At 71.1% G+C, this 224,314-nt stretch carries 202 protein-coding genes and 3 pseudogenes (1 of these 205 only partly in view); 114 read left to right on the forward strand and 91 right to left on the reverse strand.

What is annotated here, in order from left to right:
* The 11 genes and pseudogenes from H537_RS57070 to H537_RS0122825 all read right to left on the reverse strand — a co-directional run.
* Nucleotides 1-254 (reverse strand): NAD(P)(+) transhydrogenase (Re/Si-specific) subunit beta (locus H537_RS57070; protein ID WP_211235057.1); only part of this gene is annotated, 254 nt, incomplete at its 3' end.
* Between the two features lie 23 nt (nt 255-277).
* Nucleotides 278-1,219, reverse strand: a complete 942-nt coding sequence (locus H537_RS0122770) for a LysR family transcriptional regulator (RefSeq protein ID WP_028999687.1) — start codon at nt 1,217-1,219, stop codon at nt 278-280.
* Between the two features lie 175 nt (nt 1,220-1,394).
* A pseudogene (locus H537_RS44900) lies at nt 1,395-1,858 on the reverse strand (acyl-CoA thioesterase).
* 135 nt (nt 1,859-1,993) lie between these two features.
* Nucleotides 1,994-3,334, reverse strand: a complete 1,341-nt coding sequence (locus tag H537_RS0122785; protein ID WP_238446765.1) for an NAD(P)/FAD-dependent oxidoreductase — start codon at nt 3,332-3,334, stop codon at nt 1,994-1,996.
* A 511-nt stretch (nt 3,335-3,845) separates the two neighbouring features.
* Nucleotides 3,846-4,358, reverse strand: a complete 513-nt coding sequence (fae, locus tag H537_RS0122795) for a formaldehyde-activating enzyme (protein ID WP_028999689.1) — start codon at nt 4,356-4,358, stop codon at nt 3,846-3,848.
* Between the two features lie 57 nt (nt 4,359-4,415).
* A complete protein-coding gene (locus tag H537_RS0122800) occupies nt 4,416-5,309 on the reverse strand; it encodes a triphosphoribosyl-dephospho-CoA synthase (RefSeq protein ID WP_051243119.1) in 894 nt (297 codons plus the stop codon).
* Nucleotides 5,306-6,241 (reverse strand): ATP-grasp domain-containing protein, encoded by a 936-nt coding sequence (locus H537_RS0122805; protein ID WP_375136335.1) that lies wholly within the window; start codon nt 6,239-6,241, stop codon nt 5,306-5,308. The genes H537_RS0122800 and H537_RS0122805 overlap by 4 nt, the downstream gene beginning before the upstream one ends.
* 116 nt (nt 6,242-6,357) lie before the next feature.
* A complete protein-coding gene (gene mch, locus H537_RS0122810; RefSeq protein ID WP_028999692.1) occupies nt 6,358-7,347 on the reverse strand; it encodes a methenyltetrahydromethanopterin cyclohydrolase in 990 nt (329 codons plus the stop codon).
* Nucleotides 7,331-8,452 carry an ATP-grasp domain-containing protein gene (locus H537_RS44905; protein WP_169517073.1) on the reverse strand — a complete coding sequence of 374 codons (1,122 nt, stop codon included), beginning with the start codon at nt 8,450-8,452 and terminating at the stop codon, nt 7,331-7,333. The genes mch and H537_RS44905 overlap by 17 nt, the downstream gene beginning before the upstream one ends.
* Nucleotides 8,453-8,456: 4 nt before the next feature.
* Complete coding sequence (locus H537_RS0122820; RefSeq protein WP_028999693.1) at nt 8,457-9,359, reverse strand: NAD(P)-dependent methylenetetrahydromethanopterin dehydrogenase; 903 nt, start codon at nt 9,357-9,359, stop codon at nt 8,457-8,459.
* A 30-nt stretch (nt 9,360-9,389) separates the two neighbouring features.
* The gene (locus H537_RS0122825) at nt 9,390-10,424 is read right to left on the reverse strand and encodes a beta-ribofuranosylaminobenzene 5'-phosphate synthase family protein (RefSeq protein ID WP_028999694.1); all 1,035 of its coding nucleotides are present in this window, start codon (nt 10,422-10,424) and stop codon (nt 9,390-9,392) included.
* Nucleotides 10,425-10,722: 298 nt separating this feature from the next.
* Between H537_RS0122825 and H537_RS0122830 the strand changes: the two genes are divergently transcribed.
* The 4 genes and pseudogenes from H537_RS0122830 to H537_RS0122845 all read left to right on the forward strand — a co-directional run.
* Nucleotides 10,723-12,738 carry a sigma-54-dependent Fis family transcriptional regulator gene (locus tag H537_RS0122830; protein WP_238446766.1) on the forward strand — a complete coding sequence of 672 codons (2,016 nt, stop codon included), beginning with the start codon at nt 10,723-10,725 and terminating at the stop codon, nt 12,736-12,738.
* The gene (locus H537_RS0122835) at nt 12,735-13,304 is read left to right on the forward strand and encodes a DUF3280 domain-containing protein (RefSeq protein WP_028999696.1); all 570 of its coding nucleotides are present in this window, start codon (nt 12,735-12,737) and stop codon (nt 13,302-13,304) included. Before H537_RS0122830 ends, H537_RS0122835 begins: the two co-directional genes overlap by 4 nt.
* Before the next feature lie 202 nt (nt 13,305-13,506).
* Nucleotides 13,507-15,096: an alpha/beta hydrolase family protein gene (locus H537_RS0122840; RefSeq protein ID WP_156901891.1), complete on the forward strand. Its 1,590-nt coding sequence runs from the start codon at nt 13,507-13,509 to the stop codon at nt 15,094-15,096.
* 83 nt (nt 15,097-15,179) lie between these two features.
* Nucleotides 15,180-16,052, forward strand: a pseudogene (locus H537_RS0122845) (phospholipase effector Tle1 domain-containing protein); the annotation flags it as partial.
* 353 nt (nt 16,053-16,405) lie between these two features.
* On the opposite strand, the gene H537_RS0122850 reads toward H537_RS0122845, so the two are convergent.
* From H537_RS0122850 to H537_RS44920, 7 genes are all read right to left on the reverse strand, one after another.
* The gene (locus H537_RS0122850) at nt 16,406-16,798 is read right to left on the reverse strand and encodes a hypothetical protein (RefSeq protein ID WP_064736026.1); all 393 of its coding nucleotides are present in this window, start codon (nt 16,796-16,798) and stop codon (nt 16,406-16,408) included.
* The gene (locus H537_RS44910) at nt 16,795-17,556 is read right to left on the reverse strand and encodes a hypothetical protein (protein ID WP_051243121.1); all 762 of its coding nucleotides are present in this window, start codon (nt 17,554-17,556) and stop codon (nt 16,795-16,797) included. Before H537_RS44910 ends, H537_RS0122850 begins: the two co-directional genes overlap by 4 nt.
* Complete coding sequence (locus tag H537_RS44915; protein WP_051243122.1) at nt 17,553-18,626, reverse strand: trypsin-like peptidase domain-containing protein; 1,074 nt, start codon at nt 18,624-18,626, stop codon at nt 17,553-17,555. The genes H537_RS44910 and H537_RS44915 overlap by 4 nt, the downstream gene beginning before the upstream one ends.
* A 4-nt stretch (nt 18,627-18,630) precedes the next feature.
* Nucleotides 18,631-19,524 carry a quinoprotein dehydrogenase-associated putative ABC transporter substrate-binding protein gene (locus H537_RS0122865; protein ID WP_051243123.1) on the reverse strand — a complete coding sequence of 298 codons (894 nt, stop codon included), beginning with the start codon at nt 19,522-19,524 and terminating at the stop codon, nt 18,631-18,633.
* Complete coding sequence (locus H537_RS0122870) at nt 19,524-19,925, reverse strand: c-type cytochrome (RefSeq protein ID WP_028999701.1); 402 nt, start codon at nt 19,923-19,925, stop codon at nt 19,524-19,526. The genes H537_RS0122865 and H537_RS0122870 overlap by 1 nt, the downstream gene beginning before the upstream one ends.
* 110 nt (nt 19,926-20,035) lie before the next feature.
* Entirely contained in the window at nt 20,036-21,853 is a 1,818-nt protein-coding gene (locus H537_RS0122875; protein WP_051243186.1) for a methanol/ethanol family PQQ-dependent dehydrogenase, read from the reverse strand.
* Nucleotides 21,854-22,017: 164 nt separating this feature from the next.
* On the reverse strand, nt 22,018-22,977 hold the full coding sequence (locus H537_RS44920) for a LysR family transcriptional regulator (protein ID WP_051243124.1): 960 nt from the start codon (nt 22,975-22,977) through the stop codon (nt 22,018-22,020).
* Between the two features lie 135 nt (nt 22,978-23,112).
* Here H537_RS44920 and H537_RS0122885 point away from each other — a divergent pair, with 135 nt between their 5' ends.
* The 9 genes from H537_RS0122885 (at nt 23,113) to fba (ending at nt 33,000) form a co-directional block, all read left to right on the forward strand.
* Nucleotides 23,113-24,570: a form I ribulose bisphosphate carboxylase large subunit gene (locus H537_RS0122885; protein ID WP_028999703.1), complete on the forward strand. Its 1,458-nt coding sequence runs from the start codon at nt 23,113-23,115 to the stop codon at nt 24,568-24,570.
* Nucleotides 24,571-24,593: 23 nt separating this feature from the next.
* Complete coding sequence (locus tag H537_RS0122890) at nt 24,594-25,013, forward strand: ribulose bisphosphate carboxylase small subunit (RefSeq protein WP_028999704.1); 420 nt, start codon at nt 24,594-24,596, stop codon at nt 25,011-25,013.
* A 14-nt stretch (nt 25,014-25,027) separates the two neighbouring features.
* Nucleotides 25,028-25,972, forward strand: coding sequence for a CbbX protein (cbbX, locus tag H537_RS0122895; RefSeq protein WP_028999705.1), 945 nt, complete (start codon nt 25,028-25,030; stop codon nt 25,970-25,972).
* 2 nt (nt 25,973-25,974) lie between these two features.
* Nucleotides 25,975-26,766, forward strand: a complete 792-nt coding sequence (locus H537_RS0122900; RefSeq protein WP_375136336.1) for an HAD-IA family hydrolase — start codon at nt 25,975-25,977, stop codon at nt 26,764-26,766.
* Nucleotides 26,766-27,446 carry an HAD-IA family hydrolase gene (locus H537_RS44925; protein ID WP_051243125.1) on the forward strand — a complete coding sequence of 227 codons (681 nt, stop codon included), beginning with the start codon at nt 26,766-26,768 and terminating at the stop codon, nt 27,444-27,446. Before H537_RS0122900 ends, H537_RS44925 begins: the two co-directional genes overlap by 1 nt.
* 40 nt (nt 27,447-27,486) lie before the next feature.
* Nucleotides 27,487-28,527, forward strand: a complete 1,041-nt coding sequence (locus H537_RS0122910) for a class 1 fructose-bisphosphatase (RefSeq protein ID WP_028999707.1) — start codon at nt 27,487-27,489, stop codon at nt 28,525-28,527.
* 120 nt (nt 28,528-28,647) lie between these two features.
* Nucleotides 28,648-29,526: a phosphoribulokinase gene (locus H537_RS0122915; RefSeq protein WP_028999708.1), complete on the forward strand. Its 879-nt coding sequence runs from the start codon at nt 28,648-28,650 to the stop codon at nt 29,524-29,526.
* A 273-nt stretch (nt 29,527-29,799) separates the two neighbouring features.
* Nucleotides 29,800-31,821: a transketolase gene (tkt, locus tag H537_RS0122920; protein WP_028999709.1), complete on the forward strand. Its 2,022-nt coding sequence runs from the start codon at nt 29,800-29,802 to the stop codon at nt 31,819-31,821.
* A 159-nt stretch (nt 31,822-31,980) separates the two neighbouring features.
* A complete protein-coding gene (gene fba, locus H537_RS0122925; RefSeq protein ID WP_028999710.1) occupies nt 31,981-33,000 on the forward strand; it encodes a class II fructose-bisphosphate aldolase in 1,020 nt (339 codons plus the stop codon).
* Nucleotides 33,001-33,114: 114 nt separating this feature from the next.
* Here the strand turns inward: fba and H537_RS44930 are convergent, their stop codons facing one another.
* From H537_RS44930 to H537_RS0122945, 4 genes are all read right to left on the reverse strand, one after another.
* Nucleotides 33,115-33,771, reverse strand: coding sequence for a hypothetical protein (locus H537_RS44930; protein ID WP_211235058.1), 657 nt, complete (start codon nt 33,769-33,771; stop codon nt 33,115-33,117).
* A gap of 266 nt (nt 33,772-34,037) precedes the next feature.
* On the reverse strand, nt 34,038-35,183 hold the full coding sequence (locus H537_RS0122935; protein ID WP_238446767.1) for a branched-chain amino acid ABC transporter substrate-binding protein: 1,146 nt from the start codon (nt 35,181-35,183) through the stop codon (nt 34,038-34,040).
* Between the two features lie 132 nt (nt 35,184-35,315).
* Nucleotides 35,316-35,693: a PilZ domain-containing protein gene (locus H537_RS0122940; RefSeq protein WP_084150892.1), complete on the reverse strand. Its 378-nt coding sequence runs from the start codon at nt 35,691-35,693 to the stop codon at nt 35,316-35,318.
* A 278-nt stretch (nt 35,694-35,971) separates the two neighbouring features.
* A complete protein-coding gene (locus H537_RS0122945) occupies nt 35,972-36,379 on the reverse strand; it encodes a PilZ domain-containing protein (RefSeq protein WP_084150893.1) in 408 nt (135 codons plus the stop codon).
* 312 nt (nt 36,380-36,691) lie between these two features.
* Between H537_RS0122945 and H537_RS0122950 the strand changes: the two genes are divergently transcribed.
* Nucleotides 36,692-36,940: a DUF1272 domain-containing protein gene (locus tag H537_RS0122950; RefSeq protein WP_028999714.1), complete on the forward strand. Its 249-nt coding sequence runs from the start codon at nt 36,692-36,694 to the stop codon at nt 36,938-36,940.
* 35 nt (nt 36,941-36,975) lie between these two features.
* Here H537_RS0122950 and H537_RS0122955 read toward each other — a convergent pair whose 3' ends face one another.
* Nucleotides 36,976-37,425, reverse strand: coding sequence for a PEP-CTERM sorting domain-containing protein (locus H537_RS0122955; RefSeq protein WP_028999715.1), 450 nt, complete (start codon nt 37,423-37,425; stop codon nt 36,976-36,978).
* A gap of 371 nt (nt 37,426-37,796) precedes the next feature.
* On the opposite strand from H537_RS0122955, the gene H537_RS0122960 reads away from it, so the two are divergent.
* Nucleotides 37,797-39,413 (forward strand): asparaginase domain-containing protein, encoded by a 1,617-nt coding sequence (locus H537_RS0122960; protein WP_169517075.1) that lies wholly within the window; start codon nt 37,797-37,799, stop codon nt 39,411-39,413.
* Between the two features lie 35 nt (nt 39,414-39,448).
* On the opposite strand, the gene purT is transcribed toward H537_RS0122960, so the two are convergent.
* On the reverse strand, nt 39,449-40,660 hold the full coding sequence (gene purT, locus H537_RS0122965) for a formate-dependent phosphoribosylglycinamide formyltransferase (RefSeq protein WP_028999717.1): 1,212 nt from the start codon (nt 40,658-40,660) through the stop codon (nt 39,449-39,451).
* 197 nt (nt 40,661-40,857) lie between these two features.
* Between purT and H537_RS0122970 the strand changes: the two genes are divergently transcribed.
* The 4 genes from H537_RS0122970 to H537_RS0122985 all read left to right on the forward strand — a co-directional run bounded on the left by H537_RS0122970 (nt 40,858) and on the right by H537_RS0122985 (nt 44,079).
* A complete protein-coding gene (locus tag H537_RS0122970; RefSeq protein ID WP_028999718.1) occupies nt 40,858-42,366 on the forward strand; it encodes an adenosine deaminase family protein in 1,509 nt (502 codons plus the stop codon).
* 80 nt (nt 42,367-42,446) lie between these two features.
* Nucleotides 42,447-42,746, forward strand: coding sequence for a hypothetical protein (locus H537_RS0122975; protein WP_028999719.1), 300 nt, complete (start codon nt 42,447-42,449; stop codon nt 42,744-42,746).
* A 149-nt stretch (nt 42,747-42,895) separates the two neighbouring features.
* Nucleotides 42,896-43,357: a BLUF domain-containing protein gene (locus H537_RS44935; protein ID WP_043459657.1), complete on the forward strand. Its 462-nt coding sequence runs from the start codon at nt 42,896-42,898 to the stop codon at nt 43,355-43,357.
* A gap of 2 nt (nt 43,358-43,359) precedes the next feature.
* Nucleotides 43,360-44,079: an EAL domain-containing protein gene (locus H537_RS0122985; protein ID WP_028999720.1), complete on the forward strand. Its 720-nt coding sequence runs from the start codon at nt 43,360-43,362 to the stop codon at nt 44,077-44,079.
* 3 nt (nt 44,080-44,082) lie between these two features.
* Here H537_RS0122985 and H537_RS0122990 read toward each other — a convergent pair whose 3' ends face one another.
* From H537_RS0122990 to H537_RS0123010, 5 genes are all read right to left on the reverse strand, one after another.
* On the reverse strand, nt 44,083-44,961 hold the full coding sequence (locus H537_RS0122990) for a sugar phosphate isomerase/epimerase family protein (protein WP_028999721.1): 879 nt from the start codon (nt 44,959-44,961) through the stop codon (nt 44,083-44,085).
* A gap of 29 nt (nt 44,962-44,990) precedes the next feature.
* Nucleotides 44,991-45,878 carry a 4-hydroxyphenylpyruvate dioxygenase gene (locus H537_RS0122995; protein WP_028999722.1) on the reverse strand — a complete coding sequence of 296 codons (888 nt, stop codon included), beginning with the start codon at nt 45,876-45,878 and terminating at the stop codon, nt 44,991-44,993.
* An 82-nt stretch (nt 45,879-45,960) separates the two neighbouring features.
* Nucleotides 45,961-46,980: a TRAP transporter substrate-binding protein gene (locus tag H537_RS0123000; RefSeq protein ID WP_028999723.1), complete on the reverse strand. Its 1,020-nt coding sequence runs from the start codon at nt 46,978-46,980 to the stop codon at nt 45,961-45,963.
* Nucleotides 46,981-47,077: 97 nt separating this feature from the next.
* Nucleotides 47,078-48,466 (reverse strand): MFS transporter, encoded by a 1,389-nt coding sequence (locus tag H537_RS0123005; RefSeq protein ID WP_028999724.1) that lies wholly within the window; start codon nt 48,464-48,466, stop codon nt 47,078-47,080.
* Nucleotides 48,467-48,492: 26 nt separating this feature from the next.
* Complete coding sequence (locus H537_RS0123010; RefSeq protein ID WP_028999725.1) at nt 48,493-49,341, reverse strand: shikimate dehydrogenase family protein; 849 nt, start codon at nt 49,339-49,341, stop codon at nt 48,493-48,495.
* Nucleotides 49,342-49,492: 151 nt separating this feature from the next.
* On the opposite strand from H537_RS0123010, the gene H537_RS0123015 reads away from it, so the two are divergent.
* Entirely contained in the window at nt 49,493-50,299 is an 807-nt protein-coding gene (locus tag H537_RS0123015; protein ID WP_051243126.1) for an IclR family transcriptional regulator domain-containing protein, read from the forward strand.
* Between the two features lie 216 nt (nt 50,300-50,515).
* Complete coding sequence (locus H537_RS0123020; RefSeq protein ID WP_156901892.1) at nt 50,516-51,283, forward strand: PEP-CTERM sorting domain-containing protein; 768 nt, start codon at nt 50,516-50,518, stop codon at nt 51,281-51,283.
* A gap of 29 nt (nt 51,284-51,312) precedes the next feature.
* Here the strand turns inward: H537_RS0123020 and H537_RS44940 are convergent, their stop codons facing one another.
* The 5 genes from H537_RS44940 to H537_RS0123045 form a co-directional block, all read right to left on the reverse strand.
* Nucleotides 51,313-53,298, reverse strand: a complete 1,986-nt coding sequence (locus H537_RS44940; protein ID WP_051243127.1) for a methyl-accepting chemotaxis protein — start codon at nt 53,296-53,298, stop codon at nt 51,313-51,315.
* Nucleotides 53,299-53,608: 310 nt separating this feature from the next.
* On the reverse strand, nt 53,609-54,457 hold the full coding sequence (gene map, locus H537_RS0123030; protein WP_028999728.1) for a type I methionyl aminopeptidase: 849 nt from the start codon (nt 54,455-54,457) through the stop codon (nt 53,609-53,611).
* On the reverse strand, nt 54,454-54,678 hold the full coding sequence (locus H537_RS0123035) for a ParD-like family protein (RefSeq protein WP_028999729.1): 225 nt from the start codon (nt 54,676-54,678) through the stop codon (nt 54,454-54,456). The genes map and H537_RS0123035 overlap by 4 nt, the downstream gene beginning before the upstream one ends.
* 73 nt (nt 54,679-54,751) lie before the next feature.
* Entirely contained in the window at nt 54,752-55,585 is an 834-nt protein-coding gene (locus H537_RS0123040) for an HTD2 family dehydratase (RefSeq protein WP_028999730.1), read from the reverse strand.
* A gap of 35 nt (nt 55,586-55,620) precedes the next feature.
* Entirely contained in the window at nt 55,621-56,568 is a 948-nt protein-coding gene (locus H537_RS0123045) for a LysR family transcriptional regulator (RefSeq protein WP_051243128.1), read from the reverse strand.
* A 105-nt stretch (nt 56,569-56,673) separates the two neighbouring features.
* On the opposite strand from H537_RS0123045, the gene H537_RS0123050 reads away from it, so the two are divergent.
* The 3 genes from H537_RS0123050 (at nt 56,674) to H537_RS0123060 (ending at nt 58,077) form a co-directional block, all read left to right on the forward strand.
* Nucleotides 56,674-57,078 (forward strand): tautomerase family protein, encoded by a 405-nt coding sequence (locus H537_RS0123050; RefSeq protein WP_028999732.1) that lies wholly within the window; start codon nt 56,674-56,676, stop codon nt 57,076-57,078.
* A 124-nt stretch (nt 57,079-57,202) separates the two neighbouring features.
* Nucleotides 57,203-57,676 (forward strand): GFA family protein, encoded by a 474-nt coding sequence (locus H537_RS44950; RefSeq protein ID WP_051243129.1) that lies wholly within the window; start codon nt 57,203-57,205, stop codon nt 57,674-57,676.
* A 26-nt stretch (nt 57,677-57,702) separates the two neighbouring features.
* Nucleotides 57,703-58,077, forward strand: a complete 375-nt coding sequence (locus tag H537_RS0123060) for a nuclear transport factor 2 family protein (protein ID WP_028999733.1) — start codon at nt 57,703-57,705, stop codon at nt 58,075-58,077.
* 5 nt (nt 58,078-58,082) lie between these two features.
* On the opposite strand, the gene H537_RS0123065 is transcribed toward H537_RS0123060, so the two are convergent.
* Both H537_RS0123065 and H537_RS49605 read right to left on the reverse strand, forming a co-directional pair.
* Complete coding sequence (locus H537_RS0123065) at nt 58,083-58,721, reverse strand: response regulator (RefSeq protein WP_028999734.1); 639 nt, start codon at nt 58,719-58,721, stop codon at nt 58,083-58,085.
* On the reverse strand, nt 58,718-60,211 hold the full coding sequence (locus tag H537_RS49605) for a histidine kinase (RefSeq protein WP_051243130.1): 1,494 nt from the start codon (nt 60,209-60,211) through the stop codon (nt 58,718-58,720). Before H537_RS49605 ends, H537_RS0123065 begins: the two co-directional genes overlap by 4 nt.
* A 210-nt stretch (nt 60,212-60,421) precedes the next feature.
* On the opposite strand from H537_RS49605, the gene H537_RS0123075 reads away from it, so the two are divergent.
* Complete coding sequence (locus H537_RS0123075) at nt 60,422-62,932, forward strand: TonB-dependent receptor (protein WP_084150897.1); 2,511 nt, start codon at nt 60,422-60,424, stop codon at nt 62,930-62,932.
* A gap of 170 nt (nt 62,933-63,102) precedes the next feature.
* On the opposite strand, the gene H537_RS0123080 is transcribed toward H537_RS0123075, so the two are convergent.
* Together H537_RS0123080 and H537_RS0123085 are read right to left on the reverse strand one after the other, a co-directional pair.
* Nucleotides 63,103-64,356: an MFS transporter gene (locus tag H537_RS0123080; protein WP_028999736.1), complete on the reverse strand. Its 1,254-nt coding sequence runs from the start codon at nt 64,354-64,356 to the stop codon at nt 63,103-63,105.
* Nucleotides 64,357-64,485: 129 nt separating this feature from the next.
* Nucleotides 64,486-65,469 carry a DMT family transporter gene (locus H537_RS0123085; protein ID WP_028999737.1) on the reverse strand — a complete coding sequence of 328 codons (984 nt, stop codon included), beginning with the start codon at nt 65,467-65,469 and terminating at the stop codon, nt 64,486-64,488.
* Nucleotides 65,470-65,954: 485 nt separating this feature from the next.
* Here H537_RS0123085 and H537_RS0123090 point away from each other — a divergent pair, with 485 nt between their 5' ends.
* Nucleotides 65,955-66,362, forward strand: coding sequence for a GreA/GreB family elongation factor (locus H537_RS0123090; protein WP_028999738.1), 408 nt, complete (start codon nt 65,955-65,957; stop codon nt 66,360-66,362).
* A 48-nt stretch (nt 66,363-66,410) separates the two neighbouring features.
* On the opposite strand, the gene H537_RS44960 is transcribed toward H537_RS0123090, so the two are convergent.
* The gene (locus H537_RS44960) at nt 66,411-67,340 is read right to left on the reverse strand and encodes a universal stress protein (protein WP_051243131.1); all 930 of its coding nucleotides are present in this window, start codon (nt 67,338-67,340) and stop codon (nt 66,411-66,413) included.
* Between the two features lie 232 nt (nt 67,341-67,572).
* On the opposite strand from H537_RS44960, the gene H537_RS0123100 reads away from it, so the two are divergent.
* The 6 genes from H537_RS0123100 to mnhG all read left to right on the forward strand — a co-directional run bounded on the left by H537_RS0123100 (nt 67,573) and on the right by mnhG (nt 73,683).
* Nucleotides 67,573-70,476, forward strand: a complete 2,904-nt coding sequence (locus tag H537_RS0123100; RefSeq protein WP_028999739.1) for a monovalent cation/H+ antiporter subunit A — start codon at nt 67,573-67,575, stop codon at nt 70,474-70,476.
* On the forward strand, nt 70,476-70,820 hold the full coding sequence (locus tag H537_RS0123105) for a Na+/H+ antiporter subunit C (protein ID WP_028999740.1): 345 nt from the start codon (nt 70,476-70,478) through the stop codon (nt 70,818-70,820). Before H537_RS0123100 ends, H537_RS0123105 begins: the two co-directional genes overlap by 1 nt.
* A 76-nt stretch (nt 70,821-70,896) precedes the next feature.
* The gene (locus H537_RS0123110) at nt 70,897-72,564 is read left to right on the forward strand and encodes a monovalent cation/H+ antiporter subunit D (protein ID WP_028999741.1); all 1,668 of its coding nucleotides are present in this window, start codon (nt 70,897-70,899) and stop codon (nt 72,562-72,564) included.
* A complete protein-coding gene (locus H537_RS0123115) occupies nt 72,561-73,049 on the forward strand; it encodes a Na+/H+ antiporter subunit E (protein ID WP_028999742.1) in 489 nt (162 codons plus the stop codon). The genes H537_RS0123110 and H537_RS0123115 overlap by 4 nt, the downstream gene beginning before the upstream one ends.
* Nucleotides 73,046-73,324, forward strand: coding sequence for a K+/H+ antiporter subunit F (locus H537_RS0123120; RefSeq protein ID WP_028999743.1), 279 nt, complete (start codon nt 73,046-73,048; stop codon nt 73,322-73,324). The genes H537_RS0123115 and H537_RS0123120 overlap by 4 nt, the downstream gene beginning before the upstream one ends.
* Nucleotides 73,321-73,683: a monovalent cation/H(+) antiporter subunit G gene (gene mnhG / locus H537_RS0123125; protein ID WP_028999744.1), complete on the forward strand. Its 363-nt coding sequence runs from the start codon at nt 73,321-73,323 to the stop codon at nt 73,681-73,683. Before H537_RS0123120 ends, mnhG begins: the two co-directional genes overlap by 4 nt.
* Here mnhG and H537_RS49610 read toward each other — a convergent pair.
* The 7 genes from H537_RS49610 to H537_RS0123160 all read right to left on the reverse strand — a co-directional run bounded on the left by H537_RS49610 (nt 73,640) and on the right by H537_RS0123160 (nt 83,654).
* Nucleotides 73,640-76,597 (reverse strand): response regulator, encoded by a 2,958-nt coding sequence (locus H537_RS49610; RefSeq protein WP_156901893.1) that lies wholly within the window; start codon nt 76,595-76,597, stop codon nt 73,640-73,642. The two genes, mnhG and H537_RS49610, sit on opposite strands and share 44 nt — an antisense overlap.
* Nucleotides 76,598-76,769: 172 nt before the next feature.
* Nucleotides 76,770-78,683: a bifunctional sugar phosphate isomerase/epimerase/4-hydroxyphenylpyruvate dioxygenase family protein gene (locus H537_RS0123135; protein ID WP_028999745.1), complete on the reverse strand. Its 1,914-nt coding sequence runs from the start codon at nt 78,681-78,683 to the stop codon at nt 76,770-76,772.
* Nucleotides 78,684-78,703: 20 nt separating this feature from the next.
* A complete protein-coding gene (locus tag H537_RS0123140) occupies nt 78,704-79,594 on the reverse strand; it encodes a shikimate dehydrogenase (RefSeq protein WP_051243133.1) in 891 nt (296 codons plus the stop codon).
* A 67-nt stretch (nt 79,595-79,661) separates the two neighbouring features.
* A complete protein-coding gene (locus H537_RS0123145; RefSeq protein ID WP_028999747.1) occupies nt 79,662-80,669 on the reverse strand; it encodes a TRAP transporter substrate-binding protein in 1,008 nt (335 codons plus the stop codon).
* A 100-nt stretch (nt 80,670-80,769) separates the two neighbouring features.
* Nucleotides 80,770-82,050, reverse strand: coding sequence for a TRAP transporter large permease subunit (locus H537_RS0123150; RefSeq protein WP_028999748.1), 1,281 nt, complete (start codon nt 82,048-82,050; stop codon nt 80,770-80,772).
* A gap of 37 nt (nt 82,051-82,087) precedes the next feature.
* The gene (locus H537_RS44970; protein ID WP_051243134.1) at nt 82,088-82,672 is read right to left on the reverse strand and encodes a TRAP transporter small permease; all 585 of its coding nucleotides are present in this window, start codon (nt 82,670-82,672) and stop codon (nt 82,088-82,090) included.
* Between the two features lie 310 nt (nt 82,673-82,982).
* Nucleotides 82,983-83,654: a TetR/AcrR family transcriptional regulator gene (locus tag H537_RS0123160; protein ID WP_028999749.1), complete on the reverse strand. Its 672-nt coding sequence runs from the start codon at nt 83,652-83,654 to the stop codon at nt 82,983-82,985.
* Between the two features lie 348 nt (nt 83,655-84,002).
* On the opposite strand from H537_RS0123160, the gene H537_RS0123165 reads away from it, so the two are divergent.
* The 27 genes from H537_RS0123165 (at nt 84,003) to H537_RS44995 (ending at nt 112,481) form a co-directional block, all read left to right on the forward strand.
* Nucleotides 84,003-85,085: a hydrogenase small subunit gene (locus tag H537_RS0123165; protein ID WP_028999750.1), complete on the forward strand. Its 1,083-nt coding sequence runs from the start codon at nt 84,003-84,005 to the stop codon at nt 85,083-85,085.
* A gap of 111 nt (nt 85,086-85,196) precedes the next feature.
* Nucleotides 85,197-87,053 (forward strand): nickel-dependent hydrogenase large subunit, encoded by a 1,857-nt coding sequence (locus H537_RS0123170; protein WP_028999751.1) that lies wholly within the window; start codon nt 85,197-85,199, stop codon nt 87,051-87,053.
* Nucleotides 87,054-87,079: 26 nt separating this feature from the next.
* Nucleotides 87,080-87,667 carry a HupE/UreJ family protein gene (locus tag H537_RS0123175; protein ID WP_028999752.1) on the forward strand — a complete coding sequence of 196 codons (588 nt, stop codon included), beginning with the start codon at nt 87,080-87,082 and terminating at the stop codon, nt 87,665-87,667.
* A 37-nt stretch (nt 87,668-87,704) separates the two neighbouring features.
* Nucleotides 87,705-88,433 (forward strand): Ni/Fe-hydrogenase, b-type cytochrome subunit, encoded by a 729-nt coding sequence (gene cybH / locus H537_RS0123180; protein WP_028999753.1) that lies wholly within the window; start codon nt 87,705-87,707, stop codon nt 88,431-88,433.
* A gap of 11 nt (nt 88,434-88,444) precedes the next feature.
* Nucleotides 88,445-89,113, forward strand: coding sequence for a HyaD/HybD family hydrogenase maturation endopeptidase (locus H537_RS0123185; RefSeq protein ID WP_028999754.1), 669 nt, complete (start codon nt 88,445-88,447; stop codon nt 89,111-89,113).
* Nucleotides 89,114-89,117: 4 nt separating this feature from the next.
* Nucleotides 89,118-89,438, forward strand: coding sequence for a HypC/HybG/HupF family hydrogenase formation chaperone (locus H537_RS0123190; protein WP_028999755.1), 321 nt, complete (start codon nt 89,118-89,120; stop codon nt 89,436-89,438).
* Between the two features lie 58 nt (nt 89,439-89,496).
* Nucleotides 89,497-89,982, forward strand: a complete 486-nt coding sequence (locus tag H537_RS0123195) for a thioredoxin domain-containing protein (protein ID WP_238446768.1) — start codon at nt 89,497-89,499, stop codon at nt 89,980-89,982.
* 13 nt (nt 89,983-89,995) lie between these two features.
* A complete protein-coding gene (locus H537_RS44975) occupies nt 89,996-90,898 on the forward strand; it encodes a hydrogenase expression/formation protein (RefSeq protein WP_051243135.1) in 903 nt (300 codons plus the stop codon).
* Nucleotides 90,898-91,116, forward strand: a complete 219-nt coding sequence (locus tag H537_RS0123205) for a rubredoxin (protein WP_084150898.1) — start codon at nt 90,898-90,900, stop codon at nt 91,114-91,116. Before H537_RS44975 ends, H537_RS0123205 begins: the two co-directional genes overlap by 1 nt.
* An 18-nt stretch (nt 91,117-91,134) precedes the next feature.
* Nucleotides 91,135-91,647, forward strand: coding sequence for a [NiFe]-hydrogenase assembly chaperone HybE (hybE, locus tag H537_RS44980; RefSeq protein WP_043459665.1), 513 nt, complete (start codon nt 91,135-91,137; stop codon nt 91,645-91,647).
* On the forward strand, nt 91,644-92,744 hold the full coding sequence (locus H537_RS49615; protein WP_028999758.1) for a hypothetical protein: 1,101 nt from the start codon (nt 91,644-91,646) through the stop codon (nt 92,742-92,744). Before hybE ends, H537_RS49615 begins: the two co-directional genes overlap by 4 nt.
* Nucleotides 92,737-93,081, forward strand: a complete 345-nt coding sequence (gene hypA / locus H537_RS0123220) for a hydrogenase maturation nickel metallochaperone HypA (protein WP_028999759.1) — start codon at nt 92,737-92,739, stop codon at nt 93,079-93,081. Before H537_RS49615 ends, hypA begins: the two co-directional genes overlap by 8 nt.
* Before the next feature lie 49 nt (nt 93,082-93,130).
* Nucleotides 93,131-94,222: a hydrogenase nickel incorporation protein HypB gene (gene hypB, locus H537_RS0123225; protein WP_028999760.1), complete on the forward strand. Its 1,092-nt coding sequence runs from the start codon at nt 93,131-93,133 to the stop codon at nt 94,220-94,222.
* A gap of 13 nt (nt 94,223-94,235) precedes the next feature.
* Nucleotides 94,236-95,510, forward strand: a complete 1,275-nt coding sequence (locus H537_RS44990; RefSeq protein WP_064736027.1) for a Kae1-like domain-containing protein — start codon at nt 94,236-94,238, stop codon at nt 95,508-95,510.
* A complete protein-coding gene (locus H537_RS0123235) occupies nt 95,501-95,746 on the forward strand; it encodes a HypC/HybG/HupF family hydrogenase formation chaperone (RefSeq protein WP_028999761.1) in 246 nt (81 codons plus the stop codon). The genes H537_RS44990 and H537_RS0123235 overlap by 10 nt, the downstream gene beginning before the upstream one ends.
* The gene (gene hypD, locus H537_RS0123240; protein WP_028999762.1) at nt 95,743-96,900 is read left to right on the forward strand and encodes a hydrogenase formation protein HypD; all 1,158 of its coding nucleotides are present in this window, start codon (nt 95,743-95,745) and stop codon (nt 96,898-96,900) included. Before H537_RS0123235 ends, hypD begins: the two co-directional genes overlap by 4 nt.
* A gap of 13 nt (nt 96,901-96,913) precedes the next feature.
* Nucleotides 96,914-97,978: a hydrogenase expression/formation protein HypE gene (gene hypE, locus H537_RS0123245; RefSeq protein ID WP_028999763.1), complete on the forward strand. Its 1,065-nt coding sequence runs from the start codon at nt 96,914-96,916 to the stop codon at nt 97,976-97,978.
* A 72-nt stretch (nt 97,979-98,050) separates the two neighbouring features.
* Nucleotides 98,051-99,532 (forward strand): sigma-54-dependent transcriptional regulator, encoded by a 1,482-nt coding sequence (locus tag H537_RS0123250; RefSeq protein WP_028999764.1) that lies wholly within the window; start codon nt 98,051-98,053, stop codon nt 99,530-99,532.
* Nucleotides 99,529-100,545: an NADH-quinone oxidoreductase subunit B family protein gene (locus H537_RS0123255; RefSeq protein ID WP_028999765.1), complete on the forward strand. Its 1,017-nt coding sequence runs from the start codon at nt 99,529-99,531 to the stop codon at nt 100,543-100,545. The genes H537_RS0123250 and H537_RS0123255 overlap by 4 nt, the downstream gene beginning before the upstream one ends.
* A gap of 14 nt (nt 100,546-100,559) precedes the next feature.
* Nucleotides 100,560-102,014, forward strand: coding sequence for a nickel-dependent hydrogenase large subunit (locus H537_RS0123260; protein WP_028999766.1), 1,455 nt, complete (start codon nt 100,560-100,562; stop codon nt 102,012-102,014).
* 3 nt (nt 102,015-102,017) lie between these two features.
* Nucleotides 102,018-103,430, forward strand: coding sequence for a sensor histidine kinase (locus H537_RS0123265; RefSeq protein ID WP_028999767.1), 1,413 nt, complete (start codon nt 102,018-102,020; stop codon nt 103,428-103,430).
* A complete protein-coding gene (locus H537_RS0123270; protein ID WP_028999768.1) occupies nt 103,427-104,203 on the forward strand; it encodes a hypothetical protein in 777 nt (258 codons plus the stop codon). Before H537_RS0123265 ends, H537_RS0123270 begins: the two co-directional genes overlap by 4 nt.
* A complete protein-coding gene (locus H537_RS0123275) occupies nt 104,200-105,399 on the forward strand; it encodes a hypothetical protein (RefSeq protein ID WP_028999769.1) in 1,200 nt (399 codons plus the stop codon). The genes H537_RS0123270 and H537_RS0123275 overlap by 4 nt, the downstream gene beginning before the upstream one ends.
* Before the next feature lie 41 nt (nt 105,400-105,440).
* Nucleotides 105,441-106,007: a hypothetical protein gene (locus H537_RS0123280; protein ID WP_028999770.1), complete on the forward strand. Its 567-nt coding sequence runs from the start codon at nt 105,441-105,443 to the stop codon at nt 106,005-106,007.
* A gap of 147 nt (nt 106,008-106,154) precedes the next feature.
* A complete protein-coding gene (locus H537_RS0123285) occupies nt 106,155-107,285 on the forward strand; it encodes a pyridoxal-phosphate-dependent aminotransferase family protein (RefSeq protein ID WP_028999771.1) in 1,131 nt (376 codons plus the stop codon).
* Between the two features lie 55 nt (nt 107,286-107,340).
* The gene (locus tag H537_RS0123290; RefSeq protein ID WP_028999772.1) at nt 107,341-108,540 is read left to right on the forward strand and encodes a PAS domain-containing protein; all 1,200 of its coding nucleotides are present in this window, start codon (nt 107,341-107,343) and stop codon (nt 108,538-108,540) included.
* Complete coding sequence (locus H537_RS44995) at nt 108,537-112,481, forward strand: PAS domain S-box protein (protein ID WP_051243136.1); 3,945 nt, start codon at nt 108,537-108,539, stop codon at nt 112,479-112,481. Before H537_RS0123290 ends, H537_RS44995 begins: the two co-directional genes overlap by 4 nt.
* A 69-nt stretch (nt 112,482-112,550) precedes the next feature.
* Here the strand turns inward: H537_RS44995 and aroQ are convergent, their stop codons facing one another.
* On the reverse strand, nt 112,551-112,997 hold the full coding sequence (gene aroQ / locus H537_RS0123300) for a type II 3-dehydroquinate dehydratase (protein WP_028999773.1): 447 nt from the start codon (nt 112,995-112,997) through the stop codon (nt 112,551-112,553).
* A 219-nt stretch (nt 112,998-113,216) separates the two neighbouring features.
* Between aroQ and H537_RS0123305 the strand changes: the two genes are divergently transcribed.
* From H537_RS0123305 to H537_RS0123320, 4 genes are all read left to right on the forward strand, one after another.
* Nucleotides 113,217-114,194, forward strand: coding sequence for an AEC family transporter (locus tag H537_RS0123305; protein WP_238446769.1), 978 nt, complete (start codon nt 113,217-113,219; stop codon nt 114,192-114,194).
* Between the two features lie 63 nt (nt 114,195-114,257).
* Complete coding sequence (locus H537_RS49620; protein ID WP_028999775.1) at nt 114,258-114,752, forward strand: hypothetical protein; 495 nt, start codon at nt 114,258-114,260, stop codon at nt 114,750-114,752.
* A 14-nt stretch (nt 114,753-114,766) separates the two neighbouring features.
* On the forward strand, nt 114,767-115,294 hold the full coding sequence (locus tag H537_RS0123315) for a DUF421 domain-containing protein (RefSeq protein WP_028999776.1): 528 nt from the start codon (nt 114,767-114,769) through the stop codon (nt 115,292-115,294).
* Nucleotides 115,295-115,404: 110 nt separating this feature from the next.
* Nucleotides 115,405-116,157: an aldose epimerase family protein gene (locus tag H537_RS0123320; RefSeq protein WP_238446770.1), complete on the forward strand. Its 753-nt coding sequence runs from the start codon at nt 115,405-115,407 to the stop codon at nt 116,155-116,157.
* A gap of 86 nt (nt 116,158-116,243) precedes the next feature.
* Here H537_RS0123320 and H537_RS0123325 read toward each other — a convergent pair whose 3' ends face one another.
* The 3 genes from H537_RS0123325 to H537_RS0123335 are packed head-to-tail and all read right to left on the reverse strand — an operon-like array spanning nt 116,244 to nt 118,309.
* Nucleotides 116,244-116,717, reverse strand: coding sequence for a DUF6152 family protein (locus tag H537_RS0123325; RefSeq protein ID WP_028999778.1), 474 nt, complete (start codon nt 116,715-116,717; stop codon nt 116,244-116,246).
* 19 nt (nt 116,718-116,736) lie between these two features.
* The gene (locus H537_RS0123330) at nt 116,737-117,189 is read right to left on the reverse strand and encodes a hypothetical protein (RefSeq protein WP_051243137.1); all 453 of its coding nucleotides are present in this window, start codon (nt 117,187-117,189) and stop codon (nt 116,737-116,739) included.
* 40 nt (nt 117,190-117,229) lie between these two features.
* Nucleotides 117,230-118,309 (reverse strand): substrate-binding domain-containing protein, encoded by a 1,080-nt coding sequence (locus H537_RS0123335; protein WP_028999780.1) that lies wholly within the window; start codon nt 118,307-118,309, stop codon nt 117,230-117,232.
* 118 nt (nt 118,310-118,427) lie between these two features.
* On the opposite strand from H537_RS0123335, the gene H537_RS0123340 reads away from it, so the two are divergent.
* From H537_RS0123340 to H537_RS0123355, 4 genes are all read left to right on the forward strand, one after another.
* A complete protein-coding gene (locus tag H537_RS0123340; RefSeq protein ID WP_028999781.1) occupies nt 118,428-120,140 on the forward strand; it encodes an NADH-ubiquinone oxidoreductase-F iron-sulfur binding region domain-containing protein in 1,713 nt (570 codons plus the stop codon).
* Nucleotides 120,137-122,968, forward strand: a complete 2,832-nt coding sequence (gene fdhF, locus H537_RS45005; protein WP_043459668.1) for a formate dehydrogenase subunit alpha — start codon at nt 120,137-120,139, stop codon at nt 122,966-122,968. The genes H537_RS0123340 and fdhF overlap by 4 nt, the downstream gene beginning before the upstream one ends.
* 265 nt (nt 122,969-123,233) lie before the next feature.
* The gene (locus H537_RS0123350) at nt 123,234-124,532 is read left to right on the forward strand and encodes a hypothetical protein (RefSeq protein ID WP_156901894.1); all 1,299 of its coding nucleotides are present in this window, start codon (nt 123,234-123,236) and stop codon (nt 124,530-124,532) included.
* A 663-nt stretch (nt 124,533-125,195) separates the two neighbouring features.
* The gene (locus H537_RS0123355) at nt 125,196-125,828 is read left to right on the forward strand and encodes a nitroreductase family protein (RefSeq protein ID WP_028999783.1); all 633 of its coding nucleotides are present in this window, start codon (nt 125,196-125,198) and stop codon (nt 125,826-125,828) included.
* Nucleotides 125,829-125,902: 74 nt separating this feature from the next.
* Here H537_RS0123355 and H537_RS0123360 read toward each other — a convergent pair whose 3' ends face one another.
* Nucleotides 125,903-126,265, reverse strand: coding sequence for a hypothetical protein (locus tag H537_RS0123360; RefSeq protein ID WP_028999784.1), 363 nt, complete (start codon nt 126,263-126,265; stop codon nt 125,903-125,905).
* A gap of 287 nt (nt 126,266-126,552) precedes the next feature.
* Between H537_RS0123360 and H537_RS45010 the strand changes: the two genes are divergently transcribed.
* Nucleotides 126,553-128,754: a site-specific integrase gene (locus H537_RS45010; protein ID WP_043459672.1), complete on the forward strand. Its 2,202-nt coding sequence runs from the start codon at nt 126,553-126,555 to the stop codon at nt 128,752-128,754.
* Nucleotides 128,755-130,757: 2,003 nt separating this feature from the next.
* Here the strand turns inward: H537_RS45010 and H537_RS0123370 are convergent.
* Together H537_RS0123370 and H537_RS45015 are read right to left on the reverse strand one after the other, a co-directional pair.
* Nucleotides 130,758-131,783, reverse strand: coding sequence for a ParB/RepB/Spo0J family partition protein (locus tag H537_RS0123370; protein WP_028999785.1), 1,026 nt, complete (start codon nt 131,781-131,783; stop codon nt 130,758-130,760).
* Nucleotides 131,780-133,039, reverse strand: coding sequence for an AAA family ATPase (locus H537_RS45015; protein ID WP_238446771.1), 1,260 nt, complete (start codon nt 133,037-133,039; stop codon nt 131,780-131,782). Before H537_RS45015 ends, H537_RS0123370 begins: the two co-directional genes overlap by 4 nt.
* 834 nt (nt 133,040-133,873) lie before the next feature.
* On the opposite strand from H537_RS45015, the gene H537_RS45020 reads away from it, so the two are divergent.
* Entirely contained in the window at nt 133,874-135,343 is a 1,470-nt protein-coding gene (locus H537_RS45020; protein ID WP_051243138.1) for a replication initiation protein, read from the forward strand.
* Between the two features lie 15 nt (nt 135,344-135,358).
* Here the strand turns inward: H537_RS45020 and H537_RS0123385 are convergent, their stop codons facing one another.
* From H537_RS0123385 to H537_RS0123400, 4 genes are all read right to left on the reverse strand, one after another.
* Nucleotides 135,359-136,303: an L-lactate dehydrogenase gene (locus H537_RS0123385; RefSeq protein WP_028999786.1), complete on the reverse strand. Its 945-nt coding sequence runs from the start codon at nt 136,301-136,303 to the stop codon at nt 135,359-135,361.
* Nucleotides 136,304-136,376: 73 nt separating this feature from the next.
* Nucleotides 136,377-136,931, reverse strand: a complete 555-nt coding sequence (locus H537_RS0123390; protein ID WP_028999787.1) for a class I SAM-dependent methyltransferase — start codon at nt 136,929-136,931, stop codon at nt 136,377-136,379.
* A 158-nt stretch (nt 136,932-137,089) separates the two neighbouring features.
* Nucleotides 137,090-139,588: an EAL domain-containing protein gene (locus H537_RS45025; RefSeq protein ID WP_156901895.1), complete on the reverse strand. Its 2,499-nt coding sequence runs from the start codon at nt 139,586-139,588 to the stop codon at nt 137,090-137,092.
* Nucleotides 139,585-140,622 (reverse strand): ABC transporter substrate-binding protein, encoded by a 1,038-nt coding sequence (locus H537_RS0123400; RefSeq protein WP_043459853.1) that lies wholly within the window; start codon nt 140,620-140,622, stop codon nt 139,585-139,587. Before H537_RS0123400 ends, H537_RS45025 begins: the two co-directional genes overlap by 4 nt.
* A gap of 513 nt (nt 140,623-141,135) precedes the next feature.
* Between H537_RS0123400 and H537_RS45030 the strand changes: the two genes are divergently transcribed.
* On the forward strand, nt 141,136-141,717 hold the full coding sequence (locus tag H537_RS45030; RefSeq protein WP_156901896.1) for a diguanylate cyclase: 582 nt from the start codon (nt 141,136-141,138) through the stop codon (nt 141,715-141,717).
* 47 nt (nt 141,718-141,764) lie between these two features.
* Here H537_RS45030 and H537_RS0123410 read toward each other — a convergent pair whose 3' ends face one another.
* Nucleotides 141,765-142,691 carry a YihY/virulence factor BrkB family protein gene (locus tag H537_RS0123410; protein ID WP_169517076.1) on the reverse strand — a complete coding sequence of 309 codons (927 nt, stop codon included), beginning with the start codon at nt 142,689-142,691 and terminating at the stop codon, nt 141,765-141,767.
* Between the two features lie 195 nt (nt 142,692-142,886).
* On the opposite strand from H537_RS0123410, the gene dinG reads away from it, so the two are divergent.
* From dinG to H537_RS45055, 7 genes are all read left to right on the forward strand, one after another.
* Nucleotides 142,887-145,025 carry an ATP-dependent DNA helicase DinG gene (dinG, locus tag H537_RS45035; protein WP_051243141.1) on the forward strand — a complete coding sequence of 713 codons (2,139 nt, stop codon included), beginning with the start codon at nt 142,887-142,889 and terminating at the stop codon, nt 145,023-145,025.
* A gap of 45 nt (nt 145,026-145,070) precedes the next feature.
* Entirely contained in the window at nt 145,071-145,784 is a 714-nt protein-coding gene (locus tag H537_RS0123420; protein WP_028999791.1) for a YceI family protein, read from the forward strand.
* A gap of 247 nt (nt 145,785-146,031) precedes the next feature.
* A complete protein-coding gene (locus H537_RS45040) occupies nt 146,032-148,101 on the forward strand; it encodes a putative bifunctional diguanylate cyclase/phosphodiesterase (RefSeq protein ID WP_051243142.1) in 2,070 nt (689 codons plus the stop codon).
* Complete coding sequence (locus H537_RS45045; RefSeq protein WP_051243143.1) at nt 148,098-149,228, forward strand: diguanylate cyclase; 1,131 nt, start codon at nt 148,098-148,100, stop codon at nt 149,226-149,228. The genes H537_RS45040 and H537_RS45045 overlap by 4 nt, the downstream gene beginning before the upstream one ends.
* A 144-nt stretch (nt 149,229-149,372) precedes the next feature.
* Complete coding sequence (locus H537_RS0123435; protein WP_028999792.1) at nt 149,373-150,005, forward strand: FMN-dependent NADH-azoreductase; 633 nt, start codon at nt 149,373-149,375, stop codon at nt 150,003-150,005.
* Nucleotides 150,006-150,145: 140 nt separating this feature from the next.
* Complete coding sequence (locus H537_RS49625; RefSeq protein ID WP_051243144.1) at nt 150,146-153,361, forward strand: hybrid sensor histidine kinase/response regulator; 3,216 nt, start codon at nt 150,146-150,148, stop codon at nt 153,359-153,361.
* A gap of 113 nt (nt 153,362-153,474) precedes the next feature.
* Entirely contained in the window at nt 153,475-154,497 is a 1,023-nt protein-coding gene (locus H537_RS45055) for a DnaJ domain-containing protein (RefSeq protein ID WP_051243145.1), read from the forward strand.
* Nucleotides 154,498-154,533: 36 nt separating this feature from the next.
* On the opposite strand, the gene H537_RS0123450 is transcribed toward H537_RS45055, so the two are convergent.
* Entirely contained in the window at nt 154,534-154,752 is a 219-nt protein-coding gene (locus H537_RS0123450) for a glycine zipper 2TM domain-containing protein (RefSeq protein WP_043459675.1), read from the reverse strand.
* 140 nt (nt 154,753-154,892) lie between these two features.
* Nucleotides 154,893-155,186, reverse strand: a complete 294-nt coding sequence (locus tag H537_RS45060) for a hypothetical protein (protein ID WP_051243146.1) — start codon at nt 155,184-155,186, stop codon at nt 154,893-154,895.
* A gap of 107 nt (nt 155,187-155,293) precedes the next feature.
* Here H537_RS45060 and H537_RS0123460 point away from each other — a divergent pair, with 107 nt between their 5' ends.
* Nucleotides 155,294-155,905: a DUF938 domain-containing protein gene (locus H537_RS0123460; protein ID WP_043459869.1), complete on the forward strand. Its 612-nt coding sequence runs from the start codon at nt 155,294-155,296 to the stop codon at nt 155,903-155,905.
* Nucleotides 155,906-155,985: 80 nt separating this feature from the next.
* Here the strand turns inward: H537_RS0123460 and H537_RS0123465 are convergent, their stop codons facing one another.
* Complete coding sequence (locus H537_RS0123465; protein ID WP_028999795.1) at nt 155,986-156,618, reverse strand: UPF0149 family protein; 633 nt, start codon at nt 156,616-156,618, stop codon at nt 155,986-155,988.
* Between the two features lie 90 nt (nt 156,619-156,708).
* On the opposite strand from H537_RS0123465, the gene H537_RS0123470 reads away from it, so the two are divergent.
* The 5 genes from H537_RS0123470 to H537_RS45065 all read left to right on the forward strand — a co-directional run bounded on the left by H537_RS0123470 (nt 156,709) and on the right by H537_RS45065 (nt 160,929).
* A complete protein-coding gene (locus tag H537_RS0123470) occupies nt 156,709-157,275 on the forward strand; it encodes a peroxiredoxin (protein ID WP_043459677.1) in 567 nt (188 codons plus the stop codon).
* A gap of 97 nt (nt 157,276-157,372) precedes the next feature.
* Nucleotides 157,373-157,711, forward strand: a complete 339-nt coding sequence (locus tag H537_RS0123475) for a DUF2946 family protein (RefSeq protein WP_028999797.1) — start codon at nt 157,373-157,375, stop codon at nt 157,709-157,711.
* A gap of 83 nt (nt 157,712-157,794) precedes the next feature.
* Entirely contained in the window at nt 157,795-159,189 is a 1,395-nt protein-coding gene (locus tag H537_RS0123480; RefSeq protein WP_028999798.1) for a putative porin, read from the forward strand.
* A gap of 22 nt (nt 159,190-159,211) precedes the next feature.
* Nucleotides 159,212-160,132: a metal ABC transporter substrate-binding protein gene (locus tag H537_RS0123485; RefSeq protein ID WP_028999799.1), complete on the forward strand. Its 921-nt coding sequence runs from the start codon at nt 159,212-159,214 to the stop codon at nt 160,130-160,132.
* The gene (locus H537_RS45065) at nt 160,129-160,929 is read left to right on the forward strand and encodes a metal ABC transporter permease (RefSeq protein ID WP_043459680.1); all 801 of its coding nucleotides are present in this window, start codon (nt 160,129-160,131) and stop codon (nt 160,927-160,929) included. Before H537_RS0123485 ends, H537_RS45065 begins: the two co-directional genes overlap by 4 nt.
* A gap of 233 nt (nt 160,930-161,162) precedes the next feature.
* Here the strand turns inward: H537_RS45065 and H537_RS0123495 are convergent, their stop codons facing one another.
* Together H537_RS0123495 and H537_RS53325 are read right to left on the reverse strand one after the other, a co-directional pair.
* Entirely contained in the window at nt 161,163-161,348 is a 186-nt protein-coding gene (locus H537_RS0123495; RefSeq protein ID WP_028999800.1) for a CsbD family protein, read from the reverse strand.
* Nucleotides 161,349-161,465: 117 nt separating this feature from the next.
* Nucleotides 161,466-161,684 carry a hypothetical protein gene (locus H537_RS53325; RefSeq protein ID WP_156901897.1) on the reverse strand — a complete coding sequence of 73 codons (219 nt, stop codon included), beginning with the start codon at nt 161,682-161,684 and terminating at the stop codon, nt 161,466-161,468.
* A 365-nt stretch (nt 161,685-162,049) separates the two neighbouring features.
* On the opposite strand from H537_RS53325, the gene H537_RS0123500 reads away from it, so the two are divergent.
* From H537_RS0123500 to H537_RS0123525, 5 genes are all read left to right on the forward strand, one after another.
* A complete protein-coding gene (locus H537_RS0123500) occupies nt 162,050-162,451 on the forward strand; it encodes a hypothetical protein (RefSeq protein WP_028999801.1) in 402 nt (133 codons plus the stop codon).
* A gap of 122 nt (nt 162,452-162,573) precedes the next feature.
* Nucleotides 162,574-163,266, forward strand: coding sequence for a type IV pili methyl-accepting chemotaxis transducer N-terminal domain-containing protein (locus H537_RS0123505; protein ID WP_051243148.1), 693 nt, complete (start codon nt 162,574-162,576; stop codon nt 163,264-163,266).
* A gap of 80 nt (nt 163,267-163,346) precedes the next feature.
* Nucleotides 163,347-163,742 (forward strand): carboxymuconolactone decarboxylase family protein, encoded by a 396-nt coding sequence (locus tag H537_RS0123510; protein ID WP_028999803.1) that lies wholly within the window; start codon nt 163,347-163,349, stop codon nt 163,740-163,742.
* A 427-nt stretch (nt 163,743-164,169) separates the two neighbouring features.
* Nucleotides 164,170-164,568 carry a GFA family protein gene (locus H537_RS0123520; RefSeq protein WP_028999804.1) on the forward strand — a complete coding sequence of 133 codons (399 nt, stop codon included), beginning with the start codon at nt 164,170-164,172 and terminating at the stop codon, nt 164,566-164,568.
* Nucleotides 164,569-164,658: 90 nt separating this feature from the next.
* On the forward strand, nt 164,659-164,856 hold the full coding sequence (locus H537_RS0123525) for a YqaE/Pmp3 family membrane protein (RefSeq protein WP_028999805.1): 198 nt from the start codon (nt 164,659-164,661) through the stop codon (nt 164,854-164,856).
* A 35-nt stretch (nt 164,857-164,891) separates the two neighbouring features.
* Here the strand turns inward: H537_RS0123525 and H537_RS0123530 are convergent, their stop codons facing one another.
* The 11 genes from H537_RS0123530 to H537_RS0123580 form a co-directional block, all read right to left on the reverse strand.
* Complete coding sequence (locus H537_RS0123530; protein ID WP_043459683.1) at nt 164,892-166,826, reverse strand: hybrid sensor histidine kinase/response regulator; 1,935 nt, start codon at nt 166,824-166,826, stop codon at nt 164,892-164,894.
* A gap of 17 nt (nt 166,827-166,843) precedes the next feature.
* Entirely contained in the window at nt 166,844-167,302 is a 459-nt protein-coding gene (locus H537_RS0123535; RefSeq protein WP_028999807.1) for a response regulator, read from the reverse strand.
* Nucleotides 167,302-169,497, reverse strand: coding sequence for an ATP-binding protein (locus H537_RS0123540; protein WP_028999808.1), 2,196 nt, complete (start codon nt 169,495-169,497; stop codon nt 167,302-167,304). Before H537_RS0123540 ends, H537_RS0123535 begins: the two co-directional genes overlap by 1 nt.
* A gap of 200 nt (nt 169,498-169,697) precedes the next feature.
* Entirely contained in the window at nt 169,698-170,156 is a 459-nt protein-coding gene (locus H537_RS0123545; protein ID WP_028999809.1) for a response regulator, read from the reverse strand.
* Complete coding sequence (locus tag H537_RS45070; protein WP_051243149.1) at nt 170,156-170,761, reverse strand: biliverdin-producing heme oxygenase; 606 nt, start codon at nt 170,759-170,761, stop codon at nt 170,156-170,158. Before H537_RS45070 ends, H537_RS0123545 begins: the two co-directional genes overlap by 1 nt.
* A 135-nt stretch (nt 170,762-170,896) precedes the next feature.
* Nucleotides 170,897-173,587 (reverse strand): ATP-binding protein, encoded by a 2,691-nt coding sequence (locus H537_RS49630; RefSeq protein ID WP_156901898.1) that lies wholly within the window; start codon nt 173,585-173,587, stop codon nt 170,897-170,899.
* Nucleotides 173,588-173,995: 408 nt separating this feature from the next.
* A complete protein-coding gene (locus H537_RS0123560) occupies nt 173,996-175,096 on the reverse strand; it encodes a hybrid sensor histidine kinase/response regulator (protein WP_028999810.1) in 1,101 nt (366 codons plus the stop codon).
* Between the two features lie 264 nt (nt 175,097-175,360).
* A complete protein-coding gene (locus H537_RS45080; protein WP_051243151.1) occupies nt 175,361-177,544 on the reverse strand; it encodes a peptidase domain-containing ABC transporter in 2,184 nt (727 codons plus the stop codon).
* Complete coding sequence (locus H537_RS0123570; protein WP_051243152.1) at nt 177,541-178,896, reverse strand: HlyD family secretion protein; 1,356 nt, start codon at nt 178,894-178,896, stop codon at nt 177,541-177,543. Before H537_RS0123570 ends, H537_RS45080 begins: the two co-directional genes overlap by 4 nt.
* 12 nt (nt 178,897-178,908) lie before the next feature.
* Nucleotides 178,909-179,850, reverse strand: a complete 942-nt coding sequence (locus H537_RS0123575) for a ParB N-terminal domain-containing protein (RefSeq protein WP_064736031.1) — start codon at nt 179,848-179,850, stop codon at nt 178,909-178,911.
* 90 nt (nt 179,851-179,940) lie between these two features.
* Complete coding sequence (locus H537_RS0123580) at nt 179,941-180,126, reverse strand: hypothetical protein (protein WP_028999813.1); 186 nt, start codon at nt 180,124-180,126, stop codon at nt 179,941-179,943.
* Nucleotides 180,127-180,489: 363 nt separating this feature from the next.
* On the opposite strand from H537_RS0123580, the gene H537_RS0123585 reads away from it, so the two are divergent.
* The gene (locus H537_RS0123585) at nt 180,490-181,209 is read left to right on the forward strand and encodes a Crp/Fnr family transcriptional regulator (protein ID WP_156901899.1); all 720 of its coding nucleotides are present in this window, start codon (nt 180,490-180,492) and stop codon (nt 181,207-181,209) included.
* A 23-nt stretch (nt 181,210-181,232) separates the two neighbouring features.
* Here the strand turns inward: H537_RS0123585 and H537_RS45085 are convergent, their stop codons facing one another.
* On the reverse strand, nt 181,233-184,325 hold the full coding sequence (locus tag H537_RS45085; RefSeq protein WP_051243153.1) for a PAS domain S-box protein: 3,093 nt from the start codon (nt 184,323-184,325) through the stop codon (nt 181,233-181,235).
* A 63-nt stretch (nt 184,326-184,388) separates the two neighbouring features.
* The gene (locus H537_RS0123595; RefSeq protein ID WP_028999815.1) at nt 184,389-185,624 is read right to left on the reverse strand and encodes a PQQ-dependent sugar dehydrogenase; all 1,236 of its coding nucleotides are present in this window, start codon (nt 185,622-185,624) and stop codon (nt 184,389-184,391) included.
* Nucleotides 185,625-185,892: 268 nt separating this feature from the next.
* Between H537_RS0123595 and H537_RS45090 the strand changes: the two genes are divergently transcribed.
* From H537_RS45090 to H537_RS0123635, 8 genes are all read left to right on the forward strand, one after another.
* Nucleotides 185,893-186,918 carry an efflux RND transporter periplasmic adaptor subunit gene (locus tag H537_RS45090; RefSeq protein WP_169517077.1) on the forward strand — a complete coding sequence of 342 codons (1,026 nt, stop codon included), beginning with the start codon at nt 185,893-185,895 and terminating at the stop codon, nt 186,916-186,918.
* A gap of 18 nt (nt 186,919-186,936) precedes the next feature.
* On the forward strand, nt 186,937-190,020 hold the full coding sequence (locus H537_RS0123605; protein WP_028999816.1) for an efflux RND transporter permease subunit: 3,084 nt from the start codon (nt 186,937-186,939) through the stop codon (nt 190,018-190,020).
* Between the two features lies 1 nt (nt 190,021).
* Nucleotides 190,022-190,360 carry a DUF3240 family protein gene (locus H537_RS45095; protein ID WP_043459690.1) on the forward strand — a complete coding sequence of 113 codons (339 nt, stop codon included), beginning with the start codon at nt 190,022-190,024 and terminating at the stop codon, nt 190,358-190,360.
* The gene (locus H537_RS0123615) at nt 190,357-191,586 is read left to right on the forward strand and encodes a TolC family protein (RefSeq protein ID WP_028999817.1); all 1,230 of its coding nucleotides are present in this window, start codon (nt 190,357-190,359) and stop codon (nt 191,584-191,586) included. Before H537_RS45095 ends, H537_RS0123615 begins: the two co-directional genes overlap by 4 nt.
* 104 nt (nt 191,587-191,690) lie before the next feature.
* Nucleotides 191,691-191,960, forward strand: a complete 270-nt coding sequence (locus tag H537_RS0123620) for a PepSY domain-containing protein (RefSeq protein WP_051243156.1) — start codon at nt 191,691-191,693, stop codon at nt 191,958-191,960.
* Nucleotides 191,961-191,994: 34 nt separating this feature from the next.
* The gene (locus H537_RS0123625; protein ID WP_051243157.1) at nt 191,995-192,540 is read left to right on the forward strand and encodes a cytochrome b/b6 domain-containing protein; all 546 of its coding nucleotides are present in this window, start codon (nt 191,995-191,997) and stop codon (nt 192,538-192,540) included.
* Nucleotides 192,541-192,605: 65 nt separating this feature from the next.
* Entirely contained in the window at nt 192,606-193,280 is a 675-nt protein-coding gene (locus H537_RS0123630) for a winged helix-turn-helix domain-containing protein (RefSeq protein ID WP_028999820.1), read from the forward strand.
* A 7-nt stretch (nt 193,281-193,287) separates the two neighbouring features.
* Nucleotides 193,288-194,700 carry an ATP-binding protein gene (locus H537_RS0123635; protein ID WP_238446772.1) on the forward strand — a complete coding sequence of 471 codons (1,413 nt, stop codon included), beginning with the start codon at nt 193,288-193,290 and terminating at the stop codon, nt 194,698-194,700.
* 112 nt (nt 194,701-194,812) lie between these two features.
* On the opposite strand, the gene H537_RS0123640 is transcribed toward H537_RS0123635, so the two are convergent.
* Nucleotides 194,813-195,931 carry a PEP-CTERM sorting domain-containing protein gene (locus H537_RS0123640; RefSeq protein WP_028999822.1) on the reverse strand — a complete coding sequence of 373 codons (1,119 nt, stop codon included), beginning with the start codon at nt 195,929-195,931 and terminating at the stop codon, nt 194,813-194,815.
* On the reverse strand, nt 195,928-197,061 hold the full coding sequence (locus H537_RS55070; protein WP_028999823.1) for a PEP-CTERM sorting domain-containing protein: 1,134 nt from the start codon (nt 197,059-197,061) through the stop codon (nt 195,928-195,930). The genes H537_RS0123640 and H537_RS55070 overlap by 4 nt, the downstream gene beginning before the upstream one ends.
* 243 nt (nt 197,062-197,304) lie before the next feature.
* Here H537_RS55070 and H537_RS0123650 point away from each other — a divergent pair, with 243 nt between their 5' ends.
* From H537_RS0123650 to H537_RS45115, 8 genes and pseudogenes are all read left to right on the forward strand, one after another.
* Entirely contained in the window at nt 197,305-198,000 is a 696-nt protein-coding gene (locus tag H537_RS0123650) for a TorD/DmsD family molecular chaperone (RefSeq protein WP_043459696.1), read from the forward strand.
* A 52-nt stretch (nt 198,001-198,052) separates the two neighbouring features.
* On the forward strand, nt 198,053-198,247 hold the full coding sequence (locus H537_RS0123655; protein WP_028999825.1) for a hypothetical protein: 195 nt from the start codon (nt 198,053-198,055) through the stop codon (nt 198,245-198,247).
* Between the two features lie 19 nt (nt 198,248-198,266).
* Nucleotides 198,267-201,116: a formate dehydrogenase subunit alpha gene (locus H537_RS45100; protein WP_051243159.1), complete on the forward strand. Its 2,850-nt coding sequence runs from the start codon at nt 198,267-198,269 to the stop codon at nt 201,114-201,116.
* Nucleotides 201,117-201,241: 125 nt separating this feature from the next.
* Nucleotides 201,242-201,874: pseudogene (fdh3B, locus tag H537_RS45105) on the forward strand (formate dehydrogenase FDH3 subunit beta); the annotation flags it as partial.
* Between the two features lie 368 nt (nt 201,875-202,242).
* Nucleotides 202,243-202,452: a hypothetical protein gene (locus H537_RS0123670; RefSeq protein WP_028999826.1), complete on the forward strand. Its 210-nt coding sequence runs from the start codon at nt 202,243-202,245 to the stop codon at nt 202,450-202,452.
* A 37-nt stretch (nt 202,453-202,489) separates the two neighbouring features.
* Nucleotides 202,490-203,551, forward strand: a complete 1,062-nt coding sequence (locus H537_RS0123675; protein ID WP_043459699.1) for a formate dehydrogenase subunit gamma — start codon at nt 202,490-202,492, stop codon at nt 203,549-203,551.
* The gene (locus H537_RS49635) at nt 203,551-204,078 is read left to right on the forward strand and encodes a hypothetical protein (RefSeq protein ID WP_156901900.1); all 528 of its coding nucleotides are present in this window, start codon (nt 203,551-203,553) and stop codon (nt 204,076-204,078) included. The genes H537_RS0123675 and H537_RS49635 overlap by 1 nt, the downstream gene beginning before the upstream one ends.
* 49 nt (nt 204,079-204,127) lie before the next feature.
* Nucleotides 204,128-204,550 (forward strand): hypothetical protein, encoded by a 423-nt coding sequence (locus tag H537_RS45115; RefSeq protein WP_169517078.1) that lies wholly within the window; start codon nt 204,128-204,130, stop codon nt 204,548-204,550.
* Between the two features lie 12 nt (nt 204,551-204,562).
* Here H537_RS45115 and H537_RS49640 read toward each other — a convergent pair whose 3' ends face one another.
* Nucleotides 204,563-205,969: a sensor histidine kinase gene (locus H537_RS49640; protein ID WP_028999828.1), complete on the reverse strand. Its 1,407-nt coding sequence runs from the start codon at nt 205,967-205,969 to the stop codon at nt 204,563-204,565.
* Nucleotides 205,970-206,234: 265 nt separating this feature from the next.
* Between H537_RS49640 and H537_RS0123695 the strand changes: the two genes are divergently transcribed.
* The 7 genes from H537_RS0123695 (at nt 206,235) to H537_RS45135 (ending at nt 210,839) form a co-directional block, all read left to right on the forward strand.
* A complete protein-coding gene (locus tag H537_RS0123695; RefSeq protein ID WP_028999829.1) occupies nt 206,235-206,828 on the forward strand; it encodes a putative pterin-binding protein in 594 nt (197 codons plus the stop codon).
* 202 nt (nt 206,829-207,030) lie between these two features.
* Complete coding sequence (locus tag H537_RS0123700) at nt 207,031-207,516, forward strand: hypothetical protein (protein ID WP_028999830.1); 486 nt, start codon at nt 207,031-207,033, stop codon at nt 207,514-207,516.
* Complete coding sequence (locus tag H537_RS45125) at nt 207,480-208,046, forward strand: WD40 repeat domain-containing protein (protein WP_051243162.1); 567 nt, start codon at nt 207,480-207,482, stop codon at nt 208,044-208,046. Before H537_RS0123700 ends, H537_RS45125 begins: the two co-directional genes overlap by 37 nt.
* 89 nt (nt 208,047-208,135) lie before the next feature.
* Complete coding sequence (locus H537_RS0123710; RefSeq protein WP_028999831.1) at nt 208,136-208,852, forward strand: Mut7-C RNAse domain-containing protein; 717 nt, start codon at nt 208,136-208,138, stop codon at nt 208,850-208,852.
* Between the two features lie 104 nt (nt 208,853-208,956).
* Entirely contained in the window at nt 208,957-209,400 is a 444-nt protein-coding gene (locus H537_RS0123715) for an Lrp/AsnC family transcriptional regulator (protein WP_043459894.1), read from the forward strand.
* A 49-nt stretch (nt 209,401-209,449) separates the two neighbouring features.
* A complete protein-coding gene (locus tag H537_RS45130) occupies nt 209,450-210,070 on the forward strand; it encodes a hypothetical protein (protein WP_043459702.1) in 621 nt (206 codons plus the stop codon).
* 49 nt (nt 210,071-210,119) lie between these two features.
* Nucleotides 210,120-210,839: a DJ-1/PfpI family protein gene (locus tag H537_RS45135; protein WP_051243163.1), complete on the forward strand. Its 720-nt coding sequence runs from the start codon at nt 210,120-210,122 to the stop codon at nt 210,837-210,839.
* A gap of 18 nt (nt 210,840-210,857) precedes the next feature.
* Here H537_RS45135 and H537_RS0123730 read toward each other — a convergent pair whose 3' ends face one another.
* The gene (locus H537_RS0123730; RefSeq protein WP_028999833.1) at nt 210,858-211,091 is read right to left on the reverse strand and encodes a DUF2630 family protein; all 234 of its coding nucleotides are present in this window, start codon (nt 211,089-211,091) and stop codon (nt 210,858-210,860) included.
* An 84-nt stretch (nt 211,092-211,175) separates the two neighbouring features.
* On the opposite strand from H537_RS0123730, the gene H537_RS49645 reads away from it, so the two are divergent.
* Nucleotides 211,176-211,679: an antitoxin Xre/MbcA/ParS toxin-binding domain-containing protein gene (locus H537_RS49645; protein ID WP_156901901.1), complete on the forward strand. Its 504-nt coding sequence runs from the start codon at nt 211,176-211,178 to the stop codon at nt 211,677-211,679.
* A gap of 19 nt (nt 211,680-211,698) precedes the next feature.
* On the opposite strand, the gene H537_RS45145 is transcribed toward H537_RS49645, so the two are convergent.
* Nucleotides 211,699-212,541: a hypothetical protein gene (locus tag H537_RS45145; protein ID WP_051243165.1), complete on the reverse strand. Its 843-nt coding sequence runs from the start codon at nt 212,539-212,541 to the stop codon at nt 211,699-211,701.
* Entirely contained in the window at nt 212,538-212,819 is a 282-nt protein-coding gene (locus H537_RS0123745) for a hypothetical protein (RefSeq protein ID WP_028999834.1), read from the reverse strand. The genes H537_RS45145 and H537_RS0123745 overlap by 4 nt, the downstream gene beginning before the upstream one ends.
* A 91-nt stretch (nt 212,820-212,910) precedes the next feature.
* On the opposite strand from H537_RS0123745, the gene H537_RS0123750 reads away from it, so the two are divergent.
* Nucleotides 212,911-214,143, forward strand: coding sequence for an anion transporter (locus H537_RS0123750; protein ID WP_028999835.1), 1,233 nt, complete (start codon nt 212,911-212,913; stop codon nt 214,141-214,143).
* 13 nt (nt 214,144-214,156) lie between these two features.
* Here H537_RS0123750 and H537_RS45150 read toward each other — a convergent pair whose 3' ends face one another.
* The 9 genes from H537_RS45150 to H537_RS0123795 form a co-directional block, all read right to left on the reverse strand.
* On the reverse strand, nt 214,157-216,505 hold the full coding sequence (locus H537_RS45150) for a hybrid sensor histidine kinase/response regulator (RefSeq protein WP_051243166.1): 2,349 nt from the start codon (nt 216,503-216,505) through the stop codon (nt 214,157-214,159).
* A gap of 2 nt (nt 216,506-216,507) precedes the next feature.
* Nucleotides 216,508-217,554, reverse strand: a complete 1,047-nt coding sequence (locus tag H537_RS45155) for a substrate-binding domain-containing protein (protein WP_169517079.1) — start codon at nt 217,552-217,554, stop codon at nt 216,508-216,510.
* Nucleotides 217,555-217,780: 226 nt separating this feature from the next.
* Nucleotides 217,781-218,077 (reverse strand): Dabb family protein, encoded by a 297-nt coding sequence (locus H537_RS0123765; protein ID WP_028999836.1) that lies wholly within the window; start codon nt 218,075-218,077, stop codon nt 217,781-217,783.
* Nucleotides 218,078-218,172: 95 nt separating this feature from the next.
* On the reverse strand, nt 218,173-218,649 hold the full coding sequence (locus H537_RS0123770; protein WP_028999837.1) for a nuclear transport factor 2 family protein: 477 nt from the start codon (nt 218,647-218,649) through the stop codon (nt 218,173-218,175).
* Nucleotides 218,650-218,673: 24 nt separating this feature from the next.
* A complete protein-coding gene (locus H537_RS0123775; protein WP_028999838.1) occupies nt 218,674-219,438 on the reverse strand; it encodes an RraA family protein in 765 nt (254 codons plus the stop codon).
* A 76-nt stretch (nt 219,439-219,514) separates the two neighbouring features.
* On the reverse strand, nt 219,515-220,708 hold the full coding sequence (locus H537_RS0123780) for an L-talarate/galactarate dehydratase (protein WP_028999839.1): 1,194 nt from the start codon (nt 220,706-220,708) through the stop codon (nt 219,515-219,517).
* Nucleotides 220,709-220,725: 17 nt separating this feature from the next.
* Nucleotides 220,726-221,706, reverse strand: a complete 981-nt coding sequence (locus tag H537_RS0123785; protein WP_238446773.1) for a Bug family tripartite tricarboxylate transporter substrate binding protein — start codon at nt 221,704-221,706, stop codon at nt 220,726-220,728.
* Nucleotides 221,707-221,818: 112 nt separating this feature from the next.
* Nucleotides 221,819-223,351 carry a UxaA family hydrolase gene (locus tag H537_RS0123790; protein WP_028999841.1) on the reverse strand — a complete coding sequence of 511 codons (1,533 nt, stop codon included), beginning with the start codon at nt 223,349-223,351 and terminating at the stop codon, nt 221,819-221,821.
* A gap of 23 nt (nt 223,352-223,374) precedes the next feature.
* Nucleotides 223,375-224,314 carry the 3' portion of a UxaA family hydrolase gene (locus H537_RS0123795; RefSeq protein ID WP_028999842.1) on the reverse strand. It continues 584 nt past the right edge of the window, so only the last 940 of its 1,524 coding nucleotides appear in the window; its start codon lies off the right edge, out of view; the stop codon is at nt 223,375-223,377.

Below are 224,314 nucleotides of genomic sequence, written 5' to 3' on the forward strand. Positions count from 1 at the left end.
AACGCCGGCCAGCTCTCGGTGAACATGAACACCAGCCCAAGCGCGATGGTGGACAGCCCCAGCACCAGGTTGAGCAGGTGCTGCACCGGGAACACTACCGGCGCGCCTTTGAACAGGCGGAACTTGTACTTGCCCGAGAGCTTGCCGAAGGCGATGACCGAGCCGCTGAAGGTGATGGCGCCGATGGCCGTCCCCAGGAATAGCTCCAGCCGGTTGCCGGCCGGGATCGGAGTCCCCTTGGCCGTGAATGTCATGTCCCGGCCCCACGCCACGCCTCCTATGCCCTAGCGCGAGCCTTGGCCGTAGTTCTACGGCCTTTTTGCACTGCAACCATGGACGACACCGTCTCAACGACATAGCTGACCAGCGGATTGGAACGCCGTGTGTCCCAGGCCATGGAAGTCGCAATGACTTCCAAATCCTCTTTTAATGGACGTAGGACCACGGTATCGGGGGCCGCCTTCTTGAGCGTCGACGGCACCAGCGCGATTCCTTGCCGACACCCCACGAACGCGAGTTGCGACGCAACGCTGCGCACTTCATGCAGTATGCGTGGCGAGAAGCCGTTGGCTTGGCAGGCCGCGATCAGGCTATCGTAGAACGCGGGGCTGATTTGCCTGGAAAACATCACCATTTGTTCTTCTGCAAGCGAAGCCAGACGCACGCGCGACGCTGCAGCCAACGGATGGGTGCGCGGCAGCGCCACTGCCACCCTGTCCTGGGGCATTGGAATGGACTGGATCGTTGGGCCCAAGTTGTCTTCCAGGCGCGCAAAAGCCAGATCAATGTCGCCAGACTCGAGCGCCAGCACCGCATCGGCACTGTCAATCTCCCGCACTGAAACGGAAAGCCCAGGCCTCTGCGCCTTCAGCCGCTCCAACAAAGGCGGCAGGACGTCCATCATCGCGTGGCTGATGGCGCCTATGGTCAGCAAGCCAGCGTGTCCGGAGAGCACTTCCTGGACAGCGAGTTCCAGCCGTTCCAGTTGGTCCGCAAATTTCCGAACTGCAGGCAATATCGCTGCGCCCGCGGGGGTGAGCTGCGTTCCGCGCTGAGAACGCTCGAACAACTTCAGTTTCAGAGACTGTTCCAGAATCTTGATTTGCGCCGTCAATGGCGGCTGCGACATGCCCAGCCGTTTCGCGGCTCGTCCGTAGTTTTTCTCCTCCGCTACGGCAAGGAACAGCCACAGGTGCCGCACGATACGAAAGTTGATCATGGCGCTATATTTCCAAATCCAGCAGGAATGCCTCTGCGATCGGCTCGGCGAGCTCGTTTTCAGCAGGACGTGCTGGGCTCAACAGCCACTGGCTGGCGCCGCTGCCCGCTACACGGCAGGCTGAGGCACGTCCTTGTGCGCCAGTGTCAAAGACTTGAAGCCCTTTTAATGGACGTCATTTCTCCGAGGAACAGGCAGCGCCAAAGAGCCCATCGAGTTCACGCCGCACCTTCTTGCATGCAATAGCGGCCGCATGGCGTCTGCATTCATCCGGCGTGAAGGGCCGCAGCGGCGGCACCGATGCAGGCTTGCGCTCATCGTCCACGGCCACCATGGTGAAGAAACAGCTGTTGACATGGCGTACCGCCTGGGTGCGGATGTCCTCCGCGATCACCTTGACGCCCACATCCATCGAGGATGGTGCCTGTGTGGTCGATGCTGGCCGGGAAGGTGACGGGCTCGCCGCATGGATGGGTTGGCGGAACATCAACTGGTCCATTCTGAGAGCGTAACCACGTAGCGCCCGGCGTAGCGGCTGGCGCAGGCGTAGGTCACTTGGTCCAGCAGCCGCAGGATCGTGCCGCCGTGCACGTTGCCAGAGAAGGTGGCAGTGTTCGGCTTCATCAACACCGCCATCATGAGCTATTGTGCAGGCAGATCCATGCCAATGGTTCCTCGAGTAACAGTGTTGGTTTTCGTCTATCGGGGCGGATGTGCGTCCAGCGTCGCCTTGCCCTGGGCTTTGGGTCTGGCTGGTTTCGGCTTGCTCCTCGGTCAATGCAGCTTGACTGTCGGCAGTGTTGGCCGGGCAAGGAAGCGCGCGGCCGTGCCGAGCACGGTCTTCCACGTCCCGTGCAGCGCCAGCTCGTGCAGCTTGTAGAGCGATTGGTACATCCAGCGTGCGAACAGGCCCTCGATCCATAGGCTGCCGCCGATGAGCGAACCCATGAGGTTGCCCACGGTGGAGTACTTGCCCAGCGATACCAGAGACCCGAAGTCGCGGTAGCGCCAGGGCTGCAGCGGCTGGTCCAGCAGCCGGCGTCGTATCTGCTTGACCAGGTGGGAAGCGTGCTGGTGCGCCACCTGCGCGCGCGGCGGCACGGTGCCCTCGCGTCCCAGCCAGGGCGCCGCGGCGCAGTCGCCAATGGCAAAGACGTTGGCATCATGCGTGGTCTGCAGCGTCGGGTGCACCACGAGCTGGTTGATGCGGTTGGTCTCCAGGCCGTCCAGCTGCGCCAGGAACTCCGGCGCCTTCACACCCGCGGCCCACACCACCAGCTCTGCCGGAATGGTTTCACCGCTGGCGAGTTGCACGCCGGTGCCCGTCACCGCCGTGACGCGCGCATTGGTGCGCACGCGCACATTCAGTTCCTCCAGCAGCGCCCGCGCCGAGGCTGACATGCGCTCAGGCAGCGCGCCCAGGATGCGCGGGCCGGCCTCGATCAGGTTGAGCCGGATGTCGCGCTCGGGGTCGATCCGGTCCAGCCCGTAGGACACCAGCGTGCGCGTGGTCTGGTGCAGTTCCGCCGCCAGCTCCACCCCGGTGGCGCCGGCGCCGATGATGGCCACCTGCAGCTGTTCCGGCCGCAGCGGCGCGGTCTGTGCGTGTGCGCGCACGCAAGCGTTCACGAGCCGGCGATGGAAGCGCTCGGCCTGTGCCGGCGTCTCCAGCAGGATGGCGTGCTCCTGCACGCCGGGCGTACCGAAGTCGTTGTTGAGGCTGCCCACCGCAATGACCAGCGTGTCATAGACAAACACGCGCTGCCCAGCCACCTCTTCGCCCTCATCCGGATCGATGAATGGGGCCACATGCACCTCGCGCCGCACTCGGTCCAACCCCGTCATCTCACCCATGCGATAGCGGAAGCAGTGCCAGTGCGACTGTGCCAGGTAGTCCACCGCATGGGTGTTGAGGTCTACCGTGCCGGCGGCGATCTCGTGCAGGTGCGGCTTCCAGAAGTGCGTGCGCGCCTTCTCGATCAGCGTGACCTGCGCCAAGCCGCGTTTTCCAAGCGTATCGCCCAGCCTGGTAGCCAGCTCCAGCCCGCCGGCACCTCCACCAACAATGACGATACGGTGCAGCGCATCAATCGAAGTATGTTTTCTTTGTCGCACGTCAACTCCTTGGCAACGCAAGATCAATTTCATTGGTGCCTTGCAAGCAATCGCCAGCGCCGCTGTTCAGCCAGCGATGACGGCAAGCTTGGTTAGGGATGGAAGCTTCGCACTTCTTGCGCGCTGACGATGAACTCGCGGACCACCGCGACGGTGCAATCGTCTTCATACATAGGAGTGAGCTAGGCAACATCCAACCGGTACAAGTTCATCTCGCTGCCGAAATGCCGCGCAGCCGCGCATGCGACACCAACCGGACGGTCGACACCATCGACGAGCCAGCACCGCGTGTACTCCTGCGGCAGCGGTTCTCTTGACACGACATCTGCCACACCGCGCAATCTCCGCGAGTCCGACAAAGTTGCAGGAGTAGGGATGGGGTTCGCGTGCACCCGAGACTGATTTCCGGGACGTTCGAGCCATTCCCTGCCGAACACCGGAACCACACGCATTACCAGACAACGGTGATGCCCGGTCTCTGAGAACGGGGCACCACCGTGGCACACCCGCGTCAGGAAGCGGCCTGGAACGGATGCGCCATCGCGCCCTTCTTGGACACGACATCCTTCGCGCTGGGCTCGTTGCGCACGGCGCGCGCGATGGACTCGCGCACGGCCTGGTAGTTGTAGTCCTGGATCTTCTTGTCGTCCTCGGCCTGCCAGTGGATGAACACGCCGACGCAGATGAACAGGTTGTCGGCCTCGTCGGCCGGGATGGTGCCGTCCTCGACGCTGTCGGCCACCGCCATCGCCACGCCGCGCTGGGCCGGGCCGAACATCTGCACCGCCTGCTTGGCACCCTTGATAGTGACCTTGTTGAACATCACCGTGGCCGGCTTGGCCATCAGGTTCGGCGCCACCACGGCCAGCAGCGACGTGAAGCCTTCCTTGTTGTTCACCAGCGCGTTGGCGAAAGCGGTCTCGGCAGGAGAACCACGCGGGCCGATGATCAGGTCGATGTGGGCGACCTCGTTGCCATCCCCAACCAGTGATTCGCCGACGAGCATGCGGTCGATTTTTGCCATGGGTCAGTCTCCATGTGGGTTTCGCGATACACGCCGCGGCTGCGGCGCTTCGTGCCTTTAATCACGTTCCGTGCCACGCGAAACCAGGGTGCCAAGCAGCGCGCTGGCCACCGCCAGGTCGGCGCTGGTGCCCGGGTTCAGGCCCTGGTTCTTGAGGGATTCGTCCCAGGTGGCGAGGGCTCCGGCCAGCGCAGCCGGGCTCTCGACCTTCAGCCATTGCTCGAAGGCCATGGCCTGCTCCAGGACAGTCTGTGCCACGGCCGCACCCTGCTTTCGAACAATGTGTGAATCGGGCCAGCGCGCCAGGCAAGCCAGCCACGCGCGCAGCATCCCGTCCTCGGCGTCCGTGCCGGCCTGGAACGCGGGCAGCCCCACGGCGAAGAGATCGTCGAAGCCGCATGCGTACTGCCGCGCGATGCTGTCGCGCTGTGCCGCCAGCGCCATGGCCTCGCGCAGGCCGACAGTCGGTGCGTCGTTCACGTCCTGCGTCTCGGCGCGGCCCAGGCCGCCGGGATGGGCCGCCGCGATGGCGCGGAAGGCATGACGCGCGTCCTCCACGTCCAGCTCCCGCAGCACCGCCCGCACGGCCGCGTGCAGCCCGGCGGCGTCCCGAACGCCGGGCGCGCGCTCCAGCGCGGCGGCGATGGGCGCGCACAGCAGCACGATGCCCAGGTTGGTGTTGCAGCCGGCCACGGCCAGCGTCGCCCGCACCGCGCCCTCGATGCGCTGGCCGACGCTCAGCCCCGGCGCGAACAGCGCCTGCTGCGCCGCCGCGGCGCTGTCCAGGAACTGCTGCGCCAACATGCCGTGGCCGGGCGAATGGATGCTGACGTTGCCGGGCTTGCGCACCTGCACGTCGAGGCGGCAGGCGGTGAGGAAGGCGGCACGCCCGCGCTCCAGCGCCGCCGCAGAGGCGGCCGGAACGGCAATGGCCAGTGTTTCGGCACTCATGCGCTGCGCCGTCCCAGCGCCGCCGCGACCTTGCGGTCGAGCAGGTCGTCCACGATCGCCTGCGCGATGTCGAAGCCCGTGACGCGCTGCAGCCCCTGCCAGGCCGCCACGCCGTTGACCTCCAGCACCTGCGGCCCATCGGGCGTGGGAATCAGGTCCACGCCCGCGTAGTCCAGTCCCAGGGCCTGGGCCGCGCGCACCGCGGGCTGGGCCAGTTCCTGGGTCACCTCAGCCGCCTCGCAGCGCGCGCCTTGCGCCACGTTGTGCACCCAGTGCCCGCTCACGCGCCGCATGGCGGCCACGGCCTGGCCGCCGATGACCAGCACGCGCCAGTCGAAGCCCGGCGTGTCCAGCGGCGGCACGTAGCGCTGCAGGTAGGCCAAGCCGCCGTAGGGCTCCAGCGGCGGCAGCGGCACGAAGGCGCCGTCCACGCGGCCCACCCGTTGCAGCCCCTTGCCCTGGGAGCCGAACAGCGGCTTGAGCACCAGCGCGCGGCCGGCGGCGGCCTCGCGCATCACCAGGCGCTGTGCCTGGGCGGGGCACTCGGTGGTCCAGGCCGGCGGCGAGGCGATGCCGGCGCTGCGCAGCAGCAGGCTGGTCATGGCCTTGTCCACGCTGCGCTCGATGGCGCGCGCCTCGTTGTAGACGGGCACGCCCAGCGCGGTGAGCGCATGCAGCACGGTCAGGCGCTTGGTGACCTGCTCGAAGCTGCCGGCGGCGACGCCGCGCACGATCACCGCATCCGGCAGCTCGCGCCCGAAGCCTGGCAGCACCAGGCCGTGGCGCGAGGCACCAGTGGCGACGCCGCACTGCGCGAGGTCCAGGCAGCGCACCAGCGCCGCCCCGCGCGCCAGCAGCGCCCGCCGCAACCGCCGCACGTGCCAGCCGGATTCGTCACTCATCAGGGCGACGCGCAGGCCGACGGGGGCGATGCGCAACCCGCCCGCGATACCCGCTCGCCCTGAACTTGTCGAAGGGCCTGCAGCCGAGCCGGGCGCCAGGGCTTCGACAGGCTCAGCCCGAACGGGCTTTCCTTCTCCGGTCACTGTCACGCCTCCTCCAGCCACAACCCGCGCAGCAGTCCCATGTCCGTGCCGCCGCCGCGCCAGGTGCGCCCGGAGCCCAGGTGGCTGACCCACACCTCGGCCGGCGCGAAGAGGGCGCCGTCGATCTTGTAGAAGTCGTATTCCGCCGCCTTGAAGATGTCGGCGAAGCTGCGGCCGTACTCCCGGGCGTTGCGCGCGGGCAGCTGCTGCGCCAGGCGCCGCGCCGCCTCCTCCTCGCCGCGCACCAGCAGGTGCACCCGGCCGCCGTACAGGATCGCGTCGTTGGTGCGGCCCATGGCCTGCAGGCCGTCGGCGCCGGGGGAGGGCAGCGGCGCCGTCGCGCTGCCGCCCACGATGTCGGACAGCTCGAAGCCGAGCTCGTGCGCCTTGTGCAGCGCCACCTCCAGCACCCGCGCCACCACCTGCGTGGTGCCGGCCAGGCTCGCCGTGGGCGTAACGATCAGCGTGAGGCCCTGCGGCGGCAGCGCGCAGTCGCGCAGCACCTTCTCCACCACCACGTTCGGCGGCAGGCGGTCCACCTCCAGCACCAGCACGCCGGCATCGGCGCGGTCGCGGTAGTTCATCTCCTGGAACAGGTCCTCGCGCCCGGCCAGCGCGCGCGCCGGGCCCGAGCCGAGGGCGAAGAACTTCTTGCCGCCGGTCTCCTCCTTGGTGGCCGACAGGCTCCAGCCCGCGTACTGGCTGCCCAGGCAGGCCAGCACCGGCTGCGCGCTGCTGACCTGCACCCAGGTCGGCCAGCCTTCCTCCGGCGCGGCGCGCAGGCCCACCTCGCCCAGGCCGCCCATGCAGATGCGCGCCACGGCCAGGCCCGCCTCCACGCTGCCCTGGGCTTCCAGCCCGGCATCGACGACCTGCACGCCGAATTCGTCGCGCTGCACGCGCACGCGCAGCGTGGCGGCCTCGTCCAGCAGCCGTTGCAGCAGGGGCTGCGCCAAGTGGTTGACGCTCAGGGTGTCAGCAGGGGAGCTCATGGGCACAGTTCTCCAGAAGGAGGGTCAATTCGTCATGGCGCCGGCGCAGCAGCGCGCGCACGGCGTCGGCATCCGGCGCCGTGGCGCTGAGCGAGCACACCGGCTCCCGCACGGCCACGTCCACCGGCGCATCGGGCAGGTCGTGCACCCAGGCGCGGCGCGCCAGCCGCTGCAGCTCGGCCGCCTGCAGTCGAAGCCGCCGCGGCGCGTACAGCACTTCCAGACCGTTGACCGTTTGCGACACAGGCTGTGTCGGCAACGGCGCACCCAGGCAGGCGCGCAGGTGCAGACGCAGCGGCGACTGCGGCGCGTAGAGCTGCAGCGTCCCCCCGGGACGGGGGTTCAGCTCCAGCAGCGAAACGCCGCCGCCGGTATCGAGCAGGAAGTCCAGGCTGCCCAGCCCGCGCAGGCCGCAGGCCGGTACGAGCTGTTGCAAGGCCGTGTCGATCTGTGCCGACACGCTGGGCGGCACGGGCACGGGGCCGATGGCGCCGCGCCAGGCGTAGGGCGCATCGGGCAGGCCGACGAGCTGTTCGTTGAAGCCCAGGCACAGCGCGCGGCAGCCATCGGCCACGAAGGCGGCGGACATCGGCACGCCGTCGAGGCGGCGCTGCCAGCAGCCCAGCCCCCCCGCGGCCGCAGCGTCGCGCGCCGGCCGAACGTGCCAGCCGCCGCAGGCGGCGCCGTCCTTGAACAGCCAATCGTGGTGGTCGGCCGGAGGCTGGTCCCAGCGGGTGGGCGGATGCGGCAGGCCCAGCGCCCGCAGCAGCGGGAAGAAGCGCCGCGGATCGCGCACCAGCCGCCAGCTATCCACCGGCGTGCCCAGCAGCGGCAGCCGCAGCGCGCCGGCGGACAGCAGGTCCAGGTGCGCCTCGAAGCCGCTGCCGGCGATCCAGCCCAGCGCGCCGGCAGCCGCGGCCTCGTGCAGCGCGTCGAGCAGGTCGCCGGCGTCGAAGCGGTGCCAGGCCCGCCAGCCCGGTGCGGCATGGCGCGTGTCGCGGTCGCCGAAGGCGTCCAGCGCGAGGGTCGTGAAGCCCTCGCGCGCGGAGGCCTGCGCCAGCTGGCGCACCGACAGCCCGGCCACCAGCAGCGTGGGCCGGGCCATGGCCTCAGCCGGCGCGCAGCTCGCAGGCCAGGGCGAAGGCGTCATCGAAGCTCAGCGTGACGGGCTTCTCGGCCTCGCGCATGCGCAGCAGCAGGCGGTGCTGCACCTGGTACTTGACGTTGCCCACGGCCAGCGCGCCGATGCCCACCGCCCGCGTGCCCGCCAGCGGCTTGCCGTCGTCCATCACGCCCACGCCGGCAATGCCCTCCGGCGGCACGGCGTTGACGTCGGCCGCCACCAGCAGCTTGCCGCCCGCAGCGGCGAGGTCCTCGGCGCTCAGCACCTGTACGCCCGCCGCAGCGGTGGCGAGCACCACGTCGGCGGACTGCAGGGCCTCGCGCACCGCGGCCTGGTCGGCGCTGGAGGCGCCCAGCACCTGCGTGCCAAAGCGCCCGTTCACGGCCTTGGCGGTCTCGTCGGCGGCTTTCTGTCCCTTGTGGCTGGCCACGCGCACCTGCGCCCCGGCGCGCGCCGCCAGCACGGCCACGATGCGGCCCACCGGCCCGGTGCCGCCGAGGACCAGCACCTGGCGGCCGGCGAGGTCGGCGCCGTGCGCCTTCTTCAGCTGCTCGCGCACGCAGGCCAGCATGGCCGCGGCGGTGGTGAAGGCGCCGCTGGGATCGGCCATCACCGACACCACGAAGGGCGGCACCATGGCCTTGCGCGCGGCGTCGAGCATGTCCACCGCCTGCATCACGTCGCGCCCGCCGATGAACAGGCCCGTGCGCGCCACGCCCTTGGGGCCGCGCGAAAAGATGGCGTCCTGCGTCAGGTTGGGCGTGGCGGCCACGTCCACGCCGCAGTACGGGACGATCACCTGGTAGCCGGCGTCGGCGGCCATGTTGACGTCGAAGGGGCTCATCCACGGGCCGGGCGTGAGCATGTGCAGGATGTAGGGTCGTTCCATGAGGTGGTGCCGGAGGGATGGTGGGCGCCGTCAGGCGCAGGCAGCGGCCGGGGAGGCCGCCAGGATCTGGAGGTCGGCGCCGGCGTTGCGGCCCTGCACGAGCTGCAGCTGCAGCCCCGGCGCCACCGCGCCTGCTGCGCGCGCGGAGCGCAGCAGCGCCGCAGCGGCGTCAGCCGAGGGCAGGATGGCGAAGCCCGTGGGGCCCCAGGAGCTCTGGCCGATGGCGGCGTCGCCGTGGCGGCCGATCCAGCGCATCAGCGCATCGACGGCCGGGCTGGTGTAGCAACTGCCGCCCTGCGCCGGCGCGAAGTAGCCGCCCAGCAGCGCCTGCATGCGGTTGAGCCCCTCGGCGAAGCAGCCGAAGTCGGCCGCCGCGGCGCCGGGCAGCACCTGCATCACGACGCGGTGGCACAGCTCGGCCGCCAGCTCGCGTGGGAAAGGCGGCAGCTGCGCCAGCGCCTGCTTCTCCTGCGCGCCGGAGAGGCCGCGGCGGGAGGGGTCTAGCACCAGCAGCACGCGCCAGGGCTCGGGGAAGTCCAGCCGCGACGTCACGGCCGCGGGCCGGCCGTTGGCCTGCGGACCGCCGTCCAGCAGCAGCCCACCGCGCTCGAAGCCGGCGATGCCCACGCCCGAGCGCAAGCCGCGTCCCAGCATCTGGGCCACGTCCGCGGCGCCCAGCGCCAGCCCGTGCAGCCGCGCGAAGGCCGTGCCCACCGCCAGCGCCAGCTGCGTGCCCGAGCCCAGGCCGGCATGCGGGGGCAGCACCTCCAGCAGCCGCAGGTGCAGCGGCCGTCCCAGCCCGGTGTGGGCCTGCATCGCCGCCAAGTGCGCGGCGGCGCGCTCCAGCTCCGCCGGATCGACGCCGGGCGCGGCCTCCACCACCGGGCGGCCCGCCAGGCGCAGCTCCAGCCGCGTCTCGGGTCCCTGGACCACCAGGCCCAGGCTGCCGAAGCGCCGCCCCAGCGAAGCGCCGGGATCCAGGAAGCCCAGGTGCAGCCGACCCGGGGCGCTCACGCGCACGAGTTCGGGAATGGAAGCGGCGGACGCGGCAAGGGCAAAAGTCATGGCGGGACGCGGCTCGGGGAAGGAACCCCCTTACTGCAAGCCCTGTTCCACGCGGCTGGATGGCGTGCTTGTTGCAAGCCGGCTTCGCTGGCAACCCTGTTGCTGCCCTGGATTCAGTACACAGTGTCACGGCAGGGCGCGGGCGTATGCTGCGCGCGCCTGTAAGAAAACCCAGAGGAGACCTCCGCTGCAGGCGGAAGTAGAAAGGACAGCGATGCTCACGACCCGTCCGTCCGAGGGCCCGTTGGCTGGCCGAAAGCGCGATTTGGGCTTCGGACATTCCGCCACGAGTGCGCTGGTGCCGAGCGACCCGGCGCACGTCGAGGCGATCCGCAAGTCGCACGAGCGCTGCGCGGCACTGGGGCTCACGCGCATCGGCCATGGCGACTACACGCCGCTGCCGCGCGCCGACCTGGCACTGGTCCATGAACGCAACCGCCGGCTGTTCGTGCATGCCGCGCCGGTGATGGAGCTGCTGCTGGAGCAGATCCTGGTCAGCAAGAGCATGGTGGTGCTGGCCGACACGCAGGGCACGGTGCTGCACTCGGTGGGTCACTCGGACCTGCTGGAGCGCACGGCCAAGGTGGCGCTGGCGCCCGGCGTGAACTGGGCCGAGGCCAGCAAGGGCACCAACGGCATGGGCACGGCGCTGGTGACGGAGGAGCCGGTGTTCGTGCATGCCGACGAGCACTTCATGTATGCCAACGACTTCCTGACCTGCTCGGCCGCGCCCATCTTCGATCCGCGCGGCAACCTGCTGGGCGTGCTCGACGTCACCGGCGACCACCGCTCCTTCCACGCCCACACGCTGGGGCTGGTGAAGATGTCGGCCCGCATGATCGAGAACCACTGGCTCACCGAGGACTGCCAGCACGCGCTGCGGCTGCACTTCCACAGCCGCGTGGAGTTCATCGACACGCTCATGGGGGGCATCTTGGCCGTGGGCGAGGACGGCAAGCTGCTGGGCGCCAACCGCAGTGCGCTGGACCTGCTGGCGCTGAGCCCCGCGGGGCTGCGCATGAACTGCGTGGAAAGCCTCTTCGGCCTGAGCCTGCCGCAGCTGCTGGACGTGGCGCGCAGCGCCTCGACCGGTCCGCTCACGCTCACGCTGGCCAACGGGCTGCAGCTGCACGCGCGACTGCAACTGAACTGGCCGCTGGCGCGCCCGACGATGAGCCTGCTGCCGTCCGGCGAAACGGCAACCGATGCGGGCGCCACGGCCGTGCCGTCCGCGCTGGTGCGGCCGTCCGCGCCGCCGGTGCCTTCGGTGCTGGTGCCGCGGCGCGAGCGGACGCGCGCGGCGGACGCCGAGGCCGTGCCCGACCTGTCGTGGCTGCAGACGGGCGACGCGCAGATGGAGGCGCTGGCCACCCGGCTTCGCCGCGTCGCCGACCGCGACATCTCGGTGCTGATCCTGGGCGAGACCGGCTCGGGCAAGGAGGTGCTGGCACGCGCCATCCACCAGGAATCCTCGCGCGCCCGGCTGCCCTTCGCGACCGTGAACTGCGCCGGCCTGCCGGAGCCGATGATCGAGGCCGAGCTGTTCGGCAGCGAGGGCGGCGCACGGCGCCCCGGCGCGCTGGGGCGCATCCTGCAGGCCCAGGGCGGCACGCTGTTCCTGGACGAGGTGGGCGACATGCCGCCGGCGCTGCAGGCGCGGCTGCTGCGCGTGCTGCAGGAGCACGAGCTCGCGCCGCTGGGCGGCGCACCGGCCGACGTGGCCGTGATCAGCGCCACGCACCACGACCTGCGCGAGATGGTGGAGCGCCAGGCCTTCCGCGAGGACCTGTACTACCGGCTCAACGGCCTGTCGGTGCGGCTGCCGCCGCTGCGCGAGCGCGGCGACCTGCTCGTGCTGGCGCAGCGCATCCTGCGCCGCCACGGCCCGCTGCGCGCGCCGGCGCTGGACGCGGAGGTGGTGCGGCTGATGCAGTCCTACCACTGGCCGGGCAACGTGCGCCAGCTTGTCAACGTGCTGCGCGCCGCCGCCGCGATGGCCGGCGACGAGGCCGCCATCACGCCCGCGCACCTGCCCGAGGACTTCATCGAGGACGTGCAGCGCGCCGCGGCACGGCGCCCGCCGGGCCCGGCCGGCGCGCAGGCCGGCACGGGCAAGCCCGTGGCGCAGAACGACCCGGCGCCGCCGCTGGCGGCGCAGCCCGATCCGGCCGAGGCCGGCGCCACGCTGGAGGAGCTGGAGATGCAGACCATCCTGCGCGTGGTGCAGGAGCTCGACGGCAACATCTCGCTCGCGTCCAAGCGGCTGGGCATCAGCCGCAACACCATCTACCGCAAGCTGCGGCGCCATTCGTGAGCGCGCCCCGCCACCAGAGCGTGCAACGCCAGCGCCGCCTGCTGCTCCTGGCCGCGGCGCTGGCGATACCGGGGGTCGCGGCCCGCGCGCAGCCGGTGCCGCCGCCCAGCGCCGTGGTGCTGGACTTCGACCTGCTCGACGACCACCCCAGCACCGAGCCGCAGGCGCAGGCCGCGCTGCAGCGGCGGCTGCGCCAAGCCCGCGAGGACTTGGAGGAGCAGTTGCAGGCGCAGCGGCTCTACCGGATCGTCCCGCTGCAGGGTGCGCGGGCGCTGATGGACAAGCTGCGCAACGAGCAGGAATTCATGCACCGCTGCGAGGACTGCGCGCGCCAGGTGGGGCAGCAGCTCGACACCGACTACGCCATCACCGGCTGGGTGCAGAAGGTCAGCGAGCTGATCCTGAACTTCAACATCGAGGTGCACGACGTGCGCGGCAAGCGCGTGGTGCTGTCCAAGTCGGTGGACATGCGCGGCAACAACGACGAGTCCTGGCAGCGCGCGGTGCGCTTCATGGTGCGCGACATGGCACAGAAGCGGCAGGCGAATCCGAAGTACGGCCTGTGAACGGCCAGCACGACAGGGTCGTGCAATAGAAATGCTGTGTCTTTAGTCCATTGACGGTCTTGGCCCACGCGTTCGCAATAAAGCCCGGGCCGGAAAATTGTCCCGACCATCACGCCAGGCCATGCCGGACTGGCGTCACCATGCATGGCATATTGGGACATGCAATTTCCGACTGCTTTCAGTTCAATCAACTGGATTTGCAATGGAAAAGCACACAGCCTTTTTTACTCGAGACCTTCGTGGAAAGCGTGGCTGGCCGATGTTGCTGGCGTTGCCTGTTCTATCGGCTTGTGGATGGCTAGGGGACCATGTGCGGGCACCATCGGCGGGCGCACCCAATACCCAGGAAAGCGCAACACCCCCCAGCCTGACGGCACAAGCCTTGAGTGGCGTCGAAGTCCGCAACGAAGTTGAAATTTCGGACACTTATTGGGCCTATGCCGCGCTGGCGGCCCATGTATATGCCACCAAGGGTGTGTCGGAAACCCTGTTCACCCTGCCTCTCTCCTGGAATGACATCGGCACCATCAAGGTGGAAGAAGGCAAGCCCTCGACGTTCAAGGAGTTTGAAAACGTTTCCGACAACAAAATAGAAATCAATAACATAAAGTTCAACATGCAGGAGATCTGCCGGCTTGACCGCCCCATCAAGCAGGCGGCGCCGAACGACCAGTTGCGCTGCGCCGCGCTCATGACCGACGAATACAGGCTGTACCTCAAAAAACGCCTGATGAAAACCTCCAGCCTGCCAGCGACCTTTCAACCCAATGATCAGGACGGCCCCATCAACTGGCCGCAGGTCCAAGACATGAAATCGGACGAAAAGCAAGGCAATAACAAGTCGGACAAAGACGGCATCGGCGCCTCCATCGAGGAATATCAAAACATGATGGACAAGCGGGACGAAATGCTGAACTCGCTGGACGATGAGCCCATAAATTTTTCCGACTGCGACGTCACCAAGACCAACAAGCAGCCCAAGGTACCTCTTACCCTGGTTCAGAATGAGCTGGGCTGGCGCAAGATCAAGGCCATAGACAAATATGAGCAGACCGCCCCGTGGAAGATATTCATTCCGGAACTGGCCATCGACGTCTGGGAAAGAAAGCGAGATGACCGGGCTGCGGAGTCATTTGAATATGCTTTGGTCTACCGGGGAACGGCCGGATGGGGCGGATGGATGTCCAACCTGCAGATCTTGAGCACACTCACGCCGCTGGTTTGGGACCAATATCGCCAGGCAATTGCAGCCACGCGCAATATAGTGCGCCAGATTTATTTCCTACACATGATGCGGGAAAAACAAGGCCACCCACGCGCGGAAATACTGATTACCACGATAGGCCATTCCCTGGGTGCAGGCCTTGCAGAATATGCGTATTACCGCATCCCGCAAGTTACCAAGGCCGTGGGCTTCAACCCGACTCCCGTGGACGGTGCGCATACGCTGATCGGCGTCGAAGAGCGCCAAGCCCTCATCGATGCCAAGCAAGGCAATCCGGTGGACCATGTGCTGTGGCGCCAGGACCCCAAGGAATACAACAACGGCTCAATTTACTTGCTGGCTGAAAAAGGCGACATCATTGGGAAATTGAGCACCTGCCAATCCGGCATCTTATGGGGTGCTGAGGGTGGACCTACTGTCGCCTGTGAAAGCATCAACATGTCCAAGGGCAGTTTCTTCAGGCAGCATGACATGCGCCAGATGGCCTGCAAGCTTGCCTTCGTCCACATCAACAGGTCACGCGAGGCCAAGGCGAAGACGGACACCCAAACCTCGGCCAGTCGCTGAACGGAGAATTCCGCCAACCCCCGACGAGAGGATGCGCCACCATGGGACTGATCCAACGTGCAATGGCATTCTTCCTTGGCTTCATGCTTGCCGCCTGCAGTACGCTGCCTGCTCCGGAGGCGCGCATCGAGCAATCGCCAGGCTATGCGGCCGACAAAAGCAAGGATCTTTTCGTATTTCTTGACGGCACCGCCAACGGACCTCAATCAGGCACCAATGTCTGGCGACTGAAGGAGGCAGTAACCCAGTCTTCCGAGCCGGCCCTGAGCGCCTATATTGCCGGCGTGGGAACCGCATACACGGTCGTACTGGGCTCCGCCGCGGGCGTGGGGATGGAGACCAGGATTCTGCAAGGCTACGAATTCCTGGCCCGCAACTACATGCCAGGCGATCGCATCTTCATTATCGGATTCAGCCGCGGCGCTCACCAGGCCCGGTCGCTGGCCGGACTGTTGGCCTACAGCGGGCTGCCGGAGAGGGCAGTTGCCGATCAGAAAGGGTTTATGAAGATTGCCAACAGGATTATTGAACGAACCAAGCAGGAAGCCGATTCTGGCCATGAGGATGCCTGGCGCAGCGGCCGCTACGCAGGGCGGCCGCCACTGGCGGAAGCACTGCATGAAACCGTGGGCGTGCGGATGCGCTATGTAGAAATAGAATTTCTGGGCCTCTGGGACACGGTGCCTGGTTCGTGGTTCAAGGACTACGAAACCTGCAGGGAAGCCAAGGACAGCAGACCCGGGGAACGTTACAAGACAGGCTCCTACCCCAATATCAAGAAGATTGCCCACGCAGTATCGCTGGACGAAAAGCGCACCAAATTCAGCCCGATTCTCGCGTGCCCGGCCATTATCCAGGACCATCCCGTCATCCAGGAAGTTTGGTTTCCCGGTGCCCATGCGGATGTGGGCGGAGGCTATGAAGACTCCAACGATCTGGCCGGCATTTCACTGAAATGGATGGCGCAGATGCTGGCAGAAAGTTTCCCGCTGGATGAAACGAAGCTGCAGCGGTTGCCAGCGGACCCGCTGGGGCTGAGCCATTGGTCCATGGGCGACAAGCCGGCCAATATAGGCAGTCAATGCGCCGATCGGATCACGCCCCCGGAGGCTGTTCTCCACGAAAGCGTTGGTCAGCGTCGCGCCGCCATAGCATTGCCCGTGCGCATCCACGCGGAAAGGCAGCTCAAGCCTTATCCCTTGCAGTGCAAGGACATGCTGGCGCCGTGAGGTGCGTGAATACGGCGAGTGCGCGGGAAGCGCCGGATTGGAGCGTGGCAACGCCGCCCGCGCGGCGCGGATCCACCGGCTCAGCGCGCCGCCGCCGTCGGCGGGATGAAGCAGCCCTCGCGCGCCGTGGACTGCAGCTTGCGGAACTCGCGGATCTGCTTCTGCAGCGATTCGCTGTCGCGGATGGTGTTGCCGCGCTCGCCGCCGATGCTGTTGGCGTTGGTGGCAGTGCTCATGCTCACGAAGTCGTCGTAAGTCACCGTCGCGGCCAGGTGGTCCAGCACGCAGGAGCACTTGTTGAGCATCTCGTAGTAGCTGCCCGGGTGATCTCGCATGCAGGCCTGCACGTATTCCACGCGCGCGGCCGTCGGGTAGTCGTGGGCAACGGCCCAGGGAGCGGCAACGCTCAACAGCACGGACACGGCGGCGGGGCACAGCAGCTGGCGGGCCAGGCGGACGGAGGGCAGGGTCATGGCTTTGCAATCGCGGCGCCCACTTCGGCGCCGTCAAGGGTGAGGGTTTCTTCAAGCATCGGCGGCGTGCCGGGCTGCTGACCGGGCAGGAGGGTGCGCAGCTGCGCCACGCCGCCTGGCACGTCGGCCAGCACGAACTCGTAGCGCTTGGCCGCGTACTGCTCGAAGCGGTTGCGCATGGGATCCTCGAGGTAGGGACTCACCTGCAGCCGCTGCGCCGCCAGCTCGCGGCCCTGGTAGCGCACGCGGATGTCCTCGCTGCGCGCGTCCTCGGCCAGCGCGAGGCGGATGCGGCGGCGGAAATGGTTTGCCTGCCCGCGCGTGAGGCGCTGCATCTCGCGCAGGTCGTGCTCCAGGAAGTAGAGGATCACCGGGTTGGCGCTGGCGCCTTCGATCGTCGGCATGGGACGCGGGCCTTGCGCCTCCGGGAAGGCGGCGCTGGCGTCGCAGCAGCGGCCGTCGGCGCCGGGGCGAAGCTGCAGCTCCAGCGCGCCGGCGTAGCCGGGCTCCAGCGAGCCGCCACGCGTGAAGGCGTAGCGCAGCACGGTGCCGGGCTTGAGGCCCTGCAGGTGCGGCGCCATGAAGATGCGCTGCTCGGCCGCCGAGATGGCGCCCGCGCTGGCCACGCGCGGCTCCTCGTCGGGGCGGGGCTCCTCGGCGGCGTGCAGCGGCGCAACAGCGCCCAGCAGCGTGGCCGCCAATGCGGCCGCGGCCAGTGCGGCGGCGCGGCGGCCGCGCGGAAGAAGGGAAAGACTCATTGGCGTGCGGATTCCTGAGAAGGTTCTGAAGGATCGGCGCGCAGGCGGTCCGACACCTCCAGCGCCAGTCCGGGGTTGAGGGCGGTGAGCGACTCGATGGCCTGCTGCGCCTGCGACGCCAGGCCGGTGCGGTGGTAGAGCTGCGCCAGCCGGGCCCAGCTGCGGCTGTATCCGGGGTCGACGTCCAGGCTGCGTTGCCAGCTCTGCACCGCGGCGGCGTCGCGGCCCAGGTGCTCGTAGGCCAGCGCGCGCAGGTACAGCGGCTCGGGATCGGCGCCGTCCTCGCGCGCCCAGCGGTCGGCCAGGTGCAGCAGGTCGTCCCACTGCTCGGCGCGCTCCAGCGTGGCCGCCTGCAGGAACAGCGGCTGAGCGGTCACCGGCCGCTGCCAGAAGCTCAGCCCGTCATGCGGGCGCACCTGGCCGAAGCGCATGCGCAGCTCCGTGCTGTCGGCCAGCCATTCGGCCGGCACGGCGTAGTAGTGCGTGCGCCCGCCCGGCAGCCGGAAGGTGAGGATGCCCACGAGGTTGCCGTCGCGGTCGAACAGCCCGCCGCCGCTGGCGCCCGAGGTGAAGCCGTTGCTGCACTGGATGACGAGGTGCCCGCCCCAGTGGTGCAGCGCCACCACGCTGCCGCCGCTGATCTGCAGCGCCGGCCCGCCGGTGTAGCCCAGCGCGGCCAGCTCCTGGCCCTCACGCAGCGAGGCGGCGCGGCCCAGCGTCACGGGCGGGTTGGGCAGCCCCGGCACCTGCAGCACGCACAGGTCGCGCTCGGTGTCCACGGACTGCGACTGCACTGACCAGCGCGCGCCGGCCTGCACCACGGAGATGCTGCTGGCGTTGCGCGTGACGTGGCAGTTGGTGACGACGCGCTCCTTGGCGATGACGACGCCCGAGCCCAGCTGCAGCCGCCCGCCGGCACCCTCGGCCTCGATGCGCAGCACGCTGCGCCCCAGCAGGATCAGCGAGCGGCGGTCGAACTCCGCGTGCGCGGCGCTGCTGCTGAGCAGGCAGGCCGCCACCAGCGCCGAGCCCAGGAGGCGGCGCTGGTGTGCCGAGGGGCCGCGGGCCACGGCATCAGTCCCTCGAAGCCGGCCGGCCGGAAGCACCGGCCTCCACCAGCGGCACGCCGAACTCGCGCAGGATGGCCTGGATGTCGCCGCGGCGGCGCTCGATCAGGCTCTCGATCTGGCTCTTCCACTGCGGCTCGCCGTAGCGCACGCCCATGGCCATGGCGTAGTCGAAGCGCACGTCCGGCTCCGAGGCCAGCGGCACCACCGCGAGGTTGGCCGCGCTCTGGCGCTTGGCGGCGTAGCCGGCCAGCGGGCCCCACAGGATGGCGGCGTCGATGCGGCCGGCGGCCAGGTCAGCTTCCACCGCCTGGCCGGGGTCGTGCTCGGTGTCCGGGCTCATCATCGGGTAGACCACGGCACGGTCCACCAGCTCGTGCTTGGCCAGCCACTTGCCCGCCGGCGAGCGGTCATGCACGCCGATGCGCAGCTTGCCCAGCACGGCCGGGTCCAGCTTGAGGAAGTCCTGGCCCGTGCGCACCCCGTCGAGCGCCTTGCCGCGCGGGAACACCAGTGCGTAGGTCGAGCGGTAGTAGGGCTTGGTCACCGAGACCTGGTCGAAGCCCTCGGGCACGCCCAGCACCACGTCGCAGCGCCAGTCCTCGCCAGGGAGCTTGTAGCGCAGCGTGTTGCGGATGAAGGCCAGGCGGTTGGGGAAGTCGTAGTACTGCAGCGGCAGCCCCAGGTCGCGGGCGAAGAGCTCGGCGATGCGGTTCTCGATGCCGTTGCCCTGGGCGCTGGAGAAGGGCAGGTTGTGCGGGTCCTGGCAGACCTTGAGGGCCTTGCGCGGCGGCTGTTCCTCCTGCGCGGCGGCGGGCCAGGAGGCCGCCACCAGGGCGCCGAGCAGCAGCGCCGCGCTCCAGCCGCGCCGGCGCGGGCGCGGGAAAGCGGCGGCGTTCATCACGGCATCTCCTGAACCCTGGCGGAGGTGATGGCGCCGTCCGAGCGGCCCTTGAGGTAGGCGTAGAGCTGGTCGATGTTCTGGGTTACGGCCGGGTTGGCGCCGAAGGAGGGCATGCCCTTTTCGAGCCGGCCTTCCAGCACGGTCTTGGTGAACTCGTCCTTGCTCAGCTTCTTGAGGCTCTCGATGAGCGAGGGGCCGACCATGCCTTCCTGGTTGGGACCGTGGCAGCGGTCGCAGGCGGCCGAGCGCCAGGTGCGGAAGCCCTTCATGGTCTGGGGATCGACCTTGTTGCCATCCACCACCGTGTAGAGCTGGTTGCCCTGTGCGTTGCTGTAGACCGTGACACCGAACAGCGCCAGACACGACACGGCGGCGAGCGCGACTTTGCGGAACTTCATGAAAGCTTCACTCCAACGAACGTCAGTGAGGAATGCAAACGCCCCGGGTCAGCCCGGCACGGGCCGTGCCCGGGGCGTCTTTCAGCGGTGTTTTATGGTGATGCGCGGGATCAGTTGGGCAGTGCGAACACGGTCAGCGAGCCGCCGAGCTCGGTGTACTGGCTCAGCTCGCGGTAGCCGCCGACGGCGCCCAGGCCGTCGTTGTCCTTCTCCAGGCCCGCGGCCATGCCGATGCCGGCCCAGCCGCCGATGCCCGAGAACACGCCCATGTACTGCTTGCCCTTGTGCTCATAGGTGAACACGTTGCCGATGATCCCGGAGGGCGTCTTGAACTTGAACAGCTCCTTGTTGATGTCCTTGGCGTCCACGCACTTCAGGTAGCCCTCCAGCGTGCCGTAGCAGCTGATGCCGCCAGCGGTGTTGAGCGCGCCGCTCCAGACCGAGAACTTCTCGGCCTTGCTCTGCACGATCTTGCCGGTGCCGGCGTCCCAGGTGATGTAGTTGCCCATGCCGCCGTGGCTGCCAGGGGCGGGGTACATCGCCAGCGTGGCGCCCACATAGGGCTGGCCGGCCGTGTACTCGACCTTGAACGGCTCGTAGTCCATGCACACGTGGTTGGTGGGCACGTAGAAGAGCTTGGTGTTGGGGTCGAAGGAGGCGGGCTGCTGGTCCTTGGAGCCCAGCGCCGCGGGGCAGATGCCCTTGGTGTTGACGTCAGGCCCGTTCTGCGCCGTGGAGTACTGCTTGACCACCTGCGGGCGCCCGGTGCGCATGTCCACGTGCGTGGCCCAGTTGACCTTCGGGTCGTACTTTTCGGCCACCAGCAGCGCGCCGGTGACGCGGTCCAGCGTGTAGCCGAAGCCGTTGCGGTCGAAGTGCACCAGCGCCTTGGTCTGCTTGCCCTTGACCGGGATGTCGGCCAGGATCATCTCGTTGATGCCGTCGAAGTCCCACTCGTCATACGGCGTCATCTGGTAGGCCCACTTGGCCATGCCGGTGTCCAGGTCGCGCGCGAAGATGGTCATGGACCACTTGTTGTCGCCCGGGCGCTGCGCCGGGTTCCAGGTGGAGGGGTTGCCGGTCCCGTAATAGACCATGTTGGTGGCCTTGTCGTAGCTGTACCAGCCCCAGGTGGTGCCGCCGCCGGTCTTCCACTGGTCGCCCTGCCAGGTCTTGAGCGAGGAGTCCTTGCCCACGGGCTTCATGGCGCCGTCGGTCCAGGTCATGGTCTTCTCAGGGTCCATCAGCATCTCGGCGTCGGGGCCGACGCTGTAGGCCTTCCAGACCTGCCGCCCGGTGTTGATGTCGTAGGCCGCCAGGAAGCCGCGCACGCCCCACTCGCCGCCGGAGATGCCGGTGATGACCTTGTCCTTGAACACGTGCGGGGCGTTGGTGTTGACGGCACCCAGCTTCGGGTCGCCGTTCTTGACGCTCCACACCACCTTGCCGTCAGCGGCATTGAGTGCCACCAGCGTGGAGTCGGCCTGCTGCAGGAAGACCTTGCCCTCGGCGTAGGCCAGGCCGCGGTTGACGGTGTCGCAGCACATCTGCGCGATCACGGCGGTGTCCTGCTTGGGCTCGTAGCGCCACTTGATCTTCTGCGTCTCCAGGTCGATGGCGAAGACCTTGTTGGGGAAGGGCGAGTGCAGGTACATGGTGCCGTCGATCACCAGCGGCGAGCCCTCGTGGCCCCGCAGCACGCCGGTGGAGAAGGTCCAGGCGACCTGCATCTTGCCGACGTTGCCCTTGTTGATCTGGTCCAGCTTGCTGTAGCGCTGGTTGAACATGTCACCGGCCTGCACCGCCCAGTTCTTGGAGTTGGCGATGTTCTTTTCCACGTCGGCGTTGGCCAGAGCCACGGCGGGTACGGCGAGCAGCACGCTTCCGAATGTTTGTGCCAATACGGCGACGGAAGGCTTCAAACGCATGGTCATTGTCGTCTCCTGGTGAATGTCAGCGGGCCCACCGCGGCGTCTTCGACGGGTTCCCAGGAGGACGTTGTAGGGAGCGATCGCGCACGCAACCACTCAGGGCAGACCCTGCGGCCAGGGTCAAAATTGAACAGTGGCCCGCAGCGCGGCGCGTCAGCGCGTTACACGGACCCGGGCTCTTCCCGGGCGTGCTCCTGCGGCTCCAGCTGCGCCTTCACCAGCGCCTGGCCCTGCTCGCACAGGAAGCGCTCGAAGGCCGCCGCCACCTGCGGCAGCTGGCGCGAGGCCAAGTGCATGACGAACCAGTCGCGCTCGATGGGGTTGCCCGGCAGCGGCAGCAGCCCCAGCAGCCCGGCGCGCATCTCCAGCGTGCAGGTGTGCAGCGAGAGGAAGGCCACGCCGAGCCCGGCCGCGGTGAGCTGCTTGATGGCCTCATTGCTCGACATCTCCGAGCCGATGCGCAGCGGCAGCCCGGCCTCGCGGAACAGCGTTTCCACCGTGGCGCGCGTGCCCGAGCCGCGCTCGCGCACCAGCAGCTCGGCATCGAGCAACTGCGCCAATCTGAGATCGCTGCGCTGCATCAGCGCATGCCCCGGCGCGGCCAGGAACGCCATGGGGTGTCGCGCAAACGCCGCAGACACCGTCTTCAGCTCTGCCGGCGGGCGGCCCATGATGGCCAGGTCCACTTCCTGGCCGGCGAGCATGCGCACGATCTGGTCGCGGTTGCCCACCTGCAGCTTCACCTTCACCTTGGGGTGCGCATTGGCGAAGGCCACCAGCAGTGGCGGCAGCAGGTACTCCGCCGTCGTCACCGCGCCCACGCGCAGCGTTCCCGAAAAGTCTCCGTGCTGCGCCGCCATCTCGTCGCCGGCCTCGCGCCACAGCTCCAGGATGCGCCCGGCGTAGCCCGCCAGCAGCTCACCCGCCTCGGTCAGCCGGATGCCGCGCCCGGTGCGCTGCAGCAGCGGCGCGCCCGCCGCCTCCTCCAGCGCGCCGATCTGGATCGACACCGCCGGCTGCGTGAGGTGCAGCTCGGCCGCGGCGGCCGACACGCTGCCCAGCCGCGCCACTGCGTGCAAGGCGGCGAGCTGCTTGAAGGTGGCATGGCGCAAGGGGGACATGCGCCGATATTAGTAGAACCTGATGTCATCTTAAAAAGAATTAACTTTTCCTGATTTCAAGCCCTCCCTAGAGTCCATCCCAAGCCGATGCAAACCGGTGTCGGACAAGCAGCCAAGGAGCAGGCGATGGGTGAGATGAACGAACTCAAGCAGATCGTGGACGCGAGCAAGCGCTACGCGGCCGGCGTGCTCAAGTACGCGCAGATGGGCTACTGGAACCCGGACTACGAGCCCAAGGACACCGACATCCTTGCGCTGTTCCGCATCACGCCGCAGGAAGGCGTGGACCCGGTGGAGGCCGCCGCGGCGGTGGCGGGCGAGTCCTCCACCGCGACGTGGACCGTGGTCTGGACCGACCGCCTCACCGCCTGCGACATGTACCGCGCCAAGGCCTACCGCGTGGAGCCGGTGCCGGGGCAGCCGGGCCAGTGGTTCTGCTACGTGGCCTACGACCTGAGCCTGTTCGAGGAAGGCTCCATCACCAACGTTGCCGCCTCCATCATCGGCAACGTCTTCAGCTTCAAGCCGCTGAAGGCCGCGCGGCTGGAAGACATGCGCTTCCCCGTGGCCTACGTGAAGACCTTCAGCGGGCCGCCCACGGGGATCATCGTGGAGCGCGAGCGCCTGGACAAGTTCGGCCGCCCGCTGCTGGGCGCCACCACCAAGCCCAAGCTGGGCCTGTCCGGCCGCAACTACGGCCGCGTGGTCTACGAGGGCCTCAAGGGCGGCCTGGACTTCATGAAGGATGACGAGAACATCAACTCGCAGCCCTTCATGCACTGGCGCGACCGCTTCCTGTTCGTGATGGACGCGGTCAACAAGGCCAGCGCCGCCACGGGCGAAGTGAAGGGTAGCTACCTCAACGTCACCGCCGGCTCGATGGAGGAGATGTACCGGCGCGCCGAGTTCGCCAAGGAGCTGGGCTCGGTGATCGTGATGGTGGACCTGGTGGTGGGCTACACCGCCATCCAGAGCCTGAGCCACTGGTGCCGGCAGCACGACATGATCCTGCACCTGCACCGCGCGGGCCACGGCACCTACACCCGGCAGAAGAGCCACGGCGTCTCGTTCCGCGTCATTGCCAAGTGGATGCGCATGACGGGCGTGGACCACATCCACGCCGGCACGGCGGTGGGCAAGCTCGAAGGTGACCCGCTGACGGTACAGGGCTATTACAACGTGTGCCGCGACGCGCACACGGTGCCCGACCTGCCGCGCGGCATCTTCTTCGAGCAGGACTGGGGCGCGCTGCGCAAGGTGATGCCCGTGGCCTCCGGCGGCATCCACGCCGGCCAGATGCACCAGCTCATCGACCTGTTTGGCGACGACGTGGTGCTGCAGTTCGGCGGCGGCACCATCGGCCACCCGCAAGGCATCCAGGCCGGCGCCACCGCCAACCGCGTCGCGCTCGAAGCCATGGTGCTGGCGCGCAACGAGGGCCGCGACATCAAGGAAGAAGGCCCCGACATCCTGCGCGCCGCCGCCAAGTGGTGCACCCCGCTGCAGGCCGCGCTCGATACCTGGGGCGAGATCAGCTTCAACTACACGCCCACCGACACCTCGGACTTCGTGCCCACCCCCTCGGTGGCCTGATCGTTGCAAAAAGGAGCCCTCACATGCGTCTGACCCAAGGCACCTTCTCGTTCCTGCCGGAGCTCACCGACGAGCAGATCCTCAAGCAGGTCGAATACGCCCTCGACAAGGGCTGGGCCGTCGGCATCGAGTACACCGACGACCCGCACCCGCGCAACACCTTCTGGGAAATGCACGGCAACCCGATGTTCGACCTGCAGGACCCGGCCGGCGTGCTCATGGAGATCAAGGACTGCCGCAAGGCCTTCCCGAACCACTACATCCGCGTCACGGCCTTCGACTCCACGCACGGGGTCGAGTCGGTGGTGCTGTCCTTCATCGTGAACCGCCCGCAGGACGAGCCCGGCTTCCGCCTGGTGCGCTCCGAGGGGCCGGGCCGGCAGATCCACTACCGCATCGAGGGCTACGCGGCACAGGCGCGGCCCGAGGGCGCGCGCTACTGACCGCGGGGGCCGCCATGGAAGCCGAAATGCTCGAATCGGCCGCCTCCGAAGCGGCCACGCCCCCGGTGCAGAGCCCGCGCCAGCTCTTCGAGAGCAGCGGGGTGAAGTCAGTGCTCGCACAACTCGACGCCGAGCTCGTGGGCCTCGCGCCGGTGAAGAGCCGCATCCACGACATCGCCGCGCTGCTGCTGGTGGACAGGCTGCGCGCGCAACAGGGTTTCGACTCGCAGCCGCCCTCGCTGCACATGTGCTTCACGGGCAACCCCGGGACCGGCAAGACCACCGTCGCCCTGCGCATGGCGGAAGTCCTGAAGCAGCTGGGCTACGTGCGCAAGGGCCACCTGGTCGCCGTGACGCGCGACGACCTGGTGGGCCAGTTCATCGGCCACACCGCGCCCAAGACGCGCGAGGTGCTCAAGAAGGCCATGGGCGGCGTGCTGTTCATCGACGAGGCCTACTACCTCTACCGGCCCGAGAACGAGCGCGACTACGGCCAGGAGGCCATCGAGATCCTGCTGCAGGTGATGGAGAACCAGCGCGAGGACATCGTGGTGATCCTGGCCGGCTACAAGGACCGCATGCAGACCTTCTTCGGCTCCAACCCGGGGATGGCCTCGCGCATCGCGCACCACATCGACTTCCCCGACTACACCGAGCCGGAGCTGCTGCGCATCTCGGAGCTGATGCTGCAGAAGCTGCACTACCGCTTCGACCCCGGCGCGGCGGCGGCTTTCGCGCGCTACATCGCGCTGCGCCGCGCGCAGCCGCACTTCGCCAACGCGCGCTCCATCCGCAACGCGCTGGACCGCATCCGGCTGCGCCACGCCACGCGGCTGTTCGACAGCGACGCGCCGCTGCAGCCCGAGCAGCTCGTCACCCTGGAAGCGGCCGACGTGCTCGCGAGCCGGGTGTTCGACAGCCCCACGCCCGACGACTCCGACGCGAGGAACCCTGCATGAGCATCCAGGCCCTGATCTTCGACGTGGACGGCACGCTGGCCGACACGGAGGAACTGCACCGCCAGGCCTTCAACGCCGCCTTCGCCGACGCCGGCCTGCGCTGGGACTGGAGCCGCGCGCGCTACCGCGAGCTGCTGCACGTGACCGGCGGCAAGGAGCGCATCGCGCACCACGTCGACACCCTGGGCCTGGACGAGCTGGACCGCCGCGCCGCGCTGGCGCGCATTCCCGCGCTGCACGCGGCCAAGACGCGGCACTACGCGGCGCTGGTGGAGCGCGGCGCGGCGCCGCTGCGCCCAGGCGTGGCGCGGCTGCTGCGCGAGGCACACGAGGCCGGGCTGCACCTGGCCATCGCCAGCACCACCAGCCCGTCCAACGTCGAGGCGCTGCTGGTGGCGGCGCTGGGCCCGCAGGGGCCGGGGCTGTTCGACGTCATGGCCTGCGGCGACTTGGTGCGGCACAAGAAGCCCGCGCCGGACGTGTTCGAGCTGGTGCTGCGCACGCTGGGCCTGGACGCGGAGGAGGCCGTCGCCTTCGAGGACTCGGCCCACGGCCTGAGCGCGGCCCGCGCGGCCGGGCTGTGGACCGTGGTCACGCCCACCTGGTGGACCGAGGACGAACGCTTCGCCGACGCGCAGCTGCTGCTGCCGCACCTGGGCGACCCCGGGCAGCCGCTGGCCGGCGAGCCCGGCGGCCGCCTGCCCGATGCGGCCTGGCTCACGCTGCAAGGCCTGGAGCAGCTGCGCCATCCCCCCGTGCACTGCGAGGTGCAGCAGCTCTACCAGGGCGCGTGATGCGCGCCGACGCCCTGGCCCTGGACCTGGACGGCACGCTGGTGGACAGCGCGCCGGACATCGCCGCGGCGCTGGCGCATGCGCTGCGTTGCGAGCACCTGGACTTCCGCTTCGACCTGCCCACCGTGCGCGGCTGGGTGGGCGACGGCCCCGATGCGCTGATCCGCCGCGCGCTGGCGGCGCGGGGCGTGACGGCCCCGCACCCCACGCTGCTGCGGCGCCTGCGCGCCCACTTCGACGACGCGACGCTGGCCGCGCCGCTGGCGCACGGCACGGTGTTCGAGGGCATCGAGGCCGTGATGGCCGAGCTCTCGCGCTCGCTGCCGCTGGTGGTGGTGACCAACAAGCCCACGCCGCTGGCGCGCGCGGTGCTCGCCGATGCGGGCCTGCTGCCGCACTGCGCGGCGGTGATGGGCGCGGACCGCCCGGAGCTGCGCAAGCCCGCGCCGACGCTGCTGCTGTCCGCGGCCGAACTGTGCGGCGTGCTGCCCTCGCGGCTGCTGATGGTCGGCGACGGCCCGGCGGACGTGCGCGCCGCCGCGGCGGCGGGCTGCCTGATGGCGCTGGCCGGCTGGGGCTACGGCGGCGTGGAGGAGCCCGGCCCCGCCGTGTGGCGGCTGCAGGTGCCGCGGCAGCTGCTGGTGCTGCTGCCGCCGCGCGCGAGCCCGGCGTCCCACTGAAAAACAAGCATCCAACAGAACAACCGACGGAGACCTCCCCATGCTGATCGAAGGCCGCAGCAACCTCACGCAGTTCCTGATCGAGGAACGCCGGCGCCACCCGCGCGCCACCGGCGAGCTCAACGCGCTGGTGACCGACGTGTCGCTGGCCTGCAAGGCCATCGCGGCGCGCGTGGCGCGCGGCGCGCTGGGGCAGGACGCCACCGCCGAGGCCACGCCGCAGTTCGCGCGCGACGCCTTCACGCGCGCCTGCGAGTGGGGCGGCAACCTGGCGGGCTACTCCGCCTGCGGCGAGGCCGAGGCCACGCCCATTCCCGAGGCCTATCCCAGGGGGAAATACCTGCTGCTGTTCCAGCCGCTGGACGGCGCGGGCAACCTGGACATCAACCATGGCGTGGGCAGCCTGTTCTCGGTGCTGCGCGCGCCGCAGCCCGGCGTGGCGCCCGGCGCCACCGACTGGATGCAGCCCGGCAGCAGCCAGGTCTGCGCCGGCTACGTTCTCTACGGCCCGGCCACCATGCTGGTGCTGAGCTTCGGCCACGGCACGCACGGCTTCACGCTGGACCCGCAGCTGGGCGAGTGGATGCTCAGCCACCCGAACCTGCAGGTGCCGCGGCGCACGCGCGAGTTCGCCATCAACGCCTCGCACAGCCGCTTCTGGGAGCCGGCCGTCAAGCGCTACGTGGACGAGTGCCTGGAAGGGCGCAACGGCACGCGCGGCACGGATTTCTCGATGCGCTGGATCGCCTCGCTGGTGGCGGACACGCACCGCGTGCTCATGCGCGGCGGCGTGTTCCTGTGCCCGCGCGACGGCACCGACCCGCAGCGCGCGGGCCGCATGCAGCTGCTGCACGAGGCCAACCCGGTGGCGATGCTCATCGAGCAGGCCGGCGGCTGCGCCAGCACCGGTCGGCACCGCGTGCTCGGCCTGGAGCCCGAGGGGCTGCGGCAGCGCGTGGGCTTCATCTTCGGCTCGGCGGAAGAGGTGGAGCGCATCGAGCGCTACCACGACGAGCAGCTGCTCGACGGCGGCTACCGCTCGCCGCTGTTCGGGCAGCGCGGGCTGTTCGCGCCGGTCTGAACAAAAGGATGTTCCGTTCGGGCTGAGCCTGTCGAGGCCCTCCTGCCGCACGACCCGCCGGCAGGCCCTCGACAGGCTCAGGGCGAACGGGGAAGTTGAAGTGATCCCTGGAGTCAACCCATGTCCGTGAAGCACCCCATCGTCGCCATCACCGGCTCCTCCGGCGCCGGCACCACCTCGGTGACACGCACCTTCGAAGCCATCTTCCGACGCGAGGGCGTGCGCGCCGCCATCGTCGAGGGCGACAGCTTCCACCGCTACGACCGCGCCGAGATGAAGAAGGCGATGGCCGAGTCCGAAACCAACGGCAAGCCGCACTTCAGCCACTTCGGCACCGACGCCAACCTGTTCTCCGAGCTGGAGAACCTGTTCCGCCACTACGCCGAGACCGGCACCGGCCAGGCGCGCAAGTACCTGCACGACGAGGCCGAGGCCGCGCCCTTCAAGCAGCCGCCGGGCACCTTCACGGCGTGGGCGCCGCTGCCGGAGTCGGAGCTGCTGTTCTACGAAGGCCTGCACGGCGGCGTGAAGACCGAGGAGCACGACGTGGCGCGCTACCCGGACCTGCTCATCGGCGTGGTGCCGGTGATCAACCTGGAGTGGATCCAGAAGATCCACCGCGACAAGGCCACGCGCGGCTACTCCACCGAGGCGGTGACGGACGTGATCCTGCGCCGCATGCACGAGTACGTGCACTACATCTGCCCGCAGTTCACGCGCACGCACATCAACTTCCAGCGCGTGCCGGTGGTGGACACCTCCGACCCCTTCATCGCCCGCACCATCCCCACGCCCGACGAGAGCCTGGTGGTGATCCGCTTCGCCAACCCCAAGGGCATCGACTTCCCGTACCTGCTGAGCATGCTGCACGACTCGTGGATGTCGCGCGCCAACACGCTGGTGGTGCCGGGCGGCAAGATGGACCTGGCCATGCAGCTGATCTTCACGCCCATGATCCTGCGGCTGATGGAGCGCAGGCGGCAGGCGATGGTGGCCTGACCGAAAGGTGCGGCGGCAACCTGCTGCCGCACGGTCTGCACCGCACCCCGGCTCTCCAGGCCCGCGAAGGCGGGCATCCACGCGCACCCATTGGTCTCCTTGTGGGTACAGGACAGCCCCCGGACGTCGGCGGGGCTGGGTGGCAGCACGCGTGGATGTCCGCCTTCGCGGGCATGGCGGACCGGTGTGCGCGGCGCATCGGCTGACGGTCGACGCAGTGCCCGGCGTCGCCGCTCGACGAACAACACGCTGATTTCACTGGAAGGAGACCCCATGCCCCACACCGCCCCGGACCTCATCCGCCGCCGCTGCGCCCATGCCGTGCGCATGCTGGCCATCGAGGCCGTGCAGGCCGCCAACTCGGGCCATCCCGGCATGCCCATGGGCATGGCCGACATCGCCGAGACCCTGTGGCGCCACCACCTCAAGCACGACCCGGCCGATCCGCAGTGGCCCGACCGCGACCGCTTCGTGCTCTCCAACGGCCACGGCTCCATGCTGCTGTACGCGCTGCTGCACCTGAGCGGATATGACCTCTCCATGCAGGAGCTGCAGAGCTTCCGCCAGCTGGGCTCGCGCACGCCGGGGCATCCGGAAGTGGACCTGACGCCCGGCGTGGAGACGACCACCGGCCCGCTGGGCCAGGGCCTGGCCAACGCGGTGGGCATGGCGCTGGCGGAGAAGCTGCTGGCCCAGGAGTTCAACCGCCCCGGCCACGAGATCGTGGACCACCGCACCTGGGTCTTCCTGGGCGACGGCTGCCTGATGGAAGGCCTCAGCCACGAGGCCTGCTCGCTGGCCGGCACCTGGGGCCTGCGCAAGCTGGTGGCGTTCTACGACGACAACGGCATCTCCATCGACGGCGACGTCCGGGGCTGGTTCGGCGACGACACGCCCGCGCGCTTCGAAGCCTACGGCTGGACGGTGCTGCGCGGCGTGGACGGCCACAGCTTCCAGGCGCTGGACGAGGCCATCGCGCAGGCGCTGCGCTCCGAGCGCCCGGTGCTGATCTGCTGCCGCACGCAGATCGGCCATGGCTCGCCCAACCGCGCCGGCACGGCCGACGTGCACGGCGCGCCGCTGGGCGCGGCGGAGATCGCGCTGGTGCGCCAGGCGCTGGACTGGGAGACGGCCGCGTTCCAGGTGCCGCAGGAGGTGCGCCAGGCCTGGGACGCGGTGGAGCGCGGCGCCGCGCTGCATCGGCAATGGCAGCAGCGCTTCGACGCCTACGCGCAGGCGTTTCCGGAGCTGGCGGCAGAGCTCCAACGCCGCCGCCGCGGTGGCGCGCTGCGCGAGCAGACAGTGGCGGCGCTGGCGCAGGCGGTGCGGGAGGCCGAGCGGCGCAGTGCCAAGGTCGCCACGCGCAAGGCCTCGCAGGAGCTGCTGGATGCGGTCGCGCCCACGGCGCCGGAGCTGCTGGGCGGCTCGGCCGACCTCACCGGATCGAACCTCACCGACTGGCGCGGAAGCCGCTCGCTGACCGGGCAGGGCAGCGGCAACCACGTGCATTACGGCGTGCGCGAGTTCGGCATGGCGGCGGTGATGAACGGCGTGGCGCTGCACGGCGGCTTCCGGCCCTTCGGCGGCACCTTCCTCGCCTTCTCCGACTACTCGCGCAACGCGCTGCGCATGGCGGCGCTGATGCGACTGCCGGTGGTGCACGTGTTCACGCACGACTCCATCGGCCTGGGCGAGGACGGCCCCACGCACCAGCCGGTGGAGCATGCGCACAGCCTGCGGCTGATCCCGAACCTGGACGTGTGGCGCCCGGCGGATGCGACCGAGACGGCGGTCGCCTGGGAGCAGGCGCTGCGGCGCGACGACGGGCCGAGCTGCCTGCTGCTGAGCCGCCAGGCGCTGCCGCACGCGGGCGACGGGCAGGAGCGCCTCGGGGACATCGCCCGCGGCGCCTACGTCCTGCGCCGTGAGCGCGACGAGCGCGTGGTGCTGATCGCTTCCGGCTCCGAAGTGTCCCTGGCGCTGGCCGCGGCGCAGCGGCTGGCGGACGAGGGCATCGCGGCGCGCGTGGTGTCGGCGCCGTGCCTGGAGGCCTTCGAGCGCCAGGACGAGGCCTACCGCCGCGACGTGATCCCGCGCGCGCTGCCGCGCCTGGCCATCGAGGCCGGGCGCAGCGGGCTGTGGTGGAAGTACGTGGGCGAGGACGGCGACGTGGTGGCGCTGGAGAGCTTCGGCGAGTCGGGTCCGGCGCCGGCGCTGTTCGAGCACTTCGGGTTCACGCCCCAGGCGGTGGCGGAGAGGGCGAGGAGGCTCCTGGCCCAGGCCGAAAACCGCTGAAAGGCGCAGGCCGAAGCCGGCCTGTTCCGCTCTCTACCTCGTCATTCCCGCGCAGGCGGGGATGACGAGGTGGTAGGGGGTGAGGGTCGGCTCACGGCACCACCCATCACGCTTCTTGTTTCCGTCTCCCCCTCAACGACCCCTTTCCAGGAGAACCCCATGCCCATGATCTCCCTGCGCCAGCTGCTCGACCATGCCGCAGAGAACGGCTACGGCGTGCCGGCCTTCAACGTCAACAACCTGGAGCAGATCCAGGCCATCATGCAGGCCGCCCAGGCCACCGACAGCCCGGTGATCCTGCAGGCGTCCGCGGGCGCGAGGAAGTACGCCGGCGAGCCCTTCCTGCGCAAGATGGTCGAGGCCGCTGCGGAGATGTACCCGCAGCTGCCCATCGTGCTGCACCAGGACCACGGCGCCAGCCCGGCGGTGTGCATCCAGGCCATCCGCTCCGGCTTCACCAGCGTGATGATGGACGGCTCGCTCATGGCCGACGCCAAGACGCCGTCCAGCTACGAATACAACGTGGACGTGACCCGCCACGTGGTGAAGATGGCCCACGCCGTGGGCGTGTCCGTCGAAGGCGAGCTCGGCTGCCTGGGCTCGCTGGAATCGGGCCAGGCGGGCGAGGAGGACGGCGTGGGCGCCGAGGGCACGCTCTCGCACGAGCAGATGCTCACCGACCCGGCGCAGGCGGCGGACTTCGTGGCCCAGACCGGCGTGGACGCGCTGGCCATCGCCATCGGCACCTCGCATGGCGCCTATAAATTCAGCCGCAAGCCCACGGGCGACATCCTGGCCATCGAGCGCATCAAGCAGATCCACGCGCGGCTGCCCGACACGCACCTGGTGATGCACGGCTCGTCCTCGGTGCCGCAGGAGTGGCTGTCGGTGATCCGCGAGCACGGCGGCGAGATCCGCGAGACCTACGGCGTGCCGGTGGAGGAGATCCGCGAGGGCATCCGCCATGGCGTGCGCAAGATCAACATCGACACCGACATCCGCCTGGCCATGACCGGCGCGATGCGCCGCGCCATGGCGCAGCAGCGCGGCGAGTTCGACCCGCGCGCCTTCCTCAAGCAGGCCACCGCCGCGGCACGCGCGCTGTGCGCGGAGCGCTTCGAGGCCTTCGGCTGCGCCGGGCAGGCCTCGCGCATCCGGCCCATGCGGCTGGCGGCGTAGGACGCCAAAAAGCCGGGGGGCTTCGCTGCCGTCGGCAGCGAAGCCCCCCGGTGCCAACGGGCCGCGGCCTCCCGTTGCCGCGGCGCCCTGAGGTCCGGCGTGGCGCCGGCCGGCTCACTTCACCCGCTTCAGCGGGCCGGCCAGGTCGGGGAAGTTGCTGGTGTTGAGCACCTGGATGCCCGCGTTGTGCTCGCCGTTGAAGGGCGTGACGGCGCCCGGGCAGCCGGCCTTCTGGGCATCGGCGGGCGAGTTGAACCACAGGCCCAGGTGGTACTGGTGCACCGGCGGCGTCAGCGGCGTGGTGGCGGCGTCCGGGAACGGGCTGTCATGCACGTGCGGCGCCGCCACCGAGTTGCCGATGGCCAGCGAGAAGGTCTCCTTGTTGAAGCGGCCGATGAACTTCTGCTTGCCCTTGCCTTGCCAGTCGGTCTTGATGTCGCCCTGGTACCAGCCCAGGCCGAAGGGGAAGTTCGGCACGCTCAGCACGAACAGGTCGAACTCGGTGTTGGGCGGCAGGCCCTGCACCTGCACCGTCATCTCCTCGGCCTCGCCGACCTTCTGGATGGAGACACGGCCCTTGGCCTTGACCACGCAGCTCGGCGAGGACGCCAATCCGGGCGAGCGAACCATGTTGAACACGAACGGCGCATCCCATTCGGCCGCGGCGGCTTCGGTTTCCTGGGCCTGTGCTGCCGAGGAAGCCGCAACGGCGGCCATCACGGAGGCCGCCAGGGCAGCACGGCGCAGGGAACGGACTTGCTTGCTGATCATGAAAACTCCTTGTGAACGGGTCAGCCCAGGCGCTTGAAGCAGGAAGGGATATGGGCGCGGCGCGCGGTGCCTGGGACGGCGCCAGCCCTTGCCGATCTCGGGAGGCGCATGGCGCGTCCCTGATCCGCTGCTTCAGTTGCCGGGGTGCCGTGGGCCGTTCAGCCCTCCGTGGGGGGAGGCGGCGGCACCCTCCAAGGGGGGAGATCCGTGCGGTGCGATGGAGTTTTCAGGCCGGGCCGGCGAGCCCGGCCGCGTCGGCTGACCGTTCACAAGGAACTCAAGGCCTGCAGCTGCCCGCCCTTGAAGCCGTAGACGGTCAGCGGCGAGAACCGCAGGTCGTGCTTCTCGGTGAAGGAGTAGTCCGCGGCCACGCCCTTGTAGTTGCCCTTGGCAAGCTGTTGGGCGACCTTGCCCGGGTCGGTGGAGCCGGCCTTCTGCATGGCATCGGCGATCAGCATGGCGCCGTCGTAGAAGTTCGCGGCGTAGGTCAGCGGGTCGCGCTGGTAGGCGGCCCTGTACTTCGCGACGAAGGTGCGGCCGGCCTCGTCCTTGCCCAGGATCACCCGCGCCTGCAGACAGAACACCCGGCCGTCGGCCACGCCGCCGCTGAGGCGGTTGGTTTCCGTGTCGCAGATGGCGTCGCCGCCCAGCAGCTTGGCCGGCATGCCCAGCGACACCATCTGGCGCAGCAGCGGGCCGGCTTGCGACGAATAGCCGCCGAAGAAGAGCGCGTCGGGCCGGGCGGCGCGGATGGCGGTCAGGATCGCCGTGAAGTCGGTCGCCTTGTCGGTGGTGAACTCCTGCTTGACGATGTTGAGGCCCAGGCGCCGGGCCTCGGCACCGAACTCGATCGCCAGCCCCTGGCCGTAGGCCGTGCGGTCGTCCACCACCGCCACGTTGTGCACCTTCAGGTCCCTGGCGGCGTAGCCCGCCATGGCCGCGCCCACCTGGATGTCGTTGCCGCCGATGCGGAACAGCCGCGGGTGGCCCAGCTCGGTGATCTTCGGATTGGAGCCCACCGTCAGCACCACCATGCCGGCCGCGTCGTAGACCCGGGCCGCGGGAATGGCGACGCCGGAGTTGTACGGGCCAATGACGAACCGGACCTTCTGGTCCGCCAGCTTCTGCGCCGCCGCCACGCCCTGGCGCGGATCGGCCGCGTCGTCCTCGGCCACGAGCTCGAAGGTCACGCTCTGGCCGCCGACCTGGATGCCCTTGGCATTGAGCTCCTTGAGGGCCAGCAGCAGGCCGTTGCGGTTGTCCACGCCGTAGGCGGATTGCGGGCCGGACAGCGGGCTGCTGAGCCCGATCTGCACCACCTGCTGGCCTTGGGCGGCCGTGGACGCGGCGGCCAGGGCAACGGGAACGACTACGGCGGCAAGGCTCCGCATGAAGAGGGTGCTCGGCTTCATGGGAAGGTTCCTTTCGTCATCGGCTGCACACACGCGCCCATGATCTCCGGGAAACCTCTGGCCGTTCACGCACGGCAAGGCACACCGGCCGCGCCACCGACGGCAGGCGCCGGTCAGGCGCCCGCGCCGATGTCAAAGGTGCTTGATGCTCACGTACTGCTTGATCAGGTCGGCCATGGAGGAAGCGATCTCCATGAACTCCAGCCCGATCAAGAAGCCCTTTTCCTTGCCGCTGAGGATGCTGTGGGCGATGCGGCCCCGGGCCAGCAGCACCTCAGCACTCTCGACGAACATCGGCGGCCGCACCCGGATGTCGCAAATGACGTCCTGCCGCAGGTTCATGGGCGTCACGACGCCGATGCCGCCCACGCTGATGTCAAAAGTGCGTACCTCGATGACCTGCCGGTCAGGCAGCCGCAGCAGGGCAGGCGCTCTGAAAGCCTTGCGCTCTGCCGAACGGCGGTCAATGCCGGCAGTCACCCATGCGGTGACCTCTCTTGCTTCCATCATGACTTTCAGTTCCTGCAGGTGCCCGGATCGTTCGTACCAAGCCGGTCCTGCTTACGCGACGAACTGCTTGCCCAGTACAGCATCGAAAGGCTAACGCCCTTCGTATTTCAAATCGTTACAACATTATTAGCGCCATGGCCTGTGCTTGCCGGACAACCTTTCAGACCGGTATGCACGGCCCCCGGACTTCGTGAAGAAATACCACCATGCCGCCACCCGGCCAGCCAAGCCATGCTGGGCCGGCCTGGATCGGCTGGCAAGGCAACTGCGTGGCGATTTCAGAAAGGATTCACGAACCGCTTTATCAGCGCCAGCGCACCCGGCGGGATTTCCATGAACTGCACGCCGACCAGGAAGCCGTTTTCCTTGCCGCTGAGAATGCTGTAGGCGACTCGCCCGCGGGCCACGAGCATCTCGACGCGGTCGCCCAGCAAAGGCGCCCGGAACTTGATCTCGCATACCGCGTCCTTGGGCAAATTCGAAGGCGCCACGATGCCGATGCCGCCCAGGCTGAGGTCCAGCGTGCGCACGCGCTGCACTTCACGGTTGGGCAGCTGCAGTTGCGCAGGGCCACGAAACACCTTGCGGTTCTCCCGGCGCCGATCAGGTCCCAGATAGACCCAGGTGGCGATGTCGCGTGTTTCCATCATGGTGCGCTTCCTCCCAAAAGCCGTCAGCACCTTCATGAATCGGCTCCCTGCACGGCGGACGCGTTCGTTTTCGACAGTCTTGCCTTGCCCCGCAAGGAGCCCATCCGCGGCGGATGAGCCGTGCCTCTTTATCGGCGCGCCACCGTGCCTTTTTCACACCTGAGGAATGCAATTGCCAATTTCGTGAACTATTGCCGGCATTGATCTTCCAAACCGGTTGCAGCCGCGGGCAAGGCGGCAGCGCATGCGGCGTGCACAAGAATCCCGGATAACCCGCTGCGATCGGCGGCCGGGCCACTTGGCAAAGAACAGGACCGGGCCGTTTCCCGCCACGAACCGAGACACGCGATGCTCAAGCTCAGACCCAACTGCGAGTGCTGCGACAAGGACCTGCCGCCGGATTCGGCCGAAGCCCGCATCTGTTCCTTCGAATGCACCTTCTGCAGCAGCTGCGCCGAGACGGTGCTGCACGGCGCCTGCCCCAATTGCGGCGGCGAGCTGGTGGCGCGTCCGCGGCGCCCGGCCAGCAAGCTGGAGAAGTACCCGGCCTCGACCGAGCGGGTGCTCAAGCCCGCGGGTTGCACGCCCGCGGACTGAGTCGCAGTCTGCCGCGGGCGCGGCAGGGCGGTCGCTCAGCGCCGGCCCATGCCGGCCGCACGCCGGCGCCCCGCTGCCAGCGCCAGCAGCCCGGCAGCGGCCAGCCACGCCGAGCCGGGTTCCGGCACGCTGATCGGCGTGTCGTCGGCCGCGACGCGCATGTTGTCCAGTGCCGCGCCGCCGCCGCTGATCAGGTCGATCACCAGGGTGACGCTGCCGTTGGTGCTGCCGTTGGCGTCCAGTCCCACCCACGCCTGCGTCCAGTCGAACACGTCTGGCGCCGAGGCCGTGCCGGTAACCTGGAACGAGTCCAGGACCGTACCGCCGCCCAACCCATTGGCGCCGCTGGGGTTGTCGTAGAGCGTGAACTCGAACACGGGCTTGGTGCCGACCGGTACGAAGGGCCCGCCGTGGGCGCTCAGGTCGATGCTGGAAACATCCACCTGGAAATTCAGGTAGCGGTATTGGCCCACATTGAAGGGCATCAATCAATATCAAATCACTTGACATTCAAAAACATTTTGTCCGCAATAAAAATAATCCGGACAGCAGAAGCAAAAATTACCGATCGCTACGCCAATCAGCGTCGCCTACGATTTCCGCTTCGCGTTCTCGTGCAGAGACAGTGACTTCCGAACAGGGCGCTGACCGTGGCGCAGCCTCGCATCTGCCTCCGGCGGCTTTTCAGGCTTGCTCCACGGCGAAAACCGAGCGATGATGCCTGGATAAATTTGATCTCGACTGAATCGGCTGAAATTGCTCAGCCGCTATTCCGTTTTTCGCATGCCGTCGCCGCATGCGCATATCGCGCAACGATAGACGTGCATTTTCTCTGGCCAGCCATCATTTGGCTAACTTGTCATCCACTGCCATGATCATCAACGTCATCAACACGGGCGGCACCATCAGCTGCGTCGGCGACCCGCTGGCTCCGATGTCCGCGCAGGAATTTGCGCAAGCCTGCCAGACCATTCTCGATCCCATCATATCGCAGCGCTTTCCAGATTTGCAGCTGGTTTATGTGACCGACCTGGTATTCCCGGAATCTCCCACCGGCACGCTGGACAGCACCAACCTGCAGCCGACCGACTGGTGCCTGATGGCGCAATACATCCTTCAGCACTATGCGGAGTGCGACGGCTGGATCGTGCTGCACGGCACGGATACCATGGGTTTCACCGGCACCGCGCTGCCTTTCCTGCTGTCGAGTTTCTCGGCGAAGGGCGTGGGCACCGCCGTCCTGAGCAAGCCGGTCATTCTCACCGGCTCGCAGGTGCCCATGTTCTACGAGGCCGCCGCCTCCGATGCGCCGCTGATCTTGAATTACAACACCGATGCTTTCCAGAATTTCTGCGGCGCCGCCGCGGCCGTGCAGACCGGCATTCCGGAAGTCTGCATCTATTTCGACGCGAAACTCCTGCGCGGCAACCGCAGCATCAAGACCGACGCCAACCACTTCGACGCCTTTTCCTCGCCCAATTTCCCGGCGCTGGGCCTCAACGGCATGGCGCTGGAGCTCAACACCGCAGTGGTGCTGCCGCCGCCGGTGAGCCCGTCCGTCAGCCTGGACGACCCCGCGGTGCGCGAGCGCGCGCTGGGGCTGGTCGAGCACGTCACGGCGAACATCAACCGCTTCCCGGTGATGCAGTTCAACGCCTTCCCGGCTTGGTACAACAGCGCCGCCCCGGGCGCGGCGCTGATCGGGTCGCTGCTGAACGCCTGTATCGCCCAGGACATCAAGGGCTTGGTCCTGGAGTCCTACGGTGCGGGCAACTTCCCCTCGGGCAATCCCAGCCAGCCCAGTGAAGGGGCGATCTACCAGGCGCTGGCCAGCGCCAATGCGCAGGGCGTGGTCATCGTCGACTGCACCCAGGTGCTGCGTGGCGTGGTCAACGACAGCGCCTATGCGGCGGGCTCCTGGCTGGCAGAGGTAGGCGCGCTGGGCGCGCTGGACATGACGCCCGTCACCGCCCTGGCCAAGCTGATGCTGCTGCTGACCCTCGCCGAGCACCCGGACAACGCCTGGACTCCAGCGCAGGTCAAGCAGTTGCTCCAGCTGAACCTGCTGGGCGAGGTGCTGCAGGTCAGCCGGCTCGACAGCCGCGTCAACCCGGTGCTGCTGCCGGGCCAGACCCTCGGGGCCCTGGACGGCAGCGCCACGCTCGTGAACGACCCCGTCCTGGGCCCGCAGCTCAGGAACAGCAGCGGCCAGCTGCTGTGGTCCGCATCGGCAGACCTGCCGTCGCAACAGATGCCGGGCCGGCTGACGGTGAACAACGACGGCACCCTGGTGTTCCAGGGCCGCAACGGCACCACGCTGTGGTCTGCGCCCTGCGGCGGCCCGGACGGCCATCCCTCGATGCTCGTGGTCGACGGCAGCGCGAAGGACGGCTCGCTGAGCCTGTCGGTGCTCGACTACGTCACCGGCACCAGCTGCGCCCTGTACGTCCAGGGCGGTGTCCTGACCGCGTAGCCCGCGGCCCAGGACGCGCCCGGCGCGCGCGGCGCTCAGCCCAGTCGCGGACGCACCTTCCCGGCCGCCTCCTTGGCCCGCGCGCGCGCCGTCTCCACGTCGTCCGCGTGCGCCAGCGCCACGCCCATGCGGCGCTTCGTGAAGCTTTCGGGCTTGCCGAACAGGCGCACGTCGGTGCCCGGCACGCGCAGCGCCTGCTCCACGCCCTCGAACACCACGCCCTGGCCTTCCACGCCGCCGTAGATCACGGCGCTGGCGCCGGGGCTCTTGAGGCTGGTGTCCACCGGCAGGCCCAGGATGGCGCGCGCGTGCAGCTCGAACTCGCTCTGCCACTGCGTGGCCATGGTCACCATGCCGGTGTCATGCGGGCGCGGGCTGACCTCGCTGAACCACACCTGGTCGCCCTTGACGAACAGCTCCACGCCGAACAGGCCCTGGCCGCCCAGGTCCTGCGTCACCGCGCGCGCGATGTGCTGCGCCTGCTCCAGCGCCGCGGCCGACATCGGGTGCGGCTGCCAGCTCTCGACGTAGTCGCCGCTGACCTGGACGTGGCCGATGGGGGCGCAGAACTGTGTCTCGATCTGGCCGTCTGCACCAACGGCGCGCACCGTCAGCAAGGTGATCTCGTAGTCGAAATCAATAAAACCTTCGACGATCACGCGGCCGTGGCTGACGCGCCCGCCCGCCATGGCGTAGTCCCAGGCCTTCTGGACGTCCTGCGGGCCGTCGAGCTTGCTCTGGCCCTTGCCCGAGCTGCTCATCACCGGCTTCACGATGCAGGGGTAACCAATGCCCTTGTCGATGGCCGCCTGCAGCTCCTCCAGCGAGTCGCAGAAGGCGTAGGGGCTGGTGGGCAGGCCCAGCGTCTCGGCCGCCAGGCGGCGGATACCCTCGCGGTCCATGGTCAACCGCGCGGCGCGCGCGGTGGGGATCACGCGCACGAGGCCCTGCGCTTCGAGCTCCTGCAGCACCGGCGTGGCGATGGCCTCGATCTCCGGCACCACCAGCGCCGGGCGCTCGGCCTCGATCAGCGCGCGCAGCGCCTGCGGGTCGCTCATGGCGATGGTGCGGGCGTGGTGCGCCACCTGCTGGCCCGGCGCGTTCTCGTAGCGGTCCACGGCGATGGTTTCCACCCCCAGGCGCTGCAGCGCGATCAGCACTTCCTTGCCCAGCTCGCCCGAGCCCAGCAGCATCACGCGCGTGGCAGTGGGGGACAGGGGTGTGCCGAGGCAAAGGGGTGCGGTCATGGCGGAGGCTCCGGTTCGGAAGACAAAAAAGGCGACATGGTAGTGGCTCGCCGGCGCGGCAAGGCACGCGCCGGGCTGCCCGGGACGGTCCCGGCGCGGCGATAGGATCATGCCCGCCACGGCCTGCGCGGCCCTGGCCCGGCGCTCCATTGACGCAGTACCCGCCCGGACCACGACCACAAATTTCAGAGAGCCCCATGAAGCCCCAACACGTACTGCTGGCACTGTCCTGCGCGCTGGCGATGCCGCTGGCCACCGCCCGGGACAACACCGGCACCGCGCAGCAGGCCCACTTCGCCGCCACGAGCGCCCACTACAAGCAGCTGCTGGCCGGGCCCGTGCCCAACGTGGCCGAGCTGACGCTGTTCGCCAACCTGCTGCCCAAGGGCGCGGACCTGCACCACCACTACTCCGGCGCCATCTACGTCGAAACGTACCTCGACTGGGCCGCGGCGCTGGGCTACTGCATCTACCGCGTCAGCGACGCGGGGCTGGGCATCGAGCGGTTCAAGGTCGAGACCCAGCCCCAGGCGATGAGCGAGGCGAAGAAGGCCGTGTGCGCCAGCATCGACCAGGTGCGCGCCGACAACGGCTTCTACCGCGAGCTGCTCACGCGCTGGTCCGACAAGGATTACGACAACCACGTCCACGACCAGCCGCCGCCGGACAAGCAGTTCTTCGACACCTTCGGCTACTTCGGCGCGGTGTCGGACTACAACTACAACCTGGCCCTGAAGCACCTCAAGGCCCGCGCGCAGGCCGAGAACCTGGGCTACATGGAGACCATGCTGCGCGGCGGCCCCAGCCTGCGCAACGTGCCGGACTACTCGCCGATGCTGGACACGCTGCCCGCCGAGGCCACGGCCGAGCAGGTGGAAGACGCGCTGATCCGCTCCTTCGTGTTCCTGCGCAACGACCCGGGCACGCAGCAATCCATCGCTGACTACCTCAAGGTCCACGAGGACGCCGCCCAGGGCGTGGACGACGGCTCCTTCCGGCTGCGCTTCCTCGCCTACGTCTCGCGCAACAGCGCGCCGTCGGTGGTCTTCAGCAGCCTCTACACCTCCTTCGTGGCCGCCACGCGCAGCCCGCTGGTCGTGGGCGTGAACATCGTCGGACCCGAGAACGGCATCGTCGCCATGCGCGACTACAGCCTGCACATGAAGATGTTCGCCTTCCTCAAGCGCCAGTTCCCGCAGGTGAAGCTGGCCATGCACGCGGGCGAGCTGGTGCTGGGCATGGTGCCGCCGGAGGGCCTGCGCTCGCACATCCGCGAGGCTGTCACCGTGGCCGGCGCCGACCGCATCGGGCATGGCATCGACATCGCGCACGAGAGCGAGGCCGTCGAGCTGCTGGCACTGATGAAGCAGCGGCCGGTGACGGTGGAGGTGAACCTCACCAGCAACGCCTTCATCCTGGGCGTCAAGGACGAGGCCCACCCGGTGAAGCTCTACGCGCGCCACGGCGTGCCCTTCGTGCTGTCCACCGACGACCCCGGCGTCTCGCGCAACAACCTGAGCCAGGAATACCTGCTTTACGCCACGCGCTACAAGCCCGACTACGCCCGGCTCAAGCAGCTCTCCTACGACAGCGTGCGCTACTCCTTCCTGCCGGCGAACCTGAAGCAGGAGGAGATCACCCGGCTCGACCGCCGCTTTGCCGAGTTCGAGGCGCGCATCGCCGGGCTGCCGCGCGCGCCGCGCTGAGCCCGCCACCCGGGGCAGGCATCGAAAATGCACCACGCGCGGTGCGCGCGCTCCGGCGCACCGCACGAATGGAGACCCGCATGAAGAAGAACCCTCTGCGCCCCTGGGCCCTGGGCACCCTGATCGCCTTGGGCCTCGCCCCGCTGCATGCGCAGGCCACCGAGGCGGCCGAACCGGCCGCGAGCAAGGCCTCGTCGGCCGTCACCCGCACCGGCCAAGCCATCCAGAGCAAGGGCGAAGCGGTCGTGGGCGCCGCCGAGCGCGGGGTGAAACGCGGTGCCAGCGCCGTCGAGCACGGTTTCGCGGTGGCTGGCAGCGCGGTGGAGCGGGCCGCGCAGAAGGTGGGGCTGCCGGCGTCGTCCGCGTCGTCTGCGAGGTAATAGCGCAGGCGCGTGAAATTCGGCGGCTGCCCAGGATTTCACGCTGTCAAGACGATGGGCCGGCGGAATCGAGTGTGGAACCGGTTTCACCCGGTACCATCAACTTAGAAAGCTACAAGTTCTCGGCACCTCAGGGTCGAGTTCCCACGATGCCGTTCCGCCTGATCCACTGCATCTACGCCAGCGCCGCCGCGCGCGGGCTGCCGATTTCCGAGCTCACCACGCTGCTGCACGCCGCGCGCCGGCGCAATGCGCAACTGGACATCACCGGCATGCTGCTGTACGCCGAGGGAAGTTTTTTCCAGGTGCTCGAAGGCCCGGCCGCCGTGGTGGATGCGCTGTTCGCCCAGATCCAGACCGATGCGCGTCACGAGCAGGTGACGCTCATCATCCGCGAGCCCATCACGCGGCGCACCTTCGCCGACTGGACCATGGGCTTCGACACCGCCTCGCGCGAGGAGCTTGACGGCCTGAGCGGCGTCAACGACTTCCTCGGCAGCGCGCGCTCGTTCATCGAGATCGACGCCGGCCGGGCCCATAAGCTGCTCGCCGGGTTCCGCGATGGACGCTGGCGCAAGAAGCCGGCGCCGCTGCCTACACACCAGGCTTGAGCATGAGCACACCACCGGCCGACGCCTTGCCCGCCTACTCCTACGCCTTTCAACCCATCATCGATGCGGTCGGGCGGCAGGTGTACTCGGTCGAGGCGCTGGTCCGCGGCGCGGCCGGGGAGCCGGCCTGGAGCGTGCTGCAGCAGGTACCGCCCCAGCTCAAGTACCGGTTCGACCAGGACAGCCGCGAAGTGGCCATCGCCCTGGCGGCACGGCTGGGCCTGAGCCACCACCTCAACCTCAACTTCCTGCCGCAAGGCCTGTACGCCTCGCCCACGGCCATCAGCTCCACGCTGGAGGCGGCCCGACGGCACGGCATTCCCGCCGAGCGCCTGGTGCTGGAAGTGACGGAGGAAGAGGTCATCGACGACCAGGCGCACTTCGCCGACCAGATCCAGCAGTACCGCAGCCTGGGCCTGAAGGTAGCGATCGATGACTTCGGCGCCGGCTACTCGGGGCTGAACCTGCTGGCGGAGTTCCAGCCCGACCAGGTCAAGATCGACATGAAGCTCGCGCGCGGCATCGAGCGGCACGGTCCGCGCCAGGCCATCGTGCGCGCCATCGCCCAGGTCTGCGGCGACCTGGGCATCGACGTCATCGTCGAGGGCGTCGAGAGCCTTGAGGAGTACCGCTGGTTCAGGGACCAGGGCATCTACCTGTTCCAGGGCTACCTGTTCGCCCGGCCGCTGTTCCAGGGTTTCCCGGAAGTGCGCTACCCCTGAGCCTCAGCCCGGCGCCACCCCGCGCAGCTTCATCAGGTTGGGCAGCGGCGCCGAGCGGCGCAGCACGTCCTCCGACAGCCACTCCGCGGCGCGCCGCGCACGCTGCGCCACCACCGCCGGCGGCAGCTGCAGGTTGTCCTCGTTGCAGACGTTGAGGCCGTAGTCGCCGCGGTAGCTCATGCGGTCCAGCCGCAGCGTCAGTTCCGCCAGCCGCGCCGCCAGCACGCCCTCGCCGGGAAAGACGCTCAGGGGCTCGCAGTCCGCGCCCGGCGCCTCGCACAGCATGTCGGACAGTTGCACGAGGAACAGCTTTTCCGGGTCGATCTCGTCCAGCGTCTCCAGCGAGGTGCCTTCCGCCAGCGCATGGCCCGCGTCCAGGCCCAGGCCGAGATTGGGGCAGTCGGCGCGGCTGACCACGTCCCACGCGATGGCGAAGTCGTTGACGTGGTGCCCCGCCGCCACGGCCTTGTAGGCGATGCGCACGCCCAGCGGCACCGCCAGCATCGCCAGCTTGCGCAGGTCGCGCGCCATGGCGTCGAGGTCGCCGCCGGGCTGCGCCGCGGCGGTGGAGGAGGTGGCCACCAGCAGGCGGCAGCCCACCGCGCGGCAGCTCTCCAGCATCGACTTGGCGATGTCCACCTTGTAGTCGTGCAGCGGGCCCTGCAGGCCCTCGAAGTCGCGCAGCGCCTGGAAGGCCGAGACGCGCAGCCCGCTGGCCCGCACCGCCTCCACCGCGGCCTCGAAACCCGCGGCGTCGCCGGCCAGGTCGCGCGCCTGCAGCGTCAGCTGCGTGAAGCCGGCCTCGCGCATCGCGCGCAGCCGCGCCTGCAGCGGCCCGGCCAGCGCGGCGCTGTCCAGGGCGAAGTCGTCGAAGTGGTTCATGCCCACCGCCGCTTGCGTGCCCGCCGCGCTCATTGCGGCAGCTCGTGCTGGACCAGCTCGAAGCTCATGCCGCCAAGGTACGGCCGCGTGAGCGCCCCGCGCGCGTCGGTGTGCACGCTGCCGGCCTCGATGAACTCGATGCCCCGCGCGCGCAGCTCGCGCACCGCGCCCAGCACGTCCGGCGTGCCGAAGGCCACGCGGTGCAGCGTCTCGTCCTGGTCGATCTCCAGCGCGTCGAACTGCGGCTCGATGAGCTGCAGGTAGAACGAGGCGTCCGGGCTGCGCAGCACGCGCCCGGTGGGCAGGATGCCGAAGCGCTCCTCGTCGGGCAGCGCGCTGAAGCCCAGCAGCTCGGCGTAGAACTCGCTCCAGTCGTCGGTGCGGCCCGGGCCGATGTACTGCACCACGCCGAAGCCGTGCAGCCCGGCCACCGCCGGGGGCTGCTGCTCCACGCCGGGGATGGGCGTGAAGTCCACGTCGTAGATCGAGAATTCCTTGTAGCGGTCCACGAAGTACAGGCGGCTGGCGCCCGCGCCGTGGATGGCCGGGATGTGCAGCTCCATCACCTCCACCCGGGGCGGCACGCCCCAGGCGCCGCGCTCCAGCGCGCGGCGGTACGCGGCCGCGGCGTCGCGCACGCGCAGCGCGATGGCCGAGATCACCGGCGTCTCGGGCAGCTGCGCCGCCGCCGGCAGCCCGCTGCCGTGGGCGTTGACGATGAAGTTCATGCCGCCCTGGCGGTACAGCAGCACTTCGCGCGACCGGTGCCGCGCCACGGGCCTGAAGCCCATCATCTCCAGCACCTGCCCGAAAGCCTGGGGCTTGCTGGTTGCGAACTCGATGAACTCGATGCCGTCGAGGCCCAGCGGGTTCGGTGCGGCACCGATGGCTTCGCGGTCGGGGAGGCTAGGGGGCATGTCGAACTTCCGGCAGAGGTGATGCGTGATACGGGGATTCTGCCCCCGGCGCCACGTGCTCACGCCGGAGGCCGGCGCTGCGTCACTTGGACGCCGCGCGCACCTTCTCCACCTCGGCCATCACCTCCTTGACCAGCGGCTCGCCCACCTGCGCCGTGAGCTTGTCCATGGCCGGCTTGGCGCGCTCGCGCAGCTTGGCGACCTCCGCGGCGGGCAGCTCGTGCACCTGCATGCCGCGCTTCTTCAGCTCGTCCAGCGCCTTGGCCGCCTCCTCGCGCGCGACCTTGCGCTGGTAGAGCGCGGTCTCGCTGGCGGCGTCCTGCAGGATCTTCTTCTCGTCGGCGGAGAGCTTGTCCCAGAACTTCTTGCTCACGATCACCGCCTGCGGCGTGTACATGTGGTTCGTGAGCGTGAGGTGCTTGCTGACCTCGTAGAACTTCTCGTTGACGATGTTGAGCAGCGGGTTGGTCATGCCGTCGATGGCCCCCTGCTCCAGCGCGGTGTAGGTCTCGGTGTAGGGCATGGGCGTGGCCACGGCGCCGATGGCGTTCATGAAGTCCACGTACTGCGACGTGGGGATCACGCGCATCTTCATGCCCTTGAGGTCGTCGGCCTTCTGGATCGGCTTCTTCACCGTGTGCATCTGGCGGAAGCCCAGGTCCCAGTAGGCCAGGCCCACCAGCCCGCGCTCCTGCAGCTTGTCCAGCAGCTTGCGGCCCACCGGGCCGTCGGCCACCGCGTCGGCTTCCTTCACGTTGTTGAACATGAAGGGGTAGTCGAAGACCGCCATCTCCTTGACGTTGCCGGCGAGCAGGCTGGCGTTCATCACGTTCATCTCGACCGTGCCGCCCTGCATGGCCGACACCACCTGCGCGTCCGGGCCCAGCGTGCCGCCGGGGAAGGGCTTCACGGTCAGCTTGCCGCCGCTCTTCTGGGCGACGAGCTCGGCGAACTTCTCCACGCCCATCACCTGCGGATGGCCCTTGTTGCTGGCCGCGGGGAACTTGATGGTCCGGGCCTGGATGTCGGCCGCCAGCGCGGGCAGGCTCAACAGGGAAGCGCCGGCCAGGGCGGCGGCGAGCAGGGTGCGACGCAGGGTCATGGTTGTCTCCTTGGACGTTCTTGGGGATGCGAAGTTAAGCCCTGGCACGGACGGCGGCGCACTGGCCGTTCCGCCCATTGGGCCGGGATGCGCCGTTTCAGCGCTGCGCGAGCGACTGCAGGCGCAGCCGTTCGTACTCGGCACGGTCCATGGGCACCGCGTCGCGGTTGCCCAGGTCGGTCATGGCGACGCGGTGCGTCTCGCGGGCGCTCCACGCGGCCAGCGCGGCCACCACCGTGATGCCGAAGGTGATGGCGCCCACCGTCATCGGGATGTTGCTCGCCCCGGGCGGGGCCACGGCGGTGAACACGGCCGGCAGCATCGCCGTCACCAGCGTGCCCAGGTTCTGCGAGATGGCCATGGCCGAGACGCGGGTGCGGGTGGGGAACAGCTCGGGATAGAAGCTGGGGAACACGGCGTTGTAGCCCTGGTAGACGATGCCCCACATCAGGATCGACATCGCGATGGCCAGCGGCACGTGGTGGATGCTGATGGCGTAGAGGTAGACGAAGGACAGCGCCCCCGAGGCCAGCGCGCCCACGATGATGGGCGGGCGGCGGCCGATGCGGTCCGACAGCCGGCCCACGAGCGGGATCACCCCCACCGCCACGATGTTGCCCAGCACCGGGATCCACAGGTAGACGTCCTTCTCGAAGCCGATGCCGTAGCCCGGCTGCACCGCGTAGGCGGCGCCGAAGATGGTGGTGACCACGGGGATGACGTTCATCAGCGCCATGCACACCACGCGCAGCATGTCGCGCCAGCTCTCGGTGATGGCCTGCACGAAGGGCGCCTTGGGCACGTGGCCCTCGCGCACCTCCTCGGCGAAGGCGGGCGTCTCGTCCACCTCGCGGCGGATGACGTAGCCCACCACGATCACCACGAAGCTCAGCAGGAAGGGGATGCGCCAGCCCCAGCTGTTGAAGTCCTCCTTGGGCATGTAGTGCGCCAGCGGCAGGAACACCGCCGCGGCCAGGATCTGCCCGGCCTGCACGCCCTGCAGCGTGAAGCTGGAGAAGTAGCCGCGGCGGCCGAAGGGCGCGTGCTCCAGGATCATCGAGCTGGCGCCCGAGATCTCGCCGGCCACGGCGAAGCCCTGGATCAGCCGCATCACCACCAGCAGCGCCGGCGCCAGCAGCCCGGCCTGCGCGTAGGTCGGCAGCAGGCCCACGCCGATGGTGGAGAAGCCCATCAGGAACATGCACATCACCAGCACGCGCTTGCGCCCCAGCGTGTCGCCCCAGTGACCCAGCACGAAGGCGCCGATGGGGCGCGCCACGTAGCCCACGCCGTAGGTGGCCAGCGAGGCGATGATGGCCGTGGTGGGATCGGCGCTCGGGAAGAACAGCTGCGGGAAGATCAGCGACGCCGCGGTGGCGTAGATGAAGAAGTCGTAGTACTCCAGCGCGGAGCCGATCCAGCCGCTGGCCGTGGCCTTCCTGGTCTGGTGCGCACCGTGGGGGTCATGGGATGCCAAGCTGGCCATCTCTAGTCTCCAGGGGTTGTGTGGGTTCAGAGCGTGCCCACCAGGGCGCGCACGGAGCTGAGGTCGGACCGAACCGCGCTCGCGGCATCGGCCAGGCCGAAGAAATCGAGGTAGTCGGGCACCTGCTGCACCAGCATCTCGAAGCCGGGGAAGGCGCGGATGCCGCGCGCGGTGCAGGCCCGCAGCAGCGGCGTGCCCTGCGGCTTCATCAGGATGTCCACCACGGTGGCGTGGGGCTCCAGGCGCGCCACGTCGAAGGGCAGGGCATCGTCGGCGCGCAAGCCCAGCGGGGAGGCGTTGATCACGAGGTCGAAGCCCGCGGGGTCGTTGCCGGCGGCCACCACCCGCGTGCCGGCGGCGTTGCGCGCCAGCAGCTGCGCGAGCTGGGCGGCGCGGTCGCCGAGGTCGTTGAGCGCCAGCACTTCCAGGCCCTCGTCCAGCAGCGCGGCGGCGATGGCCGCGCCGGCGCCGCCGCTGCCCACCAGCAGCGCGCGCCGCCCGCGCGGCTCGAAGCCGAAGTGGCGCAGCGCCCCGGTGAAGCCGCGGCCGTCGAAGAGCGCGCCTTCCAGGCTGCCGTCGGCGTTGCGCCGCACGGCGTTGACGGCCTGCGCCAGCTCGGCATGGCGGTCCCAGCGCTCCAGCAGCGGCAGCACCAGCGGCTTGTGCGGGATGGTCAGCCACAGCCCGTCGATGTTGCCGGCCGACAGCACCGCGCGGCAGAAGCCCGGCGCGTCCTCGCGGCGCACCTGCGCCGGCACCAGCACCGCGTCGATGCCGTGGCGCTCGAACAGCGGGTTGAACAGCCGCGGCGCCTGCACCTGCGACACCGGGTCGCCCAGCACCATGAACACGCGAGTCGTACCGGAAATCTGCATGGCCGAAAAACTCTGGTCGGGTTGACGCCGATCACGGCGCGAGGGGCGCAATGTAGGCAGCCAGCCTGCGCAAAAGCACATCCCGCACACTCAAGATGTCCGACAATCGGACTTAACTGTCCGGTCTTCGGACGTTTTTCTGGTTTTCCCTATGCACCACCACGTCCCTGCAGACCCGGCCGACGGCACCCAGCCGGCGTTTCCCATCGACCCGGCCGACCTGATCGCCGGATTGGGGCGCGGGCTGCAGGTGATCGAGAGCTTCGACGACGACCACCCGCGCATGTCGGCAGCGGAGGTGTCGGCGCGCACCGGCATTCCGCGCACGGCCGCACGGCGCTACCTGCTGAGCCTGTGCCATTTCGGCTATGCCGAGACGGACGGCAAGCGCTTCTGGCTGGCGCCGCGGGTGCTGCGCCTGGGGCAGGCCTACCTGGATGCGGCGCGGCTGCCGCGGCTGGTGCAGCCCTTCATCCAGCGCCTGTCCATGGCCACGGGCGAGACGGTGAACGTGAGCGTGCTGGACGGGCACGAGGTGGTGTACGTCGCGCGCAGCAACAGCCCGCGCGTGGTGTCCATCGGCTTCCACGCGGGCGCGCGCGTGCCGGCGCACGTGGTGGGCCCGGGCACCGTGCTGCTGGCGGCGCTGCCGGACGAGGCGCTGCAGGCCTGGGTGGCGGCGCACCCCTTTGCCGGCTTCAGCGCCGGCACGGTGACGGCGCCGGAGCTGTTCCTGGCGCAGGTGCGCGCCGCGCGCGGGCAGGACGGCTGGATCGCGCGCGGCGCGCTGGACCCGGGCCTGGTGGGCGTGGCCGTGCCGCTCAAGGACCGCCGCGGAGAGACCAAGGCCGCCATCGGCATGACGCTGCAGGCGCAGTTCTGGAGCGACGACCAGATCAACGCGAAGCTGCTGCCGGGGCTGCTGGAGACGGCGCAGACGCTGCGGCCGCTGGTGTGACGGAACGGGCGCCACCCCAATATCCGCATTGAATGGACTGCAGGGCGGCAAAGTATCAAACACATTCCGTTACCACACGAAACAAGCGACGGCTCGGACGATCAAAAGGACAATTGAAGACTTTATTCTAATTTCACGAAAATATTTTTAGCGACATGATTCCCGACGCCGCAGCCATCAAACCAAACCTGTCCGCACGATGCGCAGAGTTTGATATTGATATCTGCACTGGAATCCCGAGCAATTCTCGCGGATCCGCAAAGGCGCGAAAACCATTCCAACCAACGACGAACAGGGAAGATCATGAAGCCGAACGCCATCACGCCGAAAATCAACAAGGCCACGGGCCTGGCCGGGCTGCTGCTTGCAGCGCTCCTGCCGGTGTCCCAGGCACACGCCAACTTGGTGAACAACGGCAGCTTCGAGGACGGCAACGTCGGTTTCGCAACGAGCTATGACCATCCCCCGTCGGGCACTCTCGGCGGCGCGGGCCAATATTCGATCAACGGCAATCCCAAAGTCGCCCACGGCGGGTTTGCCAGTATTGCGCCGCAAGACGGCTCGCTGATGTTCGTGGCCAATGGCGCCGAAGACCAGCGCATGGTCTGGAGCCAGTCCGGCATCTCGGTGCTGGCGCACACGAATTACGATTTTTCCGCTTGGCTGACCACGCTCATCGAAGGCGACTCCGTTGACTTCGAATTCCGGATCAATGGCGTCAAGGTGGGCGCTCAGTATTCGACCGGGGAAACCGTGGGCTGGAGCCAGTTCAATACCACCTGGAACTCGGGCAACAGCACTGCGGTGATCCTGTCCATCGTGGACCTGAGCACCGGGGCCGGTGGCAACGATTTCGCGCTGGACAACATCACCTTCGAACAGTCCGCCTCCGCCGTGCCCGAGCCCGCCTCGCTGGCGCTGGTGGCCGTGGGCCTGTCGGGCGCGCTGTTCAGCAGCCGCCGCCGGCGCCAGGCGGGCCGCTGAGGCCGCCGGGCGCCGCCACGGCGCCTGCCTCACGCCAGCCTGAAAAACGCCATCTCGCCGCTCAGCCGCTGCGCGTTGGTGCTCAGCGACGCGGCGGCGGCGGCGGTCTGCTCCACCAGGGCCGCGTTCTGCTGCGTCATGGCATCGAGCTCGCCGATGGCCTGGCCGATCTCGCCCAGGCCGGCGGTCTGCTCGCCGGTGCCCTGGCTGATCTCCTCGATCAGCGTGCGCACGCGCTCGGCGCTGCTGACGATCTCGGCCATGGTGTCGCCGGCTTGGGCCACGATGCGCGAGCCGTTCTCCACCTGGTTCACGCTGGCGGCGATGAGGTCCTTGATCTCCCGCGCCGCCGCGCCCGATCGCTGCGCCAGCGCGCGCACCTCCGACGCCACCACCGCGAAACCCCGCCCGGCCTCGCCCGCGCGCGCCGCCTCGACCGCGGCGTTGAGCGCCAGGATGTTGGTCTGGAACGCGATGCCGTCGATGGTGGCGATGATCTCGGCGATGCGCCCCGAGGCGTCGCGGATGCCCGCCATGGTGTGCACGACGTCGCCCACCACCTGGCTGCCCTGCGCCGCCACCTCGGCGTTGTGGGCCACCATGTCGGCCGCGCCGGCGGCGGTGGTGGCGGTCTGGCGCACGGTGCGGCCGATCTGCGTCATCGCCGCGGCCGTGCGCTGCAGGTGCGCCGCGCTCTGCTCGGTGCGGCGCGACAGGTCCATGGAGGCGGCAGCCACCTCCTCGCTGGCGGTGTTGATCTCGCCCGAGCCCGCGCGCACCTGGCTGACGGTGCGGCGCAGCGCCTCCAGCGTCGCGGCCAGCGTGCCCATGAGCTGCGCCACCTCGTCGCGGCCCCAGGCGCGCGGCTGCAGGCTGAGGTTGCCCTGCGAGAGCTGCTGCAGCTGCCGCGCCACCTCGGAGATGCCGCCCTGCGTCACGCGGTAGAACGCGACCAGGAAATAGATCGCCACCGCCACGCCCGCCGCGGCGATGCCCAGCTTGACCACCATGGCCTGGCGCAGCCGGTCCACGCGCCGCTCCAGCCGCAGGTCCAGCGCCGCGAGGATGCGGTCGATGCCGGCGTAGTGCGCGGCAATGGCCTGGTTGGCCAGCGCGACGAAGGCCGCGGCATCGCCGCGTGGCGTGTCGCCCAGCACCTGCTCGCGCACGCGCTCCAGGAAAGCCTCGTTCGTGGACAGCGCCTGGTCGAGCCGGGTCTCGTCGGCGATGGCCGCGTCGGCCCGCTGCGCGCGGGCCAGCGACGCCTTGAGCTCCTGCTCCCACATCAGGGCGAAGGCCAGCGCGCTGGCGACCTGGTCGCGCTGCGCGCTGCCCAGGCTGGCGCTGCGGATGGCCGCGTTGCCCATGCCGCGCATGCGTCCCAGGCCCTCGACCAGCTGCGGCTGCACCTCCACGCCGGCGCGCATCAGGTAGTAGGTGTCGATGTCCGGATCGAGCGTGAGGTTGGAGGCGTCGGCCACGTCCTTGAGCAGCTCCAGCACCTGGGCGACGAAGCGCGTGTGCGCGCCAAAGGTGGCGTCGGGCGTGTCCAGCACCTGCTGCTCCTTGAGCGCCAGGTGCTGCTGCAGCAGCAACGTCCAGCGCTCGCGCGTGCGCAGCTCCGCGCCCAGCGTCTCGTTCACGGCCGCCAGCGCGTTCCAGGCCTGCTCGACGCGGGCTTGCGCCTCGCCCAGGTCAGCCGCCTGGGCCGTGGCGGCGCGGCGGCGGTTCTGGGCCGCGTCCAGCAGCGGCATCAGCGCCCGGCCGTACTGCACGCCCACCCGCTCGGTGGCGGAGAAGGCGATGCTTTCCATGCTCACCGACCAGAACGAGAAGGCCAGCAGCAGCAACGGCACCAGGAAGGCCAGCGAGACCACGGCCGCCTTGGCCGGGAAGCCCAGGTTCTGGAACAGCCGGATGCCCGGCGCCATGAGGCCGCGGCTGGAGAAGGGAACGGCGCCGGCCGGCGCTTCGGCGCGCGACAGCGCCCGCGGGCGGGTGAGGGGGACGGACATGAGCTCGGGACTCCCAAAGGTGTTTGTTCTTCGAGGCCCGAAAAAGAAACGGCGTCCCCTGTTCCGCGGTCTCTAGCCGCGGGCATGGGGACGCCGTTGTCCTGTGTTCACCCTGCCAACGCTGGCCGGCTGCCGTGATGCCTCGGGAAGTCGCCTTGGACCTCCGACAATTGGTTACGCAAGACGCATGCCGTTCCAAGCATCAGGAAAAATGCTTCCCGGTGCCCGGGCTCGCACCAAGAGGGTTCGCCAGGCGCGCAAGCTGGTGCGGCGCCAGGCACGGGTGCGGTGCCCGGAAGGGTGCGAAGCCTCAGCGCGCCGCCACGGCTGCGGCGTCCGTCTCGGCCACGCCCTGCGCGGCCGGCGCCTCGATGGGCGGGTAGTCGCCGTAGCCGTCGGGCCAGGGCGTGAGGATCTCGAAGCCCGTGTCCGTCACCGCCACCATGTGCTCCCACTGGGCGGAGAGCGAGTGGTCCTTGGTGACGACGGTCCAGCCGTCGGGCAGCTGGCGCACGGCGGCCTTGCCGGCGTTGATCATCGGCTCGATGGTGAAGATCATCCCCGGCTCCAGGCGCAGCCCCTCGCCGCGCCGGCCGTAGTGCAGCACCTGCGGCTCGTCGTGGTAGACCTGCCCGATGCCGTGGCCGCAGTACTCGCGCACCACGCTGAAGTGTTCGCGGTGGGCCACGGTCTGGATGGCATGGCCGATGTCGCCCAGCGTCGCGCCGGGGCGCACCTGCAGGATGCCCGCGCGCAGCGCCTCGTAGGTGGTGCGCACCAGGCGCCGCGCCAGCGGGTTGGGCTCGCCCACGAAGTACATGCGGCTGCTGTCGCCGAACCAGCCGTCCTTGATGACGGCCACGTCGATGTTCACGATGTCGCCGGCCTTGAGCACCTTGGGCGACGGGATGCCGTGGCACACCACGTGGTTGACCGAGGTGCACAGCGTCTTCGGGTAGCCGTGGTAGCCGATGTTGGCCGGCACCGCGCCCTGCACGTGGACGATGTGCTCGTGGCAGATGCGGTCGAGGTCGTCGGTGCTGACACCCGGCTTCACGTGGGCGCCAATCATGCGCAGCACGTCGGCCGCCAGCTGCCCGGCGCGGCGCGCCATTTCGATGCCCTCGGCGCCGTGGATGGGAATGCGCCCGGACCTCATGCGCTTTCCTTCCGGTTCAGCTCCATCACCTGGGCGCTGAGCTTGAGCTCGTCCTGGACCAGCAGCCGGCACAGGTCGCCGTAGCGCAGCTCCGGGTGCAGCTCGCACAGCATGCCGATGCGCATCCAGTGCTCGGCCTGCGCGTTGATGCTGCGGCTCAGCGCCCCACTGGCCACGCGCAGGTTCTCGTGCATGGGCTCCGAAATCTTGACCAGACCCATCGGGCCTCCTGATATACGAAACGTATATGGTACGTTTATTCCAGGGCCCTGGCCACGGCGCCAGTACGCGCGCTCAGAACGCCGCTTGCGCCTGCATGCACACGCTGCCGTCGGGCAGCGCGCTCCAGACGGTGAAGCCGTCGCCCGCCGGCGCGGCGTTGAGCGTGAGCGGGCGGCCCAGCAGCGCGGGCTGCAGGCCGCGGTAGCGGAAGCGCCGCAGCGGCCGGCCGGCCAGCCGCTGCGCCAGAGCGGCCAGCAGCGTGGCCTGCAGCGGGCCGTGCACCACCAGCTCGGCGTAGCCCTCCACCGTGCGGCAGTAGTCGGCGTCGTAGTGGATGCGGTGGCCGTTGAAGGTGAGCGCCGAGTAGCGGAAGAGCAGGGTGGCATCGGGCTCCAGCGTCTCGCTGAACGTGGCCGCGGCCGGCGCCGGCACGGCCGCGGGCTGGGCACCCGGCGGGGAGGGATGCTTGTAGACGATGTCGTGGCGCTCGGTGAGGGCCAGCTCGTCGCCGTCGAACAGCTCATGCCGCACGGCCACGAAGACCAGCTCGCCGCTGCGTCCGCGCTTGTGCTCGATGGACTCCACGCTGGAGCGCTTGCACACCGTGGCGCCCAGTGCCGGCGGGCGGTGGAATTCCAGCTCGCCGCCCGCCCACATGCGGTTGGGCAGCGGCACCGGCGGCAGGAAGCCGCCGCGCGCCGGGTGCCCGTCGCGGCCCAGCGCCGGCGGCGGCAGCCCCTCCAGGAAATACAGCCAGTGCCACAGCGGTGGCAGCGGCGTGCCGGCCTGGAAGTCTTCCTGCGGCAGGCCCAGCGTCGCGGCCATCAGCCGCGCATGGCGCACGGCCAGCAGGTCCTCGTCCCAGGCCTCGCGGCCGATCCAGGCGCGCAGGGCGGGGAGGTCCAAAGAGGGGGTGTCTGGGGAAGGCGTGGAACCAGTCATCAAGGGTTCTCCTCGGTCAGGGAAAGGGTGGAAGCCGATGCCTCCAGCCGGCTCTTCAGGAACTCCACGAACACCCGGATCTTCGGCGGTAGGTGCGGCTGCGGCAGCCACAGGGCGTAGGCGGTCGGGCCGAAGGTGCCGGCCGGGCTCCAGCCGGGCAGCAGCTCCACCAGGCGGCCCGTGCGCAACTCCGGCTCCACCGCGTAGCGCGCCACCAGCCCGGCGCCCACGCCGGCCAGCACCAGGTCGCGCACCACCTCGCTGCTGTTGACGATCACGTTGCCTCGCACCTTCACCGCCTCGCGCTCGGCCCCACGCTGCAAGACCCACTCATCCGCCGGCGAGGCGTAGCCGTAGGACAGGCAGTTGAGCCCTGCCAGCTCGCGCGGGTGCTCCAGCACGCGCCCGTCCAGGTAGGCCGGCGCCGCGCAGACCACGTAGCGCACGGGCATCAGCGGCCGGGCCACCACGTGCTCGGGCAGCGAGCGCGTCAGGCGCAGCGCCAGGTCGTAGCCCTCCTCGGCCAGGTCCACCATGCGGTCCAGCAGCGCCAGCTGCACGCGCAGCTCCGGGTACGCGGCCAGGAAGTCCGGCAGCACCGGCGCCACGCACAGCCGGCCGAATGCCACCGAGGCCGTCACCCGCAGCAGCCCGCGCGGCGCCTGGCTCAGCTGCAACAGCTCGCTGCGCGCCTCCTCCAGCAAGGCCAGCGACTGCAGCGCCCGCGCATGCAGCGCCTGCCCGGCCTCGGTCATGGACAGCGCGCGCGTGCTGCGCTGCAGCAGCTTCACGCCCAGGCTGCGCTCCAGCCGGTCCACCCGCCGGCTCACGGCTGACTTCACTAGGTCCAGCCGCCGCCCCGCGCCCGAGAAGCTGCCTTGCTCCACCACCAGCGCGAACACCGCCATGTCCTCCATCTGCTCCAGCAGGCTTTTATCGAGGCTCATCGTTCTCTTCCGGGCAACGGTGTGTTGGCTTGGCAGCGGATAGTAGCGCCGGGAAGTTCCTGGAACCATGGCGGCTCCTTCCCTTCGACACACAGGAGCACGCACATGCCTTTGGTCCGCATCGCCCTCGCGGGCACCGATCCCACGCCCGCCCAGGTGGCCGACCTGCAGCGGCGCATGACGGCGCTGATGGCCGATCTGCTGGGCAAGCAGGCCGGGCTCACGGTGGTCACCGTGGAGCGGCAGCCGGCCGCGCGCTGGTCCGTGGGCGGCGTGGCCCTGGCCGACGGCACGGCGCTGGCGCACGTCGAAGCGTTCATCACTGCCGGCACCAACAGCGCTGCACACAAGTCGGCCTTCATCCGCGCCGCGCACGACGCCTTGGCCACGGTGCTGGGGCCGCTGGCCTCGCCCACCTACGTCCTGGTCCAGGAGCTGCCGGCCAGCGACTGGGGCTACGACGGCGCCACGCAGGCGGCGCGGCGCGTGGCGGCACCGTCTGGCGCGTGAAATCCGCACGCCGGCCGCGCCATCGCTCCAGCCGCCGGCACTGGGGGCGGCGGACGCGGCTGTCCTTTGCCGGATGCTGCGGGCCGACCAGCCATGAACGGCGGGAACACCGCCGCGATCGACCATGCCAAACGCACGAACCGGCCACTGCCAATGCGACGCCGTCCGCTACTGCCTCACGGGCGAACCCTTGACGCTGTTCGCCTGCCACTGCACCGACTGCCAGCGCCAGTCCTCCAGCGCCTTCGGCATGGCGCTGTGGGTGAGGAAGGCCGACGTGGAAATGCTGTCGGGCGAAATGAAGGAATGGGTGCGCGAGCTGCCCTCCGGCCGGCGGATGGCCTGCCGTTTCTGTCCCGACTGCGGCACGCGGCTGTTCCACCAGGTGCTGGGCCAGGAGGAGGTCATGAGCATCAAGCCCGGCACGCTGGAGGACACGCGCGGGCTGCAGCCGGTCGGGCATATCTGGACCAGCCGTCGCCAGCCCTGGGTGCAGCTGGACGAAGGCTCGCTGCACTATCCCGGCAATCCCGACAATTTCGAGGCACTGCTGGGCGCCTGGCACGCGGCATCGGCTGCCGGCGCCGATCAGCCCTGAAAACCACCCTCTTGTCGATTCACGCCATGGATTCCCTTCTGGACGAATTGCGGCAGCTCGAAGCCGAGTTCCATCACCACGGGCATTTGCCTTCCCTAATACGGCTGGAACAACTGCTGCACGCGGATTTTCACGAGATCGGCCGCTCCGGCCGGCGCTATGACCGGGAGACGGTGGTGAATTTCCTGCGCTCGAATCCGGCCCTGCCGCCGGTGAATTCCGTCGGCCATGCGGTGCAGTGGCTGGCCGAGGGCTGCGCGCTGCTGACGTACCGCTCGGAGCAGCGCAGCGCCGATGGTGCGGGCGTGGATGCCACGTGGCGCTCCTCGGTCTGGCTGCGGACGGAGCGGGGCTGGCAGGTGGTTTTCCACCAGGGCACGCCGGCGGCGCCGCCGGCTTGATGGCATCACCCCACCAACCCATGCTCCCGCGCATAGCGCAGCAATTCCACCGCGTTGCCCACGCCCAGTTTCTGGCGCACCAGCGTCTGGTAGTTCGCCACCGTCTTGGGGCTCAGGCGCAGCTGCTGGGAAATCTCCTCCACGCTGGCGCCGCGCAGCAGCGCCTGCAACACGTCGAACTCGCGCGTGGACAGTTGCAGGTGCGGCGCCGGCTCCGCCGCCTGCCGCGCAGCCTGCGCCACGTCGGGTGAGAGCGCCAGCTCGCCGCGCCAGGCGCGGTGCACCGCCTCGATCAGCTCCTCCGGCGCGCTGCTCTTGGTCACGAAGCCCGCCGCCCCCGCCCGCAGGCACTGCGCCACCGTGGCGGCGCTGTCGTGCATGGTGAACACCAGCACCTTCAGCTCCGGGCGCCGCGCCGACAGCCGCCGCAACAGCTCCAGCCCGCTGCGGCCGGGCAGCGACAGGTCCAGGATCAGCAGGTCCACCGGGCAGGCCTCGCCCACCGACAGCGCGGCATAGGCGCTGTCCGCGTCGGCGAACTCGGCCGCCACCGCCATGCCTTCCAGCTCCAGCAGCCGGCGGTAGCCGGCCCGCACCACGGCGTGGTCGTCCACCAAGCCGATGCGCAGGGCGCCGGCGCTCACGGGTGCACCTCCGCCGCAGCCGCGGCTTCCACCGTGAAGCGCGCCCGCAGCAGCAGCCCGGGCCGCCCGCCGGAAGGATCGCCGGACGCGGCGGCACACCAGTCGAAATCGCCGCCCAGCGCCCAGACCCGGTCCTTGATGCCCGCCAGGCCGCTGCCGCGCTGCAGCGCGGCCTCCAGGTGGTCCAGCCCGCGGCCGTCGTCGCGCACCGACCAGTCCAGCCGCGGCACGCCGTCCGCGCCCAGCTCCACGCGCACCGCCAGCCGCGCCTCGCCGGCATCGGCATGGCGCGCCACGTTGGTCAGCGCCTCCTGGCTGATGCGGTAGAGGCCCAGGATCAGCGCCTGTGGCAGCTCCAGCGCGTCGTGCGCGGCGTCGATGTCCAGCGTGAAGCGGGTGCCATGGCCCTGGGCGGCGGTGCTCCAGCCCTGCACCAGCTCCTGCAGCATCGGCCGCAGCCGGCCCAGCGTCTGCGGCACGGCGCCCTCGCCGGCGTCGAAGGGGCGCAGCCGCCGCAGCAGCTGGCGCACGTCCTCCTGCACCCGCGCCACCTGCTCGCCCATGCCGGCGGCCACGCCCTGCAGCGGCGGCTGGTCCTGCAGCCGCCGCGTCAGCCACGCCGCATCCACGCGCAACGCCGTCAGGCGCTGGCCGAACTCGTCGTGCAGGTCGCGCGCCAGGCGCTGGCGCTCGTCCTCGCGCAGGCTCATCAGCCGGTGGCCCAGCACGCGGCGCGCGGCCTCGATGCGCTCCTGCTCGGCCACCAGGTGCTTGAGCGCCTGCGCGATGGCCTCCAGCTCGCGCACGGGCATGCGCGGCAGCGCGCGCACCGCGCCCAGGTCCTGCTGCTCGATGCGCCCGATGGCGCCCAGCAGCGCCCGCAGCGGGTGCAGCGCGCGGCGCACGTTCCGGTGCATCACCGCCAGCATCAGCACGCAGCACAGCGCCAGCAGCCCGAAAGTGCCCGCCAGGTTGCCCAGCGCCTCCTGCAGCTCGCTGTCGGGCGAGGCGGTGAGCTCCACGCTCCAGGGCCGGCCGTCGGGGCGCGGCACGCTCCAGCGCACGCTGCGCTCGGCCGACTCCAGGCCCAGCAGCGCGCCGATGCGGCTCCATCCCGGCGCCGCGGGCGCCCCGGCCGCCTCGCCCGCGCCCGTCAGCGCCCGGCCCTCGGCGTCGCGCAGCGTCAGCACGAGGTGGCGCAGGCCCGGCAGCTCGCGCAGCGCCTGCAGCGCCGCCGTGTCGTCGCGGTCGGCCAGCGTCGCCAGCACCGCGCCGGCCTGCGCCAGCGCGAACGAGCCTTCCATCTCACGCCGGGTGTCCTCGCGCACGCGCAGCAAGCCCAGCAGCAGCGCCAGCGCCAGTGCGCCCAGCGCCACCGCCAGCGCACGGCGCATCACCAGGCGCGGCAATTCCATGGGCAGGGGCGTTGCCGCGGCATCGGAAGGAGGCGAGGCCGCGAGGGTGCTGGGCGGGGCGTGCAGGGCCGGCATGGTCGGGAGCTTGAAGCGAGGCAGGCCGCCACTATCGCCGCTGCGCGGGGGTGCGGGCCGCGCCGGCCGCAACTCGGGAAAGATTCCCGACCGGAGCGCCGGCACCGCTCCTTAGAGTTCCCGGCGCGAACCGACCACAAGAGGAGGCCGGGTCGGCAGGCGAGGGCGCGCCACGCGCCCGGGCCCGCCGCCGGCACCGAGGAGACGAACATGAACAAGCGCAACGCGGCCACCCGGCCGTCCCCCACGCCCTGCCCGCTGGCCCTGTCGCTGTGCGCGGCCGGGCTGCTGTCCCTGCCTTCGCTGCTGCACGCCCAGCAGGCCCAGGACGCCCCGGTGCAGCAGGTGGAGGTCATCAGCACCGTGCCGCTGCCCGGCCTGGCGCAGCCTCGCAACCAGGTGCCCGCGCCGGTGCAGACCGCCACCGACGCCGACATCGAGCGCAGCCGCTCGCGCAATCTCTCGGAGTTCATGAACCGCAGCCTCGGCGCCGTGCACGTCAACGAGACGCAGGGCAACGCGCTGCAGATGGACGTCAACTACCGCGGCTTCACCGCCTCGCCGCTGCTGGGCACGCCCCAGGGGCTGTCGGTGTACGTGGACGGCATGCGCGTCAACCAGCCCTTCGGCGACGTGGTGAGCTGGGACCTGATCCCGCGCGGCGCCATCGACACGATCTCGCTCATCCCGGGCTCCAACCCGCTGTTCGGCCTCAACACCCTGGGCGGCGCGCTGGCGATCCAGACCAAGAGCGGGCTCTCGCACCCGGGCACCAGCGTCGAGGCGGTGGTGGGCTCGCACAAGCGCCGCGAGCTGGAGCTGCAGCACGGTGGCAGCAACGACAAGGGCCTGCACTGGTTCGGCCTGGCACACCTGCAGCGCGACGACGGCTGGCGCGTGGACTCGCCCAGCGACGTGCGGCAGTTCTTCGGCAAGCTCGGCTGGAAGGAAGGTCGCACCGCCTTCGATCTGAGCCTGATGCACGCCAACAACGACCTCCACGGCAACGGCCTGCAGGAGCAGCGGCTCCTGGCGCAGGACTGGAAGAGCGTCTACACCAAGCCCGACATCACCCGCAACCGCGCCACGCAGCTCAACCTGCAGGGCCAGCACGAGACGGCCGGCGGCATCGTCTTCTCGGGCAATGCCTATGCGCGGCGCATCCGCACCAGCACCTTCAACGGCGACATCAACGAAGAGGCGCTCGAAGACAACCCCTACCTGACCAACACCGGCCGCGGCTCCAGCCTGCGCAACCGGACCTGGCTGGCCAACAACGGCTATGCCGGCCAGTTCCCGGCCGCCGGTGAGACCGCCGCCAACACGCCGTTCCCGTTCTGGGCCTGCGTCGCGCAGGCCGGCCAGGCGCAGAACGGCGGCGACGCGGAGCCGGCGGAGAAATGCAATGCGTTGCTGAACCGCTCCGAGAGCAAGCAGCAGCAGTCCGGCCTGGGCGGGCAGGCGTCCATCCCCGGCGTGATCGCCGAGCGGCGCAACCGCTTCACCGTGGGCGCGGCCTTTGACCAGAGCCGCGTGGACTACCGCCAGAGCACGGAGCTGGGCTACCTTAACCCCGACCGCAGCGTCACCGGCGTCAACGCCTTTGCCGACGGCGTGAACGGCGGCAACGTCGACGGCGAGCCCTACGACTCGCGCGTGGACATCAAGGGCCGTACCCGCACCTGGAGCGTCTACGCCACCGACACGCTGTCGCTGGCCGACAACCTGCACTTCACGCTCTCGGGCCGCTACAACCACACCCGCGTCGAGACCGAGGACCGCATCAACGCCCCGGGCAGCCCGTCCTCGCTGGCGGGCGACCACCGCTTCAGCCGCTTCAACCCGGCCGTGGGCCTGACCTGGTCGCCCACCCGAAGCCTCAATACCTACGTGGGCTACAACGAGGGCAGCCGCACGCCCAGCGTGATCGAGCTGGGCTGCGCCAATCCGGACCAGCCGTGCAAGCTGCCCAACGCCATGGCCGGCGACCCGCCGCTCAACCAGGTCGTGACCAAGACGTGGGAAGCCGGCGTGCGCGGGCAGTCGGGCACGCTGCGCTGGCGCGCCGGCGTGTTCCGCGCCACCAACCACGACGACATCCTGTTCGTCTCCAGCAGTGCCAGCGGCTTCGGCTACTTCAAGAACTTCGGCCAGACCCGCCGCCAGGGCGTGGAGCTGGGGCTGAGCGAGCGCGTCGGGCCGCTCACGCTCTCGGCCAACTACACCTACCTGGACGCGACCTTCCAGAGCCCGGAGAGCGTCAACGGCGAGGCCAACAGCAGCGCCGATGCCGACGGCAACATCCAGATCCGCCCCGGCGACCGCATCCCGCTGGTGCCGCGCCACCTGCTCAAGCTCGGCGCCGACTACCGCCTGGCGCCGCAGTGGAGCGTGGGTGCGAGCATGCTGGCCATCGCGGGGGCGCTGGCGCGCGGCAACGAGAACGGCCAGCACCAGGCCGACGGCAGCGACTACCTGGGCCCGGGCCGCAGCGCCGGCTACGCGGTCTTCAACCTGGGCACGACATTCGAGCCCACCGAGAAGGTGGCGCTGACGCTGCAGGTGAACAACCTCTTCGACCGGCGCTACGCCACCGCAGCCCAGCTGGGCGCCACGGGCTTCGCAGCCAACGGCAATTTCGTTGCGCCCGGCGTGAACTCCACCTTCTACGCCCCGGGTGCGCCGCGCACCTTCTGGCTGGGCGTGAAGGTCAGCCTCTGACCCTGGTCAAGCGCAGGCCCGCCCGGGCGTCGGGCGGGTCCTTTCTCCCGGGGGCGCGGGCTGCCCACATCCGTCGTGGGGTGCAAAGGGCTGCCTCCGGGAGTTCTTCCCTTCCGGGCTGGGGCCTGCGGTCCGGTCTCCGGGCAACCGGACCGGACCCGGCCCAACCGTCACGCGCGGCCCGCCGACGGCCGCTCGACGCGGCGGTCCCACCAGATGGAGACCGCGAACACCACCATGCCGCCCAGCGCCAGCAGCGTGCCGACCCAGCCGGTGGAGGTCCAGCCCAGGCCGGCGGCGATGGCCACGCCGCCCAGCCACGCGCCCAGCGCGTTGGCGATGTTGAAGGCGGAGTGGTTGAGCGCGGCGGAGAGCGTCTGCGCCTCGCCGGCCACGTCCATCAGCCGGATCTGCAGCGCCGGTGCAATCGCAACGATCGTGCCGATTAGGAACACGCTGATCGAGGCCATCACCGCGTGCCCGGCCATGAAGGCGAAGCTCCCCAGCACCACGGCGTTCCACACCAGCAGCGCGGCGATCGTGCCCTTGAGCGACTTGTCCGCCAGGCGCGAGCCCAACAGGTTGCCCGCCACCATGCCGATGCCGAACAGCGCCAGCGCCAGCGGCATGGCGTCGATGGACAGCCCCGCGACCTCGATCAGCGTGGGCTTGATGTAGCTGAACACGGCGAACATGCCGCCGAAGCCGATGGCGCCGATGCCCAGCGTCAGCCACACCTGCGGCCGGGCCAGCGCGCCCAGCTCGCGCAGCGGGCTGGCGTTGCCGGCAGCGGGCAGGTCGGGCACGCCGCGGCGGATCAGCACGCAGGCCAGCGTGGCGATGGCGCCCACCAGCACGAAGGCCGCGCGCCAGCCGATGTGCTGGCCCAGCCAGGCCGCGATCGGCACGCCCACCAGCGTGGCGCTGGTCAGGCCCGACATCACCAGTCCGACCGCGCTGGCGCGCCGGTCGGGCGGCGCGAGCGAGGCGGCCACCAGCGCCGCCACGCCGAAGTAGGTACCGTGCGGCAGCCCGGCCACGAAGCGCAGCAGGTTCAGCGACAGGTAGCCCGGCGCCAGCGCGCTGGCGAAGTTGCCCAGCGCGAACAGGGCCATCAGCACCAGCAGCAGTGCGCGCCGCGGCCACCCGGCCGCCAGCACGGCCAGCACCGGCGCCCCCAGCACCACGCCCAGCGCATAGGCGCTGATCACGTGGCCCGCCTGCGGAATGGACACGCCCAGGTCCCGTGCCACCTCGGGCAGCAGTCCCATGATCACGAACTCGCCCGTGCCGATGGCGAAGCCGCCCACGCCCAGCGCGATCACCGAGGGCCAGAAGGCCCGGGCACGCCGCTCGGCCAGGGCCTGGGACACCGGGGACGGGGACAGCGTGGAAGCGTTGGACAGCGGCGGCGCGGAGGACATGCGGGAAAGGGGAACCGGAGCCGCCACGGCCCAGCCGCTTCGACTTCGGTCAAGCCGAAAAGGAAGCGGCGATTGTGTTGCGGTGCAGCAAGTCCTTGCCGAGCAAGGGTTAACCCTTAGAAAGGACGCTCAGCAGCCGCTACCGGCTGCCTTCGCCGGCGCCGCGGCCTCGCGCGTCACGAGCCGGATGCCCAGGCACACCAGCAGCAGCGCCAGGGCGTTCTTCCATTCCAGAATGCTTTCGTCCAGGAACAGCGCCGACAGCAGCGCGCCGAAGACCGGGATCAGGAAGGTGAAGGCGGTGATGAGGCTGACGCGGTTGTGCTTGAGCAGCAGGCTCCACAGCGCGAAGGCCGCCGAGGACAGCAGCGCCATGTAGAGCAGCAGCGCGGTGGAGGCGGGCGTGAAGCCCGAGAGCCCGCCGCCGCTGCCGTAGCCCAGCAGCAACAGCAGCGCGCCGCCGATGCCCAGTTGCCAGCCCGTCATCACCATCGCGTCCATGCGCTGCGACACGCGCTTGCCGTAGATGGAAGCGGCCGAGAGCACGAAGGCGGCGATGACGATGAAACCTTCGCCCAGCAGCGTGAACTCGAAGTCCAGCCCCGCGGCGGCGTGGAAGTTCACGACCATCACGCCCACGAAGCCCACCAGGCAGCCCAGCATCTTGGCCGGGCTCAGGCGGTCGTTGTGATAGATGAAATGCGCCAGCAGCACGCTGAAGAACACGCCCGTGGCGTTGAGGATCGAGCCCTTCACGCCCGTCGTGTAGGCCAGCCCGACGTAGAAGAAGATGTACTGCGCCGTGGTCTGCGTGGCGCCCAGCACGGTGAGCATGCCGGGCTGGCGCCGCAGCGGGCCCAGCACGTCCTTGCGCTGCCAGGCCGCCAGCGCCAGTAGCAGCACGCCGGCCAGCACGAAGCGCCAGCCCGCGAACACGAGCTTGGAGGGCACGTCGCCCGCCTCAATGCCGAACAGCGCATACCCGCCCTTGATCGCCGGATACGCGCTGCCCCAGAGCAGGCAGCACAGGGTCGCGAACAGGAACACGGTGCTGCGCTCGGTGAAGGCGTCAGCAGCCGACGGGGCAGGGCGGGCAGGGGTGGCGCAGGGCATCTCTGGAAGTCTTGGAAGCAGCTTGAGGCTTGTTGTGCGTACACCGGGATTTCCTTGGTTGTACGACAACAAGAGGTAGAAAGAACGCACCATTCTGGCTCACGAGCGCTTTTCTCCGCCGCAGCGAGCCTGAATGTCCCGGATTCGAGCCGCACGGCGCCATCGCCTTGACCAAGTTGTATGACCTCTGGTAGCCGCCCGGTGCCGTGCCCAAAAGGCGTGCGCTTGCCTGCGGATTGACGGGGCGCCTACCCTCGCCCCCATGGATCTCCCGCTCCCCTCGCGCGCCACGACGACGACGCCAGCCCATGGCGGCGTCGGCGCGCGGCGGTGCCCCTGCGGGCTGCGACGACAGCCAGCCGCACCCTGCTGAGCCCGGCGATCCCTATCCACCCACCCATTTCGCGCAACGTCGATCGCCGGGCCCCTTCAGCGCACCAGTGCCGGGGCAACGCTTGCCCTGGCCTTGCTTGCAGGAGCAGAGGATGAACATCCTGACCGCCGACGACCGCACGCTGACCGAGCTGGACCACGGCCGCATCGGGCGACTGATCAACCAACAGGAGCGGCACAGCCATCCCATGGCCACCGTGCTTGAAGAGGCCGAGCTGCTGCCTTCGCGCGAGATGCCGCCGGACGTGGTGACCATGCACACGCGGCTGCTGCTCGCCGACCTGCAGACCGGCCGCGAACTCAAGCTCACGCTGTGCTATCCCGCCGATGCCGAGCCCGCGCGCGGCTTCGTGTCGGTGCTGTCGCCCGTGGGCATGAGCGTGCTGGGCCTGCGCGTGGGCGAGGTGGCGCGCTGGCGCCTGCCCGACGGCTGGGAAGGCTCGGCGCGGGTGGAGGCCATCGAGTTCCAGCCCGAGGCCCACGGCATCTACACGCTGTGAGCCCCGCGTCGGCCGCGGCGTGAAGGCGCCGGCCGGCGCTCCGCAGTGCTACGCGGCCTGCACGCCAGCCTCGGGCTGGTCCTGGCCGGTGTGCGCCGTGGACACCAGTAGGTCCGCGCCGCCCTCGGCCAGCACGTGCTTGGTCACGCTGCCCAGCAGCAGGTCCTCCGTCAGGGAGCGGCCATGCTTGCCGAGCACGACCAGGTCGCAGTCCTGCTCCTGTTCCTGCTCGAGGATGCGCATCGACGCGTCGCCTTCCAGCACGCAGCCCGTCCACTGGCCGGGCCGCAGCCCGGCACGCTCGGCCAGGGCGTGCAGTTCCTGCTCGGCCCGGGCGCGGGTCTGGAGCCGGTACTGCTCCACCGTCGCCGCATCCACGCCGGCGAAGCGCAGCTTGTCTTCGAACGGCACCTGGAACACCGTCAGCAGCACCAGCCGCGCGTGCGGCGCCACCTGGCGGGCCAGGGCCAGCGCGTGGGCGGACCAGGGTGAGAAGTCAACGGCCACCAGCACGCGCCGGTAGGGCTCGTGCGGCGTCTGGCGCACCACCAGCAGCGGCGTGAAGGTGCGCCGCAGCAGCCGCTCGGAGGTCGTGCCCACCGCCAGGCGCCGCAGGAAGCCGGCCCCGCGCGCGCCCAGCACCAGCAGCCCGGCGGCCGGGCACTGGGCCTCGGCCAGGATCTCGCGCACGATGGGCCCGGCCTTGGCGCTGATCTCGACCTGCCGCACGTGGCGTGCCGAGCCCACTTCCTGGGCCAGCCGCAGCAGCTGCTGGCGGCTCTGCTCCAGCAGCTGCGACTCCGCGGCGTTGTCCGCGCCCAGCCACTCGCGCAGCAGGCCCAGCACGTCGCCGGGCAGCACGTGCAGCAGCCTCAGCGCGGCACTGGTTTCATGCGCAACCCGGGCCGCGCGCTGCACGGCATGCCGGGCCGGCGCGGAGAAGTCGGTGGCCACGAGGATGGGGCTCAAGGGGCTCATGCGGTCCTTTCCACGGTGCAAGGAGGAGGGGCCGGCGCGGGAGCAAGGCCGACGGCGCATCTTCGCCCCGGCACCACGCCCACGCCCGCATCGCCACGCGGCACCGCGTCCGCCGTTGATCGACATCATCGATTGCGCCGGGCGCGGAACCTGTGGCCGGCGTTTCGACTCAGCCAATGCTTTCGCGTTCAAAAAACCGGCATCCGGCCGCCCACCCCTAGACTGCGCATCAATGTCCCTTCTATTGCTCCTGTGCCTGCCGTTCGTGGGCAGCGCGATCGCGGCGCTGCTGCCCACCAACGCGCGCAACCTCGAATCGCTGTGGGCGGCGGCCGTGGCGCTGGCCGTCGCGGTGCCGCTGGCGCTGCTGTACCCGGAGGTGGCGGGCGGCGCGGTGCTGAGCGAGCGGTTGCAGTGGCTGCCCGGGCTGGGCGTGGACATCGTGGTGCGGCTCGACGGCTTCGCCTGGATGTTCGCGATGCTCGTCAGCGGCATGGGGCTGCTGGTGATCGTCTATGCGCGCTACTACCTCTCGCCCGAGGACCCGGCGGCCCGCTTCTACTCGCTGCTGCTGGGCTTCATGGGCGCGATGCTGGGCGTGGTGACCGCGGGCAACCTGGTTCAGCTGGTGGTGTTCTGGGAGCTCACCAGCGTCTTCTCCTTCCTGCTCATCGGCTACTGGTACCACCGCAAGGACGCGCGGCGCGGCGCGCGCATGGCCTTCACCGTGACGGCCACGGGCGGGCTGGCGATGCTGGCCGGCCTGCTGATCCTGGGCCACATCGTGGGCAGCCACGACCTCGACGCCGTGCTGGCCGCGGGCGACACGGTGCGCGCGCACCCGATGTACCCGCTCGCGCTGGGGCTGATCCTGCTGGGCGCGCTGACCAAGAGCGCGCAGTTCCCCTTCCACTTCTGGCTGCCGCACGCCATGGCCGCGCCCACGCCGGTGTCGGCCTACCTGCACTCGGCCACCATGGTCAAGGCCGGCGTGTTCCTGCTGGCGCGGCTGTGGCCGGTGCTCGCGGGCACCGACGCCTGGTTCTGGACCGTCGGCGGCGCGGGCCTGGCCACGCTGCTGCTGGGCGCCTACGCAGCCATGTTCCAGAACGACCTCAAGGGGCTGCTGGCCTACTCGACCATCAGCCACCTGGGGCTGATCACGCTGCTGCTGGGCCTCAACAGCCCGCTGGCCGCCGTAGCGGCGGTGTTCCACATGATGAACCACGCCACCTTCAAGGCCTCGCTGTTCATGTCGGTGGGCATCATCGACCACGAGACCGGCACCCGCGACATGCGGCGCCTGGACGGCCTGTACCGCAGCATGCCCGTCACCGGCACGCTGGCCATCGTGGCCTGCGCGGCCATGGCCGGCGTGCCGCTGCTCAACGGCTTCCTGTCCAAGGAGATGTTCTTCGCCGAGACGGTGTTCGTGAGCTCGCATCCCGGCGTGGAGGCGGCGCTGCCGCTGGCCGCGACGCTGGCCGGCGTGTTCGCCGTGGTGTATTCGCTGCGCTTCGGGCACGACGTCTTCTTCGGCCCGCCTGCGCGCAACCTGCCGCGCCGGCCGCACGAGCCGGTGCACTGGATGCGGCTGCCCATCGAGCTGCTGGTGCTGGCCTGCGTGGTCGTGGGCACGCTGCCGGCCTGGTCGGTCGGCCCCATGCTGGCCACGGCGGCGCGGCCGGTGGTGGGCGGCACGCTGCCCGAGTACAGCCTGGCCGTGTGGCACGGCTTCAACACGCCGCTGGTGATGAGCCTCATCGCCCTGGTGGCGGGCATCGCGGTGTACCTGCGCTTCGCCCCGCGCTTCAAGCGCCGCGGCGGCCGGGGCGTGCCGCTGATGCCCTGGGACGGCAAGCGGCTGTTCGAGCGCACGCTGGCCCAGGTCACCGCGCTGGCCTGGCGCGGGCGGCGCTGGGCCGGCACGCGGCGGCTGCAGCCGCAACTGTTCTGGATGGTCGCCATCGCGGGCGCCGCGGCACTGGGCTCCGCGCTGATCGTGCCGCTGGAATGGGGCCACCGCCCGCGCGTGCCGGCCACGCTGGAGTTCGTGCTGCTGTGGGTCATCGCCGGCACCTGCGCCATCGGCGCGGCGTGGCAGGCCAAGTTCCACCGCCTGGCGGCGCTGGCCATGCTGGGCGTCGTGGGCCTGGCGCTGTGCATCACCTTCGCGTGGTTCTCCGCGCCCGACCTGGCGCTGACGCAACTGGCGGTGGAGGTGGTCACGCTGGTGCTGTTCCTGCTGGGGCTGCGCTGGCTGCCGCGGCGCATGGAGCAGGACGACCCGCGCACCGTGGGCCGCGCGCGCTGGCGGCGGCGGCGCGACTTCGTGCTGGCGCTGCTCATCGGCGCCGGGCTGGCGGCCTTGTCCTATGCGCTGCTCACGCGCGAGGCGCCGCTGAGCATTTCGCCCTTCTTCCTGGAGCGCGCGCTGCCCCAGGGCGGCGGCGCCAACGTGGTCAACGTGATGCTGGTGGACTTCCGGGCCTTCGACACGCTGGGCGAGATCACGGTGCTGGGCATCGTGGGCCTGACGGTGTTCGCGCTGCTGCGGCGCTTCAGGCCACCGCAGGAGGTGATCCACCAGCCCGCGCAGCAGCAGGTGGTCGGCGACAACCTGCAAAGCGACCTGGCCGAGCGCCCGGCCGCGGCGCCGGTGGCCGAGCAGCGCTACCTGGAAGTGCCCGCGGTGCTGGTACGGCTGCTGCTGCCGGTGGCTGCGATGTTCGCCGTGCACCTGTTCCTGCGCGGGCACAACCAGCCCGGCGGCGGCTTCGTGGCCGGGCTGGTGGTGGCCATCGCCTTCCTCGCGCAGTACATGGTCGGCGGCACGCGCTGGGTGGAGGCGCGCATGCACCTGCGCCCGCCGCGCTGGATCGCCGTGGGCCTGCTGCTGGCGCTGTTCACCGGGCTGGGCTCGCTGGTGGCGGGCCATCCGTTCCTGACCACGCACACCGCGCACTTCACGCTGCCGCTCATCGGCGAGGTGCACCTGCCCAGCGCCACCTTCTTCGACCTGGGCGTGTTCTCCGTGGTCGTGGGCGCGACGCTGCTGCTGCTCACGGCCATCGCGCACCAGTCGCTGCGCGTGCGGCGCCGCGCGGACGACGCCACCGGCGGGGAGGAGCTCTGATGGAACTGATCGTCTCCCTCGCCATCGGCGTGATGACCGGTGCCGGCGTGTGGCTGGTGCTGCGTCCGCGCACCTTCCAGGTGCTCATCGGGCTGTCGCTGCTGTCCTACGCCGTGAACCTCTTCATCTTCAGCATCGGCAGCCTGTCCATCGACAAGGAGCCCATCGTCAAGCCCGGGCTCACCGCCAACCTGGAGAACTACACCGACCCGCTGCCGCAGTCGCTGGTGCTCACGGCCATCGTCATCGGCTTCGCCACCACGGCGCTGTTCCTGGTGGTGCTGCTGGCGCTGCGCGGCCTCAGCGGCAACGACCACGTGGACGGGCAGGAGGAGCGGCCATGATCGCCCCCGCACGGCCGTTCCGAAGGGGGCGATCCGTCCCCCCTGGGGGGACCGCGCGCAGCGCGAGGAGGCACCAATGAACGACGTGTGGTCCGTCCTGGACATGCCGCTGCAGCACCTGGTGGTCGCGCCGGTGCTGCTGCCGCTGGCCACGGCCGCGCTCATGCTGCTGCTGGGCACACGGCGGCGCGGGATCAAGGCAGGGCTCAACCTCGTGTCCACCGTGGCCGGTCTGGTGCTGGCGGTGATGCTGCTGCGCCGGGTGGACGTGGGCGACGCGGCGCAGGCCTTCGCGCTGTACCTGCCCGGCAACTGGCCGATGCCCTTCGGCATCGTGCTGGTGGCCGACCGGCTCTCGGCGCTGATGGCGGTGCTGGCCGGCAGCGTGGCGCTGGCCTCGCTGCTCTACGCCCTGGCGCGCTGGCACCAGGCCGGGGTGTATTTCCACGTGCTGTTCCAGCTGCAGCTCATGGGGCTGTACGGCGCCTTCCTCACCGGCGACCTGTTCAACCTGTTCGTGTTCTTCGAGGTGCTGCTGGCCGCCAGCTACGGGCTGCTGCTGCACGGCGACGGCACGGCGCGGGTGCGCGCCGGGCTGCACTACATCGCCATCAACCTCGTGGCCTCGCTGATGTTCCTCATCGGCGTGGCACTGCTCTACGGCGTGGCCGGCACGCTCAACATGGCCGACCTGTCCATGAAGCTGCGCATGATCCCGGAGAGCGACCGCGGGCTGCTGCACGCCGGGGCCTCGATCCTGGCCATCGCTTTCCTGGCCAAGGCCGCGCTGTGGCCGCTGAACTTCTGGCTGCCGCCGGCCTACGCCGCGGCCAGCGCGCCGGTGGCCGGGCTGTTCGCCATCCTCACCAAGGTCGGCGTGTACGCGGTGCTGCGGCTGTGGACGCTGTGCTTCCCGATCGGCGCGGGCGCCTCGGCGATGTTCGGCAGCGAGGTGCTGGTGTGGGGCGGGCTGGCGACGCTGGCCTTCGGCTCGGTGAGCATGCTGGCCTCGCAGCAGCTCGCGCGGCTGGCGGGCTACAGCGTCATCGCCTCCTCGGGCACGCTCATCGCCGCGCTGGGCTTCAACCAGCCCGCGCTCAGCAGCGGCGCGCTGTTCTACATGGCCAGCTCCACGCTGGCGGGCTGCGCGCTGTTCCTGCTCGTGGAGCTGCTGGAGCGAGCGCGGCAGGTGGAGGTCGCGCCGCCGCAGCTCGACGACAGCCGCGAGGCGCTGCCCTTCTTCGTGGACGCCGAGCCGCCGGCCGGCACCAACCTGGACGACGACGAGGAGGCGCTGACCGGGCGCGCCATTCCCGCGGCGCTGGCCTTCCTGGGCGTGGCCTTCACCGTGTGCACGCTGGTGGTGGCGGGGCTGCCACCGCTGTCGGGCTTCGTCGCCAAGCTGGCCATGCTCACGACGCTGCTGTACTTGCAAGAGGGTGCGGGCTGGGTGCTGTTCACGCTGCTGATCGTCTCCGGCCTGGCGGCCGTCACGGCGCTGCTGCGCGTGGGCATGCGCCACTTCTGGACGCTGCAGGTGCGGCCCGCGCCGCGGCTGCGGATCATCGAGACGCTGCCCATCGGGCTGCTGCTGCTGGGCTGCGTGCTGCTGGCGCTGCACGGCGACCCGGCCCTGCGCTACATGCGCAGCACGGCCGACACGCTGCACCAGCCCGGGCGCTACATCGACGCCGTGATGGGCGCGCGGCCCGTCGTGCCGGCCGCCGTGGAGGCCCAGCCATGAAGCGCTGGCTGCCCGCACCCCTGCTGTCGGCCGCGCTGCTGGCACTGTGGCTGATGCTGCAGGAGAGCCTGAGCCTGGCGCACCTGCTGCTGGGCGGCGTGCTGGCCGTGCTGCTGCCGCGGCTGATGGCGCCGCTGCGCCCGCCGACCGGCCCGGTGCGCCGGCCGCTGGTGCTGGCGCGGCTGATCCTGACGGTGGGCGGCGACGTGGTGCTGTCGGCGCTGCAGGTGGGGCGCGGCGTGCTGCGCGCGCACCGCAGGCCGCCGCGCGGCACCTTCGTGGTGGTGCCGCTGGACCTGCGCGACGAGCACGCGCTGGCTGCGCTGTCGGTGATCACGGCCGTCGTGCCCGGCACGGTCTGGTGCGAGCTCGCGCCGGACCGCAGCGCGCTGCTGCTGCATGTCTTCGACCTCGACGGCGAAGCTGCCTTCATCCACCACTACAAGAGCCGCTACGAGCGGCCGCTGATGGAGATCTTCCAATGAGCCCTGTGCTTTCCGTGGCGATCACGGTGACGCTGTTGATGTACGTGCTGGCCATGGGCCTGGGGCTGATGCGCCTGCTCCGCGGCCCCAGCGCGCAGGACCGCGTGCTGGCCGTGGACTTCATGTACGTCGTGGGCATGCTGCTGATGCTGGTGCTGGCCATCCGCTACGACAGCAGCATGTACTTCGAGGGCGCGCTGCTGATGGTGCTGTTCGGCTTCGTGAGCTCGGTGGCGCTGGCCAAGTTCCTGCTGCGCGGGGAGGTGATCGAATGACCAGCACCGGCGAGTGGATCGTGGCCGCGCTGCTGCTGCTCAGCGGCGCGATGGTGCTGGCCGCCGGGCTGGGCCTGTGGCGGCTGCCGGACTTCTTCCTGCGCATGCACGCGCCGGCGCTGGCCTCGACGCTGGCGGCGTGGATCGTCACGCTGGCCTCCATCGTCTATTTCTCGGCCCGGGGCGAGGGCCTGTCGCTGCACGTGTGGCTGATCATCATCGTGCTGTCCGTCACCGCGCCGGTGACGACCATGGTGCTGGCCCGCGCGGCGCTGTTCCGCCACCGCCAGGCCGGGGACGCCATGCCGCCCGCGCTCAAGCCTCGGCGCCAGGAGCCTCCGCCTCCGCCTGCTCGATGAGCCGCACCAGCGGCATCAGGCGCTGCTCCAGCGCCGCAACCAGCGGACGCAGCACCTCGGCGTCCATGCAACCCTCGCGCAGCCGCGCCTCCAGCGCCTGTGCGGCTTCGGCCAGCTCGGTGGCGCCCAGCGTGGCGGCCAGCCCCTTGAGCCCGTGCGCCGTGAGGCGGGCGGCATTGAAGTCCTGCCGCACCAGGCTTTGCGCCAGCCGCTCGCCGTCGCGCCCATGGTGGCTGGCAAAGAGCCTCAACAGCGCGCCGTAGCGGTGCTCCAGGCCCGCCAGCCGCGTCAGCGCGCCGTCCACGTCCATGCCCGGGTGCTGCGCCAGCCGAGCCAGCAGGTCGTCCTGCGATGCCGAGGCACCCGCCGCCGCGGCCGGAGCACCGGACGGCGCCGCCTGCGGCACCGGCACGGTCTCAACCTGGGCCACCGGCGGCGAAACGCTCCGCGCCGCCTCCTGCGGCGGCAGCCACTTCAGCAGCGCCGCGTACAGCGCCTGCGGGTTCACCGGCTTGCCGATGAAGTCGCTCATGCCCGCAGCCAGGCACTCGGCGCGGTCCTCCTCGAAGGCGTTGGCCGTCATGGCGATGACGGGCAGCGCGGCCAGCGCCGGCTGCGCCCGCAGCGCGCGCGTGGCCTGCAGGCCGTCCAGCACGGGCATCTGCACGTCCATCAGCACCAGGGCGTAGCGCTCGCGCCGCAGCTGCGCCAGGGCCGCCTCGCCGTCCTGGGCCACGTCCACCGCCAGCCCCACGCCGCGCAGCAGCTCCAGCGCCACTTCGCGGTTGATGGCGTTGTCCTCGACCAGCAGCACGCGCGCACCGGCATGGCGCTGCCGCAGCTCGGCCTCGGCCTGCACGCCGGCGGGCGCTGCCGCCTGCACCGGTTCGCCGCGACCCAGCCAGGCCGTGAACCAGAACAGGCTGCCGCGACCCGGCGCGCTGTCGGCGCCGGCCTGCCCGTCCATGAGCGCGGCCACGCGCCGCGTGATGGCCAGACCCAAGCCCGTGCCGCCGTGCTGGCGCGTGGTCGAGCGGTCGGCCTGCTCGAAGGCTTCGAACAGCCGCGGCAGCTGCTGCGCGGCGATGCCCATGCCGGTGTCCTCGACCTCGAAGCGCATCAGCAGCCGCTCGCCGCGCTGCTCCAGCAGCTGCGCGCGCAACGTGATCCGCCCCTGTGCCGTGAACTTCACGGCGTTGGCGGCGTAGTTCAGCAGCGCCTGGCGCACGCGGGTGTCGTCGCCGCGCAGCCAGGACGGCGCGCCGTCGACGGCGACCTCCACCTCCAGCCCCTTGGCCGCAGCGGACGGGGCGATGAAGGAGCGCACCTGCTCCAGCAGGGCGCCCAGGCCGAAGTCGCGCTCCTCCAGCCGCAGCTTGCCGGCCTCGATCTTCGAGAGGTCCAGCACGTCGTTGATGATGGACAGCAGATGCCGCGCCGCGCCGTCGATCTTGGACAGCCGCGCCGACTGCTGCGGCGTGGCGCCGTCGCGCTGCAGCAGGTGCGTCAGGCCCAGGATGGCGTTCATGGGCGTGCGGATCTCGTGGCTCATGTTGGCCAGGAACGCGCTCTTGGCCCGGCTGGCGGCCTCGGCCTCGTCGCGGCGCAGCTGCAGCTCGATCTCGCTGGCGCGGCGCCGGGCGTTCTCGCGCCACAGCAGTGCCAGGATGCCCAGCAGCAGCAGCGTGCCGAAGGCGCCGCCGCCCAGCAGCGTGCGGCGCGTGCGCCAGACGTCGGCCTCCTTGGCCGCCATGCTCTGCTCCAGCAGCAGCTGCTGCCGCGCCTGCAGTTCCGTGATTCGCTGCCGGATGGCGAGCATGTGCACCTTGTCGCGCCAGAGCTTGAGAATGCTGTCGCGCGCGCCCGGAAACCCGCGCGTGCGCACGAGCTCCGCACTGGCCTGCATGCGCAGCAGCTCTTCCTGGATCGGCTTGGCCAGCTGCGCCAGCCGCTGCTGCTGCTCGGGCTGGCTCTCCAGCAGCCGCCGAGCGGACTCCATCCGCCCCTGTGTGGACAGCACCGCGCGGTGGAACATCTCCAGCCGCAACTCGTCGTCCGTGACGATGTAGCCGTGCAGCGCCGCTTCGGCATCGACGAGGGAGAAGAAAAGCCCGTCCAGCTCGTGCAGCGCCAGCTCGCGGCGCGTCTCCCGGCGGTCCGACTCGGCCAGGCTGTTGAGCCGGTCCGAGACCACCCAGCCCACCGACAGCAGCACGGCCAGCGCGACAGTGGTGACCAGGCACGAGAGTTGACCCTCGCCGTGCCGCGACCGCGTCACCAGCAGCAGCCCCGCCGCCAGGCCCAGCATGCCGAGAGCGGTATGCACCGCCATGGCGCGGTACGTGCCCAGGCGGTAGAGCGCGTCGTCGCCGAACAGGTAGCCGAACAGCGCCACCAGGCAGAGGAAGCCAGTGCCCAGGGCGCAGCACCGCGCGTGGCGCGGCGCAATCCAGCCCGGCCCCGAGGCCAGCGCGCTGCCGCACAGCAGGAAGCACAGCGCCGTCAGCGGCGCCATGCGGGCCGAGATCTCGCCCGGGACGCGGTGCAGGTCGATCAGCCAGCCGTCGATGCCCAGCACGATGCCAGCCAAGTCCTGGAACAGCGCAGTGAGCGCCAGCACCACGACCAGCGCGCCCAGGGCGCGGGCCAAGTGACGGCAGCGCAGCGGCGGCAACGCCCGCGCCAGCAGCGCGGCGCCGCACAGCACGAAGCCGGCCGCCGCGTTGGGCTTCATGGATTCGAAGCCCGGCAGCACGTGGCGCAGCGTGGGGATGTCCAGCGCCCAGCCCAGCAGCACGGCGCCGCCCAGTGCCGCCACGGCGCCGCCCAGCAGCCGCGCGGCCCGCAAGGCACTGCGTTCGGCGGCCGGATCGTCATGGAGTGGCGCGGGCGCCTGGGGCGGGGCGTCGGTCACGGGGGGTACTGCTTGGGCAAGGCGGGGACAGGCAACCCTCCATTTTCTCCTGTCCGGCGCCTGCCGCTCCACGGCCGCGGCGAGGCGGCTTGATGCGCCTCAATCCCGGGCTACGGGCAGCGTGCGCCGGCACGGCGCCCACGGGCCGGCCGGTGCACAAGCCACTGCGCCCCTATTGCTGCTCTTCCTGCGCCTGCGAGGCCATGCGCGCCGGCGCGTTGACGGCGCCGTAGCCGTCGTAGCCGCCCAGGCGCTGCACCAGCTCGAAGAAGAAGCCCGCGCCGGCGTAGCCCTCGGTGTAGGCGTGCAGGTAGTCGCCCTGCGGGCTGCGGTCGAACAGCACGCCCGCCGCGCGCAGCCGCTGCACGAGTTCCGGCGCCACCTCGAAGCGGGTGGGCAGGTCGTCGTAGTAGTTGTCGGAGATGGGCACGAAGCGCACGCCCGCGCGCCGGAGCTTGTCCACCGCGGCGAACAGGTCGCTGCAGCCGAAGGCGATGTGCTGCACGCCCACGCCGCCGCTGGCCTGCGCGGCCTGCGCCATGCGCGTGCGCTCGCTCATGCTCATGTTGAGCACCAGGCGCAGGTGCCGCGCCGCATCCGACATGCCGGTGCTGCGGATCAGGCCGAAGGGGTCGGCGAACTTCACCGCGTCGCCCGCGTCCAGCCCCAGCACCGCGCGGCAGAACAGCACCCAGGTGTCGAGCCGGTCCGCCGTCAGGCCGACGGCCAGGTGGTCGATGCACTCCAGGCCCGCGCCGCCGGCGCCTTCGGCGGCCTCGGGTTCGAGGATGAAGTCCTTTTCGAACAGCCCGTTCTCGCCCAGCGCCTCGTCCACGAAGTGCAGCACGATGCCGCCCGGCGCCACGATCGAGGGCAGCCGCTGCTCGCCCGTGCCCGTGGGCGCGTCGTAGCGCGCGGACTGCAGCGCCGTGGCGCGGTTCAGCGCGCCCACCGGGTCGTCCGTCCGCAGCCCCAGCGCGCACACCGAGGGCCCTTGCAGGCTGAAACGCTCGCGCGCGGCCGGCGTGGCCTGCTGGTTGAGCACCAGGTTGACGCCGCCCTGGCGGAACAGCGTCACGGCTTTGGAGCGGTGCCGCCCGGCGAAGCGGAAGCCCAGCTGCCGCACCAGGTGGCCCAGCGCCTCGGCATGCGCGCCGTCCACCGCGAACTCGATGAAGCTCAGGCCGCTGAAGCGCGGCACCGGCGGCGGGTTGAACAGCACCTGGCGCTGCAGCAGCCGCGCCGCGTGGGCGTCCTCGCCCTGCGCCTGCTCCAGGCGCTGGCGCACCTCGCTCTCCAGCCACAGCAGCGAGCGCATGGCGTCCACCGCGATGCGGCGGTTGGGCGTGGCGCGGAACACGTCGTTGAAGATCTCCAGCGACAGCGGCCCGCCGTAGCCCGCGCGCGCGCACTGCTCGAAGAAGCCCACCACGTCGAACTGGCCCTGGCCGGGGAAGTTGCGGTGGTGGCGCGCCCAGTCGATCACGTCCAGGCCCATCAGCGGCGCGTCGGCCATCTGCACGAAGAAGAGCTTTTCGCCCACGTCGGCGATGCCCTGCGGGCTGTCCTTGAGCGAGGCCGTGTGGAAGCTGTCCACGATCAGCCCCAGATGCGGATGGTCCGCCCGCTGCACGATGTCCCAGGCCTGGCGCCACTTGTTGACGTGCCGGCCCCAAGCCAGGGCCTCGAAGCCGATGCGCAGGTTGCGCCGCGCGGCGCGATCGGCCAGCACGTGCAGCTGCTCGGCGGCGAGCTGCGGGTCGGGCAGCGCCAGCGGCGAGGTGTTGGAGCACACCAGCACCATCGGGCAGCCCAGCGCCTCCATCAGGTCGAACTTCTTCTCGGCGCGCACCAGGCTGCGCTCGAAGGCATCCTGGGGCATGCCCTCGAAGTCGCGGAAGGGCTGGAACAGCTCGACCTTCAGGCCCAGGTCGTCGCACTGCTGCCGCAGCTCGGCGGCGGACATGCGCGCGTTGGTGAAGTCGGGCTCGAACAGCTCGATGCCGTCGAAGCGCGCGGCGGCGATCGCCTGCAGCTTGTCGCGCAGCGTGCCGGAGAGGGAAACGGTGGCGATGGAGCGGCGCATGGGGAAGGGCCTCGTCGGGTTCAGGCCGCGCGCTCGGCCAGCAGGCGGCGGAAATGGGCGTCGATGCGCGCGGCATCGGGCTCGCGCCCGGTGAAGAGCTTGAAGGCGCCCACGGCCTGGCCCACGGCCATGCCGCCGCCGTCCACCGTGGGGCAGCCCTTGGCGCGCGCGGCCTTGAGCAGCGCGGTGTCGATGGGGAAGTACACGACCTCCGACACCCACAGCTCCGGGCGCAGCAGCTCCTCGGCCAGGGGCAGGCCCGGCATCTTGTCCATGCCCATCGGGGTGGCGTGGATCAGGCCCGTGGCGTCGGCGATGCCGCCGGCGATGTCGGCCGCGGCCACGGCCCGGCCCGCGCCGTAGAGGCGGTTGAGCTCGGCGGCCAGCCCTTCAGCACGCGCCGGGTCCACGTCGAAAAGGCGCAGCTCCTGCACGCCCATGCGCAGCGCCGCGTGCGCGATGGCCGAGCCCGCGCCGCCGGTGCCCAGCAGCAGGACACGGGACAAGTCCGCGTCAGGCAGCTGGCGCTGGAAATTCCAGGACCAGCCCGAGCCGTCGGTGTTGTGGCCGATGAGCTTGCCGTCGCGGTGCACCACGGTGTTGACCGCGCCCATGGCGCGCGCCTCGTCGGAGAGGTCGTCCAGCAACGGGATGACGGCCTGCTTGCAGGGGAAGGTGATGTTCAGCCCGGCAAAGCCCATCGTGCGCACGGCCGCCAGCAGCGTGGGCAGCAGCTCGGGGCCGGACTGGGTGGTGTCCAGGTCGATGAGCTGGTAGTGCATGCGCAGGCCGTGGTGGCGCGCTTCCTCCTCCTGCATCGCGGGCGTGAGCGAGCGCTGGATGCCCGCGCCGATCAGGCCCACGAGCAGCTTGTTGTGGGGAAAGGCCATGGGGGTGGAGGAGGCGGTCATGGTGGGGTGTGGAAGTCGTTGAGGCAAAGAAAAGGGGCGGCCGAGGCCGCCCCCCAAAGCGCAGCGCTTACTTGCGGACCTTGGCGATCTCGGCGTTGAGCGCCTTGACGGTGTCGGCACCGACCACCGCGGTCTGCTTCTCGATCACGGGCTTGACCTTGGCGCGCAGCTTCTCGACCTCGGCCGGGGCCAGCTGCGTGACCTGCATGCCGGCCTTCTTCAGGTCGTCCAGGGCCACGTCGGCCTGGGTGCGCGAGAGGCCGCGCTGGAACGTGGTGGCCTGCGCGGCGGCGTCGGTGATGAGCGCCTTCTCGTCCGCGTTGAGCTTGTCCCAGAACTTCTTGCTCACGATCACGGCCTGCGTGTTGTAGATGTGGTGCGTGAGCGTGAGGTACTTCTGCACCTCGTTGAACTTGTTGGCGCGGATGACGGTGGCCGGGTTCTCCTGGCCGTCGATGGCCTTCTGCTCCAGCGCCGGGTACACCTCGGGGAAGGGCATGGGCGTGGCGTTGGCGCCCAGCGCATTGAAGAGGTCGATGTAGATGGGCGACTGGATGACGCGGATCTTCAGGCCCGCGATGTCCTCGGCCTTGGCGATGGCGCGCTTGCTGTTGGTGAGGTCGCGGAAGCCCAGGTCCCAGTAGTTCAGGCCCACCAGGCCCTTGGGCTCCAGCTTGGCGAACAGGCCCTTGCCGAAGGCGCCGTCGGTCACGGCATCGGCTTCCTGCGCGGTGTTGAACAGGAAGGGGAAGTCGTAGACCGCGAACTCCTTGACCTGCGACTGCAGGATGCCGGCGTTGAGCACCGTCATCTCCAGCGTGCCGCCCTGCAGCGCGGAGACGGTCTGCACGTCACCGCCCAGCGTGCCGCCCGGGAACAGCTTCACCGTGATCTTGCCGCCGGACTTCTGCGACACGAGGTCGGCGAACTTCTGCGCGCCCTGGCCCTGCGGATGCTCCTTGGGGTTCTGGAACGCGAACTTGATGGTGTGTTCCTTGATGTCGGCGGCGCTGGCGCCCAGGGGCAGCAGCGCGACGACGGCAGCGGCGGCAAAGAGGGTGCGGACGAGCTTCATGGAATGGTCTCCGGGATTCGTGTTGGAGGAGCGGACAGGAATTGCAGGCAGGGTCGGACGAAGCGGCCGGCGCCCGCACAAGGCGCCAGCCGTTGCACCGTCAACTGGCGAACCAGCGCGCCGGCACGGTGACGATGGAGGGGAAGAACACCATCAAAAACATGACGATGAACTGCGCGGTCATGAACGGGATGACGCCGCGGGTGACCTCGTCCATCTTCATGCGGCCCACGCCGGCCACGACGTTGAGCACCGTGCCCACCGGCGGCGTGATCAGGCCGATGGCGTTGTTGATGATGAACAGCACGCCGAAGTAGACGGGGTCGATCCCCGCGGCCTTGATCACGGGCATCAGCACCGGGGTCATGATCAGGATGGTGGGCGTCATGTCCATGGCGGTGCCCACGGCCATGACCAGGAACATGATGGCGATGAGCAGCAGCGTCTGGTTGCCCATGAAGGGCTCCAGCAGGCTGATCATCTGGCTGGGGATGTCGGCCACGGTGATGAGCCAGGCCGAGACCATCGCGGCGGCCACCAGGAACATGATCACGGCGGTGGTCTTGGCCGCCGAGACGAACACGCCGTAGAGCTGGTTGAGCTTCATCTCGCGGTACACCAGCATCGACACCAGCAGCGCGTACACGGCGGCCACCACGGCGGCCTCGGTCGGGGTGAAGACGCCCATCTTCAGGCCCACGATCACGATCACCGGCAGCCCCAGCGCCCACAGCGACTGGCGCAGCGCGGCGAGCTGCTCCTTGAGGCTGGCCTTGGGCGGGGGCTGAATGTTCTCGCGCTTGGCCACGAAGTACCAGGCGATGGCGATGGAGGTGCCCATCAGGATGCCCGGCACGATCCCGGCCAGGAACAGCTTGGAGATGGAGACGTTGGCCGCGACGCCGAAGATCACGAAGCCGATGGACGGCGGAATGATCGGCGCGATGATGCCGGCCGAGGCGATGAGGCCGCCGCTCTTGGCCTTGTCGTGGCCCGCCTTGACCATCATGGGCAGCAAGAGCGCTGCCAGCGCGGCGGTGTCGGCCACGGCCGAGCCCGAGAGCGCGGCGAGCATGCACGCCGCCAGGATCGCCACGAAGCCCAGCCCGCCCCTCTTGTGGCCCACCAGCGTCAGCGCCAGCTTGACGATGCGCGCGGACAGGCCGCCGACGTTCATGATCTCGCCGGCGAGCATGAAGAAGGGCACGGCCAGCAGCGGGAAGCTGTCGGCGCCGTTGATCACGTTCTGCGCCAGGATCTGCGCGTCGAACATGTCCAGGTGCCACATCAGCGCCACGCCCGACACCAGCAGCGAGTACGCGATCGGGATGCCCAGCGCCATGGCGCCCAGCAGCGAGCCCAGGAAGATGAAGACGGTCATGGTGGAGTCCTTGTGCTTGTTCTGAGGCGGCGCGGCTTCAGCGCTGTGCGGCGGGGCGCGTGGGCTGGCCGTCGAGCTTCATGGGCTCGTCCAGGTGCAGGTCGTGCAGCGCGGCCAGGTCCTCGGACTCCTGCACCATCACCAGCTCCTCGTCGCGCACCTTGCCGGTGAGCGTGCGGATGAGATCGCGCAGCAGCAGCAGCGCCGCGGAGACGGCGAAGAACACGCCCGAGGCGTAGAAGATCGCCACCGAGGCACCCGTCACCGGCGCCTGCACGTCGGCGTTGATCTGCGCCTGCACCAGGCTGCCCTGGAACAGCAGCCACGTGACGTAGAGCATGGCGAGCTGCGAGATCACCAGGCACACCTTCTTGCCCGTCTTGCCCAGGCGCGACACGAGCATGTCGGTGCCCAGGTGGCCGTGCTCCTTGATGGCCACGATGGCGCCCAGGAACGTCAGCCATACGAACAGCCAGCGCGAGACCTCCTCGCTCACGGTGATGCCGGAGTTGAAGGCGTAGCGCAGCACCACGTTGCCGAACACCAGCACCACCATGATGGCCAGCGCCAGCGCAATGAGCGCGTCGAGCACGCGGCAGTAGCCGTCCAGGAATCGGTTCATGAGCTTGTCTCCGTGTCGGGCACCGGGAACGGCGCGTGGTTCTTGCGGCAAACGGCGCGGTCCTCATTTGCCGCGGATCAGAAATGTACGAACTGGTTCGTTTTCCCGCGTTGGGATTAACCCCTAGATGCAGCGCAGCAAAGAAAACGGTTCCAGTTCGGATTTGGCGAAGGCGCAGGCGGGTGCACCCGGTCGCGCCTTGTGAGCAGAGAACGTATTACTTCCTCAAGCGTGGTGCCTAAATTCCACGCTGGGCGCGCGGGACGGCAGCCCGCGCCGGGCTGGAAGGGACGCGGGCCCGGGGCAGCGTTCAGCGCCGCACGAAGCGCACCACCATGTCCACGATGCTGTCGCGCCGCGCGGCGATGGCCTCGGGCGACTCCAGGTCGCGCTTGAAGATCAGCGAGAAGGTGTGGCGGTTGGCGACGTTGAAGACGCTTAAAGCGCTGATGGACATGTGCAGGTCCACCGGGTCGAGCCCCGCGCGGAACACGCCGGCCTCCACCCCGCGCTCGTAGACACGGCGCACGGCGTCGATGGCGGGCACGTTGAGCTGCTGGATCACCTTGCTCTGCGCCATGAACTCGCCGCGGTGGATGTTCTCGTTCATCACCAGCCGGATGAAGTCCGGGTGCTCCCGCTGGTAGTCCACCGTGTGCGCCACCAGCCGGCGCAGCGCCTCCTCGGGGTCGAAATCTTCCAGGTGCAGCTGCGACTCGATCGCGCGCATGGCGCTGTACGCGTTCTCCAGCACCGCGACGTACAGCCCCTCCTTGTTGCCGAAGTAGTAATAGAGCATGCGCTTGCTGGTGCGCGTGGCCTCGGCGATCGCGTCCACGCGCGCACCGGCCAGGCCCTTGTCGGCGAACTCCCGCGTGGCCACGGCCAGGATGTCGGCCATCGTGCGTTCCGGGTCGTGCGTGCGCGTGCCCTCCGCCTTGGCCGTCGCGGCCCGGGGGGCGGAATGTACTGTCTCGTTCATGGCGCGCAGTGTAGGAGCCGCCATCCCCGGGCAAGCTGACAACCCCAGCGCTGACCTCCTGGTGGAAACCCTAAGCATCACCACTGGAAGCTTCGGACGCATCTCGGGTCGCGCGCCGCCAGCGCCGCTTCCACTTCAGCCGCCGCGCTGCAAGCGCAATGACCACTGCAGGCACCTGCCCGTCACGCGGCGGTCACGCGGCACCCGAAAAAACTTGATGGCACTCAAGGGCTTAGCACGGCCGGCGTGCATGGTGGCGCGTGCGCCCGCCAGCGGCATGGAACTTGTGATCCCGTTGGCGACGCCCGGTCGGGAGAAGGGCGGCAGTTCCACGAACGGGAGACACGGATGGAGACCTTCTACGAGGTGATGCGGCGCCAGGGCATCTCGCGGCGCAGCTTTCTCAAATACTGCTCGCTGACTGCGACCTCGCTGGGCCTGGGCCCGGCCTTCGTGCCGCAGATCGCCCACGCGATGGAGACCAAGCCGCGCACGCCGGTGCTGTGGCTGCACGGGTTGGAGTGCACCTGCTGCTCCGAGAGCTTCATCCGCAGCGCGCACCCGCTGGCCAAGGACGTGGTGCTGTCCATGCTCTCGCTGGACTACGACGACGTGCTGATGGCCGCCGCCGGCCACCAGGCCGAGGCCATCCTCGAAGAGGTGATGACCAAGTACAAGGGCAACTACATCCTGGCCGTGGAGGGCAACCCGCCGCTGAACCAGGACGGCATGAGCTGCATCATCGGCGGCCGGCCCTTCGTGGAGCAGCTCAAGCACGTGGCCAAGGACGCCAAGGCCGTCATCTCCTGGGGCTCCTGCGCCTCGTGGGGCTGCGTGCAGGCGGCCAAGCCCAACCCGACGCGCGCGGTGCCGGTGCACCAGGTCATCACCGACAAGCCCATCATCAAGGTGCCGGGCTGCCCGCCGATCGCCGAGGTAATGACGGGCGTCATCACCTACATGCTGACCTTCGACCGCATCCCAGAGCTCGACCGCCAGGGCCGGCCGAAGATGTTCTACAGCCAGCGCATCCACGACAAGTGCTACCGCCGGCCGCACTTCGACGCCGGGCAGTTCGTCGAGGCCTGGGACGACGAGTCCGCGCGCAAGGGCTACTGCCTCTACAAGGTCGGCTGCAAGGGCCCCACCACCTACAACGCCTGCGCCACCGTGCAGTGGAACGCCGGCACGAGCTTCCCGATCAAGGCCGGCCACGGCTGCATCGGCTGCTCCGAGGACGGCTTCTGGGACAAGGGCTCGTTCTACGAGCGCCTCAGCGGCATCCACCAGTTCGGCATCGAGGCCAACGCCGACAAGGTGGGCATGACCGCCGCCGGCGCCGTGGGCGCGGCCGTGACGGCGCATGCGGCCGTCTCGGCCATCAAGCGCGCCTCCGTCAAGCACGACGCCGCGGCCAACACGCAGCCCTGAACGCTGAGCGCCCGTTCGCCCTGAGCCTGTCGAAGTCCCGCAGCCCCGCCGGCACGCAGGGCTTCGACAGGCTCAGCCCGAACGGGACCCGGAACACCAAGAAAGCCCGCCATGACCAGCTACGCCACCCAAGGCTTCAACCTTGACGACAGCGGCCGCCGCATCGTCGTCGATCCCGTCACCCGCATCGAGGGCCACATGCGATGCGAGGTCAACCTGGACGCCAACAACGTCATCCGCAACGCCGTGTCCACCGGCACCATGTGGCGCGGCCTGGAGGTGATCCTCAAGGGCCGCGACCCGCGTGACGCCTGGGCCTTCGTCGAGCGCATCTGCGGCGTGTGCACCGGCTGCCACGCGCTGGCCTCGGTGCGCGCGGTGGAGGATGCGCTGGGCATCAAGGTTCCCCGCAACGCGCACCTCATCCGCGAGATGATGGCCAAGACGCTGCAGGTGCACGACCACGTCGTCCACTTCTACCACCTGCACGCGCTGGACTGGGTGGACGTGGTCTCGGCCCTGAAGGCCGACCCCAAGAAGACCAGCGAGCTGCAGCAGCTGGTGTCGCCCTCTCACCCGCTGTCCTCGCCGGGCTACTTCCGCGACATCCAGAACCGCCTGAAGAAGTTCGTGGAAAGCGGCCAGCTCGGCCCCTTCATGAACGGCTACTGGGGCAACAAGGCCTACATCCTGCCGGCCGAGGCCAACCTGATGGCCGTGACGCACTACCTGGAGGCGCTGGACCTGCAGAAGGAGTGGGTCAAGATCCACACCATCTTCGGCGGCAAGAACCCGCACCCGAACTACCTCGTGGGCGGCGTGCCCTGCGCCATCAACCTCGACGGCAACGGCGCCGTGGGTGCACCCATCACGATGGACCGCCTGAACTTCATCAAGGCGCGCATCGACGAGATGGTGGAGTTCAACAAGAACGTCTACCTGCCCGACGTGCTGGCCATCGGCACGCTGTACAAGCAGGCCGGCTGGCTGCACGGCGGCGGCCTGGCGGCGACCAACGTCAGCGACTACGGCGAGTACCCCAAGGTCAACTACGACAAGTCGACCGATCAACTGCCCGGCGGCGCGATCCTGGGCGGCAACTGGGACGAGATCCACCCGGTGGACCCGCGCGACCCGGAACAGATCCAGGAGTTCGTCGCCCACAGCTGGTACAAGTACGCCGACGAGTCCAAGGGCCTGCACCCCTGGGACGGCGTCACCGAGCCCAACTTCGAGCTCGGCGCCAGGACCAAGGGCAGCAAGACCAACATCGAGCAGATCGACGAGAGCGCCAAGTACTCGTGGATCAAGGCCCCGCGCTGGCGCGGCCACGCCATGGAGGTGGGCCCGCTGTCGCGCTACATCCTGGCCTACGCCCACGCGAAGAAGGGCAACAAGTACGCGCAGCGCCCCAAGGCGCAGCTGGAGTACGCGGCCGAGATGATCAACAGCGCTTTCCCCAAGGCGCTGGGCCTGCCCACCACCGACTACACGCTCAAGCAGATGCTGCCCTCGACCATCGGCCGCACGCTGGCGCGCTGCCTGGAGAGCCAGTACTGCGGCGAGATGATGGTGGAGGACTGGGGCGACCTGGTCGGCAACATCAAGGCCGGCGACACCGCCACGGCCAACGTCGAGAAGTGGGACCCGGCGACCTGGCCCAAGGAGGCCAAGGGCGTGGGCCTGGTGGCCGCGCCGCGCGGCCAGCTCGGCCACTGGATCCGCATCAAGGACGGCAGGATCGAGAACTACCAGTGCGTGGTGCCCACCACCTGGAACGGCAGCCCGCGCGACGCCAAGGGCCAGATCGGCGCCTTCGAGGCCGCGCTGATCGGCACGCCGATGGTCAACGCGGAGCAGCCGGTGGAGATCCTGCGCACGCTGCACTCCTTCGACCCCTGCCTGGCCTGCTCCACCCACGTGATGAGCGAGGACGGCCGCGAGCTGACCTCGGTGAAGGTGCGCTGACAACTGCGCGACGCAAGGAGAACGACATGAAGACTTCCCGCATCCTGTCGCGCGCCGCTGCCGCGCTGGCCCTGGCCGGCGCCGCCGGCACCGCCGCCGCGCATCCCGGCCACGCCGAGGGCCTGGCCGCCGGCCTGGCGCACCCGTTCCTGGGCCTGGACCACCTGCTGGCCATGCTGGCCGTGGGCCTGTGGTCGGCGCGCGCGCTGCCCGCCGAACGCCGCTGGCAGGGCCCGGCCGTGTTCGTGGCCGCCATGCTGGCCGCGGCGCTGGCCGCGCTGGCCGGCGTGGCGCTGCCGGGCGTGGAGATCGCCATCGCCGCCAGCGTGATGCTGTGCGGCGTGCTCGTGGCCCAGGGCCGCGCGCTGGGCACCAACACCGGCCTGGCACTGGTGGCGCTGGCCGCGCTGGCGCACGGCCTGGCCCACGGCGCCGAGGCGCCGGCCGGCGGCTTCGCGCTCTACGCCGCGGGCTTCGTCGCTGCCACGGCCGCGCTGCACGGCGCCGGCCTGGTGCTGGCGGTGCGCGCGCAACGTCTGCCCGCCCTGGCCTGGACCGTCACCGGCGCCGCGCTGGGTGCCGGCGGCCTGGCGATGCTGGCCGCGCGCATCTGACCTGACTCACGCCAACAAGACCCACGAGGAGACCGCCATGTCCGCCGTCCCCAAGGAGCTGCGCAACCTGCCCGGCGCGGATGCGCACGAGCTGGTGCGGGCCACGCCCATCCGCTCGGTCTACGTGTACGAGGCGCCGGTGCGGCTGTGGCACTGGATGAACGCCCTGTCCATCACGGTGCTGGCCGTCACCGGCTACCTGATCGGCTCGCCGCTGCCGACCATGCCCGGCGAGGCCAGCGACCATTTCCTGATGGGCTACATCCGCTTCGCGCACTTCGCCGCGGGCTACCTGTTCGCCGTCGGCATGCTCGGCCGCGTGTACTGGGCGCTGGTGGGCAACCACCACGCGCGCGAGCTGTTCACGGTGCCGATCTTCAGCAAGGCCTACTGGCTGGACATCGTGATGATGTTCAAGTGGTATGCCTTCCTGATCCCACAGCCCAACCGCTACGTGGGCCACAACCCGCTGGCGCGCTTCGCGATGTTCTTCGTGTTCGTGCTGCTGTCGGTATTCATGATCGTCAGCGGCTTCGCCCTCTACGGCGAGGGCCTGGGCATGGGCTCGTGGGCGGATAAAGCCTTCGGCTGGCTGATCCCGCTGATGGGCCAGTCGCAGGACGTGCACACCTGGCACCACCTGGGGCTGTGGGTGATGGTGATCTTCGTGGTCCTGCACGTCTACGCCGCCATCCGCGAGGACATCATGGGCCGCCAGAGCGTGGTGAGCACCATGGTCTCCGGCTACCGCACCTTCAAGGACTGAGAGGCGCCGCGATGGACACCCGGGCTGTACCGTCCACCGCCGCCGACCCTTGCGCCGAGGGCTACGCGCCCATCGTCGTGCTGGGCATCGGCAACCTGCTCTGGGCCGACGAGGGTTTCGGCATCCGCTGCGTCGAGGCACTGGGGCAGCGCTACGCGTTCGCCGAGCACGTGCAGCTCGTGGACGGCGGCACGCAGGGCCTGTACCTGCTGCACTACGTCCAGGGCGCGAAGCAGCTGCTGATCTTCGACGCCATCGACTACGGGCTGCCCCCGGGCACGCTCAAGGTGATCGAGGACGACGAGGTGCCGCGCTTCCTCGGCGCCAAGAAGATGAGCCTGCACCAGACCGGCTTCCAGGAAGTGCTGTCGCTGGCGCAGCTCACCGGCCACTACCCCGAGCGCGTGCTGCTCGTCGGCTGCCAGCCCGAGGAGCTGGAGGACTACGGCGGCAGCCTGCGTTCGAGCGTGCGCCTGGCGCTGGAGGACGCGCTCGCGCTGGGCCTGCAGGCGCTGCGCGACTGGGGCGCCGAGCCCCGGCCGCGCACGGGCGCGCAGGCCGACGCCGACAGCGGCGTGACGCTGCCCTCGCTGGCGCTGGAGCGCTACGAGGGCGAGCGCCCCAGCGCCGAGGCCGCCTGCCGCGTCGGCGACGCGCGCTTCATTCCCGCGGCGGAGTAGCGCCATGTGCATCGGCATTCCCATGCAGGTGCTCGACGCCCGCGAGCGGCGCGCCCTGGTGTTGGGCCGCGGCGAGCAGCGCGAGATCGACACGGCGCTCGTGGGCGACGTGGCCCCGGGCGAGTGGCTGCTCGTGTTCCTGGACGCCGCGCGCGAGCGCATCGACGCGCAGCGCGCCGCCGAGGTCAACGCCGCGCTGGACCTGCTGGCCGGCGCGCTCGGCGGCCAGTCCCTGTTCGCCGACGACCCCGGCTTCGCGCTGCCCTCGGCCATGAGCGTCCACGAGGTGGCCGCGCTGGCCGGTGCCGGCCCGAAGCCGGATTGAGTTTCACGAGGGGGCTCACCTCCGGTGAGCGCCTCGTCCGCAAATGGAAGTACCTGCCATGACCCAAGCTGCTGTCCCGACGGCTGTCTCCACCGCACCCGCCGAACCCGACACGCCCGGCGTGATCTGCAACCTCGTGGCGCGCCACGGCGCCGAGTGGGTGGACGAGAGCTCGCTCGATGCCTGGGTGGCCGGCGCGGGCGACCGCGTGCTGCTGCTGGCTGGCGACCCGGTGCGCTTTCCCGAGGGGCTGGACGTGGCGGTGGTGCTGCCCGAAGTCCGGCGCGCGCTGGGCGGGCGCTTCTCCATCGGCGTGGCGCGCCGCTCGGCCGAGGCGGCCGTGGCGCGCCACTTTGGCTCCAACCGCTGGCCCTCGCTGGTGTTCGTGCGCGACGGTAGCTACGTCCACACGCTGCCCGGCATGCACGATTGGGACGACTTCGTCACCCGCGTGCACGAGGCGCTGGCACTGCCTCCCTCCCGCATTCCCGGCATCGGCATCGCCGTGGTGAGCGCCGACGCCGGCTCCGCCTGCGCCTCCTGAAGCAAGGACCGCCATGAAGGCCTTTCCCATTCCTGTCGTTCCCTTCGGCCCCGGCAGCCAGGTCGAGGACGAGACGCTGAACTACATGTCCATGCCCCAGGGCATGGACACCTACCGCGCGCCGCCGCTGCCCGAGCCCGAGGAGCTGGCCGGGCACGCGGGCGCGCACGCCGTGCTGCGCGAGACGCTGCGCGCGCTGGAGCTGGTCGGCCGCCAGGGCGGCACGCGCTGCGTGACGCTGGCCGGGCTGGCGGCCGAGGATCTGGCGCTGCTCAACCAGGTGATGGGCGAGGGCGAGGTCAGCGCCCGCGTGCTGCCCGGCGCAGAGGGCGGGCGCGAGGTGCAGGTGCAGGAGTCGGTGTTCGCCGGCGTCTGGCGCGTCACGGTGGTGGACGAGGGCGGCCTGGTGCGCGACCACCTGGAGGTGGGCGCCGTGCCGCAGGTGCTGCGCGACGCCGCGGCGGCGGACTCGGCGCTGTTCATCGCGCCGGCGCTGCCCGATCCGCTGCCGGCCGAGGTGATGAACGCGCCGCAGCTGATCGGGGAGATCGAGGACGCCTCGCGCCGCCGGGTGCCCGGCGCCGAGGCGCACGTGGTGAACCTCACGCTGCTGCCGGTGTCGCCGATGGACATCGCGCTCATCGACCACCGCCTGGGCACGGGCCGGGTGCTGATCCTCTCGCGCGGCTACGGCAACTGCCGCATCACCAACACCGGGCTGCGCCACGGCTGGCGGGTCGTCTACTACAACTCGCAGGACGCGGTGATCCTCAACACCGTCGAGCTCACCGACATGCCGCAGGCCGCCTGCGCGGCGCCCGATGACCTGCAGGACTCGCACGAGCGGCTGCAGGACGTGCTGCGCTGGGTCGAGGGCCTGGAAGACGCGGCCGGCACGCCGCGGAGGCCGTCGTGATGGAAGCCGTCCGTTTCGAAGGCAGCTACCTGGGCGACCGCAGCCGCCTGGCGGCCGAGACCCGGCTGGAATGCAAGATCTGCTGGTGGGTGTACGACCCCGCGCACGGCGACGACACCTGGCAGATCCCGCCCGGCACCGCCTTCACCGCGCTGCCCGCGCACTGGCGCTGCCCGGTGTGCGACGGGGACGCGGAGCAGTTCATGGTGGTGGATTGAGAAGTTGAGCCCACGCCCATGCAGCGCGTAGCCCTCCTCGCCGCCGCCTTCGAGCACATCGCCCGCACCCGCATGGCGGGCGTGCCGCTGCTGCACGCGGCCCTGCGCACCGAGGCCGTGGGCTTCCAGCCGCAGGCCGACGACGACGGGGAGGCGGGGCTGCTGGGCGTGCTCGTCACGCCCTGGTTCATGAACCTGCTGTGGTTGCCCGGCGCGCAGGCGGCGCCGCTGGCCCTGGGCGCGACGCGCCCGCGGCGCCTGGGCGGCGAGACGCTGTCCTTCCTCGGCGGCGAGGAGGACGGCTGCCGCTTCGAGGCCTGCTCGCTGTTCTCTCCCATGTTCGAGTTCGCCGACCAGGCCGCCGCGCGCGCCGTGGCGCTGGCGGCGCTGGAACACCTGCGCCAGCCGCAAACCGCCACCGCCGTCGCCGCTGCGCCCGCCGTGAAGGCCACCCCAGCGCCCGCGGCCCCGGGCGCGCCCACCCGGCGCGGCCTGCTCTTCGGCCGCCGCGCCGCCGAGGCCGCGCGATGACTTCGCTCGACACGCTGAGCGGCCGGCTGGTGCTCAGCCCGGGCCAGCCGCTGCCCAACATCCAGCGCCAGGGCGTGCGCCGCGCCGAGCGGCTCGCGGTGGGCCGTCCCGCCGCGGCCGCGCCCGCGCTGCTGGGCACGCTGTTCACGCTGTGCGGGCATGCGCACACGCTCACCGCCCGGCGCGCCGTCGAGGCCGCGCGCGCGGCGACCGGCACCGCGCTGGCGCCGCCCGCGCTCGCGGACCGGCGCGTGCTGCAGCTGCGCACGGCGCAGGAGCAGCTGCGCCGCCTTCTGGTCGATGCGCCCCCGGTGGCCGGCCTGGCTGGGGCCACGCCCGCCATGCTGCAGCGCTGCCCGCTGTGGCAGCCCGGACCCGATGCCGACGCGGTGCTGGCCTCGCTGCGCGCCTGGATGGAGGAGGACCTGCTCTCCATGCCGCTGCCCGACTGGCTGGCCGCCTGGGAGGCGGACGGTGCCGGCTGGCTCAAGGCCTGGACCGCGCAGGCGCGCAGCCCCGTGGCACGGCTGCTGCGCCGGCTCTGGCCCTGGGGCGCGCCCCTGCGCACGCCGCACCGCGCGCTGCGGCTGGACGCGCACGACGGCTCGGCCGCGGCGCTGGCCGCGCGGCTGGCGGCCGAGGCCCCGCTGCAGGGCGGCGCGGCCGTGCCATATGCCACGGGCCCCTGGTGCCGCGCGCACGGGCGCGACGCGGCCGGCGCGGACAATGCCTGGATGTTGTTTGCCAGCCGCCTGAGTGACCTGGTCCGCCTCGCCAGCCCCGACGGCCCGGCCTCGGGCGCGGACACCCTGTCCAGCGGCGCGCTGAGCGTGGACGAGCGCACCGGCCTGGCCTGGACCGAGACCGCGCGCGGACTGCTGGTGCACCGCATCGCGCTGACGCCGCAGGACAGCGTCGCCGCCTGCCGCGTGGTCTCGCCCACCGACTGGAATTTCGACCCGCACGGCCCCGCCGCCACGGCGCTGCAAGGCGTGCGCGAGCTGCCGGTGCTGCAGTCGCTGGTGCTGGCCTTCGACCCCTGCGTCGCCTGGGAGTCCCACGCGCGCGAACCGAGCGAGGAGGGCGCCCATGCATGAAGTCAGCCTGGCCGGCGGCATCCTGCGCATCGCCGAGGACGCCGCGCGGCGCGAACGCTTCAGCCGCGTGAGCACGCTGCGCCTGGAAGCCGGGCGCTTCGCCGGCGTGGAGGTGCGCGCGCTGCGCTTCGCGCTGGAGACGCTGGCCCCGGGCACCTGCCTGGAAGGCGCACGCATCCACATCGACGAGCCGCCGGGCCGCGCCTGGTGCATGCCCTGCGGCGGCGAGGTGGAGATCCAGCAGCGCACCGACCCCTGCCCCCGCTGCCGCAGCCACCAGCTGCATCCCACCGGCGGCACCGAGCTGCGCGTGGTGGACATGACCGTCCAGGACTGAGCGCCGGCCCCGCCGGGCCGGCCCCATCGAAGTACACAAGGAGATGAACATGTGCGTGGTCTGCGGATGCGCCGACAACGAGGCCCCCGGCAGCAGCACCGCCGCTGCCGTCGAGGGGAGCGCCGTGGCGACCAATGCGCAGGGCGACCTGCACTACGGCGCCGGCGCGGCGCGGGTGTCGGTGCCGGGGATGTCGCAGGAGCGGGCGATCAAGATCGAGACCGATGTGCTGGGCGAGAACAACCGCCTGGCCGCGCTCAACCGCCAGCACTTCCAGAACCACGGCGTCACGGCGCTGAACCTGGTCTCCAGCCCCGGCTCGGGCAAGACCACGCTGCTGTGCGCCACCATCGAGCGGCTGCGCGCGCGCGAGCCGCAGGCGCAGGTGGCGGTGATCGAGGGCGACCAGCAGACCAGCTTCGACGCCGACCGCATCCGCGCCACCGGCGCCCCGGCGATCCAGGTCAACACCGGCAAGGGCTGCCACCTCGACGCCCAGATGGTGGCCGACGCTTTCAAGCGGCTGCCCCTGCACACGCATGCGCACGAGCCGAAGGCGGCGCACGGCGGGCACGGGCACGAACACGCACATGCTCACGGCCATGCGCACACGCACGGGCACGACCACGGGCATGCTCATGACCACGCACACGGCCATGGGCACGATCACCACGGCCACGGCGAGCACCACCATCACCACGGTGACGGCCATGGCCATTCCCACGCACAGCAGATCCTGTTCATCGAGAACGTGGGCAACCTGGTGTGCCCGGCGATGTGGGACCTGGGCGAGGCGGCCAAGGTGGCGGTGCTGTCGGTGACCGAAGGCGAGGACAAGCCGCTGAAGTACCCGGACATGTTCGCCGCCGCGCGGCTGATGCTGATCAACAAGGTGGACCTGCTGCCCTACGTGAGCTTCGACGTGGAGCGCTGCATCGCCTACGCACGGCGCGTGAACCCAGACATCGCGGTGCTGCAGATCTCGGCCACGCGTGGCGACGGCATGGACGCCTGGCTGCACTGGCTGCTGCACGCCGGCGATCCCGCGCCCGTGAGCAAGCGCGAGCTGGCGCTGCAGCAGCGCATTGCCGACCTGGAGCGCGAGCTGCAGAAGTGGCGGGATGGCGCGAGCGGGGCCTGAAGCCCGAAACGCCATGGACACCCCCGTCTCGCTCCCACGCCCGGCCCCGGCCCGCATCCTGGCCGTCGGCGCATGGCTGAAGAATGCCGCGTGCCGCCTGGACGGCACGCGCGTGCTGATGAGCCCGCTGCACGGCGACCTGGACGACCCGGCGGCCTGCGCCGCGCTGGAGGACTCCGTGCAGCGCCTGCTCGCGCTCGGTCCGGTGGACGCCGTGGCGCACGACCTGCATCCCGACTTCCACAGCACCCGGCTGGCGCTGGCGCTGGCGCAGCAGCTGGGCGTGCCGGCCATCGGCATCCAGCACCACCACGCGCACATCGCCGTGGTGCAGGCGGAGCAGGGCATCACCGGTCCGCTGGTGGGCCTGGCGCTGGACGGCGTGGGCCTGGGCACCGATGACAAGCCCTGGGGCGGCGAGCTGCTGCTGGTGCACGGCGCGCACTGGCAGCGCCTGGGCCACCTGCAGCCGCTGGCGCTGCCCGGCGGCGACGCCGCCGCGCGCGAGCCCTGGCGCCTGGCCGCCGCGGTGCTGCACGCGCTGGGCCGCGGCGCGGAGATCCCGCAGCGCCTTGGCCCCGCCGTGGGCGAAGGCGCCGCCAAGCTGGTGGCGACCATGCTGGTGCGCGGCCTGAACTGCCCCGCCTCCACCAGCGCCGGCCGCTGGTTCGATGCCGCCGCCGGGCTGCTGGGCCTGTCGGTGCGCCAGGTGGCGGAGGCCGAGGCCGCCATCGCGCTGGAGCGGCTGGCCACCCACACCGTCACCGCGCTGCCCACGCTGATCGAGGCGCTGGCGCAGGAAGTCCAGCCGCCGCTGGCCGACGCCAACGGCACGCTGGCGCTGCTGCCGCTGCTGGAGCACGTGGCCGCGCGGGGCGACGCCGGCCGGCCGGGCGAGGCTGCGGCGCTGTTCCACGTGCAGCTCGCCGACGCGCTGGCCGGCTGGGCGCAGCGCGCCGCGCGGCAGTACGGATCGCTGCAGGTGGCGCTGGGCGGCGGCTGCTTCTTCAACCGGCTGCTGAGCGCGCGGCTGATGGACACGCTCGCGGCCCTGGGCCTGCCCACGCTGCGGCCCCAGGGCGTGAGCCCTGGCGACGCCGGGCTGGCGCTGGGCCAGGCCTGGGCCGCCGCGCTGCAGTTCGCCGAGCAGCGCCACCCGGCAGCCGTGCCGCCCGAAGCCGCGGCCCTGGCCGCCACGGCCATTGCCGCCGCCTCATCCGCCGCGGCCGCCACCGAATCCGAAAACCCAACCCGGCCCGTGCCGGCGGAGACCTCCCCATGTGCCTAGCTTTACCGGCCCGCGTGGTCAGCCTGCCCGAGGGCGGCATGGACGCCGTGGTGGACCTCGGCGGCGTGCGCAAGACCGTGTCCATCGCCCTGGTGCCGCAGGCGCAGCTGGGCGACTACGTCATCGTCCACGTCGGGCATGCCATCGGGATGATCGACCCCGAGGAAGCCGAGCGCACCCTGGCGCTGTTCGGCGAGCTCGCCGCCCTGGACGACAACACCACGCCCGCGCCATGAAGTACATCGACGAGTTCCGCGACGGCGAGATCGCCCGCAAGATCGCCGCGCGCCTGGCGGCCGAGGCCGACCCGGCACGCGCCTACGCCTTCATGGAGTTCTGCGGCGGCCACACGCACGCCATCTCGCGCTACGGCGTGACGGAGCTGCTGCCGCCCAACGTGCGCATGGTCCACGGCCCGGGCTGCCCGGTGTGCGTGCTGCCCATCGGGCGCATCGACCTCGCCATCCACCTCGCGCTGGAGCGCGGCGCCATCGTCTGCACCTACGGCGACACGATGCGCGTGCCGTCCTCGCCCGCGGCGGGAGGCAGCGAGCCGCTGTCGCTGATGCGCGCCAAGGCGCGCGGCGGCGACATCCGCATGGTCTATTCCGCGGCCGACGTGCTGCAGGTCGCGCGCGCGAACCCGCAGCGCGAGGTGGTGTTCCTGGCCATCGGCTTCGAGACCACCACGCCGCCCACGGCGCTGGCGATCCGCCAGGCGGCCCAGGAAGAACTGAAGAACTTCAGCGTGCTGTGCTGCCACGTGCTCACGCCGGCGGCCATCGCGCACATCCTGAACTCGCCCGAGGTGCGCGACTGGCGCACCGTGCCGCTGGACGGCTTCGTGGGTCCGGCGCACGTGAGCATCGTGATCGGCTCGGCGCCCTATGAAGGCTTCGCGCGCGACTACCGCAAGCCCGTGGTGATCGCCGGCTTCGAGCCGCTGGACGTGATGCAGGCGGTGCTGATGCTGGTGCGCCAGGTCAACGAGGGCCGTGCCGAGGTGGAGAACGAGTTCAGCCGCGCCGTCACGCGCCAGGGCAACGCCGCGGCGCAGGCCGTGGTGGCCGAGGTGTTCGAGCTGCGCGAGAGCTTCGAATGGCGCGGGCTGGGCGAGGTGCCCGACAGCGCGCTCAAGATCCGCCCGGCCTTCGAGCGCTTCGACGCCGAGAAGCGCTTCGGGCTCACGTACCGCCCGGTGCCCGACCACAAGCAGTGCGCCTGCGGCGAGATCCTGCGCGGGGTCAAGCGCCCGACCGACTGCAAGCTCTTCGGCACCGTGTGCACGCCCGAGAGCCCCATGGGCTCGTGCATGGTCTCCTCCGAAGGCGCCTGCGCGGCCCACTACTCCTACGGCCGGTTCCGCGACATCCCGGTCGTGGCGGCCTGAGGGCACAGCAGCCATGAGCACCATCAAGAAGGACTACGTCCGCCCGCTGAACGTGAAGACCGGCCGCGTGGACATGAACCACGGCGCCGGCGGACGCGCCGCCATGCAGCTGATCGAGGAGCTGTTCCTGCCGGCCTTCGACAACCCGTACCTGCGCCAGGGCCACGACGGCGCGGCGCTGCCGCTGCCCGGCGCCGGGCGCCTGGTGCTGGCGACCGACGCGCACGTGATCTCGCCGCTGTTCTTCCCCGGCGGCGACATCGGCGCCCTGAGCGTGCACGGCACCGTCAACGACGTGGCGATGAACGGCGCCACGCCGCTGTACCTCAGCGCCAGCTTCATCCTCGAAGAAGGCTTCCCGCTGGCCGACCTCAAGCGCATCGTGGACTCGATGGGCGCCGCCGCGCGCGAGGCGGGCGTGGCCATCGTCACCGGCGACACCAAGGTGGTCGAGCAGGGCAAGGGCGACGGCGTCTTCATCTCCACCACCGGCGTGGGCGTGGCCGCGCCGGGCGTGGACACCTCGGGCGCCAACGCGCGGCCCGGGGACGTGGTCCTGGTCTCCGGCACCATCGGCGAGCACGGCGTGGCGGTGCTGTCGCAGCGCGAGTCGCTGGCCTTCGAGACGGCCATCGTCTCCGACACCGCGGCGCTGCACGGGCTGGTGGCGGACATGCTGGCGGCGCTGCCGGGGCGCGAGTCGATGCTGCACGTGCTGCGCGACCCCACGCGCGGCGGCCTGGCGACCACGCTCAACGAGATCGCGCGCCAGTCCGGCGTAGGCATGCTGCTGGAGGAGGCCGCCATCCCCGTGCTGCCGCAGGTGGACGCCGCCTGCGAGCTGCTGGGGCTGGACCCGCTCTACGTCGCCAACGAGGGCAAGCTGATCGCGATCTGCGCACCGGAGGCGGCCGACGCGGTGCTGGCCGCCATGCGCGCGCACCCGCGCGGCGCCGGCGCAACCCGCATCGGCACCGTGACCGAGGACCCGCACCGCTTCGTGCAGATGGCGACCAGGCTGGGCGGGCGCCGCGTGGTGGACTGGCTGAGCGGGGAGCAGCTGCCGCGCATCTGTTGAGGCCGCGCCGGTGCCGCCGGCCGGCCAGGGACAATGGCCGCCTTGCCCCGCGCTCCCGAGCCGTCACCGCCCATGATCCCGCCCGCTCCCGACCTGCTGCCCGTGGTCCTCGTCGTCGATGACGAGGCGCGCTCGCGCGAGGCCATGCGGCGCACGCTGGACGAGGAGTTCCGCATCCTCGAAGCGGCGCATGCGGACGAGGCGCGCGCGCTGATGGAGCGCTACGAAGTGGCCGTGGTCCTGTGCGACCAGCGCATGCCGGGTGTCAGCGGCGTGGAGTTCCTGAAGGAGGCGCGCCAGCGCTGGCCCGAGGCGGTGCGCATCATCGTCAGCGGCTACACCGACAGCGAGGACATCATCACCGGGCTCAACGAGGCCGGGATCCACCAGTACGTGCTCAAGCCGTGGGTGCCCGACGCGCTGCTGGCCACCGTGCGCGCCGCGGCCGAGACCCGCACCCTGCAGCGCAGCCTGCAGCGCCTGGACGTGGACCTGCGCACCGCCACCCCCGTGCTGCGCCAGCGCCGCAGCGAGGCGCTGGCCAAGGCGCGCGCGGTGTTCGATTTCGACCGCATCGAGCGCGCCCCGGGCAGCCCGCTGGACGGCGTGTGCGCCATGGCCGAGCGCATGGCGCGCTACGACCTGCCGGTGCTGGTGCTGGGCGAATCGGGCACCGGCAAGGAGCTGCTGGCGCGCGCCATCCACTACGCCAGCCCGCGCGCCACGGCGCCCTTCGTGATCGAGAACTGCGCCGCCATCGCCGACACGCTGCTGGAGAGCGAGCTGTTCGGCCACAAGCGCGGCGCCTTCACCGGCGCCTACGAGGACCACCCGGGCCTGTTCCAGCGCGCGCACGGCGGCACGATCTTCCTGGACGAGATCGGCGAGACCTCGCCGGCCTTCCAGGTCAAGTTGCTGCGCGTGCTGCAGGAAGGCGAGGTGCGGCCCGTGGGCTCGGCCACGCCGGTGCCGGTAGACGTGCGCGTGGTCGCCGCCACGCACCGCGACCTGGAGGCCGAGGTGCGCGCCGGGCGCTTCCGCGAGGACCTGTACTACCGCGTCGCCGGCGTGACGCTGGCGATGCCGGCTCTGCGCGAGCGCGTGGCCGACATCCCGCCCATCGCGCAGCGGCTGCTGCACGACGTGGGGCTGGAGCTGGGCCGCGCCGGGCTGCGCTTCGACGAGGACGTGACGCCGGTGCTGATGGGCTACCCGTGGCCGGGCAACATCCGCGAGCTGCGCAACGAGATCCGCCGCGCCGCGGCGCTGAGCGACGGCCCCGTGGTGCCCGCGCGCCACTTCTCGCTCAAGGTGCTCCACGGTCAGGCCGGCGTGAGCGCCGCCGCCGCGGGCAATGGACACGGCCGTGGCGCACCGGCGCTGCCGGCCAGCGGCACGCTGTCGCAGCGGCTGGAAGCCGTGGAAGCCATGCTGCTGCGCGAGGTGATGCTGCGCCTGCGCTGGAACAAGACCCACGCCGCGCGCGAACTCGGCCTCTCGCGCGTGGGACTGCGCGCGAAGCTGGTGCGGTATGGGTTGGAGGAAAAGACATGAGCATCGCCGCTGAACCCTTCAACGTCCTGTGGCTGCAGTCCGGCGGCTGCGGCGGCTGCAGCATGTCGCTGCTGTGCGCCGACACCACCGACTTCCACGCGCTGCTGCGCGACGCCGGCATCAACCTGCTGTGGCACCCGTCGCTGTCGCTGGAGAGCGGCCACGAGGTGCGCCAGCTGCTGGACGACTGCATCGAGGGCCGCGTGCGGGTGGACGCGCTGTGCATCGAGGGCGCGCTGCTGCGCGGGCCCAACGGCAGCGGGCGCTTCCACCACCTGGCCGGCACGGGCGTGCCCATGATCGCCTGGGTGCGGCGCCTGGCCGGCGTGGCGCGCCACGTGGTGGCCATCGGCAGCTGCGCGGCCTGGGGCGGCATCACGGCCGGCGGGCCCAACCCGACCGAGGCCTGCGGGCTGCAGTACGAGGACGAGCACCCCGGCGGGCTGCTGGGCACGGAGTTCCGCGCCGCGGGCGGGCTGCCGGTGGTCAACGTGGCGGGCTGCCCCACGCACCCGGGCTGGGTGGTGGACACGCTCATGGCGCTGGCCGAGGGGCAGTTCGGCGCCGCCGACCTCGACCCGCTGCAGCGCCCGCGCTTCTACGCCGACCAGCTCGTGCACCACGGCTGCACGCGCAACGAGTTCTACGAGTTCAAGGCCAGCGCCGAGGAGCCCGGCGACCTGGGCTGCATGATGGAGCACATGGGCTGCAAGGGCACGCAGGCGCACGCCGACTGCAACACGCGGCTGTGGAACGGCGAGGGCTCGTGCACGCGCGGCGGCTACGCCTGCGTGAGCTGCACCGAGCCGGGCTTCCAGGAGCCGCGCCACCCCTTCCACCTCACGCCCAAGGTCGCGGGCATCCCCATCGGGCTGCCCACCGACATGCCCAAGGCCTGGTTCGTGGCGCTGGCCTCGCTGTCCAAGAGCGCGACGCCCAAGCGCGTCAAGCTCAACGCGGTGTCGGACCGCGTGGTGGTGCCGCCGGCGGTGCGGCGCACGCGACTGAAGTAGCAACGAGGAGTGGAATGAGCAGGCTGATCGTCGGCCCCTTCAACCGCGTCGAGGGCGACCTGGAGGTGCAGCTCGACGTGGCGCAAAGCCGCGTGCGGGCCGCGTGGGTGAACTCGCCCATGTACCGCGGCTTCGAGCAGATCCTGCCGGGCAAGGAGCCGCTGGACGCGCTGGTGATCGTGCCGCGGCTGTGCGGCATCTGCTCGGTGTCGCAGTCGGTGGCCGCGGCGCGGGCGCTGTCGGACCTGGCCGGCGTGGCGCCGCCGCCCAACGGGCTGCTGGCGCAGAACCTGATGCTTGCCACCGAGAACCTGGCCGACCACCTCACGCACTTCTACCTCTTCTTCATGCCCGACTTCACGCGCGCGGTGTACGCGCGCGAGCCCTGGCATGCCGAGGCGCTGCGCCGCTTCGAGGCCCAGGCCGGCGAGCAGGCGCGCCGCGCCATCGCCGCGCGCCAGCGCTGGTTCACGCTGCTGGGCACGCTGGGCGGCAAGTGGCCGCACACGCACGCCATCCACCCCGGCGGCTGCACGCGCGCGGTGGAGCCCGCCGAGCGGCTGCGGCTGCTGGCCAAGGTGCGCGAGTTCCGCGGCTTCCTGCAGCAGCAGCTCTTCGGCGCGCCGCTGGAGGAAGTCACCGCGCTGCAGAGCGAGGACGCGCTGCGCGCCTGGCTGCAGGAAGGCGACCGCGGCGACTTCGGCCTGTTCCTGGCGATCTCGGACGCGCTGGGCCTGGACGCGCTGGGCCCCGGCCCCGGCCGCTTCCTGAGCTACGGCGCCTACCTGCAGCCCGACGGCACGCATGCGCTGCCGCGCGGCGTGTGGCACCAGCAGGACGCCTCGCTGCGGCCGCTGGACGTGGACGCCATCACCGAGGACGCCACCCATGCCTGGCTGGCCGACGGCGGCGGCGCGCTGCACCCGCGCGAGGGCCTGACGCTGCCGGTGGCGGACAAGGTCGGCGCCTACACCTGGAACAAGGCGCCGCGCCTGGCCGGGCAGGTGGTGGAGTGCGGCGCCGTGGCGCGCCAGCTCGCGGCGGCGCAGCCGCTGGTGCTGGACGCGGTGCGGCGCGGCGGCGGCAACGTCCACACCCGCGTGCTGGCGCGGCTGCTGGAGCTGGCGCGCGTGGTACCGCTGATGGAAGGCTGGCTGCGCGCGCTGCGCCCGGGCGAGCCCTGGTGCGAGGCGGTGGAGCTGCCGGAAGAGGGCGCCGGCGTCGGCCTGGTGGAAGCCGCGCGCGGCAGCCTGGGCCACTGGCTGCGCGTGGAGCGCGGGCGCCTCGCGAGCTACCAGATCGTCGCGCCCACCTCCTGGAACTTCTCCCCGCGCGACGCCGCCGGCACGCCGGGCGCGCTGGAGGCCGCGCTGCAGGGCGCGCCGGTGCGCCGCGGCGAGGCCACGCCGGTGGCGGTGCAGCACGTGGTGCGCTCCTTCGATCCGTGCATGGTGTGCACGGTGCACTGACCCATGACCGACAGCTCCCGCTCCCGGCGCCCCGCGCGCACCTCTCCGCTGGACGACCCGCAACGCCACCGCCTGCTGGGCGAGGAGGCGCGGCTCGAAGGCGTGGAGGAGGACACCTGGATCGACGTGATCCAGAAGATGGACGAGGTCTATTCGCAGCTGCTGCGCGACGAAGTGGCGCTGGAGGAGAAGAACGCGCAGCTGGAGCAGTCGCAGCAGTTCATCTTCAGCCTGCTCTCGGCCATGAGCGACGTGCTGGTGGCCTGTGACCACCGCGGCGCCATCGAGGAGACCAACGCCGCGCTGCGCGAGCTCATCGGGCGCAGCGACGCCGAGCTGAGCGGCACCAGCGTCTACACGCTGCTGGCCGACGAAGCGGCGGTGGCGCGGCTGCGGGCCATCGTCGAGCAGCGCACGCCATCGCGCGCGGGCGAGACGGTGGAGATCGAGCTGCTGGACGCCCAGGGCCGCGCGGTGCCGGTGGACCTCAACTGCACGCCGCGGCTGGACGGCAACGGGCGCCGCGTGGGCACGGTCTTCGTGGGCCGGCCCATGGCCGAGATCAAGCGCGCCTACCGCGAGCTGCGCGAGGCGCACGAGGCGCTCAAGCGCACGCAGCAGCAGCTGCTGCACTCGGAGAAGCTGGCCTCGCTGGGCCGCCTGGTGGCCGGCGTGGCGCACGAACTCAACAACCCGATCAGCTTCGTGCTGGGCAACGTGCTGGCGCTGCAGCGCTACGGGCAGCGGCTGTCGCAGTACCTGGAGGCCGTGCACGCCCACGGCGACGAAGGCGAGCTGGCGGCGCTGCGCCGCTCGCTGCGCATCGACCACCTGCTGGCGGACCTGCCCTCGCTCATCGCCGGCATGCTCGAAGGCGCGCAGCGCACGGCCGACATCGTGCAGGGCCTGAAACGCTTCTCGGCGGTGGACCGCGAGGAGCACGCGGCGGTGGACCTCAATGCCGTGATCGAGCGCGCCATCCACTGGGTGTGCAAGGGCACGGCGCAGGGCTTCAACGTGCACTGGACGCCGGCGGGGCCGTGCACGGTGTCGGGCAGCACCGGGCAGCTGATGCAGGTGGTGATGAACCTGATCCAGAACGCCTACGACGCGGCCTCGGCCCAGCCGCCGCGCGACGGCGCCGCGCCGGCGCTGTGGATCGAGAGCGAATTCACAGGCGAGCGCGTGCGGGTGAGCTTCCGCGACAACGGGCCGGGCATTCCGGACGCGGCGCTGTCGCGGGTGTTCGACCCCTTCTTCACCACCAAGCCGGTGGGCAAGGGCACGGGGCTGGGCCTGTCCATCAGCTACGGCATCGTCGAGCGCCACGGCGGCACGCTGACGGCGGCCAACGCGGCGGAGGGCGGGGCGGTGTTCGTGCTGGAGCTGCCGCTGGCGCGGGGCGCGCGGCCGTGAGCGACCTGTTCGAGCAGTTCACCTGGGCCTGCTTCGAGCCGCGGCTGCAGGTGTCGGGCCTCCACTCGCCGGAGCCCATGCCGATCGCGCCGGCGCTGCGGGCCGGGTTCGGGACTCGCCATCCGCAGGTGCTGGAGACGGTGCTGGCGCGGCCGGGCGGTTTCGACGGCCGGCGTGCGGTGCTGAAGCACTGGACGCGCCATCCCGGCGAGCTGCGGCTGCGCACCGGCGAGCGCTCCTACACCGAGGGGCTGGTGATGGCGCGGCTGATCCGCGAACGGAACGTCCCGCCGCCTTCGGCCGTGGCCGCGGCCGACTGGAGCTGGGGAACCACGCTGGCCTCGCTGGTGCTGCTGCCCGGCCAGCGGATCCTGGTGGGGCGGAGGGCGGAGCAGCTTCAATCGGCGCCCGGCCGCTGGGCGGCGGTGTTCACGGAGGTGCTGGAGCCCCCGGACGTCTCGCCGCTCGGCATGCAGGCCGTGCTGGCGCGGCTGGTGGCGGAGGAGCTGGCGCCCTTGCAGCACTTGGGCCAGCACCATTTCGTCGGCCTGCTGCGCCTGGCGCTCAATTGGGAGTGGGTGCTGGTAGCGGTGCTGGACCTGCGCGCGGTGCCCGGCAGCCGCCTGAACCAGGCCCTGGCCGCGCTGGCGCCGGATGCGGAAACGGTGGCCTGGGACAGCCTGCCGCTGGGCGAAGCGGGCGATGCTGAGAACGTCGGGGTGGTCGGCATGCGGCTGGCGCGCGACGTGCACGCGCGGCTGCGCGCGCCATGAGGGCGATCGCGGCACGCTGGTTCCACTCCCCTTCCGCCGAAGCCGTCGTCTGGCGCTCCACCCTGCTGTTCGTGGGCGTGGACGTCTTCTATACCGGCTTCGTCGGCGCCTACGCCTTCACGCAGGGGCAGGTGCTGGCGGTGCTGCTGTTCATTGCCGGGCAGCAGGCGGCCACGGTCCTTGGGCAGGTCGCCGCCAACCGGCTGATGGCACGGGAAGCCTGGCCCGCCCTGCGCCTGCAGCGGGTGGGCGTGGCGGCCCTGGCGGGCACGCTGGTGCTGGCCGGCGCGCTGCCGGTGCCCTCGGCGGCGCGGCTGGTGCTGCTGAGCCTGCTGGGTGGGCTGGCCCGCGGCCTGAGCTACGGTGCGCGGCTGTGGCTGGAAGCGAACCTGCCGGGCGCTGCGGTGCGGCAGGCCTATCTCTCCGCCGTGGAGGCCGCCGCCACGCTGCTGAAGCTGTTCGCGCCACTGTGGGCGCTGCTGGTGTTCAGGCTGTTCTCCGAGCGCGTGGAAACCGTGTTCCTGAGCGCGGGGCTGGCGGCGCTGGCCTTGCTGGCCAGCATGCGCCACGAGCCCCTGAGCCTGCCGCCGGCGCGCAGGGCCGCCGTGCTGGCACTGCTTCGGCAGCCGCGTTTCTGGAAGACCGCGCCCTACTACGTGGTGGAAGGCGCGGGGCACGCGCTGCGCCTGTCGCTGTTCGTCTGCGGCGCGATGACGGTGGTGGGCTCCCTCTCCGGCTATGCCTGGGTGGAAACCTTGGCCTCGCTGCTGGGCGCGGGCCTGTTGACGCGGCAGGCGCTGCGGGCGCAATCCGGCCCCTGCCTGCGCACGCTGCGCCGGCTCCTGTGCTTGATGGCGCTGGCCTGGGCCAGCCTGCTGGCGGCCTTGCAGGTGCCGTGGTTCCTGTTCTTCTTCGTGGCCGGCTACGCGGTGGGCCTGCCGCTGGTCAACGCGCAGAAGATGGGCGTGACGCTGGGCGGCATGGTGAAGGAGGGCGCCTCGCTGGAAGCGAGCCTGCTGGGCCGCTCCCTCGTGCTGACGGCTTCCCGCGTGGGCACGCTGGGCCTGTGCGCCTCGCTGTCCCTCATGGGCTGGACACCGCGCATGCTCCTGCTGGGCATGGTGGGCCTCACGCTGGCCTTGCCGCCGCTGGAATACTGGACGGCGCGCAGGATGCAGGCTGCCCGCCGCGCGTGAACGGGGCCGAATCTGCCCAGACCACACTCCCTCGATCCCCGATGTCCAAGACCTTCGTCGATGCCAACTACCGCTTCATTGCCGCCAACCAGGAGGTGAACGCGCGCATCACGCAGCGCCAGCAGGCACTGGCGCTGTACGTGAGCCTGATCGTGAGCCTGCTGGCGGTGCTGGTGGCGCTGCGCCCGGCCGCGGGCGGCAAGGAGCCGCCGGTGGAGTGGCTGATCTTCGGCTTTCCGGTGGCCTCGCTGTGCCTGGCCTTCCTGAACTACATGGCGGAGCGGGCGATCTCCAACCTGCGCACCTTCATCGCCGTGCTGGAGCAGCTGGAGGACGCGCACCACCACTTGCCCAGCTACAACACCGATCCGCGCTGGTCGCAGGGCGCGAACCGGGCGCGGCGCTTCCGCGACTTCGCGGCGGCGATCCTGGCGCTGGCGGGCAACGCGGCGGGGCTGGGCGCGGCGGTGGCCATCTACCCGCAGCGCTTCACGAACGCGCCGGGCTTTCTGTACGTGGCCATGGCGCTGGCGGCAGTCTCGCTGTTCGTGCTGCTGGCGACGCCGAAGTGGAGCTATTTGCCGAACGTGGGGGTGGATACGCCTTGAGCTGCCGGCCGCGCCGGCGTGCCCCAGGCAGGCACCGCGCTTGATCCACTACAAGACCGGCGCAGGCCGGCGGCCCGTTCGGCGGAGGGCACCGGTCCATCCGCTAAGCTGCCACTCACCCCCTGAAGTCACACAAGGAGACTCTTCATGCCCGGTTTGCTGCCCGACGTGGACCCCGACGGCCTGCTGGAGTACTCGGTCGTCTATACCGACCGGGCCCTGAACCACATGTCCGCCCGCTTCCAGGGCGTGATGCGCGACATCTCCGCCGTGCTGCGCGACGCCTACGGCGCCTCGGCCGTGGCCGTGGTGCCCGGCAGCGGCAGCTTCGGCATGGAGGCCGTGGCACGGCAGTTCGCCACCGGGCGGCGCGTGCTCGTGATCCGCAACGGCTGGTTCAGCTTCCGCTGGAGCCAGCTGCTGGACATGGGCTCCATCCCCGCCGCCACCACCGTGCTGCAGGCACGCCGCCAGGGCGAGGGCGCGCAGTCGCCCTACGCCCCGCCGCCCATCGAGGAGGTCGTGGCCGCCATCGAGCGCGACAAGCCCGAGGTCGTCTTCGCGCCGCACGTGGAAACCGCCTCCGGCATGGTGCTGCCGCACGACTACCTGCGCGCCGTCGGCGAGGCCGCGCGCCGCGTGGACGCGCTGTTCGTGCTCGACTGCATCGCCAGCGGCGCCGTGTGGGTGGACATGCGCGAGTGCGCTGTGGACGTGCTCATCAGCGCGCCGCAGAAGGGCTGGAGCGGCTCGCCCTGCGCCGCCTTTGTGATGCTGGGCGAGCGCGCGGCGCAGCGCATCGACGTCACCACCAGCACCAGCTTCGCCTGCGACCTCAAGAAATGGCTGCAGATCATGCAGACCTACGAGAACGGCGGCCACGCCTACCACGCCACGCTGCCCACCGACGCGCTGCTGCGCACGCGCGACGTGATGCGCGAGACGCAGCGCGCGGGCTTCGAGCGGCTGTGCCAGGCGCAATGGCAGCTCGGCAGCGCGGTGCGCGCGATGCTGGAGCGCCGGGGCTTCCCGCCGGTGGCCGCGCCGGGCTTCCAGGCGCCGGGCGTGGTGGTGAGCTACACCACCGACCCCGAGCTGCACACCGGGCGCAAGCTGCTTGCGCAGGGCGTGCAGATCGCCGGCGGCGTGCCGCTGCAGTGCGGCGAGGGGCCGGAGTTCAAGACCTTCCGCATCGGGCTGTTCGGGCTGGACAAGCTGCAGGACGTCGACGGCGCCGTGCAGCGCCTGGAGCGCGCCTTCGACGCCGCGCTGGCCTGACACTCCCTGCCCCGGGCCGCGGCGCAGCGGCCCTTTCACCGCCGCGAACGCCGACTTGCCCAACGCCCCGCCTCCTTCACCCGACACCACCGGCTATCGCAAGGCCCGCTCGCGCGGCGACCGCCTGGTGCTGGCCTACGTCGCGGTGGCCGCGCTGTGGATCCTGCTGTCCGACCGCGCCGTGGACGGGCTGGTCACGGACCCGGCGTGGCACGCGATGGTGGACACGGCCAAGGGCTGGGCCTTCGTGCTGGTGACGGCCCTGCTGCTGCAGCACCAGCTGCGACGCTGGACCGGCGAGCTGCGGGCGCTGCGCGAGCGCGAGCTCAAGGAGCGGCACCTGCTGGAGGCCATCGCCGAGAACTCCTCCGACGCCATCACCGCCAAGGACCGCGAGGGCCGCTACCTGTTCTGCAACCCCGCGGCGCTGCGCTGGCTGGGCCGGGACGCCGGCACGGCACTCGGCCGCGACGACAGCGCCATCTTCCCAGCGGCGCAGATCGAGGCGCTCACGGCGCTGGACCACAGCATCCTGGCCGACGCGCAGGTGCGCACGCGCGAGGTGGAGCTCGACACCGGGCTGGGCCGGCGCGTGTTCCTCTCCACCCGCGGCCCGCTGCGCGACGCCGGCGGCGCGGTGGTCGGCGTCTTCGGCATCTCGCGCGACATCACCGAGCGCAAGCAGGCCGAGGAAGAGCTGCACGACCGAGAGCACAAGCTCAACGCGATCGTGCACTTCTCGCCCTCGGCGCTGTCGATCAAGGACCGCGAGGGCCGCTACGTCGTCGCCAACCCCAACCTGCAGCGCATCCTCGGCCTCGCCGAGGCGGACATCGTGGGCCGCACAGACCTGGAGCTGTTCCCGGCGCAAGCCGCGGCGGCCTTCCGCGCCAACGACGCGCGCGTGCTGCGCTCGCTGGAACGCTGCGCGGTGGAGGAGACGGTGCCGGTGGGCGGGCAGTCGCGGCTGTTCATGTCGCACCTGTTCCCGGTGCTCGACGCCCAGGGCACGGCGCGCTACGTGTGCCGCATCGCGCTGGACATCACCGAGCGCAGGCACGCCGAGCAGGCGCTCACGGCACGCAACGATGAGCTGGAGCGCTTCAACCGCGTCATGGTGGGGCGCGAGCTGGACATGATCGAGCTCAAGCGCCAGGTCAACGCGCTGTCGATGGCGCTGGGCCAGCAGCCGCCGTATCCGCTGGGCTTCGACGAGGACGGCGGCGGCCAGCACGCCAGGGTGGCCGCGCCATGAGGCGCGAGGACGCCGTGACGCCGGCCGGAGCCGCCCGGCCCCCGGACAGCGGCACGTCGCTGGTGGGCTACCTGACCCGGCTGGTGTGGTGGTGCCTGCTGCCGCTGACGCTGCTGGCCGGCGCGCTGGCCTGGGACCGGGTCAACACCGGGCGGCTGGCCTACGAGGACCGGGCGCGCAGCCAGGCGCGCAACTTCGCCGCCGCGGTGGACCAGGTCCTGGCCACGCGCATCGCAGCACTGGAGATGCTCGCGCGGTCGTCGCAGCTGCGCCAGACCCGCGGTTGGGACGCGCTGTACGAGGCGGCGCGGGGCTTCAGGCAGAGCTTCGGCAGCCACGTGATCCTGGCGGACGCGGACATGCGCATGCTCTTCAACACGCGCGTGCCGCTGGGCACGGCCCTGCCGGTGCTGCCGCGTCCGCAGGGGCGCGCCGCCGGGCCCAACGCGGTGGCCTCGGGCCAGCCCGTGGTGGGCGACGTGGTGGTATCGCCGCAGACGCAGCAGTCACTGGTGGCCATCGCCGTGCCGGCCCGGCGCGAGGACGGCACCGCGCTGGCGCTGCTGGCGCTGGTCGAAACCGCCGTGCTGCAGCGCCAGCTCGACGCGCTGCAGCTGCCCAGGGGCTGGGCCGCGTCGCTGCTGGACGGGCAGGGCCAGCCCATCGCACACCGCGCGCCGGCGGGCGCGGACCTGGACGGCGCCGAGCGCTTCGCCGCGCCGTCCGGGCTCTCGGGATGGTCGGTGGTGGTGGAGATCCCGCGCAGCGAGTACCGCGCGCTGTGGCTGCGGGCCGCCAGCGCGCTGGCCGCCGCGGTGCTGGGCGCGACGCTGCTGGGGGCCATCGGCGGCCTGCTGGCCGGGCGCCGCCTGGGGCGTGCCGTGGCCGCGCTGGCCCAGCCCACGCCCAGGCCCGGACGGGGTGGCCGCATTGCCGAGATCGAGGCGGCCCGTGCCCTGCTGCACGCCGCGCGCGAGAAGCAGCGCGAGGCGGAAGTGAACCTCTCGGCCAGCGAGGAGCGCTTCCAGGCGACCTTCGAGCAGGCCGCCGTGGGCATCGCGCTGGTGGCGCCCGACGGGCGCTGGCTGCGCGTGAACCAGAAGCTCTGCGACATCGTCGGCTACGCCCCGCGGGAGCTGCTGGCGCTGACCTTCCAGGACATCACGCACCCCGACGACCTCGAAGCCGACCTGGACGAGGTGCGCCGCATGCTGGCGCGCGAGATCACGACCTACTCGATGGAGAAGCGCTACCTGTGCAAGGAAGGCGCCGAGGTCTGGATCAACCTCACGGTGTCGCTGAGCTGGCGCGGCGACGGCGAGCCCGACTGCTTCATCTCCGTGATCGAGGACATCCAGGCGCGCAGGCAGGCCGAGCAGGCGCTGCGCGGCAGCGAGCAGCGGCTGCAGCTGTTCATCGAGCACGCGCCGGTGGCGCTGGCCATGTTCGACCGCGACATGCGCTACCTGGCCGTGAGCCGGCGTTGGCTCACCGACTACAGGCTCGAAGGCCAGGCGCTGGCCGGGCGCTCGCACTACGAGGTGTTCCCCGACATCCCGCCGGCGTGGCGCGACGTCCACCGCCGCGCCCTGGGCGGCGAGGTGCTGCAGTCCGACGAGGACATGTTCCGGCGCGAGGACGGCAGCGTGCGATGGCAGCGCTGGGTGGTGCAGCCGTGGCACCGCGGCGACGGCAGCGTGGGCGGCATCCTGATCCTCACCGAGGACGTGTCCGCACGCGTGCAGGCCGAACAGGCGCTGCACGAGCAGCAGGCGGCGGCGCTGGAGGCGCAGCGCAACGCGCGGCTGGCAGCGCTGAACCTGGCGGAGGACGCGGTGGCCGAGCGTGCCCGCGCCGAGGCCGCCAACGCGGCGCTGCGCGCCAGCCAGGCGCAGCTGCGCAAGCTCGCGCAGGCGGTGGAGCAGGGCAGCGAGAGCATCATCATCACGGACGTCGACGGGCACATCGAATACGTCAACGAGGCCTTCGTGCGCCAGACCGGCTACGCGCGCGAGGAGGTGCTGGGACGCAACCCGCGGCTGCTGCAGTCCGGGCGCACGCCGCGCGAGGATTTCCACGAGCTGTGGCAGGCGCTCACCGCAGGGCGTACCTGGCGAGGCAGCTTCCTCAACCGCCGCCGCGACGGCAGCGAGTACATCGACTCGGCCGTGACCATGCCGCTGCGCGACGACGCCGGGCGCGTCACGCACTACGTCTCGGTGCAGGAGGACGTGACCGAGAAGACGCGCATGGCCGAGGAGCTCGACGCGCACCGCCACCACCTGGAGGAGCTGGTAAGCCGCCGCACGGCGGAGCTGGACCAGGCCCGCGCCGCGGCCGAGACCGCCAGCCGCGCCAAGAGCGCCTTCCTGGCCAACATGAGCCACGAGATCCGCACGCCCATGAACGCCATCCTGGGCCTGACGCACCTGCTCACGCGCGAGGGCCCGACGCCGCAGCAGGCCTCGCGGCTGTCCAAGATCGAGGGCGCGGCGCGGCACCTGCTGTCGATCATCAACGACATCCTGGACCTCTCGAAGATCGAGGCCGGCAAGCTGCGGCTGGAGGAGCGCGACTTCGCGCTGCAGGCGCTGCTGGACCACGTGCGCTCCATCGTCGGCGACTCGGCCTCGGCCAAGAGCCTGGCGGTCGAGATCGACACCGACGAAACGCCGCTGTGGCTGCGCGGCGACGACACCCGCGTGCGCCAGGCGCTGCTGAACTACGCCGGCAACGCCGTGAAGTTCACGGCGCGCGGGCGCATCACCCTGCGCGCGAAGCTGCTGGAGCAGGAGGACGAGCGGGTGCGGGTGCGGTTCGAGGTGGAGGACACGGGCGTGGGCATCGAGCCGGCGCAGCTGCCGCGGCTGTTCGAGGCCTTCGAGCAGGCCGACGCCTCCACCACGCGCAAGCACGGCGGCACCGGGCTGGGCCTGGCCATCACGCGGCGGCTGGCGGCCCTCATGGACGGCGAGGCCGGCGCGCGCAGCACGCTGGGACAGGGCAGCGTGTTCTGGTTCACGGCCTGGCTGGGCCGCGGCCAGCCGCTGTGCTCGGGCACGCCGCAGCTGGCCGCCGCCGAGGCCGAGCTGCGGCTGCACCACGCCGGCGCGCGGCTGCTGCTGGCCGAGGACAACTTCGTCAACCGCGAAGTGGCGCAGGAGCTGCTGCACGGCGCGGGCCTGGAAGTGGACGTGGCCGAGGACGGCCGCGAGGCGCTGGAGAAGCTGCAGCGCCAGCACTACGACCTGGTGCTGATGGACGTGCAGATGCCGGTGATGGACGGCCTGGAGGCCACGCGCGCGCTGCGCGCCCGGCCCGAATTCGCGGCACTGCCGGTGCTGGCGATGACGGCCAACGCCTTCGACGAGGACCGCGCCGCCTGCCTGGCCGCGGGCATGGACGACTTCGTGGCCAAGCCCGTGGACCCGGAGAGCATGTACGCCACGCTGCTGAAGTGGCTGCCCGGCGGGCGCCGGGCCGCCGCGGTGCCGGCGGCGGCGCCCGTGGTGGCCGAGCCGGCGGTGCCGACCGCGCCGCCGCCCGCCGAGGCGCAAGGCGACCTGCTGGCGCGGCTGGCGCTGCACCCGGGCGTGGACGTGGCCGCGGCGCTGTCGAACCTGCCGGGCCTGGAGCACCGCTACGAGTCGCTGCTGCACGTCTTCGCCGAGCACCATGGCGAGGACGCCCGCAAGCTGCAGGCGCACCTGGCGCGCGGCGAGCAGCGCGGCGCGATGCTGGTGGCGCACTCGCTCAAGGGCGTAGCCGCCACGCTGGGCGCCACCGAGCTGGCCGCTGCCGCCCGCGCGCTGGAGACGCGGCTGCGCGAGGAAGGCACCCCGCTCGACACCGAGGCGCTGCGGCCCCTGGTGGCCGAGCTGGAGCGGGCGCTGGAGCCGCTGGTGCGGCTGATAAGGTCGGCGGCGGTCAAGCCCGACTGAGCTCGACCTTCCGTTCGCCCTGAGCTTGTCGAAGGGCTCAGCCCGAACGGAGAGACATCAAGGCGCCGGTCAGCCCTGTGCCTGCTGCACCGCCGACACCGCCGCGCGCAGGCCCAGCAGGTAGCTGTCCACGCCGAAGCCGGCGATCTGGCCGCGCGCGAGCTCGGCGATCACGGACGTGTGGCGGAAGGCCTCGCGCGCGTGAATATTGGACATGTGCACCTCGATGATCGGGCACTTGAGGATGGCCAGGGCGTCGCGGATGCCGTAGCTGTAATGCGTCCAGGCGCCGGCGTTGATGATCACGGCCTCGGTGCCGTCGGTGTGCGCGCGGTGGATGCGCTCGGCCATCTCGCCCTCGAAGTTGGTCTGGAAGCACTCCACTTCCGCGCCCAGCTCCTGGCCCAGCGCGCGCAGCTGGTCGTCGATCTGCGCCAGCGTGGCGGTGCCGTACTGCTTGGGGTCGCGCTTGCCGAACATGTTGAGGTTGATGCCGTGCAGCGTGAGGATCTTCATGAGGCGTCCCAGGGTGAGTTGAAGCGGGTTGAGGAGAAGGCCCAAGGCCCGCGGAGCCGGCCGCACCCAGCGGCGCATCCGCGAAAAAAGGCCGGCAGCTTAACCGCGCCGGGCGTGCAGCGTCCCGGATGGCGGAACGCCAAGCCCGCCCGCCGCGCCATCGCATCGACAGAGAGCGGGTAAACCCTTATGTTGCGCCGCTTCCCGGCGGTGGCGATCGTGTTGCCGCCCGTCCGCCCGCGCCTGCCTTTCCCGATGCTGCACATCCTCTCCATCACCGTTCCCATCTATCTGCTGATCGGGCTGGGCTACCTGGCGGGGCGGCGCGGGTGGTTCAGCAAGGCGGAGTCGCGGGTGCTCGGGCGCTTCGTGATCCAGCTCGCGCTGCCGGCACTGATGTTCCAGGCGCTGTCCTCGCGCCGCGTGGCGGAGATCCTCAACGGCCATTTCCTGCTGGCCTACGCGGCGGGCTCGGCGGCGATGCTGGCAGGCGGCTTCCTGGTGGCCTGGCGGCTGAAGCGCCGCGGCATTGCCTTCAGCGCCTATGCCGGGCTGGGCATGAGCGCCTCCAACAGCGGCTTCGTGGGCTACCCGATCGTGGTGCAGTTCCTGGGCCCGGTAGCGGCGGTGGCGATGGCGCTGACGATGCTGGTGGAGAACCTGCTGATGATTCCCACGGCGGTGGCGCTGGCCGACGGGGACAACAGCTCCAAGGTCTGGAGCGCGACGCTGTGGCGCACGCTCAAGCGGCTGGCGCTGAACCCGCTGATCCTGTCCATCGTGGGCGGCCTGGGAATGTCGCTGCTGGGGCTGGAGCTGCCCGCGCCGGCGGCGCGCGCGGTGCAGCTGCTGGCCAACGCCTCCAGCGCAGTGGCGCTGTTCGTGATCGGCGGCTCGCTGGTGGGGCTGTCGCTGCGCGGGCGGCTCAGCGACATCGCCAGCGTCGCCTGCGCCAAGCTGCTGCTGCACCCGCTGGCGGTGCTGGCGCTGCTGATGGTGGTGCCGCTGGAAGGGCCGCTGCGCGCCGCGGCGGTGGCCTTCGCCGCGATGCCCATGCTCAGCATCTACCCCATCCTGGCGCAGCGCCACGGCGAGGAGAGCTTCGCCGCCGCGGTGCTGCTGCTGGCCACGCTGCTGTCGTTCCTGACCATCAGCGGCTGGCTGTGGGTGCTGACGGCGGGGCTGGGCTGGGTGTGAGGCTGTCCGGGAGCGGGCCTTGCCATCCGAGGGCATCACCGCTCGGCTGCCAGCCCCCGGGACATGAAGCAACGACATGCGGACCTGCAACTGGATGAAGACCTGCGCCTGCAGCACCGGGAGTGGCGCGTCCAGAAGGTCAGCTGGTTCCTGCTCTACGGGCTGCTGATCGCCATCGCCTTCGGCCTGCTGGGCCATGGTCCCTTGTCCACGAGCCACGTCCGGGGTCTGGACGGCAGCGCGTCGCTGCAGTTCGAGCGCTTCATGACCGTCAAGTCGGCCAACCAGCTGACCCTGACGCTGCCGCCCGCCAACGGGCAGGTGCGCGCGGTGCTGGATGCGAAATACCTGCAGGACGTGGAGATTCGGGACATCACGCCCGAGCCGGAGAAAAGCGTGCTGGAGAGCGAGGGCACGGCCTACTTTTTCTCGGCCGACTCGCAAAAACCGATGCAAGTTCAATTCTCCTTCGAACCCAGGAAGATGGGCATGCTGGAGGGTTGGATCGCGGTGGCCGGCGAATCGCGCCTGAATTTCAGGCAATTCGTGTATCCCTGAAGCGGAGCGCGGCCATGGACGTCTTTGCCCGTACCTTCTGCGTCTACCTGTTCCTGCTGGTGATTTTGCGGCTGGCCGGCAAGCGCACGCTGTCGGAAATGTCCACCTTCGATTTCGTGCTGGTGCTGATCATCAGCGAGGCGACACAGAACGCGCTGGTGGACGACGACCGTTCGGTCACGACCGGATTGGCCGTGATCCTGACCCTGGTGGCCTTGGACCGGTTGGTGGCGGTGATAAAGACGAAGTTTCCGCGCATGGAGAAATTCATCGAGGGCACGCCGCTGATGCTGGTGGACCATGGCCGCGTGCTGGAAGACCGGCTGAAGCGCTCGAACGTCAGCGTGGACGACATTCTGCAGGCGGCGCGGCAGAACCAGGGTATTGGCCAACTGGATCAGATCAAGTATGCGGTGCTTGAATCCAGCGGCGGTATTTCCGTCATTCCGATGGACGAGCATGCCGACCTGGAGCGCCGCATCGAGAAGGCCGTGGAAACTGCCGTCGCGCGTGCGCTGCGCGAGCATGCGCAGCGGGTGTAGCGGCGGCACAGGCTGAAATCGCGCCGGGTAGGGTTCTAGAATCAACGGATCGAATTTATCCAACCCGTAAAACCATGAACATGCTTGTCCACTGCCCGCTGGGCGCCCAGGTGCTGCGGGCCCGGCTCGGCGATGCCGGCGACCCCTTTTACTGCAGTCCGCTGGCGGAGCGTTTCGAGGGCCCGGCGCGCGGCGGCGTGCCGGTATTGTTTCCGCAGTTCGCGGAATATGGCCCGCTGCTCAAGCATGGGTTTGCCCGCAACCGCGACTGGACGCTGCTGGAGCATGGGGCCGACGCGGCGCGGGAGCGCCTTCATTACGTGCTGGAAATCACGCCGGATGATTTTCCGGGCTGGCCCCATGCCGCTCGGCTGGAGCTGGAAGTGCTGGCGCGCGAATCCCGCATCGATTTCAGCTTCACCGTGCTGAACACCGGCGATGACGAATTCAGCTTCACCGGCGGGCTGCACCCGTATTTCGCGGTGAATGATTTATTGCAGCTCCGGGTGGAAGGGCTGCAGGGCGTGGCGGCCTCCGACCGCTACCAGCCCGCCTTCACGCGGCAGGACGAGCCGGTGCTGCAGTTCGGCGAAGCGATATTCGAGCGCCTCTACGACGGCTGCCCGGCCGTGACGCTGATCGAGGGCTCCCGGCGCATCCGCCTGTCGGCTTCGGGTTTCGACCAGTGGATGGTGTGGAACCCGGGGCGGGAAGAGGCTCGAAAGCTGAAGGATTTGCCGGACGGGGATTGGCGCAAATTCATCTGCGTCGAGCCGGTACGGGTGAAAAATCTGGTGGTGCTGAGGCCGGGGGAAAGATTCTCAGGCAATTTCTTGGTCGAGCTGGAGCAGGGTGCCGGCTGATTGCACCTGCCGTGAAAGGGTTCCGCTCTGTCCGCGAAACCCTCTCGTCTACCGCCACCCTCTTTTGTCACCCTCGTTGCGATCTCTCAGGCCGGCGACGACCTCAACCCATAAGCCTTGCCGTCGACGAACAGGTATTCGGCGCGCAGCACCGGGTCGCCCTTTTCCTCGTAGAAAGTAAAGCCCAGCACGCCCACGTTCGCGTCGCGCTTGATGGGCTCGATCTGCCAGGCCTGCATGCGCGTCAGCGGCGCAAGCTCCACGGTCCAGCGCTTGTCCTTGCGGCTGGGCAGCTTGGCGTTGGCCAGCAGCGCCGGGCCGTCCACGCTGGCGCTCTGGGCCGGCAGCGGGCGCTGGCGCAGGTCCGCCGGCAGGGCCAGCGTCGGCGGCAGCTCCAGCACCAGCTCCGCGTGCGGGTTGCGCCAGCGAACCTCGCGCGCCGCGCCCTCCAGGTAGATCGGGCGGCTCTGGTCGAAGCTGCTCCAGCCATGGTGGGCACGCGCCGAGGGCAGCAGCGCTACCGCGCCGGAGGCCACCAGCAGTCGTCTCGTGAGATCCATCTTCAGTTTCCTTTCCCAATCAGGCGTAGGCGATCCAGCGACCGCAGATGATCACCGCCAGCCACAGCCCCAACGACAGCGCGGTCTGTGCCCGCGCCACGCCGTCCAGCCGCCCGGCGCCGCCACGCCAGTGGAACAGCACGGCGTTGAGCCCGGCGGCCAGCAGCAGGCCCAGCTTGGCCACGAAGTAGCGGTTGGCGAACAGCTCCCCAGGCTGGCTGCCGAACATCAGCAACCCGCTGGCCGCCACCAGCACGAAACCGCCCAGGGAGACGCGCAGCGCCAGCCGCGCCAGTGCCGGCGCGGGCAGCTCGCGCCCCGCGCCCCAGGCGCGCAGCTCGAACACCACCAGGCTGCCCAGCAGCAGTGCGATGCCCGTGATGTGCGTCGCCTCCAGCGCCGGGTAGGCCCAGGGATGGCCGGTGATCCAGGCCAGGGCGGCCGGGGCTTCAAGGGTGCGCAGATCGGGCATGCGCGGACCATATAGGAACAGCCGGGGTGCCGGACGCGGCTCAGCCCACCAGCCCCGCCTCCCGCACCCCGCACACCTCGCCGGTGTGCGCCGCCTCGTAACCCGGCAGCGCCGCCACGCGTGAGCGATAAGGCACCGAGCGCATCAATGCCAGCAGCGCCCGCAGGTCCGGCCGGGCCTCGTCGGCCGCGTTGAAGGCCAGGAAGTAGCGCTCGCGCAGCAGCGGAATGAAATGCAGGCCGAAGCGCTGCGCGGCCGTCTGCACCCCGAGCCCCACGTCGGCCATGCCGCTGGCAATGAAGGCTGCCACGGCCGCGTGCGTGAACTCGGCGTTGTCGAAGCCGTTGACCTGCCGCGGCGACAGCCCGTGGCGCGCCAGCAGCAGCTCGGTCAGCAGGCGCGTGCCCGAGCCCGTGGGCCGGTTCACGAAGCGCAGGTCCGGCCGCTTCAGGTCCTCGACACCCCCGATGCGGCGCGGATTGCCCGGCGCGGCAAACAGGCCCTGCGTGCGCACCGCCAGGTGCACGAGCCGGTGCTTTTCCGGCTGCAGCCACGAGCGGTAGCGCTCGGCCGCGGCGGCTTCGAACTCGCCGATGGGCACGTGGAAACCCGCCAGCTCGCACTCGCCGTGGGCCAGCGCCGCCACGGACTCGAAGCTGTTGCGGTAGCGCAGCTCCAGCGGCAGCTGCTGCGCCTGCAGCTCCTCCAGCAGGGCCGCCACCGCGAAGCCGTGGCTGGCATGCAGGCGCAGCACCCGCGGCGGTGCGGGCAGCGTGCGCTCCAGCTCGCCCTCCAGCTCCGAGGCCAGCGACTGCAGCAGCGGCGACAGCCGCGCCGCCACGCGCTTGTCGGCCCAGATCAGCTTCTCGGCCAGCGGCGTGAGCGTGGAGCCCCGCCCTCGCCCGGCCACCAGCAGCGGCTGGCCAAACAGCGCTTCCGCCTGCTTGACCTGCCCCCAGGCGTTGCGGTAGCTCAGGCCCAGGGCGCGCGCGGCCTCGGCAATGGCACCGGTTTCGGCGATGGCAGCCAGCAGCGCGATCAGCGCCGTGGTGTCGGCCTGCGGCGCAGCGCCGTCCACGCGCTCCAGTTCCCAGCGTGGCGTGATGCGGATGCGGAACATCTGGCAAGCCTTTGCATATTTGACAAACACCCCAGGGCTATCGTCGCGCCCGGGCCGAAGGAAGTTTCGGTCGATTCAAACATATGACTGCCCCGACATAGCCCGCGAGGAGACCCAGATGAACAGCGTGATACCGATCCGCCCGCTGCAGGCCGACGCGCCGCGCCGGGCCCAGCGCACGCAGCGCGAGCGGCCCGTGACGGCCACGGCCCTGGCCGACGTCGAAACCACCACCGCGCACCTGGTGCTGCGCCGCGACCTGCTGATCGAGCACCTGCATGCGCTCAACGACCGCTTCGGCCAGCTGCGCACTGACCACCTGGCCGCGCTGGCGCAGCGCTTCCGGCTGTCGCAGACGGAGGTGTTCGAGGTCGCGAGCTTCTATCACCACTTCGACATCGTTCGGGAGGACGCGCAGGGCGCTTATCCCGCGCCGCCGCGGCTGACCGTGCGCGTGTGCGAGAGCCTGAGCTGCAGCCTGGCGGGCTCCGCGGAGCTGCTGGAGCGCCTGCCGCAACTGCTGGACGCCGACGTGCGCGTGATCCCGGCGCCCTGCCTGGGCCGCTGCGAGCAGGCGCCGGTGGCGGTGGTGCACCAGCACCCGCTGCCGCAGGCCACGGTGGAGCAGGTGGTGCAGGCCGTGCAGCAGGGCGCCACGCGCCACGAGCCGGAGCCTTATGCCGACCTGGCGGATTACCGCGCCGCCGGCGGCTACCGACTGCTGGAGGCCTGCCGCCGCGGCGAGCGCGACGTCGAAGAAGTGATCGCCACGCTGGAGGACGCCGGGCTGCGCGGCCTGGGCGGCGCGGGCTTCCCGACCGGGCGCAAGTGGCGCCTGGTGCGCCAGGAGCCGGCACCGCGCCTGATGGCGGTGAACATCGACGAGGGCGAGCCCGGCACCTTCAAGGACCGCTACTACCTGGAGCGCGACCCGCACCGGTTCCTGGAAGGCACGCTGATCGCGGCCTGGGCCGTGGGCGTCTCGGCCGTCTACATCTACCTGCGTGACGAGTACCACGGCTGCCGCGCGATCCTGGAGGCCGAGCTGGCGAAGCTGCAGGCCGCGCCGCCCGTGGGCGGGCTGCCCACCATCGAGCTGCGCCGGGGCGCGGGCGCCTACATCTGCGGCGAGGAGTCCGCGATGATCGAGTCGATCGAAGGCAAGCGCGGCATGCCGCGGCTGCGCCCGCCCTACGTGGCGCAGGTGGGCCTGTTCAGCCGGCCCACGCTGGAACACAACTTCGAGACGCTGTACTGGGTGCGCGACCTGCTGGAGCGCGGCCCGCAGTGGTTCGCAGCCCAGGGCCGCAACGGGCGCAAGGGCCTGCGCAGCTTCTCGGTCTCGGGCCGGGTGGTGAAACCCGGCGTGCACCTGGCGCCGGCGGGCATCACGCTGCGCGAGCTGGTGGACGAATACTGCGGCGGCATGCTCCCCGGCCACGAGCTCTATGCCTACCTGCCCGGCGGGGCCTCGGGCGGCATCCTGCCCGCGCGGCTGGCGGACGTGCCGCTGGACTTCGACACGCTGCAGTTCCACGGCTGCTTCATCGGCTCCGCGGCGGTGATGGTGCTGTCGCAGCACGACCGCGCGGTGGATGCCGCGCGCAACCTCATGCACTTCTTCGCCGAGGAGAGCTGCGGCCAGTGCACGCCGTGCCGCAGCGGCACGGCCAAGATCGCCACGCTCATCGCCGGCGACCAGTGGGACCAGCCGCTGCTGGCGGAGCTGTCGCAGGTGATGCGCGACGCCTCCATCTGCGGCCTGGGCCAGGCCGCACCCAATCCCGTGGATTGCGTCATCAACTACTTTCCCCAGGAGCTGCAGCCATGAATGCACGCATCCCGAACCTGAACGCTGAAACCATGGAGCTGCAGCTCGACGGCCGTGCCGTGAAGGCGCTGCCCGGCGAGACGCTGTGGGAAGTCGCGCTGCGCGAAGGCGTGGAGATCCCGCACCTGTGCCACACCGACGGCCTGCGTCCCGTGGGCAACTGCCGCGCGTGCATGGTGGAGGTGGAAGGCGAGCGCACCCTGAGCGCCTCCTGCTGCCGCGCCGCGGCGCCGGGCATGAAGGTGAAGATCGACAGCCCGCGCGCGGTCAAGGCGCGCTCGATGGTGCTGGAGCTGCTGGTCAGCGACGCCGGCAGCACCGACGAGTACACCAAGGAGTCCGAGCTGACGCAGTGGGCGCAGGCGCTGGAGGTGCCGCGCGGGCGGCTGCCGCAGCGCGAGCGCAGCGCCTACGCGGCGCCGGACCTGAGCCACCCGGCCATCGCCGTGAACCTGGACGCCTGCATCCAGTGCACGCGCTGCCTGCGCGCGTGCCGCGAGGAGCAGGGCAACGACGTGATCGGCCTGGCGCTGCGCGGCTCGGCCGAGCGCATCGTGTTCGACGCGGGCGACCCGCTGGGCCTGTCCAGCTGCGTGGCCTGCGGCGAGTGCGTGCAGGCCTGCCCCACGGGCGCGCTCATGCCCGCGCGCGGCGCGGGGCTGGCGGAGGTCACCAAGCGCGTGGACTCGGTGTGCCCCTACTGCGGCGTGGGCTGCCAGCTGACCTGGAACGTGGGCCCGGACGGCGAGGGCGGCGAGCGCATCCACACCGTCACCGGCCGCGACGGCCCGGCCAACCACGGACGGCTGTGCGTCAAGGGCCGCTTCGGCTTCGACTACATCCACAACCCCAAGCGGCTGCAGGTGCCGCTGGTGCGCCGCGAGGGCGTGCCCAAGGACCCGGCCGACATCGAGGCCGTGAAGTCCGGCGCCAAGCCGCTGCAGGCGCTGTTCCGCGAGGCGAGCTGGGAAGAGGCGCTGGCGCTGGCGGCGCAGGGCTTCCAGCGCATCCGCGACGCGGCGGCGCCGGGCTTCGAGTCGCCGCTGGCGGGCTTCGGCTCGGCCAAGGGCAGCAACGAGGAGGCCTACCTGTTCCAGAAGCTCGTGCGCCAGGTGTTCAGAAGCTCCCACGTCGACCACTGCACGCGGCTGTGCCATGCCAGCTCGGTGGCGGCGCTGCTGGAGGGCATCGGCTCCGGCGCGGTGAGCAACCCGGTGGCGGACGTGGCGCAGGCGGAAGTGATCTTCCTCATCGGCGCCAACCCCACGGTGAACCACCCCGTGGCAGCGAGCTTCATCAAGAACGCCGTCGATGCGGGCGCAACGCTGGTCATCGCCGACCCGCGCCGCCAGCAGCTCTCGCGCCGCGCCAAGTGGCACCTGCAGTTCCGCCCCGACACCGACGTGGCGCTGCTCAACGGGCTGCTGCACGTGATCGTGGCCGAGGGGCTGGTGGACGAGGCCTTCATAGGCGCACGCGTCAACGGCTTCGAGCAGCTCAAGGCCTCGGTGGCCGAGGCCACGCCGGAGCGCATGTCCGAGATCTGCGGCATCCCGGCCGAGACAATCCGCGAGGTGGCGCGTGCCTTCGCCACGGCGCGCAGCGCCATGATCCTGTGGGGCATGGGCGTGAGCCAGCACGTGCACGGCACCGACAACGCGCGCGCGCTGATCGCGCTGGCGCTGATCACGGGCCAGATCGGGCGTCCCGGCACCGGGCTGCACCCGCTGCGCGGGCAGAACAACGTGCAGGGCGCCAGCGACGCGGGCCTGATCCCGATGATGCTGCCCAACTACCAGCGCGTGAGCGAGGCCGCGGTGCGGGCCGAGTTCGAGGCGCTGTGGGGTGGCGAGATCGATGCGCGGCCGGGCATGACGGTGGTGGAGATCATGCATGCGGCGCACGAGGGCCACATCCGCGGCCTGTTCGTGGAGGGCGAGAACCCGGCCATGAGCGACCCGGACCTGAACTTCGCGCGCCAGGCCCTGGCGGAGCTGCAGCACCTGGTGGTGCAGGACATCTTCGCCACCGAGACCGCGCTGCTGGCCGACGTGGTGCTGCCCGCCTCGGCGCAGCCCGAGAAGTGGGGCACCTACACCAACACCGACCGGCTGATCCAGATCGGCCGCCCCGCGGTCTCCCCGCCGGGGCAGGCGATGCAGGACCTGTGGGTGATCGAGCAGCTCGGCCGGCGCCTGGGCGCCGACTGGAGCTACTGGCACGCCGAGGATGGCGCGGGCCAGGCGGCCGCCGAGGCGCCAGTGGCGCGCGTGTACGAGGAGATGCGCGCCGTGATGGCGCCGCTGGCCGGCGTGCCCTGGAGCCGCCTGCTGCGCGAGGAGGCGGTGGTCACGCCCGCACCCGCGGAGGACGCGCCGGGACAGAGCGTGGTGTTCGTGGACAGCTTCCCCATGCCTGACGGCTGCGCCAGGCTCGTGCCCACGCAGTTCCGCCCTGGCGCGGAGCGCACCGACGCCGACTATCCCTTCGTGCTGACCACCGGGCGCGTGCTGGAGCACTGGCACACGGGCGCGATGACGCGCCACGCCAGCATGCTCGACGCCATCACGCCCGAGGCCCTGGTGAGCCTGCATCCGCTGGATGCGGCGGCGCTGGGGGTGGCCGACGGGGCGAACGTCAGGCTGGAGACGCACCACGGCGGGGTGGTTGCGCGTGCAAGCGTCACGGAGCAGGTCCAGCGCGGCCAGCTCTTCATCCCCTTCGCGTTCTGGGAGGCCGCGGCCAACACGCTCACGGGCGACGCGCTCGATGCGGTGGCAAAGATCCCGGGCTTCAAAGTGACGGCGGCACGCTTGTTGCCTGAGTGACATTCGTCACGAAAGCCCCGGCCGCCTCGCGCCCGGGGCTCAACTGCATCCACTTACGCCTCCCAAGATGCAGTAACGCGACCTGCAGCATCGCATGGCATTGTTCGGTCCGTGCCGCCCACGGTGCTTTTCCTTGGGCAAGCGCAATCCCTGTCGACCCTGAGCAAAGAAGGCGCGTCCTATAAGCGCCAGCCAGGTCCGCCTGTGCCCAAGTTCGGGTATGCACGCTTTGGCGTGCATGCCGGGGCGAGCCATTGACTGACCGATGAAACTCACGACCCAAAAGACTTTTTTGGCAATTGCCATCGCATGCTCCGCTCTTCTTGGCGCATGCGGCGGGGGTGAAGACCTCCAGAATGAAACGGCCGCGCAGGCAGAATCCGCGACCGCTCTGGCCAGCACCCAGAGAGAATCGGCGGCTGGTTTGACGACCGCCTCGACCGAAGATACTTCGGCCCGTTTCGGCCCGGACGATTTCGTGGGCGACGAAGTTCCGATGCTGGACCCGTTGACCTTCGTTCGTCAGCAGGCCAGTGAAAGCGGCGGCTCGCTGCAGTCTTCTGCGCTCATGGCCGGCAGCGTGACCAAATGGAATCCGGGCCATTACATCCAATTCGGGTCGAGCGCCAACGATTTTGTCATTGACGCCGCCCTGAACGAAACCGCCGGCATGCCTTTCGTCAAGGGCATCATGATTCGCGCCAGCTGGTGGCAGTTGGAAAAGGGCAAGGGCCAATACGATTTCTCGCGTATTGATCGCTACCTGAACAAGGCCAAGGCCAAGAACAAGCGCCTGTTCCTGATGGTGGGTACCAAGACCTTCGACGGCGACAAGGCCATTCCCGATTACCTGCGCACCTCGCAGTACAGCGGCGGCGCCTTCCGCATCGGCACCATCAAGGGCACCTATGGCGAGAACATGGCGCTGTACGACGACGACGTGCGCGACCGCCTGATCGCCCTCATGCAGGCCCTGGCCAACCGCTACAACAAGGACAACAACTTCGAAGGCGTGGCGTTCAACGAAACGGCCTGGGGCAAGATGGTCAAGCCGCTGTCGGATTCGCAGAAGAACCAGTTCTTCTCCAATTTGGCCAAGGTCGATACTGCCACGCGCTCCGCATTTTCCAACAGCGTGGTGATCCAGTTCATGAATTACCCGTCCAATCTGGTCCCGGCGCTGTTCGAGAACATGAAGGACAAGGGCGTGGGCATGGGCGGCCCGGACGTTTTCATCAACGACCCGGACCTGGAACGCTCGGCTTATGTGTTCAACCCGAAGGCCAGGGGCGTGGTTCCCATCGGCATGAAGGTGGAATCCGACTGCTATAACGCGGTCAAGCACGGCGGCCCGTACACCAAGGTCGACGTGCGCAAGATCTACAGTTTTGCCCGCGACCGCCTGTACAGCAATTACATCTTCTGGAACCGCTATACCGACAAGCACAATCCCTGGGCGGATGTGCTGAAAATGTTCAAGGGCGAAGCCTTCCCCACCGGCAGCGCCGGCGGCCTGAATGCAGCATGCCCCTCGAAATTCGCGTCCTGTGCGCCCAAGCTCTAAACCAAAAACCACCATACTCCTTGAACGGGCCGGCATTGCCGGCCTTTTTTTCGCCCGTGCGTTCCGTGCCGTGACGCCAAGCCGTGCCGCAGGGCCTGCTGCAGCCGCTACAGGGGTCAGGCAGGCTTCACGCGCCGCGCATGCGGCTCCCTACGCACGGCGCGTGGCAAGTCGCTGCGGCGGCATCCAAGCCGCTCCACGCGGGCCGGGTACGTTTAGCACACAAGGTACCAAGCCCGCACAACGGTTGCACAGACAACGTCATGAGCACCGCGGCCATCGTCTCACTCGCATGCGGCGCCGCTTGGGCACGCCAGTGGCGATCGTTCCGGCAAACAGCCCTGTGAACGCCTACTTCCGCGCGATTCGGCCTCTCGCAGCGTCCGGCTGCAGACGCGAAAAGGGGCCTGAACAGGGCTCGGCCGGCCTGCTTTGGCCCTAGAGCGTCGCCGGCAGGCCTTACGGCACCACCTGCCGCACCCCCGTAAAACCCTCCATAGACCGCCGATGGGCGATGCCATAGGTGACGAAGCTGTAACGCAGAGTGACGCCCGGCTGCGTTGGTCAATCCCCCCCTCGGGGCGCTTTTGCTACAGCGGGCATGGCAACTTGTAGCCATACATGACAATGGTTCTCATTCGCCAGCCCCTTGCCGTGAACGACATGAGCCTGCCTCCCAAGCCCGCTGCTTCGCCCGCCACCGCCGTCCCTGGAACCGAAGAAGACCTGGCGGCGCTGGCGCAGGCGCTCATCACCTCGCGCCAGAGCGTGCTGCCCAAGCGGCTGGCCGAGCCGGGCCCGGACGCCCAGCAGTTGCAACGGCTGCTGCTGGCGGCGGCAGCGGCGCCGGACCATGGCGAGCTGCGGCCGTGGCGCTTCGTCATCGTGCCGGCAGCCAAGCGGGTGCTGCTGGCCGACATGTTCGAAGGCGCGCTGCTGGACCGTGACGCCCGGGCCACGGCGGCCGAGCGCGAGTCTGCGCGCGAGAAGGCGCATCGGGCGCCGCTGCTGATGCTGGCAGTGGCCAAGTTGGGACCAGCGCAGCCCGACATGCCGGCATCGGAGCGGCTGGTATCGCTGGGCGCGGCGCTACAGAACCTGCTGCTGCTGGCGCACGCCATGGGTTTTGGTGCCGGGCTCACCAGCGGACAGGCGATGACGTCGCCGCGGCTGCGCACGCTGTTCGGCCTGCAGCCGGGCGAAGAGGCGGTGTGCTTCGTCAGCGTGGGCAGCGTGACGCAGCGCAAGCCGATGCGCCCGCGCCCCAGCCCGCACGAGATCGCCAGCGAGCTGTAGGGCACCGGCCGGATGGTCGGCCCGGCTGCGGCCAGGTGCTCAGCCCGGAGCGCAGCGGGTCGGCCGCGACGCTGTCACGCGTCGCAGGGCCACAGCCGGCGCAGCAGCTCGTGGGCCCAGTCCGGCAGCGTCGCGCCGGCCGCGTCTGCGGACCAGGCCTCGACCTGCTCGTACTCGTCGCCGTCGATCACGGCCTCGTGCGCCAGTTCGCCCTGGCCACGCACACTGAGCTTCAGCCATCCCCGCTCGGCACTTTCCCAGGCCAGCGCAATGGCGCCTTCGGGCTCCACCGTCACTTCCGGCGCCGGCCAAGCCGCCGCAGTGAGCTCGAGCAGGCGCTGCGCCTCGTGCAGCGTGGACGGCGCGGGTGCGTGCCAGCCACGCTCGGCAATGAAGGGCTGGACTTCGGACAGGGCGGATGACAGCAGAGGTGACATGGCGGCGATGGTAGGGGGAAGGCAGGACGGTCCACGGGGGCTTCACCGCCGCGCTCGGTTTCGACCGGGCGGGCTGCTGGCCGAGTGCCAAGATCATGCTGTTTCGGAATGGTTTGGCGCTGCACTCATACCCTGATAATTCTTGTTATGCAGGTACTACATATATTCAATCTACATGCCGTTGAGGATGGCACGAACGGGCAGCCCGGCGTGGCTCCAGGCTGCGGGCAAGCGGCAAACCGTGGCGTTTCCAGCCACCGGCCGCGGGCCGGCGGCCGATTCGGGCGATGACGGCGCCGTTGGGCGCATCGCGGCGCGGCCGGCCGCTCGGCAGCCGGGCCGAGGTGGGGTCTCCACAGTCGCAACTGCGGCTGCATCACTTCAGCTTCCTGCGGGCGCTGGCCGAAGGCGTGAACCTGCGCGCGGCCTGGGAGCGCTACATGGCCTTCGCGGGCGGGCCGGACGACGAGCGGCATTTCGCGGCGCAGGCGCGGCGGCTGCGCCGCCAGATCGCACAGGCGGCACGGGCGCAGGGGCTGGACGAGGTGGCGGCTGAAGCGCTGGCGGAGCCTGCGCCGGCCCCGGCGGACGCCGGCCTGCCGTCCCTTCAGGACTGGATCGCCCAATGCTGCGAGGCGACGGGCATTGACCCCGAGGACCGGGACCCGGCGGAATGGCTACGCGCGTACCAGTCCGAATTCGGTCTCGACGTGGCGGTGATGCCACAGCCGGCGACCGCCGGCCCGACGCCGCGTCCGGCCCGGCTGGCGGCGCTCAACCGCTTGGCCACGGCGCTGTCCGCGCCGCCGGCGCTGGACGACGCGCTCGCGTTGTGGCTCACGCCGGCGCTGGCCGCCGCGCTGCGCGGGGCCGGGCTGCTGACGCTGCGCGACCTGGCCGACTTCGCCAACGTGCATGGCGCACGCTGGCACCGGCGGGTGCCGGGTGTGGGTGCGGTACGGGCCGGGCGGCTGCTGGACTGGCTGCGGCCCTTGGCCGAGTCGCTGGGCCATCCGCTGCAGGAGGTGGCGCTGCAGCCGGCACGTCAACTGGCGCTGGTGCGCGAGCGGACGCTGGCGGCCGTGCAGGACCGGCGCCTGGGCATCGTCCCGCTGGAACGACTAGCGGTGCCACCCGACCTCGACGGCCGGCATGGCGTGTTCCGCCTGGCCACGCCCAATGTCCTGGGCGCGTCAACGGACTTGGAGGCCTTGCGCGCCTGGCTGCAGCGCTACGCCATGTCACCGCGTACCTATGCCTCCTACGCGCGCGAGGCCGAGCGTTTTTACCTGTGGTGCCTGTGCGTGCGGCGCAAGCCGCTGTCCTCGGTCCAGGAAGAGGATCTGCATGCCTACCGCGGCTTCATCGCGAACCCGCCCGGGGACTGGCAACAGCCGCGCCAGGAAGCGCGGGACAGCGAGCACTGGCGCCCTTTCCGCGGCCCGCTGAGCCCGCTGTCGCAGCGCCACGCGCTCACCGTGGTCGCCTCGATGCTGGGCGCGCTGATGAAGGCGGGCTACCTGGGCGCCAACGCCGCGGCCGGCGTCACGCCACACATGAAGCTGCCGCGCCCGGGCATCGACGTGCGGCGCAGCTTCGACGAGGCGCAATGGAGCTGGCTGATGTCGTGCTGGGAGGCGCTGTACCGCGAGGCGGGCGCACTTGGTGGCTTGGCCGACCTGGGGCCGGACGCGAAGCCCGCCCGCGCTCGCAGCCTGCGCCGGCTGCGGCTGGTGCTGGAGTTAGGCGCCACCACCGGGCTGCGGCTGATCGAGCTGTGCACCGCCCGGCTCTCCGGGCTGCGGCGCGAGCGTTTCGAGGGCGACTCCGTGTGGATGCTGGAAGTGCTGGGCAAGGGACACCGCCGCCGCAGCGTGCCGATCTACGACGACATCAAGGCGCTCATCGACCGGCACCAGGCGGACATGGCGGCCGCGGGCATCGGCCACGAACCGGCAGCGCCGCTGCGCACGCTCCTCACGCCGGCGGGCGCCGCAAGCGACGGCGGCATGTCCGTGGACGGCGCCGCCACGCCATGGGATGGACAGGAAGCGGGCACGGCGACGACCCGCGCCCGCGCCGATGAGCGGGCGCAGCGACCGCTCATCGGCGCGCTGCGTGGCGCGGTGCCTCGCTGGCGCCTGGACGCGCAAGGCGTGCCGACGCTGGCACCCGGCCGCCAGGCCGATCGCTGGGGTGCGCTGGAACCATCGGCGCTGTACCAGTCGCTCAAGCGGCTGCTGCGCCATGCGGGCGAGCACGCGCATGAGGCCCAGCCGCCGCTGGACGGTGATGCCTTCCGCAGCGCCTCCACGCACTGGCTGCGGCATTTCTTTGCCAACAACGCGGCGGCCGACGGCGTGCTGCCGGTGGCGCTGATGGGTGCCATGGGACATGCCGATCTCAAGACCACCTCGCTCTACACGCGGCCCGAGCAGCAGCTCATGCTGCGCGAGCTGGCCAAGGTGCGCCGTCGCGGCGGTGGTTGAAGGGGCATGCGGCGACGGGTGAGGGTTTTCGGGACAGGAACCGCGGCGGCATGAACCCCGGGTGTTGAACGGTTCAACACCCTGCCCTTTCGGCGCTCTACGCCGGCGCCCGCGACCGTCCGGGTCCGCATCGGCTTCGCCCGCCGCGGTATGGGCTTCCGAATACCTGCCCTGCTGCAGTCAGATACCGGTGGGCAAGGGCACACATGGCTCGCGCACTGCCCTGCCCCGCGCTGGTGCGCGGCCTTGCCTGGCCCGTCCCTTCCTCCCATGAGCTGGTTTTGAACGGTCGTGCGTGCCGCTGCGTGTCCACCGCGCTGGAAGGTTTCACCCAGTTCAGGCCATGGATGCCCGACGTGAGGTTTTTCAGGAGCCATGACAGATCACCTCGGCACGTGCAAACGGAATCCGTTCGCTGGACGTTTTTAGGAGAATCAGCGTCAGATTCGTCAAGACGACAGCCGATCCTTTTCTACGCCTTTCGGCGGGCACTGTGGAAGCCCACGCAGCCCTCCACCGAGCGTACAGCGTGCACGCTTGGACCTCAGGAAAGCGCCCCAACCGAGCCATTCGCCTTGGGCCGCCAAGCCCGGACGCGATGGGGTGTTGAACCGTTCAACACCTGACCGTCCCGGCACGTGGCCCGACCCTGTGCCAGCATCACGACGTCAGATTCCGCGTCGTGATACCGGGCTTCCTGCCTTCGTAGGCAAACGCGATGGCTCACGCAGCCCGCCCAAGTGAGCCCTTGGGCGCTAAACGACTGCAGGTGAGGGTCTACGGGAGCCCCGTGCCGACACTGAAGGGACCTGTACGGCAGGCCGTCCGAGGATCCTGCATCGAGCCTGGAATGCAGGGCACCGGGCATGGGCACCCGCACCGCCACAGCGTCACCGCAGGTGTTGAACGGTTCAACACCTGCAGAGCCCTGCACGCCGCGAGGTGGTTGGCCGCCATGCGCCTGCCTGCCTGACCAACGCTGCGGGACTGGCCGCCCGCCGCTGTCGCATGGCGGCGACCTGACGGGAGCCAGCGTTCCGGACTGGACACGAGCCGGTTCCCATGCTCATCAGAACCGGCCAGCAGAGAGGTGTGACATGGCACGGCACACCGTGGTGGTGCGACTCGCAACCGCCCTTCCCCATCGCCACAAAAGCGCTGGCCTGCAGCGGCGTCCGCACCCGCGTTGCACTGGCGTCCAGGAGAGTCGAAGCGTTTGGGCCAGATGAAGCCCGGGTAGTCGTCCTTCCACTTCGTCATTCTCGTGAAAGCGGCAGGCTGTGCGGCCCCTCGCCAGCACCAAGCCTGGCTGCTGCGAACCACGACCGGAGCTCTAGCGTTCAACCCGATCTGCCTGCACCGGCGCCGGGACCGCCTGGACTCCCGCCTGCGCGGGAGTGACAAAGCAGGGGGCGAAGCGGAAGGACCGTGAAGCGTTGAGTCGAGACCCCCGCGGATCTGCTTGCAGTGGCCTGGCACCTCCGGGACGCCCGGCCTTGCGGAAGCGACGAATCGGCGAGCCAAGCGCTTCGACTCCCGGGGGCCCCAGCCCGGCGACGTCCCTGCGCATCCGTGGGTATGCGCAGCTACGCCGCCCGGGTGGGCCTCCCCAGATTGCAGCCAACGAGCGAGCGGCCACTTGGATTTCCCTGGACGGCAGGGCGCTCGGGTGGGAACAACGTGGCAAGACGTGGAGCGGGTCGGTCCCGGCAAAGCCATGGCCGTCCTTGCCGGGACAGGGATGCGCAACCGTCCTGGGGAGCGCGCGCCAACATCGGCCCTCCTCCTCTCCCAGCCACCGGACTGCTGACCCGGCATCGCGCTTCGCCTGTCGGCTGCAGCACTGCGTCGACCCAGCCGGCCCGCTGCCGACGTGTTGAACCGTTCAACACCTGCGCCGCGGCTCCGCCGTGGCCCGGCAGGAAAGCTCTGCGGGCTGGGGGACGCAGGGTGTTGAACGGTTCAACACCCAAAGAAAAAGGCGCCTTGCGGCGCCTTCGGGTTCACGCCGGCTGGCGGCGTATGAAGTCCTCGACCAGCCGCAGCAATTCCGCCTCGCGCTCCGGCGGCAGCACGCCGGCCTCGAAGCGCAGCGACGCGCGTCCGCGCGCATCACGGCTCAGCGTGGCGAGCTTGCGCCCATCGCGGCGCAGGTGGGAGGACGCGGCGGACGGTGCCGTCACCATGGCTTGGCCGGTGAGCGCGTTGAACACGGCCTGCGCCGCCAGTGCCTTGCCCTGCCCCTTGAGTTCGCGCGCCCGCTCCAGCACCGCATCCGGGTCCTTTTGCAGCAGCTCCGACAGTGGCTGCGCCCAGCGGAACTGGATTTCCAGCGGCGAAGCAAAAGCCTCCACCACAGCGGCCGGCAGGCGCGCCAGTGCCAGGCTCTTGGACACCAGCGACACGTCCACCTGCACGGATTCCGCCAGCTTGCGCAGCGACGGGTACAGCCCCTCATCCAGCGCACGCCGGTACATGCAGCCCTGCTCCCACGGGCTCAGGTTCTTGCGGCCGCGGTTCTCGCGCTCCATCGCTTCGAACAGCTGCTGGTCACTGACTTCCTCCACCAGCGCCCGCACCGGCAGCCCCAGCTCGAGGCAGGCCCGGTGGCGGCGGTGGCCGAACACCAGCTCGTAGAGCACGCCCGGCTGTGCCGCGCGCTGCTCGGCTTCCGACAGCGGCCGCACCTTCACCGGTTGCACGTTGCCGCCCGCGGACTCGATCTCGGTCTTGAGCTCGCGGAACTCCGCATCCGCGAAGCTCGCCTCATGCCGGTTGGCCCAGCGCGACGGACGGACGGAGGCCGCGTCCAGGCTGCGCACCGGCACCGCACCTTCGAAGTCGCGCAGCCGCTCGCGCAGGTCCTCGGCTTCCTTGATCGCGGCCGACTGCGTGGAGAGGAACTGCAGCATCGAGCCCGGCGCCGTCTTGGCGCGTGCATCCTCGGCGGCCGCGCCCACGCCGCCCGCCACCGGCGATACCGGCGGCACCTGGATCAGGCCGGCCTTGGCAGCGAGTTTCTTGCTCATGCGCGTGCCCTCGCCTTGCGGGTGTTGAACGGTTCAACACCCTTGGCCGCCGCGCCTGCGGGTGCGCCTGAGCGCTGCTGCTGTTGCGCCCAGACCGAGCGGATGGAGCCCTCCACGTGGCCGACGAAAGAGTCGTACGCGTCGCGCGCGCGCTTGAAGGTGCGCGCGCTGCCGTCGTAGCGGGCCACGTCGTACACGGTGCCGAACTCGGCCGCCGTGACGCCCGTGACGGCGGTCTTCGGAATCTCCACCGGCAGCACCTTCTCGGCGTAGGTCTGGCCGATCCACTGGCGCACGATGGTGCTGGCGGCGTCGGTGGAGTCCACCCGGGCCAGCAGCACATGGATGAAGTCGAACTCCTTGGACAGGCCACGGCGGCCCAGCAGCTCGGTCGTGAGGTCGGAGAACAGGCTCCAGAACTGCGCCGCGGAGGCGAAGTCCAGCGCATTGGGGGGCAGCGGCATGATGATGCCGTTGCTGGCCATGAAGGCGTTGATGGTCGTGTAGGAGAGGGCCGGCGGCGTGTCGATGACGATCACGTCATAGTCGGCGCGCACGTCGTCGATGCCCAGGTCCAGCACGCGCCAGAACTCGAAGCCCGGCTCCTGCGTCTGCCGCGCCGGCAGCGCGAACTCGGCGCCGAACAGCACCGGCGCCGCCGCCACCAGGTCGATACCGTCCCAGTAGGTCGGCTGGATGGCGTAGCGGATGGAGGTTTCGCTGCCCATGCACAGCGGCAGGATGGTGTGGGATTCCTGCACCTCGGTGTCCGGCAGGATGCCGAACAGCGTGGTCAGCGAGCCCTGCGGGTCCGTGTCGATCACCAGCACCCGGTGCCCCAGCAGCGACAGGCCCTGCGCCAGCGTCACGGCCGTGGTGGTCTTGCTCACCCCGCCCTTGAAATTCCCGATGCTGATGGTGACAGCCTCGGCGCCAGCCGGGCGCATCTGGTCCTTGCGGTACTCGCGGATCCAGGTACGCGCTTCCGCCAGGCTGAACTCCCGGCGCGAGCCCGCCTCGTTGAGCTTGCCGCCAGGCAAGTCGCCGCGCGTCATGCGGTGGCTCAACGAACCTTTCTCGATGCCGCACAGCGCCGCGAGCTGGCTGAGGTTGAACACCGGTGCGTTCTTGCGCGCCGTCGGGGCCAGCATCGCGCTGCGGATCTCGCCCATCATCGCCACGGCCCGCTCGGCCTGGTCCGCGATGTCCTGCAGCCCGATCGGCCGCGGCGGTTTCAATTCAATCTTGTCCAACACGGAACCCTCGCTTCTTCTGGTTGGGCAGCGGCTTGACGCTGCAGGCATGAATGCCGCGTATTGTGTCAAGCAGACGATTTGTTGCAAAGCCTTTGTGCTGAACCGTGCCGTCGATGCCACAACGGGATGGAGCGACTGATCTGAAAAATTTCAGTGGCCGCTTTGGATAACTTCAGACCCTTAACACCCTTAATACCCTTTAGGCTTCGAATTCTCCTTGTGTGACAGGCACTTAAGACATTCCACGTGAGTGGAAACGGGAGCCTTTGGAGCCTTTTCGGGAGCATGGATGCAGGGATACGGGACGCAGTGGAGCCTTTTCGGGTTGCCACGTGCGCGGAAACGGGACCTGTCGCCACCTTGGCCTGTGCACAACCAAGCCGGTGAGCCGCACCGCGAGGTGAGGGTTTACGGGAGACCCGCAGTGCCGGGCGCGGGCCAAGGTGGCGCGCCCGCGTGATCGATTCGGTCCGGTTCCTGTGACCCTCGCAACCGCCCGGGGCCGCCTCTGGCCCGAACACGTGAGCATTTTCGGGATCCCTGCCAGGCACTGCGAGCGCCAAGCCGCGGTCGGGACGTGAGAGTTTTCGGGGAGCTTCCCAGCCGTCCGGTGGTTGGACCGCGCCGGCTTGAAGTGAGGATTTTCAGGATTCCTCTTGCGTGATCCCGAACGGTCTTCCGGCAATGGCAGGTGAGGATTTTCGGGAACGGCGGTGGCCTTCCCGGCCGGGCCGAGTGCGGCGCAGACGTGAGGCTTTTCAGGATCCCAAGTGTTGGACTGGCGGCGGTTTCACGTGAGAGACGTCTCTCACGCGTGCGCTACAGTGGCTTTCCATGACGAGCGACGCGCCACCTCCGCCTCCCAAGCGCCGGTCCAGGACCCGGGCCAGCGCCGCGGCCGGGGCCGGCGCCACGCGCGCCGTCACCGTGCGCAAGCCGGTCAACACCCTGGCCATCGTGCCCAAGTCGGCCCGCATCACCTCGCTGGGGCGCAAGAGCTACAACGTGCTGCTGCACGAGGCCCAGGCGCAGGGGCTGGACAAGGACGTGTTCCGTGCCCCGCTGGAGCGCATCGTCCGCGGCGTGGACTTCGACTCCAACGACCACGCGCTGATCAAGAAGCACCTGCGCGCCATGGTTTCCACCACCGTCGAGTGGCAGTCGCCGACTACGGGCGAAGGCACGGCCTGGAACGTCAGCGGGTTGCTGGCGCACGCGCGGCTGACCAAGGAGCGCGGGCAGGTGTGGGTGGAATGGTCCTACGCCGTCAACCTGAAGCAGGAGCTGCTGGAGCCCAGCGTCTTCGCGCGGCTGAAGCTGGAGATCATCAGCCAGCTGCGCTCGCATGCCGGCATCGCGCTGTACGAGATCTGCACCCGCTACAAGGACGTGGGCCGCACCTCGCGCCAGCACTGGCGCTGGTGGCGCCCGGTGCTCAGCGGCCAGCCCGAGAGCGAGCGCACGGCCAAGCTGGAGTACCGCATCTTCAAGCGCGACACCTTGAAGCCCGCCATTGCCGAGCTCAACGCCCTGACCGACCTGCAGGTGGAGCTGGCCGAGTACAAGGATGGGCGCTTCATCGGCGACATCCAGTTCCTGATCAAGGTGAAGCCGCAGGCCGTGCTGCCGGCCACGGCCGCCCCGCAGCCGGTGGACCTGCAGCTCGTGGCCCGCGCGCAGGCGCTGGGCGTGGCCGAGGAGAAGACGGAGCAGTTCCTGCAGGCGTACGGGCCTGCGGCGGTGCAGGCGGCGCTGGAGCTGCTGGCGCGGCGCTCGGCCTCCAACTACCCCGAGCCGCTGCGCGACCCGGCGCGCTACCTCAAGGCCATCCTGGCTGGCGAACCGGCCGCCGGCCCCGAGCCGGCGGAGCCACCCGCCGCTGCGGCGCCGGCGGCCCCGCCTTACGCCACGGAGCCCGCCCCCGGTCCGGCCGTGGCCGCCGCGCCGATGGCCGTGCTGCCGGCCGAGGTCCTGACCGGCGACAGCCTGGTGAAACCGTCGGCGCGCCGGCAGGCGCGCTGGGTGGAGGCCTGGCTGCGCCGGCGCCGCGAGCGCGTGGTGGACGACATCGCCGCGCTGTCGGACGAGGCCCAGGCCGTGCTGTGCGAGCAGCTCCTGGCCGACATGGAGGCGCGGCAGGTGCACCCCTCCATCCGCAAGCGGCTGCAGACCAGCGGCTGGCAGCACCCGCTGGTGCTGCCGGAGATGGTGCGCTGGTTCGCGCAGGGCGTGCACGGCCCGGGCTGGGACCAGCCCACGCCGCAGCAGCTGCTGGAGATCGCGGCGGAGCTGGGCGACGGCTGAGCCCGCCCGGCGCCATCACAGGTCGAGCGTCGCCAGCGCGTCGCGGATGACCTGGGCCGAGCGCCGCAGCGCCTGCTCTTCGTCCGTGCTCAGCGGAATGGGCAGCAGGTGGCGCACGCCCTGGCGCCCCACCACTGCCGGCAGGCTGAGGCACACGCCGTCGATGCCGTACTGGCCCTGCAGCAGCGTGGACACGGTCAGCACCGAGGCTTCGTCGCGCACGATGGCCTCCACGATGCGCGTGAGCGCCGCGGCGATGGCGAAGTTGGTGGCGCCCTTGCGCCGGATGATCTCGTAGGCCGCGTCGCGCACCGCCACGGCCACCGCCTCCAGGTCCGGCGCGCCGCAGGACGCCTGCGTGAGCGCGCAGTAGTCCTGCAGCCGCATGTTGGCGATGCGCGTGGTGGACCAAGGTATCAACTCGCTGTCGCCATGCTCGCCCAGCACGTAGGCGTGCACGTTGCGCGGGTCCACGGCGTAGCGCGCGGCCAGCTCCGCGCGCAGCCGCGCCGAGTCGAGCACCGTGCCCGAGCCCAGCACGCGGCCGCCGGGCAGGCCCGAGAGGCGCAGCGCCGCGTAGGTCAGCGCGTCCACCGGGTTGGTTGCCACCAGCAGTAGCCCGTCGGGGTTGGCCTGCACCACGCCGGCGAGGATGCCGCGCAGCACCTCCACGTTGCGCAGCAGCAGGGCAGGGCGGCTCTCGCCCGGGCGCTGCGCCGCGCCGGCGGTGATGACGGTGACCATGGCGCCGGCCGCGTCCGCCAGCGTGCCTGCGCGCACCGACACCGGCCGGTGGAACGGCACCGCGTGCGCGATGTCCATCGCCTCGCCCTCGGCGCGGCCGGTGTCGGCATCGATGATCACGATGTCGTGCACCAGCCCTGACGCGGCCAGCGTGTAGGCGAAGGTGCTGCCCACGCGTCCCGCGCCGACGATGGCGATCCTGGTTTCCTGGCTCATGGGGCCTCCTGTGGCAAGTGTTCCCTTGGTCGCCGGCGGCCCGGTCCGGTTCCCCGGGAAGCGCCGGCCGGCTTCAGGCCCGCGCCTCCACGAAGAAGCTCTCGCGCTCGCGGTTGTCCAGCGCCGTGATGCCCTCGATGCCGCTGGCGCTTTCGCGGAAGGCGCAGCGGCGGATGTCGTGGAAGCCGGCGTCCTGCAGCAGCTCCTGCGCGAGCTCGAAGTTGAAGGGCGTGTGCACGGAGCCGTACCAGATCAGCTGCGCCACCAGCTTGGCGCCCACCGAGCGCGCGTGCTCGTCGGGCACGTAGAAGTAGCCCGCATCGCCGCGCTGCCAGGCGGCGATGGCGCGCTCCATGTCGGGCAGCCCCAGCCGCAGCACGCCGCCGGGGCGCAGCACGCGGCGGATCTCGCGCAGCACGCCGGGGATGTCGGGCCAGAACAGGTCCTGCAGGAAATGAATGGCCACCGCGTGGTCGACGCTGCGGCTCTCCAGCGCCAGGCCCTGGCGGATGTCGCCCACCAGGTCCACGCCCGGCGCGTCGCTCCAGTCGGTGTTGATCCAGCCCGGCGCGGGATGCGGACCGCAGCCCAGTTGCAGGCGCCGTGGCCAAGGTCGCGTGAAAGTCATGAAGCTTTTTCCCCAGGGGCTGTGCATGCCGATGCGCCCTCGGCGCCCACCGGGCAAATGTCTTGCCGCCCTGGGCGCTGCGCCGGCACGGCCGGGAGCACCGCAGGCGCACGACAGCTTCGAGGCGCTGGTGAGCGCGGCCGCGGGGAAGGCCCGCCTCAAGCCTGCGCGGTTTCGCTGGGGGATACCGGGGCCGACGCGGGTGCGCTCTCGGGGAAAAGCGGCGTGGGCTTGGACACGCCGTAGCCTTGCGCGAAATCCACGCCGATGTCGCGCAGCGTCGCGATGATCTCGTCGTTTTCCACGAACTCGGCCACGGTCCTGAGGCCCATGATGCGGCCGATGCGGTGGATCGTTTCCGTCATCGCGCGGTTGATGCTGTCGGCGTTCAGGTTGCGCACGAAACTGCCGTCGATTTTCAGGTAGTCCACGGGCAGGCTGCGCAGGTAGCCGAAGGAGCTCGTGCCCGTGCCGAAGTCGTCCAGTGCGAAGCGCATGCCCAGCTCTCTGCACTGCGCCATGAACTCGCGCGCGTGGCGCAGGTTGTTGATGGCGGCCGTCTCCGTGATTTCGAAGCAGATGGCGTCGGGCGGCAGCGCATGGAGCAGCGCCTGCTCCTGGATGAACTCCAGCAGCCCGTCGGCGTTGAGCGAGTTGCCCGAGAGGTTGATGGCACAGGTCAGCGGCTTGGCAAAGCGTTGCGCCAACGCCCGGTAGCCGGCGAACACCGCCTGTATTACCCAGCGGTCGATGGCCGGCATGAGGTGGTAGCGCTCGGCCGCGGGCAGGAAGCTGCCCGGCGCCACGAGCCGCCCTTCCTCGTCGATCATGCGCAGCAGCACTTCCAGGTGCGTGCGCTCCTGGCCTGACGGCGTCAGCGCCAGGTAGGTCTGGTGGTGGAGGACGAAGCGGTTGTCGTCCAGCGCGGCCGTGATACGCGTCACCCAGCCCTTTTCCCGCTGCCGCATGGCCAGCTCCTGGTCACCGACGCGGTAGACGCAAGCGCGCTGGCGGCCCTGTTCCTTGGCCCAGTAGCAGGCGGCGTCGGCCATGCCCAGCACCTCGCTGGCATCCACGCTTTCGGCGGTGAGGGCGGCCAGTCCGATGCTTAGTCCCACCGTGAAGACCTTGCCCTTGTACTCGAAGCGCAGCTGATCGACCGCCGACAGCAGGTCGTTGGCGATGACGCGCGCGCACTCCACCGTGCAGCCTGGCAGCAGCAGCGCGAACTCGTCGCCGCCCATGCGCGCGAGCGTATCCGTCAACCGGATGCGCTCGGCCAGCAGCCCGGCGACCTGCCGCAGCAACTCGTCTCCGGCGGCATGGCCGCCGTTGTCATTGACGATCTTGAAGCGGTCCAGGTCCATGAAGCACACGGCGTATTGGCGCCCCCTGCCGCGGGCCTCTTCCAGCGCCGCTTGCACCTGGTGCTCGAACTCGCGGCGGTTGGGCAGCCCGGTGAGCACGTCGTGCGAGGCTTCCCAGGTGCGCCGGTGCGCCACACGGCGCTCCTCGCTCACGTCGCGCAACGTCAGTACATGGCCCGCTGCCTGTCCGGCGCGATCGTGCATCTGCGCCACGCTGTGCCGGATGCTCAGCGCCGAGCCGTCGCGGCGCAGCAGCTCCAGCTCGCTCGCCTGGGGCGCCATGTCCAGCGGATCGGCCACCATGGCCTGCGTGCGCGTGTCCAGCAGCCGCACCACTTCATGCAGCGCACGGCCTGATGCTTCGGCCGCAGTCCAGCCGGTGAGCATCTCGGCCACCGGGTTGAGGTAGCCCACGCTGCCCTGGGCATCCGTGGTGACGACGCCTTCGGCAATGGAGCGCAGCGTGACCTCCGCGCGTTCCTTCTGCGCGTACAGCGCGTCCGAAAGGGTGCGCAGCTCCGTCATGGCTTGTTCCAGAGCGCCCCGGGACACGGTGCTCTTGTGCAGCCGCTCCAGCAGGTCATTGAAGGCCTGGCCGAGCCGGCCCACCTCGTCATCCGAGGCCACGGGCGCGCGCCGCGTTAGGTCCAGTGGGCTTTCCCGCAGCGTCACCACCGTGGCCATCAGCCGCGCCAACGGTCGCGTCACGAAAGCCGCCAGTGCGACGTGCAGCACCAGTACGCCAGTGAGCAGCACCAGGAGCCCCGTCAGGATGCTGGTCCACAGCATTTGCTTCACCTGGCTGCTCACCTGCTCGGCACGGAAGCTGACGATGACGGAGGCCACGTGCCCGACCTGGGCTGCGTCCACCGGCATCACGATGCTGTGCCAGGTGACGCCGCGGCCCTCGTGCGTGACGAATCGCTCCTGCGCCTGTTGCACTGCCGTGGCCAGCGCCGGTGCCAGCACTGCCGCGCCTCCCGGGGTGCTGTGGAACAGCACCCGCCCGTCGGGCGCGGCCACGAGGGCATGGTCGGTGCCGGGATAGGCCTCCACGATCTCGCGGCATTGGTCCTCGAAGCCCACCAGGTTTTCCGGATCGATCCCCAGCGCCAGCAGCCGCTGCAACTGCAGCGACAGGCTCTTGGCGATGGCCGTCGAGCGCGATTGCAGCGCCGACTCGTAGGCGCGCGCCGACAGCTTCGCGCTGGTGGCCACCACGGCCGCGACGGTGCACAGGATCGCTACCGTGGCAATGAGCAGGATCTTCTGGGGCAGCCTGAAACTCACTTCGCCCACTCGAACTGTTCGACCACCTCGGCCGTCAGCAGCAGGCTGCTGCGCGGCTGCACGCCGAGCGCGCGTGCACGGGCCAGGCTGATGGCGGGCAAGCCTTTGGTGGTGGCTCTCATGGGAAGCTGGGACGGCGCCACCCCGTCGACCAGGATGGCGCGCGCGAGCCGGCCCGCGGCCAGGCCTTGCTCACGCTCGGAGACGGTCACGGCCGCCAAGGTGCCGTAGTGCACCCGGTCGATCCAGAAGCCCAGGTCCGGCAGCCGGCTGTTCTCGGCTGTCCAGCGCAGCACTTCCTGGTAAGGCACGTTGCGCCCGGAGGCGTCCTTGAAGCTGAAGATGCCGATCAGCGCGATGGCGTCCGCGATGCCGTGGTACGCACGCACCTGCGCCTGGTACTGCTCGAAGCTGCGAATCACGTCCCAGGCCACGAACTCCACGCCCGGGAGCTGCGCCAGGGACTGCTTCATGCGCTGCTGCACCGGTGCCCACATGGGCGCGTCGTCGAACACCACCGCCAGGCGCCGCGCGCCCGGGTACATCGCATGCAGCAGCCGCACCGACTCCACGAAGTGCTCCTGCTCCAGTACGCCGGTGACGTTGCGGCTGCCCGTGAAGCCGTAGGCCGCCGGATCCTTGTTGACGCCGCTGAACACGATGGGGATGCGGCTGTTGACGTAGTGCCGCGCCACGTGCTCCTGGGCGTCGTCGTCGCTGGTGTAGATCAGGTTGGGCTGCCACTGCTCGATGAGCGCGCGCGCCTCGCGGCCACGCGCCTCCATCTGCGCCGGGGTACTGAAGTGCTTCGTGTCCATCTCGAACACGCGCGTCTCGATGGCCACGCCGCGCAGCGCCTCCTTGAAGCCGTGCCACTGCCCGTCGGTCCACCGCCACGGCGAGTGGTAGCTCATGACATGCAGGATCTTGAAGGGAGGACGCTGCGCCTCGACAGGCTGCGCGCACGCCGGACCGGCCAGCACGAGGATGCCGCACCACAACGCGGCCCATAGATTCACGAGCAACTTCAACATGGATTTCACAATGTCCATCGCGCCCACTCCATCCAATCGGGACCGGTTTCCCACCGAGACGGATTACCCGCTTCATCGGCGGTTCACATCGATCCTGAAGGTTTCCAGTCAGCGCAATGCGAACGCGGGCCGGTGGCTGCAGCGATGAACCCAAGGTGCAAACGTACCCGCCGGCATCGGCGGTGGCGCAGGCGTGCAAAGGAGCTGCGCCGCGGCCTCGGCAGCACAGGCAGCAGCGGCAAGCTGCTGTGATCGAAGGGCTCCATCTTGCCGACCTTCATCGCCGGATCGTGGCTGATCTGTGACTCGGCATCGCCACGCACGGTCCTGGCCCGCCCCGCGCTCGGAAAGCGCTTCGCTCGCGCTGCCTAGGCAGGACTGCGCAAGCGCCAACGCCCATGCCTGCATGCCGCTCAGCGCTTTCGAAGCAGGCTCCGGTTGGCCTTTGGGGCTACCGGCGCCGTGCGGTGGTGGCACGGGCATTGCCGCGCCCGCGGCATGGATATGACTGCCGTGTTGCTGCAGCAAGTGCTGCTCTGGGGCGTGCTGCCGCTGTGGCTGCTGGCCGGGTTCGTGGACTGGATGTGCCACCGCGCGTACCGCATCGAGCATGACGCGGGTACGCGCGAGTCGCTGCTGCACTGGCTGATGCTGCTGGAGATGGGCCCGGCGCTGGCGGCGGCGCTGCTGCTGGAGGTCACGGCCGCCGTGCTGGTGCTGCTGTTCGTGCTGTGCCTGGCGCACGAGCTGACGACCTGGTGGGACCTGGGCTATGCCGCGTCGCGGCGGCGCATCCCGCCGCTGGAGCAGTGGGTGCATGCGCTGCAGCTGTCGCTGCCCTGGGCCGGGCTGGTGTCGCTTGCGCTCATCCATCACGACCAGGTGCTGGCGCTGCTGGGCGATGGCGTGCCGGACTGGAGCCTGCGTCCGAAGCAGCAGCCGTTGCCCATGGCTTATCTCTGGGGTGTGGCGGCGGCCGGCGTGCTGCTGGGGGCGCTGCCCTTTGCCGAGGAGACACTGCGCTGCCGCCACGCCGCGGCGGTACGGCATGCCCAGCGCGTGCGGCTGCGCGAGGTGGCGCGCGGGGGACGCTGAGGCGGTTGCCGTTTGCCGTTTGCCGGCAACCGGCAGCCGATGCCGGATCACGCCCCGCGCTTGTGCTCCAGCCCGCCATGCTCGGGCGCCACGGCCTGCACGCGGCGCCGGGTGCCGGGGTCATGCTGGGCTTGCCCTTCGACCTTCTCTCCCTTTTGCTTGCCGCCGGCGGCGTGGTGCTCGATGAGGGCGTTGATCTCGGAGCCCAGCAGGATCACCAGGCCCACGATGTAGAGCCACAGCATGAGCACGATCACCGCGCCGATGCTGCCGTAGGTGGCGTCGTAGTTGCCGAAGTTGGTGGCATAGATGGCAAAACCCAGCGAGGCCACGATCAGCGTGAGCACGCCCAGGATGCTGCCCGGGGTGATGAAGCGGAAGCTCTGCTTCACGTCCGGTGCGAGGTAGTAGATGAGCGCGAAGGCCAGTGTCAGGCCGGCCACGATGATCAGCCAGCGCAGCGCGGCGAAGAACCACAGCACGGCTGGGCCGAGGTTGAAGTAGTGGCCCAGCCACTCCTGGATCACGCCGCCCAGCACGATCAGCGAGAAGCCGCCCACCATCAGCACCACGAACAGCACGCTCAGCCCGATGGCGGTGGCGCGCGCCTTGATGAAGCCGCGCCCTTCCTTGACGTCGTAAGTGACGTTGAGCGCCTGCATCACCGCGTACATGCCGGTGGAGGTGGCCCACAGTGTGGCGAGGAAGCCGAAGGACAGCAGCCCGCCGCGCTGCTCGCCAGTGACCTGCTGCACCACGTCCGCGAACATCTGCGCGGCGTTGGCCGGCATGGCCTGGCGCAGCAGGTCCATGATGGCTTGGTCCACGTTGGGGATGGGCAGGAACGGGATGACGGCCATCACGAAGATCATGGCCGGGAAGATGGCCAGCGTCAGGTAGAAGCCCAGCGCCGCGGCACCGTTGAAGATGTCGTCATCGCTGATCTCCTGGTAGAGCTCCTTGAGGAACTGCATCAAGGACACGCCGCCGAGCATGGGAGCCTCGCTTTCATCCAAAGGTCGTATCGCTTGCTGCAGTGCAATGGACGTTCCCAAGCCCTCGCGCTCCAACCCGGGTGCCCCGGGCGCGCCGGTACACTGCACTGTTTATTTATCCAAGCCCCGCGCGTTCGCGCCTTTGCCTCAGGGGCCACTCCCACTCCCCGACCCATGGACAAGCAGCCGCTGCACGACGCGCTGGATGCGCAGTATTTCGGCCTGGCCGAGCGGCTCGAAGGTTTTCAGCCGCGCGAGGGGCAGCTGCAGATGCTGCACGCCATCGCCGACACCCTGGCCGAGGCCGACTTCGACCCCGCCAATCCGCCCCAGCCCCAGGTGGCCGTCATCGAGGCCGGCACCGGCGTCGGCAAGACCCGCGCTTACCTGCTCGCCGGGTTGCATTTGGCAAGGCTGCGCAAAGTAAAACTGCTGATCTCCACCGCGACCATCGCGCTGCAGGAGCAGCTCATGCACAAGGACCTGCCGGAGCTGGCCAAGGCCTCCACCGAGCCCTTCAGCTACGCGATGCTCAAGGGCCGGGGCCGCTACGTCTGCCTGCTCAAGCTCGACGCCCAGGCCTCGGGCCAGGCCCAGGAGTCCTTCGACCTGTCCGAGCCGGCGCAGCAGGGCGCCGCGGAGGCCGACGCGGCGGTGTTCCAGAAGCTGCAAAGAAAACTCCAGTCCGGCACCTGGGACGGCGAGCGCGACAGCCTGGACGGCGAGGCGCTGGCCGGCTGGAGCCGCATCGCCGCCGACCGCCACGCCTGCACCGGCCCGGCCTGCGAGCAGTACCAGGACTGCCTCTACTACGGCGCCAAGCGCGTGGCCGCCGCCGCCGACGTGCTGGTGGCCAACCACGACCTCGTGCTCGCCTCGCTGCGCAGCGACAAGTCCGCGCTGCCCTCGGGCGAGCGCGCCATCTACGTCTTCGACGAAGGCCACCACCTGCCCGCCATCGCGCTGTCGCACGGCGCCAGCGAGACCACGCTCACCAGCACCGCCTGGGCCACGCGGCTGGAGCGCGCGCTCAGCACCGCCGCCTCGGAGCTGGACTACCCGGCCGAGGCGCTGCCCGATGGCCTGGGCGTGTTGCGCGAGAAGCTGGCGCAGCTCGCCCGCGCCCTGCTGGACGCGCACACGGCGCGGCTGCAGTCCCACGCCGCCGACGGCAGCACCGAGCCGCTGCGCGTGCGGCTGACACAGGGAAAGCTGTCCGACGAGCTGCGCAGCTTCTGGGAGGAGCTGCACCAGGTGGCTTCAGTGGCCGAGACCAAGCTGGCCGACCTCTCCACCTGGATGCGCCGCAAGCGCAGCGACGACCCGGACAGCGGCGCGCAGGTCAACGCGCACCTGCTGGCCATCGGCCCGCAGGCGCGCCGCCTCACCGAGCTGGTGGAGACGGCCGACCTGATGCTCGACGAGGGCCCGATGCCGCCGGCCAAGTGGTTCGATTTCCGCACCGAGGGCGGCGTGGTGCAGCTCGATGCCAAGGCCTGCCCGCTGTTCGCCGGCGGGCTGCTGCAGCGCAACCTCTGGAGCCGGCTGCGCGGCGCGGTGGTGACCTCGGCCACGCTGCGCGCGCTCGGCAAATTCAACTTCTTCCTGCGCGATGCGGGCCTGGAGCAGGTCGAAGGCGCGCGCACGCTGGAGGTGCAGAGCCCCTTCGATTACGAGCAGCAGGGGCGCTTCATCGTCGTGGCCACGCAGTCCAGCCCCAAGGACCCGGCCGCGCACAACCGCGAGTGCGGCACGCTCATCGCGCAGGACCTGCGCGAGGTGCATCACGGCGCGCTGCTGCTGTGTTCCTCGTGGGTGCAGCTGCGCGCGCTGGTGGACGCGATGCCGCCGGAGATCCGCAACGACCTGCTGGTGCAGGGCAGCGCTTCGCGCGAGCAGCTGCTGCGCCGCCACCGCGAGGCCGTGGCCCGCGGCCAGCGCTCGGTGCTGGTGGGGCTGCAGAGCTTCGGCGAGGGCCTGGACCTGCCCGGCAAGCTGTGCGAGTGGGTGCTGATGCCCAAGGTGCCCTTCGCCAACCCGAGCGACCCGGTGTCCGAGGCGCGCAGCGAGTGGCTGGAAGCCAAGGGCCGCAACAGCTTCGTGGAGCTGACCGTGCCCGCCACGGGCGTGCGGCTGAACCAGTGGGCCGGGCGCGGCATCCGCAGCGAGCAGGACCGCGCCACGCTGGTGTGCTACGACCCGCGCCTGGCCACCACGCCCTTCGGCCGCCAGTTGCTGGCGGGGCTGCCGCCGTTCTCCAAGCGGCTGCGGCGCGGCGGGAAGGAGACGAACTTGGAGGACAGCGGAGGCTGAAGCATGGCGACAGCGGGTAGGGCAGCGGCCAGGACTTTCGGAGCGTTGATTGGCCTCCTGGCCGCGCTCTCCCTCTGCGCCTGCGGCCCCCGTCCCGGCGCCGTGCCCGGCGCGCCGCTACCGCTGCCGCTGCCCGCCGCGTCCGCGCCCGGGGTCCCGGCGGGCGAGGCCGACGCCGCGCTGGCCGGCGAGTACGAGATCGATCCCGCGCGCTCCGAGCTGGCCGTGCTGGTGCGCCGCGGCGGCTCGCTGGCGCGGCTGGGGCATGACCACGTGGTGAGCCACCCCGCGCTGCAGGGCCGGCTGCGCCTGCCGGCGAGCGGCCCGGGCCCGGCCGAAGGCGAGATCACGCTGGCGCTGCACGAGCTCGTGGTCGACGACCCCGCGCTGCGCGCGCGCTACGCGCTGGACACGCAACCCTCCCAGGCCGCCATCGAGGGCACGCGCCAGAACATGCTGCAGCGCGTGCTGGAGGCGGACGCCTTCCCGCTGGCGCGGGTGCGGCTGCAGGCCCCGGCACGGCCCGGCGCCGAGGTGTCGGCCGAGATCAGCCTGCACGGCGTCACGCGGCGCCTGCCCGTGGCAGTGGACTGGACGGTGCGGGATGGCGAGCTGCGCGCCCGCGGCCGGCTCTCCCTGCTGCAGACCGATTTCGGCATGCGGCCGCTGACCGTCCTGGGCGGCGCGCTGCGCGTGGAGGACCGGCTCGACCTCGAATTCGACCTGCGCGCGCGGCGGCTGCCGCCCATCGCGCCCTGAGCTCCTCGGCCCGGACCGCTGCCGCGCCGACTTGAGCGATCTCAAGGTCCATCCCGATCCGGACTGCCACACTCCGAGCAGTGTCTTTCCGCCCGGGGGCGCTGATCGCGTCTCGGCGTTCGTCGCTTCCGTGCGCCGCCGGTGCGATGCGTGACGCAGTTCACGGCCGCAGGATCAACCCGAGACTGCGGCTGCCGATAGACCTACATCAAGCAGCAAACGCCGGACGCGGCGATCGCTTCCTGGCATGAATTTCCCTGATCCCTGCAACGCTGTCGCCGAAGCCGCCGAGCTGGGGTGCGTGATCGACCACCTGCGCGACGTCGTGTTCCGGATCGACGGCCTGGGCAGTTGGCGCTTCCTCAACCGGGCCTGGACCGATCTCACCGGCCATGCGCTGGCCGACTCACTGGGCAGCGACTTCCTGCAGCACGTGCACCCGCTGGACCGCGACGGCGCCGAAGCCCGCTTCCAGCGCTTCATGGCCCAGGCGCAGGAGCCCCTCCGCCATCGGTTGCGGCTGCTGCGGCGCGACGGCAGCTTCGTCTGGGTGGAGGCCAGCCTGCGCCAGGTGCTGGACGCGCAGGGCCAGCCCCTGGGCCTCACCGGCACGCTGGCGGACGTGGGGGAGCGGCTGCGCACCGAGGAGCAGCTGCGCCTGGCCGCCACGGTGTTCAACGGCGCGGGCGAGGGCATCGCCGTCACCGACCCGCACGGGCGCATCGTCGACGTCAACGCCGCCTTCGAGGCGATCACGGGCTACCGCCGCGAGCAGGTGCTGGGCCGCAACCCTTCCGTGCTCTCCAGCGGCCGCCACGACAAGGCCTTCTACCAGGCCATGTGGGCCGAGCTGGTGGACAAGGGCGCCTGGAGCGGCGAGATCTGGAACCGCCGTGCCGACGGCGCGCTGCTGGCCGAGCTGCTGCGCATCACGGCCGTGCGCGACGCGCAGGGCCGGCACACCCATTACGTCGCGATCTTCAGCGATATCACCGGCCTCAAGCGCCAGCAGGAGACGCTGGAGCGGCTGGCGCACTACGACGCGCTGACCGGGCTGCCCAACCGCGTGCTGTTGACGGACCGGTTGGAGCAGCTCATCGCGCAGGCCTCGCGGCGGCGCGAGCAGCTGGCCGTGTGCTACCTGGACCTGGACGGCTTCAAGGACGTCAACGACGCCTGGGGCCATGCCGCGGGCGACGAGCTGCTGGTGCAGGCGGCCGAGCGCATGCGCCAGGTGCTGCGCCCCACCGACACCGTGGCGCGGCTGGGCGGCGACGAGTTCGCGCTGCTGCTGGACCACGCCACCTCCGAGGCCATGGTCTTCGGGGTGGCCGAGCGCGTGCTGGCGGCGCTGGGCGAGCCCTACCTGCTGGAGCGCTGCAGCGCGCGCGTGACCACCAGCATCGGCATCGCGCTGTACCCACAGCACGGCCACACGCCCGGCCACCTGCTGCGCAACGCCGACCAGGCGATGCTGCGCGCCAAGCGCTTAGGCAAGAACCACGCGTGCTTCGTCACCGAGGACGAGATGGGCGTCAGCGAGCGCGAGCGCCACGCCCTGGCGCTGCGCCAGGCGCTGCACGCGGGCGAGCTGCTGCTGGTCTACCAGCCCAAGGTCGACGCGCGCACGCGGCGGCCCGAGGGCGTGGAGGCGCTGCTGCGCTGGCAGCACCCCGAGCGCGGCCTGCTGTCGCCGGGCGACTTCCTGGTGCAGGTGCAGGGCCTGGAGCTGGAGTGCGAGATCGACGCCTGGGTGCTGGAACAGGGCGTGGCGCAGCTCGGACGCTGGGCCCGCGAGGGCGTCGCGCTGTCGCTGAGCATCAACCTCTCGGCCTCGGCGCTGCTGCAGCCGCAGCTGGCCGAGCGCGTGGCCGGGCTCGTGGCCGAGCACGGCGTGCCGCCCGGGCGGCTGGAGCTGGAGGTGCTGGAGACGGCGGCGCTGGCGGACCTGTCGGCGGTGGTGCGCACCATGGAGGGCTGCGCGCGCGCGGGCGTGTCCTTCGCGCTGGACGACTTCGGGACCGGCTATTCCTCGCTGCACTACCTGCGCCAGCTGCCGGTGAAGACGGTCAAGATCGACCAGGGCTTCGTGCGGCGCATGCTCTCCGACGCGGGCGACATGCACATCGTGCGCGCCGTGATCGGCCTGGCCGGCGCCTTCGGCGTGCGCACCGTGGCCGAGGGCGTGGAGACCGCGTCCTGCGCGCAGGCGCTCACGGAGCTGGGCTGCGACGCGCTGCAGGGTTATGGCATCGCCCGCCCGATGCCCGTGGCGGCGCTGGCGCAGTGGCTCGCCGCGCAGGGAGACGGCGCATGAGCCCGGGCGCCGGCTCGCGCGCCGCGGCGTCCGCGCCGCACGTCGGTGCCTACCGTCCCGGCCTGAGGCTGGTGCGCCGCCTGTACCTGCCGCGCGTGCTGGGACTGTCGCTGGGCGGCCTGTGCGTGGCCGCGGCCCTGCAGCAGCGCGGGATGCTGGAGCAGCTGTGGCCGCTGCTGGCCTTCAACGCACTGGTGTGGCCGCACCTGGCCTACCGCCGCGCGCAGCGCGCGGTGCATCCGCGCAGCGCCGAGCACCAAAACCTGCTGCTGGATGCCCTGGGCGGCGGCTTCTGGCTGCCGGCCATGGGCTTCAACCTGCTGCCCTGCGTGCTCATCGCCACCATGCTGTGCATGGACAACATCGCCGTCGGCGGGCTGCGGCTGTTCGCGCGCGGGCTGCTGGTGATGGCGCTGGGCGCGGGCGTCGGCGGGGCGACGCTGGGCTGGCAGCTGGACATCTCCTCCTCGCTGAGCACGGTGGTGGCGTGCATCCCGTTCCTGGTGACCTATCCGCTGATCATCGGCATCACCTCGTACCAGGTGTCGCGCCGGCTGGCCGAGCAGAAGGCGCAGCTGCAGGAGATGGCGCGCTTCGACCCGCTCACCGGGCTGCTCAACAAGTCGCACTGGCATGCGCAGCTCGATGCGGAGTTCCTGCGCTGGCGCCGCAGCCGCCGGCCGGTGACCTTGATGCTGCTGGACCTGGACCACTTCAAGCGCATCAACGACGAGCACGGCCACCCGGCGGGCGACGAGGTGCTGCGGCAGTTCGCGCGCATCCTGCGCCACCACGTGCGCGACGTGGACGTGGCCGGACGCATCGGCGGCGAGGAGTTCGCCGTGATCGTGCTGGACAGCAGCGCCGAGCAGGCGCTCTACATCGCGCGCCGGGTGCGCGCGGCGCTGGCGGCGCAACCGCTGGCCGTGGCCGGCGGGGTGCGGGTGTCGGTGAGCGTGGGCATCGCCGAGCCCGGCGCCTGGCAGGGCAGCGCGGCGCACTGGTTCGCCGAGGCCGACGCGGCGCTCTACACCGCCAAGCGCGAGGGGCGCGACACGGTGCGCATGGCGCCGCGCAGCCCCATGGAACCGGCCACCGAGCCCGAGCCAGAAACCGAAAAGGCCTGAACGCGGCGCTCTGGGCAGGCGCTTGTATTCAAAAATCCTGCATTCAACGTTGCGTCCCATCCGCTGGAGAGCTTGCGGGCAAACCCTATTCTTTGGGGCATGCGGCAAGCCTTGCTGCTTCAACAGATTTCAACGGAGTACGCCATGAACGTTCTGCATCTGGATTCGAGCCCCCTGGGTGGCGCCTCGGTGACGCGCGAAGTGACGGCAGCGCTGGCCGCGGCCTACCGCGCCGCGGGCGCGACGGTGGTCTACCGCGACCTGGCGGCGCAGCCGGTGGCGCACCTGGGCGGCGAGCTGCTGCAGGCGCTGCGCCCGGCGCCGGGCGCGGCCAAGCCCGAAGGCGAGGCGGTGGCGCGCGAGCTGGCGCTGACGGAGACGCTGCTGGCCGAGTTCCTGGCCGCCGACGTGGTGGTGGTGGGCGCGCCCATGTACAACTTCTCGGTGCCCACGCAGCTCAAGGCGTGGATTGACCGCATCGCGCAGGCCGGGCGCACCTTCCGCTACACGCCCGAAGGTCCGCAGGGCCTGGCCGGCGGCCGCAAGGTGGTGATCGTGTCCTCGCGCGGCGGCCGCTACGCCGGCACCGCCTTCGAGCAGGCGATGGACCACCAGGAAGCCTACCTGCGCGCGGTGTTCGGCTTCCTGGGCATCACCGACGTCGACGTGGTGCGCACCGAGGGCGTGGCCATGGGCGCCGAGGCGCGCGCAGCGGCGCTGGCGCAGGCGCAACGCGAGATCGAAACGCTGACGGCGGGCGAGGAAGCGGCGGTCTGATCCAGCCGGAAAGCCACGGAGGGCTGAAGTCGGCACACCAATTGCCACAATTGCCCTCCGGAGGACGGAGCGAGCCGCTGCAGCGGCCAAGGTCCGGCGGGGCGCCGGGCCCACGGGTGCGCCGTCCCTGAAAGGCCGCCATGACCGAGACTCCCGCCGGCAGCCCGCGCAACGACATGCAGGTGCTGCTGGCCGCCATCGTGGCGTCCTCCGATGACGCCATCCTGAGCACCACCCTGGAGGGCGTCATCACCTCCTGGAATGCCGGCGCCGAGCGCATGTACGGCTACGGCGCGGCGCAGGCCCTTGGGCAACCCCTGGCATTGATCGTGCCTGACGACCGCACCGAGGAGGCGCTGTGCATCCTGCAGCGCGTGGCCCGCGGCGAGCGCGTGGCGCACCACGAGACGGTGCGGCTGACCCGCGACGGCCGGCGCATCGACGTGCTGCTGGGCGTGTCGCCGGTGCGCGACGCCGAAGGGCGCGTGGTGGGACTGTCCAAGGTGGCGCGCGACATCAGCGCCGAGAAGGCCGCACAGGCGCAGCGGCGCCAGGCCGAGGAGCGGCTGCAGCTCGTCAGCGACAACGTCCCGGCGCTCATTGCCTACGTGGACCGCGACCTGCGCTACCGCTTCGCCAACCGCGCCTATGCGCAGTGGTTCGGCCGCCCGCACGAGGAGCTTGTCGGCCGCCGCGTGGAGGAGGTGCTGGGCGAGGCGGCCTGGCGCGTGGTGCAGCCGCGCATGGCGCGCGCGCTCGCGGGCGAGATCGTCCAGTTCGAGGCCGAGCTGACCATCCGGGGCGCGGGGCACCGCTGCATCGAGGCCAGCTACGCGCCGCACCACGGCGTCGACGGGCGCATCGAGGGCATCGCGGTGATGGTGCACGACGTCTCCGCGCGCTCGCGCGCCGCGCAGGCCCTGGCGCGCAGCGAGGAGCGGCTGGCGCTGGCGGTGCGCGCCGCGGGCATCGGCATCTTCGACCTCGACCACGCCGCCGGCACGCTGCACGCCTCGGCCGAGCTGCGCGAGCTGCTGGGCTGGACGCCGCGGCAGGCGGTGGACGCGCAGGCGCTGCTGGAGCGCGTGCATCCGCTGGATCGCGGGCTGTGGGAAGACGGGCGCCGCGCCGCCGAGGACCCGCATGGCGACGGCCTGTTCACGCTGGAGCACCGCGTGCTGCGCCCCGACGGCACGCTGCGCTGGGTCAGCGCCCGGGCGCAGACGCTGTTCGAAGGCCGGGGCAAGGCGCGCCGCGCCGTGCGCACCACCGGCGTGCTGGTGGACGTGAGCGAGCGACGCGAGGCCGAGCAGGCGCTGCGCCGCAGCGAGGCGCTGCACCGGCTGCTGGTGTCGCTGCACGACGCCACCGCGGAGGTACGCGATCCGCGCGCGGTGCAGCGCGAGGTGGCACAGCGCCTGGGTCGCCAGCTCGGCGCCAGCCGCTGCCTCTACGCCGAGTTCGAGGCCGACGGGCGCCACGCGCGCGTGCGCCACGACTACACCGACGGCGTGGCCAGCATCGTGGGCCTGCACCGGGTGCCGGACTTCGGCTCGGCCCTGGGCGAGACGCTGGCCGCGGGCCGCACCTTCGTGGTGGAGGACGCGGCACACGATCCGCGCCTGACGCCCGGCGGCGCGCGCGCGGTCTACGCCGCGCTGGACATCGCCGCGCAGGTGTGCGTGCCGTTGGTCAAGGAGGGCAAGCTCGTGGCGTCGCTCTCCGTGCACCAGCGCTACCCGCGGCAGTGGCAGCGCGACGAGATCGAGCTGGTGGAGCAGCTGGCGCAGCGCACCTGGTTCGCCCTGGAGACGGCGCGCGCGCAGGCCGCGCTGCGCGAGAGTCGCGACGTGCTGGGCCTGGCCATGCGCGCCGGGCGCATGGGCGCCTGGTCGCGCGAGCTGGGGTCGGGCGAGGTGTGGTGGAGCCGCGAGCTGGAGGAGCTGTTCGGGCTGGAGCCGGGGCGCTTCGGCGGCCACGAGGAGGCTTTCCTGGACCTGGTGCATCCCGAAGACCGCGACACCGTGCGGCGCGCGGTACGGGAGGGCATCGAGAGCGTGGGCGACTACACGGTGGAGTTCCGCTTCCGGCATGCCTCGGAGCGCTGGGGCTGGATGGAGGGCCGCGGCCGGGCCCTGGCCGACGCCGACGGGCGGCCCGCCATGCTCTACGGCCTAGGCATCGACATCACCGAGCGCAAGCAGGCCGAGCAGGAGCTGCAGCGCCTGAATGCCGAGCTGCAGCACGCGGCGCGGCGCAAGGACGAGTTCCTGGCCACGCTGGCGCACGAGCTGCGCAATCCGCTGGCGCCGATGCGCAACGCGCTGGAGATCCAGCGCCTGCGCCTGCCCGGCGAGGACGCGCAGCTGCGCTGGTCGCACGAGCTGCTGCAGCGGCAGCTGCGCCAGCTCACGCGGCTGGTGGACGACCTGCTGGAGATCTCCCGCATCACGCAGGGCCGGCTGGAACTGCGGCGCGAGCCGCTGGAGCTGGCCGAGGTGGTGCAGGCGGCGGTGGACGCCGCGCAGCCGCTGCTGCAGGCGCGCCGCCATGCCTTCACGGCCACGCTGCCCGAAGGGCCGCTGCGGCTGGTGGGCGACGCCGCGCGGCTGACGCAGGTGCTGCTGAACCTGCTCAACAACGCCGCGCAGTACACGCCCGAAGGCGGGCACGTCGCGCTGACGGCGCAGCGTGAGGGCGAGGAGGCCGTGGTGCGCGTGCGCGACGACGGCATCGGCCTGGCGCCGGAGCACCTGCCGTACATCTTCGAGATGTTTTCCCAGGTGCAGCCGGCGCTGGAGCGCAGCCACGGCGGGCTGGGCATCGGGCTGGCGCTGGTGCGCGCGCTGGCGGCGCTGCATGGCGGTAGCGTGAGCGCGCGCAGCGACGGCCTGGGGCGCGGCAGCGAGTTCGAGCTGCGCCTGCCGCTGCCGCCGCAGCCGCCGGCGGAACCGGGCCCCGATGCGCCCGCGGCGGCGCGGTCCCCGGACGCCCGGCGCGTGATGGTGGTGGACGACAACCCCGACGCCGCCGAGAGCCTGGCGCTGCTGCTGGAGCTGCAGGGCCACGAGGTGCGCACCGCGCACGACGGCCCGGGCGCCGTCACGCTGGCGCAGGGCTTCGGGCCCGAGGTGGCGATCGTGGACATCGGGCTGCCGGGCATCAGCGGCTACGAGGTGGCACGGCGCATCCGCGCGCAGGAGGGCGGCCGGCGCATGCTGCTGGTGGCGCTCACCGGCTGGGGCCAGGCGCAGGACAAGCTGGCGGCGCTGGAAGCGGGCTTCGACCGCCACCTGACCAAGCCCGTGGCGCCGGAGCAGCTCGACGAGCTGTTCAGCCTGAAGAAGCCCGGCTGAGCGGGGGCGGGCACCGGTTCCGGCCACGCCCCGGGCCGGTTCGCCCGTGAAGCCCTCGGCTACCATGGCCGCCAGCCGCCTCGGCAGGCAAGCAGGCGGCACACGAGGGGTACATGGGGACCGACGACGCTTACGCCGAGCTGGGGCTGGCCGCCGGCGCCACCGACCACGAGATCAAGGCCGCGTGGCGGCGCCTGGTGTCGCAATGGCATCCGGACCGCAATTCCAGCCCGCAGGCCGTGGCGCGCATGCAGCGCATCAACCTGGCGTTCGAGCTGCTGCGCCAGGGCATCGAGGCCGAGGCCCGGCCGCAGCCCAAGGCCGAGCCCGCGCCGGCGTCCAGGCCGGCCCACACGCCACCGCCGCCGGAGCCGCCGCGCCCGGCCTGGCACATCGAGCGCAAGCTGAAGCTCTCGCTGGAGCAGGCGGCGGCCGGCGGGCGCATGGTGCTGCGCGGGCGCCACGTCGAGCGCTGCGAGGCCTGCGAGGGGCTGGGCTACCGCCACAGCCCGCGTCCGTGCGAGCACTGCCACGGCGCGGGCCGCATCGGGCAGCGCAACTGGTTCGGCTGGGTCACCGGCTTCGAGACCTGCGGCCACTGCGAGGGCGACGGCCTGGCGCGGCTGGAGTGCGAGGCCTGCAACGGCCAAGGCGAACTGGGCCGCTGCCGCTACGAGATCGCGGTGGACCTGCCCTCGGGGCTACGCCACGGCGAGGAGTTGAACCTCTCTGCCGGCGGCACGCACGGCGACCGGCTCAAGCTGCACGTGATGCTGCGCGAGCACCCCTTGTTCCGGCTGGACCCGGACGGCACGCTGCACTGCGAGATGCCGGTGGACGGCTTCCTGTGGATGGCCAACCGCTGGATCGAGGTGCCCACGCTCGGCGGCATGCAGCAGTTGCGGCTGGACCGGCGCCACCTGCGCTACCGGCTGCGCGGCCAGGGCTACCCGAAGACGCACGGCGGGCCGCGGGCGCACTACATCGTGGACGTCAAGCCCCTGTTCCCGGCGCAGTTCACGCGCGAGCAGGAGAAGCTGATCGAGCGCCTGGCCGCCTCGCAGCAGCACCCGCCGGGCTCGCCGATGCACGAGTGGCGCCGGCGCTTCGAGGGATGGAAGGGAAAGCAGGGCTAGGCGCCGCTTCCCCTGCACGCTGGGCTTCGACCTCGCTCAGCACCCGCGCCCGCGTCCCAGCACGCCGCCGGCGACGGCGCCGCCGACGGTACCCAGGGTGCTCTGGTCGGTCAGCACCGAGCCGGCCACGCCGCCGACGGCGGCGCCCACGGCGGTGTTGCGGTCGCACCGGTCCATGCTGGCGCAGCCGCCGGCAAGGAGCGCGGCGGCCAGGGCGGCCAGCAGGCCAACGCGGCGGGGAAGGGTCTTGAGCATGGTCGTCTCCGTTTGCAGGGGCCGATGCCGGCCATGCGCACAGGCTGCGCGCGGGGACGAGCGCTCACCATCGGACGGGAACGCGTGCGCTTGTCGGATAGCGCCCACAAGCGGTGCGCCGGCCGCTTCCGCGCCTTGATTCAGCGCCGGCGCAGCTTGGCCACCAGCCCGTCCCGGCCGCTGAGGCCGCGCGCCATGAACAGCAGCCCGCCCACGGTGGCCGCGGTGCGCAGCAGCGCGCTGGGGGAGCGGCGGCCGCGCCACAGCAGTGCAGCGCCGGTGCCGAAGGCGAACCAGTGCTCGCCTGGCACGCTGGGGCGCTGGTCGTCGAAGCGCTTCAACTCCCGCAGCCACTCGGTGGCGCGCTGTAGGCCCGAGCCCGAGCCCGGGCGCTGGTCGGTGGAGGGTTGGTGGATGTCGGGAACGGGGGGCATGGCGGCGTCCTCCTGCGGCTGAAGCAAAGTCGAGAGGCGCGGATACGGCAACCGCGATGCCCATGCCATGGCCCGGGCCGCGCGGCGGCCCCCGTAGCATCGGCGCCATGGACATCCGCCACAGCCCCGCCGCCGAGCGCAACCGAAAACCCATCCTGCAGGTGCTGCGGCGCGTGCTGCCGCCTGAGGGCGGCCTCGTGCTGGAGATCGCCGCCGGCAGCGGCCAGCACGCGGCGTACTTCGGCGCGGCGCTACCCCAGTGGCGCTGGTTGCCCAGCGAGGGCGACGCGGCGTCGCTGGAGTCCATCCGCATCTGGTGCGAAGGCGTGCCCAACGTGCTGCCGCCGCTGGTGCTGGACGTGCGCGCGCCGCAGTGGAGCGGCGTGCCGGCCGGGCTGGACGCCGCCTACTGCGCCAACCTGCTGCACATCGCGCCCTGGGACTGCTGCGCCGGACTGATGCGGGGCGCCGGGCGCCATCTGCGCCCCGGCGCGCCGCTGCTGGTCTACGGCCCCTTCATCCAGGACGAGGTGCCCACCGCGCCCAGCAACCTGGCCTTCGACGCCGACCTGCGCGCACGCGACCCGGCCTGGGGCCTGCGCCGCGTGGCCGACGTGGCGGATGCAGCGCGCGAGGCCGGGCTGGTGCTCCAGGAGACGGTGGCGATGCCGGCCAACAACCTGGTGCTGGTGTTCGTGCGGGTTGGGGAGGCTGTTTAGCCCTGCCGGCCGCGTCCTCGCAGAGCTCGGCCCCTTCGCCGCCCGCACGAGCGTGCGCAGGCACGCTCGCTGGTGGCGTCTCAGCCCTCCGCTTCCGTCCGCCCCTGGCGCAGCTCCAGCAGCACCAGCACCGCGTCCACCGCCGCGCGGCTGAGCTCGTCGCGGGACTGCGGGTCCTGCAGCCGCTCGCGCTCGGGTTCGCTCAGGCCGGCCTCGTCGCCGCCCAGCAGCACGATGGGCGCCAGCACGTCGCCCAGTGTCGGGTCGTCGAACAGCGGGCCCCAGCCGTCCGGGTCCAGCGCCGCGCCCTGCAGGAAGCCGATGCACCAGTCCTCGGCATCGACCAGCTCCTGGCCCTTCACCTCCGCCACGCTCACCACCGGCTCCCAGTCGTCGGGTGCCTCGCGCAGCCGCGTGGCGATGTTGTTCAGGTGGCGCAGCACCAGCACGGCGGTGTCCTTGCGCTTGCGGTTGCTGGGGAAAGGCTTGCCGTCGTCGCCGTCGCCGCCCCACACCACGGGCAGCCATTGCGCGGTTTGCAGCGAGGCCACCGGCGTGGGCGCCAGCAGCAGCGCGGTCAAGTAGCCGTCCAGGGCTTCCACGTTCATCGCGGCCTCGGAGGGCAGCGACAGCAGGGTTTCATCGAGCTTGCCCAGTTCGTCGTCGCTCAGCGGACGGTCGGGGAGGGAGGGGTCGTACTGCGGATAGTCCACGGCGGGCTTTCTGTGATTGCGTCAAAGGTCCGGATTGTCCTGGAGCCGGGGGCGTAAAGTGCCCCGCATTCCATTTGCAGGAGCTTTCGCATGAGCGATTCGCGTTGGCGTGCCGCCCTGGCCGCAACCGGTCTGCTGGCAGCACTGGTGGGCGCCGTGCCCGCACGGGCGGCGCTGCCCGTGGGCGCAAACGCCCCGGACTTCACGGCCGAGGCGGCGCTGGGCGGCAAGACCTTCACCTTCAAGCTGGCCGAGGCCCTGCGCAAGGGACCGGTGGTGCTGTACTTCTATCCGCGCGCCTTCACCAGCGGCTGCACCGTCGAGGCCCATGCCTTCGCCGAGGCCACGCCGGTGTTCGAGTCGCTGGGGGCCACCGTGATCGGCATGTCCAATGACGACATCGGCACGCTGCAGAAATTCTCGGTCGAGGCCTGCCGCAACCGCTTCGCCGTGGCCGCCGATGCCGGCGCGCGCGTCATGAAGGACTACGACGCGGCGCTGTGGATCAAGCGCGACGTGGCCGACCGCATCTCCTACGCCATCAGCCCGCAGGGCAAGGTGCTGTCGGTGTACTCCAGCTTGAGCCCGGACGGCCACGTCGGCGCCATGCTCAAGGCGGTGGAGGACTGGAAGCGCACCCAGCAGCCCAAGCCCTGAGGTGCCGAGGCCGGTGCGCCCTCAACTTCGGCGCGCCGTCCTGATGGCCGGCTGCCGGCGCCCGTCTCCGCGGTGAGCCCTTAAGATCGCGCCTCCCATGCGACCCCGTTTCCGCCTCAACCTGCCGCCGCGCTTCATCGCGTGGCTGCTCATGCTGCTGCTGCCGCTGGCGCAGGCCGTGGCGGCGGGGCATGCGGTGTCGCACCTGGCGGGCGGGCAGGGCACGTCCGACGAGCAGCAGGCGCTGCACGCCGCGCACTGCGAGCTGTGCATCACCGCCGCCACCGTGGCCGGCGGCGCGCTGCCGGCAGCGTTGCCCAGCTTGCCGCCGCTGGACGTGGCGCAGGCCGCGCCCGCGGTGGCCGTCTCCCAGCCCTGGCTGCCCGCGCCGGCGCCGGTCTACCGCAGCCGCGCGCCGCCCGCCTTCACGCATTGACCGTCCCAACGCCGTGCCCGGTGCGCCTTCGCGTGCGCATGCCGGGTGCGGCCGTGCACGTCCTCGCGTGAAGGAATTTCCTCTTGAACAAGTCTTTCTTGCCCGCGGTCCTGGCAATGGCCCTGGCCGGGCCTGCCGTGGCCCAAACCTCCTCTTCCAACCCCGAGCTGCAAGCCCTGCGCGACGAGATCCAGGCCCTGCGCAGCGCCTACGAGGCGCGGCTGCAGGCGCTGGAGCAGCGGCTCAAGGCGGCCGAAGGCACCGCTCCGGCTTCTCCCGCGCCGGCCGTTGCGGGAGCACCTGCCGCCGCGTCCCCCGGCACGGTGAGCACAGCCGCCGTGGCGGCTCCGGCCGGCATGGCCGCGGCGCCCGGCGGCAACGCCTTCAACCCGGCCGTCTCGCTGATCCTGTCGGGGCAGTACACGCGCACCTCGCGCGACCCCGAGGGCTACCGCATCAGCGGCTTCGGACTCGCGCCGGATGCCGAGGCCGGCCCCGGCCCGCGCGGCCTGGGCCTGGGCGAGAGCGAGCTGCGCTTCAGCGCCAGCATCGACCCGTGGCTGCGCGGCGCGGCGAGCTTCGCGCTGCATCCGGACAACGAGTTCTCCGTGGAGGAGGCTTTCGTCGAGACCACCTCGCTGGGCCGCGGCTTCACGCTGCGCGCCGGGCGCTTCTTCTCCAACGTCGGCTACCTCAACCCGCAGCACGCCCACACCTGGGACTTCGTGGACAACCCGCTGGCCTACCAGGCGCTGCTGGGCACGCAGTACGGCGACGACGGGCTGCAGCTGCGCTGGATCGCGCCCACCGACCAGCTCATCGAGCTGAGCGCCGAGGTGGGCCGCGGGGGCAGCTTCCCCGGCGGTGGAAACAGCGGCAACGGCGCGGGCATGCGCTCCTTCAGCCTGCACACCGGTGGCGACGTGGGCGACAGCCACAGCTGGCGCGCCGGCGTGTCGGTGCTGCAGGCGCGCGCTACCGGCCAGGAGCTGGTCGGCCTGGCCGCGGACGACACCTCCACCTTCTTCACCGGGCGCACGCGCGTGTGGATCGCCGACGCGGTGTGGAAATGGGCGCCCGACGGCAACGCCACGCGCACCAACTTCAAACTGCAGGGCGAGTACCTGCAGGCGCGGCGCAGCGGCGCGCTGGCGCTGGAGGACGGCACGGGCGGCGACTTCCGCTCCACGCAGTCCGGCTGGTACCTGCAGGGGCTCTACCAGTTCATGCCGCGCTGGCGCGTGGGCCTGCGCACAGAGCGGCTGGACGCGGGCACGCCCGACGACGCCTCCGGCCTCGCGGCCGGCACCGGCTTCAAGCCGAAGAAGCACACGCTGATGCTCGACTACAGCCCGAGCGAGTTCTCGCGCGTGCGGCTGCAGTTCGCGCAGGACCGCGCCCGCGAAGGCGGCAGCGACCGGCAGGTCTTCCTGCAATACCAGATGAGCCTGGGCGCGCATGGCGCCCACGGCTTCTGACCCGAATCCCGAGGTGTTCCGCATGAACAAACGTCATTTCTTCCTGTCCCTGGCCGCGCTGCCCCTGGCCCTGCTGGGCGCGCCGGCCCAGGCGAAAGTGAAGGTGCTGGCCTGCGAGCCCGAGTGGGGCGCGCTGGCGATGGAGATCGGCGGCGCGCAGGTGGACGTGGCCGTGGCCACCAGCGCGCGCCAGGACCCGCACCAGATCCAGGCCCGGCCCAGCCTCGTGGCCCGCGCGCGCAACGCCGACCTGGTGTTCTGTACCGGCGCGGAGCTGGAGGTGGGCTGGCTGCCGGTGCTGCTGCAGCAATCGGGCAACGCCGAGGTGCAGCCGGGGCGGCCCGGCTACTTCGAGGCTGCCTCGGTGGTGCGCAAGCTGGAGGTGCCCACGCAGCTGGACCGCTCCCAGGGCGACGTGCACGCGGCGGGCAATCCGCACATCCAGACCGACCCGCGCAACATCGCGCTGGTGGCCACGGCGCTGTCGGCTCGGCTGCAGCAGATCGACGCCGCGCATGCCGCCGACTACCAGCAGCGCGAGCGCGACTTCGGCCAGCGCTGGCAGCAGGCGCTGGCGCGCTGGAACGCGCAGGCCGCGCCGCTCAGGGGCCTGCCGGTGGCGTCGCAGCACAAGGGCTTTCCGTACCTCTACGACTGGCTCGGCCTGAAGGAAGTGGCGGTGCTGGAGCCCAAGCCGGGCGTGGAGCCTTCGGTGGCGCAGCTGCAGGGCGTGCTGGCGACGCTGAAGGCTACGCCGGCCCGGATGGTGATCCACGCCGCCTACCAGGACCCGAAGCCCTCGGACTGGCTCAGCGGCAACGCCGGCATCCCGTCCGTGAAGCTGCCCTTCACCGTGGGCGGCAGCGACGCGGCCAAGGACCTGTTCGGCCTCTACGACGACACGCTGATGCGGCTGCTGGCCGCGGCGGGGCAGAAGAAATGAACTGGGACGCGCTGGACCCCGGCATCCTGGTCCCGGCCCTGCTGGCCGGGCTGCTGGTGCTGGCCACGCACGTGCCGCTGGGCGTGCAGGTGCTGGAGCGCGGCATCGTGTTCATCGACCTGGCCATCGCGCAGATCGCCGGCCTGGGCGTGATCGCGGCCGACACGCTGGGACTGCCCGAGGGCGGCCTGGCGGTGCAGGCCGCGGCGGTGGGCGCGGCACTGCTGGGCGCGCTGCTGCTGACCTGGACCGAGCGGCGCGCGCCGCGCCAGCAGGAGGCGCTCATCGGCGTGCTGTTCGTGCTGGCGGCCTGCGCCGGCCTGCTGCTGCTGGCCAACAACCCGCATGGCGGCGAGCACCTGAAGGACCTGCTGGTCGGGCAGATCCTGTGGGTGCAGCCGCCGCAGCTCGTGGGGCTGGCGCTGCTGACGCTGCTGCTGCTGGGCGCCATGGCCTCGGGCTTGACGCGGCGGCTGGGCCGGCTGGGCTTCTACGCCGCCTTCGCGTTGGCGGTCACGGCCTCGGTGCAGCTGGTGGGCGTGTACCTGGTGTTCACCAGCCTGATCGTCCCGGCGCTGGCCACCACTGCGCTGCGCGGCCGCACGCGGCTGCTGGCGGGCTACGCCGTGGGCGTGGCGGGCTACGTGCTGGGGCTGGCGCTGTCGGCGCTGCTGGACTGGCCCACCGGCGCGGTGGTCGTGTGGACGCTGGCGCTGTGCGCCCTGGCCGCCGCGGCGCTGCTGCGGGGCCTGGGCCTGCGGGTGGCGGACGAAGGCGCCGCGAACGGCGCGCACTGAGGCGCGCCGGCGCGACGCGTTGCCTGACTACATCGGCGCCGGTGGCGGGGGAGCCGGCGGGGTGGGATCCGTGGGGCCGGGAACCGGGTCGCCGATGGGCGGCGGCCCCGGAGGTAGCGGCGCCGGTGCGGGCGAGGGCGGCATCACCGGCTCGGGAGGCTCGATGTGCGCCCACAGCGCGGGCAGGGGGCACCGGTGCGGCAGCCCCGGGGTCGTGAACGGCGTCATGCGGCTCAGAGCTTGTCGATGCCCTTCTTGACCTCTTCCTTGGCGTCGCCCACGTTCTTGCGCACGGTGCCGCCGACCTGATCGACGCGGCCTTCCTGCTGCATCTGGCGGTTGCCGGTGAGATCGCCGGCGGCCTCCTTGATGCGGCCCTTGGCGTCGTCGACGCGTCCCTTCACTTGGTCCTTGTTCATCTCGTGCTCCTTGTGGGTTCTTGCCGGCATCTGCCGGCCGTTTCACTCTGGAACAGCAGCCGGGCCGGCGCTGTAGGCGGGCATGCCGTGTTCCCGTAGGCGCTGGCCGCAGTTTTTTCACGCTGAGGCGGGTTTTTGCCGCTCGGCCCCGGGGAAACACGCGGAAGCCGTGAAGCCGGTCTCGCGGACATTGGCGCCCAGTTCACCGAGGAGGCCCCCGTGCGCGGCTCCCGGCCCGGCCAGTCCGGAATCCCAGCCCCAGAATTTCCCCGGATCGCGGGACTTTTCTTGTGCAGCGCACCATTTTTGGAACGGCGATTGCAACTCCGCGCTCATGGACGCTCCATCCGCCCCGTCTGCTCTTCCCTGGCACAGGCGCGTGCTCGACTGGCTCGGCGTGGAAGTTGCAGCCGACGCGAGCGATTCGCCCTCGCCTTTGCCGCTGTCACAGCCAGGAGAACGCTTCTCCTGGGAGCCCGTGCCGCCGGCTCCGCGCCCGCCCCAGTGGGGTGCCGCAAACCTTCCGGAACTGCTGCTGGGGCAGGAGCCCGGGGCTGGCGCTGACGGCGCGGTTTGCGGTCCGGCCATCAGCCCCTTCTCCGGTCCAGCCGCCACCCCTTCAGCCTGAACGCCTTGCCGGGCCAGGCGCGTGGCCCGCGCCAGAAAGCCAGCGCCAAAACTGCATCGACGACACCGACGCCATGGATCTCATCACCGGCAACGCGTTTGAGGCCGACACCCAGGGCACGGGCTGGTTCATCGGCTTCAGCGACTGGTCGCGCCACGGTCCTGGCGAGCTGCTGCACGTGCCGCAGGACCAGCCCGTGCAAGGCCTGTGCGTCAAGTGGTTCGACCACCCTGCGGGCCACGAGAGCGGCCTGGGCAAGCCACTGAGCGAAGGGCGCACGGTGTCAATCCTGACAAGCGCCGGCTCCCGCTTCCGCATCGACTTCAGCACCGATCCCGACTTCCCCGCCGCGCTCACGCGCAGCGTGCTGCTGCAGCGTCCCGGCGACTACGCCGCCTGGGGCGCGGGGCTGCACCACCGCTGGGCCGCCCTGGAGCGCTCCACTGTCATCACCCTGCGCTGGAATCCCGCCTGAAGTTTCCCTTCGCAAGGACGACTGGGGTTTCCCCGGTACGGATCCTGCTTGCTTCACGTCAAGGAGAAATTTGCGCCCTGTCGTGGTGCGCGAAACGGTAGAGACCAAAGGAGGGTTGATTCATGCAGATCATTACTGCGGCGCCTGCCATTCAACGCGCCGGCCAGCATGCCGTTGCCGCGCCCAAATCGAGCCTGACCGGCGAGGTATTCGGGAAACTCATCAACCTTTCCGGGCGCCGGCGTTTCACCTCCCAGCGCGTCGTGCTCTACGCCGTGCTGGCGCTCAAGGGAAAAGCCGGTGCGCTGGAGGTCTCACGGGAAGCGCTTTCCATATTCGAGAAAGCCCATGCCGACCTGATGCGGGGAAATTCCGAAATGCCGGGAATCTTCTGCCCCGAGTTGCAGCAGGCTTATGTGACGGACGGCGGCGACCGGGCGATCAGGGAATTCATCGAGCTGGCGCGGCAGACGCAGGACACCATCGGCAACAAGGTGCGCGGCTCGGCCGAGCTGCTCAACCGGCTGGTGGAGAGCGCCACGCCGCTGCTGGGCACGCTCAACGGCATCACGCAGCTGTACGAGGACCTGGCGCGACGGCAGGCGCAGCAGGCCAAGAAGCAGCTCGTGGGCGTGATCAGCGAGATCGAATCCATCGCCAAGGAGGCGCGCATCGTGCTGTTCAACGCCCAGATTGCCGCGGCCCGCGCGCAGTCCTCCGGCCGGGAGTTCTCGGTGGTGACCAAGGAGCTGTCCAACATCACCGCCCGCATCGACGAACTCGCGCGCGAGGCGCTGCGCAGCTCGGCGCACTGAGCCCGGCCGGCCGCGCCGTCCACGGCCGGCAAGTCCCGGCTTTTAAGATGGCGGGTTTTGCCACTCCGGGATTTCAGTACATGGATTCAGACCGCTTCCAGCGTGGGCAGGCCACGCTTTCCAGCATTCACGGCCATATCGGCGAAGGCGTGATGAAGGCGCTGGGCGATATTGCACCGGAGTTTGCGCGCTTCATCATCGAATTTCCCTACGGCGACATCTACGCCCGCGGCATTCTCTCGCCACGCGAGCGCCAGATCGCCACCATCGCCTCGCTGGTCACGCTTGGCCATTCGCCCAAGGAACTGCGCGCCCATATCCAGGGCGGGCTCAACGTGGGCTGCTCGAAGCAGGACATCGTCGAGGTCATCATGCAGATGGCGGTGTATGCCGGGTTCCCGGCCGCGGTGAACGCGCTGCTGGTCGCCAAGGAGGTATTCCAGGAAATCGACGAGCGCGTAGAGGCTGGCGACTGATTTTCCAACCCCTCTTTTTGGGGTTATCCCGCCCAGGAGTTTTGTCCCGATGCTCCGGATTCTTCCCCAGGAGTCTCCTCCTGGGAGCATAAATAACCGCGGCTTGCGCGGGTTGTTTCGAGGGGGCACGCTAGTATCTGTCCAAGGCCGCTACCGGGCCTGGACCTATATTCAGCAAGGGGTCTCGCTATGAACGTTGCGCTGCTCTGGGTGTGGATGGCCATGGAAAGCTTGCACCTGAAACCCGCCGCGGTGGATTTCGCGCTGGCATGGGCGATGAAGCACCATCTGAATTACTGGTGAATACCACAGCCGCTTCACAGCGGCGATGTGTGGTGTGCAGTGGAACCGGCCCGGGCGCGGGCCGGTTCTCTTTCAGGACCTCGGGCACCATGCGCCTTCCACCCCTCCCGAGAAGGAGCGCTCGATGCTCACCGGTGCCTGTCTCTGCGGCCAGCTGCGCTACGAAGCCGGCGGTACGCCCTTTCACCTGACCAACTGCCACTGCGCCACCTGCAGGCGCAGCAGCGGCGCGCCCTTCGTGGCCTGGTTCAGCGTGCCGCGCGCGGACTTCCGCTTTGTCCAGGGCACGCCGGCGCGCTTCAATTCCAGCGAGCACGGCACGCGCAGCTTCTGCCCGCAGTGCGGCAGCCCGCTGACCTTCGAGAGCAGCCGCGCGCCCGGCGAGATCGACGTCACCACCTGCACCCTGGACGACCCCGAGTCGCTTCCGCCCGAGGACCACACCTGGGTCCGTAGCCGCTTGCGCTGGGTTCATCTCGACGACGGGTTGCCGGCCTACGAGCAGGCCCGGTCCACGGGCTGAGCTTCAGGCTGCTTCCACTGCCCGCGGCGCGCGGCGGTATGGCGCTTGCTGACCGGGCAGCCGACGCTGCCCCGGACCTGGAGCCCTTTCATGCGCCTGTTGCTCGCGATATTCCTGCCCTTCGTCGTCTTCTTCACCATCGGCCGGCCGATCGCCGGCGTCATCTGCCTGATCCTGCAGATCACTCTCCTGGGCTGGCTGCCGGCCGCCATCTGGGCGGTGTACGCGCTGAGCCAGTACAAGACCGACAAGAAGATCCAGCAGGCGATGCGGCAGCCGCGCACCTGACGCTGCTGCCGAGCCGCCGCGGCTTTACACCGCGCTCACGCCGCCCGCTGCGCCAGCACCCGCTGCACCAGCGAATGCACCGCGCTCGGGTCCGCCGGCTTCACCACGTGGCCTGAGAAGCCCGCGCGCGTCGAGCGCTCCACGTCCGAGGGCGTGCCGTAGCCGCTGAGGGCGATCACGGGGCAGGAGCCGCACAGCTCGCGCCCCACGTCGATGCCGCTGCCGTCGGGCAGGCCCAGGTCGGTCAGCACCACGTCGAAGCGGTCCCGGCGCGCCACCGACAGTGCGTCCGCGCGCGTGCCCACGTGCGTGACGCGGTAACCCAGGTCTTCCAGCGACAGTCGCATCGCCTCGGCCGCGTCCTCGTTGTCCTCGACCAGCAGCAGCCGCGTGCCGTAGTCCTCGTCCTGCGCCGGCAGCGCCGCGCCGTCCACGGGCTGCGGCGCCTGCTGCGACAGCGGCACGCGGATCGTCAACGTGGTGCCCAGGCCGAGGCCGTCGCTGGCGGCCTCGATGTGCCCGCCGTGCTCGCCCACCAGCCCGCGCGCGATGGCCAGCCCGAGCCCCAGCCCGCCGAAGCGCCGCGGCACGTCGCTGTCGGCCTGGCGGAAGGCCGTGAACAGCTGCGGCAGCGCCTCCGCGGCGATGCCGATGCCGTCGTCGGTGCAGGTGAAGCTGAACTCGCCGTCCGCGCTCGACGTGCGCAGCACGATGCCCCCGCCTTCGGGCGTGAACTTGATGGCGTTGCGCACCACGTTCCACAGCACCTGCTGCATGCGCGCCTCGTCGGCCATCACGGTGCTGTGCGTCGCCTCCAGCGCCAGCGTCAGCCGCAGCCGCTTGGCGCCGATGTCGTCGGCCAGCATCTCCGCCACCGCGTGCACCAGCCGGTGCAGGTCCACCGGCTGCAGGTGCAGCGTGAGCTTGCCGGCGGTGATGGAGGTGAGGTCGAGCAGGTCCTCGATCAGCCGTGCCTCCAGCGCCACGTTGCGCCGGATCATCGGCAGCAGCTTGCGGTACTGCGCCGGAATCTGCGCCACCTGCTCCAGCAGGTACACCGCCGAGGCGATGGGCGTCAGCGGCGTGCGCAGCTCGTGCGAGAGCATGGCCAGGAAGCGGTCCTTGGCCCGGTTGGCCTGCTCCGCCTCCTCCTTGGCCGCGCGCAGCCGCGCCGCGTGCGCATGCGCCTGCGTCACGTCGTGCACCAGCTTGCAGAAGCCGCTGTGCCGCCCCGCGTCGTCGAACAGCGGCGTGGTCAGCCCTTCCGCGCGCAGCCGGGTGCCGTCGATGCGCAGCATCCAGCGTTCGTCCGCGGCCTTGCCCTCGCGCAGCGCCTGTTCCAGCCCCGACTCGAACACCAGCGCCTGCCGGTCCTCGGCCGTGTAGAGCAGGTCGGCACGGTGGCCCAGCACCTGCTCGCGCGCGAAGCCGAACACGTCCTGCGCGCCGCGGTTCCAGCTGCGGATGCGGCCCTCGGTGTCCAGCACCACCACCGCGTAGTCGTGCAGCGCGTCCACCACGCGCGCGAACAGCGCGTCGGCCTCGCGCAGCTGGCGCTCGGCGCGCCCGCGCCCGTCGCGCTCGGCCGCCTCGCGCAGCGCGCGCTCCAGCACCAGCGGCAGCCGCTCCAGGCGGCTCTTGCTGACGTAGTCGGTGGCGCCGCGCTTGAGCAGCTCCACCGCGTTGTCCTCGCCAATGACGCCGGAGACGAAGATGAAGGGCACGCCCGGCGCCAGCGCGCGCGCCAGCTCCAGCGCCTGCGCGCCGCTGAAGCCCGGCAGCTCGTAGTCGGAGAGGATCAGCTCCAGATCGCCGCCGCGCAGCTGCTCGGTGAAGCCGTCCTCGTCGCACACCACGCGCATCGCCGCGCCCGGGTAGTGCCTGCGCAGCGCCTCGCGGATCAGCTCGGCGTCGAAGCGCGAGTCCTCCAGCAACAGCACCCTCAGCGGCTGGTCGCGGAATTCGCTCATGCCCGTGCTCCTCCCGCTCATTCCTGCGGCCGCGTGGCCTTGACCGAGCCCGGCGGCGGCTCGTTGAGCACGGCCCAGAACATGCCCAGGTCGGCAATGGCGTTGATGAACTGCTTGAACTCCACCGGCTTGACCACGTAGGCGTTCACGCCCAGCGCGTAGCTGCGCACCACGTCCGACTCCTCCTGCGAGGAGGTCAGCATCACCACCGGGATGCTGCGCAGCGTCTCCGAGGCGCGCACGGCCTGCAGCACCTCCAGCCCGTTGACCTTGGGCAGCTTGAGGTCCAGCAGGATCACGGCCGGGTTGCCGGCGGGGCGTGTGGCCCATTCGCCCTCGCGCTGCAGGTATTCCAACGCCATGGCGCCGTCGCGCACGATGACCACCTCGTTGGCGAGCTGGCTGCGTTCCAGCGCCACCAGCGTGAGCTCCAGGTCGCGGGGGTCGTCTTCGACGAGAAGGATGGGCTTGAGCATCAAGGCTCCTGGGCTCGGGAAGGAAGGAAGAAACCGAAGGTCGCGCCGTGCCCGGGCTCGCCCCGCGCCCAGACGCTGCCGCCGTGGCGCTCCACGATGCGGCGCACGTTGGCCAGGCCGATGCCCGTGCCCTCGAACTCCTCGGCCGGGTGCAGGCGCTGGAACACGCCGAAGAGCTTGTCCACGTACTTCATCTGGAAGCCCACGCCGTTGTCGCGCACCTCCAGCCCGGCGCCGTCGGGCCGGCGCAGGGGCAGCACCTCGATCACCGCGGGGTCGCGCCCGCGGCTGTACTTGAGCGCGTTGCCCAGCAGGTTGCGCACCACCACCTGCATCAGCAGCGGGTCGCCCCAGAGGGCAGGCAGTGACGGCGCCACCTGCCAGCGCACCGGCCGCTCGCCCGGCTGCGAGAGCTCGCGCACGAGCTCGGCCACCATCAGGTTGGTGTCGATCTCGCTGCGCTTGAGCGCCGCGCGCCCCATGCGCGAGAAGTCCAGCAGCGCGTCCACCAGCCGCCCGGCGTAGGTGGCGGCCTCCTTGACGTGGGTGAGGTAGCGCCGCGAGCGCTCGCCCAGCTGCGCGTCGTCGCTGTCGAGCACCAGGTCCACGTAGCCGGCGATGTGGCGCATGGGCGCGCGCAGGTCGTGCGAGACGGTGTAGGAGAAGGCTTCGAGCTCCTTGTTGACGCGGCCCAGCTCGGTGGCGAACTCGGCCATCTCTTCGGCGCGGCGCAGCACGATGCCGATGAGCGCCTGGCGCAGCTCCATCGCCGCGGCCAGCTCGCCGCCGGTCCAGGGCAGCGAGCGCCCGCGCAGCTGCTCCTGCCAGCTCTCGAAGCTGCGCCGCGGATGCAGCCGCCCGTCGTCCGCCGAGACCGTCTTGCGCGGGTTGCCCGCCCACCGCACCGTCTGCACCACCTCGGGCCGGAACCACAGGATCCAGTGCCGGTGCACCTGCGAGATGGAGATCGCCAGCACCCCGGCGGCGGCATGCCCGCCCTCGCCGGAGGCGGTGTCGCCGCTGGCCATCTCCGGCAGCAGCTCCGACAGCCGGTCGGTGTGGAACAGCTCACGCCCGTGCAGCGCGATGCGCTTGGTCAGTTCCTGGATGCGCGGCGCCGGCGGGCACGCGCCCAGGGTCCAGCACTCGGCGTCCAGCACCACCGCCGCGCCGGCAGCGCGCGCCAGGCGCAGCAGCACCGGCTCCTCGGCGATCCGGCGCAGCGTGGCGTCGCTCTCGGCCAGGTGCGACACGATCTCCAGCGTGATCTGGCGCAGCTCCAGCCGCGTGGCTACCTCGGCGTTGTCCTCGCGCGCCTCGATCTGCAGCGACACCAGCCGCGCCAGGTGCTCGCAGGCCACGCGCGTCTCGAACGACACGGGCCGCGGCGCATGGTCGTGGCAGGAGATCAGCCCCCACAGCCGCCCGCGCACGACGATGGACACCGACATCGACGCCAGCGTGCCCATGTTGCGCATGTACTCCAGGTGCAGTGGCGAGACGCTGCGCAGCGCCGCCCAGGACAGGTCGATGTCCGTGGGCCGCCAGCGCGCGTCCACGCAGCGCAGCGGCACGGGCCGGTAGTTGGCGTCCGGGATCAGGCGGATCTGGTTGAGCAGGTACAGCTGCCGGGCCTGCGGCGGGATGTCCGAGGCCGGGAAGCGGTGCGCGAGGTAGGCGTCGTAGCCCGCGTCCAGCGACTCGGCCAGCACCTCGCCGTGCCCCTCGTCGTCGAAGCGGTAGGCCAGGCAGCGCCCGAAGCCGGTGAGCCGCTTCAGCTCCTCGGTGGCCAGCGCCAGCAGCGCGGGGACGGACGGCGCCTCCTGGAGCCGCGGCAGGAATCGCCGCGCCAGGTCGTACACCGGCGCCTGCAGCCCCAGCGGCTCGGCCGCAGGCTCGAACTCCAGCAGCGCCAGCGCGTCCACGCGGTGGCCGGTGAGGTCCCAGCGCCGGCCTTCCAGCGCCACGGTGCCCAGCGGCGCGGGCGCCTCGCCGGGGCGCAGCGCGGCCAGCCGCGCCGGCAGCCAGCCCGACCACGCGTCCAGCGACGGCGCCGCGGGCCAGTTCTCGCTGAACGCCACCAGGCGCCCGTCGTCGGCGGCAAGCGCGACCAGGCGCCCGTGCGGCTGGATGCCGCCGGGCACGCGGATGGGCTCGTTGGCGCACTCGGCCAGCTCAAACGGCAGCGGGTCCATGCGTCATCCCCCGAGCGGCGCGCCGGCCCGGCGCTCCTGTTTCATTCATCCCTGTGCGTGATCGGTTCGTGTCATTCATTCATGCGCAGCACGGCCATGCCGGCGTATGGAACAGGTTTTCGCCGGCGCATCGGCGGGGCTCAGCAAGCGGCGTACCGGTGCCGCGGCCGCGGCCCGCGGGCCGGGATCTGGCGCCAGGCTCAGCTGGCCTGGCGCTGCGAGCGCACCGAGCCCGGCGGCGGTTCGTTGATCACCGCCCAGAACATGCCCAGCTCGGCGATGGCGCCGATGAACTGCTTGAACTCCACCGGCTTGACCACGTAGGCGTTCACGCCCAGCGCGTAGCTGCGCGTCACGTCTGCCTCCTCCTGAGAGGAGGTCAGCATCACCACCGGGATGCTGCGCAGCGTCTCCGAGGCGCGCACGGCCTGCAGCACCTCCAGGCCGTTGAGCTTGGGCAGCTTCAGGTCCAGCAGGATCACCGCCGGGTTGCCCTCCGGACGCCCGGCCCATTCGCCCTCGCGCTGCAGGTATTCCAGCGCCTGGGCGCCGTCGCGCACGACGACCACCTCGTTGGCGAGCTGCGTGCGCTCCAGCGCCAGCAGCGTGAGTTCCAGGTCGCGCGCGTCGTCCTCGACCAGCAGGATCGGCTTGAGCATCAGGCCTCCTCAGGCGACGGCGCGTCCAGCACCTGGCGGAAACAGCCCAGCAGCGCGTCGAAGGTGGCGACGGCTGCGGCGCAGGCGCTCTGGCGCTCCTGCTCCGAGGTGCCGACCTCGTGCGCCAGGCGCTCGCGGAAATCGGCCCACAGCGCGCCGGTGTGCGGTCCCCAGCCGTGGAAGTAGGCCGCGCCGTTGTCCGGGCCCATGCCCCATTGCGCGTGCACCTGGCGGGCGATGAGCTTGCCGCCCAGCGCCGAGCCTTCGAGCACGTACATCGAGCCGAACAGCGAGGCCCGGTCGGGCAGGTCCAGCTCGGCCACGGGGTCGGCCACCACGGCCGGCGCCAGGCCCAGCGCCGCGAGGTCGCGCTGCAGCAGCGGCAGCCGCGAGCGGTCGTCGAACCAGCCCTGCAGCCGCCACGGCAGCCGCGGGCGCAGCCGCGCCTCCCAGCACGGCACGAAGGCGCCGAAGCCGGTGAGCACGTGCGCGTAGTGCTCGCGGTCCAGCGCTTGGTCGAGCTTCAGCAACGCCTCGATGGCCTGGTGCCGTTCGGCACAGGCCTGTCGCAGCGCGCCGAGCACGGTGGTGCTCTCGTCGCTCATCCCTGTTTTCAAGTGGTGAAATTAAGAGCCATTTTCACCCAGCTGCGGGCCGGGCCGGGTTGACATGGTCTCAACTCGCGATTCCTGGGCGCAGCGGGCGGCCCAAGGACCGGGACTGCGCGTCGTATCCGGGCCTCAGGGCGCCGCCGTGCCGTTGCGCCGTGCCTGCACCGCGCGCAGCACCTCGCCCAGCGCCGCCAAGTTCACCGGCTTGCTCAGGTGCCCGTCCATGCCCGCGGCCTGCACCTGGGCCACGTCCTGCTCGTAGGCGCGGCCCGTGACGGCCCACAGCGGCACGCGGCCCGCCGCGCCGGGCAGGGCGCGGATGGCGCGCGCCGCCTCCAGGCCGTCCATGCCTGGCATCTCCACGTCCAACAGCACCAGGTCGATGTCCTGCGCGGCCAAGCGCTCGATGGCGGATTCGCCGTCGCCGCATTCCTCCACGCCGTGGCCCAGGTGGCGCAGCAGCGCGCCGAGCACCTCGCGGTTGATGGCGACGTCGTCCACCACCAGCACACGCAGCCCGGCGGCGGCGCTGGGCGCGGCCGGCACCGCCGCACCGGCGGCCCGTGCCACCGCCGCGTCCGGGGCGGGCTCGAAGGGCAGGCGCAGCCGCACCGTCGTGCCCTGCCCGGGCGCGGAATCCAGCTCCACGTCGCCGCCCATGGCCTGTGCCAGGCGGCGGCTGATCCACAGCCCCAGCCCCGTGCCGCCGTAGCGCCGCGCCGTGGCGCTGTCGGCCTGCTGGAAGGGCTCGAACAGGCGCCGCTTCTGCTCCTCGCTCAGGCCGATGCCGCTGTCGCGCACCTCCAGCCGCACCCACAGCGGCCCCGGCCCGAGGGCGCCGTCCTCCACCGCCAGCGCCAGCATCACGCTGCCCTCGTGCGTGAACTTCAGCGCGTTGGACAGCAGGTTGGACAGCACCTGCTGCAGCCGCGCCGCGTCGCCCAGCACCCAGGGCAGCGGCCGCGGCGGCAGCGCCAGCGCGAGCTGCAGCCCCCGGGCGGCGGCGTTGGGGGCGAACAGCTCGTGGCAGTTCTGCAGCACGGCTTCCAGCCGCAGCGGCAGTTGCTCCAGCTCCATCCGCCCGGCCTCGACCTTGGTCAGGTCCAGCACCTCGTTGAGGATGCGCAGCAGCTGCTCGCCGGCCTGGCCGATGCGCTCGGCGTCGTGCCGGTCCTCCGCGTCGGCCAGCCGCGTGCGCAGCAGCTGCGTGTAGCCCAGCAGGGCGTTGAGCGGCGTGCGCAGCTCGTGGCTCATGGTGGCCAGGAAGCGGTCCTTGGCCTCGCTGGCGCGCTGCGCCTGCGCGCGCGCTTCCTGCAGCGCCGTGACGTCGAGCACGATGCCGTCCACCACGCGCCGCGCCGTCGCCGGGCCGTCCTCGCGCGGCACCAGCATGGCGTGCAGGCAGCGCCAGCGGCCGTCGTCGCCCAGCACGCGGAAGTCGAAGTCCAGCGCCTCGCCGGCGTCCACGCGCAGCAGCAGCGCGGCGATGCGCCGCGCGTCCTCGGCCTCGACGCGCCGCAGCCAGGCCCGGTCGCCGCGGTCGGCCAGGATCTCGTCCCGCGGCACGCCCAGGTAATGCGGGGCCGAGGCACTGAGGTGGCTGTAGTGCACGCCGTCAGGGCCGTGCACGCGCGTGAGCAGGATGCCCGGCAGCGCGCGGCCCACGCTGTCGAAACCGCCGCGCACGTCCTCCAGCGAGGCCCGCAGCGCCGCCTCCTTCTCGTGCAGCCGCTGCACCAGCTCCAGCACCACCTCGTGCATGCGGGCGAACTCCGCCGGCAGCAGCCGCGGTGGCGGCACGCTCGCGCCGCCGGCGATGCTGCGCACGCGGGCCACGAACTGCCTCAGCGGCAGCAGCACCAGCGTGGACAGCAGCCACGCCAGCGCGGTGGTGCCCGCCACGCCCAGCGCCGCCGCGCCCCAGGTCCAGCGCGCCGCCGTGGCATTGGCGGCGTGCACCGCTTCCACCGGCGTGCGCACCAGTGCCACCCAGCCCAGGCCGGGGTAGGGCGCGCTGCCGCGGCTGGCGCTCCAGGCGGTGACGTAGTGCCGGCCGTCGGGCCACTGCAGCAGCGCCCAGCCTTCAGGGGACGAGACCACGGCCGGCGGCAGCGGCGCGCCCGCCTCGCCGCCGGGGCCCAGGCGCTGGCGGCCGTCGCGCCCGGCGATGAAGAGCTGCGCGCCCTGGGCGGGCGCCGTGCGGGCATACAGACCGATGCGCTCGCGCAGCCACGGCCAGGACAGGTGCAGCGCCAGCACGCCGGCGAAGCCGCCGTCGGCGCCGCGCAGCGGCACGGCCACGTCCACGAAGCGCCAGGGCTCGCCCGAGTGCAGCTGCGGCAGCAGCCCCGCCAGCAGCTTGGCCTCGTGCACGTCACCGAAGTGCAGTCCCCGCCGTCCTGCGCCCCACCAGTCGCGCTGCGACACGTTCACGTCCACCAGCAGCCCGTCCAGCGCCGCGCGCACGCTGCCCTGCGCGTCCGTGACGCCGGCCCAGCCAAAGCTGGGCCCGGCATAGAGGCGCGCCACCAGGGCCTGCAGCCGCTGCGGCTGGTCCAGCAGCCGCAGCTCCTCGATCAGCCGCGCCTGCGCCTGCAGTTCCTGCCCGAAACGGCCCAGGTCCGAATCCACCGCCGCCATCACGCCCGCGGCCTGTTGCAGGCCCAGCGCGCCGGTGGCCGCCTGTGCCTGTTCGTCGAGCTGCGTCGTGCGCAATGCCGCCAGCACGCCCGCCACCAGCGTGCTCAGCAGCAGGGCCATCAAGGTCAGCAGGGTGCGCAGGCCTGGCTGGCGCTGGCGAAACAAGGTCGATATGGGCACGCGACGTTCCGAGCGATCAAGCCGTGGCGACGATGCGCGGGCTTCGGCAGGAAAAGCGCGGCATCCGCATTCGCCCGCGCGACCTGAATGGCAAGATTTAAGTTAAGTTGCTGCACTGCAGCATCAAGGAGGATAACTCAAGAATCTATTTCTCTTGCCGGCCTCGGATATTGGGCTGCTTTGCAAGCCCTGCAGGGCGAACGTTAATTGACCGTTCGCTTTGGAAATTCTCCGTGCGATATATGTTCAAAGCGCTTTCAAAGTCCGTGAAAAGATTTCACGCGACATGCCGTGATTTGAAAATCATGGTCCTGATTAACGTGGATCAATTGCATGACCGGGCAATCACGGGTTTCCCCGGGTTTGCGTGCCCCCTGTCCGCTGTCCGGTTTTTTCTACGTGCCGCGATCAGCCCGCGGGCAGCTCCAGGCTCACCACCGTGCCCTGGCCGGGGCTGCTGTGCAGCTCCAGCGTGCCGTCCATGGCCTGCACCAGGGTGCGCGCGGTGGCCAGGCCCAGGCCCGCGCCCTGGATGGCCGAATGCTCGCGCCCCGCGCGCGCGAAGGGCTGGAACAGCTGCGCCAGGCGTTCCGGTGCGATGCCCTCGCCGTCGTCGGCCAGCGTGAGGCGCACGCGCCCCTCCAGCGCCTGCGCCTGCACCCACAGGTGGCCGCCCTCGTGGCCGTAGCGGATGGCGTTGCAGGCCAGCGCCGCCAGCGCCTTCTGCAGCCGAGCCGCGTCAGCGCGTACCCGCAGCGCCGGCGCGACGTCGTGGCCGTGCACGCTCACGCGCCGCGCCTGCGCCAGTGCCGCCAGCGGCTCCAGCGCGGCCTGCACGCAGTCCGCGAGCGCCAGCGACTCGGGTTGCAGCAGCTGGCGCAGGCCGTCCTCGCCTTGCTGCAGGTCGAGCAGGTCCTCCACCAGCGCCAGCAGCTGGTGCCCGGCCTCGTCGATGTGGCCGAGGTAGCGCTGCGCCAGCGGGCTGTCGTTGCCTGGCAGGGTGCGCAGCAGCTGCGCGAAGCCCAGCACCGCGTTGAGCGGGGTGCGCATCTCGTGGCTGGCGCGCGAGAGCAGCAGCACCTGCGCGTCGCGCTGCGCCTGTGCCGTCTCGGCGGCGCGCTGCGCGCGCTCCAGCGCCGTGCGCGCCAGCGCCACCTCGATGGCCGCGCGCAGCTCGCGCGGCTGGAAGGGCTTGGTGATGAAGCCCAGCGGCGCGGTGCGCGCCGCGCGCGCCACGGTGTCGTCGTCGCTGTGCGAGGTCAGGAAGATCACCGGCGGCCCGCCGCCGGAGCCCAGCCGCGCCGCGGTGTCCACGCCGTCGAGCGGGCCGTGGATGCGGATGTCCATCAGCACCAGGTCCGGCGGCTCCTGCGCCGCCAGCCGCAGCGCCTGCTCGCCCGACGTGGCGGGTCCCAGCACGCGGTAGCCCATGTCCTGCAGCTCCAGCTTCAGGTCCAGGGCGATCACGGCCTCGTCCTCGACGATCAGGATGGCGGGCGGCTGCTTCATGGGCGGTGGACTGCGGGGACGTGGATGACTGCGGGAATCCCTGCCGGCGGCCGGTGCGCCGGGACGCCTGCCGCAGGCATCCCGGGACCGGAACCTGGGGGCGCGGGCCAGCTTAGCGGGCGAACTTGACACCGCCCGTAAGGTGACCCGGGGCCTGCCTGGGGCGTTCGGCGCGAAGAGGCGGCGCGTGAGACTTATGCACGGCCGGGGCGTGCGCGTGGACGGGCCGTTCCGCGCGGCACCCCGGACGGCGCCACTCGCCTCTCAGGCCGACGCGCGCCGCGGCTGTGCCAGGGCGGTGGCCGCGGCCCGTTCCTGCAGCTGGTCCAGGTCGATCACGCGGTCGGCCGAGCGGATGGTCTCCGGCCGGTGCGCCACGATGATGCGGGTGACCTGCGTGGCGCGGATGGCCGCGCTCACCGCGCGCTCGTTGGCCAGGTCCAGGTGGCTGGTGGCCTCGTCCAGCAGCAGCACGCCGGGGCGGCGGTAGAGCGCGCGCGCGATGAGCAGCCGCTGCTTCTGCCCGCCGGAGAGCACCGTGCCCATGTCGCCGATGAGCGTGCCGTAGCCCATGGGCATGGCGGCGATCTCCTCGTGCAGGCAGGCCTGGCGCGCGCTGGCCTCGATGCGCCGCGCCTCCGGCCGCTCGGCGAAGAAGCAGATGTTGTCGGCGATGGAGCCGGCGAAGAGCTGGTCGTCCTGCATCACCACGCCGATGCGCGCGCGCCACGCGGCGCTGTCCATGCGCGCCAGCGGCCGGCCGTCCACCAGCACCTCGCCCTGCACCGGCTGCAGCAGGCTGGCCAGGATCTTGAGCAGCGTGGTCTTGCCGCAGCCCGAGGCGCCCACGATCGCCACCGTCTCGCCCGCGCCCACCGCGAAGCTCAGGCCGTCCAGGATCCAGGGCTCATGCTCGCCGTAGCGAAAGCGCAGCCCCTGCACCTCGACGGCGGCCGGCACCGCCTGCGCCGACGCCTCCTCCTCGTGCGCCATCGGCGCGGGCCCCGCCGCGCCGGCTTCCGGCGCGGTCAGCGCGATGTCGGCCAGCCGCTCGGCGTGCAGCCGCAGCATCGCCAGGTCGGCCGCGCGGTCGATGAGGCTGCTGACGCGGCCCAGGAACTGGTCCTTGTAGGCCAGGAACGCCAGCAGCATGCCCACCGTCATGGCGCCGTCGAGCACCCGCTGCGCCCCCAGCCACACCACCAGGATCAGCAGCAGGCCCACGAGCAGCATGTTGGCCGTGCGCAGCAGGAGGCGCAGCTTCTGCGTGCCGAGCTGGCGGTTCACCGCCTCCACCAGCAGGTTGAGCCAGTGCGCGCGCCGGCCGTCCTGGCCGTTGAACAGCTTGATGGCCTTGATGCCGCGCAGCGTCTCCAGGAAGTGGCTGTCGCGCCGCGCGCTCCAGACGATGGCCTCGGCCGAGGCCAGGCGCAGCGGCGCGTACAGCGCCCAGCGCAGCAGCGCGTACAGCACCGTGCCGCCCACCACCACCGCGGCCAGCAGCGGCGCGAACACCACCATGATCGCCAGCGTCAGCAGCGCCATCAGGCCGTCCAGCAGGGTCTCGACCAGGTCCGTGGTGAGCGCCTGCAGGATGGTCTCCTGCGAGGCGAAGCGCGACATCACGTCGCCCAGGTGCCGCGCCTCGAAGAAGGCCGTGGGCAGGTTGAGCAGGTGCGTGAACAGGTTGGCGCGCCCCTGCACCTTGAGCGAGGCGCCCAGCGCGATGACGACCCAGCCGCGCAGCGCCGACACCGCCACGCGCAGCAGCAGCAGCAGCGTGAAGCCCAGCGCCAGCACCGTCAGCAGCTCGCGGTCGGCGCTCACCAGCGCGTGGTCCACCACCCACTGCATGAACAGCGGGCTGATGACGGCAAAGATCTCGATGGCCAAGGCCAGCGCCAGCAGCTGCCCCAGCGCGCCGGGCAGGCCCGCCAGGCGTCCGAGCACCGAGCGCATGCGCACCCGCTGCGGCGGCTGCGCGTCCTGGAAGCCGGCCAGCGGCGTGAGCTCCAGCGCCACGCCGGTGAAGTGGCGCGACAGCGCGTCGAAGCCCAGCCGGCGCACGCCCACGGCCGGGTCGTGGATCACGACCGCGTCGCGCCCGACCGACCGGAGCACCACGAAGTGGTTCAGGTCCCAGTGCAGGATGCAGGGCAGCCGCAGCGCGCGCATCTCGTCGAGCTCCAGCCGCAGCGGGCGCGCGGCGAAGCCCAGCCGCTCGGCCATGCCGATGAGGTCCTTCAGGCTCGCGCCCTTGAGCGACACCGGCAGGCGCCGGCGCAGCTCGCCCAGCTCGGACGAGGCGCCGAACCAGCCGGCCACCATCGCCAGGCAGGCCAGCGCGCACTCCGCGGCCTCGGTCTGCAGCACCACCGGCAGCCGCGCGCCCCAGCCCAGCGCCAGGCGCTCCAGCGCGCCGGCCACGGCGCCCGGTCCTCCTCTCATGGCTGCAGCCTCCCGCTCACCGCGTACAGCGGGTCCAGCACCCACTCGGCCAGGCGCCGGCGCTCCAGCTGCACGTCCGCCTCCAGTGCCATGCCCGGCTGCAGCGGCAGCTCCTGGCCGTAGGCCAGCACGCTCTGGCGCGCCAGGGTCACGACGATGCGGTAGCTGGGCTCGGCCCGGCCGCCCGGCGCGGTGCCGCCGGCGTCCTGGCCCGCCACGCCGGCGAGCTGCGGCGGCAGCTCGGCCGGGCTCACGGCCGAGCGCGAGACGCTCTGGATCACGCCCTCGTGGTGGCCGAAGCGCTGGTATGGGAAGGCCTGGTAGCGCAGCCGCACGCGCTGGCCCGGCTGCAGGAAGCCCACCGCGCGGCTGGGCCCGTAGAGGTGCGCTTCGAGCCGGCTGCCCGCGGGCAGCACGGACAGCAGCGGCACGGCCGCGGTGGCCAGGGTGCCGGGCACGGCCTGGATGGCGGTGACGGTGCCGTCGTGCGGCGCGCTCACCACGATCTCGCGCCGCGCCTCGGCCTCCGCGCGCTCCTGGCCCAGCTGCGCCAGCTCGCGGTCGATCAGCGCCAGGTCCTTGTGCGCCTTCAGCGGCAGGTCGGCCAGCTCGGCCTCCACGCCCATGCGCTCGCGCGCCAGCGCCAGCCGGCCGCGCTCGATCTCGCCCAGCCGCGCGTCCTGCTCCAGCCGCTCGGCTTCCACCAGCTGCAGCCGCATCTCCGAGACGAAGCCCTGCCGGAACTGTTCCTGGTGCAGCCGCTCGTTGCGCAGCGCGATGGCACGGCGCGCCTGCAGCACGGCGATCTCGCGCTCGCTCTGCCGCAGCTCGCCCTGCAGCGCCGCCACGCGGTCGGCCAGCGCGCGCTGCTGCTGCGCCAGCAGCCGCTGCTGCTGCTCGCGCTCGGCCAGCAGGCTCTCGCGCCGCTGCGCCTGCTGGCGCGCCACCTCCGCCTGCACCGCGCCGAGCGTGGTGCTCTGCACTTCGTCGGAGAGCGTGAGCAGCGCCTCGCCCTGGCGCACCGCCTGGCCCTCGCTCACGTGCAGCCGCTGCACCACGCCGGGCCGCGGCGCGAACACGCGCACCACGCCCTGTTGCGGCACCAGCCAGCCGCTGACGCGCGCAGTGCGCGTGAAGTGCCCCAGGAACAGCAGCGCCACCACGGCCGCCGCGGCCAGCGCGGCCACCAGCGTCAGCAGCCGGTGCGACAGACGCGGCGCCAGCAGCACCGTGCCCAGCCACTGCGCCTGGCGCTCGGCCAGCACTTCGCGGCGGAACAGCGGCACCGCGGCGACAGCGCCGCGCGCGCCGTCCCCGCTTGGGGCCGGCTGGTGTGAGACCCGCGGCAGCATGGCCGGCGGCCCTCAGTCCGACACGAGGTGCTCGTGGACCTCGAAGCTCAGCTCGATGTGCCGCGTGCGCGGACGCAGCGGCAGCAGCCGGCGCAGCTTCGGGTCGAAGAAGTCCCGCAGCAGCGGCGGGCGTGCCGACTCAAAATAGAACTCTGACCGCTCGGCCACGCGGCTGCGCGCCGCGATCTGCAGCTCGTCGGCGCAGGTCGCGGTCTGCACGATGCAGGGCGCGTGCGTGAGGCCCAGCGCGCGCAGCGCCACCGCGCGGTGGTAGCCGTTGACCAGCAGGTGCCGGCGCCCCACGCGCACGGCAGTGAGGAAGTTGCAGCCGAAGCCCACTACCAGGCCCACGATGCCCGCGACGGCGCCGTAGGGCTCGTAGCCGGCGAGCTGCGCGGGCGAGAAGAGCCGAGCCTCGTGGAAGCGCAGGTCCGTGGACGGACAGCGCAGCACCCAGCGGTGCGAGCCCAGCTGCTGCACCTGCACCGGCGGCGCGGGCGCGTCCAGCGGGAAGCACAGCCCGAACACCGTGCGCGGGTCGGGCTCGCTGCCCAGCCGCGCGGCCACGGCGCTCACGTGGCTGTAGGTGACGTGCATCTGGTCGACGATCAGCCGGTCCAGCTCGACCATGCGAAACTCGGTGGGCAGCGTGTCGAAGTTGCGCCGGAAGTGGGGATGCGCCTGCACCTCGGCCGCCAGGTCCTCCAGCCCCGGGTCCAGCGCCCGGTGCCTTCCCTCCAGCGCGATGCCGGCCTCGGTGCGCTCCAGGTGCTGGCAATACTCGTTGGCCGCGCGCCAGTCGGCGCTGAGCGCGCGGCAGTCCATGGCTTCTCCACCGACCACGCTGTCCTGCACGAATTCGAGCAGCCGCGACAGCGTGGGCTGGCCCAGCAGCCACAGCTCCTCCAGACCCTTGGTCCCCTCGGCCGGCAGCTGCCCGGGCATCGTTGACATGGAGCGTGCTCCCCATCCGTCGTGGAAGGACGCCCGGCCTGCCGGCATCCCGGCGCCGGGCTCGCCATCAGTCACCAGGTCGATGGCCGCTCAGCTCTTCTTGTGGCACCAGCCGTAGTGGTTGCCGTTGTCGTGGTGGCTCTTGGTGCAGCTCTTGCTGTGCCGGCTGGGCTTGCTCTTGCTGCAGCTGGGCTTCTTGTCCGGCTTGCAGTCACCGCCCGTCGTGGTGCCTCCTCCATAGACGAGCTTCAGTTCTTCGCTGTCGAGAGTTCTCATCTTCAGCTCCGGTGAACCGCGACAACCGGCGCTCCCCTCCATGGGACGCGCACCAGGCCCTGTCGCAAGGGCACTGATTCCATGCCGGCCGGGCAGGCGCAAGCCGCCGTGGCCCGGCCGGTTTCTGGTGTTCGGTGACAAGTGCCCGAAGCGCCCGTTCAAGTTGCATGCTCAACCTGCAACGGTGGCGCCAGCTCCTGCGCTGGGCGCCACGCCCCGGCCTTGCGACCCCTCCTGTCTCGTTCTCAATCTTGAGGGGCCGATTCTGGGCACGCGTCCAGAGGCTGTATGTCCGATCGCCGACAGAGCCGGCATGTTCGTTGCCAACTTATGCGATCACGTGCATAGGTCGGAGGCTTGTTTGTGAACACATACCTCACGCGTTGCCCGGAACACCGCAACCAGTTGCTCGATGGCTTGCTGCGCCAGTGCCCCGGCCTGGGGGCGATGCTGGAAGTGCGCAACGAGCCGGCGGGTACCGAGCTGTACGTGGAAGGCGGGCCGATGCCCGCCATGTACTTTCCCGCCGGCGGCCTGCTCTCCATCGTCGTGCGGCTACAGGACGGCGCGAGCGCGGACGTGCTGACCGTGGGCAACGAGGGCATGGTGGCCGTGGCGGCCTGGCTGGGCCTGCCCGCCTGCCTGCACACGGTGATGCAGCAGGCGCCGGGCGAGCTGATCCGCATTCCCACCGCCGCGTTCCTCGACGCGGTGCGGCCCAGCGCGCACGCCTGCCGCCTGCTCAACAACTACGCGGGCTACAGCATGCGTTTCGGCAGCCAGACCTGCGTGTGCAACTCGCACCACACGGTCAGGCAGCGCCTGTGCCGCTGGCTGCTCACCTCGGTGGACCGGGCCGCCTCCAGCGACCTGGCGCTCACGCAGGCGATGCTGGCCTCGATGATGGGCGTGCGGCGCCAGTCGGTGAACGAGGTGCTGGCCGAGCTGCACCGGGAGGGCATCGTGGATCTCAAGCGCAACCGCATTCAGATCCGCGACCGCAACGAGCTCGACGGGCTCAGTTGCGAGTGCTACCACGCGACCCGGGCCCTGTACGCGCGGCTGGTGGAGCCGCTGCTTTGACTCGGTGAAGCCCCGGGCCGGGCTCAGTCATCGTCCCGGGGCAGTGCCAGCACCAGCGTCACGCTGAAGCGGCTGCCCTGGCCGGGCGTGCTCTGCAGCTCCAGCGTGCCGCCCATGAGGGCCACCAGCCGGCGCACGATGGACAGCCCCAGCCCCGTGCCGCCGAAGCGCCGCGTGGTGGAGCTGTCGGCCTGCGTGAAGGCTTCGAAGATGCGCGCCTGCGCCTCCGCCGGGATGCCGATGCCGGTGTCCTCGACCTCGAAGCGCAGCCTTGCGTGCCCGGGCGGCGGCTCCGGTGGTGGCGCCAGCGGCTGCACCCGCAGCGTCACGCTGCCGGCCTGGGTGAACTTCACGGCGTTGCCCAGCAGGTTGTGCAACACCTGCCGCAGCCGCACCGGGTCGCCGCACACGCGCGACGGCAGCGCCGGCGCGGCCTGCAGGTGCAGCGCCAGCTGCTTCTGGTCGGCCTGCACGCGCGCCTGCGCCGCGACTTGCTCCAGCAGCGCGTCCAGCGCGAAGGGCACCTGCTCCAGCCGCATCTCGCCGGCCTCGATCTTGGAGAGGTCCAGCACGTCGTTGACCAGCGCCAGCAGCTGCTCGCCCGCGCCGGCGATGTGGCCCACGAACTCGCGCTGGCGCCCCTCCAGCGGCATCCGCTCCAGCAGGTGGCTCAGCCCGATGACGGCGTTGAGCGGGGTGCGGATCTCGTGGCTCATGTTGGCCAGGAAGGCGCTCTTGGCGCGGTTGGCGGCCTCGGCCTGCTCGGTGCGCTGCTGCAGCTCGGTCTCCAGCCGCTTGCGCTCGGACAGGTCCACCGCCACGTAGATCAGGCCCACGGTGCGCGCGCGCTCGTCGCGCAGCGTGCGCACGTCCAGCAGCACCGGCACCGGCGTGCCGTCGGCGCGCCGCAGCCGCCACTCGCGGCCCTCGGCGCCGCGCGTGCGCGTCATGAACAGCTCCCCCGGCGCCACCGTGCGGCCGAAGGCTTCCTGCAGCAGGCGCTGGCGCCGGCGCAGCTCCTCGGGGTCGAAGAGCAGCGCGACGGCGCGCTGGCCCAGCACCTCGGCGCGGACATGGCCGGTCAGCTGCTCGGCGGCCTCGTTGAACAGCGTGATGCGGTCCTGCGCGTCGGTGACGACGATGGCGCTGCCCGCGCCGGCCAGGATGGCGCGCTCGCGCGCGGCCAGCGCCTCTACTTCCGCGGTGCGACGGCGCAGCGCCTCCTCCATGGCCTTGCGCTCGCTCAGGTCCACGATCACGGCCAGGAAGCCGACGGCGCGGCCACTGCCGTTGCGCAGCAGGCTCACGTTGAGCAGGCCCGGAAAGCGCGAGCCGTCGCCGCGCACGTAGGTCCACTCGCCGTGAACGTCGGCCTGGGCCTCGGTGCCACTGCCGGCGCCCTCGGTCGCCGGGCTCGGGCGGCGCCGCAGCGCGGCCTGGAACCACAACGGCAGCTGCGCCGCGTGCTCGTGCACCACCTGCGGGAATCGCCAGGCGCTTGCGCGCAGCTCCGCGGCGTCGTGCAGCTCCAGGAACGGGCGCCCCAGCGCCACCGCCGCCGGCATGCCCAGCATGAGTTCCGCGGCCGGGTTGAAAAGGGTGATGTGGCCGCTCAGGTCGGCACAGATGATGGCGCTGCCGGCGCTGGCCAGGATGGCGCGCAGCTCGTCGGTGCGCTGCTGCACCTGCTGCTCCAGCGTGACGTTGAGCTCCGTGATGCGCGCCTGTGCCTCGCGCTGCGCGCGCAGGTCGCGCACCGTGGTGGCCGCGCCGGTGACGTGCCCCTGCGCGTCGCGGGTGGGCGACACCGACACCATCACGTCCAGCAGCCGGCCCTCGCGGTCCATGCGCACCGTCTCGAAAGGCGGCACGTCCTCGCCGCGCTGCACGCGCTCGATCACCTGCCGCGCCTGGCCGTGCAGCCACGCCGGCACGATCAGCTCCGTCAGCGTTCGCCCAAGCGCCTCCTGCGCGCTCCAGCCCAGCAGCCGCTGCGCGGCCGGGTTCCAGCTGGTGATCTGGTCCGAGGGCCGGTGGGCAACGATGGCGTCGTGCGAGCTCTCCACCACCGCGGCCAGCCGCTCGCGCTCGGCCCGGATCACGCGCTCGCGCTCCCGCGCGCGCTGCCGTCCGGCCAGCAGCAGCGCCAGCAGGCCCGACACGCCCGTGGTGATGGTGCCCAGCTCCAGCGGCTCGCGCAGGTGCAGCCGGGCGAAGAAGGGCGGCAGCGGCTGCACCTGCACCAGCCACTGGCGCCCGTACAGCGCCAGCCGCACCTGCCGCAGCGGCGCGCCGGGCACAGGCTCGAACCAGCCCGGGGCGGCATAGAAGCGCTCGGCTTCTCCCGGGCCGGTGGCGTCCGACAGCGCCAGGGCGATCGCGCCGCGCTCGTCGTCGAAGCCGCGCAGCACCTCGTTCGCCACCAGCGTGACGGCGGCCCAGCCGAAGGCCTCGGCCTCGCGGCGCGCGGGCTCGGCCGGGACCTGGATGCCGCGGTACAGGGGCAGCAGCAGCGCGAAGGCCCGCTCCTCGTGGTGGAGGGCCTGCGGCAGCGTGATCGGCGGCGTCAGCCGCGGCTCGCCGCTGCGCAGCGCCGCCAGCGCGGTGTCCAGCCGCTCGGGGTCGGAGGCCAGGTCCAGGCCCAGCGCCACGGCGTTGCCGCTCTCGGGCTCGCTGTACTGCACGACGAAGCGCTCGCCGTCGTGAGGCTTGAACTGCCGGATGCGGAAATCCGCCAGGCCCTCGCGGCGCATGGCCTGGACGAAGGCCGCCTCCTGCTGCGCCGGCACGCGCCGCACGAAGCCGAAGCTGGAGGCACCGGGGTACTGGCGCGGCAGGTCCAGCGAGGCGCCGTAGCGGCGGAACTGCTCGCGCGAGACCGCCTCCACGGTGTCGCCGGCGGTGAAGACGGCGCTGCGCGTGGCGAAGAGCCCGTATTCGTAGGTGCGCATGCGCCGGCGCAGCACTTCGGCGCTGCGCTCGGCCGCGGCCTGCAGCCGCTCCTGCAGGAAGGCGTCATTGGCCCGCTGCTGCCACAGCCCGGCCAGCACCGCCACCGCCACCCCGGCCGCGAACAGCGTCAGCGGCGCGCGCGGCAGCGTGCGGTGCTTGTCCATGCCAGTGGGTGCGGTGCGGGGCCCAGGCGGGGCAAGCCGCGCACCCAGGGCGGTGGCCCAGGCTCAGCCGCCGTAGCGCACCCGGTAGATGGCGCCGTTGCTGTCGTCGGACACCAGCATCGAGCCGTCGGGCAGCCAGGCGATGCCCACCGGGCGGCCCCACTGCACAGTGCCCTCGGCGTTGAGGAAGCCGGTGAGGAAGTCCTCGAAGCCCTGCGGCTGCCCGCCCGGGCCGAAGCGCAGCCGCACCACCTTGTAGCCCACGGGATCGCTGCGGTTCCACGAGCCGCGCAGCGCGACGAAGGCGTCGTTGCGCATCTCGGCCGGGAACTGCGCGGCCGTGTAGAAGCGCATGGCCAGCGGCGCGGAGTGCGCCGCCAGCGTCAGCACCGGCGGCTCGGTGCGGGAGCAGAACTCCTCCCGCGTCAGCTTGGGCGCGCCCGAGGGCGTCGGGTCGCCCGGGCGCAGCGCGATGTCGGCCGGGCGGGCCTCGGCCAGCGGGTCCACCTGCCGGTCGCCCCAGCAGATCGGCCAGCCGTAGTGCTTGCCGGCCGTGATGCGGTTGAGCTCCTCGGGCGGCGTGCGGTCGCCGCGGAAGTCGCTGCCGTGGTCCATGCCCCACAGCACGCCCGTGCGCGGATGCCAGTCGTAGCCGATGGTGTTGCGCAGCCCCTTGGCGATGACCTCGATGCGCTGGCCTTCCGCCGTGTAGCGGATGAGCGTGGCGCGCTCGACCTGGTTGCCCTCGGCGCAGTTGTTGCAGCTGCTGCCCACCGACACCACCAGCGTGCCGTCGGGCGCCACGCGCACCATGCGGTTGGCGTGCTGGCCGGCATCGGGCAGGCCCTCGATGAGCACCCGCGGCGCGGCCGAGCCGCCCAGCGGCGTGCGCCAGACGGTGGTGGAGCCCGCCAGCAGCAGCTGCCCGTCCTGCAGCGCGATGCCGTTGACCTCGTCCAGCCCCGAGGCGAAGGTGCGGCGCTCGTCGGCGCGGCCGTCGCCGTCGTTGTCGCGCAGCGCCAGCACGTCGCCGCGGTTGCGCCGCGTGACGTACACCGTGCCGTCGGGGCCGACTTCCATCATGCGCGGCTGCCCCAGCCCGGAGGCGAAGAGGTTGACGCGGAAGCCCGCCGGTACCGACAGCCGGTTGACGATGGCGGCCGAGAACTCGCCTTGCGCCGGTGAGAGCCGATGCACCGTGGCGCTGCCGCGCTCCAGCGGCTGCTGCGCCAGCGCGGGCAGCGCGCACGCGGCCGCCAGGGCCGCCAGGGGCCACGAAACCAGGGACAGGGAAGCCATGTTCATCTCCTCGCAGTGATCCGCCGCCCGGCGCGGCGCCGCTGCGGGATGGCAACCCCCATTCCCCCGCGACGGCACCGCCGCCCGGGACGCTCCCGGGTCGGCGACCCGGGAACTGCGCGGGGTCCGGCCTGTCATGGGGCAGCGGCTTGGCGATGCCAGCGCCGTTAAGAGACCGTTCAGCCTGCGTGGCTAACCTCCGTTCATCCGGAGTAACCCTTGGCCACCGATGACGAGACACCCGTTCCGCCGCTGCTTGCCGCTGCTCATGGCGGTCCTGGCCTGCGCCGTGGCCCGGGCGGCCGAGCCGGGCCTGATCGAGCTGCAGCCGGCGCAGGTGCAGGCGCTGGGCATCGGCACCCAGCTGGCCGAGGCCGGCGCGAGCGTGCCGCTGGCGACGTTTCCGGCGCGCGTGGTGGTGCCGCCGGCGCAGCAGCGCGTGGTGGCCGCGCCGCTGGCGGCGCTGGTGGAGGCGCTGTCGGTGGCCGCGGGCGACAGCGTGCGCGCCGGGCAGGTGCTGGGCCGCTTGCGCAGTGCCGAGGCGCAGGCGCTGCAGCGCGAAGCGCTGCAGGCCGGTAGCCAGGAGGAGCTGAGCCGGCTCGCGCTGCGGCGCGACGAGGCGCTGCACGCTGAGGGGCTGATCGCCGACGCGCGGCTGGAAGCCAGCCGCGCCGCGCACCGCCAGGCGCTGGCCCAGGCCCAGGAGCGGCGCCAGGCGCTGCGCTTGGCCGGCGCCGGTGACGGCGAAGTGGCGCTGCGCAGCCCCATTGCCGGCACGGTGCTGGAGGTCCAGGTGAGCGTGGGCCAGCGCGTGGAGGCCGCGGCGGCGCTGCTGCGCGTGGCGCAGCTCTCGCCGCTGTGGCTGGAAGTGCAGGTGCCCGCGGCGCTGGCCGACACGGTGCGCCCCGGCGACACGCTGCACGTGGCCGGCCGCGAGGCCACCGGCCGCGTGCTGCGCGTGGGCGCGGCGGCGGACCCGGCCACGCAGTCCGTGCAGGTGCGCGCGGAGCTGGCCGCCGGCGCGCGGCTGCGCCCGGGCGAGGTGGTGGAAGCGGCGCTGGCCCGCGGCGCCGCCGACGCGCCCTCCGCGGCGCTGCAGGTGCCCTCGGCCGCGCTGGTGCGCCAGGGCGACGGCGTCGCGGTGTTCGTGCAGCGCGGCGCCGGGCGCTATGCGCTGGTGCCGGTGAAGCAGCTCTCCGGCGCCGGCGGGCGCAGCGTGGTCAGCGGGCTGGCGCCGGGCGCCGTGGTGGTGGTGCAGGGCACGGCGGCGCTGCTGGCGCTCGCGCGCCCCTGAGCCGCAGCCGGGGCCGCCATGCTCTCCGCCCTCATCGCCTTCGCCCTGCGCCAGCGGCTGCTGGTGCTGATCCTGGTGGCGCTGCTGGCCGTGGCCGGCACCTTCGCCTGGCAGGGACTGCCCATCGACGCATTCCCCGACGTCTCCACGCCCCAGGTCAAGCTGATCCTCAAGGCGCCGGGCATGACGCCGGAGGAGGTGGAGTCGCGCATCACCGTGCCCATCGAGCAGGAGCTGCTGGGCATTCCGCACCAGAAGATGCTGCGCTCCACCTCCAAGTACGCGCTGGCCGACGTCACGCTCGACTTCGAGGACGGCACGGACCTGTACTGGGCGCGCCAGCAGGTCAGCGAGCGGCTGGCGGGCGTGCTCAAGAGCCTGCCGCCGGGCGTGGACGGCGGGCTGGCGCCCATCACCACGCCGCTGGGCGAGATGTTCATGTTCACGCTGGAGGGCCCGCAACCGCTGGCCGAGAAGCGCCGCGTGCTGGACTGGGTGATCCGCCCGGCGCTGCGCACGCTGCCCGGCGTGGCCGACCTCAACAGCCTGGGCGGCCGGGTCGAGACCTTCGAGGTCGTGCCCGATCCCACCGCGCTGCTGGCGCGCGGTCTGACGCTGGCGCAGCTGGAGCGGGCGCTGGCCGCGGGCAACCGCAACGACGGCGCCGGGCGCCTGGCCGACGGCGAGCAGGCGCTGATCGTGCGCGCCGAAGGGGCGATCCAGACCCTGGACGACGTGCGCCAGACCGTGGTGCGCGCCGCCGGCGGCGCCGTGGTGCGCGTGGGCGAGCTGGCGCAGGTGCGCGCGGGCGAGCTCACGCGCTACGGCGCCGTCACGCGCGACGGCACGGGCGAGGCGGTGCAGGGCCTGGTGCTGGGCCTGCGCGGCGCCAACGCACGCGAGGTCGTGGCCGGCGTCAAGCAGCGGCTGCAGGAGCTGGCACCCGCGCTGCCGCCGGGCATGAGCGTGCAGCCCTTCTACGACCGCTCCAGCCTGATCGAGCGCGCCGTGGGCACCGTGGGCCGCTCGCTGCTGGAGGCCGTGGCGCTGGTGCTGGTGCTGCTGATGGCCTTCCTGGGCAACCTGCGCGCGGCGCTGGTAGTGGCGCTGATGCTGCCGCTGTCGGCGCTGGGCACCTTCGTGCTCATGCGCTGGTCCGGGCTCTCGGCCAACCTGATGAGCCTGGGCGGCCTGGCCATCGCCATCGGCATGCTCGTGGACGGCGCGGTGGTGGTGGTGGAGAACGTGGAGACCGCGCTGTCGCAGGGCGAGCGCGCGCGGCGGCTGCCGCTGCTGCACCTGGTTTACCAGGCCGCGGCGGAGACGGCCGCGCCCGTGGTCTCGGGCATCGTCGTCATCATCATCGTGTTCCTGCCGCTGCTGAGCCTGCAGGGGCTGGAAGGAAAGCTCTTCGCGCCGGTGGCGCTGACCATCGTGTTCGCGCTGGCGGTGTCGCTGCTGCTGTCGCTCACGGTGGTGCCGGTGCTGGCCTCGTGGCTGCTCAAGCCCGGGCCGGCGCACGAGACCTGGCTCGTGCGTTGGCTGCATGCGCGCTACGACCGCGTGCTGGCCTGGGCGCTGGGCCACGAGCGGCTGATGGTGGCGGGCGCCACCGCCGCGCTGGCCATCGCGCTGGGCCTGTTCGCGCTGGTGGGCAAGACTTTCTTGCCCACCCTCGACGAGGGCGACCTGATCATGCAGCTCGAAAAGCTACCCTCGATCGGGCTGGACCAGACCGTGGCGCTGGACCTGCGCGTGCAGCAGGCGGTGCTCCGGCGCGTGCCGGAGGTGCGCTCGGTGGTGGCGCGCAGCGGCGCCGACGAGCTGGGGCTGGACCCGATGGGGCTGAACCAGACCGACTCCTTCCTGGTGCTCAGGCCGCGCGAGTCGTGGCGCGTGCCCGACCCCGAGTGGCTGACGGCGCGGCTGCGCGAGGTGACGGAGGACTTTCCCGGCGTGGACGTGGCCTTCACGCAGCCCATCGACATGCGCGTCTCGGAGATGCTCACCGGCGTGCGCGGGGACGTGGCGATCAAGATCCGCGGCCCCGAGCTGGCGCAGCTGGGCGCGCTGGCCGCGCGCATCGAGGCGGTGGTAAGCCGCCTGGACGGCGCCACCGACACGCTGACGCTGCGCAACGACGGCGTGCAGTACCTGCAGGTGCGCATCGACCGGCTGGGCGCCGGGCGCTTCGGGCTGGACGCGGAGCAGGTGCAGGCCGAGCTGCGGCGCTGGGTGGAAGGCCAGGTGGTGGGCGTGGTGCACCGCGAGGGCCGGCGCGTGCCGCTGGTGCTGCGCGGCAGCGAGGCGCTGCGCGCGTCGCCCTCGGACTTCGAGGCGCTGCGGCTGGGCACGCCTGGCGGCGACGCCGTGCCGCTGGCCAGCGTGGCGCGGCTGCAGCGGGTGGAAGGGCCGGTGAAGATCGACCGCGAGCGCGCGCAGCGCTACGCGGTGGTGCAGGCCAACGTGCGCGGGCGCGACCTGGTGGGCTTCGTGGAGGAGGCGCGCAAGGCCGTGGCGGCGCAGGTGCCGCTGCCCGCGGGCTACGCCATCGAGTGGGGCGGGCAGTTCGAGAACCAGCAGCGCGCCGCGGCGCGGCTGGCGCTGGTCGTGCCGGTGGCGCTGGCGCTGGTGTTCTTCCTGCTGTTCTCCACCTTCGGCACGGTGCGCCAGGCGCTGCTGGTGCTGGCCAACGTGCCGCTGGCGCTCATCGGCGGCGTGGGCGCGCTGGCGCTCACGGGCGAGTACCTGTCGGTGCCGGCCTCGGTGGGCTTCATCGCGCTGCTGGGCATCGCGGTGCTCAACGGCGTGGTGATGGTGAGCCACTTCAACGAGCTGCTGGGCCGCGGGCTGCCGCTGGCGCGGGTGGTGGTGGAGGGCGCGCGGCGCCGTCTGCGCCCGGTGCTGATGACGGCGGCCATCACCGGCGCGGGGCTGGTGCCGCTGCTGTTCGCCAGCGGGCCGGGCTCGGAGATCCAGCGCCCGCTGGCGATCGTGGTCACCGGCGGGCTGCTGAGCTCCACGGCGCTGACGCTGCTGCTGCTGCCGCTGCTGTTCCGGCGCTTCGGGGTGGCGGCCGAAACGCCACGAAAGGAAGGATGAGATGGCAACCACGGTGTGCCTGACGCTGCTCGTGCCCACGCCGGTGCAGCAGCGGGTGATCGATTTCCTGCTCGCGCAGGACGCGGCGCAGGTGGAGTTCAGCATGCACGCGGTGGCCGCGCGCGGGCCGCTGGTGCGCATGCAGCTCGACGAAGAGCGGGTGCTGGGCTTCGCCGCGCGCACGGAGGTGAAGCTGCTGCTGCCGCAGCCCGTGTGCGAGGCGCTGCTGCCGCCGCTGCGCGCGCTGCTGGCCGGCTGCGACGGCGGCTTCTGGATCACGCCGGTACAGCGCTTCGAGGCTTTCGACGCCACCGCCGCCGCGGCGGCGGGCGCGGCATGAGCGCGCGCCGCGGGGCCGTGCCGGTGCTGCTGGCCGCGGCACTGGCCTGGCGGGCCGCCGTCGCCGCGCCGGGGCCGCTGCCGCCGCAGGCCCAGGTGCGGCAGGTGCTGGCGGCCTCGCCCGCGCTGGCCGCCGCGGCGCAGGAGCTGGAGGCCGGGCGCGCCGGCCGGCGACAGCTCCAGGCCGGTCCCAACGAGTGGGTGCTGGAGAGCAGCCTGGCGCGTCACCGCTACGGCGCGGAGCGGCCGCAGCGCGAGTGGGACATCGGGCTGTCGCGGGGCTGGCGCAGCCCGGCCAAGGCGCAGGCCGCCGAGGGCCTGGGCGCGGCGCGGCTGGCGGCGGCGCAGGTGGGCTGGCGCCAGGCGTGGCGCGAGCTGTCGCGCACGCTGCTGGAGCGCCACGTGGCTTGGCTGCAGGCACGCGAGTCCGCCGCCGTGTGGCAGTCGCAGGTGGCGCTGCTGCAGCGCCAGGCCGAGGCGGTGCAGCGCCGGCGCCGGCTGGGCGACGCGGCGCCGCTGGAGCAGCTGCAGGCCGATGCCGCCCTGGCGCAGGCCCAGGCGCAGTGGCTGCAGGCCCAGGGCCGTGCCGAGGCGCTGCGCCTGGCGCTGGCGCAGCAGTTCCGAGGGCTGGAGCCGGTGGAGCTGCCGCTGCCGCCGCCCGAAGCGCCGCGCGGCCTGGACGTGTCGGCGCTGCTGCAGGCCAGTCCCGAGCTGGAGGCCGCGCGCCAGGAGGCGCAGGTGGCGCGGGCGTTGGCGAAGCTGGAGTCGGCCGAGCGCCGCGCCGATCCGGTGCTGGGCGCGCGCGTGGGCGCGGGGCCGGCGGCGGGCGAGCGCATCGTGGGCGTGTCGCTGAGCCTGCCGCTGGGCGGCGCGTACCGCGACGCGGGCGCCCAGGCGGCTGCCGCGCGGGCGCTGGCGGCCGAGGCGCGGCAGGACGATCTGCAGCGCCGCCTGGAGGCGGAGGCCGGGCTCAGGCTGCGCGAGCGCGAGCTGGCCTACGCCGGCTGGCAGCGCCAGGAGGAGGCGGCGCGCCAGCTGGAGCGCAGCGCCCAGGGCTCCGCCCGCGGCTACGAGCTGGGCGAGGGCTCGCTGGCGGAGGTGCTGGCCGCGCGGCGCGTGGCCAACGAGCAGCGCCTGGCCGCCGCGCTGGCCGCGGTCGAGGCCTGGGCCGCGGCGTGGCGGGTGGAGCTGGAAGCGGGGCAGCTGTGGGAGGCGGAAGGGCCGTGAGCCCGTGTCGCCCCGGGGCGTTCAGACAGCGTTAATCGCCCCCGGCTTCAATGGCTTGCATGGGACGGGCATGTCGCCGGTCCATGCCACGGGAGCAACGCACCATGAAGCCTGACCTCGTCACCCTCGCAGCCGCCCTGGCCCTGGTCCTGGCCGCCGGCACCGCCAGCGCCGGCCCGACCTGCCAGGCGCCCAAGGACAAGTGGATGAAGGAATCCGATTTCAAGGCGCAGCTGGAGCGGCAGGGCTACCGCATCAAGACCTTCAAGGTCACCTCCGGACAGTGCTACGAGATCTACGGCCACGACAAGGACGGCAAGAAGGTCGAGATCTACTTCGATCCCGCCACCGCGGCGGTGCTGGAGCGCAAGTAGGTGCGGAGCGCTTGCTGTCCACGGGAGAGCGACCATGAGCATTGCCACGCTGGAGCCGGGGAGCGCCCCGGTGGCGGTCTGGGACCGCTTCGTGCGTTTCTTTCACTGGAGCCTGGTGGCCTGTGTGCTGCTCAACCAGTTCGTGCTGGAAGAGGGCGAGGCGCCGCACCGCTGGGCCGGCTATGCCGCCGTGGCGCTGGTGCTGGCGCGGCTGGTGTGGGGTTTCGTCGGCAGCCGCCATGCGCGCTTCGCGGATTTCTTCCCCACCCCGGCGCGGCTGCGCGCGCACCTGATGGCGCTGCGGGCGGGCCGGCCCGTGGCCTACGAAGGGCACAGCCCGCTGGGCGCGCTGATGATGCTGGCGCTCATGGCGCTGGTGCTGGCGCTGGGCCTCACGGGCTGGCTGCAGGGCACGGACGCCTTCTGGGGCGAGGAGTGGCTGGAGGAGCTGCACGAGGGGCTGGCCGCCTTGCTGATGGGGCTGGCCGGGCTGCACGCGCTGGCGGCCATCGTGCTCGGCCGCCTGGAGCGCGTGCCGCTCGTGCGCGCCATGTTCACCGGTGTCAAGCGGCGCGGGTGATCGCAGATCAATGCGCGCGCACCCGGTGGCGCGCACCATGAAGACGCAGATGAGGGAGAAGTGCCATGCGCATCCTGTTGGCTGAAGACGACCCGCTGCTGGGCGACGGGCTGCAGGCGGGACTGACGCAGCTGGGTTTCCAGGTGGACTGGGTCCGCGACGGCGTGGCCGCGCAGCACGAGCTGCTGGCCGAGGCGCATGCCGCGGCGGTGCTGGACCTGGGCCTGCCGCGCCGCGACGGGATGGACGTGCTGTCCGCCGTGCGCCAGGCCGGCATCCGCGTGCCGGTGCTGGTGCTCACGGCGCGCGACGGCGTGCCCGAGCGCGTGCGCGGGCTGGACATCGGCGCCGACGACTACGTGGTCAAGCCGGTGGACCTGCACGAGCTCGCGGCGCGTCTGCGCGCACTGGTGCGCCGCGCGCACGGCCAGCCGCAGGAGCGGCTGCGCGCGCAGGGCGTGGAGCTGGATGCCGCCACGCGCAGCGTCACGCTCGATGGCGCGCCGGTGCAGCTCTCCACGCGCGAGTTCGACCTGCTGCACGCGCTCATGCTCGGCGCCGGGCGGGTGCTGTCGCGCGACCAGCTGGAGCAGCAGCTCTACCGCTGGGGCCAGGAGGTGGAGAGCAACGCGGTGGAGGTGCACGTGCACCACCTGCGCCGCAAGCTGGGCGCGGGCCTGATCCAGACCGTGCGCGGCGTGGGCTACCGTCTCGCGCTGCAGCCGGCGGCGGCCTCCTGAGATGGCGGTGGAGGCGCCCCCGCACGCGGCGGCCGGACGGGGGCCGCTGCGCTCGCTGCAGGCCCGGCTGCTGGCGCTGCTGCTGGGCCTGGTGGGCGCGGTCTGGCTGGTGACCGCGGCGCTGACCTGGGGCGACGTGCACGACGCGCTCGACGAGCTGCTGGACGCCCACTTGGCGCAGGCGGCGGGCATGCTCGTGGCGCAGGTGCACGACGCCGACGAGGACGACGTGGTGAACGTCCCCACGCTGCACCGCTATGCGCCGCGCGTGGCTTTCCAGGTCTGGTACGGCGACGAGCTGTGGGTGCGATCGGCGCAGGCGCCGCGGGAGCCCATGGGCGAGCCCGGCCTGGCGCCGGGATTCAGCCACCGCGAGTTCGACGGCCAGCGCTGGCGCGTGTTCACCACGCCGGGCGCGGTGCAGGGGGTGCGCATCCACGTCGCCGAGCAGGAGGGGACGCGCCACCAGATCCTGTGGGCGCTGCTGCGCAGCATGCTGTGGCCGGTGGTGCTGGCCCTGCCGCTGCTGGTGGGCGGCACCTGGTGGGCCGTGCGCCGGGGCCTGCTGCCGCTGCGCGACATGGGCGCGGCCATCGCTGCGCGCGACCCGCGCGCGCTGCAGCCGCTGCAGCTGCCGGGCTCGGCGCCGCCCAGCGAGATGGTGCCCATGCTGGACGCGCTGAACCGGCTGTTCGCGCGGATCACGCAGCTCATGGACGCCGAGCGGCGCTTCACGGCCGATGCCGCGCACGAGCTGCGCACGCCCATCGCCGCGATCCGCGCGCAGGCCCAGGTGGCGCTGGCGGCCAGCGAGGAGGCGCCGCGCCGCCATGCGCTGGAGTCGGTGCTGCTGGGCTGCGAGCGCGCCACGCGGCTGGTGGAGCAGCTGCTCACGCTCTCGCGCCTGGAGGCCTCCGCCGCGCCGGCGCTGCAGCCGCTGGCGCTGGACGAAATGGCGCGCCAGGTGCTGGCCGACGCAGCCCCCGCGGCGCTGGACCGCGGGCAGGAGCTGTGGCTGGAGGCGCAGCCCGGCTGCCGCGTGCGCGCCGAGCCGACGCTGGCTGCGGTGCTGCTGCGCAACCTGGTGGACAACGCCATCCGCTACAGCCCGCCCGGCGCGCGGGTGCAGGTAAGGCTGGCGCATGCGGGCCCGGAAGCGGGCACGCCGTCGCCCGGCCCCGTGGACGCGCCCGCGGCGGGCGTGCGGCTGTGGGTGGAGGACAGCGGCCCGGGCCTGGACGAGGCGCAGCGCGCCCGGCTGGGCGAGCGCTTCTTCCGCGTGCTGGGCAGCGGCGCCAGCGGCAGTGGCCTGGGCTGGTCCATCGTGCGCCGCATCGCGGCGGCGCACGGGGCGCAGGTGGAGGTGGAGCGCTCGCGGGAGCTGGGCGGGCTGGCGGTGCGGGTGGATTGGCCGGGGTGAGGCGCGATCTTGGGGATGTCCGGGGAAGTCGAAAACCGGACCGCCTTGCCGACTTTCGCGGGATGACGATGTTTCGCTGCAGCAGCGACCTGCCCAGGGCGGTGCCCTGGCCTCAACGCCCTCGCCGGCGCCGAGCCATGCCGATGGCGTACAGCCCCACCAGCATCATCACGGCGGCGGCCGGCTCGGGCACGGGTCGGGCGATGAAGGCGCTCCCGCTCGCCCGGCCGACGAAGGCGCCGAAGTCATTGATGCCGCGGACGTAGGTCCAGGTCCAGCGGCCGGCGTCGGCGGGGCGCACCAGCTCGTCGAGGGTGTGGAAGCTCCCATCGCGGTACAGCCCGGGGGTCACGACGACTTCGTCGAAGCCGTCATAGGAGACGCCCAGCGCCCAGCCGCGCTCGTTCATCGAGTTGGCTTGGAAGAAGTTGGGCCCGAACTGCGTGTAGCGCCCGTCCTGGTAGACGAAGGCGTAGTCCTCGTCCTCGGCATGGCCGTCAATGGTGCCGTGGTTGTTGAGCAGCACCTGGCCGGCGTTGTTGAAGCCGACCACGAAGGAGCGGGTGATGTCGCGCAGCGGATCGGCATCGGGCGGCGGCGGCAACCGCGTGACCATGCCCTGGTGGTAGATGAGGGCGTCGCGGTCGTTGTTGTCGGCTGCCATGGCGTCGCCGGCGATCTCGTCGCGGTCGTTGAGGGCCGCGAAGCTCGGGGAGCTCAGCCCCGCGTCGTCCAGGAACGCACTGCGGCGGCCGTCGTAGAAGAAGGCGCGCACCCCGCCAGTTTCCAGGTAGACGCGCCCCAGCACGTGGCCGGTGTTGTTGATGTCCAGCGCTTCGGCATCGCCCCGCGCACCGTCGGGCAGCGGGATCTCGGCCATGCGGCCGCGGCGGTAGAGGAAGGGGCGCACCACGCCGTCCAGGTGCGTCAGGTTGCCGACGACGTCGCCGCGCTCGTTGAGGTCGGTGGCCTCGCTGGCCAGGCCGCCCAGGGTACCCAGCGGCGTGAGCCGGCCGGCGCGGTAGACGAAGGCCTCGGGAGAGCCGTTGACGGCCTCGAAGATCGATCCGGCCACCATGCCCCGGTTGTTGATCTTGTGCGGCGCGAGGTTGAAGCCCGCTGGTGGCGTGGGCAGCAAGTCGATGCGGTAGCGCGGCACGACCGGCTGGGCCATGGACAGGGCCGGCGTTTGCAGCAGCAGGGCAGCCACGAGGTGGAGCAGGGCTTTCATGCGGGTTCTCCAGTGAGGGGGCCGCGTCGGCGCAGGGCGGCGCCCACGCCCAGCAGCCCGGCCAGCATCAGCGCCGCGGCGCCGGGCTCGGGCACCGGCGTGGCGATCATCAGGCCCCGGTCGCCGCTGAACAGCACGCGCCCGCGGTCGTCGATGGCATAGCCCCAGCGCAAGGAGAAATCCCCCACGCTGCCCGGCGGCAGCAGGTCGTGCAGGTTGGCGATCTCGCCGCCGCGGAACAGCAGCAGGTTGTTGGGCGTGGGATCGACGGCGATCTCGAACTCCACGCCCAGGGCCCAGCCTTTCTCGTTCAGGTCCGAAGCCTCGAACTGGTCCGCGCCCAGGCGGGTGTAGCGGCCGTCGCCGTAGAAATAGCCGTGGGTGTCGTTGTCGTAGCGCTCGTTGTTGCCGTGGACGGTGAACAGCACCTGCCCGGCGTTGTTGATCGTCGCGTCGGTGACGAGGGTCTCGAAGCGACCGAGGCCCTCGTCGTGCAGCTCCGGCAGCAGCGTGACGCGGCCCTCGCGCCACAGGAAAGGCTGCGACTTGACCTGGTCGAGGTCCGTGTAGGTGTAGCTGCTGAAGACCTCGCCCTTGTCGTTGAACGCGGCCCCCTTGCCGAAGGCCAGCCCGCCGGCGTCGAGGTAGCGCGTGCTGTTGCCGTCATAGACGAAGGCGCGTCCGTCGCCGGTGAGGCCCAGCACGTGGCCGAGGTTGTTGATGTCCACCGCCCTGGCGTTGGGGCCGGCGTCCACGGGCAGCGGGATCGCCCTCGTTCGTCCATGGCTGTAGATGAAGGGCAACTGCGAGCCGTCGTCGCGCGTCTCGTTGCCCACGACTTCGCCGCGCTCGTTGAGATCGACCGGGCTGCTGTATTTGCCGCCAAGCCGGTCCAGGCGCTCGAAGCGCCCGTTGCGGTAGATGAAGGTGTACTCGCCGCGGCTGTCATCCGGCGACAGCGTGCCCGCGACGACACCCGCGTTGTTCATCTGCAGCGAGCCGGAACCGTAGGAGAAGCCGTCGGGCGCCTCGGCGAAGGCGTCGAGCCGGTATTGCGGCAGCGCGGCCTGGACCATGGGCGGTGCGGCGGCAGCCACCAGGGCCGCCAAGGCGTGAATGAGCGCGTTCATGGAGATCTCCTCGCAAGAAGACGGCGCCGCGCGCTGCGAAGCTGAAGACCCGCAAAGGGCGGCGGCACAAGGTACTGCCGGGCTTCGGCGCCGGGTCGTGTTCACAGGTAAGCGGCCCGCCGCCCGGTAAACCGGCCCGGGAAAATGCCTTGGACTCGGCCAGGGCAGGGCGCAGGAAGCCCTGAGATCGCGTCCCTGGGCACGTCGACTGCTGTTCTGCGCTGCAGTAATTCGAGTGCCTTGATGCCGTTGCACCCGCTGGAAATTCCCTTGCCGTCGCACGAGCAGTCGCGCGCGGACCTGTACGCGCTGCTGGCGCGGCTGCTGCTTGCGCCGCCGGATGACGCGCTGCTGTCGGCCGTGGCGCAGGCACCGCCGCTGGGCGGCGCGGCCACGGGCGCCGCCGCTGCCGGGGTTGAGGCCGATCCTTATGCCGAGGACGGCACGCCGCTGGGCCGCGCCTGGGATGCGCTGCGCTCGGCCGCGCGCGGCGACGGCGAGGCGGTCCGCGAGCGCTTCGACGCGCTGTTCGTGAGCGCCGGCCAGCCGCTGCTCAACCCGTATGCCAGCCTGTACCTGGCGGGCTTCCTGATGGACACGCCGCTGGCGCTGCTGCGCCAGGCGCTGGCGCGGCTGGGCCTGCGCCGGCGCGCCGGCGTGGGCGAGCCCGAGGACCACCTGGGCGCGCTGTGCGAGGTGATGCGGCTGCTGATCACCGGTGCGCCGGGGCTGCCGCGGCGCACGCCGGCGCAGCAGGCGGAGTTCTTCGAGACGCACCTGGCCTCCTGGGCCGGGCGCTGCCTGGAGGACATCGAAACCGCTGACGCCGGCGGGTTCTACGCCGCGCTGGCGGGCTTCATGCGCGCCTTCCTGGAACTCGAGACGCTTGCCTTCGAGCTGGAAGACACGGCCCGGTCCGCCGAAACGGCCACGGCCTGAGGGACGGCCGACCGCCGTTGACACATCAACATTCCTAGCCTGGGAGCCATCGATGAACCTGCGCCTGCCCCGCCGCAACCTGCTGGCTGCCGCGGCCTGCACGCCGCTGGCGGCCACCGCCGCGCGCCTGCCCGCCGCACCCGCGGCCCCGGCCGCCCCCGTGGCCGAGCCCCAGCCGCCGCGGCCCGCCACCTACCACGAGACCGAGCACACGCGCCGCTACTACCGCAGCGCCGCGCGGCTGTGATGCCCGGGAGGAGGCCGCCATGTCCAGCCTGTTGATGCGCAAGCGCCCCGCCGGCACGGCCGGCGCCGGCCTGACGCGGCGCGGCCTGCTGCTGCGCGCGGGCCTGGGCGCCGGGGCCGCCGGCCTGCTGGCGCGGCCGATCGGCAACCATTTCATCGAGCCCGCCGTGGCGGCCGAGCCCAAGCCGCCGGCGAATTCGCCCGTCGAGGTCAAGCACACCGTGTGCAGCCACTGCTCGGTGGGCTGCTCGGTGGAGGCGGTGGTGCAGAACGGCGTGTGGATCCGCCAGGACGCCGCCTTCGACTCGCCCATCAACATGGGCGCGCACTGCGCCAAGGGCGCCTCGGTGCGCGAACACGGCCACGGCGAGCACCGGCTGCGCTACCCGATGAAGCTGGTGGACGGCAAGTACCAGCGCATCTCCTGGGACCAGGCCATCACCGAGGTCGGCGACCGGCTGCTCAAGGTGCGCGAGCAGGCCGGGCAGGACGCGGTGTTCTGGATCGGCAGCTCCAAGCACAACAACGAGCAGAGCTACCTGCTGCGCAAGTTCGTGTCGATGTGGGGCTCCAACAACACCGACCACCAGGCGCGCATCTGCCACTCCACCACGGTGGCCGGCGTGGCGCAGACCTTCGGCTACGGCGCCATGACCAACAGCTTCAACGACCTGCACCACAGCAAGGCCGTGCTGTTCATCGGCTCGAACCCGTCGGAGGCGCACCCGATCTCCATGCTGCACTTCCTGCACGCCAAGGAGCTCGGGGCCAAGATGATCGTGGTGGACCCGCGCTTCACGCGCACCGCGCGCTTCGCGCACCACTACGTGCGCATCCGCCCCGGCACCGACATCGCGTTCGTGTGGGGCATGCTCTGGCACATCTTCGCCAACGGCTGGGAGGACCGCGAGTACATCGCCGCGCGCACCTACGGCATGGATGCCGTGCGCAAGGAGGTGCAGAAGTGGACGCCCGACCGCGTCAGCGAGGTCACCGGCGTGCCCGAGGCCTCGGTGCGCGAGGCGGCGGAAATGCTGGCGCGCAACAAGCCTTCCTCGGTGGTGTGGTGCATGGGCATCACGCAGCACCACGTGGGCACGGCCAACGTGCGTGCGCTGTCGATCCTGCAGCTGGTGCTGGGCAACATCGGCGTCGCCGGCGGCGGGGCCAACATCTACCGCGGCCACGACAACGTGCAGGGCGCCACCGACGTGGGCCCCAACCCCGACTCGCTGCCCGGCTACTACGGCCTGGCCGAGGGCGCGTGGAAGCACTTCTGCGCCGCCTGGGGCGTGGACTACGAGTGGCTCAAGGGCCGCTACGCCTCCAAGGCGCTGATGGAAAAGCCCGGCATGACCGTCTCGCGCTGGTTCGACGGCGTGCTGGAAAAGGCCGAGTACGTGGACCAGCCCAACCCGCTGCGCGCTGTCGTCTACTGGGGCCACGCGCCCAACAGCCAGACACGGCTGCCCGACATGCGCGCGGCGATGCAGAAGCTTGACCTGCTGGTGGTGATCGACCCGTACCCCACCATGACGGCGGCCATGCACGGGCGGCGCGACGGCGTGTACCTGCTGCCCGCGTGCACGCAGTTCGAGACGCAGGGCTCGTGCACCGCGTCCAACCGCAGCGTGCAGTGGCGCGAGCGGGTAATCCAACCCATCTTCGAGAGCAAGACCGACCACGAGATCATGTACCTGTTCGCGAAGAAGTTTGGCTTCGCGGAGCAGCTGGTCAAGAACATCAAGGTCGTCAACAACGAGCCGGTGATCGAGGACATCCTGCGAGAGATCAACCGCAGCGTCTGGACCATCGGCTACTCCGGCATCTCCCCCGAGCGGCTGAAGTTGCACATGCAACACAAGGCCGACTTCGACCCCACCACGCTGCGCGCGGACTCCGGCCCCTGCAAGGGCGACTACTACGGCCTGCCCTGGCCCTGCTGGGGCACGCCGGAGATGAAGCACCCGGGCACGCCCATCCTCTACGACCTGAGCAAGACCGTGGCCGACGGCGGCATGCCCTTCCGCGCCAACTGGGGCGTGGAGCACGACGGGCAGAGCCTGCTGGCCGCCGACGGCTCCACCAACCGCGACAGCCAGCTCGACACCGGCTATCCGGAGTTCGACCACGTGTTCCTGAAGAAGCTGGGCTGGTGGAGCGACCTCACGCCCACCGAGCAGGCCGCGGCCGAGGGCAAGAACTGGAAGACCGACCCCTCCGGCGGGATCATCCGCGTGGTCATCGCCCACGGCTGCGCGCCCTACGGCAACGCCCGCGCGCGGGCCCAGGTGTGGAACTTCCCCGACCCGGTGCCGGTGCACCGCGAGCCGCTGCTCACGCCGCGCCCGGACCTGCTGGCGAAGTACCCCACCTTCGAGGACCGCGCCAACTTCTGGCGGCTGCCCACGCTCTACAAGTCGGTGCAGGGCGCGCGCGACTACAGCAAGGATTTCCCGCTGATCATGACCTCGGGCCGCCTGGTGGAGTACGAGGGCGGCGGCGACGAGACGCGCTCGAACCCCTGGCTGGCCGAGCTGCAGCAGGCGATGTTCGTGGAAATCAACCCCTTCGACGCCGGGCACGTCGGCGTGAAGACCGGCGAGTTCGTCTGGGTGGAGACGCCCACCGGCGCGCGGCTGAAGGTGCACGCGATGGTGACGCCGCGCGTGGGGCAGGGCGTGGTGTGGATGCCCTACCACTTCGGCGGCTGGTGGATGGGCGAGGACCTGCTGCGCCAGTACCCCGAGGGCGCCGCGCCCATCGTGCGCGGCGAGGCGGCCAACACCGGCTGGACCTATGGCTACGACGCCGTGACCATGATGCAGGAGACCAAGGTGTCGCTGTGTCGGTTGCGCCGCCACGCATGAGCAAGAAATGACGGCTCAACAACTCTCCCCGTTCGGGCTGAGCCCGTCGAAGCCCTGTGGCCCGGCTGGCCTGCAGGCCCTTCGACAGGCTCAGGACGAACGGCATTCCGACTGAGAGGACCTCCATGCCCGCGCGCATGAAATTCATCTGCGACACCGAGCGCTGCATCGACTGCATGGGCTGTGTCACCGCGTGCAAGAACGAGCACGAGACGCCCTGGGGCGTGAACCGGCGCCGCGTCGTGACCATCGGCGACGGCGCGCCGGGCGAGCACTACATGTCGGTGGCCTGCATGCACTGCACCAACGCGCCGTGCATGGCGGTGTGCCCGGTGGACTGCTTCTATCACACGGCCGACGGCGTGGTGCTGCACGACAAGGACCTGTGCATCGGCTGCGGCTACTGCTCGCTGGCCTGTCCCTTCGGGGCGCCGCAGTTCCCGTCCACGGGCGCGTTCAATCACCGCGGCAAGATGGACAAGTGCACCTTCTGCAACGGCGGCCCGCAGCCCGACGCCAGCGAGGCGGAGTTCCAGCAGTACGGGCGCAACCGCATCGCCGAGGGGAAGCTGCCGTTGTGCGCCGAGATGTGCGGCACCAAGGCGCTGCTGGGCGGCGACGCCAACATCATTGCCCAGATCTACAAGCAGCGGGTGGACACGCGCGGCTACGGGCCGGAGCTCTGGGGCTGGGACATCGCCTACAACCCCCAGGGCGCGCCGCCGGCCAAGGCCGCGGCGCCGATGAACGGCGCCGCCGACGCCAACGGCAAGCCGCCTGCCAATGGGCATGGCGCCGAGAACGGTGCGCCCGCACCCGCACGGGGGCTGCCGGACACCCGCGGGCCCGATGGCGTGATCCACGACAACAGCTCGCGTGGCCAGGGCCCGCGCACCAACCAGCTGCCCGACAGCTTCCAGAACAATCCACGCCAGCTGCCGACGTGATGGTTACCCCAGCAACGCACGCCATGCCCGCGAAGGCGGGCATCCACGAGTGCCGGCACCGCCGCCTCGGAAAGGCTACAGCCAGGTCCTGCTGGCTGCCGGCGAGCCGGCCTGCGTGGGTGCCCGCCTTCGCGGGCACGGCGTTGGCTTGCTGCTGAACGAGCCCCAAGGAACCGCCCATGAAGATCCTGCTCCTCGTCCTGGCCGCGCTGGCGCTCACCGGCTGCCTGGAGGTCGACCAGTACCCCGCCTGGCGCGAAGGCCAGTACGACGGCAAGGCTGACAACCTGCCGCAGCAGCTGCGCTTCAACGGCGACCGGCTGGCCTGGAACGCCGCCATCGACAACCGCAACCGGCACCAGAACGAGTACGCGCGCATGCGTCCGTGAGCCGCCCCCTGCCTCCAGCCGTACCGAAGGAGCCCTCATGTCACTGCGCCGCCTGCTGCTCTGGTTCTCACCCTTTCTGCTGGCCCTGGCGCTGGCGCTGCTGACCTTGGTGCCGGCGCTGGCCGCCGTGCCCAACGACAAGGCCACGCCGGCCTATGCCGAGGAGCAGACCATCCTGCAGTCCGAACAGGGCCGACCCGAGCCCGGGCTGGGCGACGCCGCTTCGGGACGGCAGCACTTCGACCGACACTACATCAAGCCGCCGGGTCTGATGCCGGAGCAGGACGTCATCCTGCAGCGCGGCGGCAACACCTGGCGCACCTGGCGCAACGGGCCGCTGGCGACCCTGGCCGGCACGCTGCTGCTGGTGGTGCCGCTGGGCATCTTCGGGCTGTACCGCTTCTTCGGGCCGCAGAAGCTCGAAGGCGCCGAAACCGGGCGCAACGTGGTGCGCTTCACGCGGCTGGACCGCTGGACGCACTGGGCCACCGCCATTACCTTCATCGTGCTGGCGCTCACGGGCCTGGTGGTCCTGTTCGGCAAGCAGCTACTGCTGCCGTGGATGGGCCACGGCCTGTTCTCCTGGGTGGCCATCATCAGCAAGTACCTGCACAACATCGCGGGGCCGCTGTTCATCCTGTGCACGCTGGCGATGTTCCTCACCTACGTGCGGCGCAACCGCTTCGAGCGTGCCGACTGGCAGTGGGTCAAGGCCGGCGGTGGGCTGCTGTCGCACGCGCACGTGCCGGCGCCCTATTTCAACTTCGGCGAGAAGATCTGGTTCTGGTTCGGCGTGACGCTGATGGGGCTGCTGATGGGCGTCACGGGGCTGATGCTCAACTTCCCCTATTTCGCCGGCAACACGCCCGGCCCGGGCTTCACGCGCTACCTGCTGCAGGTGGCCAACCTGCTGCACCTGCTGGGTGCGGCGGCCTACATCGCCTTCGCCATGGGCCACATCTACCTGGGCACGCTGGGCAGCCCCGGCGCCTACCGCGGCATGCGCCACGGCACGGTGGACGAGGCCTGGGTGCGCACCCACCACGAACTGTGGTGGCGGCAGATCTCGGCGCGCGAGCGCGGCGGAGCGGGGCGGTGATGGGCGCGCCAGCCAGGGCGAAGGCGCCGCCTAGCCGGCCCGGCCGGGCGCTGCTCGTGCCGGCGGTGCTGCTGGCCGCGCTGCTGGGGGCCGGCTGCGACCGCGGCCCGAAGGTGGAGGACGGCGTCACCCAGACCAAGTTCCCGGGGCAGGTGAGCGCCGGCGGCGGTACCAGCGGCGAGGTGATCGCGCAGGCCGGCGGCAAGCAGACGGCGGCGCCGGCGGGCACGCCGGGCATTCCACAGGGCTCGGGGGGCAACACCGGCGGCGCGGCCGTGGGCGGTGCCATGCCCAAGGACGGTGCGCCCGCCGCAGGGCTGCCGCAGGGCGAGGGTCCGCAGAAGGCGGCCTCGGCCGCGGCCGATCCCGGCCCCACGGGCGTGGTGCCGCCGGGGGTATCGGCCTCGGCGGTGACCTCGGGCGCGGCGGTGGGCGGGATGTCCAACGTGCCGGGCGCGGTGGCCGGCGCCTCCTCCGGCGCGGCCGGCGGCGGCTCCAGGCCGGCGAGCTCGCCGGGGGTGCGATGAGGGCGGCGGGCGTGTCGCCAGGGAGTCGGCGATGAACGGCAGGCAGCTCTTGAATTCGTTCGTGGCCCTGGGCACCGCCCTGGCGGCCACCGCCACGCTGGCCGCGCTGCCCGCGCCCACGCCGCAGCAGCAGGCCGAGGCTGCGGCCAAGGCGGCGCAGGCGGCCTCGGCCGCGGCGGTGGAGAAGCAGCAGCTCGAAGCATCCATGGACCGCCTCTCGCAGCGCTGGCGCCAGCGCGCCGCGGCGCAGGGCTGGCAGGCGCATCCGCCCACGCCGGTGGCCACCGCCACGACCAGCGCCGGCGGCTCGGGCAACGCCCAGGTGCCGGGGCAGGGCAATCCGCACAGCGCGCCGGGCACGCCGGCGGCGGGCACGGCCTCCGCGCCGGCACTGCCCATCCGCAGCGAGAAGCTGGGCACGGCACCGCCCAGCGAGGACGTCAAGAAGCCCAAGACGCCGATGGCGCGCTGAGGACGGCAGCCCTCAGCCGGCTGCCTTGCTGAGCAGCACCTCCACCTCGAAGGCCGTGCCGCGCCCGGGCTCGCTGCGCACGCGGATCGAGCCGTCCATCAGCGTCACCGTCTCGCGCGCGATGGCCAGGCCCAGGCCGCTGCCGCCGTGGCGGCGCGTGCTGGAGTCGTCGCCCTGCCCGAAGGGCTGGAACAGCCGCTCCACCTGCTCGGGCGCCATGCCGCAGCCGGTGTCGCTGACCACTACGCGTACCAGCGCCGCGTGCTCGTCCTCGCGCAGGCAACGCATGTGCAGCCGCACCTCGCCCTGGTCGGTGAACTTCATCCCGTTGTGCAGCAGGTGGAACAGCAGCTGGCGCAGCCGCCGCGCGTCGGCGTGGAAACCGCGGTCCAGCGCCGGGTCGAGGTCGATTTCCAGCTGCAGCGGCTTGCCCTGTGCCAGCGGGCGCATCTCCTGCATCAGCTGCTCCACCAGCTCGGCCAGGTTGAAGGGCTGCGGGTGCAGCGCCAGGCCGCCGGCGCGGATGCTGGCCACGTCCAGCAGCTCCTCGATCAGCGTCACCAGCCGCGCGCCGGAGTCCAGCGCGGTGTCGGCATAGCGCTGCTGCGTCGGCGTCAGGTCCGTGGTCTGCAGCAGCTGCAGCGTGCCCATCACGCCGTTGAGCGGCGTGCGCAGCTCGTGGCTGATGCTGGAGAGGAAGCGCGACTTGGCCTCGCTGGCCTGCTCGGCATCGGCGCGCGCCGCCTCCAGCGCCTCGGCCTGCTGCTGCAGGTGGCGCGTCTGGCGTTCGAGCTGCTGGATCAGCTCGCGCGCCGCGTGCACGCCGCGGCGCACGCGCTCACGCAGTCGCTGCGTCACCAGCCCGGTCAGCGACAGGTACACGCCGGCCAGAACCATGATCACCGCCATGCCCGCGAGGTCGCTCCACGGGACGCCCATCCAGGTCGCGTAGGCCAGGTAGGTGCCCAGCGTCACGGCGTTGAAGTACAGCGCGCGCCTGAAGCCGAAGCCCACCTGGTCCGCCACGCGCACCAGCAGCACGGCGATCAGCAGCACCTGGTCACCCTGGACGTGGTGCAGGTTCAGCAGCCACATCGGCAGGTCCAGGTGCATGAACAGCAGACCCAGGTCGAAGCGCCCGGTGCGGCCGTACCAGCGCCGCAGCGTCCACCAGCTCGCCAGGCAGTACGCGGCGTTGGCGCCCAGCACCTGCCACAGGGCCGGCGCGTCCAGTGCACGTCCCATGCGCAGGTCGTAGAGCACCAGGATCACGGCCAGGATGAAGAACCCGGCGGCCCGCATCGCCGGGATCTGGCCCACGTGCAAGCGCCGCAGCGAAGCTTGGCGGATGCGGCGCAACTGGGCCTCATCGACCGTGAACGTCGAGCCGTCGGGCAGCCCGAAGTTATCGTTGCCCATCTCCCTCATCCCTATCGCATTTCGTGTTTGGCCGGGCTTCATCGGGCGCCTTGCGTCCGTGCGGCGTGCCCTCCCTGGCGCGCCGCAAAGCCGGTGTTTTCTTTCTTGGGCCGCACGGTGGCATGGATCGGTACGTGCAGGCGTGACCAAATGCCTGTTCGGCTCCTTGGGCCTCGCGCTAAAGATGCCGCGATTGCGCCCGCGCAAGGCAAGCACCGCTATAAGGTTGCAGACGTAACTCCATGTATCGGAAGGATCGCTGTCGATGAACCAAAGACGAGTTTTCACCGCCGCGCTGCTGGGCAGCGCCCTGCCGCTGGCCGAGGCTGCCAAGCCCGTGGCAGCTGCGCCCTTGCACGGTGCCGCGCAACTCACGCTCAGCGGCCCGGCGCTGGGCCGGTCCAACCGCGGCCCGGTGGACCCGGCCCTGGAGCAGCTGTTCAGCAAGCACCAGGTGGCGTTCGAGCGCGCCTTCGAATTCGACGCCGCCGCGCTGCAGGCACTGCCGGCGGTGGAGATCCGTCCCACGCTGGAGTACGACGGCCGCGAGCACCGCCTCTCCGGGCCACTGCTGGAGCAGGTGCTGGCTGCCGCGGGCGTGCCGGCCGCGGCGCCGGTGGTGCTCACGCTGCGCGCGCTGGACGGCTACGCGGTGCGGGTGCCGCTGGCCGACGCGCGCCGCTGGCGCATGCTGCTGGCCACGTGGCTGGACGGCCGGCCGATGGCGCTGGGCGGCCTGGGGCCGCAATGGGCGGTGTACGACGCCGACCGCCTGCCCGACTTCCGCGACAAGCCGCTCAAGGAGCGCTTCAGCCTCTGCCCCTGGGGCCTCTATCACGTGGAAGTGGCGCCGGCCTGAAGCGGTCCCGGGCGCCACGGCGCCGCCGCTGCGGGCACACGGGAAACTGTCATTCACTTATATGTAAGCGCTGTAACAGCGTCAGTTTGTCGCCTGGGCGCAGCACACCGGGCGTTGGGGGGACGACACAAGCGCTGGATGGACCGGCCGGCGTGGCGAAGGCGGGAGTGAAGGCATGAACGAGGCGGCCTGGAGACGTTTGTTGAGCCAGATCCGCGACGGCATGGTGGTGCCGGTGGTGGGCCCGCAGCTGCTGGTGGGTGCCGACGGCCAGCTGCCGCTGCAGGCGCGGCTGGCCAGGCTGCCGCTGGAGTGGCACGAGGGCACGGAGGGGTTGGACACCGAGACGCCGCTGCCGCCTTTTGGCGAGCTCAACGAAGCCGTGGCGCGGCTCAAGCCGCGCGCGAACCTGCAGGACCTCTACGGCGACGTGCACGCCGCGCTGCAGGAGCTCACGCGCGGCGACGACGACGTGCTGGTGCCGCTGCCGCTGCGGCAGCTGGCGCAGATCACGGATTTCAAGCTGCTGGTCACGCTCACGCCCGACGACCTGCTGGCGCGCTGCCTGCGCCGGCGCTGTGCGCTCAACGAGATCGTGCACTCGCCGCGGCTGCCCACCAGCGAGGGCAGGACGCGGCCAGCGGCACGTCGATGGGCGCGCCGCACCAGGGCCACAAGGACCGCGTGATAAGCTTGGCCTTCAGCCCGGACGGCCGCATGCTGGCCTCGGGCGGCTGGGACCAGATGGTGCGGCCGTGGGACGCCGCCACCGGCAAGCCCCGGGGCGAGGCGCTGCCGGGCCACCGTGGTCCGGTGCTGCGGGTGGTGTTCCGCCCCGACGGCCAGCGCATGGTGTCCAGCAGCTGGGACCGCTCGCTGCGCGTGTGGGAAACCGACACCGGCCGGCCCGTGGGCGTGCCGTTGCTGGGGCAGCAGGGCCCGGTGGCGGCGCTGGCCTACAGCCCGGACGCGCGGCGCATCGCCGCCGCCGGCAGCCAGGACAGCGCGCTGCACCTGTGGCCCTCGCCCTCGGTGTGGGGCGAGACGGTGTGCACCAAGCTCACCCGCAACATGAGCCTGCGCGAGTGGCGCGAGTGGGTGGCGCCGGAGCAGCCCTATGCCTGCCAGTGCCCGGGGCTGCCGGTGACGCCGTCGACGCTGGAAGAGCGCAGCGGCGGGACGCCGGCCTGCCCGGCGTCCAAGGGGCCCGCGCTCTGAGAAGGCGGCGCTCGTGCCGCCCACGGCACGCCTGTTGCCGCGACCGCAACGGGCGGCGCCGCGCCGGTGGCACCTGCCCGCCGCGCGCCATGCACATCGAATTCCGCTTCTACGCCGAGCTGGGCGACCTGCTGCCGCCGTGGCGGCGCGGGTGCGCGTTCCAGGCCGAGGTGGCGCCGCACGAGAGCGCCAAGCACGCCATCGAGGCGCTGGGCGTGCCGCACACCGAGGTGGCGCTGCTGCTGGTCAACGGCCAGCCCGCGGCGCTGGAGCAGCGGCTGTTGCCGGGCGACCGCGTGGCGGTGCTGCCGGCGCTGCGGCGGCTCGCGCCGGAATCGCCCTCGACGGACAGGCGCTTCATCGCCGATGCGCACCTGGGGCGGCTGGCGCGCTACCTGCGCTTCGCCGGGCTGGACACGCTCTGGCACAACGCCTGGGACGATGCCGAGCTGGTGGCGCTGGCCGCGGCGCAGGGGCGCATCGTGCTCACGCGCGATCGGGCGCTGCTGATGCACCGCGCGGTGCGCGCGGGCTGCTGGCTGCGCGACGACGACCCGCTGGCGCAGCTGGCCGACGTGGCGCGGCGCTGGTCGCTGCCACTGCGCGAGGGCGGTCCGAGCCGCTGCCTGGAATGCAACGCCGTGCCCGTGCCGGTGCCCAAGGCCGAGGTGCAGGCGCAACTGCTGCCCCGCACGCGCGCGTGCTTCGACGCGTTCTGGCGCTGCCCGGGGTGCGCGCGGGTGTTCTGGCGCGGGTCGCACTGGAGGCGGATGCGGGAAGCGGTGCACGGGGTGGCGGCCGGGTAGGGCCGGCCGGGCTTCAGTGCGGCGTGCCAGCCAGGATGGGGCGCGCCGGGCGGCGCGCGCTGCTGCCACACTGGGGCGCAAAGCCACTGCCCGCGCTTCGTTCCATGCTCGACGATCTCGACCACCGCCTCATCGCCCTGCTGCGTGCCGATGCCCGCATGAGCGTCGCCACGCTCGCGCACCGGCTGGACGTGTCGCGCGGCACCGTGGCCAACCGGCTGCGCAAGCTGGAGCAGGAGCAGGTGATCGTGGGCTACACGGTGGTGCTGCGCCCGGACGCTCAGCCGCCGGGCATCACGGCGTGGATGGGCATCCTGGTGGAGGGCAACCGCACGCGCGACGTCGTGGCCCACCTGCTGGGTGAGCCCGGCGTTACCGCGCTGCACGACACCAACGGCCGCTGGGACCTGCTGGCCGAGCTGCGCGCGGCCAGCGTGCAGGAGCTGTCGCAGGTGCTGGAGCGCATCCGGCTGCTGCAGGGCATCCGCGGCACCGAGACCAGCATCCACCTCGCTAGCTACCGCCAAGGCACGCCGCCGACGGCCTGAGCCTCGTGCCGCAAACCACGTTTGCGGCCCAACCCGACAGGAGCGTTCCATGACCCCATCCCTCGCCGCCGGCCCTTCGGACACCCGGCCGCACCGGCCCCAGGCGCCGCGCCAGGTGATGCTCTTCAGCGGCCACATGGTGGACGCGCCGGGCCGCAAGGAGCCGCGCTTCCCGGCCGGCAAGGTGCCGGCGGCGGCGCAGCGCATCGCCGAGGTGCTGGACGGCTTGCGGGCCGGCCCTGATGACTTGGCGCTGTGCCAGGCCGCGGCCGGCGGCGACCTGCTGTTCCTGGAAGCCTGCGAGCCGCGGAGCGTGCGTTGCGAGGTCCTGCTGCCGTTCGGGGAGCCGGAATTCATCCGGCGCTCGATCGAGCCCGTGACCGGCGGCGCGCAGTGGGTCGCGCGCTACCACGCGCTGCGCGCGCGGCTGCCGCAGCCGCCGCGGTTCATGACGCGCGAGCTGGGGCCGCTGGCCGAGGGCGAAGATCCCTTCGAGCGCTGCAACCGGTGGCTGCTGGATACCGCGCTGGCGCACGGAGCGGACAAGGTGCACTTCGTCTGCCTGTGGAACGGCGGCGGCGGCGACGGGCGGGGCGGCACGGCCCATATGGTCGAGCAGGTACGCGCGCAAGGCGGGCAGGTGCACTGGATCGACACGCGCACGCTGTAGCCCGCCCGAGGCACCGCGCAGGGCACGGCGCCTGCTGCGGCACGCGGTCATGGAAGACCTCGCTACCGCCGCCGCCGCGGCCGCCGAATCCGAGGCGGCCAACGCCCGCCGCACTGTCCACCTCTACGTCTTCGACGGCTTCGCCGACTGGGAAGCCGCCTTCGCGGTGGCCGGCATCCACAACCCGCAGTTCCAGCGCGAGCCCGGGCGCTGGCAGGTGAAGACGGTGGGGCCGGGCCGGCACGCGGTGCCGCGCTCCATGGGCGGCGTGTCGGTGCTGCCCGACATGGCAGTGGACGACCTGCTGCCCGACGCCAGCGCGCTGCTGATCCTGCCCGGCGGCGTGGGCTGGGCCGACGACGCCTCGCACCACGCCGTCATCGGCAAGGCCGGCGAGTTCCTGCGCCGCGGCGTGCCGGTGGCGGCCATCTGCGGCGCCACCGCCGCGCTGGCGCGCGCGGGCTGGCTGGAGAACCGGCCGCACACCAGCAACGCGCTGGGCTACCTCAAGGGCACCGGCTACGGCGGCGCCGAGCACTACCAGGACGTGCCGGTGGTGCGCGACGGCACGCTCATCACGGCCGGCGGCATGGCGCCCATCGAGTTCGCGGCCGAGATCTTCGCGCTGCTGGGCATCTACGAGGACGAGGCCCGGCAAGCCTGGGTGCAGCTCTACAAGACGGGCAAGTCGGCCTACTTCGCGCGGCTGGCGCGCGCGGCCGAGGGCGATGCGCCCCAGGACAATCCGGGCACCGGCACGGCGGGCTGAGCCGCCGCGCTCCAGGGCTCACTGGATGTATTTCTCCACCGTGTCCTTGTCGCGCACCTGGGCGTCGTCGGGGTTCTGGCCGAACTCGCGCCGGGCGCGGCGCTGGCGCAGCAGGTCCCAGCACTGGTCGAGCTGCACCTCCAGTTCCTCGATGCGCGTGCGGTTCTGGTCCGGCGCCTGCGTGTCGGCGCGCAGGCGGTTCTCTTCTTCGACCAGGTCGGTGATGTGCTGCAGGATGCTCTTGTCGTCCACGGCGGGGCTCCTCAAGGGGTTTGCACCGAGGCGGCAACCCCTGTGCCCGTCGCGGCGGCGGCCTGGCCCTTGCCCAACGGCGTCATGAGCGCTCCCTCCCTTTCCACGCCGTCCCGCGTCGGGCCCGCCGCGCCGGACCTGCGCGGCTACCGTCCCGGCCAGAGTCTGATGGCCCAGGCGCGTGTGCTGGCGGACGCGGACGACGCGACGCTGGCCGCCCTGGCCGAGGCCGGCGTGCCGGCCGTGCTGGCGCGCGATCTGGGCCGCGCGCTGGACATCGCGCCGCGCCACTTCTTCCGCGAGATCCTGGGCACGAACCGCTCGGCGGCCGAGAAGAAATCCTTCACGGACGCGCCGCTGCCCGCCGCGGCGGGGCGCGTCGCGCTGGCGCTGCTGCGGCTGCTGGCCCAGGCCGAGGCGCTGCACGGCGGCGGGCCGGGGTTCGACGTGGCGCGCTGGCTGGGGCGCTGGATCGGGCAGCCGCAGGACGGGCTGCAGGGAAGGTGTCCGGCGGCGCTGCTGGGCTCGGACGAGGGGGCGGCGGCTGTGCGGGCGATGATGGAGGGGCAGGCGGGTCGTCCGGGTTGAGTCAAAGGGCTGGCGGCCCTCACTCCACCATCCGCCCCGCGACCTCCGGCATCCGACGCCCCGACCAGTAGGTGCCCGCGTAACCCCGGTACGGGTTGCCGTACACCTGCCGCCCGGCCGCCTCGTGCTCGGCCATGAACTGCTCCACCGCGGCCGGCGTGCCGCCCTTGAACATCTCCTTGAGCACGCCTTCGGGCAGCAGCTCGCGGTAGCGCACGGGGATGCCGGCATAGGCCGCGCCCTCGGCCAGGTCCGGCGGGATCTCGGTCGGGTCCAGGAAGCGGCTTTCTCCCAGCTCGCTGTCGTGGTGCGCCCGGACCCGCTTGGCCGCGTCCAGGATGCCCTCCACCACGTCCGACAGGGTGCGCCCCATCACCTTGGCTTTCCAGGAGGCGCGCAGGAACAGCAGCTCGTGCGGGTCTACGCCCGGGCAGCGGCCCTGGTAGGCGGCGGTGAGGCAGTGGTCGCTGGCCGCGAGCAGGCGCTGCGTCTCGGTGGGCTCGCGCTCCAGCAGCCGCAGCACCTGGCCCAGCGAGGAGCCGTCCATGAACTTCTCGGGCTCGACCTCGTAGCCCGGGTCGCCGGGGTGGTGGTGGTCCACCCGCACCACCGGCTCCAGGCCCAGCACGGTGCACTCCACGAACACCGCCGGCGCCTTGGGCGGCAGCACCGCCGCGCGCGGGATCTGGTCCGGCCCCACGCGCACCACGCCGTCGGCGGCGTAGGCGGTGCGCGGGTTGCAGCGGCGCTTGTGGCGCGCGGCATGGGCCCAGGCCAGCTGCTCGTCCTCGACCACGCGCTGGATCTCGCGCATCTCAGGGTCCTGGGCGCCCAGGACGAAATGCCAGTCGCGGTCGATCACGGGCGGTCGCTGCGCCGGTCGGCGCCGCTGCCAGTGCCCGCGCCCGGGTCCTGCTGCATGCCGCGGTCTGCACCGCCGCCGCTGCCTTGCGCGCCCGCCAGGCCTTGCGAAGTCGGCCCGTCCGTGCCGGGTCGCGCCTCGCGCCCGGTGGGCGTGTCGCCCGGCTGGCCGTCGGCCAGGCCGGTGTGCTCCGCCTGGCTGGAGCTGATGCTGCCACCGCGCGAGCCGGCGCTGCCGGCGGGCGGGGTGGAGGAGGGGGTGTTGCGGATTTGGGTCATGGTGTTCTCCGGTTGATTGTGGATCGGGCGGCAAGACCGGTGCCCGGACTGCCGGAGCGTGTACCTTCCGCGCTCCCTCGCGAGTGCTTCCATGACCGACTTCGTTCTCCTCGTCTTCACCCTCGTCTACATCGGCATGGTCCTGGGCGGCCTGCCCTTCCTGCAGCTCGACCGCAGCGGCGTGGCGCTGCTGGGCGCGATCGTGCTCATCGGCGCGGAGGCGGTGAGCGTGGACGCGGCGGCGCAGTCCATCGACCTGCCGACCATCCTGCTGCTCTTCGCCTTCATGGTGATCTCGGCGCAGATGCGCCTGGGCGGCTTCTACGACGCCGTGGCGCGGCAGCTCGCCGCGCTGCGCATGGCGCCGGCGGCGCTGCTGGGGGCGCTGATCGCGGTGTCGGCCGTGCTCTCGGCCGTGTTCAGCAACGACGTGGTGTGCCTGGCCATGGCGCCGGTGCTGGTGGACGCCTGCCGCCGCCGCGGGCGGGACGCGCTGCCCTACCTGCTGGCGCTGGCCTGCAGCGCCAACATCGGCTCCGCCGCCACGCTGATCGGCAACCCGCAGAACATGCTTATCGGCGCGCAATTGAAACTGCCCTTCGGCGGCTATGTGCTGCAGGTGCTGCCGCCGGTGCTGCTGTCGCTGGCCGCGACCTGGGGGCTGATTGCGCTGCTGCTGCGCGGGCGGCTGCGCCAGGGCCCGGCCGAAGTGGCCGCCGCCGTGGCCGCCCCGACGCCGGGCGAGGATCTGCCCTTCTCGCGCTGGCAGGCCGCCAAGGGCCTGACGGTGTCGCTGGGTGTGCTGCTGTGCTTCCTGTTCACGCCCTGGCCGCGCGAGGTGGTGGCGCTGGCCGGTGCGGGGCTGCTGCTGCTGAGCCGCCGGCTGCACTCGCGCGACATGCTGGGCCTGGTGGACTGGCAGCTGCTGGTGCTGTTCATGGGCCTGTTCGTGGTCAACCACGCGCTGCAGGCCACGGGGCTGCCGGAGGCGCTGGTGCAGCACCTGGCCGCCGCGGGCTGGCGGCTGGACCATCCGGCCTCGCTCTTCGGCGCCACCTTCGTGCTGAGCAACCTGGTGTCCAACGTGCCGGCGGTGATGCTGCTGCTGCCGCTGTCGGGCCCGGACGCCGGCCCGCTGCTGGCGCTGGTGAGCACGCTCGCGGGCAACCTGTTCATCGTCGGCAGCATCGCGAACATCATCGTGGTGGACGCCGCGGCGCGGCACGGCGTGGCCATCGACTGGCGCACGCACGCGCGCATCGGCGTGCCGGTGACCATCGCCTCGCTGGCGATCAGCGCGGCGTGGCTGGCGCTGAAGGCCTGATGGCGACGGTGTTCTACGAAGCCTTCGCCGGCAGCCACCGCAGCAGCGCCGCGTACAGCCGCGCCGGCTCCACGGGCTTGGCGAGGTGGTCGTTCATGCCGGCGTCCAGGCAGGCCTGCCGGTCCTCGCCGAAGGCATTGGCGGTCATGGCGATGATCGGCAGCCCCGCGCCGATGCGCCGGCGGATCTGCCGCGTCGCCTCCAGGCCGTCCATCTCGGGCATCTGCATGTCCATCAGCACGAGGTCGTAGGGCCGGCTGCCCACCAGCTCCACCGCCGCGCGGCCGTTGTCTGCCGTCTCGACCACCAGCGCCGTGGCGCGCAGCACCGCGAGCGCGACCTCCTGGTTGACGAAGTTGTCCTCGACCAGCAGCACGCGCTGGCCGCCGTGGCGCGCGCGCAGCAGTGCTTCGGACTCCTCCGCGGAAAGCCGTGCGCTCGGAGCCTCGGCCGCCTCGCCGGCGGGCAGCGCGGGCCAGGCGGCCTTCGCCGCCCCCGGTTCCCCTGGCGGCTGCGCCCGGCCCAGCCAGGCGGTGAACCAGAAGGTGCTGCCTTCGCCCGGCGCGCTGTGCAGTCCGACTTCACCACCCATCAGGGCGGCGAGGTGGCGCACCAGCGCCAGGCCCAGTCCGGTGCCGCCATGGTGGCGAGTGATCGAGCCGTCGGCCTGCTCGAAGGCCTCGAACACCGCCTGCTGGCGCTCCGGCGGGATGCCCGGCCCGGTATCCCGCACCTCGAAGCGCAGCAGCAGCCGCTGACCTTCCTCGCGCAGCAGCTCGCCGCGCAGCCGCACCGAGCCCGTGGCCGTGAACTTCACGGCGTTGGAGAGCAGGTTGAGCAGCACCTGCGACAGCCGCGTCGGGTCGCCGCGCAGCCGCTCGGGCAGGTGGTCGGTGTCCAGCGCCAGCTCCAGCGGCTTGCCGGCCGCCAGGCTGCGCGCCATCTCCAGGGAGCGGGCCAGCAGCTCGCCGATGGCCAGCTCGCGGTCCTCCAGCACCATCTTGCCGGCCTCGATCTTGGAGAGGTCCAGGATGTCGTTGATGAGCTGCAGCAGATGCCGGGCCGCTTGCTCTACCTGTCCCAGGCGCTGCTGCTGCAATGGGTCGCCGGCCTCGCGCAGCATCAGGTGGGTGAGACCGACGATAGCGTTCATGGGCGTGCGGATCTCGTGGCTCATGTTGGCCAGGAACGCGCTCTTGGCCCGGTTGGCGGCTTCCGCGTCCGCGCGGGCGCGGCGCTCGGCTTCGGCCACCTCGCGCGCGCTCAGGTCCACGACGAAGCTCAGCACCTGCAGCGGCTCAGGGCCGTCGAGCAGCACACTGCCGATGAGCACCGGCACCTGGCGGCCACTGCGGTGCAGGCAGTGGCGTTCGTAGGGTCCCACGCGGCCGGAGCGCCGGATCTCCTCGCCCGCGGCTTGCACCAGCGCCGCATCGTCGGGCGGCACCATCGCGCGCCAGTTCAGCGCACCCGCCTGCAGCTCGGCCTGGCTGCGGCCGACGAGGGACAGGAAGGCGTCGTTGCCGTCCAGGATGCGGCCCGAGGCCTCCCAGCGGAAGACGCCGATCAGGTTGGACTCGACGAGCTGCCGCAGCCGCGACTCGCTGGCCACCAGGGCCGCCTGGCTGGCCTCGTGCGCGTCGGTGCGTTCCTGCAGCCGCCGCGCCATGCCGTTGATGCCGCGCTCCAGCGCGCGCACCTCGTCGTCGGCGCCCTGTTCCGGCAGGCGCACGCCGAGGTCGCCGGCCTCGATGCGGCGCACCTCGCGCAGCACATGCGCCAGCCGCTTCGACAGGCGCCGGCTGAACAGGCTGGCCAGGACGGCGCCCACCAGCAGCGCCGTGGCGCCGATGCCGGCAATGGCAGCGAGCAGGCGGCGCAGCGCGGCATCGATCTCGCGCTGCTCCACCTCCAGCGCCACCAGCCAGCCGATGGGCTCCAGCGTCTCGAACACCGCCAGCCGCTGCTGGCCGCCGTCCTCATAGGCCAGCGTGCCCTGCCGCAGCCGCTCCATCTCCTGCACGAAAGCCCGCTGTTGCCGTTCGCCCGGACGGGCATCGGGCCCGTACACGAGGCGGCTGTCGGGCTGCTCGACTACGAACAGCCTGGCGGTGGTGAAACCTTCCTGGTCACGCAGGCGCTGCAGCTGCGCGGCGGCCTCCTGGCCGGCGGCCCGCACGCCCAGCCGCTGCAGGCGCAGCACGATCGTCTGGACGGCCGCGTGCAGCTCCAGCCGCATCAGCCGCTCGTGCGTGCGCCGGTGCGTGCCGGACAGCAGGCCCACCGTGGCGGCGAGCACCGCCGCGCTGACCAGCAGCAGCGTCGCCAGCGTCAGCAGGTTGAGCCGTGTGGCGAGCTTCATGGTCAGAAGCGGTAGCGGTCGACGTTGTCGCGGGTGAGTTCCAGCGCCGGCAGCGACACCTGCGCGTTCACCGCGTCCGCCTGTGGTACCAGCGTGCCCAGCCTGCCGGCCTGGAAGGGCCGGCCCGCGGCCAGGCCGCCTTGCAGCAGCTGCCAGGCGCAGTACACCGTGAGGTAGCCATGGTCTTGCGCGTTCCACAGCAGGACCGTGCGCACTGCGCCGTCCTTGAGGAAGCTGCGCATGCGGGACGGTGTGGAGTTGCCCGTCACGGCCACGTGCCCGGCCTGGCCGGCTGCCTGCACCGCGCGCACTACCCCGGGCATGTTGGGCACGCCCAGCGAGATCAGGCCGACCAGCTTGGGGTGGGCCGCGAGCAGGACCTGGGTCACGCGGAAGGCCTCTTCCGTGTTCTCCCCGGCGGGGCGGATGTCGACGATGCGCAGCTCGGGATAGCGCGCGTACAGCGTGCGCTTGACGGCCTGGATCCAGCGCACTTGATTGACCGCAGTGAAGCTGGTGGTCACCACGGCGATCTCGCCCTGGGGCCCCGTCTGTGCCACCAGCGCTTCGACCAGGCGGCGGCCGAACTCGGCGTAGTCGACCAGGTTGACGAAGAACTCGCGCGGCGTGACGTCGGCATCCCAGGCCATCACCCGCACGCCGGTCCGCTGCGCACGCTGCAGCAGCGGCGACAGGGCCATCGGGTCGTTGGCAGCGATCGCGATCACGTCGGGGCGGGTCGGCAGGATGCGCTCCAGCAGCTCGATCTGCTGCTCCGCGCTGTCCTGGCGCGGCCCCAGCCATTGCACGGCGAGCCCGGGCAGTTCCGCCGCCGCGGCCTGTACGCCCTGGTGGACCGCTTCGTAGTAGGGAATGCTGACGAGCTTGGGCATCACGACCACGCGGCGCCTGGCCTTGCCGGCAGCCGCGCCAGCAGCCGCGCCGGCCGGTTGCGCCGCCGCGTCGCGCAGCAGCGTCCCGGCCACCAGCAGTGGTGCCAAGCCTGCCGGCAGCCGCCTCAGAAACCGGCGGCGATCGTTCGCGTCCATGCCCAGGTCCACCGTCCTCGACTCAATGGGCGGGATTGTGCGGGACCGGATCAACGCGCCATGGGTGGCGGGCGCAACCATGCCCGATCCACGGCGTGAGCTTGCGCTCACGGTGCGGTGCGGCATGGCGCGATCAAGGCCTGGCCGGACGCCGGCATGACGACCCGGCCAGGCGCCTGTACGTCAGGATTTCAAGATGCCCGTGCAGGACCTTGCCGGGCTCCTGTCAGCCCACCGTGTAGTCCACCGCGGCCCACTCGAAGTAGGGCTTGAGGTCCGCGATCAGCGCCTGGTGCGCCGGGTGGAACAGGTAGTCGTTGAGCGACTGGGCGTCGTCGAAGGCCGATTCCAGCGCGTAGCCCCAGCAGATGGGCCGGTCCAGCTCGTTGGCCGAGAGCTTCCACTCGCGGATGAAGCCGATCTGCCGCACCAGCGCGTCCATCTGCGCCACCAGGCGCTGCTCCAGCGCGGGCTGAGGCTGCACGTCCGCCTTGCGGCGGAACAGCACGATGTGCTTCAGCATGGGTGCCCCTTTCGCGCCAGCAGCCAGGCCGGGTCGTCCTGCAGCGCGACCGGGCGCAGGAAGAGGTGGGATTCCCTGCACGTACTCATCCCGGTTCACTTCCAGCGCAGGTGATAGCCGCGGCCGGCATAGTCGAAGTCCACCAGCTCGCCCATGCGCGTGCCGTTGACCTCCGGCAGCGACTGCGCGTTGGTGACGGTGGGCGCGGCGTAGTAGGCGCGGATCTCCTTGATCAGCCCCGTGGCGTCGTCGAACACGTACCACTCGTCGCCGCGCTGGGCCACGCCCTGGTCGCGCTTCCAGTGCGTCCACTCGATGACGGCCTCGTTGGAGTCGTGGCCGCACAGGATCTTCTCGATGGTCCACTGCGAGCCCAGGTTCTCCACGCACCAGACCCACTTGCGGCTGATGGTGTCGGCGCTGCGCCAGGGGATCTCGGGCAGCCCGGGCGGGAAGTAGTGCACCGCGTCGGGCGTGAAGCACGCCATCAGCGCGTCGTAGTCGCCGGCGTTGCAGGCGTCGAAGTAGCGCCGGATCAGCGCGGCGCGGGCCTCGGGGGAAGCGATTGCCATGATGGATGTGTCCTCAACGGGCCTTCAGGCGGCCTTGATGGGCGGGCGGCCGGCGGCCACCCAGGCCTTGTGCTGCTCGCGCGTGGCGGGGCTGGGCGGGTACAGGCCCCACAGCGCCTCGCCGCCCTGCACGCGCATGGCCAGGTAGCCTTCCAGGTCGTCCTGCGCCTCGCACAGGTCGGCCATCTCGGCGGCCAGGTGCGCCGGCACCACCGTGATGTTGTCGCCGTCGCCGTGGATCACGTCGCCCGGGTACACCGCCACGCCGGCGCAGCCGATGGGCACCTGCAGGTCCGCGACGTGGTGGAAGGACAGCCGCGTGGTGGCGGTCACGCCGGCGCTCCAGATGGGGAAGTCCATCTGCGACAGCTCGGTGCCGTCGCGGAAGGCGCCGTCGGTGACCACGCCGCGCGCGCCGCGCATCTTCATGCGCGTGATGAGCATGTTGCCCATCGAGGCGGCGCTCGCGTCGCGGTAGCTGTCGATGACGACCACCTCGCCGGGCTTGACCTCCTCCACGCCTACCCACTGCAGGTTGTTGACGTGCGGCTCGGTGGTGAGCGTGGCGTAGGTGTCCACGTCCTCGCGCGCCGGGATGAAGCGCATCGTGAACGCGCGGCCGGCAAAGGGCTTGAACGGCGTGTTCAGCGGCTTGAGGCCCACCATCACCGGCTGGCGGTAGCCCTTCTTGTACAGCTGCGTGGTCAGCGAGCCGCTCGTGACCTTGGCCAGGCGGTCAAGCACCTCGTCGGGCACGAAGAGAGGGGCAGGACGGGTCGGGATGCTCATCGGATGTCTCCTGCGCTCAAGGCGCGTTGCATGAAGGGGCTCACCGCCGGCAGCGGTGGCCGGTACGTGGTTGGGGTCAGGCGCCCTTGCCGAAGGTCTTGGTGTCCGCGGTCCAGGCCAGGGCCTGCTCGCTCAAGGAGAAGCCCAGGCCGGGGCGGTCGGGGACCCACATGCGGCCTTCCTTGAGCTGCAACTGCTCGTTGAACAGGGGGCCCAGCCACTCGAAGTGCTCCAGCCAGGGCTCATGCGAGTAGGCCGCGGCCAGGTGCAGGTGGATCTCCATCGCGAAGTGCGGCGCGAGCTTGCGGCCCTTGAACTCGCCCAGCGCCATGATCTGCAGGAAGGGCGTGATGCCGCCCACGCGCGGCGCGTCGGGCTGGATGAAGTCGCTGCCCTCGGCCATGATCAGCTGAGCGTGCTCGCCGAAGCTGGTGAGCATCTCGCCCGTGGCGATGGCCGTGTCGAAGCGGCTGGCCAGCTGGGCATGGCCTTCGAAGTCGTAGGCGTCCAGCGGCTCCTCGATCCAGGTCAGGTCGAATCCTTCGAAGGCGCGGCAGGCGCGCGTGGCCTTCTGGCGGTCCCACTGCTGGTTGGCGTCCACCATCAGCGGGAAGTCGTTGCCCAGGAGCTTGCGCACCTCGCCCACGCGCTGGATGTCGATGGACAAGTCGGGCTGGCCGACCTTGAGCTTGATGCCGCCGATGCCGCTGTTGCGCGAGATCTCGACGTTCTTGAGCACCTGGTCCAGCGGCGTGTGCAGGTAGCCGCCCGAGGTGTTGTAGCACTGCACCGAGTCGCGCTGCGCGCCCAGGAGCTTTGCCAGCGGCAGCCCGGCGCGCTTGGCCTTCAGGTCCCACAGCGCGATGTCGAAGGGCGCGATGGCCTGCGTGGTCAACCCGCTGCGGCCCATGCTGGCGCCAGCCCACAGCAGCTTGGTGAACAGCCGCGAGGTGTCGTTGGGGTCTTCGCCCAGCAGGTGCGGCGCGAGCTCCTGCGCGTGTGCGTACATGCCCGGGCCGCCGGCGCGCTTGGAGTAGCCGAAGCCGATGCCTTCATGGCCGTCACGGCTGCGGACCTGCGCAAAGATGAAGGCGATCTCGGTGAGCGGCTTCTGCCGCCCGGTGAGCACCTTGGCGTCGCTCACCGGCGTGGCCAGCGGCAGGAACACCAGCGACAGCCTGATGGACTCGATGCGGTCGCCGCTCTCGGCCGCGGTGCGGGCGTCGCCGGCGACCTGGGCGTAGGAAACGATGTTGGATTCAACGGCCATGGTTGTTTCTCCTGGATTCATTCGACCTTCAGGCCACCGGTCTGGATGACCTTGGTCCAGCGCACGATCTCGTCGTGCAGGAACTTGCTGTAGTCGGCGGACCGGGAGGCCACGACGACGAAGCCGGTGGATTCGAGCTTGGCGCGGTTGGCCGGCTCGCTGAAGCCCTTGACCATCGCAGCTTCGAGCTTGTCCACGATCGGCTTGGGCGTGCCCTTGGGTACCGACAGGCCCGTCCACGACACGGCGCTGAAGCCGGGGTAGCCCGACTCGGCCACGGTGGGCACGTCCGGGAACAGCGGGTTGCGCTGCGGGCTCGTGACGGCCAGTGCGCGCAGCTTGCCGGCCTTGACGTGCGGCAGCACGGCGTCCTGGTTGACGATCATCATCGGGATCTGGTTGCCGAGCACGTCGGACAGCGCCGGCGCGCCGCCCTTGTAGGGAATGCCGATCATGTCCAGCCCCGCCGCCTGCTTCAGGTACTCGGTGGCCAGGTGCCCCGACGACGCATTGACCTGGCCGTAGCTGACCTTGCCCGGATGCGCCTTCACGTAGGCCACGAACTCCTTGAAGTCCTTGGCCGGGAAGCTGGGGTGCACGACCAGGACGTTGGGGCCGGCCGCGAGCTGGGAGACGTGGATGAAATCGCGCTCCGAGTCGTAGCTCGGCTTGGGCGAGTTGAAGCCGTGGATGATGGCGTTGGAGCCGATGCCCGAGAGCAGCAGCGTGTAGCCGTCGGCCGGGGAGCGCAGCGCCTCGGCCACGCCGATGGCACCGCCCGCGCCGCCCTTGTTGTCCACGATGAAGGTCTGCTTGAGCTGGGCCGCCAGCACGTCGGCGATGAGCCGGCCCATCATGTCGCTGGTGCCGCCGGCAGGGAAGGGCACGATGATCTTCACCGGCTTGGCCGGCCAGGCCGGCGCGTCGGCCTGGGCCTGGGCCGCAAGGGGCAGCGCCGCCAGCGCGGCGAGGGCGGCTATGAATAGTGAACGCTTCATCATGCTTGTCTCCTTGTGGGCGCGGCCCCGGGCCGCGATGTCGTTGCGCGCGCTGCCGTCTTCCGGGAGAGCGGCGGCTGCGTGATTGCTCGGTCCGTGGAGTGGGCGGCGCTCAGTCCGTCACGCCGATGGGCCAGGGTACGAACTCGTTGCGCCCCACGCCCAGCGTCTCGCTGCGCGTGGGTTCGCCCGAGGCGTGGCGCAGGATCTGTTCGAAGATGCGCTGCCCCATCTCGGCGATGGTGGCCTCGCCGTCGATGACCACGCCGCAGTTGACGTCCATGTCGGCGGCCATGCGCTGGTACATGGGCGTGTTGCTGGCGAGCTTGATGGTGGGCGCGGGCACCGACCCGAAGCACGAGCCGCGGCCGGTGGTGAAGCAGATCAGGTTGGCGCCGCCGGCGATCTGCCCGGTGGCCGAAACCGGGTCGTAGCCCGGCGTGTCCATGAACACCAGGCCGTGCTGCGTCACGGGTTCCGCGTAGCGGTACACCTCCATCAGCGGCGCGTTGCCACCCTTCTTGGCGCCGCCCAGCGACTTCTCCAGCACGTTGGCCAGGCCGCCGGCGTTGTTGCCGGGGCTGACGCGGCCGTTGATCTGCGTGTCCCGGCCTGCGTTGTACTGCAGCCACCACTCGATGCGCTCGACCAGCTTCTTGCCGACTTCGGGTGTGACGGCGCGTGCGGTGAGCGTGTGCTCGACGCCGAAGATCTCGCTGGTCTCGGAGAGGATGGCGGTGCCGCCGTGGCGGATCAGGATCTCCATCGCCGCGCCCAGCGCGGGGTTGGCCGACAAGCCCGAGAAGCCGTCGGAGCCGCCGCACTGCAGGCCGATCATCAGGTGCTCGGCCGACACCGGCTCGCGCTGCACGGCATTGGCCGCGGGCAGCATCCGCTCGACAAGATCGATGCCGGCCTCGATGGCCTTGCGCGTGCCGCCGGCCTCGCTGACCACCAGCGTGCGCAGCATGGGCCCCGGCTGCAGCCCGGTGGCGGCCAGGAAGTCGCCCAGCGCGTTGTGCTCGTGGCCTTGCGCGATCACCAGCGCGCCGGCGGTGTTGGGGTGGTGGATGTAGCCGGCGAGCGTGCGCCGCAGCAGCTCCATGGGCTCGCCGCTGAGCTCCATGCCGGCGCCCTGCTCGTGCACGAAGGGCACGACGCCGTCGACGTTCGCGAAGCCGGCCAGCTGCTCCTCGTCAAAGGCATTGGCGACCTTGCGTGCCACCGTGGCGCCACCATGGCCGACGATGAAGACGCCGATGTGGTTGCGCGTGGCCACGCGGCCGTCCTCGCGCACGATGCCCTGGAATGTCGCCCGCTGCGCGGCCGGCAGCAGCTCGGTGGGCCGGTAGTCCAGGCCGTGGCGGTAGTCCTTCCGCAGCTCGCCGAACTCGATGTTGTGGCTGTGCATCCACGTGCCGGGCTGCAGGTCCTCGGCGGCGAAGCCGATGATGGTGCTGTACTTGAGCACCGGCTCGCCTTGGGCGATGAAGCGCGCGGCGATCTTGTGGCCGGCCGGGACCGGGTGCAGCGTGACGAGGTGTTCGCCGGGCACCTCGGTGCCGGCGGGCACTTCCATGCGGGCAACGATCACGTTGTCCTTGGGGTCGAGGCGGATGAAGGGGTTGCGCGGGGCAATGCTCATGCTCGTGTCTCCAGTCGGTCGTTTCAGGCCAGCACCCCGATCGGCCAGGGCACGAACTCGTTCTCGCCCACGCCCAGGTCTTCGGCGCAGGTCTTCTCGCCCGAGGCGTGGCGCAGCAGCCGCTCGAAGATGACGCGTCCCATGGCTTGCACCGACAGCGCGCCGTCGGCCACCGGGCCGGCATCCAGGTCCAGGTCGTCGCCCAGGCGTTCGAACAGGGCGCCGTGGCTGGCCAGCTTCACGACGGGCGCCATCGACGAGCCGAACACCGAACCCTGGCCCGTGCTCATCGCCACCAGGGTGGCGCCGCTGGCGATCTGGCCGGTGACGGCCACCGCTTCCTGCGCGGGCGCGTCCATGAACACCAGCCCGGGGCCCGTCACCGCTTCGGCGTAGCGGATCACGGCGTCCACCGGCCCGCTGCCGGCGCAGCGCAGGTTGCCCAGCGCCTTCTCCCGCGCCGTGGTCAGGCCGCCGCCGGCGCCGTCGGCACGGGCGCGGCGGTTGATCTGCGTGTCGCGTCCGGCGGTGTAGTCACGCCAGGCGTCGGCGCGTCGCGCCAGCTGCGCCGCCACTTCGGGCGTGGCCGCTCGGGCGGTGAAGCTCGGCCCGGCCAGCGCCAGGTCGCTGCTGCCTGCGACGATGGCGGTGCCGCCCTGGCGGCGCAGCAGGTCCACTGCGGCGCCCAGCGCCGGATTGGCACACGCCGCGGAAAAGCCGTCCGGGCTGCTGGCATGCAGGCCCAGCACCAGCCTCGACGCCGGCACCGGCTCGCGCCGTACGTCGTTGGCCGCCGGCAGCATGGCCTGCACGGCCGCGATGCCGGCGTCGATGGTGGCTTGCGTGCCTCCAACCTCCTGCATCACCAGCGTGCGCAGCATCGGGCCGCGCTCCAGCTTCTCCTGGTCCAGGAATCCCTGCAGGTTGTTGCGCTCGCAGCCGAGCGCGATCACCAGCGCGCCG

The sequence above is a fragment of the Azohydromonas australica DSM 1124 genome (assembly GCF_000430725.1).
Lineage (GTDB): Bacteria > Pseudomonadota > Gammaproteobacteria > Burkholderiales > Burkholderiaceae_C > Azohydromonas > Azohydromonas australica.

What these genes read in the sequence shown, in the direction of transcription:
- H537_RS0122770 (WP_028999687.1), bottom strand. Translation starts at nt 1,219, where the DNA reads ATGATCAACTTTCGTATCGTGCGGCACCTGTGGCTGTTCCTTGCCGTA.
- fae (WP_028999689.1), bottom strand. Translation starts at nt 4,358, where the DNA reads ATGGCAAAAATCGACCGCATGCTCGTCGGCGAATCACTGGTTGGGGAT.
- H537_RS0122800 (WP_051243119.1), bottom strand. Translation starts at nt 5,309, where the DNA reads ATGAGTGCCGAAACACTGGCCATTGCCGTTCCGGCCGCCTCTGCGGCG.
- mch (WP_028999692.1), bottom strand. Translation starts at nt 7,347, where the DNA reads ATGAGCTCCCCTGCTGACACCCTGAGCGTCAACCACTTGGCGCAGCCC.
- H537_RS44905 (WP_169517073.1), bottom strand. Translation starts at nt 8,452, where the DNA reads ATGGCCCGGCCCACGCTGCTGGTGGCCGGGCTGTCGGTGCGCCAGCTG.
- H537_RS0122820 (WP_028999693.1), bottom strand. Translation starts at nt 9,359, where the DNA reads ATGGAACGACCCTACATCCTGCACATGCTCACGCCCGGCCCGTGGATG.
- H537_RS0122825 (WP_028999694.1), bottom strand. Translation starts at nt 10,424, where the DNA reads ATGACTTTTGCCCTTGCCGCGTCCGCCGCTTCCATTCCCGAACTCGTG.
- H537_RS0122840 (WP_156901891.1), top strand. Translation starts at nt 13,507, where the DNA reads ATGGAAAAGCACACAGCCTTTTTTACTCGAGACCTTCGTGGAAAGCGT.
- H537_RS0122850 (WP_064736026.1), bottom strand. Translation starts at nt 16,798, where the DNA reads ATGACCCTGCCCTCCGTCCGCCTGGCCCGCCAGCTGCTGTGCCCCGCC.
- H537_RS44910 (WP_051243121.1), bottom strand. Translation starts at nt 17,556, where the DNA reads ATGAGTCTTTCCCTTCTTCCGCGCGGCCGCCGCGCCGCCGCACTGGCC.
- H537_RS0122865 (WP_051243123.1), bottom strand. Translation starts at nt 19,524, where the DNA reads ATGAACGCCGCCGCTTTCCCGCGCCCGCGCCGGCGCGGCTGGAGCGCG.
- H537_RS0122870 (WP_028999701.1), bottom strand. Translation starts at nt 19,925, where the DNA reads ATGAAGTTCCGCAAAGTCGCGCTCGCCGCCGTGTCGTGTCTGGCGCTG.
- H537_RS0122875 (WP_051243186.1), bottom strand. Translation starts at nt 21,853, where the DNA reads ATGCGTTTGAAGCCTTCCGTCGCCGTATTGGCACAAACATTCGGAAGC.
- H537_RS44920 (WP_051243124.1), bottom strand. Translation starts at nt 22,977, where the DNA reads ATGTCCCCCTTGCGCCATGCCACCTTCAAGCAGCTCGCCGCCTTGCAC.
- H537_RS0122885 (WP_028999703.1), top strand. Translation starts at nt 23,113, where the DNA reads ATGAACGAACTCAAGCAGATCGTGGACGCGAGCAAGCGCTACGCGGCC.
- H537_RS0122890 (WP_028999704.1), top strand. Translation starts at nt 24,594, where the DNA reads ATGCGTCTGACCCAAGGCACCTTCTCGTTCCTGCCGGAGCTCACCGAC.
- cbbX (WP_028999705.1), top strand. Translation starts at nt 25,028, where the DNA reads ATGGAAGCCGAAATGCTCGAATCGGCCGCCTCCGAAGCGGCCACGCCC.
- H537_RS44925 (WP_051243125.1), top strand. Translation starts at nt 26,766, where the DNA reads ATGCGCGCCGACGCCCTGGCCCTGGACCTGGACGGCACGCTGGTGGAC.
- H537_RS0122910 (WP_028999707.1), top strand. Translation starts at nt 27,487, where the DNA reads ATGCTGATCGAAGGCCGCAGCAACCTCACGCAGTTCCTGATCGAGGAA.
- H537_RS0122915 (WP_028999708.1), top strand. Translation starts at nt 28,648, where the DNA reads ATGTCCGTGAAGCACCCCATCGTCGCCATCACCGGCTCCTCCGGCGCC.
- tkt (WP_028999709.1), top strand. Translation starts at nt 29,800, where the DNA reads ATGCCCCACACCGCCCCGGACCTCATCCGCCGCCGCTGCGCCCATGCC.
- fba (WP_028999710.1), top strand. Translation starts at nt 31,981, where the DNA reads ATGCCCATGATCTCCCTGCGCCAGCTGCTCGACCATGCCGCAGAGAAC.
- H537_RS44930 (WP_211235058.1), bottom strand. Translation starts at nt 33,771, where the DNA reads ATGATCAGCAAGCAAGTCCGTTCCCTGCGCCGTGCTGCCCTGGCGGCC.
- H537_RS0122935 (WP_238446767.1), bottom strand. Translation starts at nt 35,183, where the DNA reads ATGAAGCCGAGCACCCTCTTCATGCGGAGCCTTGCCGCCGTAGTCGTT.
- H537_RS0122940 (WP_084150892.1), bottom strand. Translation starts at nt 35,693, where the DNA reads ATGATGGAAGCAAGAGAGGTCACCGCATGGGTGACTGCCGGCATTGAC.
- H537_RS0122945 (WP_084150893.1), bottom strand. Translation starts at nt 36,379, where the DNA reads ATGAAGGTGCTGACGGCTTTTGGGAGGAAGCGCACCATGATGGAAACA.
- H537_RS0122950 (WP_028999714.1), top strand. Translation starts at nt 36,692, where the DNA reads ATGCTCAAGCTCAGACCCAACTGCGAGTGCTGCGACAAGGACCTGCCG.
- H537_RS0122955 (WP_028999715.1), bottom strand. Translation starts at nt 37,425, where the DNA reads ATGCCCTTCAATGTGGGCCAATACCGCTACCTGAATTTCCAGGTGGAT.
- purT (WP_028999717.1), bottom strand. Translation starts at nt 40,660, where the DNA reads ATGACCGCACCCCTTTGCCTCGGCACACCCCTGTCCCCCACTGCCACG.
- H537_RS0122970 (WP_028999718.1), top strand. Translation starts at nt 40,858, where the DNA reads ATGAAGCCCCAACACGTACTGCTGGCACTGTCCTGCGCGCTGGCGATG.
- H537_RS0122975 (WP_028999719.1), top strand. Translation starts at nt 42,447, where the DNA reads ATGAAGAAGAACCCTCTGCGCCCCTGGGCCCTGGGCACCCTGATCGCC.
- H537_RS44935 (WP_043459657.1), top strand. Translation starts at nt 42,896, where the DNA reads ATGCCGTTCCGCCTGATCCACTGCATCTACGCCAGCGCCGCCGCGCGC.
- H537_RS0122985 (WP_028999720.1), top strand. Translation starts at nt 43,360, where the DNA reads ATGAGCACACCACCGGCCGACGCCTTGCCCGCCTACTCCTACGCCTTT.
- H537_RS0122990 (WP_028999721.1), bottom strand. Translation starts at nt 44,961, where the DNA reads ATGAACCACTTCGACGACTTCGCCCTGGACAGCGCCGCGCTGGCCGGG.
- H537_RS0122995 (WP_028999722.1), bottom strand. Translation starts at nt 45,878, where the DNA reads ATGCCCCCTAGCCTCCCCGACCGCGAAGCCATCGGTGCCGCACCGAAC.
- H537_RS0123000 (WP_028999723.1), bottom strand. Translation starts at nt 46,980, where the DNA reads ATGACCCTGCGTCGCACCCTGCTCGCCGCCGCCCTGGCCGGCGCTTCC.
- H537_RS0123005 (WP_028999724.1), bottom strand. Translation starts at nt 48,466, where the DNA reads ATGGCCAGCTTGGCATCCCATGACCCCCACGGTGCGCACCAGACCAGG.
- H537_RS0123010 (WP_028999725.1), bottom strand. Translation starts at nt 49,341, where the DNA reads ATGCAGATTTCCGGTACGACTCGCGTGTTCATGGTGCTGGGCGACCCG.
- H537_RS0123015 (WP_051243126.1), top strand. Translation starts at nt 49,493, where the DNA reads ATGCACCACCACGTCCCTGCAGACCCGGCCGACGGCACCCAGCCGGCG.
- H537_RS44940 (WP_051243127.1), bottom strand. Translation starts at nt 53,298, where the DNA reads ATGTCCGTCCCCCTCACCCGCCCGCGGGCGCTGTCGCGCGCCGAAGCG.
- map (WP_028999728.1), bottom strand. Translation starts at nt 54,457, where the DNA reads ATGAGGTCCGGGCGCATTCCCATCCACGGCGCCGAGGGCATCGAAATG.
- H537_RS0123035 (WP_028999729.1), bottom strand. Translation starts at nt 54,678, where the DNA reads ATGGGTCTGGTCAAGATTTCGGAGCCCATGCACGAGAACCTGCGCGTG.
- H537_RS0123045 (WP_051243128.1), bottom strand. Translation starts at nt 56,568, where the DNA reads ATGAGCCTCGATAAAAGCCTGCTGGAGCAGATGGAGGACATGGCGGTG.
- H537_RS0123050 (WP_028999732.1), top strand. Translation starts at nt 56,674, where the DNA reads ATGCCTTTGGTCCGCATCGCCCTCGCGGGCACCGATCCCACGCCCGCC.
- H537_RS44950 (WP_051243129.1), top strand. Translation starts at nt 57,203, where the DNA reads ATGCCAAACGCACGAACCGGCCACTGCCAATGCGACGCCGTCCGCTAC.
- H537_RS0123060 (WP_028999733.1), top strand. Translation starts at nt 57,703, where the DNA reads ATGGATTCCCTTCTGGACGAATTGCGGCAGCTCGAAGCCGAGTTCCAT.
- H537_RS49605 (WP_051243130.1), bottom strand. Translation starts at nt 60,211, where the DNA reads ATGCCGGCCCTGCACGCCCCGCCCAGCACCCTCGCGGCCTCGCCTCCT.
- H537_RS0123075 (WP_084150897.1), top strand. Translation starts at nt 60,422, where the DNA reads ATGAACAAGCGCAACGCGGCCACCCGGCCGTCCCCCACGCCCTGCCCG.
- H537_RS0123080 (WP_028999736.1), bottom strand. Translation starts at nt 64,356, where the DNA reads ATGTCCTCCGCGCCGCCGCTGTCCAACGCTTCCACGCTGTCCCCGTCC.
- H537_RS0123085 (WP_028999737.1), bottom strand. Translation starts at nt 65,469, where the DNA reads ATGCCCTGCGCCACCCCTGCCCGCCCTGCCCCGTCGGCTGCTGACGCC.
- H537_RS0123090 (WP_028999738.1), top strand. Translation starts at nt 65,955, where the DNA reads ATGAACATCCTGACCGCCGACGACCGCACGCTGACCGAGCTGGACCAC.
- H537_RS44960 (WP_051243131.1), bottom strand. Translation starts at nt 67,340, where the DNA reads ATGAGCCCCTTGAGCCCCATCCTCGTGGCCACCGACTTCTCCGCGCCG.
- H537_RS0123100 (WP_028999739.1), top strand. Translation starts at nt 67,573, where the DNA reads ATGTCCCTTCTATTGCTCCTGTGCCTGCCGTTCGTGGGCAGCGCGATC.
- H537_RS0123105 (WP_028999740.1), top strand. Translation starts at nt 70,476, where the DNA reads ATGGAACTGATCGTCTCCCTCGCCATCGGCGTGATGACCGGTGCCGGC.
- H537_RS0123110 (WP_028999741.1), top strand. Translation starts at nt 70,897, where the DNA reads ATGAACGACGTGTGGTCCGTCCTGGACATGCCGCTGCAGCACCTGGTG.
- H537_RS0123115 (WP_028999742.1), top strand. Translation starts at nt 72,561, where the DNA reads ATGAAGCGCTGGCTGCCCGCACCCCTGCTGTCGGCCGCGCTGCTGGCA.
- H537_RS0123120 (WP_028999743.1), top strand. Translation starts at nt 73,046, where the DNA reads ATGAGCCCTGTGCTTTCCGTGGCGATCACGGTGACGCTGTTGATGTAC.
- mnhG (WP_028999744.1), top strand. Translation starts at nt 73,321, where the DNA reads ATGACCAGCACCGGCGAGTGGATCGTGGCCGCGCTGCTGCTGCTCAGC.
- H537_RS0123135 (WP_028999745.1), bottom strand. Translation starts at nt 78,683, where the DNA reads ATGCGCCGCTCCATCGCCACCGTTTCCCTCTCCGGCACGCTGCGCGAC.
- H537_RS0123140 (WP_051243133.1), bottom strand. Translation starts at nt 79,594, where the DNA reads ATGACCGCCTCCTCCACCCCCATGGCCTTTCCCCACAACAAGCTGCTC.
- H537_RS0123145 (WP_028999747.1), bottom strand. Translation starts at nt 80,669, where the DNA reads ATGAAGCTCGTCCGCACCCTCTTTGCCGCCGCTGCCGTCGTCGCGCTG.
- H537_RS0123150 (WP_028999748.1), bottom strand. Translation starts at nt 82,050, where the DNA reads ATGACCGTCTTCATCTTCCTGGGCTCGCTGCTGGGCGCCATGGCGCTG.
- H537_RS44970 (WP_051243134.1), bottom strand. Translation starts at nt 82,672, where the DNA reads ATGAACCGATTCCTGGACGGCTACTGCCGCGTGCTCGACGCGCTCATT.
- H537_RS0123160 (WP_028999749.1), bottom strand. Translation starts at nt 83,654, where the DNA reads ATGAACGAGACAGTACATTCCGCCCCCCGGGCCGCGACGGCCAAGGCG.
- H537_RS0123165 (WP_028999750.1), top strand. Translation starts at nt 84,003, where the DNA reads ATGGAGACCTTCTACGAGGTGATGCGGCGCCAGGGCATCTCGCGGCGC.
- H537_RS0123170 (WP_028999751.1), top strand. Translation starts at nt 85,197, where the DNA reads ATGACCAGCTACGCCACCCAAGGCTTCAACCTTGACGACAGCGGCCGC.
- H537_RS0123175 (WP_028999752.1), top strand. Translation starts at nt 87,080, where the DNA reads ATGAAGACTTCCCGCATCCTGTCGCGCGCCGCTGCCGCGCTGGCCCTG.
- cybH (WP_028999753.1), top strand. Translation starts at nt 87,705, where the DNA reads ATGTCCGCCGTCCCCAAGGAGCTGCGCAACCTGCCCGGCGCGGATGCG.
- H537_RS0123185 (WP_028999754.1), top strand. Translation starts at nt 88,445, where the DNA reads ATGGACACCCGGGCTGTACCGTCCACCGCCGCCGACCCTTGCGCCGAG.
- H537_RS0123190 (WP_028999755.1), top strand. Translation starts at nt 89,118, where the DNA reads ATGTGCATCGGCATTCCCATGCAGGTGCTCGACGCCCGCGAGCGGCGC.
- H537_RS0123195 (WP_238446768.1), top strand. Translation starts at nt 89,497, where the DNA reads ATGACCCAAGCTGCTGTCCCGACGGCTGTCTCCACCGCACCCGCCGAA.
- H537_RS44975 (WP_051243135.1), top strand. Translation starts at nt 89,996, where the DNA reads ATGAAGGCCTTTCCCATTCCTGTCGTTCCCTTCGGCCCCGGCAGCCAG.
- H537_RS0123205 (WP_084150898.1), top strand. Translation starts at nt 90,898, where the DNA reads ATGGAAGCCGTCCGTTTCGAAGGCAGCTACCTGGGCGACCGCAGCCGC.
- hybE (WP_043459665.1), top strand. Translation starts at nt 91,135, where the DNA reads ATGCAGCGCGTAGCCCTCCTCGCCGCCGCCTTCGAGCACATCGCCCGC.
- H537_RS49615 (WP_028999758.1), top strand. Translation starts at nt 91,644, where the DNA reads ATGACTTCGCTCGACACGCTGAGCGGCCGGCTGGTGCTCAGCCCGGGC.
- hypA (WP_028999759.1), top strand. Translation starts at nt 92,737, where the DNA reads ATGCATGAAGTCAGCCTGGCCGGCGGCATCCTGCGCATCGCCGAGGAC.
- hypB (WP_028999760.1), top strand. Translation starts at nt 93,131, where the DNA reads ATGTGCGTGGTCTGCGGATGCGCCGACAACGAGGCCCCCGGCAGCAGC.
- H537_RS44990 (WP_064736027.1), top strand. Translation starts at nt 94,236, where the DNA reads ATGGACACCCCCGTCTCGCTCCCACGCCCGGCCCCGGCCCGCATCCTG.
- H537_RS0123235 (WP_028999761.1), top strand. Translation starts at nt 95,501, where the DNA reads ATGTGCCTAGCTTTACCGGCCCGCGTGGTCAGCCTGCCCGAGGGCGGC.
- hypD (WP_028999762.1), top strand. Translation starts at nt 95,743, where the DNA reads ATGAAGTACATCGACGAGTTCCGCGACGGCGAGATCGCCCGCAAGATC.
- hypE (WP_028999763.1), top strand. Translation starts at nt 96,914, where the DNA reads ATGAGCACCATCAAGAAGGACTACGTCCGCCCGCTGAACGTGAAGACC.
- H537_RS0123250 (WP_028999764.1), top strand. Translation starts at nt 98,051, where the DNA reads ATGATCCCGCCCGCTCCCGACCTGCTGCCCGTGGTCCTCGTCGTCGAT.
- H537_RS0123255 (WP_028999765.1), top strand. Translation starts at nt 99,529, where the DNA reads ATGAGCATCGCCGCTGAACCCTTCAACGTCCTGTGGCTGCAGTCCGGC.
- H537_RS0123260 (WP_028999766.1), top strand. Translation starts at nt 100,560, where the DNA reads ATGAGCAGGCTGATCGTCGGCCCCTTCAACCGCGTCGAGGGCGACCTG.
- H537_RS0123265 (WP_028999767.1), top strand. Translation starts at nt 102,018, where the DNA reads ATGACCGACAGCTCCCGCTCCCGGCGCCCCGCGCGCACCTCTCCGCTG.
- H537_RS0123275 (WP_028999769.1), top strand. Translation starts at nt 104,200, where the DNA reads ATGAGGGCGATCGCGGCACGCTGGTTCCACTCCCCTTCCGCCGAAGCC.
- H537_RS0123280 (WP_028999770.1), top strand. Translation starts at nt 105,441, where the DNA reads ATGTCCAAGACCTTCGTCGATGCCAACTACCGCTTCATTGCCGCCAAC.
- H537_RS0123285 (WP_028999771.1), top strand. Translation starts at nt 106,155, where the DNA reads ATGCCCGGTTTGCTGCCCGACGTGGACCCCGACGGCCTGCTGGAGTAC.
- H537_RS44995 (WP_051243136.1), top strand. Translation starts at nt 108,537, where the DNA reads ATGAGGCGCGAGGACGCCGTGACGCCGGCCGGAGCCGCCCGGCCCCCG.
- aroQ (WP_028999773.1), bottom strand. Translation starts at nt 112,997, where the DNA reads ATGAAGATCCTCACGCTGCACGGCATCAACCTCAACATGTTCGGCAAG.
- H537_RS49620 (WP_028999775.1), top strand. Translation starts at nt 114,258, where the DNA reads ATGAAGCAACGACATGCGGACCTGCAACTGGATGAAGACCTGCGCCTG.
- H537_RS0123315 (WP_028999776.1), top strand. Translation starts at nt 114,767, where the DNA reads ATGGACGTCTTTGCCCGTACCTTCTGCGTCTACCTGTTCCTGCTGGTG.
- H537_RS0123325 (WP_028999778.1), bottom strand. Translation starts at nt 116,717, where the DNA reads ATGGATCTCACGAGACGACTGCTGGTGGCCTCCGGCGCGGTAGCGCTG.
- H537_RS0123330 (WP_051243137.1), bottom strand. Translation starts at nt 117,189, where the DNA reads ATGCCCGATCTGCGCACCCTTGAAGCCCCGGCCGCCCTGGCCTGGATC.
- H537_RS0123335 (WP_028999780.1), bottom strand. Translation starts at nt 118,309, where the DNA reads ATGTTCCGCATCCGCATCACGCCACGCTGGGAACTGGAGCGCGTGGAC.
- H537_RS0123340 (WP_028999781.1), top strand. Translation starts at nt 118,428, where the DNA reads ATGAACAGCGTGATACCGATCCGCCCGCTGCAGGCCGACGCGCCGCGC.
- fdhF (WP_043459668.1), top strand. Translation starts at nt 120,137, where the DNA reads ATGAATGCACGCATCCCGAACCTGAACGCTGAAACCATGGAGCTGCAG.
- H537_RS0123350 (WP_156901894.1), top strand. Translation starts at nt 123,234, where the DNA reads ATGAAACTCACGACCCAAAAGACTTTTTTGGCAATTGCCATCGCATGC.
- H537_RS0123355 (WP_028999783.1), top strand. Translation starts at nt 125,196, where the DNA reads ATGAGCCTGCCTCCCAAGCCCGCTGCTTCGCCCGCCACCGCCGTCCCT.
- H537_RS0123360 (WP_028999784.1), bottom strand. Translation starts at nt 126,265, where the DNA reads ATGTCACCTCTGCTGTCATCCGCCCTGTCCGAAGTCCAGCCCTTCATT.
- H537_RS45010 (WP_043459672.1), top strand. Translation starts at nt 126,553, where the DNA reads ATGACGGCGCCGTTGGGCGCATCGCGGCGCGGCCGGCCGCTCGGCAGC.
- H537_RS0123370 (WP_028999785.1), bottom strand. Translation starts at nt 131,783, where the DNA reads ATGAGCAAGAAACTCGCTGCCAAGGCCGGCCTGATCCAGGTGCCGCCG.
- H537_RS45020 (WP_051243138.1), top strand. Translation starts at nt 133,874, where the DNA reads ATGACGAGCGACGCGCCACCTCCGCCTCCCAAGCGCCGGTCCAGGACC.
- H537_RS0123385 (WP_028999786.1), bottom strand. Translation starts at nt 136,303, where the DNA reads ATGAGCCAGGAAACCAGGATCGCCATCGTCGGCGCGGGACGCGTGGGC.
- H537_RS0123390 (WP_028999787.1), bottom strand. Translation starts at nt 136,931, where the DNA reads ATGACTTTCACGCGACCTTGGCCACGGCGCCTGCAACTGGGCTGCGGT.
- H537_RS0123400 (WP_043459853.1), bottom strand. Translation starts at nt 140,622, where the DNA reads ATGTTGAAGTTGCTCGTGAATCTATGGGCCGCGTTGTGGTGCGGCATC.
- H537_RS0123410 (WP_169517076.1), bottom strand. Translation starts at nt 142,691, where the DNA reads ATGCAGTTCCTCAAGGAGCTCTACCAGGAGATCAGCGATGACGACATC.
- dinG (WP_051243141.1), top strand. Translation starts at nt 142,887, where the DNA reads ATGGACAAGCAGCCGCTGCACGACGCGCTGGATGCGCAGTATTTCGGC.
- H537_RS45040 (WP_051243142.1), top strand. Translation starts at nt 146,032, where the DNA reads ATGAATTTCCCTGATCCCTGCAACGCTGTCGCCGAAGCCGCCGAGCTG.
- H537_RS45045 (WP_051243143.1), top strand. Translation starts at nt 148,098, where the DNA reads ATGAGCCCGGGCGCCGGCTCGCGCGCCGCGGCGTCCGCGCCGCACGTC.
- H537_RS0123435 (WP_028999792.1), top strand. Translation starts at nt 149,373, where the DNA reads ATGAACGTTCTGCATCTGGATTCGAGCCCCCTGGGTGGCGCCTCGGTG.
- H537_RS49625 (WP_051243144.1), top strand. Translation starts at nt 150,146, where the DNA reads ATGACCGAGACTCCCGCCGGCAGCCCGCGCAACGACATGCAGGTGCTG.
- H537_RS45055 (WP_051243145.1), top strand. Translation starts at nt 153,475, where the DNA reads ATGGGGACCGACGACGCTTACGCCGAGCTGGGGCTGGCCGCCGGCGCC.
- H537_RS0123450 (WP_043459675.1), bottom strand. Translation starts at nt 154,752, where the DNA reads ATGCTCAAGACCCTTCCCCGCCGCGTTGGCCTGCTGGCCGCCCTGGCC.
- H537_RS45060 (WP_051243146.1), bottom strand. Translation starts at nt 155,186, where the DNA reads ATGCCCCCCGTTCCCGACATCCACCAACCCTCCACCGACCAGCGCCCG.
- H537_RS0123460 (WP_043459869.1), top strand. Translation starts at nt 155,294, where the DNA reads ATGGACATCCGCCACAGCCCCGCCGCCGAGCGCAACCGAAAACCCATC.
- H537_RS0123470 (WP_043459677.1), top strand. Translation starts at nt 156,709, where the DNA reads ATGAGCGATTCGCGTTGGCGTGCCGCCCTGGCCGCAACCGGTCTGCTG.
- H537_RS0123475 (WP_028999797.1), top strand. Translation starts at nt 157,373, where the DNA reads ATGCGACCCCGTTTCCGCCTCAACCTGCCGCCGCGCTTCATCGCGTGG.
- H537_RS0123485 (WP_028999799.1), top strand. Translation starts at nt 159,212, where the DNA reads ATGAACAAACGTCATTTCTTCCTGTCCCTGGCCGCGCTGCCCCTGGCC.
- H537_RS45065 (WP_043459680.1), top strand. Translation starts at nt 160,129, where the DNA reads ATGAACTGGGACGCGCTGGACCCCGGCATCCTGGTCCCGGCCCTGCTG.
- H537_RS0123495 (WP_028999800.1), bottom strand. Translation starts at nt 161,348, where the DNA reads ATGAACAAGGACCAAGTGAAGGGACGCGTCGACGACGCCAAGGGCCGC.
- H537_RS53325 (WP_156901897.1), bottom strand. Translation starts at nt 161,684, where the DNA reads ATGAGCGCGGAGTTGCAATCGCCGTTCCAAAAATGGTGCGCTGCACAA.
- H537_RS0123500 (WP_028999801.1), top strand. Translation starts at nt 162,050, where the DNA reads ATGGATCTCATCACCGGCAACGCGTTTGAGGCCGACACCCAGGGCACG.
- H537_RS0123505 (WP_051243148.1), top strand. Translation starts at nt 162,574, where the DNA reads ATGCAGATCATTACTGCGGCGCCTGCCATTCAACGCGCCGGCCAGCAT.
- H537_RS0123510 (WP_028999803.1), top strand. Translation starts at nt 163,347, where the DNA reads ATGGATTCAGACCGCTTCCAGCGTGGGCAGGCCACGCTTTCCAGCATT.
- H537_RS0123520 (WP_028999804.1), top strand. Translation starts at nt 164,170, where the DNA reads ATGCTCACCGGTGCCTGTCTCTGCGGCCAGCTGCGCTACGAAGCCGGC.
- H537_RS0123525 (WP_028999805.1), top strand. Translation starts at nt 164,659, where the DNA reads ATGCGCCTGTTGCTCGCGATATTCCTGCCCTTCGTCGTCTTCTTCACC.
- H537_RS0123530 (WP_043459683.1), bottom strand. Translation starts at nt 166,826, where the DNA reads ATGAGCGAATTCCGCGACCAGCCGCTGAGGGTGCTGTTGCTGGAGGAC.
- H537_RS0123535 (WP_028999807.1), bottom strand. Translation starts at nt 167,302, where the DNA reads ATGCTCAAGCCCATCCTTCTCGTCGAAGACGACCCCCGCGACCTGGAG.
- H537_RS0123540 (WP_028999808.1), bottom strand. Translation starts at nt 169,497, where the DNA reads ATGGACCCGCTGCCGTTTGAGCTGGCCGAGTGCGCCAACGAGCCCATC.
- H537_RS0123545 (WP_028999809.1), bottom strand. Translation starts at nt 170,156, where the DNA reads ATGCTCAAGCCGATCCTGCTGGTCGAGGACGACGCGCGCGACCTGGAA.
- H537_RS45070 (WP_051243149.1), bottom strand. Translation starts at nt 170,761, where the DNA reads ATGAGCGACGAGAGCACCACCGTGCTCGGCGCGCTGCGACAGGCCTGT.
- H537_RS0123560 (WP_028999810.1), bottom strand. Translation starts at nt 175,096, where the DNA reads ATGAAGCAGCCGCCCGCCATCCTGATCGTCGAGGACGAGGCCGTGATC.
- H537_RS45080 (WP_051243151.1), bottom strand. Translation starts at nt 177,544, where the DNA reads ATGAGAGGAGGACCGGGCGCCGTGGCCGGCGCGCTGGAGCGCCTGGCG.
- H537_RS0123570 (WP_051243152.1), bottom strand. Translation starts at nt 178,896, where the DNA reads ATGCTGCCGCGGGTCTCACACCAGCCGGCCCCAAGCGGGGACGGCGCG.
- H537_RS0123575 (WP_064736031.1), bottom strand. Translation starts at nt 179,850, where the DNA reads ATGTCAACGATGCCCGGGCAGCTGCCGGCCGAGGGGACCAAGGGTCTG.
- H537_RS0123580 (WP_028999813.1), bottom strand. Translation starts at nt 180,126, where the DNA reads ATGAGAACTCTCGACAGCGAAGAACTGAAGCTCGTCTATGGAGGAGGC.
- H537_RS45085 (WP_051243153.1), bottom strand. Translation starts at nt 184,325, where the DNA reads ATGGACAAGCACCGCACGCTGCCGCGCGCGCCGCTGACGCTGTTCGCG.
- H537_RS0123595 (WP_028999815.1), bottom strand. Translation starts at nt 185,624, where the DNA reads ATGGCTTCCCTGTCCCTGGTTTCGTGGCCCCTGGCGGCCCTGGCGGCC.
- H537_RS45090 (WP_169517077.1), top strand. Translation starts at nt 185,893, where the DNA reads ATGGCGGTCCTGGCCTGCGCCGTGGCCCGGGCGGCCGAGCCGGGCCTG.
- H537_RS0123605 (WP_028999816.1), top strand. Translation starts at nt 186,937, where the DNA reads ATGCTCTCCGCCCTCATCGCCTTCGCCCTGCGCCAGCGGCTGCTGGTG.
- H537_RS45095 (WP_043459690.1), top strand. Translation starts at nt 190,022, where the DNA reads ATGGCAACCACGGTGTGCCTGACGCTGCTCGTGCCCACGCCGGTGCAG.
- H537_RS0123615 (WP_028999817.1), top strand. Translation starts at nt 190,357, where the DNA reads ATGAGCGCGCGCCGCGGGGCCGTGCCGGTGCTGCTGGCCGCGGCACTG.
- H537_RS0123620 (WP_051243156.1), top strand. Translation starts at nt 191,691, where the DNA reads ATGAAGCCTGACCTCGTCACCCTCGCAGCCGCCCTGGCCCTGGTCCTG.
- H537_RS0123625 (WP_051243157.1), top strand. Translation starts at nt 191,995, where the DNA reads ATGAGCATTGCCACGCTGGAGCCGGGGAGCGCCCCGGTGGCGGTCTGG.
- H537_RS0123630 (WP_028999820.1), top strand. Translation starts at nt 192,606, where the DNA reads ATGCGCATCCTGTTGGCTGAAGACGACCCGCTGCTGGGCGACGGGCTG.
- H537_RS0123640 (WP_028999822.1), bottom strand. Translation starts at nt 195,931, where the DNA reads ATGAAAGCCCTGCTCCACCTCGTGGCTGCCCTGCTGCTGCAAACGCCG.
- H537_RS55070 (WP_028999823.1), bottom strand. Translation starts at nt 197,061, where the DNA reads ATGAACGCGCTCATTCACGCCTTGGCGGCCCTGGTGGCTGCCGCCGCA.
- H537_RS0123650 (WP_043459696.1), top strand. Translation starts at nt 197,305, where the DNA reads ATGCCGTTGCACCCGCTGGAAATTCCCTTGCCGTCGCACGAGCAGTCG.
- H537_RS0123655 (WP_028999825.1), top strand. Translation starts at nt 198,053, where the DNA reads ATGAACCTGCGCCTGCCCCGCCGCAACCTGCTGGCTGCCGCGGCCTGC.
- H537_RS45100 (WP_051243159.1), top strand. Translation starts at nt 198,267, where the DNA reads ATGTCCAGCCTGTTGATGCGCAAGCGCCCCGCCGGCACGGCCGGCGCC.
- H537_RS0123670 (WP_028999826.1), top strand. Translation starts at nt 202,243, where the DNA reads ATGAAGATCCTGCTCCTCGTCCTGGCCGCGCTGGCGCTCACCGGCTGC.
- H537_RS0123675 (WP_043459699.1), top strand. Translation starts at nt 202,490, where the DNA reads ATGTCACTGCGCCGCCTGCTGCTCTGGTTCTCACCCTTTCTGCTGGCC.
- H537_RS49635 (WP_156901900.1), top strand. Translation starts at nt 203,551, where the DNA reads ATGGGCGCGCCAGCCAGGGCGAAGGCGCCGCCTAGCCGGCCCGGCCGG.
- H537_RS49640 (WP_028999828.1), bottom strand. Translation starts at nt 205,969, where the DNA reads ATGGGCAACGATAACTTCGGGCTGCCCGACGGCTCGACGTTCACGGTC.
- H537_RS0123695 (WP_028999829.1), top strand. Translation starts at nt 206,235, where the DNA reads ATGAACCAAAGACGAGTTTTCACCGCCGCGCTGCTGGGCAGCGCCCTG.
- H537_RS45125 (WP_051243162.1), top strand. Translation starts at nt 207,480, where the DNA reads ATGGGCGCGCCGCACCAGGGCCACAAGGACCGCGTGATAAGCTTGGCC.
- H537_RS0123710 (WP_028999831.1), top strand. Translation starts at nt 208,136, where the DNA reads ATGCACATCGAATTCCGCTTCTACGCCGAGCTGGGCGACCTGCTGCCG.
- H537_RS0123715 (WP_043459894.1), top strand. Translation starts at nt 208,957, where the DNA reads ATGCTCGACGATCTCGACCACCGCCTCATCGCCCTGCTGCGTGCCGAT.
- H537_RS45130 (WP_043459702.1), top strand. Translation starts at nt 209,450, where the DNA reads ATGACCCCATCCCTCGCCGCCGGCCCTTCGGACACCCGGCCGCACCGG.
- H537_RS45135 (WP_051243163.1), top strand. Translation starts at nt 210,120, where the DNA reads ATGGAAGACCTCGCTACCGCCGCCGCCGCGGCCGCCGAATCCGAGGCG.
- H537_RS49645 (WP_156901901.1), top strand. Translation starts at nt 211,176, where the DNA reads ATGAGCGCTCCCTCCCTTTCCACGCCGTCCCGCGTCGGGCCCGCCGCG.
- H537_RS0123745 (WP_028999834.1), bottom strand. Translation starts at nt 212,819, where the DNA reads ATGACCCAAATCCGCAACACCCCCTCCTCCACCCCGCCCGCCGGCAGC.
- H537_RS0123750 (WP_028999835.1), top strand. Translation starts at nt 212,911, where the DNA reads ATGACCGACTTCGTTCTCCTCGTCTTCACCCTCGTCTACATCGGCATG.
- H537_RS45150 (WP_051243166.1), bottom strand. Translation starts at nt 216,505, where the DNA reads ATGAAGCTCGCCACACGGCTCAACCTGCTGACGCTGGCGACGCTGCTG.
- H537_RS45155 (WP_169517079.1), bottom strand. Translation starts at nt 217,554, where the DNA reads ATGGACGCGAACGATCGCCGCCGGTTTCTGAGGCGGCTGCCGGCAGGC.
- H537_RS0123765 (WP_028999836.1), bottom strand. Translation starts at nt 218,077, where the DNA reads ATGCTGAAGCACATCGTGCTGTTCCGCCGCAAGGCGGACGTGCAGCCT.
- H537_RS0123770 (WP_028999837.1), bottom strand. Translation starts at nt 218,649, where the DNA reads ATGGCAATCGCTTCCCCCGAGGCCCGCGCCGCGCTGATCCGGCGCTAC.
- H537_RS0123775 (WP_028999838.1), bottom strand. Translation starts at nt 219,438, where the DNA reads ATGAGCATCCCGACCCGTCCTGCCCCTCTCTTCGTGCCCGACGAGGTG.
- H537_RS0123780 (WP_028999839.1), bottom strand. Translation starts at nt 220,708, where the DNA reads ATGGCCGTTGAATCCAACATCGTTTCCTACGCCCAGGTCGCCGGCGAC.
- H537_RS0123785 (WP_238446773.1), bottom strand. Translation starts at nt 221,706, where the DNA reads ATGAAGCGTTCACTATTCATAGCCGCCCTCGCCGCGCTGGCGGCGCTG.
- H537_RS0123790 (WP_028999841.1), bottom strand. Translation starts at nt 223,351, where the DNA reads ATGAGCATTGCCCCGCGCAACCCCTTCATCCGCCTCGACCCCAAGGAC.